This is a genomic window from Dakarella massiliensis (assembly GCF_001182045.1).
In the GTDB taxonomy this organism is placed as follows: domain Bacteria; phylum Pseudomonadota; class Gammaproteobacteria; order Burkholderiales; family Burkholderiaceae_F; genus Mesosutterella; species Mesosutterella massiliensis.
In genome coordinates this window covers 166785-395391 of sequence record NZ_CVTY01000005.1, presented here as the reverse complement: position 1 = coordinate 395391, position 228607 = coordinate 166785, and the positions used below count along the sequence as shown (strand labels likewise).

The 228607-nt window shown below is 58.0% G+C and carries 211 protein-coding genes, 8 tRNA genes and 2 pseudogenes (2 of these 221 only partly in view); 136 read left to right on the top strand and 85 right to left on the bottom strand.

Annotated features, from left to right (window positions below):
- Positions 1-8, bottom strand: partial view of a ferric iron uptake transcriptional regulator gene (gene fur / locus BN1936_RS03530; RefSeq protein ID WP_022443182.1) — the 5' portion only. Its footprint begins 481 nt before the window's first position; 8 of the gene's 489 nt are visible here — the first part of the coding sequence; it begins with the start codon at positions 6-8; its stop codon lies beyond the left edge, outside the window.
- Positions 9-119: 111 nt separating this feature from the next.
- Here fur and BN1936_RS03525 point away from each other — a divergent pair, with 111 nt between their 5' ends.
- The 4 genes from BN1936_RS03525 (at position 120) to BN1936_RS03510 (ending at position 2157) form a co-directional block, all read left to right on the top strand.
- On the top strand, positions 120-632 hold the full coding sequence (locus BN1936_RS03525) for an outer membrane protein assembly factor BamE (RefSeq protein WP_022443183.1): 513 nt from the start codon (positions 120-122) through the stop codon (positions 630-632).
- Between the two features lie 6 nt (positions 633-638).
- Positions 639-1433: a 4-hydroxy-tetrahydrodipicolinate reductase gene (dapB, locus tag BN1936_RS03520; RefSeq protein ID WP_049686696.1), complete on the top strand. Its 795-nt coding sequence runs from the start codon at positions 639-641 to the stop codon at positions 1431-1433.
- 75 nt (positions 1434-1508) lie between these two features.
- Complete coding sequence (locus tag BN1936_RS03515) at positions 1509-1787, top strand: hypothetical protein (RefSeq protein WP_022443185.1); 279 nt, start codon at positions 1509-1511, stop codon at positions 1785-1787.
- Positions 1788-1812: 25 nt separating this feature from the next.
- The gene (locus BN1936_RS03510; protein ID WP_022443186.1) at positions 1813-2157 is read left to right on the top strand and encodes a cell division protein ZapA; all 345 of its coding nucleotides are present in this window, start codon (positions 1813-1815) and stop codon (positions 2155-2157) included.
- A 276-nt stretch (positions 2158-2433) separates the two neighbouring features.
- On the opposite strand, the gene lgt is transcribed toward BN1936_RS03510, so the two are convergent.
- The 3 genes from lgt to BN1936_RS03495 all read right to left on the bottom strand — a co-directional run bounded on the left by lgt (position 2434) and on the right by BN1936_RS03495 (position 5431).
- A complete protein-coding gene (gene lgt, locus BN1936_RS03505; protein WP_022443187.1) occupies positions 2434-3225 on the bottom strand; it encodes a prolipoprotein diacylglyceryl transferase in 792 nt (263 codons plus the stop codon).
- 109 nt (positions 3226-3334) lie between these two features.
- A complete protein-coding gene (gene ilvD / locus BN1936_RS03500; protein WP_022443188.1) occupies positions 3335-4993 on the bottom strand; it encodes a dihydroxy-acid dehydratase in 1659 nt (552 codons plus the stop codon).
- A gap of 362 nt (positions 4994-5355) precedes the next feature.
- Positions 5356-5431, bottom strand: a tRNA-Thr gene (locus tag BN1936_RS03495).
- A gap of 169 nt (positions 5432-5600) precedes the next feature.
- Between BN1936_RS03495 and tsaE the strand changes: the two genes are divergently transcribed.
- The 9 genes from tsaE (at position 5601) to murI (ending at position 13648) form a co-directional block, all read left to right on the top strand.
- Positions 5601-6113, top strand: coding sequence for a tRNA (adenosine(37)-N6)-threonylcarbamoyltransferase complex ATPase subunit type 1 TsaE (tsaE, locus tag BN1936_RS03490; RefSeq protein ID WP_022443189.1), 513 nt, complete (start codon positions 5601-5603; stop codon positions 6111-6113).
- Complete coding sequence (locus tag BN1936_RS03485) at positions 6110-7342, top strand: N-acetylmuramoyl-L-alanine amidase (protein ID WP_082164441.1); 1233 nt, start codon at positions 6110-6112, stop codon at positions 7340-7342. The genes tsaE and BN1936_RS03485 overlap by 4 nt, the downstream gene beginning before the upstream one ends.
- Before the next feature lie 110 nt (positions 7343-7452).
- Positions 7453-8517 (top strand): class II fructose-bisphosphate aldolase, encoded by a 1065-nt coding sequence (gene fba, locus BN1936_RS03480; protein ID WP_022443191.1) that lies wholly within the window; start codon positions 7453-7455, stop codon positions 8515-8517.
- Positions 8518-8585: 68 nt separating this feature from the next.
- The gene (locus BN1936_RS03475; RefSeq protein ID WP_022443192.1) at positions 8586-8978 is read left to right on the top strand and encodes a diacylglycerol kinase; all 393 of its coding nucleotides are present in this window, start codon (positions 8586-8588) and stop codon (positions 8976-8978) included.
- A gap of 104 nt (positions 8979-9082) precedes the next feature.
- Positions 9083-9973 (top strand): phosphoribosylaminoimidazolesuccinocarboxamide synthase, encoded by an 891-nt coding sequence (locus tag BN1936_RS03470; RefSeq protein ID WP_022443193.1) that lies wholly within the window; start codon positions 9083-9085, stop codon positions 9971-9973.
- A 76-nt stretch (positions 9974-10049) separates the two neighbouring features.
- A complete protein-coding gene (gene purE, locus BN1936_RS03465) occupies positions 10050-10592 on the top strand; it encodes a 5-(carboxyamino)imidazole ribonucleotide mutase (protein WP_370685249.1) in 543 nt (180 codons plus the stop codon).
- Positions 10592-11758 (top strand): 5-(carboxyamino)imidazole ribonucleotide synthase, encoded by a 1167-nt coding sequence (locus BN1936_RS03460; RefSeq protein WP_022443195.1) that lies wholly within the window; start codon positions 10592-10594, stop codon positions 11756-11758. Before purE ends, BN1936_RS03460 begins: the two co-directional genes overlap by 1 nt.
- 19 nt (positions 11759-11777) lie before the next feature.
- Positions 11778-12797 (top strand): L-threonylcarbamoyladenylate synthase, encoded by a 1020-nt coding sequence (locus tag BN1936_RS03455; protein WP_022443196.1) that lies wholly within the window; start codon positions 11778-11780, stop codon positions 12795-12797.
- A gap of 2 nt (positions 12798-12799) precedes the next feature.
- Complete coding sequence (murI, locus tag BN1936_RS03450) at positions 12800-13648, top strand: glutamate racemase (RefSeq protein WP_049686631.1); 849 nt, start codon at positions 12800-12802, stop codon at positions 13646-13648.
- Here murI and BN1936_RS03445 read toward each other — a convergent pair.
- The gene (locus tag BN1936_RS03445; RefSeq protein WP_157274772.1) at positions 13632-14678 is read right to left on the bottom strand and encodes a DUF72 domain-containing protein; all 1047 of its coding nucleotides are present in this window, start codon (positions 14676-14678) and stop codon (positions 13632-13634) included. The two genes, murI and BN1936_RS03445, sit on opposite strands and share 17 nt — an antisense overlap.
- 321 nt (positions 14679-14999) lie before the next feature.
- Here BN1936_RS03445 and purB point away from each other — a divergent pair, with 321 nt between their 5' ends.
- The gene (purB, locus tag BN1936_RS03440) at positions 15000-16367 is read left to right on the top strand and encodes an adenylosuccinate lyase (RefSeq protein WP_022443199.1); all 1368 of its coding nucleotides are present in this window, start codon (positions 15000-15002) and stop codon (positions 16365-16367) included.
- A 97-nt stretch (positions 16368-16464) separates the two neighbouring features.
- On the opposite strand, the gene modC is transcribed toward purB, so the two are convergent.
- The 3 genes from modC to modA are packed head-to-tail and all read right to left on the bottom strand — an operon-like array spanning position 16465 to position 19060.
- On the bottom strand, positions 16465-17568 hold the full coding sequence (gene modC, locus BN1936_RS03435; protein ID WP_022443200.1) for a molybdenum ABC transporter ATP-binding protein: 1104 nt from the start codon (positions 17566-17568) through the stop codon (positions 16465-16467).
- The gene (gene modB, locus BN1936_RS03430; protein ID WP_022443201.1) at positions 17565-18260 is read right to left on the bottom strand and encodes a molybdate ABC transporter permease subunit; all 696 of its coding nucleotides are present in this window, start codon (positions 18258-18260) and stop codon (positions 17565-17567) included. Before modB ends, modC begins: the two co-directional genes overlap by 4 nt.
- 38 nt (positions 18261-18298) lie before the next feature.
- Positions 18299-19060 carry a molybdate ABC transporter substrate-binding protein gene (gene modA / locus BN1936_RS03425; protein ID WP_049686628.1) on the bottom strand — a complete coding sequence of 254 codons (762 nt, stop codon included), beginning with the start codon at positions 19058-19060 and terminating at the stop codon, positions 18299-18301.
- Between the two features lie 127 nt (positions 19061-19187).
- Here modA and BN1936_RS03420 point away from each other — a divergent pair, with 127 nt between their 5' ends.
- The 4 genes from BN1936_RS03420 to BN1936_RS03405 all read left to right on the top strand — a co-directional run bounded on the left by BN1936_RS03420 (position 19188) and on the right by BN1936_RS03405 (position 24777).
- Positions 19188-19991, top strand: coding sequence for a TOBE domain-containing protein (locus BN1936_RS03420; RefSeq protein WP_022443203.1), 804 nt, complete (start codon positions 19188-19190; stop codon positions 19989-19991).
- Positions 19992-20211: 220 nt separating this feature from the next.
- Positions 20212-20922: a cytochrome c3 family protein gene (locus BN1936_RS03415; RefSeq protein WP_082164440.1), complete on the top strand. Its 711-nt coding sequence runs from the start codon at positions 20212-20214 to the stop codon at positions 20920-20922.
- Positions 20923-21065: 143 nt separating this feature from the next.
- A complete protein-coding gene (gene pepN, locus BN1936_RS03410; protein WP_022443205.1) occupies positions 21066-23717 on the top strand; it encodes an aminopeptidase N in 2652 nt (883 codons plus the stop codon).
- A 43-nt stretch (positions 23718-23760) separates the two neighbouring features.
- The gene (locus BN1936_RS03405) at positions 23761-24777 is read left to right on the top strand and encodes a class 1 fructose-bisphosphatase (protein ID WP_022443206.1); all 1017 of its coding nucleotides are present in this window, start codon (positions 23761-23763) and stop codon (positions 24775-24777) included.
- Positions 24778-24863: 86 nt separating this feature from the next.
- On the opposite strand, the gene BN1936_RS03400 is transcribed toward BN1936_RS03405, so the two are convergent.
- Positions 24864-25361, bottom strand: a complete 498-nt coding sequence (locus tag BN1936_RS03400; protein WP_022443207.1) for a DUF1049 domain-containing protein — start codon at positions 25359-25361, stop codon at positions 24864-24866.
- 169 nt (positions 25362-25530) lie between these two features.
- Here BN1936_RS03400 and upp point away from each other — a divergent pair, with 169 nt between their 5' ends.
- From upp to larC, 4 genes are all read left to right on the top strand, one after another.
- Positions 25531-26181, top strand: coding sequence for a uracil phosphoribosyltransferase (gene upp, locus BN1936_RS03395; RefSeq protein ID WP_022443208.1), 651 nt, complete (start codon positions 25531-25533; stop codon positions 26179-26181).
- Between the two features lie 254 nt (positions 26182-26435).
- A complete protein-coding gene (locus BN1936_RS03390; RefSeq protein ID WP_022443209.1) occupies positions 26436-27233 on the top strand; it encodes a fumarate reductase respiratory complex subunit in 798 nt (265 codons plus the stop codon).
- Between the two features lie 478 nt (positions 27234-27711).
- Entirely contained in the window at positions 27712-29064 is a 1353-nt protein-coding gene (locus BN1936_RS03385; protein WP_022443210.1) for an anaerobic C4-dicarboxylate transporter, read from the top strand.
- A gap of 158 nt (positions 29065-29222) precedes the next feature.
- Positions 29223-30455 (top strand): nickel pincer cofactor biosynthesis protein LarC, encoded by a 1233-nt coding sequence (gene larC, locus BN1936_RS03380; protein ID WP_022443211.1) that lies wholly within the window; start codon positions 29223-29225, stop codon positions 30453-30455.
- Positions 30456-30518: 63 nt separating this feature from the next.
- Here larC and larB read toward each other — a convergent pair whose 3' ends face one another.
- The 3 genes from larB to BN1936_RS03365 form a co-directional block, all read right to left on the bottom strand.
- On the bottom strand, positions 30519-31181 hold the full coding sequence (larB, locus tag BN1936_RS03375; RefSeq protein WP_049686626.1) for a nickel pincer cofactor biosynthesis protein LarB: 663 nt from the start codon (positions 31179-31181) through the stop codon (positions 30519-30521).
- 67 nt (positions 31182-31248) lie between these two features.
- Complete coding sequence (locus BN1936_RS03370; RefSeq protein WP_086936866.1) at positions 31249-32532, bottom strand: nickel-dependent lactate racemase family protein; 1284 nt, start codon at positions 32530-32532, stop codon at positions 31249-31251.
- 81 nt (positions 32533-32613) lie between these two features.
- Positions 32614-33345 carry a LuxR C-terminal-related transcriptional regulator gene (locus BN1936_RS03365; protein ID WP_049686625.1) on the bottom strand — a complete coding sequence of 244 codons (732 nt, stop codon included), beginning with the start codon at positions 33343-33345 and terminating at the stop codon, positions 32614-32616.
- 413 nt (positions 33346-33758) lie between these two features.
- On the opposite strand from BN1936_RS03365, the gene BN1936_RS03360 reads away from it, so the two are divergent.
- The 7 genes from BN1936_RS03360 (at position 33759) to BN1936_RS03330 (ending at position 38916) form a co-directional block, all read left to right on the top strand.
- The gene (locus tag BN1936_RS03360; RefSeq protein WP_049686624.1) at positions 33759-34508 is read left to right on the top strand and encodes a YebC/PmpR family DNA-binding transcriptional regulator; all 750 of its coding nucleotides are present in this window, start codon (positions 33759-33761) and stop codon (positions 34506-34508) included.
- Between the two features lie 148 nt (positions 34509-34656).
- Positions 34657-35943: a phosphoribosylamine--glycine ligase gene (purD, locus tag BN1936_RS03355; protein WP_022443215.1), complete on the top strand. Its 1287-nt coding sequence runs from the start codon at positions 34657-34659 to the stop codon at positions 35941-35943.
- Positions 35944-36092: 149 nt separating this feature from the next.
- The gene (locus tag BN1936_RS03350) at positions 36093-36734 is read left to right on the top strand and encodes a hypothetical protein (RefSeq protein WP_049686623.1); all 642 of its coding nucleotides are present in this window, start codon (positions 36093-36095) and stop codon (positions 36732-36734) included.
- The gene (gene nadD, locus BN1936_RS03345; RefSeq protein ID WP_022443217.1) at positions 36731-37414 is read left to right on the top strand and encodes a nicotinate (nicotinamide) nucleotide adenylyltransferase; all 684 of its coding nucleotides are present in this window, start codon (positions 36731-36733) and stop codon (positions 37412-37414) included. Before BN1936_RS03350 ends, nadD begins: the two co-directional genes overlap by 4 nt.
- A gap of 5 nt (positions 37415-37419) precedes the next feature.
- The gene (gene rsfS, locus BN1936_RS03340) at positions 37420-37803 is read left to right on the top strand and encodes a ribosome silencing factor (protein WP_022443218.1); all 384 of its coding nucleotides are present in this window, start codon (positions 37420-37422) and stop codon (positions 37801-37803) included.
- 12 nt (positions 37804-37815) lie between these two features.
- Positions 37816-38283, top strand: coding sequence for a 23S rRNA (pseudouridine(1915)-N(3))-methyltransferase RlmH (gene rlmH, locus BN1936_RS03335; RefSeq protein WP_022443219.1), 468 nt, complete (start codon positions 37816-37818; stop codon positions 38281-38283).
- Between the two features lie 3 nt (positions 38284-38286).
- A complete protein-coding gene (locus BN1936_RS03330; RefSeq protein ID WP_022443220.1) occupies positions 38287-38916 on the top strand; it encodes a Maf family protein in 630 nt (209 codons plus the stop codon).
- On the opposite strand, the gene BN1936_RS11645 is transcribed toward BN1936_RS03330, so the two are convergent.
- Positions 38903-39238 carry an FKBP-type peptidyl-prolyl cis-trans isomerase gene (locus tag BN1936_RS11645; protein WP_269147792.1) on the bottom strand — a complete coding sequence of 112 codons (336 nt, stop codon included), beginning with the start codon at positions 39236-39238 and terminating at the stop codon, positions 38903-38905. The genes BN1936_RS03330 and BN1936_RS11645 overlap by 14 nt on opposite strands.
- A gap of 48 nt (positions 39239-39286) precedes the next feature.
- Positions 39287-39589, bottom strand: a pseudogene (locus BN1936_RS11640) (FKBP-type peptidyl-prolyl cis-trans isomerase); the annotation flags it as partial.
- A gap of 306 nt (positions 39590-39895) precedes the next feature.
- On the opposite strand from BN1936_RS11640, the pseudogene BN1936_RS03320 reads away from it, so the two are divergent.
- The 7 genes and pseudogenes from BN1936_RS03320 to BN1936_RS03290 all read left to right on the top strand — a co-directional run.
- Positions 39896-41323 (top strand): annotated as a pseudogene (locus BN1936_RS03320) (DEAD/DEAH box helicase); the annotation flags it as partial.
- Positions 41324-41787: 464 nt separating this feature from the next.
- Complete coding sequence (locus BN1936_RS03315) at positions 41788-42222, top strand: hypothetical protein (protein WP_022443251.1); 435 nt, start codon at positions 41788-41790, stop codon at positions 42220-42222.
- A 39-nt stretch (positions 42223-42261) separates the two neighbouring features.
- On the top strand, positions 42262-44058 hold the full coding sequence (locus tag BN1936_RS03310; protein ID WP_022443252.1) for an aminopeptidase P family protein: 1797 nt from the start codon (positions 42262-42264) through the stop codon (positions 44056-44058).
- A 53-nt stretch (positions 44059-44111) separates the two neighbouring features.
- The gene (locus BN1936_RS03305) at positions 44112-45224 is read left to right on the top strand and encodes an efflux RND transporter periplasmic adaptor subunit (protein WP_049686622.1); all 1113 of its coding nucleotides are present in this window, start codon (positions 44112-44114) and stop codon (positions 45222-45224) included.
- A 17-nt stretch (positions 45225-45241) separates the two neighbouring features.
- On the top strand, positions 45242-48403 hold the full coding sequence (locus BN1936_RS03300) for an efflux RND transporter permease subunit (RefSeq protein WP_049686621.1): 3162 nt from the start codon (positions 45242-45244) through the stop codon (positions 48401-48403).
- A complete protein-coding gene (locus BN1936_RS03295) occupies positions 48403-49797 on the top strand; it encodes an efflux transporter outer membrane subunit (RefSeq protein WP_022443255.1) in 1395 nt (464 codons plus the stop codon). The genes BN1936_RS03300 and BN1936_RS03295 overlap by 1 nt, the downstream gene beginning before the upstream one ends.
- 45 nt (positions 49798-49842) lie before the next feature.
- The gene (locus tag BN1936_RS03290) at positions 49843-51042 is read left to right on the top strand and encodes a multidrug effflux MFS transporter (protein ID WP_022443256.1); all 1200 of its coding nucleotides are present in this window, start codon (positions 49843-49845) and stop codon (positions 51040-51042) included.
- Positions 51043-51153: 111 nt separating this feature from the next.
- Here BN1936_RS03290 and dnaJ read toward each other — a convergent pair whose 3' ends face one another.
- From dnaJ to glnE, 6 genes are all read right to left on the bottom strand, one after another.
- On the bottom strand, positions 51154-52305 hold the full coding sequence (gene dnaJ / locus BN1936_RS03285; protein WP_049686620.1) for a molecular chaperone DnaJ: 1152 nt from the start codon (positions 52303-52305) through the stop codon (positions 51154-51156).
- Between the two features lie 154 nt (positions 52306-52459).
- Positions 52460-54400: a molecular chaperone DnaK gene (gene dnaK / locus BN1936_RS03280; RefSeq protein ID WP_022443258.1), complete on the bottom strand. Its 1941-nt coding sequence runs from the start codon at positions 54398-54400 to the stop codon at positions 52460-52462.
- A gap of 125 nt (positions 54401-54525) precedes the next feature.
- Positions 54526-55131, bottom strand: coding sequence for a nucleotide exchange factor GrpE (gene grpE, locus BN1936_RS03275; protein ID WP_022443259.1), 606 nt, complete (start codon positions 55129-55131; stop codon positions 54526-54528).
- An 81-nt stretch (positions 55132-55212) separates the two neighbouring features.
- Positions 55213-56220 (bottom strand): ferrochelatase, encoded by a 1008-nt coding sequence (gene hemH / locus BN1936_RS03270; protein ID WP_022443260.1) that lies wholly within the window; start codon positions 56218-56220, stop codon positions 55213-55215.
- A 111-nt stretch (positions 56221-56331) separates the two neighbouring features.
- Positions 56332-57336, bottom strand: a complete 1005-nt coding sequence (locus tag BN1936_RS03265; protein WP_022443261.1) for a YheT family hydrolase — start codon at positions 57334-57336, stop codon at positions 56332-56334.
- Positions 57323-60163, bottom strand: coding sequence for a bifunctional [glutamate--ammonia ligase]-adenylyl-L-tyrosine phosphorylase/[glutamate--ammonia-ligase] adenylyltransferase (gene glnE / locus BN1936_RS03260; protein ID WP_022443262.1), 2841 nt, complete (start codon positions 60161-60163; stop codon positions 57323-57325). The genes BN1936_RS03265 and glnE overlap by 14 nt, the downstream gene beginning before the upstream one ends.
- A gap of 255 nt (positions 60164-60418) precedes the next feature.
- Between glnE and BN1936_RS03255 the strand changes: the two genes are divergently transcribed.
- From BN1936_RS03255 to aroG (BN1936_RS03235), 5 genes are all read left to right on the top strand, one after another.
- Positions 60419-64399, top strand: a complete 3981-nt coding sequence (locus BN1936_RS03255) for a YhdP family protein (protein WP_022443263.1) — start codon at positions 60419-60421, stop codon at positions 64397-64399.
- Positions 64400-64473: 74 nt separating this feature from the next.
- Positions 64474-65088: a lysophospholipid acyltransferase family protein gene (locus tag BN1936_RS03250; RefSeq protein WP_022443264.1), complete on the top strand. Its 615-nt coding sequence runs from the start codon at positions 64474-64476 to the stop codon at positions 65086-65088.
- Positions 65089-65100: 12 nt separating this feature from the next.
- Positions 65101-66057, top strand: a complete 957-nt coding sequence (locus BN1936_RS03245) for a phosphatidate cytidylyltransferase (protein WP_022443265.1) — start codon at positions 65101-65103, stop codon at positions 66055-66057.
- 291 nt (positions 66058-66348) lie between these two features.
- Positions 66349-67425 (top strand): 3-deoxy-7-phosphoheptulonate synthase AroG, encoded by a 1077-nt coding sequence (gene aroG / locus BN1936_RS03240; RefSeq protein WP_049686619.1) that lies wholly within the window; start codon positions 66349-66351, stop codon positions 67423-67425.
- A 295-nt stretch (positions 67426-67720) separates the two neighbouring features.
- Entirely contained in the window at positions 67721-68800 is a 1080-nt protein-coding gene (gene aroG / locus BN1936_RS03235) for a 3-deoxy-7-phosphoheptulonate synthase AroG (RefSeq protein WP_022442831.1), read from the top strand.
- A 43-nt stretch (positions 68801-68843) separates the two neighbouring features.
- Here the strand turns inward: aroG (BN1936_RS03235) and BN1936_RS03230 are convergent, their stop codons facing one another.
- Positions 68844-69209 carry a hypothetical protein gene (locus tag BN1936_RS03230; protein WP_022442832.1) on the bottom strand — a complete coding sequence of 122 codons (366 nt, stop codon included), beginning with the start codon at positions 69207-69209 and terminating at the stop codon, positions 68844-68846.
- Positions 69210-69484: 275 nt separating this feature from the next.
- Between BN1936_RS03230 and hemG the strand changes: the two genes are divergently transcribed.
- The gene (gene hemG, locus BN1936_RS03225; RefSeq protein WP_022442833.1) at positions 69485-70021 is read left to right on the top strand and encodes a menaquinone-dependent protoporphyrinogen IX dehydrogenase; all 537 of its coding nucleotides are present in this window, start codon (positions 69485-69487) and stop codon (positions 70019-70021) included.
- An 84-nt stretch (positions 70022-70105) separates the two neighbouring features.
- On the top strand, positions 70106-71788 hold the full coding sequence (locus BN1936_RS03220; RefSeq protein ID WP_049686618.1) for an AMP-binding protein: 1683 nt from the start codon (positions 70106-70108) through the stop codon (positions 71786-71788).
- A gap of 11 nt (positions 71789-71799) precedes the next feature.
- Here the strand turns inward: BN1936_RS03220 and BN1936_RS03215 are convergent, their stop codons facing one another.
- The gene (locus BN1936_RS03215) at positions 71800-72030 is read right to left on the bottom strand and encodes an RNA-binding S4 domain-containing protein (RefSeq protein WP_022442835.1); all 231 of its coding nucleotides are present in this window, start codon (positions 72028-72030) and stop codon (positions 71800-71802) included.
- A gap of 2 nt (positions 72031-72032) precedes the next feature.
- Complete coding sequence (locus BN1936_RS03210) at positions 72033-73127, bottom strand: NAD(P)H-dependent flavin oxidoreductase (RefSeq protein WP_049686617.1); 1095 nt, start codon at positions 73125-73127, stop codon at positions 72033-72035.
- A gap of 139 nt (positions 73128-73266) precedes the next feature.
- Between BN1936_RS03210 and mnmA the strand changes: the two genes are divergently transcribed.
- Positions 73267-74376, top strand: coding sequence for a tRNA 2-thiouridine(34) synthase MnmA (mnmA, locus tag BN1936_RS03205; protein WP_049686616.1), 1110 nt, complete (start codon positions 73267-73269; stop codon positions 74374-74376).
- Between the two features lie 62 nt (positions 74377-74438).
- Here the strand turns inward: mnmA and BN1936_RS03200 are convergent, their stop codons facing one another.
- Genes BN1936_RS03200 through recA form a run of 3 tightly spaced genes read right to left on the bottom strand, consistent with a single transcriptional unit; the run spans position 74439 to position 76920 of the window.
- Positions 74439-75152 carry a TerC family protein gene (locus BN1936_RS03200; RefSeq protein ID WP_049686690.1) on the bottom strand — a complete coding sequence of 238 codons (714 nt, stop codon included), beginning with the start codon at positions 75150-75152 and terminating at the stop codon, positions 74439-74441.
- A 50-nt stretch (positions 75153-75202) separates the two neighbouring features.
- On the bottom strand, positions 75203-75703 hold the full coding sequence (recX, locus tag BN1936_RS03195; protein ID WP_022442839.1) for a recombination regulator RecX: 501 nt from the start codon (positions 75701-75703) through the stop codon (positions 75203-75205).
- A 5-nt stretch (positions 75704-75708) separates the two neighbouring features.
- Positions 75709-76920 (bottom strand): recombinase RecA, encoded by a 1212-nt coding sequence (gene recA, locus BN1936_RS03190; RefSeq protein ID WP_082164437.1) that lies wholly within the window; start codon positions 76918-76920, stop codon positions 75709-75711.
- Between the two features lie 333 nt (positions 76921-77253).
- Between recA and BN1936_RS03185 the strand changes: the two genes are divergently transcribed.
- From BN1936_RS03185 to BN1936_RS03170, 4 genes are all read left to right on the top strand, one after another.
- Positions 77254-77329, top strand: a tRNA-Lys gene (locus tag BN1936_RS03185).
- A gap of 22 nt (positions 77330-77351) precedes the next feature.
- Positions 77352-77427: transfer RNA gene (locus BN1936_RS03180), tRNA-Lys, on the top strand.
- A gap of 36 nt (positions 77428-77463) precedes the next feature.
- Positions 77464-77539 (top strand) — tRNA-Lys (locus BN1936_RS03175).
- 35 nt (positions 77540-77574) lie between these two features.
- Positions 77575-77650: transfer RNA gene (locus tag BN1936_RS03170), tRNA-Lys, on the top strand.
- A 2-nt stretch (positions 77651-77652) separates the two neighbouring features.
- Here BN1936_RS03170 and BN1936_RS11450 read toward each other — a convergent pair.
- Entirely contained in the window at positions 77653-77802 is a 150-nt protein-coding gene (locus BN1936_RS11450) for a hypothetical protein (RefSeq protein WP_157274771.1), read from the bottom strand.
- Between the two features lie 53 nt (positions 77803-77855).
- Here BN1936_RS11450 and BN1936_RS03165 point away from each other — a divergent pair, with 53 nt between their 5' ends.
- The 4 genes from BN1936_RS03165 (at position 77856) to trmB (ending at position 80468) form a co-directional block, all read left to right on the top strand.
- Entirely contained in the window at positions 77856-78911 is a 1056-nt protein-coding gene (locus BN1936_RS03165; protein WP_022442794.1) for a methionine ABC transporter ATP-binding protein, read from the top strand.
- Entirely contained in the window at positions 78895-79554 is a 660-nt protein-coding gene (locus tag BN1936_RS03160) for a methionine ABC transporter permease (protein WP_022442795.1), read from the top strand. Before BN1936_RS03165 ends, BN1936_RS03160 begins: the two co-directional genes overlap by 17 nt.
- A 60-nt stretch (positions 79555-79614) precedes the next feature.
- Positions 79615-79688, top strand: a tRNA-Gly gene (locus tag BN1936_RS03155).
- Positions 79689-79748: 60 nt separating this feature from the next.
- A complete protein-coding gene (gene trmB, locus BN1936_RS03150) occupies positions 79749-80468 on the top strand; it encodes a tRNA (guanosine(46)-N7)-methyltransferase TrmB (RefSeq protein WP_022442796.1) in 720 nt (239 codons plus the stop codon).
- Between the two features lie 49 nt (positions 80469-80517).
- Here trmB and BN1936_RS03145 read toward each other — a convergent pair whose 3' ends face one another.
- The 6 genes from BN1936_RS03145 to BN1936_RS03120 form a co-directional block, all read right to left on the bottom strand.
- A complete protein-coding gene (locus BN1936_RS03145; RefSeq protein WP_049686615.1) occupies positions 80518-81342 on the bottom strand; it encodes an undecaprenyl-diphosphate phosphatase in 825 nt (274 codons plus the stop codon).
- A 116-nt stretch (positions 81343-81458) separates the two neighbouring features.
- Complete coding sequence (ettA, locus tag BN1936_RS03140; protein WP_049686614.1) at positions 81459-83123, bottom strand: energy-dependent translational throttle protein EttA; 1665 nt, start codon at positions 83121-83123, stop codon at positions 81459-81461.
- A 94-nt stretch (positions 83124-83217) separates the two neighbouring features.
- Positions 83218-83880 carry a protein kinase family protein gene (locus BN1936_RS03135; RefSeq protein WP_022442800.1) on the bottom strand — a complete coding sequence of 221 codons (663 nt, stop codon included), beginning with the start codon at positions 83878-83880 and terminating at the stop codon, positions 83218-83220.
- An 8-nt stretch (positions 83881-83888) separates the two neighbouring features.
- Positions 83889-84284: a hypothetical protein gene (locus BN1936_RS03130; protein ID WP_049686613.1), complete on the bottom strand. Its 396-nt coding sequence runs from the start codon at positions 84282-84284 to the stop codon at positions 83889-83891.
- Positions 84285-84401: 117 nt separating this feature from the next.
- Positions 84402-84836 carry a universal stress protein gene (locus BN1936_RS03125; RefSeq protein WP_022442801.1) on the bottom strand — a complete coding sequence of 145 codons (435 nt, stop codon included), beginning with the start codon at positions 84834-84836 and terminating at the stop codon, positions 84402-84404.
- A gap of 33 nt (positions 84837-84869) precedes the next feature.
- Positions 84870-85661: a tRNA threonylcarbamoyladenosine dehydratase gene (locus BN1936_RS03120; protein ID WP_022442802.1), complete on the bottom strand. Its 792-nt coding sequence runs from the start codon at positions 85659-85661 to the stop codon at positions 84870-84872.
- 197 nt (positions 85662-85858) lie between these two features.
- On the opposite strand from BN1936_RS03120, the gene BN1936_RS03115 reads away from it, so the two are divergent.
- Positions 85859-86782, top strand: coding sequence for a universal stress protein (locus BN1936_RS03115; RefSeq protein WP_022442803.1), 924 nt, complete (start codon positions 85859-85861; stop codon positions 86780-86782).
- A gap of 105 nt (positions 86783-86887) precedes the next feature.
- On the opposite strand, the gene BN1936_RS03110 is transcribed toward BN1936_RS03115, so the two are convergent.
- Positions 86888-87376, bottom strand: a complete 489-nt coding sequence (locus BN1936_RS03110) for a single-stranded DNA-binding protein (RefSeq protein WP_049686612.1) — start codon at positions 87374-87376, stop codon at positions 86888-86890.
- A 301-nt stretch (positions 87377-87677) separates the two neighbouring features.
- Between BN1936_RS03110 and BN1936_RS03105 the strand changes: the two genes are divergently transcribed.
- From BN1936_RS03105 to BN1936_RS03095, 3 genes are all read left to right on the top strand, one after another.
- Positions 87678-89084 carry a ClC family H(+)/Cl(-) exchange transporter gene (locus BN1936_RS03105; protein ID WP_022442805.1) on the top strand — a complete coding sequence of 469 codons (1407 nt, stop codon included), beginning with the start codon at positions 87678-87680 and terminating at the stop codon, positions 89082-89084.
- A 20-nt stretch (positions 89085-89104) separates the two neighbouring features.
- A complete protein-coding gene (gene uvrA / locus BN1936_RS03100; protein ID WP_049686611.1) occupies positions 89105-91873 on the top strand; it encodes an excinuclease ABC subunit UvrA in 2769 nt (922 codons plus the stop codon).
- Positions 91874-91948: 75 nt separating this feature from the next.
- A complete protein-coding gene (locus BN1936_RS03095) occupies positions 91949-94186 on the top strand; it encodes a patatin-like phospholipase family protein (protein WP_049686610.1) in 2238 nt (745 codons plus the stop codon).
- Positions 94187-94289: 103 nt separating this feature from the next.
- Here the strand turns inward: BN1936_RS03095 and BN1936_RS03090 are convergent.
- The 5 genes from BN1936_RS03090 to BN1936_RS03070 form a co-directional block, all read right to left on the bottom strand.
- A tRNA-Met gene (locus tag BN1936_RS03090) sits at positions 94290-94366 on the bottom strand.
- A gap of 62 nt (positions 94367-94428) precedes the next feature.
- Entirely contained in the window at positions 94429-95250 is an 822-nt protein-coding gene (thiD, locus tag BN1936_RS03085; RefSeq protein WP_049686609.1) for a bifunctional hydroxymethylpyrimidine kinase/phosphomethylpyrimidine kinase, read from the bottom strand.
- On the bottom strand, positions 95211-96530 hold the full coding sequence (locus tag BN1936_RS03080; protein ID WP_049686608.1) for a 3-deoxy-D-manno-octulosonic acid transferase: 1320 nt from the start codon (positions 96528-96530) through the stop codon (positions 95211-95213). The genes thiD and BN1936_RS03080 overlap by 40 nt, the downstream gene beginning before the upstream one ends.
- On the bottom strand, positions 96527-97486 hold the full coding sequence (waaC, locus tag BN1936_RS03075) for a lipopolysaccharide heptosyltransferase I (RefSeq protein ID WP_049686607.1): 960 nt from the start codon (positions 97484-97486) through the stop codon (positions 96527-96529). Before waaC ends, BN1936_RS03080 begins: the two co-directional genes overlap by 4 nt.
- A gap of 36 nt (positions 97487-97522) precedes the next feature.
- Positions 97523-98911 carry a phosphomannomutase/phosphoglucomutase gene (locus BN1936_RS03070; protein WP_269147791.1) on the bottom strand — a complete coding sequence of 463 codons (1389 nt, stop codon included), beginning with the start codon at positions 98909-98911 and terminating at the stop codon, positions 97523-97525.
- Between the two features lie 161 nt (positions 98912-99072).
- Here BN1936_RS03070 and rfaE1 point away from each other — a divergent pair, with 161 nt between their 5' ends.
- Genes rfaE1 through BN1936_RS03045 form a run of 5 tightly spaced genes read left to right on the top strand, consistent with a single transcriptional unit; the run spans position 99073 to position 102969 of the window.
- Positions 99073-100008, top strand: coding sequence for a D-glycero-beta-D-manno-heptose-7-phosphate kinase (rfaE1, locus tag BN1936_RS03065; protein WP_022442812.1), 936 nt, complete (start codon positions 99073-99075; stop codon positions 100006-100008).
- Positions 100005-101015 carry an ADP-glyceromanno-heptose 6-epimerase gene (rfaD, locus tag BN1936_RS03060; protein WP_049686606.1) on the top strand — a complete coding sequence of 337 codons (1011 nt, stop codon included), beginning with the start codon at positions 100005-100007 and terminating at the stop codon, positions 101013-101015. The genes rfaE1 and rfaD overlap by 4 nt, the downstream gene beginning before the upstream one ends.
- Position 101016: 1 nt before the next feature.
- Positions 101017-101595 (top strand): D-glycero-beta-D-manno-heptose 1,7-bisphosphate 7-phosphatase, encoded by a 579-nt coding sequence (gene gmhB / locus BN1936_RS03055; protein ID WP_022442814.1) that lies wholly within the window; start codon positions 101017-101019, stop codon positions 101593-101595.
- A gap of 3 nt (positions 101596-101598) precedes the next feature.
- A complete protein-coding gene (gene rfaE2, locus BN1936_RS03050; protein ID WP_022442815.1) occupies positions 101599-102102 on the top strand; it encodes a D-glycero-beta-D-manno-heptose 1-phosphate adenylyltransferase in 504 nt (167 codons plus the stop codon).
- Between the two features lie 18 nt (positions 102103-102120).
- Positions 102121-102969: a symmetrical bis(5'-nucleosyl)-tetraphosphatase gene (locus BN1936_RS03045; RefSeq protein ID WP_022442816.1), complete on the top strand. Its 849-nt coding sequence runs from the start codon at positions 102121-102123 to the stop codon at positions 102967-102969.
- Here BN1936_RS03045 and BN1936_RS03040 read toward each other — a convergent pair.
- From BN1936_RS03040 to BN1936_RS03025, 4 genes are all read right to left on the bottom strand, one after another.
- Positions 102911-103747 carry a lysophospholipid acyltransferase family protein gene (locus BN1936_RS03040; protein WP_022442817.1) on the bottom strand — a complete coding sequence of 279 codons (837 nt, stop codon included), beginning with the start codon at positions 103745-103747 and terminating at the stop codon, positions 102911-102913. The genes BN1936_RS03045 and BN1936_RS03040 overlap by 59 nt on opposite strands.
- Positions 103748-103765: 18 nt before the next feature.
- On the bottom strand, positions 103766-104176 hold the full coding sequence (gene ruvX / locus BN1936_RS03035) for a Holliday junction resolvase RuvX (protein WP_022442818.1): 411 nt from the start codon (positions 104174-104176) through the stop codon (positions 103766-103768).
- Entirely contained in the window at positions 104169-104741 is a 573-nt protein-coding gene (locus BN1936_RS03030) for a YqgE/AlgH family protein (protein WP_022442819.1), read from the bottom strand. The genes ruvX and BN1936_RS03030 overlap by 8 nt, the downstream gene beginning before the upstream one ends.
- A gap of 91 nt (positions 104742-104832) precedes the next feature.
- Entirely contained in the window at positions 104833-105765 is a 933-nt protein-coding gene (locus tag BN1936_RS03025) for a radical SAM protein (protein ID WP_022442820.1), read from the bottom strand.
- Positions 105766-105964: 199 nt separating this feature from the next.
- On the opposite strand from BN1936_RS03025, the gene miaB reads away from it, so the two are divergent.
- The 9 genes from miaB (at position 105965) to BN1936_RS02980 (ending at position 115845) form a co-directional block, all read left to right on the top strand.
- Complete coding sequence (gene miaB, locus BN1936_RS03020) at positions 105965-107311, top strand: tRNA (N6-isopentenyl adenosine(37)-C2)-methylthiotransferase MiaB (RefSeq protein WP_022442821.1); 1347 nt, start codon at positions 105965-105967, stop codon at positions 107309-107311.
- Between the two features lie 3 nt (positions 107312-107314).
- Positions 107315-108316, top strand: a complete 1002-nt coding sequence (locus BN1936_RS03015; RefSeq protein ID WP_049686604.1) for a PhoH family protein — start codon at positions 107315-107317, stop codon at positions 108314-108316.
- Positions 108303-108791, top strand: coding sequence for an rRNA maturation RNase YbeY (gene ybeY, locus BN1936_RS03010; protein WP_022442823.1), 489 nt, complete (start codon positions 108303-108305; stop codon positions 108789-108791). The genes BN1936_RS03015 and ybeY overlap by 14 nt, the downstream gene beginning before the upstream one ends.
- Before the next feature lie 15 nt (positions 108792-108806).
- The gene (locus BN1936_RS03005; RefSeq protein ID WP_022442824.1) at positions 108807-109685 is read left to right on the top strand and encodes an HlyC/CorC family transporter; all 879 of its coding nucleotides are present in this window, start codon (positions 108807-108809) and stop codon (positions 109683-109685) included.
- Positions 109682-111235, top strand: coding sequence for an apolipoprotein N-acyltransferase (lnt, locus tag BN1936_RS03000; protein ID WP_049686603.1), 1554 nt, complete (start codon positions 109682-109684; stop codon positions 111233-111235). The genes BN1936_RS03005 and lnt overlap by 4 nt, the downstream gene beginning before the upstream one ends.
- A gap of 90 nt (positions 111236-111325) precedes the next feature.
- A complete protein-coding gene (glyQ, locus tag BN1936_RS02995) occupies positions 111326-112243 on the top strand; it encodes a glycine--tRNA ligase subunit alpha (RefSeq protein WP_022443680.1) in 918 nt (305 codons plus the stop codon).
- Between the two features lies 1 nt (position 112244).
- Positions 112245-114332, top strand: coding sequence for a glycine--tRNA ligase subunit beta (gene glyS / locus BN1936_RS02990; RefSeq protein WP_049686602.1), 2088 nt, complete (start codon positions 112245-112247; stop codon positions 114330-114332).
- Between the two features lie 9 nt (positions 114333-114341).
- Complete coding sequence (locus BN1936_RS02985; RefSeq protein WP_049686601.1) at positions 114342-115082, top strand: lysophospholipid acyltransferase family protein; 741 nt, start codon at positions 114342-114344, stop codon at positions 115080-115082.
- Positions 115075-115845 carry a M48 family metallopeptidase gene (locus BN1936_RS02980; RefSeq protein ID WP_049686600.1) on the top strand — a complete coding sequence of 257 codons (771 nt, stop codon included), beginning with the start codon at positions 115075-115077 and terminating at the stop codon, positions 115843-115845. Before BN1936_RS02985 ends, BN1936_RS02980 begins: the two co-directional genes overlap by 8 nt.
- A 13-nt stretch (positions 115846-115858) precedes the next feature.
- Here BN1936_RS02980 and rsmA read toward each other — a convergent pair whose 3' ends face one another.
- The 3 genes from rsmA to BN1936_RS02965 form a co-directional block, all read right to left on the bottom strand.
- Positions 115859-116659: a 16S rRNA (adenine(1518)-N(6)/adenine(1519)-N(6))-dimethyltransferase RsmA gene (rsmA, locus tag BN1936_RS02975; RefSeq protein WP_022443684.1), complete on the bottom strand. Its 801-nt coding sequence runs from the start codon at positions 116657-116659 to the stop codon at positions 115859-115861.
- 138 nt (positions 116660-116797) lie between these two features.
- Entirely contained in the window at positions 116798-118183 is a 1386-nt protein-coding gene (locus BN1936_RS02970) for a peptidylprolyl isomerase (RefSeq protein WP_053101789.1), read from the bottom strand.
- The gene (locus BN1936_RS02965; protein WP_049686599.1) at positions 118176-120476 is read right to left on the bottom strand and encodes an LPS-assembly protein LptD; all 2301 of its coding nucleotides are present in this window, start codon (positions 120474-120476) and stop codon (positions 118176-118178) included. Before BN1936_RS02965 ends, BN1936_RS02970 begins: the two co-directional genes overlap by 8 nt.
- Positions 120477-120614: 138 nt before the next feature.
- On the opposite strand from BN1936_RS02965, the gene BN1936_RS02960 reads away from it, so the two are divergent.
- From BN1936_RS02960 to BN1936_RS02915, 10 genes are all read left to right on the top strand, one after another.
- The gene (locus BN1936_RS02960; protein WP_022442877.1) at positions 120615-121649 is read left to right on the top strand and encodes an aminoglycoside phosphotransferase family protein; all 1035 of its coding nucleotides are present in this window, start codon (positions 120615-120617) and stop codon (positions 121647-121649) included.
- A complete protein-coding gene (locus BN1936_RS02955; protein ID WP_022442876.1) occupies positions 121649-122332 on the top strand; it encodes a nucleotidyltransferase family protein in 684 nt (227 codons plus the stop codon). The genes BN1936_RS02960 and BN1936_RS02955 overlap by 1 nt, the downstream gene beginning before the upstream one ends.
- A complete protein-coding gene (gene dusB / locus BN1936_RS02950) occupies positions 122329-123294 on the top strand; it encodes a tRNA dihydrouridine synthase DusB (RefSeq protein WP_022442875.1) in 966 nt (321 codons plus the stop codon). The genes BN1936_RS02955 and dusB overlap by 4 nt, the downstream gene beginning before the upstream one ends.
- A 127-nt stretch (positions 123295-123421) precedes the next feature.
- Positions 123422-123619 carry a helix-turn-helix domain-containing protein gene (locus tag BN1936_RS02945; RefSeq protein ID WP_049686682.1) on the top strand — a complete coding sequence of 66 codons (198 nt, stop codon included), beginning with the start codon at positions 123422-123424 and terminating at the stop codon, positions 123617-123619.
- Positions 123620-123647: 28 nt separating this feature from the next.
- The gene (purH, locus tag BN1936_RS02940) at positions 123648-125204 is read left to right on the top strand and encodes a bifunctional phosphoribosylaminoimidazolecarboxamide formyltransferase/IMP cyclohydrolase (RefSeq protein ID WP_022442873.1); all 1557 of its coding nucleotides are present in this window, start codon (positions 123648-123650) and stop codon (positions 125202-125204) included.
- 128 nt (positions 125205-125332) lie between these two features.
- On the top strand, positions 125333-126634 hold the full coding sequence (gene tolB, locus BN1936_RS02935; RefSeq protein WP_049686598.1) for a Tol-Pal system beta propeller repeat protein TolB: 1302 nt from the start codon (positions 125333-125335) through the stop codon (positions 126632-126634).
- 36 nt (positions 126635-126670) lie between these two features.
- The gene (pal, locus tag BN1936_RS02930) at positions 126671-127213 is read left to right on the top strand and encodes a peptidoglycan-associated lipoprotein Pal (RefSeq protein WP_022442871.1); all 543 of its coding nucleotides are present in this window, start codon (positions 126671-126673) and stop codon (positions 127211-127213) included.
- Positions 127214-127287: 74 nt separating this feature from the next.
- A complete protein-coding gene (ybgF, locus tag BN1936_RS02925) occupies positions 127288-128151 on the top strand; it encodes a tol-pal system protein YbgF (protein ID WP_022442870.1) in 864 nt (287 codons plus the stop codon).
- Positions 128152-128331: 180 nt separating this feature from the next.
- Complete coding sequence (gene maeA / locus BN1936_RS02920) at positions 128332-129957, top strand: NAD-dependent malic enzyme (RefSeq protein ID WP_022442869.1); 1626 nt, start codon at positions 128332-128334, stop codon at positions 129955-129957.
- A 73-nt stretch (positions 129958-130030) separates the two neighbouring features.
- On the top strand, positions 130031-130855 hold the full coding sequence (locus BN1936_RS02915) for a segregation and condensation protein A (RefSeq protein ID WP_022442868.1): 825 nt from the start codon (positions 130031-130033) through the stop codon (positions 130853-130855).
- 86 nt (positions 130856-130941) lie between these two features.
- Here the strand turns inward: BN1936_RS02915 and metG are convergent, their stop codons facing one another.
- Positions 130942-133008 carry a methionine--tRNA ligase gene (gene metG / locus BN1936_RS02910; protein WP_049686596.1) on the bottom strand — a complete coding sequence of 689 codons (2067 nt, stop codon included), beginning with the start codon at positions 133006-133008 and terminating at the stop codon, positions 130942-130944.
- Positions 133009-133155: 147 nt separating this feature from the next.
- Here metG and apbC point away from each other — a divergent pair, with 147 nt between their 5' ends.
- A complete protein-coding gene (apbC, locus tag BN1936_RS02905; protein ID WP_022442866.1) occupies positions 133156-134238 on the top strand; it encodes an iron-sulfur cluster carrier protein ApbC in 1083 nt (360 codons plus the stop codon).
- A gap of 78 nt (positions 134239-134316) precedes the next feature.
- Here apbC and BN1936_RS02900 read toward each other — a convergent pair whose 3' ends face one another.
- Together BN1936_RS02900 and BN1936_RS02895 are read right to left on the bottom strand one after the other, a co-directional pair.
- Positions 134317-135420: an NAD(P)/FAD-dependent oxidoreductase gene (locus tag BN1936_RS02900; protein WP_022442865.1), complete on the bottom strand. Its 1104-nt coding sequence runs from the start codon at positions 135418-135420 to the stop codon at positions 134317-134319.
- Between the two features lie 135 nt (positions 135421-135555).
- Complete coding sequence (locus BN1936_RS02895) at positions 135556-137043, bottom strand: M48 family metalloprotease (protein WP_022442864.1); 1488 nt, start codon at positions 137041-137043, stop codon at positions 135556-135558.
- Between the two features lie 118 nt (positions 137044-137161).
- On the opposite strand from BN1936_RS02895, the gene moaC reads away from it, so the two are divergent.
- Positions 137162-137671 (top strand): cyclic pyranopterin monophosphate synthase MoaC, encoded by a 510-nt coding sequence (gene moaC, locus BN1936_RS02890; protein ID WP_022442863.1) that lies wholly within the window; start codon positions 137162-137164, stop codon positions 137669-137671.
- A gap of 1 nt (position 137672) precedes the next feature.
- Here the strand turns inward: moaC and BN1936_RS02885 are convergent, their stop codons facing one another.
- Positions 137673-138791 carry a sensor histidine kinase gene (locus tag BN1936_RS02885; protein ID WP_049686595.1) on the bottom strand — a complete coding sequence of 373 codons (1119 nt, stop codon included), beginning with the start codon at positions 138789-138791 and terminating at the stop codon, positions 137673-137675.
- A gap of 31 nt (positions 138792-138822) precedes the next feature.
- Positions 138823-139488, bottom strand: a complete 666-nt coding sequence (locus BN1936_RS02880; protein WP_049686594.1) for a response regulator — start codon at positions 139486-139488, stop codon at positions 138823-138825.
- A 354-nt stretch (positions 139489-139842) separates the two neighbouring features.
- On the opposite strand from BN1936_RS02880, the gene BN1936_RS02875 reads away from it, so the two are divergent.
- Positions 139843-140556: a response regulator transcription factor gene (locus tag BN1936_RS02875; RefSeq protein ID WP_022444502.1), complete on the top strand. Its 714-nt coding sequence runs from the start codon at positions 139843-139845 to the stop codon at positions 140554-140556.
- 5 nt (positions 140557-140561) lie between these two features.
- Positions 140562-141959, top strand: a complete 1398-nt coding sequence (locus tag BN1936_RS02870; RefSeq protein WP_022444503.1) for a HAMP domain-containing sensor histidine kinase — start codon at positions 140562-140564, stop codon at positions 141957-141959.
- Here the strand turns inward: BN1936_RS02870 and BN1936_RS02865 are convergent.
- Positions 141956-142801, bottom strand: a complete 846-nt coding sequence (locus tag BN1936_RS02865; protein ID WP_049686593.1) for an inositol monophosphatase family protein — start codon at positions 142799-142801, stop codon at positions 141956-141958. The two genes, BN1936_RS02870 and BN1936_RS02865, sit on opposite strands and share 4 nt — an antisense overlap.
- Positions 142802-142939: 138 nt before the next feature.
- On the opposite strand from BN1936_RS02865, the gene BN1936_RS02860 reads away from it, so the two are divergent.
- From BN1936_RS02860 to aspS, 3 genes are all read left to right on the top strand, one after another.
- Positions 142940-143161, top strand: coding sequence for an FmdB family zinc ribbon protein (locus BN1936_RS02860; RefSeq protein ID WP_022444505.1), 222 nt, complete (start codon positions 142940-142942; stop codon positions 143159-143161).
- A gap of 105 nt (positions 143162-143266) precedes the next feature.
- The gene (locus tag BN1936_RS02855) at positions 143267-143893 is read left to right on the top strand and encodes a DUF502 domain-containing protein (protein WP_022444506.1); all 627 of its coding nucleotides are present in this window, start codon (positions 143267-143269) and stop codon (positions 143891-143893) included.
- Positions 143894-144061: 168 nt separating this feature from the next.
- Positions 144062-145861: an aspartate--tRNA ligase gene (aspS, locus tag BN1936_RS02850; RefSeq protein ID WP_049686592.1), complete on the top strand. Its 1800-nt coding sequence runs from the start codon at positions 144062-144064 to the stop codon at positions 145859-145861.
- A gap of 80 nt (positions 145862-145941) precedes the next feature.
- Here the strand turns inward: aspS and BN1936_RS02845 are convergent, their stop codons facing one another.
- Genes BN1936_RS02845 through mtnA form a run of 4 tightly spaced genes read right to left on the bottom strand, consistent with a single transcriptional unit; the run spans position 145942 to position 148522 of the window.
- Entirely contained in the window at positions 145942-146457 is a 516-nt protein-coding gene (locus BN1936_RS02845) for a hypothetical protein (RefSeq protein ID WP_022444508.1), read from the bottom strand.
- On the bottom strand, positions 146457-146711 hold the full coding sequence (locus tag BN1936_RS02840; RefSeq protein ID WP_022444509.1) for a hypothetical protein: 255 nt from the start codon (positions 146709-146711) through the stop codon (positions 146457-146459). The genes BN1936_RS02845 and BN1936_RS02840 overlap by 1 nt, the downstream gene beginning before the upstream one ends.
- Positions 146711-147421, bottom strand: coding sequence for a class II aldolase/adducin family protein (locus BN1936_RS02835; RefSeq protein WP_232422055.1), 711 nt, complete (start codon positions 147419-147421; stop codon positions 146711-146713). The genes BN1936_RS02840 and BN1936_RS02835 overlap by 1 nt, the downstream gene beginning before the upstream one ends.
- Before the next feature lie 3 nt (positions 147422-147424).
- A complete protein-coding gene (gene mtnA / locus BN1936_RS02830; protein WP_049686591.1) occupies positions 147425-148522 on the bottom strand; it encodes an S-methyl-5-thioribose-1-phosphate isomerase in 1098 nt (365 codons plus the stop codon).
- Between the two features lie 298 nt (positions 148523-148820).
- Between mtnA and BN1936_RS02825 the strand changes: the two genes are divergently transcribed.
- The 8 genes from BN1936_RS02825 to rapZ all read left to right on the top strand — a co-directional run bounded on the left by BN1936_RS02825 (position 148821) and on the right by rapZ (position 155666).
- Complete coding sequence (locus BN1936_RS02825; protein WP_022444512.1) at positions 148821-149615, top strand: enoyl-CoA hydratase-related protein; 795 nt, start codon at positions 148821-148823, stop codon at positions 149613-149615.
- Positions 149616-149721: 106 nt separating this feature from the next.
- Positions 149722-150708: a KpsF/GutQ family sugar-phosphate isomerase gene (locus BN1936_RS02820; protein WP_022444513.1), complete on the top strand. Its 987-nt coding sequence runs from the start codon at positions 149722-149724 to the stop codon at positions 150706-150708.
- A 1-nt stretch (position 150709) separates the two neighbouring features.
- Positions 150710-151255 carry a KdsC family phosphatase gene (locus BN1936_RS02815; RefSeq protein WP_022444514.1) on the top strand — a complete coding sequence of 182 codons (546 nt, stop codon included), beginning with the start codon at positions 150710-150712 and terminating at the stop codon, positions 151253-151255.
- Between the two features lie 5 nt (positions 151256-151260).
- Positions 151261-151827, top strand: a complete 567-nt coding sequence (lptC, locus tag BN1936_RS02810; protein WP_049686590.1) for an LPS export ABC transporter periplasmic protein LptC — start codon at positions 151261-151263, stop codon at positions 151825-151827.
- A gap of 13 nt (positions 151828-151840) precedes the next feature.
- Positions 151841-152440 (top strand): lipopolysaccharide transport periplasmic protein LptA, encoded by a 600-nt coding sequence (gene lptA, locus BN1936_RS02805; protein ID WP_049686589.1) that lies wholly within the window; start codon positions 151841-151843, stop codon positions 152438-152440.
- Positions 152441-153238, top strand: a complete 798-nt coding sequence (gene lptB, locus BN1936_RS02800) for an LPS export ABC transporter ATP-binding protein (protein WP_022444517.1) — start codon at positions 152441-152443, stop codon at positions 153236-153238. It begins immediately after the preceding gene.
- A 25-nt stretch (positions 153239-153263) separates the two neighbouring features.
- Positions 153264-154742 carry an RNA polymerase factor sigma-54 gene (gene rpoN, locus BN1936_RS02795; RefSeq protein WP_022444518.1) on the top strand — a complete coding sequence of 493 codons (1479 nt, stop codon included), beginning with the start codon at positions 153264-153266 and terminating at the stop codon, positions 154740-154742.
- A 63-nt stretch (positions 154743-154805) separates the two neighbouring features.
- On the top strand, positions 154806-155666 hold the full coding sequence (gene rapZ / locus BN1936_RS02790) for an RNase adapter RapZ (protein ID WP_022444519.1): 861 nt from the start codon (positions 154806-154808) through the stop codon (positions 155664-155666).
- On the opposite strand, the gene mutY is transcribed toward rapZ, so the two are convergent.
- The gene (gene mutY / locus BN1936_RS02785; RefSeq protein ID WP_022444520.1) at positions 155610-156704 is read right to left on the bottom strand and encodes an A/G-specific adenine glycosylase; all 1095 of its coding nucleotides are present in this window, start codon (positions 156702-156704) and stop codon (positions 155610-155612) included. The genes rapZ and mutY overlap by 57 nt on opposite strands.
- Before the next feature lie 160 nt (positions 156705-156864).
- Between mutY and BN1936_RS02780 the strand changes: the two genes are divergently transcribed.
- The 11 genes from BN1936_RS02780 (at position 156865) to BN1936_RS02730 (ending at position 166969) form a co-directional block, all read left to right on the top strand.
- Positions 156865-158553, top strand: a complete 1689-nt coding sequence (locus BN1936_RS02780; RefSeq protein ID WP_187367745.1) for a tetratricopeptide repeat protein — start codon at positions 156865-156867, stop codon at positions 158551-158553.
- Positions 158550-159086, top strand: a complete 537-nt coding sequence (locus BN1936_RS02775; protein ID WP_022444522.1) for an outer membrane lipoprotein LolB — start codon at positions 158550-158552, stop codon at positions 159084-159086. The genes BN1936_RS02780 and BN1936_RS02775 overlap by 4 nt, the downstream gene beginning before the upstream one ends.
- Positions 159076-159966, top strand: coding sequence for a 4-(cytidine 5'-diphospho)-2-C-methyl-D-erythritol kinase (gene ispE / locus BN1936_RS02770; protein WP_049686587.1), 891 nt, complete (start codon positions 159076-159078; stop codon positions 159964-159966). Before BN1936_RS02775 ends, ispE begins: the two co-directional genes overlap by 11 nt.
- A gap of 7 nt (positions 159967-159973) precedes the next feature.
- A tRNA-Gln gene (locus tag BN1936_RS02765) sits at positions 159974-160050 on the top strand.
- 104 nt (positions 160051-160154) lie between these two features.
- Positions 160155-161105: a ribose-phosphate pyrophosphokinase gene (locus BN1936_RS02760; RefSeq protein WP_022444523.1), complete on the top strand. Its 951-nt coding sequence runs from the start codon at positions 160155-160157 to the stop codon at positions 161103-161105.
- A 57-nt stretch (positions 161106-161162) separates the two neighbouring features.
- On the top strand, positions 161163-161849 hold the full coding sequence (locus tag BN1936_RS02755) for a 50S ribosomal protein L25/general stress protein Ctc (protein ID WP_049686586.1): 687 nt from the start codon (positions 161163-161165) through the stop codon (positions 161847-161849).
- A 134-nt stretch (positions 161850-161983) separates the two neighbouring features.
- Positions 161984-162607: an aminoacyl-tRNA hydrolase gene (gene pth, locus BN1936_RS02750; RefSeq protein WP_022444525.1), complete on the top strand. Its 624-nt coding sequence runs from the start codon at positions 161984-161986 to the stop codon at positions 162605-162607.
- Positions 162608-162610: 3 nt separating this feature from the next.
- Positions 162611-163138 carry a DUF523 domain-containing protein gene (locus BN1936_RS02745; RefSeq protein WP_022444526.1) on the top strand — a complete coding sequence of 176 codons (528 nt, stop codon included), beginning with the start codon at positions 162611-162613 and terminating at the stop codon, positions 163136-163138.
- 57 nt (positions 163139-163195) lie between these two features.
- Positions 163196-164290: a redox-regulated ATPase YchF gene (ychF, locus tag BN1936_RS02740; RefSeq protein WP_022444527.1), complete on the top strand. Its 1095-nt coding sequence runs from the start codon at positions 163196-163198 to the stop codon at positions 164288-164290.
- A gap of 173 nt (positions 164291-164463) precedes the next feature.
- Complete coding sequence (locus tag BN1936_RS02735) at positions 164464-164841, top strand: helix-turn-helix domain-containing protein (protein WP_049686585.1); 378 nt, start codon at positions 164464-164466, stop codon at positions 164839-164841.
- A 79-nt stretch (positions 164842-164920) separates the two neighbouring features.
- The gene (locus tag BN1936_RS02730) at positions 164921-166969 is read left to right on the top strand and encodes an AsmA family protein (protein ID WP_049686584.1); all 2049 of its coding nucleotides are present in this window, start codon (positions 164921-164923) and stop codon (positions 166967-166969) included.
- Positions 166970-166981: 12 nt separating this feature from the next.
- Here the strand turns inward: BN1936_RS02730 and coaD are convergent, their stop codons facing one another.
- On the bottom strand, positions 166982-167470 hold the full coding sequence (gene coaD / locus BN1936_RS02725) for a pantetheine-phosphate adenylyltransferase (RefSeq protein ID WP_022444530.1): 489 nt from the start codon (positions 167468-167470) through the stop codon (positions 166982-166984).
- Between the two features lie 2 nt (positions 167471-167472).
- Complete coding sequence (locus tag BN1936_RS02720) at positions 167473-168048, bottom strand: RsmD family RNA methyltransferase (RefSeq protein ID WP_053101784.1); 576 nt, start codon at positions 168046-168048, stop codon at positions 167473-167475.
- A 72-nt stretch (positions 168049-168120) separates the two neighbouring features.
- Here BN1936_RS02720 and ftsY point away from each other — a divergent pair, with 72 nt between their 5' ends.
- From ftsY to BN1936_RS02690, 6 genes are read left to right on the top strand one after another with little or no spacing between them, the layout of a single operon-like run.
- Positions 168121-169266 carry a signal recognition particle-docking protein FtsY gene (gene ftsY / locus BN1936_RS02715; RefSeq protein WP_082164429.1) on the top strand — a complete coding sequence of 382 codons (1146 nt, stop codon included), beginning with the start codon at positions 168121-168123 and terminating at the stop codon, positions 169264-169266.
- A 12-nt stretch (positions 169267-169278) separates the two neighbouring features.
- Positions 169279-170187, top strand: a complete 909-nt coding sequence (locus BN1936_RS02710) for a Ppx/GppA phosphatase family protein (RefSeq protein ID WP_022444532.1) — start codon at positions 169279-169281, stop codon at positions 170185-170187.
- A gap of 14 nt (positions 170188-170201) precedes the next feature.
- Positions 170202-170864, top strand: a complete 663-nt coding sequence (locus tag BN1936_RS02705; protein WP_022444533.1) for an ATP-binding cassette domain-containing protein — start codon at positions 170202-170204, stop codon at positions 170862-170864.
- A complete protein-coding gene (locus tag BN1936_RS02700) occupies positions 170857-171753 on the top strand; it encodes a cell division protein FtsX (protein ID WP_022444534.1) in 897 nt (298 codons plus the stop codon). The genes BN1936_RS02705 and BN1936_RS02700 overlap by 8 nt, the downstream gene beginning before the upstream one ends.
- A gap of 53 nt (positions 171754-171806) precedes the next feature.
- Positions 171807-172739 carry an RNA polymerase sigma factor RpoH gene (rpoH, locus tag BN1936_RS02695; protein WP_022444535.1) on the top strand — a complete coding sequence of 311 codons (933 nt, stop codon included), beginning with the start codon at positions 171807-171809 and terminating at the stop codon, positions 172737-172739.
- Between the two features lie 8 nt (positions 172740-172747).
- Complete coding sequence (locus BN1936_RS02690; RefSeq protein WP_022444536.1) at positions 172748-173221, top strand: tRNA (cytidine(34)-2'-O)-methyltransferase; 474 nt, start codon at positions 172748-172750, stop codon at positions 173219-173221.
- 98 nt (positions 173222-173319) lie between these two features.
- Here BN1936_RS02690 and leuD read toward each other — a convergent pair whose 3' ends face one another.
- From leuD to BN1936_RS02665, 5 genes are all read right to left on the bottom strand, one after another.
- Positions 173320-173949, bottom strand: coding sequence for a 3-isopropylmalate dehydratase small subunit (leuD, locus tag BN1936_RS02685; protein ID WP_198290743.1), 630 nt, complete (start codon positions 173947-173949; stop codon positions 173320-173322).
- 21 nt (positions 173950-173970) lie between these two features.
- Positions 173971-175392 (bottom strand): 3-isopropylmalate dehydratase large subunit, encoded by a 1422-nt coding sequence (leuC, locus tag BN1936_RS02680; RefSeq protein ID WP_049686583.1) that lies wholly within the window; start codon positions 175390-175392, stop codon positions 173971-173973.
- Between the two features lie 167 nt (positions 175393-175559).
- Entirely contained in the window at positions 175560-176267 is a 708-nt protein-coding gene (locus BN1936_RS02675; RefSeq protein ID WP_049686582.1) for a response regulator, read from the bottom strand.
- A gap of 88 nt (positions 176268-176355) precedes the next feature.
- Positions 176356-176874 carry a protein-export chaperone SecB gene (secB, locus tag BN1936_RS02670; protein WP_022444540.1) on the bottom strand — a complete coding sequence of 173 codons (519 nt, stop codon included), beginning with the start codon at positions 176872-176874 and terminating at the stop codon, positions 176356-176358.
- An 89-nt stretch (positions 176875-176963) separates the two neighbouring features.
- Positions 176964-177305 carry a rhodanese-like domain-containing protein gene (locus BN1936_RS02665; protein WP_049686581.1) on the bottom strand — a complete coding sequence of 114 codons (342 nt, stop codon included), beginning with the start codon at positions 177303-177305 and terminating at the stop codon, positions 176964-176966.
- 157 nt (positions 177306-177462) lie between these two features.
- Here BN1936_RS02665 and gpmA point away from each other — a divergent pair, with 157 nt between their 5' ends.
- From gpmA to BN1936_RS02645, 4 genes are read left to right on the top strand one after another with little or no spacing between them, the layout of a single operon-like run.
- On the top strand, positions 177463-178212 hold the full coding sequence (gene gpmA, locus BN1936_RS02660) for a 2,3-diphosphoglycerate-dependent phosphoglycerate mutase (protein WP_022444542.1): 750 nt from the start codon (positions 177463-177465) through the stop codon (positions 178210-178212).
- Positions 178213-178269: 57 nt separating this feature from the next.
- Entirely contained in the window at positions 178270-179709 is a 1440-nt protein-coding gene (locus BN1936_RS11165; RefSeq protein ID WP_022444543.1) for a murein hydrolase activator EnvC family protein, read from the top strand.
- Between the two features lie 43 nt (positions 179710-179752).
- Positions 179753-181231, top strand: coding sequence for a S41 family peptidase (locus tag BN1936_RS02650; RefSeq protein ID WP_022444544.1), 1479 nt, complete (start codon positions 179753-179755; stop codon positions 181229-181231).
- 39 nt (positions 181232-181270) lie between these two features.
- Positions 181271-182023 (top strand): HesA/MoeB/ThiF family protein, encoded by a 753-nt coding sequence (locus BN1936_RS02645; RefSeq protein ID WP_022444545.1) that lies wholly within the window; start codon positions 181271-181273, stop codon positions 182021-182023.
- Positions 182024-182122: 99 nt separating this feature from the next.
- Here BN1936_RS02645 and sppA read toward each other — a convergent pair whose 3' ends face one another.
- The 7 genes from sppA to BN1936_RS02610 form a co-directional block, all read right to left on the bottom strand.
- A complete protein-coding gene (sppA, locus tag BN1936_RS02640) occupies positions 182123-183931 on the bottom strand; it encodes a signal peptide peptidase SppA (protein WP_148521172.1) in 1809 nt (602 codons plus the stop codon).
- Between the two features lie 223 nt (positions 183932-184154).
- Positions 184155-184577 carry an RNA polymerase-binding protein DksA gene (gene dksA, locus BN1936_RS02635; protein WP_049686580.1) on the bottom strand — a complete coding sequence of 141 codons (423 nt, stop codon included), beginning with the start codon at positions 184575-184577 and terminating at the stop codon, positions 184155-184157.
- Positions 184578-184733: 156 nt separating this feature from the next.
- A complete protein-coding gene (locus BN1936_RS02630; RefSeq protein ID WP_049686579.1) occupies positions 184734-185720 on the bottom strand; it encodes a CobW family GTP-binding protein in 987 nt (328 codons plus the stop codon).
- Between the two features lie 27 nt (positions 185721-185747).
- Positions 185748-186968: a class I SAM-dependent rRNA methyltransferase gene (locus BN1936_RS02625; protein ID WP_022444549.1), complete on the bottom strand. Its 1221-nt coding sequence runs from the start codon at positions 186966-186968 to the stop codon at positions 185748-185750.
- Positions 186969-186993: 25 nt separating this feature from the next.
- Complete coding sequence (gene dapF / locus BN1936_RS02620) at positions 186994-187857, bottom strand: diaminopimelate epimerase (RefSeq protein WP_049686578.1); 864 nt, start codon at positions 187855-187857, stop codon at positions 186994-186996.
- A 30-nt stretch (positions 187858-187887) separates the two neighbouring features.
- On the bottom strand, positions 187888-188772 hold the full coding sequence (locus BN1936_RS02615; RefSeq protein ID WP_022444552.1) for a lysophospholipid acyltransferase family protein: 885 nt from the start codon (positions 188770-188772) through the stop codon (positions 187888-187890).
- The gene (locus tag BN1936_RS02610) at positions 188769-189644 is read right to left on the bottom strand and encodes a lysophospholipid acyltransferase family protein (protein ID WP_049686672.1); all 876 of its coding nucleotides are present in this window, start codon (positions 189642-189644) and stop codon (positions 188769-188771) included. Before BN1936_RS02610 ends, BN1936_RS02615 begins: the two co-directional genes overlap by 4 nt.
- A 257-nt stretch (positions 189645-189901) precedes the next feature.
- Here BN1936_RS02610 and metK point away from each other — a divergent pair, with 257 nt between their 5' ends.
- The 3 genes from metK (at position 189902) to ahcY (ending at position 193985) form a co-directional block, all read left to right on the top strand.
- On the top strand, positions 189902-191083 hold the full coding sequence (gene metK / locus BN1936_RS02605) for a methionine adenosyltransferase (protein WP_049686577.1): 1182 nt from the start codon (positions 189902-189904) through the stop codon (positions 191081-191083).
- A 111-nt stretch (positions 191084-191194) separates the two neighbouring features.
- Positions 191195-192505, top strand: a complete 1311-nt coding sequence (locus BN1936_RS02600; RefSeq protein WP_022444556.1) for a tryptophan--tRNA ligase — start codon at positions 191195-191197, stop codon at positions 192503-192505.
- 76 nt (positions 192506-192581) lie between these two features.
- Entirely contained in the window at positions 192582-193985 is a 1404-nt protein-coding gene (ahcY, locus tag BN1936_RS02595) for an adenosylhomocysteinase (protein ID WP_049686576.1), read from the top strand.
- 3 nt (positions 193986-193988) lie between these two features.
- Here the strand turns inward: ahcY and BN1936_RS02590 are convergent, their stop codons facing one another.
- On the bottom strand, positions 193989-194552 hold the full coding sequence (locus BN1936_RS02590; protein WP_022444558.1) for a 5-formyltetrahydrofolate cyclo-ligase: 564 nt from the start codon (positions 194550-194552) through the stop codon (positions 193989-193991).
- 131 nt (positions 194553-194683) lie between these two features.
- On the opposite strand from BN1936_RS02590, the gene BN1936_RS02585 reads away from it, so the two are divergent.
- The 5 genes from BN1936_RS02585 (at position 194684) to BN1936_RS02565 (ending at position 199711) form a co-directional block, all read left to right on the top strand.
- Positions 194684-196714, top strand: coding sequence for a lytic transglycosylase domain-containing protein (locus tag BN1936_RS02585; RefSeq protein WP_187367744.1), 2031 nt, complete (start codon positions 194684-194686; stop codon positions 196712-196714).
- Positions 196715-196731: 17 nt separating this feature from the next.
- Positions 196732-197850 carry a CCA tRNA nucleotidyltransferase gene (locus BN1936_RS02580; protein WP_049686574.1) on the top strand — a complete coding sequence of 373 codons (1119 nt, stop codon included), beginning with the start codon at positions 196732-196734 and terminating at the stop codon, positions 197848-197850.
- Complete coding sequence (locus tag BN1936_RS02575; RefSeq protein ID WP_022444561.1) at positions 197847-198218, top strand: dihydroneopterin aldolase; 372 nt, start codon at positions 197847-197849, stop codon at positions 198216-198218. Before BN1936_RS02580 ends, BN1936_RS02575 begins: the two co-directional genes overlap by 4 nt.
- The gene (ttcA, locus tag BN1936_RS02570; protein ID WP_022444562.1) at positions 198211-199158 is read left to right on the top strand and encodes a tRNA 2-thiocytidine(32) synthetase TtcA; all 948 of its coding nucleotides are present in this window, start codon (positions 198211-198213) and stop codon (positions 199156-199158) included. Before BN1936_RS02575 ends, ttcA begins: the two co-directional genes overlap by 8 nt.
- Positions 199159-199255: 97 nt before the next feature.
- The gene (locus BN1936_RS02565; RefSeq protein WP_049686573.1) at positions 199256-199711 is read left to right on the top strand and encodes a CBS domain-containing protein; all 456 of its coding nucleotides are present in this window, start codon (positions 199256-199258) and stop codon (positions 199709-199711) included.
- Positions 199712-199775: 64 nt separating this feature from the next.
- Here the strand turns inward: BN1936_RS02565 and rsmI are convergent, their stop codons facing one another.
- The gene (gene rsmI / locus BN1936_RS02560) at positions 199776-200684 is read right to left on the bottom strand and encodes a 16S rRNA (cytidine(1402)-2'-O)-methyltransferase (RefSeq protein ID WP_049686572.1); all 909 of its coding nucleotides are present in this window, start codon (positions 200682-200684) and stop codon (positions 199776-199778) included.
- Positions 200685-200816: 132 nt separating this feature from the next.
- Here rsmI and BN1936_RS02555 point away from each other — a divergent pair, with 132 nt between their 5' ends.
- The 3 genes from BN1936_RS02555 (at position 200817) to BN1936_RS02545 (ending at position 206004) form a co-directional block, all read left to right on the top strand.
- Positions 200817-202646: an ATP-binding cassette domain-containing protein gene (locus BN1936_RS02555; RefSeq protein WP_022444565.1), complete on the top strand. Its 1830-nt coding sequence runs from the start codon at positions 200817-200819 to the stop codon at positions 202644-202646.
- Positions 202647-202739: 93 nt separating this feature from the next.
- Positions 202740-204578 (top strand): AMP-dependent synthetase/ligase, encoded by a 1839-nt coding sequence (locus BN1936_RS02550; protein ID WP_022444566.1) that lies wholly within the window; start codon positions 202740-202742, stop codon positions 204576-204578.
- Between the two features lie 100 nt (positions 204579-204678).
- A complete protein-coding gene (locus BN1936_RS02545) occupies positions 204679-206004 on the top strand; it encodes a coproporphyrinogen III oxidase family protein (protein ID WP_022444567.1) in 1326 nt (441 codons plus the stop codon).
- A gap of 88 nt (positions 206005-206092) precedes the next feature.
- On the opposite strand, the gene BN1936_RS02540 is transcribed toward BN1936_RS02545, so the two are convergent.
- Positions 206093-207703: a peptide chain release factor 3 gene (locus tag BN1936_RS02540; protein WP_022444568.1), complete on the bottom strand. Its 1611-nt coding sequence runs from the start codon at positions 207701-207703 to the stop codon at positions 206093-206095.
- A gap of 167 nt (positions 207704-207870) precedes the next feature.
- On the opposite strand from BN1936_RS02540, the gene BN1936_RS02535 reads away from it, so the two are divergent.
- Entirely contained in the window at positions 207871-209169 is a 1299-nt protein-coding gene (locus BN1936_RS02535; RefSeq protein WP_049686571.1) for a solute carrier family 23 protein, read from the top strand.
- 96 nt (positions 209170-209265) lie between these two features.
- Here BN1936_RS02535 and BN1936_RS02530 read toward each other — a convergent pair whose 3' ends face one another.
- The 7 genes from BN1936_RS02530 to BN1936_RS02500 form a co-directional block, all read right to left on the bottom strand.
- Complete coding sequence (locus tag BN1936_RS02530) at positions 209266-211569, bottom strand: Tex family protein (protein ID WP_049686570.1); 2304 nt, start codon at positions 211567-211569, stop codon at positions 209266-209268.
- Between the two features lie 97 nt (positions 211570-211666).
- Positions 211667-212110, bottom strand: a complete 444-nt coding sequence (locus BN1936_RS02525; RefSeq protein ID WP_049686569.1) for an AtaL-like protein — start codon at positions 212108-212110, stop codon at positions 211667-211669.
- 12 nt (positions 212111-212122) lie between these two features.
- The gene (locus BN1936_RS02520; RefSeq protein WP_022444572.1) at positions 212123-213199 is read right to left on the bottom strand and encodes an amino acid ABC transporter permease; all 1077 of its coding nucleotides are present in this window, start codon (positions 213197-213199) and stop codon (positions 212123-212125) included.
- The gene (locus BN1936_RS02515; protein WP_049686568.1) at positions 213196-214380 is read right to left on the bottom strand and encodes an amino acid ABC transporter permease; all 1185 of its coding nucleotides are present in this window, start codon (positions 214378-214380) and stop codon (positions 213196-213198) included. The genes BN1936_RS02520 and BN1936_RS02515 overlap by 4 nt, the downstream gene beginning before the upstream one ends.
- Positions 214381-214472: 92 nt before the next feature.
- A complete protein-coding gene (locus tag BN1936_RS02510; RefSeq protein WP_049686567.1) occupies positions 214473-215501 on the bottom strand; it encodes an amino acid ABC transporter substrate-binding protein in 1029 nt (342 codons plus the stop codon).
- A 155-nt stretch (positions 215502-215656) separates the two neighbouring features.
- The gene (locus BN1936_RS02505) at positions 215657-218248 is read right to left on the bottom strand and encodes a DNA topoisomerase III (RefSeq protein ID WP_049686566.1); all 2592 of its coding nucleotides are present in this window, start codon (positions 218246-218248) and stop codon (positions 215657-215659) included.
- 57 nt (positions 218249-218305) lie between these two features.
- Positions 218306-219187 (bottom strand): DNA-processing protein DprA, encoded by an 882-nt coding sequence (locus BN1936_RS02500; protein ID WP_049686565.1) that lies wholly within the window; start codon positions 219185-219187, stop codon positions 218306-218308.
- 5 nt (positions 219188-219192) lie between these two features.
- On the opposite strand from BN1936_RS02500, the gene BN1936_RS11445 reads away from it, so the two are divergent.
- Positions 219193-219432, top strand: coding sequence for a hypothetical protein (locus tag BN1936_RS11445; RefSeq protein ID WP_148521171.1), 240 nt, complete (start codon positions 219193-219195; stop codon positions 219430-219432).
- Positions 219433-219598: 166 nt separating this feature from the next.
- The gene (def, locus tag BN1936_RS02495; protein ID WP_022444577.1) at positions 219599-220135 is read left to right on the top strand and encodes a peptide deformylase; all 537 of its coding nucleotides are present in this window, start codon (positions 219599-219601) and stop codon (positions 220133-220135) included.
- Here def and BN1936_RS02490 read toward each other — a convergent pair whose 3' ends face one another.
- Both BN1936_RS02490 and BN1936_RS02485 read right to left on the bottom strand, forming a co-directional pair.
- Positions 220136-220753: an alpha/beta hydrolase gene (locus BN1936_RS02490; RefSeq protein ID WP_022444578.1), complete on the bottom strand. Its 618-nt coding sequence runs from the start codon at positions 220751-220753 to the stop codon at positions 220136-220138.
- Entirely contained in the window at positions 220743-221039 is a 297-nt protein-coding gene (locus BN1936_RS02485) for an alpha/beta fold hydrolase (RefSeq protein ID WP_022444579.1), read from the bottom strand. The genes BN1936_RS02490 and BN1936_RS02485 overlap by 11 nt, the downstream gene beginning before the upstream one ends.
- A 58-nt stretch (positions 221040-221097) precedes the next feature.
- Here BN1936_RS02485 and fmt point away from each other — a divergent pair, with 58 nt between their 5' ends.
- The 5 genes from fmt to BN1936_RS02460 are packed head-to-tail and all read left to right on the top strand — an operon-like array spanning position 221098 to position 226939.
- Positions 221098-222063: a methionyl-tRNA formyltransferase gene (fmt, locus tag BN1936_RS02480; RefSeq protein ID WP_022444580.1), complete on the top strand. Its 966-nt coding sequence runs from the start codon at positions 221098-221100 to the stop codon at positions 222061-222063.
- Positions 222060-223361: a 16S rRNA (cytosine(967)-C(5))-methyltransferase RsmB gene (gene rsmB / locus BN1936_RS02475; RefSeq protein ID WP_022444581.1), complete on the top strand. Its 1302-nt coding sequence runs from the start codon at positions 222060-222062 to the stop codon at positions 223359-223361. Before fmt ends, rsmB begins: the two co-directional genes overlap by 4 nt.
- 10 nt (positions 223362-223371) lie before the next feature.
- Positions 223372-223971, top strand: coding sequence for a DUF4390 domain-containing protein (locus BN1936_RS02470; RefSeq protein ID WP_022444582.1), 600 nt, complete (start codon positions 223372-223374; stop codon positions 223969-223971).
- Positions 223968-226259: a HAMP domain-containing histidine kinase gene (locus BN1936_RS02465; RefSeq protein WP_049686564.1), complete on the top strand. Its 2292-nt coding sequence runs from the start codon at positions 223968-223970 to the stop codon at positions 226257-226259. Before BN1936_RS02470 ends, BN1936_RS02465 begins: the two co-directional genes overlap by 4 nt.
- 23 nt (positions 226260-226282) lie before the next feature.
- Complete coding sequence (locus BN1936_RS02460; protein ID WP_022444584.1) at positions 226283-226939, top strand: response regulator; 657 nt, start codon at positions 226283-226285, stop codon at positions 226937-226939.
- Here BN1936_RS02460 and BN1936_RS02455 read toward each other — a convergent pair.
- Positions 226936-227343, bottom strand: a complete 408-nt coding sequence (locus BN1936_RS02455) for a DUF1840 family protein (RefSeq protein WP_022444585.1) — start codon at positions 227341-227343, stop codon at positions 226936-226938. The genes BN1936_RS02460 and BN1936_RS02455 overlap by 4 nt on opposite strands.
- A 58-nt stretch (positions 227344-227401) precedes the next feature.
- On the opposite strand from BN1936_RS02455, the gene BN1936_RS02450 reads away from it, so the two are divergent.
- Positions 227402-228007 (top strand): YecA/YgfB family protein, encoded by a 606-nt coding sequence (locus BN1936_RS02450; protein WP_022444586.1) that lies wholly within the window; start codon positions 227402-227404, stop codon positions 228005-228007.
- Here BN1936_RS02450 and BN1936_RS02445 read toward each other — a convergent pair.
- Positions 227997-228607, bottom strand: partial view of an AmpG family muropeptide MFS transporter gene (locus BN1936_RS02445; RefSeq protein WP_022444587.1) — the 3' portion only. The gene runs 751 nt beyond the window's last position; the window shows 611 of its 1362 coding nt (coding positions 752-1362); the start codon falls outside the window, past its right edge; the stop codon is at positions 227997-227999. The two genes, BN1936_RS02450 and BN1936_RS02445, sit on opposite strands and share 11 nt — an antisense overlap.

Here is a 228607-nt window from a genome sequence, read left to right as displayed (position 1 = left end):
TCTTTCATATTCTCAAACCTAGGTACAAAGAAGCTTTTGCCTTTATGATACGAGTGTATCTGAAACAAGGCATTGCCATTTGATAAGTTGATTAAATAATGAGATTCCTGCAAAAACTAATGACGGGCTCAATGCTGGCAGCAGCCTGCCTGACTCTCAGCGGATGCCAGACGGTTTCGCGGGCATGGGACAGCGCAGCCAAATGGACGCCGACGTTCCTGCACCCTTACCGTCCTGATGTCTATCAGGGCAATCTTATAACCTCTGAAATGGTGGGTCAGCTGGAAAAGGGCATGTCGAAGGAGCAGGTTCAGTTCCTGCTCGGTCTGCCGCTTCTTCAGGATCGATTCCATACGGATCGCTGGAATTACGTCTACTACGTGAACCGCCGCAGCGGTGAAACCGAAACCCGTAAGCTCATTGTCTACTTCAATGCAGCGGGCCGCGTTGATCATTGGGAAGCGGACAAGATGCCGGATGAAACCGAAGCTGATCTGATGATCCTCGGTGATAAGAAGGCGCTGAAGAAGGCTGAAGAAGCCGAAGCGGCCAAGAAGGCTGCTCCGGCCGCAAGCACCGCGGCTTCCACGCCTGCCGCTTCAGCTCCTGCTGCTCAGACCAAAAAGGAATAGCCAATGATTAAAGTCGCTCTGTCTGGAATCAACGGTCGAATGGGTCAGATGCTTCTGAAGGCCGTACTCGCAGCTTCTGATATGGAACTTTCCGCAGCTCTCGGTCACAGCGGAAGCAGCGCGATCGGCAAGGATGCCGGCGTTCCCTCAGGGATTACGACCGGTGTTACGGTTACGGACGATATCGAATCACTTCGCGACTGCGATGTGCTGATTGATTTCTCGCGTCCTGAAGCCACTCTCTCCTATCTGCCGGTCTGCGCCGCGTCAGGCACCGCTGTTGTGATTGGTACCACGGGCTTCACCGCTGAAGAAAAGAAAATCCTTGAAGCAGCCTCGGAATCGGTTCCGGTGCTGCTCGCACCGAACACGTCTCTCGGCGTCAATGCGGTCTTCAAGCTGATTGAAGAGGCGGCTCGTCTCCTCTCAGACGTCGATGTCGAAATCTTCGAGATGCACCACCGCAACAAAGTGGATGCACCTTCCGGCACAGCGCTTGAAATGGGACGCCGTGTTGCCCAGGCCCGGGGCCAGAATTTCGACGAAGTTGCCGTTCTTTCCCGAGAAGGACACACGGGACCCCGAAAGAATGGGACAATTGGTTTTGCAGCATTGCGCGGCGGCGATGTCGTCGGCAAGCACACGGTGATCTTCGCCGGCACTGGTGAGCAGGTTGAAATCACCCATAACAGCACAACCCGCGAGGGCTACGCTCAGGGCGCTCTCACGGCTGCCCGGTTCCTGTCCACGAAGGACAAGGGGTACTACTCCATGTCCGATGTGCTCGGAGCCAGCCGCTGAGCCGATTAACGTTTCCGCTGCCGTATCTGCAACCGCAGACGACAGGATTACCTCTCTTTTCTTAGGCATCAGAAAATGCAAGAACAACTTGACGCACTTGACTCCATCATTTCCCAGCTGGTTCAGCGTGCTGACAACCTGCACAAGGAAAACGAGCAGCTGAAGCAGCAGCTTTCCGACACTCAGAACGAACTCAACGGAACGCGCGACGAGCTTAATCAGACCCGTCAGAAGCTGGAAGATACGGGCATCCGTATCGGCCTTCTGATTGAACAGCTGACGAAGGATACCAATATCGAACCGATCGAAGAGGAGCCGGTTTCTTCTGTTGCCTCTCCCGCGACTTTCGGCTGATATTTCCTGAAGACGGCAAACCGCTATGTCAGATCTTTCTCTGAATATCATGGATCGGGTCTTTCACTTCGGGGTCAAACCCGAAGATGAAGACCGGCTGCGCGCATGCGGCGAGGAGCTTGACCGCCAGATGCGTTCTATCAGAGAGTCTGGCCGCGTCCTCGGCTACGATCAGGTCGCAGTCATGGTTGCTCTGGATCTCATCTGGGGCCGCCTTGACTACGAGGATGCAGCAAAGCGCAGCAAAGCCATGGAAAATGAAGCAACCGCCCGCCTCTCGGAACTCCGGGAACAGTGTGAGGCCGCTGTGGCACGCATCGGAAACGACGAAATCCCTGCCGAAAAGCAGCCTCATCAACCCGAAGGTTGAGGCATAGAATAGAAGTCATCAAGCCTTTCCCCGCGGGTTCCGGAACCATGGGATCCAATGTTCCAGAACCAATGCACACTGTGCTAGGCCGCTGATCTCATTGGCCGATTGCGTTAACGAACACGCGTTTGTTCGAACCATTTCCGCCTTGGAGGCGACCGCCCTGAACCCTCGGTTCAGGATACGTATCCCACCGGGATCTGCGGGGATCCAATCAAAAGGGCCGAAGCATCGGATGCTTCGGCCCTTTCCTTTTTTCCAGAGTTTTCCAGTCCGTCAGCGGCGTACCCGGTATGCCCGGGCAATCAGGAAGATACCGAGAAGAATCAGCGGCAGAGACAGCCACTGCCCCTGAGACAGTCCAAGCGCCCGAAGACCAAGGAAGGAATCCGGTTCACGGACAAACTCCACGCAGAAACGGATGATGCCATAGCCAAGACAGAAGAGTCCTGTCACGGCGCCTTCCGGCTTCTGGCGACGGGAAAAGAGCCACATTACGCAGAAGAGCACGATGCCTTCAAGACCGGCTTCGTAAAGCTGGGATGGATGGCGGGGCTGCATCGTTCCGGACTCCGGGAAAATCATGGCGAACGGGAAGTCAGGCGTTGTCACCCGTCCCCAAAGCTCCCCATTAATGAAATTACCGATACGACCGAAGAAAAGTCCCACCGGCACCAGCGGCGTCACGAAGTCCGCGGTCTTCAGAAGGCCGACGCCATGCGAGTGCTTAAAGTACAGCATTGCGAGCAGGCAGCCGATCATACCGCCATGAACGCTCATGCCGCCCTGCCATATCGCGAAGATTTCGAGCGGGTGCTGGATAAAGTAGGACGGCTGATAAAGGAAGCAGTATCCAATTCGGCCGCCCAGCACGACACCCAGAATGCCGTAGAAGAGGAGATCCTCAAGCGCATCCTCTCCAGACATACCGCGCCACTTCTCTTTCTCCCGAATCCGGCCGAGAAGATAGAAAAACGCGAAACCGACCAGGTACATGAGCCCGTACCAATGAACGGACAGAGGTCCTACGGAAAAAGCGATCGGATTGAACTGAGGATGCACCCACATGAAAGTTATCCAGAAAAAAAGAGGAACTGCCCATTCTAAATAAAAAGACGCAGAGTCATTTCTGACTCTGCGTCCCGTGTTTTGTGACTTTTTGTGACGCGTCCCAGAGTTAGCTGAGAACCGCGCCCTTCATGCCGGAGCTCACAAGCTTCGCATAGCGGACCAGGCAGCCCGTTGTGATCTTCGGCTTCCGCGGCTTCCACTCAGCCTTGCGGCGGGCAAGTTCTTCATCAGAGACGAGCACATTCAGCGTGTTGCCATTGATGTCAATCGCGATCTGATCGCCTTCATGAACGAGGGCGATCGGACCGCCTTCGGCGGCCTCAGGAGACACGTGACCGATCGAAGCGCCGCGGCTCGCACCGGAGAAGCGGCCGTCAGTGATCAGAGCCACTGTGCTGCCGAGCCCCGCTCCGATAATAGCGGAGGTCGGATTCAGCATCTCACGCATGCCAGGACCGCCCTTCGGGCCTTCGTAGCGGATCACCACGACATCGCCCGGATTGATCTTGCCGCCGTAAATAGCCGCAATGGCATCATCCTCACAGTCGAAGACACGGGCAGGCCCCTGATGAACCATCATCGCCGGGTCAACCGCGGAGCGCTTCACAACGGAGCCATCCGGGGCGAGATTGCCCTTCAGAACAGCAATGCCGCCTTCCTTCATGAAGGGGTTCGTGACAGGACGGATCACCTCATTATTCAGGACTTCATGCCCCTTGATGTTTTCGCCGACCGTCTTTCCGGTCACCGTCATGCAGTCAAGGTTCAGATGGCCGAGCTTTGCGAGCTCATGCATGACAGCAGGAATGCCGCCCGCGCGCTCCAGATCCATCATGGTGTCTTCGCCAGCCGGGGACAGATGGCAGAGATTCGGGGTGCGCTTGGAAATTTCGTTGGCTTCCGCGAGATCAATATCGATTCCGCATTCGTGGGCAATAGCCGGAAGGTGGAGCATCGAGTTGGTGGAGCAGCCAAGCGCCATGTCCAGCATCAGGGCATTTTCGAATGCCTTGCGGGTCATGATGTCGCGGGGAAGGACATTGTCGCGGACAAGATCCATGATGCGCATACCGGTCTTCTTCGCGAGGCGGATACGCTCGGACATGACTGCCGGAATCGTACCGTTTCCCGGAAGCGCAATACCGAGCACTTCCGTCATACAGTTCATCGAATTCGCGGTGAACATACCGGCACACGAACCGCAGGTCGGACAGGCTTCATTCACAAGACCGCCGAGTTCTTCCGCGGACATCTTCCCCGCGTGGAACGTACCGACCGCCTCAAAGACGGAAGAGACCGTAACCTTATGCCCCTTGAAGTAGCCGCCGAGCATCGGGCCGCCGGAAACAATAATCGTCGGAATGTTGATGCGGGCCGCTGCCATCATGAGACCCGGAACATTCTTATCGCAGGCCGCCACCATCACGAGACCGTCAAACGGATGGGCGATGGCCATGGATTCCGTAGAGTCCGCAATCAGCTCGCGGGAAACGAGAGAGTACTTCATACCCTCGTGGCCCATCGCGAGACCGTCGCATACAGCGATGGCCGGGAAGACGAGAGGCACACCGCCCGCAAGGGCAACGCCCTGCTTCACGGCATCCACAACATTGTCCAGGTTCATGTGCCCCGGAACGATATCGTTCTTCGAGCTGACGATGCCGATCAGCGGACGATCGATTTCTTCATCAGTCAGGCCGAGGGCCTTCATGAGTGCAAGCCTCGGAGCGGCGGAGGGGCCCTTGGTCATCTTGTCACTGCGCATATGTTTCTCCACTTTTTCTTTTTTGGCAGGCTGCCGGCCCACGGAAGAGTCGGTTCGTTAACGGTCATAAACCTGTCGTCTGCCAATTGTCATTTCTCAATTGTATATATTTTCCGACATTGTGAATGGCATAAAAAGGGTAAACACAAAAAAATATCCCGAATGCTGTAGGCACACGGGATTTCACGTTTTTCAGAAGAATCTCAGTCCATCAGATGTTTTCTTTTCCGGGTACTTCCTTCCCGTTTCCAAAGAAAGAAGCTGATATAAAACGGCACAGGGATGAGATTTATGCGTCTGCTCAATGAACTGTCCAGGCAACAAAAAACCCGCACTGCAGTAATCAGTACGGGTCAATTTAATGGTGCCGGTGAAGAGAGTCGAACTCCCGACCTTCGCATTACGAATGCGCTGCTCTACCAACTGAGCTACACCGGCAACCAGGCCAAACCGACAACTCGGCTTCGCAAACAGAGTTCGTATTTTAGCGGAGAAAATTTAAAAACGCAAGAAAAATTGTTTCAATTCCGGATCCGCCTCATTTGATGCCCTAAAATAAAAGTTCGACTAGAAATACCCGGCACATGACTGCCGGAAAGAGCTGAACATGCCGGAATCCACTCAGAAAGAAATTCTTTCGCTTGTGCTGCCCGATGAGGCCTCCACGGAGTCGCTCGGTAAGCGCCTGGCGGAAGCTGTTCTGAAACACAGCAAGGAAATCACAGACCGGGGACTCAATATCCGGCTGCAGGGGACTCTGGGCGCTGGAAAAACCACGCTGACTCGGGCGCTGCTGCGCGCGCTCGGGTTCTCGGGCCGGGTCCGGAGCCCGACCTTCACGCTGGTGGAAACGTATTCTGTTCAGGGACTCGCTATCAATCACTTTGACTTCTATCGGTTTGAATCTCCGGAAGAATTTGAGGAGGCCGGCTTCAGGGATCTGTTCGGCGCCGGACGCCTGACGCTCTGCGAGTGGCCGGATAAGGCGGAACCTTTTCTGCCGCCAGCCGATCTCCTGATTCACATTGATCTGAAAGGTGATGGGCGCGAAGCAAAACTCTGCCCTGAGAATGAGTGGGGAGGCATTGTCGCAAAAGAGGTTGAGGAATCATGGCAATGAAGCGACGGAATCTTTTACTGGGCAGCGGCGGTACGCTGCTGCTTTCCCTTTTCCCCTGGGAGATCGCCTACGGGGCCGGCATCGTTGATGTCCGGATCTGGCCTGCGGATGAGTACACCCGAATCACGATTGAGCATGACGGAAAACTGAAATTCCGTTCCTTTGTCGTCCGGGAGAATCCGCCGATCCGCATGGTCGTTGATATTGAAGGACTCGCTCTTTCGGACCACCTGAAGAAGCTTGTGCAGGAAGTGTCCCCGAATGACCCCAACATCCGCAATATCCGTCTGGGTCAGTACCAGCCGAACGTTGTCCGCATGGTGGTGGAGCTGAAAGAAGACGTCAAGCCTCAGATTTTTGAGCTTCCGCCTGTCGCTTCTTATAAGGAGCGTCTGGTGGTTGACCTTTATCCTAAGAATCCGAACCGCAGCATCGCCTCGTCAGACGATCCGCTTGCCGTTGCCATCAATCAGCAGAATGCGGCGAGAAACGGCCGCAAAGATTCCTCCCCGCGCTCAAAGTCCGGCAAAGAAAAGCTTCTCGTCATGATTGATCCGGGGCATGGCGGAGAGGATCCGGGCGCGAGCGGCCAGATGGGCACGCATGAGAAGGACATCGTGCTTTCCATCGCGGGGAAACTGAATGACCTGATCGCCCAGGATGATGAGATTGATGCCCGCATGACCCGTCGAAGCGACTTCTTTGTGCCGCTGGGAGAGCGCGTGAACCTCGCTCAGAAGGCCGGCGCGAAGCTTTTCGTCAGTATTCACGCGGACGGCTGGATCTCGCCGAACGCCAAGGGATCGTCTGTCTTTGCGCTCTCAGAAAAAGGAGCTTCGTCCGCCGCTGCCCGCTGGCTTGCGAAACAGCAGAATGATGCCGACAAAATCGGCGGCATCAATCTTCAGGGGGTTGAACGCTCCGTGCAGAACGTTCTGGTTGATATGTCCAACACCTGGAAGATCAACTACAGCCTTGCTCTCGGCCACTCTGTGCTGCAGGAGATCGGCAAACTGAATGATCTGCATAAGTCCCAGGTGGAGCAGGCCGGATTTGCTGTGCTGAAGGGACAGGGGATTCCGTCGATTCTGGTTGAAACAGCCTTCATCTCCAACCCCGGCGAAGAACAGAGACTGCGAAACGACGACTACCAGCTCAGCATGGCCAAGGGAATTCTCGCCGGCATCAAGCGTCAGGTGCGGAAAGATAAGACTGTTATTCAGGGTTGATACTCCTAGGGTTGGGGATATGAAAGGCACCCTCCTTTGTCCTTTGTTAAAATATCCCCACCTTTTAGGCGATATCTTCCCCAAAAAACCATTTTTCGGAGTCTTAATAGATGGCTCTTGTTGCAATGCGCCAGCTTCTCGACCACGCGGCCGAGAACGGCTACGGTATTCCTGCGTTTAACGTCAATAACCTCGAGCAGGTTCAGGCCATCATGGAAGCTGCCAAGGAAACCGGTGCCCCGGTTATCCTTCAGGCCTCTGCTGGTGCCCGCAAGTACGCGGGGGAACTCTTCCTCGAACACCTCATCCGCGCCGCGGTTGAATCCTATCCGGACATTCCGGTCGCCATGCATCTTGATCACGGCCGCAGCAAGGCCTCCTGCATCAGCGCCATGCGTCACGGCTTCACTTCCGTGATGATGGACGGTTCCCTGATGCCTGATGGCAAGACGGTGTCCACTTACGAGTACAACGTTGAAACCACCCGCTGCATCGTGGAAACGGCCCACTGCATCGGTGTGTCTGTTGAAGGCGAACTCGGCTGCATCGGTTCTCTCGAAACTCTGACGAGCGAAAAAGAAGACGGTCAGGGCGCGGAAGGCACGCTGACCCGTGATCAGCTGCTCACCGACCCGGATCAGGCGGTCGACTTTGTCCGCGAGACCCAGCTTGATGCACTCGCAATCGCGATCGGCACGAGCCACGGCGCTTATAAGTTCACCCGTGAGCCCACGGGCGAAATTCTGTCGATTGACCGCGTGAAGGAAATTCACGCCCGTCTCCCGAATACGCACCTCGTCATGCACGGTTCCTCCTCCGTTCCTCAGGAGTTCCTCGCCGAGATCCGTAAGTTCGGCGGTGAAATGCGTGAAACCTATGGCGTTCCGGTCAAGGAAATCCAGACCGCCATCAAGCACGGTGTCCGCAAGGTGAACGTCGACACGGATATCCGTCTCGCCATGACGGCAGCCATCCGCCGATTCATCTTCGAAAACCCGAGTGAATTCGATCCCCGCGCCTTCATGAAGGCTGCCCGTAAGGCTGAGAAGGAAATGTGCAAGTCCCGTTACCTCGCCTTCGGCTGCGAAGGTCAGGGCGCGAAGATCCACCCGATTCCTCTGGATGCTTTCGCCCGCGGCTACTCAGACGGCACGATCACGCAAAAGACTCTCTAAAGTTTTTCTGCAGACAAGCGGCGCGGATGCAATCCGTGCCGCTTCCTTTTTCTCTGAGACCGTAACTCATGCCACAGCAAGACGCAGCCGACCTCAAAGGCCGCACCGGGTTCACCCGGCTTTTCAACGCATTTCACTATTCGTGCGACGGGTTCCGCGCCATCTGGGCGACCGAGCAGGCCTTCCGTCAGGAGGCCATTCTCGCCGTCATTCTGATTCCTGTTGCCATTCTTCTTCCCGTCAGCTGGACCCAGTCAGCGCTCCTCGTGCTTTCTGTTTTTCTCCTTCTGATTGTGGAGACGCTGAACTCCGCAGTTGAAGCCGCCATCGACCGGATTGGACCCGAACTTCACCCTCTCTCCAAGAAGGCGAAGGATCTGGGAAGCCTTGCCGTGCTGCTCACCATTTTTGCCGATGCCTGTATCTGGATCGGCGTACTGCTTGACTACTTTTTATCCTAGGCGCGAAACGCCGCAAAATAACCCTGCGGGCAACAATCACTGTTTTCTGCAGCAGTAAAATAAAGAATCGCAGGTTATTTTGTCACTTCCTCTGGAGATCACCCATGCAGGGTCTATTGAAAACCAGCCTGAAGTCACTGCCCCTCGTATACAGTGGCAAGGTTCGGGACAGCTATGCGGTTGGCGACGACAAGCTGCTCATTGTTGCGACCGACCGCATTTCCGCGTTCGATTTCATCCTGTCGGTTCCGATTCCTTACAAGGGACAGGTACTGACCCAACTCACGAACTTCTGGTTTGAACAGCTGAAGGGCGTGCTGCCGAATCATCTGACCGGCATCGATCCGCTGTCCGTTGTCGCTCCGGAAGAAGCTGACCAGGTCCGCGGCCGTTCTGTCGTGGCGATGAAACTGAAGCCGATCATGATCGAATGTGTGGCCCGCGGCTATCTGACTGGTGGCGGCTGGAAGGAATACCTGGCTGACGGTTCGGTTTCCGGTGTCAAGCTCCCGGCTGGTCTGCAAATGTCCCAGAAGCTCGACGAACCGATCTTCACCCCGTCCGCCAAGTCCCCGATCGGTACGCATGACGAACCGATCAGCTATGAAGAGTGCGTGAAGCGCTACGGCGGCGATGTCGCGAAGACGATCCGCGACGCTACCCTGACGCTCTACAAGAAGGCCGCTGAATACGCGGCCACGAAGGGCATCATCATTTCCGACACCAAGTTTGAGTTCGGCATTGATGAAGAGGGCAATATCCGCCTGATGGACGAAGTGCTGACGCCGGATTCCTCCCGGTTCTGGCCTGCTGATCAGTACAATGTGGGCATTTCGCCGCCCTCTTATGACAAGCAGTACATCCGCGACTGGCTCGAGTCGACCGGCTGGGATAAGAAGTCCGAGCCGCCGGTTCCGCCGGAAGAGGTTATTCAGCGGACGAGCGAGAAGTATCGCGAAGCTCTGTTCCGCCTCGCCGGCATCAAGCTCGGCTGAGATAGCAGTCTGTAGCTGACTCGCTCACAACGGAGGTCGGGACACTATCCCTTCCTCCGTCAAATTTTTTTACCGCATGTCTTCAGAATCACAAATGACCAGCAAAATCGATAAAAAGCCATTGATCGGCATCGTTATGGGTTCGTCCTCCGACTGGGATGTCATGAGCAACGCCTGCAAGATCCTCGAGCAGTTCGGCATTCCGTTTGAGGCTAAGGTCGTCTCCGCGCACCGCATGCCGGACGAAATGTTCGCCTACGCAGAAACAGCCCGCTCCAGAGGGCTGAAGGCTATCATCGCCGGTGCCGGCGGAGCTGCCCATCTGCCCGGAATGCTGGCTGCCAAGACCACGCTCCCGGTTCTGGGTGTGCCCTGCGTATCCAAGTATCTCCGGGGTCAGGACTCGCTCTACTCCATCGTTCAGATGCCGAAGGGTGTTCCTGTCGCTACTTTCGCTATCGGTGAAGCCGGTGCCGCGAACGCAGCCATTTACGCGGTCCGTATGCTCTCGATGACTGACGACACGCTCGCTGAGAAACTCGAGCAGTTCCGCGCCTCTCAGAATCAGGCTGCCCGCGACATGGTGCTTCCGACCGACGATTTCTCCGAGGCCTGCTGATGAAAAACACAAAAGCGCTTCCTCCCGGCTCCTGGCTAGGGATGATGGGCGGCGGTCAGCTCGGCCGCATGTTCAGTTCTGCCGCTTCGCGTCTCGGTTACCACGTTCTCGTTCTGGATCCGGGTGAAGTCAGCCCCGCGGGAGAGGTTTCTGCCCGCCGCATTCAGAGAAGCTATAAAGACCGCGAGGCTCTGGATGAAATTGCCTCTATCTGCCCCGCTGTCAGCACCGAATTTGAAAATGTTCCGTCGCCTTCTCTCGCGTATCTCGCTGAGAAGGGATGCCGTACGGCTCCGCTCGCTGAAGCAGTGGCAATCTCGCAGGACCGCAACGCGGAAAAGGCGTTTATCGCCTCGACCGGAGTGCCGGTGGCTCCTCACCTCGCCATTCTTTCTGATGAGGACTGCGTTGATGCCGATCCGGATCTTTTCCCCGGTATTCTGAAGACCGCGCGTCTCGGCTATGACGGCAAGGGCCAGGTTTCTGTCGACACGCCCGCGGACCTCCTTCAGGCTTATCACTCACTCGGTTCCGTCGACTGCATTCTCGAGAAGAAGCTTCAGCTGAAGACCGAATGCTCCGTGATCGTCTGCCGCGGATTTGATGGTGAAAGCGCCACCTTCCCGGTGTTTGAAAACCATCATAAGAACGGCATTCTCGCGGAAACCGTGCTTCCGGCCCGAATTTCTGAAGACGCTGAGGCTGAAGCCCGCCTTTACGCCATCCGCATTGCGAACGGCCTGAAGTATATCGGCGTGCTCTGCATCGAATTCTTCATTCTTGAAGACGGTTCTGTTGTCGCCAATGAGACCGCTCCGCGTCCGCATAACTCCGGTCACGCGACGATCGAAGCCTGCATGACGAGCCAGTTTGAGCAGCAGGTTCGCACGATGGCGGGACTCCCTCTCGGCAACACCACGCTGCTTTCCCCGGCCGTAATGCTGAATATTCTCGGAGATGCCTGGGAAACGGCTGATGGACTGAAGGAGCCGGACTGGGATGCGGTGCTCGCTATTCCGGGTGTGAAACTTCACCTTTACGGCAAGGCGGAAGCCCGTCACGGCCGCAAGATGGGGCACGTCACCTGCTTGGGGAAAACTCCCGAAGAGGCTCTTGAGCGCGCGAAAAAGGTGGCTGTCATCCTGAGGCTGCCGACCCCGGTGTAATTTTGGAAAAGTAGAAAAAATGGAGCTGACAAAAGAGCAGGAGCGCGAGATCGAACGCGCAGTCGCCATACTGGAGTCCGGCGGTATCGTCGCTTTCCCGACAGAAACCGTGTACGGGCTCGGAGCCGATGCCGATAATGAAGCAGCGGTCGGCAAGGTCTTTGCCGCAAAGCAGAGACCGACATGGCACCCGCTGATTGTTCATCTGCCGGATGCGGAAAGCATCGGCTGGTGGGCGGATCCAATGCCTCCTGCGGCTCAGCTCCTCGCGGAAAAATTCTGGCCGGGCCCTCTCACCATGGTGGTGCCCCGGGCAGAACGCTGCGGTTCATGGGTTACGGGAGGCCAGAGAAGCGTCGGCCTCCGGTGCCCTTCTCATCCGCTCGGACACGCGCTTTTTGAGGCATTTTCCGGCCCCCGCCATCGCGGGATCGTTGGTCCGTCCGCAAACAGCTTTGGAAGAATTTCTCCCACCACGGCTGAGCATGTGCTGCATGACCTCGGGGTCAAGCCGAACGGCAAAGTCGATATGATCCTGGACGGCGGCCCCTGCACGGTCGGTGTTGAATCGACCATCATCAATCTCGCAAGTGAGGAGCCGGAACTGCTCCGATACGGTGCCGTAACCCGTGAAATGCTGGAAGAAGCGCTGGGCCGTCCGGTCGTCAATCCCAAACCTTCGTCTCCCAAGGTTTCCGGTCAGCTGAAGAGTCATTACGCCCCGGTTACCCCTGTGACTCTGGCGGATGAAGATGCGATTCCTGAAATCGCCGCATCTCTCGCGCCCGAAACCTGTGCCGTGCTGGCACCCGAAAGCATTCTTGCCCGGTGCCCTGCGAACGCGGTTTTCCGTCTGCAGTCCGCGGAGTCCGAACCGGAATATGCGGCCCGTCTGTACGCCAATCTCCATGCGCTCGATGAAGCCGGTACCTCTCATATCCTCATTGCCCGCCCGCCGCGGGGCTCGCTCTGGAACGCTGTGAACGACCGTCTTTCAAGAGCCAGCGCGCCTAAGCCCGCAGCCACCGGACAACACTGAATATGGCTTCACTCAATTATGACTGGCGGGATCCGTCGCTTCCGATCGGAGCCCTGGATTCCGGTCTCGGCGGCCTGTCTGTCCTGCGGGAAATCCGCAAAGCCCTGCCGCTAGAAGATCTCCTTTTTGCCTGTGACTGCGGCAAAGCTCCCTGGGGTGACCGTCCTGGAAGCTGGATTGAAGTCCGCGTTATGAAGATCGCGGGATTCCTCACAGCTCACCGCGTAAAGGCAATTGTCGTGGCCTGCAACACCGCGACATCGGCAGCTATCGACCGTCTGAGATCAGAGTTCCCGTTCCCCGTGATCGGCATTGAGCCTGCCGTCAAACCCGCCGTGAGGATGACGAAAGACGGGGTTGTCGGAGTGCTTGCCACAACACGGACCATCACATCGAATCGTCTTGAGAGTCTGATCGAGCGCTTTGCCGGAAATGACCGTGTGATCCCGGTCGCCTGTCCTGGACTGATGGAGCAGGTCGAAGCAGGTGAATTTCACACGACGAAGACCCGCCGCATCATTGAAAAGTATGTGGGCCCCCTGATTGATCAGGGCGCCGATACGCTCGTTCTTGGCTGCACGCACTACCCCTTCCTTGCGGACGAAATACAGGCAGTTGCCGGAAAAGATGTTGTCATCATTGACCCGAGTCCCGCTGTTGCCCGATTCCTCGTTCAGAGACTGACTGAGGAAGGATCCCTCCGGAAAGCTGCCGGCCGCACCGCCGTTTCCAGGTTCTGGTGCACGGGGAATCCGGATGACCGCACAGAGACGCTTCAGAAGCTCTGGTCTCCTGAAGTCCGTATGGAAAGCCTTGAAGATGCCTGGCCGCCTCTCAGGGATGCTCTTTAGGAGGAACCGGCAGAAGCTTCTCCTGCTCGTCTCTGTCGCGCTCCTCTGTCAGCCGCTCTGAAAGCCTTTCGGCCAGCGCTACCATCCCGAGCGGCGCGCACCCTTCCGCCTTGTTATTCGCCACCACGTAGGCCGGCTGTCCGCCGCGGATAGCGGCAAGGATGAGAGTCGCAATGCCTTCTCTTGTGACGGGATCCGGCCTCTGAATCTTAGAGAAAGGCTCGTAACGCCTTTTCGCGTCATCAAAGCGGTCTCCCATGGCGAGTGTCCACCGCACCACCAGCGGCCCCGCAAGCCGGAAATCTTCCGGGGACTCCGCATCCGGGCAATCCATCATATGAAGAGCGTTAGTCTGCCGCGAGACGTCCGGCATTGTCGGGTGAAGGCCTGTGACAAGCCTCACGCCGGCTCCTCGGAGCATTGAAACAAACCTCGGCGTATAGATGATGGGGGTTCGGATTTCCACCGCATAAAAGGCATTCTCCGCCTCTTCGCCAATCTTCGGCAGCCGGTTCAGAAACTCCCCGATCCTTTCCACCAGACGGATTCTTTTCTCAGCACTCGAAATCAGCTCCCGGGGCACCTGGGCCATTTCAAAGACAAGAGGTCCTGCCTTCTTGCCAAGTCCCTCAATGACCGGATGAACGAACTCCTGCGCCGCCTTCTCGGTATTCAGAAAGAACGAGTTCTCGCGCAGCGGTCTGCCATTTGCTCCCCGCACCATGCAGTCCGTAACGGCCGCCGGCGCTTTCACCAGGAATCGGAAATCATCCGGCACCTGCTCGGCGAAGTGCCAGTACTGTCCAACGGTGAGCGGCCTGTAGTACGCGCGATCCACACCGACCGTCCGAAGCAGCGGATGACGGCTGTAAGCTCTCAGACCTTCATTTGCCAGATCCTGAACGCCGCTGTAGCGGCTCCAGACAATTCCTTTCCATCCGGGGAAAGCCCATGAGCACGAGCCGAGCCTCACCGAGCGGGGAATAATCCTCGCGAGGCGTCGGATTTCTTCAGTCTGGGGCTGAGGCATAACCGGACCATCATCCGGCCTGTCACCGAAAAGATAGTCACTCCAACCTCCCGGAAACCCCACTGATGCATCAAGCGGAGAACCTGCGGCAGCTGTCATCTGTGTCCTTTGCGGGAAATATAGGAATCTTCCTTCTCGCGGGAGCCCCGAAAACAGGCTCCCTTTCTCTTCATCTTATCGGTTTCAAAGCTTTCCGGTTATGCCTCGCCTATACACGGCACAGCCCTTCCGAGTTACTCACTTATCGACGCCAAAGTCATACGGTGACTGTTAAAATTGATCGGCTAACGACTTTTTCTTTCAATTCTGGATCATATCGAAATGGATCTTTCCTCTCTTACAGCCCTCAGCCCCCTCGACGGACGTTATGCCCGGCAGACTGACGCGCTGCGTGAAATCTTCTCTGAATACGCCTTCATGAAGGCCCGTGTTCAGGTTGAAACGGAATGGCTCATCGCCCTTTCTGAATTCGGTCTGCCTGAACTCAGCGAAATTTCCGAGCACGGCAAGGCTTTCCTGCGCGGCCTCGTGACGAACTTCACGGTTGAAAGCTGCCAGCAGATCAAGGACATCGAGAAGACCACCAATCACGATGTGAAGGCGGTCGAATACTGGATCAAGGCTCAGGTGGCTCACGACGCCGAGCTCGCCAAGGCTTCCGAATTTGTGCACTTCTCCTGCACGTCTGAGGACATCAACAACACGAGCCACGCGCTCATGCTGACTGAAGGACGCAAGGAACTCCTCGACTTCCTGAAGAAGCTTCATGACACGGTCGCCGGCTTTGCTCATGAGTGGGCCGAAGTCCCGATGCTCGCCCGCACCCATGGTCAGCACGCTTCCCCGACGACGGTCGGCAAGGAATTCGCTGTCTTCGCCGTGCGTCTTCAGCGCGTGATGGACGCTATCGCGAACGTGCAGATCCTCGCCAAGATGAACGGCGCTGTCGGCAACTTCAACGCTCACATCATTGCCTACCCTGAGAAAGACTGGGAAGCTTTCTCCCGGAACGTGATCGAAAACCGTCTGCACCTCAGCTTCGATACACACACGATCCAGATCCAGCCGCATGACTACATGGCTGAACTCTTTCAGGAAATCACCCGCGCGAACACGATCCTGATCGATATGGACCGTGACATCTGGGGCTACATCTCGCTCGGCTACTTCCACCAGAAGCTGAAGGCCGGCGAAGTGGGCTCCTCCACAATGCCGCACAAGGTGAACCCGATCGACTTCGAGAACTCCGAAGGCAATCTCGGCATGGCCAACGCCTTCCTGAATCACCTGGCTGGCAAGCTTCCGATCTCCCGCTGGCAGCGTGACCTCACAGACTCCACCGTGCTCCGCAACATGGGGGTGGCTTTCGGCTACTGCTTCGTCGGCTACAACGCCCTCGAGCGCGGCCTTGGCAAACTCCAGATCAACCTCCCCGCGATCGCTGCTGATATCGACAGCGCCTGGGAAGTGCTGGCGGAAGCCATTCAGACCGTGATGCGTCGCTACGGCGTTCCGAAGCCCTACGAGCAGCTGAAGGCTCTGACCCGCGGCAAGGACGGAATCACGGAAGCCGTGCTCGCTGACTTCATCCAGAAGCTCGAGATCCCGGCCGAGGCGAAGGACCGTCTCCTGAAACTCAAGCCGTCGACCTATATCGGCAAGGCGGTTGAGCTCGCGAAGCGCGCCTGAGAGTAGCGTTTCCTGATAAGAAAAGAGGCAGGCTTTTTAATAAGCCTGCCTTTTTTTGTCTGCTATTCCGAATTGATAAAACCGATCGCTCGGAATGTCAGGACTTGATTCCCACCGATTTGATCTGAGCCCAGAGCCGGCAGCCAGGCGTGATACCCAGATGATCGCAGGATCTGGCGGTGATGCTGGCAGCCAGCTGCTGACTGCCGACAGCGAGCAGTACACCGACCTGGGCGTCTCCCGGTTTCCGATCGACTGACTTCACAACAACCGGAATGACATTCTGAATACTGGTGTCCGTGTGAGGCGTCAGCGCGAGAGAAATATCCCGCTCGAAGAGCCCCATCCGGACGCGGCTCCCTAGACTCAGCCCTGCATCGGGAATCCAGAGCGACGCGTCGGAATCAGACACCGCGACACGGATGAGTCCGTACTTTTCATCCCGCTCAGCTGTCCGGCCTTCCAGGATGGATTCCCGCGCCTCACCCACTTCAGCCTGAGTTTTGAACCGGCTCAGAATGTCCTGAGCGCTGCCCTGAGCCTTGATGCGTCCCCGCTCCATCAGCACAACGTTATCCGCGAGACGCGCCATCTCATCCGCTGAATGCGTGACATACAGCATCGGAAGATGCTGCTCATCACGGATTCTCGAAATCCAGGGCATGATTTCCTGACGGCGCTCCCAGTCCAATGCTGAGAGCGGCTCATCGAGAAGCAGAATCTTTGGATTCAGAACGAGCGCTCGGGCAATAGCGACTCGCTGCTGCTCACCGCCGGAAAGCTGCGCGGGCTTATGCTCCAGCAGCTTCTCAAGCCCCAGAAGCTTCACCGCCTCACTGATACGCTCTTCCGTTGTATCCCTTCCGCGGGGATAGCGAAGGCCGAAACGGATATTCTGTCCGGCGGTCATGTGAGGGAAGAGGCTCGCTCCCTGAAACACATAGCCAAGCGGTCGCTTCCAGGTCGGAACGAAAATCTTCTTTTCATCGTCCTGCCAGACTTCGTCCCCAATGACGACTCTGCCCTTCGCATGCTCGAGCCCCGCAACCGATCGGAGAATCGTGGTCTTTCCGCAGCCTGAGGGCCCGAAAAGAACAGTAATGCCGGACTGATTCAGCTCAAATTCGACATCGAGAGAAAAATCCTTCCCCCTTTTCAGATGCAGCCGGATGCTGCCACCCGCTTTTTTCTCTTCGCTCATGCCTTGGACCTCCCGGTGCGGTGATTCAGAATCGAAAGCACGAAGAGCACGATGAAGGAGAAGATCAGCATGCCGCCTGCAAGGACATGCGCTTTGTCATACTCCATCGCTTCCACAAAGGTGTAAATCTCTGTCGACACAACCTGAGTCTTACCCGGCACATTGCCGCCAATCATCAGTACGACACCGAATTCGCCGATGGTGTGCGCGAAGGTAAGAACAATACCGGTAAGGAATCCGGGCTTGCAGAGCGGAACGATGACTCTGAAAAAAGCGCCGAGCGGCGTGGCGCCCAGCGTCGCGGCCACTTCCCCAGGAACAGGACCCAGCGCCTCAAAGGAATTCTGAAGCGGCTGAATCATGAAGGGAAGCGAATAAACCATAGAGCCGATCAGGAGCCCCGGGAAAGTAAAGGTAAGAAGCCCAATACCTAGCGACTCCGTAAGTTTCCCGAGCGGTCCGTTCGGCCCCATGAAGACCAGCATGTAGAAACCCAGAACGGTAGGCGGCAGAACCAAAGGCAGCGTAACGATCGAGCTGATCACGGAACGCGCCGTTGTTTTCTTCCTGGAAAGCCACCACGCCAGGGGCGTGACGAGAATCACGAGAAATATGGTCGTGAGAACTGCGAGCTGGATACTGACAAACACTGGCTGCAGTTCTTCCCACGTGAATTCAATGCCGTTGAACATTCTGGGAATCTACCTGACGTTTAATGCGGTTCGCCCGATCAGTGCCTGGCGTAGCCGTAGGACTGCTTCAGCTTATTCGCTTCGGCAGACTGCAGGAACTTGAGGAAGCTCTTGGCAGCGGCACTATTTTCGCCGTGCTTCAGGAGCACCGCGTCCTGACGGATCGGCTGATAGTACTTGGACGGGACGATCCAGCCGGAGCCGGACGTGATCTTGCCGTTCTTATAGACCTGGGACAGGGCGACAAAACCAACTTCAGCGTTGCCGGTCTTCACGAACTGGAAGGTCTTGCCAATGTTGTTGCCGGTCACGAATTTCGGCTGATACTTGTCGAGGAGCTTCAGGGACTTCAGCGTTTCGTAGGCAGCCACACCGTACGGGGCAAGTTTCGGATCAGCAACAGCGCACTTATTGAACTTCATCTCATGCACGGCCTTGCCATCCTTATCCACGAGCTTCGGATCAGCGGACCAGAACACAAGCTTGCCCTGGGCATAGGTGAAAGCGGAGCCCTTCACACCGTTGCCGTTGGCAAGAAGCTTGGCGGGCGTCGTATCATCAGCAGCGAGCAGGATGTCGAACGGAGCGCCGTTATTGATCTGAGCAAAGAAAGCACCGGTGCTGCCGAAAGACAGCTTCACCTTGTTGCCGGTCTGCTTCTCAAAGATCGGAGCAAGTTCCTGAGCAGGTGCCGTAAAGTTGGCAGCGACTGCAACCTGGATTTCTTCAGCCCCGGCCGGAAGAGCAACGGAAAAGACTGCGGCAACAGCGCCGGCGACAACAGCAGTAGAGAGTTTCATATTCTTACCTGTTTAGGAAGTTGAAAAAATGAAGAGTTATAAAATACAGCTAACTCAACAGCGTTATTCTAATTTAGAATAATCGTGTTTGAATAGCGAATCTTACCCTTATTTATTGCCATCTGTCATGCAAAACAATTCGGAAAAAACGACCACTACTTCTGACTCTGGCCATAAGGCTGACCCGATCGAATTCACCCGCTCTCTTGCGGCCTTATCCGATAAGCGGATCGATATCCTTCGCCGTATCAAGGAAACCGGCTCGATTTCTGAAGCCGCCCGTGCATCTGGCGTCTCTTACAAAGCGGCCTGGCAGGCGCTTGAAACGCTTGAGAATCTGGCTGGCGGAAAGCTGGTTGAGAAGCTGGTCGGCGGAAACCGAGGCGGTGGAACCACGCTCACCGCAACGGGCGAGCAGATTCTTAAGATCGCAGACCGCATCGCTCAGGCCCGAAGCGAGGTGCTCCGGAGCTTCACCGATGCCGAACAGCCGCTCGCGAACCACCTCACCACGTCAGGCATTCTTTCCAGCATAAGAAACAACCTTCCTTGTGTGGTGGAAAACGTGAAGCACGGTTCTGCCCTGGTCCGTGTTTTTCTCCGCCTCGATGAGGAGAACGTCATTAAGGCTTCTGTCACAGCGGAAAGCGCCCAGCTTCTGGGACTTAAGCCGGGTGTGCGGATGATTGCCGCGGCAAAGGCCACAGCGGTTGAAATCGCGAAGAGCTTTCCCGATGCCAATTTGGATAACCGTCTGACCGGGCGTGTTGTGCGCTGCACAAGGTCTGAAAAAGGCGGCGAAGTAGCACTTCGGCTTCCATCCGGACTCATCGTCATCGGGTTCGCGAAGCACAATCACCATCTCGCACCGGGCATGGAAGCCCAGGCAACGGTCGCGTCGAACGCTGTCGTTATCGCGCGGATGGACTAGTTCTTAAGTTGAGGTTTCTTCAGGTTTCTTAAGTGACTCTTAAGAAGTTTGACCACAGTCAAACCTCTACAGCCCCCTTTTCTAACTCTTCGGCATATTATGGCGCCTGAGCCGGATATGGAGAGGTCCGCCTCAGTTCTATTTTTCTAAAAAATACAAAAGTGACAGTCTTTAGAGTCCCGATACTTCTAAGGCTGTACGCACAGTAGGGTACTGAGTTATGAAAAACTGCAAACGTGGCGCCATCCTGATCGGTCTCGTCGGCGCTGTCATCGGCCTCGCCGCTTTCGGTGTCTTCAATTCCGTGATTCATTGGGCCGGTTCGACTGAATTCTGCGGCTCCTTCTGCCACTCCATGGATTATGTCTATGCTGCCTATCATCAGGGCCAGCATGCCAAGACCCCGTCCGGTGTTACCGCCGGCTGCTCTGACTGCCATCTGAAGTATGGTTCCACCCACGAGATCAACGGCTTCCAGTACATCGGCATGCTGATCCACAAGGGTACTTCCGGTTCCAAGTCCTTCTTCGGTGAAGTGGCTGGTCACATGAACACCTATGACAAGCAGAAGGCCATGGCTCCTGAACTCAGCAAGGACGTTCAGGAATACATGAAGTCCACCGGCTTCTCCAACTGCCGTGGCTGCCATAACCTCGCCAAGATGAAGAACGACAAGAACCCGGATGTGGCTGCTTTCCACACTGAGTTCGTGAAGGATACGTCCGTCAACTGCATCGAATGCCATAAGACGGCCGGCCACGATTACACGGGCCTCAACACCCAGGCTGACGCTGACGCCGTGAACGCCGGCAAGCCGCGTCCCAGCGTTGCCGCTGAAGCCGCTGCCGCTGCTGCCGCTTCCTCCGAGGCTGCCTCCGCTGAAGCTGCTGCTTCTGACGCTGCCGCCTCCAGCGCTGCTGCTGCCCAGTAATCAGTCCTAAGCACTGATCCAAAAAACCCGACAGTTTCTGACTGTCGGGTTTTTTCTTGCCCGGAGCCTCCTGTCCAGCCTTTCAAGCGCCTGCATCCCATTTACAATGAGGCTCATTGGCTTTTCTGATGGAGTTTGTTGATATGAGTTCTGCCGTCATTAACCGGCTTGATTACCAGGAACCCGCCTTCCGCGTGGAAAACATCAACTTGGTTTTCAATCTGGACCCCGTCACCACGACGGTTTACAACACGATGCGCATTGAGCCGCTCACGGATTCAGACCACGACCTGGTGCTGAATGGAAGCGAACTCGAGCTTGCCTCCGTTTTCGAGAACGGCAGCCCGCTCTCCACGGAACGCTATACGGTTACACCCGAGGCTCTCATCATCCGTGGTATCCGCCAGAAGACCACGATCACTATCTATAACAAGTTCCATCCGCAGGCGAACACGCTGCTCTCGGGCATCTATATGTCCAATGGGAACTTCATGTCCCAGTGCGAATCGGAAGGCTTCCGCCGGATCACCTATTTCCCGGATCATCCGGACATGCTGACCCGGTTCCATGTTGAAATCCGTGCTGACAAAGAACAGTATCCGATCCTTCTCTCGAACGGCAACCTTATTGAACAGGGCGATTTGGATAATGGCCGGCACTTCGCCATCTGGGAAGATCCCTCGCTCAAACCCTGCTATCTCTTCGCGCTTGTCGCCGGAAAGCTGGTGAAGCGTGAGGAAGTCTATAAGCTCGCTAACGGCAAGGACTGCCTGCTGCAGGTTTGGGTTGAGCCTCAGAATGCCGATAAGACCGAACACACGATGGAGTGCATCAAGCGGGCGATCCACTGGGATGAAACCCGCTGGGGGCTCGAGTACGATCTCGACCGCTTCATGCTGGTCGCGACCGACGACTTCAATTTCGGCGCCATGGAAAACAAGGGCCTGAACATCTTCAATACCCGCTACGTGCTTGCGACACCGAAGATGGCGACGGACCTCGATTACTTCAATATCGAATCCGTTGTCGGCCACGAATACTTCCACAACTGGACGGGCGACCGGGTCACGCTGCGGGACTGGTTCCAGCTCACGCTGAAGGAAGGCCTCACTGTCTTCCGCGACCAGGAGTTCTCGCGCGATATGCTTGGCAAATCCGCTGTCATCAAGCGCATTATGGATGTCCGCGCCCTTCGTTCGCGTCAGTTCCCTGAGGACGCGGGTCCGATGGCTCATCCGATCCGTCCTGAAAGCTACCGTCAGATCAACAATTTCTACACGATGACCGTGTATGAGAAGGGTGCGGAAATCTACCGCATGCTTCAGACCATGCTCGGGAAAGAGGGCTTTAAGAAAGGCCTGACTCTCTACATTGAGCGAAACGACGGCCGTGCCGCTACGTGCGAAGACTTCATCAATGCCATGGCTGAAGCGAATGGCCGTGACCTGAAACAGTTCTTCCTCTGGTACAGCCAGGCAGGGACTCCCCGGGTTCAGGTGAAGACCTACTGGGATCCGGAAGCGAGCACCTATACAGTTGTCGCGAGCCAGAGCACTCCCGCCACACCGGGACAGCCCGTGAAGCATCCTTTTGTCATTCCGATCGCGGTCGGTCTCGTGGACTCCGAAGGCCACGACATTCCCCTGCGGCTTGAGGGGGAAACCGCGCCTCTCGGCACAACTCGCGTCCTTGAACTGAAGGATGAAGAGAATGAGTGGACGTTCGTAAACGTCGGATCCCGCCCGGTTCCCTCGCTCCTCCGCGATTTCTCCGCGCCGGTGATCCTCGACTACGCCTATACACGCGATGAACTCGCCTTCCTCGCCCGCAACGACGCAGATCCGTTCAACCGCTGGGATGCCATGAATCGTCTGATGCTGGGTGTCCTTGAGGACATGACGGATGTGATCGAAATGGGTGGAAAGCCCGAAGTGGATCACAATCTGCTCTCCTCGTTTGAGCAGATCCTGACAGATGAAACGCTCACCCCGGCTTTCCGGGCCATCACGCTGCAGCTTCCGGCCGAGAACCTCATCGGTGAACCCCGCGCGGTTATTGATCCAGATGCGATCCGCAAGGCCCGTACGGAACTGAAGGCCGCAATCGGCCGCCGCTATTCCTCGCTCCTCTTCAAGCTGGCCGCCTCCTATGAGACCCCTGGAGATTACTCCCCGGACTCCGAATCCGCCGGACGCCGCTCGCTGAAGAATCTGGCCTACGACTATCTGATCACCGGCGGCAATCCGAAAGCTCTGATCGCGCTCCGCAGTCAGTTTGAGAAGGCCAACAACCTGACAGATAAGCTCGCTGCACTCACCAGCGTCGTGAACTCAGCAAGCCCCGCGAAGACCAGCATGCTGGTTGAGGCCGCCAAGGAGTGGCAGGGTAATCCGATTCTTATCAACAAGTGGCTTACGGTCCAGGCCTCTGCCGGCACACAGCCGGGCGAAGCCGACACTCTTACCCGTGTCCGCCAGCTGATGGACTGCGGCGCATTCTCTATCAAGAACCCGAATAACGTCTACGCGCTTATTCTTGCCTTCTGCAACAATGAGCCGGAATTCCACCGCAAGGACGGCAAAGGCTACGAGTTCTGGCTGCAGATTCTGAGGGAGCTCTGCTCTGTCAACGAATATGTCGCCGCGCGTGTAGCCCGGACGCTTGATCACTGGAAACGCTACACCCCGGACCGCGCTCAGATGATGTACAAGGTTCTTAACGAGGCGAAGCATATCCCCGGACTCCCGGTCGGCGTCCAGGAAATCCTCGACAAGTCTCTTGGTCTCACGGATTGATACCGTCTTTTTCAGAACTGATTACTTAAGGAGTAGTTCAAACATGGCTCTGATGACTCTTCATCAGTATCTCGCCCGCGAAGAGCGCGAGAACAGCGTTCCCCACGAGCTCACCACGCTGCTGCTCTCCGTCGCTGACGCGGCGAAGAATATCCGCGGGAAAGTTTCTCAGGGGGCGCTTGCCGGCGTTCTTGGTCTGGCCGGAACGGAAAACGTTCAGGGCGAGGATCAGAAGAAACTCGATGTGATCAGCAACGAGATCATGTGCACGGCGAATGAACCGTGCGGCATGCTCTCAGGCCTCGCGAGCGAGGAGATGACGGAAGTTCTCCGCGTTTCAGACGACTACGCTGTCGGCCCCTACCTGATCCTTTTCGATCCGCTCGATGGCTCGAGCAACATTGATATCGATGCCCCGATCGGCACTATTTTCTCGGTTCTTCCCTGCCCCGGCGGCAAGAAGCGCGACATTACTGAGGCTGACTTCATGCAGCCCGGCGTGAATCAGGCTGCAGCTGGATACGCGCTCTACGGCACGCAGTCTCAGCTCGTTTTCACTCTGGGTCACGGCGTCTCCGCCTTTACGCTTGATCCTTCGACCGGTGTTTTCTACCTCACGAAAGAAAACATCCGCATCGCTGCTGATACGGCAGAATTCGCCATCAACTGTTCCAATCAGCGTCACTGGCTGAAGCCCGTGCAGCAGTACGTCGGCGAACTCCTTGACGGCAAGAAAGGTCCCCGCGGCAAGAACTACAACATGCGCTGGATTGCCTGCTTTGTGGCCGAAGTCCACCGCATTCTGTGCCGCGGCGGTTTCTTCACCTACCCGAAGGACGATAAGAATCCGGACCGCCCTGGCAAACTCCGTCTGATGTATGAAGCGAACCCGATGTCGTTCCTGATTGAACAGGCTGGCGGCAAGGCAACCAACGGTTTCCGCCGCATCATGGAAATTCAGCCCGAGAAGATCCACCAGCGCGTTGCCGTGTTCCTTGGCGCCGCTGAGGAAGTGGATTACATCACCCGCCTGCATCAGGAATCCGGTCTCACGGAATAATTCCAGAAACCGCATTCGCTGACAAGCAAAAGCCCCGCGGAATCAAAAGATTTTGCGGGGCTTTCAGTTTTCCGAATCCAACCGTGTCAGATCAGTCTCTGATTGGTCTGTTCCTCGACTTCCTTCAGGGCCTTCACCGAAGCATCAAGACTCTGCTTCATCTGCTCGATCGTCTGCTGCAGATCCTTCTTCACGGCTTCGTCTGACTCGCGGCTCGCCCTCAGCTCACCTGCCACCTTTTCAAGCAGATCTTTTTCAAACCGGACAAAACGCTCATCGAGCCCCTCTTCAAACTTCACAATCCGGGAGCCTTCCGCCGTCTCAGCAGCCGCTCGGGCGGTCCTCGCTTCGCGGTTTGCTTTCTGCAGATCTACCAGCGTTGTCGCCTGTTTCCAGAGCATCCAGAGGAGACAAACCACAAAAACCAGTGCTCCGCCCACAATCAGGAAGAGCCCCAGCGGCGCATTGACGGTGAAGAGAATGAAGCTGATAGGCATCGGCGTCATGATCGGGCCCCAGTTGACCACGACGAACAGCAGCGACACCAGGAAAACGATCAATACACCCATGGATCGAAATGTCATTTTTTTCTCCTTTCACCGCGGATTTGCTCACGAATTCCGCGCTTTGAGACGGCTCATAATTCAATCCTATAGCAAAGCCACATCTGTTGCCGAAAACTTATGCAGAATCCGAAGTCATGCATGGTATTAAAATTACCCGGTTAATCATCGTTTTTATCTGGAGTCTCCCTTGAAAACCGATCCCCGCTATCCCCACCTCCACATTGTTGATCATCCGCTCGTGCAGCATAAGCTCACCCTTATGCGGGAAAAATCGTGTTCTACCAAGGATTTCCGTATTCTTCTGAAGGAAATCACGATGCTGATGGGCTATGAGCTCACCCGCGACACTCCCCTCACGACTCGCCGTATCGAGACCCCTGTCGCCCCGATGCGCGCTCCCGTGATCGCCGGCAAGAAGGATGTGATTGTTCCCGTGCTCCGCGCCGGCCTCGGCATGTCCGACGGTCTCCTCGCTCTGATGCCTTCTGCCCGCGTCGGTCATATCGGTCTCTACCGTGACGAAAACAAGCAGCCGGTCGAGTACCTGGTCCGTATGCCTCCGGAACTGAAGAACCGCCGTTGCATCATCGTGGATCCGATGCTGGCCACCGGCAACTCCTCCGTGCACGCCGTCAATGTACTTCTGAAACGCGGCGCCATGGAAGATAACATCAAGTTCCTCGCTCTCGTTGCGGCACCTGAAGGCGTTGAAGTTTTCTTCAAGGCTCACCCGAATATCGACCTCTATGTCGCGTCGGTGGATGAAAAACTGGATAAGAATGCCTATATCGTTCCGGGCCTCGGTGATGCCGGCGACAGAATTTTCGGCACGCTCTGATCTCTAAGTTTTTCACTAAATTTAAGGGTTATCCCTTTTAAAGCCTGATAAATCAGGTTTTATTTAAGGGTTATCCCTTATTTTTTGTCCTTTAATTATCCTTAACAGGGCTAATTTATTGATATAGGTTAAATTCACTTCCTGCGGCGGAGAGCACAATGTAGGCCATCAGACAAAAGTAGTATGGTCTGCTAGAAAAAATACTTACGCCGGCCAATAAACGGCGACACACTGCAATTTTGGAGACCTGTTCCATGCAACTCCCAGACAATATCCTCCGCGCCCATACGCCGACGCTGGATGAAAACATCAAGGGCGCCATCAACGATAAGGACATGCCCCGCCGCTCCAAGTGGACGGCCTGGTGCGATGTCGCCCAGTCTGTGACCGGCGGTCTGCTGGCCATTTTCCTTTTCTGCCACATGGCATTCACGAGCTCCATCCAGATCTCCAAGGATCTGTTCTGGAACCTGGTGGCGACCTCCGGCCTCACCTTCATCGGCGGTCATCCCCATGAATGGGCTCACGTGATCTTCGTCGGCCTGATCACGCTCCTCATCTGCATCCACGGTCTCTGCGCTCTGCGCCGCTTCCCGAGCAGCTATCATCAGTGCCGCGACATGAAGAACCATGTCCGCCTGATCCATCACACCGACACCACCCTCTGGGCTATCCAGATCGTGACCGCTGTCGTGCTGCTGATCTGCGTCTTCCCGCACGTGATCTCCATGCTGACCAACCCGTCCGGCATCGGCCCCAACCTTTCCGGTGTGCATGCCTATCATGACGGTCTGCTCTACACCTTCATTTTCCTCATTGCCGCTGAAACGCACGGCCTGATCGGTCTGTACCGCGTGCTCGTGAAGTGGGGCATCTGGAGCGGCGAACGCGAAGGTCTCCGCAAGGCCATGATCGTGATCACGGTTCTGATGATCCTCTGCGGTGCCGCCACTGCCCTTAAGTACTACAGCATCGGCGCTGACCAGGTGAAGCTTGGAACTCCGGCTGAACGCTATGTGCCTCAGAATCCCTGGTACGATGTGAACGAGTAATTCCGCTCACTCCGGTCTGACGGCCGGAACCAGTGAAAAGCCCCGCAGAAATGCGGGGCTTTTTTCTGCCGGAAATGAAAATGGGGCGGAGCAACAGCTTCAAAGCGCCTTCTGAAATGCGCTCAAAATATTTACTCTTTATAGGTACTCATCCAGAAAATCCCCTGATCATCTCCTCCATCAGGTGAATGCACCCTGGAAAATAACGTTTTCCACCGGATTCTATGCAATCACCGCCTCATGAACTCAAGATATCACCCTCCGACACGCCCGATTTCCGGGTTTCTTTATATATTCGGATATATAAAATTCATCTAAGCATTTTTCCTGAATTCATTAGTACCAAGTCAACCCATAAAAAATAGCTATCTTTACATATCGTCCTAAATCAAGAATTAGTCCTTTTTTCCTACCTAGTACTACCTCCTTATGAGAAAATAACACCGTCTTATTCTTCTCGGAGTAGAGAGAGAGAAAAATGATTCCAACAATATTCTGGATTGAACTTCTAGTCGTACTGATCTGCTTGTTCTACGGTGCAAGAAAGGGCGGTATGGCTCTCGGCCTGATCTCCGGTATCGGTCTGATCGTACTGGTGTTCTGCTTCCATGTGAAGCCTGGCAAGCCCCCGGTTGACGTGATTCTGACCATTCTGGCCGTGATCATGGGTTCCGCTACGCTTCAGGCTTCCGGCGGTCTTGACTGCCTGCTGCAGGTTGCTGAAAAGGCTCTTCGTTCCCATCCGCGTCTCGTGGTGTACATCGCCCCGTACTGCGCCTGGATCCTCACGATCCTGTGCGGCACGGGCCACACGGTTTACACCCTGCTGCCGATTATTTATGACGTGGCTATCAAGACCGGCATCCGTCCGGAACGCCCGATGGCTGCTTCGACGATCGCTGCTCAGATGGGCATCATCTGCTCTCCTGCTTCCGTCGCTCTGGTGTCTGCCGTCGCAATTCTTGACGGTCACACCCTGCCGAACGGCCAGGCTGTCAACCTTCTGACGATTCTGTCCGTCACGATCCCGGCTGGCTTCATCGGCGTGTTCGCTGAAGCTACCTACTCCGTTTTCCGCGGCAAGGATCTGGACAAGGATCCGGAATTCCAGAAGCTGATTTCCGACCCGGAACAGAAAGAGTACGTCTACGGCGACTCCACCACGCTGCTCGGCAAGAAGTTTGCCAAGTCCCAGTGGGGTGCCCTCTGGATCTTCCTCGGGTGCGTGGCAATCGTGGCTGTCTTCGGTGCCACCAAGAGCCTCCGTCCGGTGTTCGGCGGCAAGGCTATGTCCATGACGCTCATCATTCAGATGATGATGCTGACTGCCGGCGCTCTGATGGTGATCTTCTGCCGCACCCGCGCTGCTGACGTTGGCAAGAGCTCCGTGTTCCGCGCTGGCGCTATCGCAATTGCTGCTGTGTACGGCGTGGCTTGGATGTCTGACTCCCTCTTCCAGGCTCACCTGCCTGAACTGAAGCAGGCTCTGACGGGCGCTGTCACGTCCTACCCCTGGCTCTACGCCGTGGTGCTGCTGGTCGTGTCCAAGTTCGTGAACTCCCAGGCTGCTGCTGTGGCCATCATTCTGCCTGTCGCTGTTCAGGTCGGTGTTCCGACCGGCATCGCGGTCTCCATGATCTCCGCCTGCTACGGCTACTACATCCTGCCGACCTACCCGTCTGACCTTGCGGCTCTGCAGTTTGACCGCTCCGGTACGACTCACATCGGCAAGTTCGTGATCAATCACTCCTTCATCATCCCGGGTCTGATTGGCGTGATCACTGCTACCGTTGTCGGTACCTGCCTTGGTTACCTCTACGGCTGGCTCTAATTCACAGCGGCTCATCTTGCTGCATCAAAACATAAAAACTGAGAGAAATTAAGACACAGTAGGGCTCCTTCGGGAGCCCTATTTGTTTGCCTGGTGTCAGCTGCTTTTCTGATTCAGCTGATAATGATTCATCCATAAAACCGAATATCCTGCTGTCTATGAAAATCCTCTATCTGCAGTGCAACATGGGAGCGGCGGGCGATATGCTGACCGCAAGCCTCGCGTCACTCCTCCCGAATCCGAATGCTTATCTGGATACCGTCAACGGAATGGGGCTTGAAGGCGTAAAAACAACGCTCGTCAGATCAGCCTCAAAAGGGATGGCAGGGCTTCACGCCCATGTCGTGATTAACGGTGTAGAGGAGGAAACGCTCCTTGCCCACCCGCCGATCCATCACGCTGAAGAGGATCACCCCCATCATCACCATCACAGCCATTCGTCGCTTGCTGATGTGCTGTTGATTATTGATAAGCTGCGCGTTCCAGAGGGCGTGCGGAAGGACGCCGCCGCGGTCTATCAGAGGATTGCTGAGGCAGAAGCCTCGGCTCACGGTGCTGCGCCGGGAGAAATTCACTTTCATGAAGTCGGCATGAAGGACGCGATCAGTGACATCGTGTCCGTCTGTCACCTGATCCGGATGCTGGGGGCAGAAAAAATTGTCTGTTCCCCGGTCTGTGTGGGAAGCGGACTGACATACACCAGTCACGGTTTCCTCCCCATTCCGACCCCAGCCACCGCGAAGCTGCTCGAAGGGATCCCGTCTTACGGGAGCAAGTTCCCCGGAGAGCTCTGCACGCCTACCGGTGCCGCCCTGATCGCCTATTTCGCGGATGAGTTCGGCGCCATGCCCGCAATGACTCCGATTGCAACCGGATGCGGCATTGGAGCGAAGGAGTTTCCGGAACCCAACTGCCTCCGTTCCCTTCTTGGCGAATCTTCCGAAAAAGGAGACGCCGTCACGGACGATGTCGCTGAGCTGTCCGCCAATATCGATGACATGACGGCTGAGGATCTGAGCTTCGCGCGGGATATCCTGCTGGAAAACGGCGCGCTCGACGCCTGGCTCACTCCGATCATCATGAAGAAGGGGCGGGCAGCCACTATGCTCTCCTGCCTCTGCCACGCGGAGGATCTCGACCGGATTCAGACACTCTTCTTCCGTCACACATCCACGCTCGGAATCCGCTTTGAAGTCCGGCACCGTGTCATGCTGAAACGGAGTTTCTCCGAAGTGCCCACACCGGCCGGAACGATTCACCTGAAGCAGGCTTCCGGCATGGGAGTTTCCAGGGCAAAGCCTGAGTTTGACGATCTTGCGGCAGCAGCCCGGCGCCTGGGGATTTCGCTTCGGGAAGTCCGTGAACTCCTGAAAGCGGATAAAGAAAAGTAATCCGCCTCTTCAACGCAACGCAAAAATAAACCCCGCAGTTCAGAACTGCGGGGTTTTGTTCTGCTAGGCGCGGGAATTCAGAATCCGGACCGCCGCACAGGCGGCGCCATAGCCGTTATCGATATTCATCACGGTCACGCCTGGAGCGCAGGAGCAGAGCGTGGAGTGAAGCGCTGTTTCACCGCCTCTCGCGGCTCCGTATCCGACGGATGTGGGCACTGCGATCAAAGGCTTTCCTGTCAGGCCGCCAAGAACGCTCGCGATCGCGGCGTCCAGTCCCGCGCAGACAATCACGACACTATGGCGGTTGATCTCGGGAAGCCGCTTCTCCAGCCTCCAGAGTCCCGCTACGCCGCAATCCTCAAAGTATTCGTGCCTCACCCCGAGATACTCAAGCGTGCGGCCAGCTTCGTGCGAGACAAAGGCGTCAGAGGTTCCTGCCGTGACAATGGCAACCGAGCCATAATTTTCCCCCCGCTCCGGCATCTTTTCGCCATACGCCGTACGGGAAATCGGGTCGTAGCTGTAACCCTCGCGAACGTCTTCGGGAAGAGCTTCCAGGGCTTTGACGCTCAGCCTCGTAAAAAGAATCGGATGCCCGCATCCGCGTCTGAATCTCAGCAGCAGCTCTTTCAGGCTCTCGGGATCTTTTCCCTCACTGAACACTGCCTCCGGCAGACCTATCCGCGCGTCGCGCGCTTCATCAAACAGAATTCTTTCACTCATCACTTAAAAATAAGACCCTATGGCGGAGCACCGACATGGGGTCAGAGCAGGTGTTTTGCCTGATTAATTATGCTTTCTGAAGACGGGGCACCGTGAGGCTGCCTTCCGGCATCAGAATGATCTTCGGATGATCGCCCACGTAGGTCTTCACCATTTCAAGCGCCTCTTCAACCGTGTCGACCGCACCTGTGAAGAGCATTTCCTTCGCCATCTTGCGATCCAGGCTCGTCACCAGAATGAACTTCGCGTGCTTCATATTCCGCGTCACGGCATAGGCCTTGTTCGCGCCGATCACAAAGTTATTTTCCAGCTCCGCTTCAATCGCGTCCGGAGAACCCAGACGACGGCAGGTTTCTTCCAGCACCTGAGAGCCGCTGCCTTCCTCGCAGTCCGCGAGCAGAATCACGACACCGCCATCCCGAACTGCGAGTGAGGCGTTATCCATCGTTTTCTGCATCTGATAGACATTGATGTCCTTCGGCCAGCCGCCGCAGGAAGCGATCACGAGATCCGCCTTCTGATTGATCACTTCACCGTAAACCTTGTCAACGAACTCACAGGCCACCTGGTGAGCCTTCACATAGTCGCCGGCAAACATCTTCAGGAACTGATGCTTTGCGTTCAGCACGGCGTTGAAGAGGAAGAGCGAGCGGCCCTTCGCAAAGCGCGCCACGCCTTCCATCTGGTCCTCATAGACAGGGTTGCCCACCGTCTTGCCAAGACCCGCATGCGGATCCAGCATGAAGCTGTGATTCTTGCGCACGGTTTCCATCGCGGCGCAGCCCGGAAGAACAGCCTTGCGCCCTCCGCCGTAGCCAGAGAAATAGTGGTAAACAATCGTGCCGGTCAGAATGACGTGGTCCACGTCACAGATGTTCTTATTGATCAGCACAGGCGTACCGCGGGAAGTCTGCCCGAAATAAAGGAAGTCCTGATCCACATGGCAGTCCGAATTGATCATCTTCACTCGCGAGGCGACTTCCGCGCCCACGGCTTCGACCATTTCATCATGCGTCATATTGCGGTGGGTGCCGAGCGAAAACACGATCTTCATGTTCTCATCCGGAACGCCGAGCCGGTTCATTTCATCAAGGAACACCGGCATGAAGTCGTACGAATTCGCAACGCGCGTGAGGTCGTTGCAGATGAAGGCGACCGTCTGTCCCGGCTTCACGATTTCATCAAGCGGCGGGCAGCCGATCGGATGGCGGATGGCTTCAAGCACCCCGCCTTTGATGTCCGTCATCGGCGCGAAATCCTCTGTACGGATCTCCTTCAGGACGAGCGAGTCATCCAGGGAGAACTGCTTGCGGCCACGCCCATAGGCGAAGTCATAGCTACGAATTGCCATTTGAACCTCAACTTTCTTCAGAAGGAAAGAGAAAACTGCGAGTAAATGTACTTTTCAGAACTGCTGTTTTGCAGCGCCCTGTCAGGCAAAGTGAACCCGTGTCGGAAGGTCAGCCTGCTGAGAGGAGGACGCCCCAGAGTCCGCAGCGGGTTCGTCAGGGCTCTTAAAGCCCCGCTCGCTCGCCCACACAGCGGCTTCAACGCGTGAGCGGAAGCCGAGCTTCTTCAGCATATGTTTCACATGCTCCTTGACCGTGCCGTCAGTAATAGAGAGACGGGCGGCGATCGACTTGTTGCTCATGCCTGAGGCGATATAGCTCAGCACTTCCTGCTCGCGGGAGGTGAGGCAGTCAACATTCCGCTCTTCCTCTTCGTTCCCGTTTCTGAGCGTCAGCGCGAGCACGTTCGTCAGACGGTCACTGATCACCATCTCGCCCTGCAGTACTCGGCGGATCATGGTCACCATGTCATCAGGCATGTGGTTCTTTGTCAGGAATCCATCCGCCTCGAGGCGGATCGCCGCCATCAGTTCGTCGTTATGAGCTCCCTGCAGGAGAATCACGCCTTTGCAGGCTTTCTTCTGCTCTTTCACCTGGCGAAGAATCTCCAGCGCCTTATGGTCAGGAAGCGCGAGATCAATAATCACCATGGTGAAGTCCTGAGTGGAAATATCCGACTCTGCCTCGGATACAGAACCTGTCTCCACCACGTCAGTAAACACCCCTTTCTGCTTCAGAAGCTGAGCCAGGGCCTGACGAAAAATGGGGCTTTCATCCACGATCAACAGCGTCCTCTGCCCGTGTTCTTCGACCATTTTGTCCTCTTTATTGTTATTTACCTACACATGGATCCTCATCCGCCTCCACGGGTACCTGGAATCCATGGTCAGGAAGGGTACTCACAATACCACAAAAGGATTATGAACTTTTCTCAATAAGGAGTGTTAGATACAGCGTATTGCTGTACTCATTTTGATAGATATTCAGGGTAAATTCTGATATTTTTCTATCCCTTCACGGGTAGATGTCCGGCATCAGATGCCTCTGAAACCGGTTCCGGAGTGTTTTTAAACTATCTCCTCAGGAATAATCCTCAGTTTTTTCCATTCTGTTTCCTATCCCCCCGCCGGGATGATTAGAATACAGACACTTTTGACTTTCTGTTCATCTTCAGCACCATCAGGCGCCGTTGATGAGGTTTTATCTGAACATTCATTAAGGTACTAGCATGTCCGGTCATTCAAAATGGGCCAACATCCAACACCGCAAAGGTCGTCAGGATGCGAAGCGCTCCAATATGTGGACGAAGATCGTCCGTGAAATCATCATCGCGGCCCGCGCTGGCGGCGGCGGTGATCCCGACATGAACCCGAAGCTCCGTCTCGCCCTCGTCAAGGCCCGCGGCGCCAATGTCCCGAAGGACACGATCAAGAACGCCATTCTGAAGGGCACCGGCCAGCTGGAAGGCGTGAGCTACGAAGAAGTCCGCTATGAAGGCTACGGCGTTTCCGGCGCGGCTCTCATCATCGACTGCACGACGGATAACAAGGTCCGTACGGTTTCTGATGTCCGCCACATCCTGACCTCGAACGGCGGCTCGCTCGGCACTGAAGGCTCCGTGGCCTTCATGTTCAAGCACTGCGGTCTGATCGTGCTGCCCTCCGGCGCCGATGAAGACAAAGCGATGGAAGTCGGTCTGGAAGCGGGTGCTGAGGACGTCGTGGCGAATGAAGACGGCACGATTGAAATCGTGACGCCCCCCACAATCCAGGAATTCGAAGCCGTTCAGAAGGCTCTGGAAGATGCCGGCATGACCCCCATCTACGCCGAAATCACGATGAAGCCGGTCAACAAGACGGTTCTCTCCGGCGAAGATGCTGAAAAGATGCAGCGCATCATCGACGAACTGGAAGACAACGACGACGTGAGCCAGGTTTACTGCTCCGCCGAACTCGACCTTCCGGAAGACGAAGAGTAAGAGCAATCAGGGCGCTCCCGCGGTTCGGCCTGCCGGACCGCCCTTCTGCTCAGGATTCACATGGCCGTGTTCATCAACACGGCCGTTTTTTATATTTGGCGCTATTTCCCACGCTCATCTATAGCATGAGCGCACTATGGAGTTCTCTATGAAAGTTCTGGTTGTCGGCAGCGGCGGTCGCGAGCATGCTCTTGCCTGGCGTATCGCTCAAAGCGAACATGTTCAGACGGTTTACGTTGCCCCCGGCAACGCAGGAACCGATGCGGATCCTCTTCTCACGAACGTTCCCGTCAAGGCGACGGATCTGGAAGGGCTCCTGAAGTTCGTGCGCGAAAACGGCGTCGACTACACGGTGGTCGGTCCCGAGGCGCCGCTTGCCGCAGGTATCGTGGACGTCTTCCGCAAGGGCGGCGAAAAGATCTTCGGACCGACGCAGGCTGCCGCGCAGCTTGAGTCTTCCAAGGATTTCGCGAAGGCCTTCATGAAGCGCCACGGCATTCCGACTGCTGAGTATCAGACCTTTACCGATGACAAGGCCGCCCGCGAGTACATTCTTCAGCACGGTGCACCGATCGTCGTCAAGGCTGACGGTCTTGCGGCCGGCAAGGGTGTGATCGTGGCAATGACGGTTGAAGAAGCTCTGAAGGCTGTCGATGACATGCTTGAAGGCAACAGCTTCGGCTCCGCCGGCTCACGTGTGGTTATCGAAGATTTCCTTGATGGCGAGGAAGCTTCCTTCATTGTCGCCTGCGACGGTGAGCATGTGCTTCCGATGGCAACCTCCCAGGATCATAAGCGTCTGCTCGACCAGGACAAGGGCCCGAACACCGGCGGCATGGGAGCCTATTCCCCCGCGCCTGTGGTGACGCCCGATGTCTATCAGATCGTGATGGAAAAGGTGATCCGCCCGGTGATTGATGGAATGGCTTCTGAAGGTCACCCCTTCACGGGCTTCCTTTACGCCGGCCTCATGATCAGCCATGCCTCTGACGGCACGCCTGTCGTCAAGGTGCTTGAATTCAACTGCCGCATGGGCGACCCGGAAACGCAGCCGATTATGAGCCGCGTGAAGAGCGATCTTTCCGACGTGTTTGAAGCCGCTATCGACGGCCGTCTCGACCAGGCGAAGATCGAATGGGATTCCCGCGTGGCGCTCGGTGTGGTCTGCGCTGCCGAAGGCTATCCGGAAAGCCCGAAGAAGGGCGCCGTGATTACGTCTCTCCCTGAGAATGACGAAACGCATCACGTCTTCCATGCCGGTACGGCCTGGCACGCTGAACACCGCATGATCGTGAACGGCGGCCGCGTGCTCTGCGTGGTCGGACTGGGGGATGACATCCGCGAAGCCCAGAGCCGCGCGTACGAAGCCGTGCGCAAGGTGAGCTGGCAGGGTATGCAGTACCGCACGGATATCGGCTGGAGAGCGATCAAGTAAGTTTTTCCGCACAGCCGGATTCTGATGCAGCTCCCCAAAAAGCCTTCCTGCTTTTTGGGGATTTTCATCCGAGTCACTGCCTCTCTCCCCGGCTTTTGTGGTACTTTCTGTGACAAGAGGCGCGCCGTTTCCGCGCCTTTCCGCACATTATGAAAACACTTTCATCTATCAAGCTCCTTATTGGCGCAGTAGCCGCGGCGGGTCTGCAAACCGCCGCTTATGCGTCTTCCGTTGCCGAGCCTTTCGCTTATCCCGAAAGCCTGGTCGCTGGGCGTCCAGTTGAAGGCAAGCCGGTTACCCAGGGCATCAGGATCGGATCCGAGGATGTCACGCTCGAATCAACCCCCATTCGGGATCTGGCGAAGAAGCTTCACTTCTCCCTGATGCGTGAGGGAGACGGCGATTACACCCGCGACTGGACTTGTCTCACAACGGGAAGCGGGAGCGATGATTTTTCAGTCTGGCTGATCGCAACCTGTTCTCCCGCGGTCACTGAGGCTCAGATGGCGTCAAATGGTCTCAGCCCCCGCGGCAAAGGCACCTGCCATCTGCTTAAAGGTTCTGAAAAAAATGTCTCAATCGGCGGTGTCACCCCCGGTATGACCTGGGAACAGGTGCTCGCCAAGTTCGGCCAGCCTACCTATGCCGCGGATGATGGCTGGTACTTCTGGTCCACGAGCAAAACGATTGAGGAATTCAGCAACAGCCGCGAGCAGATGAACTGGACAGGCGTGCAGCTGGAGAAGGGCAAGGTTTCCCGGCTGTTCTCGAGCCAGGCCACCAACCCATGAGCCAGAACGCCTTTGAGGCACGAAAAGGCATCGGTCTTCTTGGCGGCACATTTGACCCGATCCATCAGGGGCATCTCGCGCTTGCCGCTTCGGCTCTGGATCAGCTGAAGCTGCAGCAGATTGACTTTCTCCTTGCGCCTCGCCCGTGGCAGAAGAGCGTGCTCACATCAGTCACGGACCGGGCACGGATGATCGAGCAGGCTATCCGGGGCAATCCCCGGCTGAAGCTGAATCTCACGGAAGTTTTCCGCCCCGGTCTGACCTATACGATTGACACCCTGAAGGCACTCCGGGAGAAACTGGGCGGCAATCCTGTTCCTCTCGTGCTGCTGATGGGACAGGATCAGTGGGCCAATCTGAAGACCTGGAAATCCTGGCAGGAGCTTACGGATTATGCGAATCTCGCGGTTTTCAACCGCGGGAAAAAGCGCCTCTCGGTTCCTCAGGAAATCGCCTCCTGGGCCGAAGAAAAAAACGTACCGGCTGATCTCATCACGGCTTCACCCTCAGGCTCCGTCTGTTTCTTTCAGATGGCGCCGCACGAAGCGAATTCCTCTGAGATCCGAAAGCTTCTGGCAGCGCCCGCCTCACTGCAAAATGCAATTAAACTTGAGAGTTGGCTCCCGCACGGGGTAGCTCTTTACATCAACCAACATGGGCTTTACCGCCCCAAGCATTAATTTTTATGGATATCAGAAAGCTTCAGCGCATCATCGTCGACGCCCTCGTTGAGATCAAAGGCAAGGACATCGTCGTTTTCAACACGGAAAAACTGACCGATCAGTTCTCGCGCGCTGTCTTCGCCTCCGGAACTTCGAACCGTCACACCGTGGCGCTTGCGGAAAACGTCAAGGAAAAGGTCAAGGCTGCCGGCGGCAGCGTAATAGGTTTTGAAGGCAAGGAATCCGGTGAATGGGTGCTCGTCGACTGCGGCGACGCGATTGTTCACGTGATGCAGCCTCAGATCCGCGAGTACTACAACCTGGAAGAAGTCTGGGGTGCCAAGCGGGTCAACATGAAGATTGATCCCGAATACGCACTCCCTGCCCGCAAGATTGAAAAGGCCTGACGGGGGACACCCGTGAAAATCACCATTGTGGCAGTTGATCTCCGGTCTCCGGCATGGGCCTCTACCGCGGTTGAGGACTACCTCACCCGCTTCCCCCGGGACTGGAAAGTTGAACTGAAGACCGTCAAGGAAGAACCCCGGCATGGACAGAGCAAAAGCGACCTGATGGCCGCTGAGGCTGACCGCATCCGCAAGGCCATCCCGAAGGGGTCGCTTCTCGTCACGCTGGACGAGCGGGGCAAGGATCTGACAACAGTCAATTTTGCGAAGAAGCTGAGCGCCTGGCAGGACAGCGGTGAATCCGTTGCCTTCGTGATCGGGGGCACTGATGGCATAGACCCTGAACTGAAAAAGGAGAGCCGCATGATGATCCGCCTCTCCTCCATGACGCTGCCGCATGCTCTCGCCCGGGTGATTCTCTCGGAGCAGATATACCGCGCCTGGTCGATTCTGAATAATCACCCCTACCACAGGGCCTAAAGCATGACATCAAGAATCTATCTGGCGAGCAAGAGCCCCCGCCGGCGTGAAATCCTTGCCGGACTCGGCTATGAGATCTGCCTTCTCACGCCAGAGATCTCTCCGGCAGCGGATCCCCAGACCGATGAAGAACGCCGTCCGGGAGAATCAGCCCGCAGCTACGTGCTGAGAACCGCCCGTGAAAAGGCTCTCGACGCTATCCGGGTGATTGAGGAAAAAAGACTGGAAGTGCTGCCTGTCGTTTCGGCTGACACGACAGTGGTTTTCGGTGAAACCATTCTGAGGAAGCCTCAGTCTGTGGAGGAGGAGCTGCGGTTCCTTGATCTGCTCTCAGGAAAAACGCATGTTGTCCGCACAGCGGTCGCTGTCGGTACGACAACAGAGAATCTGGAAACGGTGATTTCCGAGTCCCGCGTCACATTCTGCACGATGACGGACTCGATGATGAAGCTTTACGCCGGTACCGATGAGCCCTACGACAAGGCGGGCGGCTATGCTGTGCAGGGACTGGCAGGAGCCTTCATCACGCATATCGAAGGCTCCTACTCAGGCATTGTCGGGCTCCCCGTTTTCGAAACGGTTGAACTGCTCAGCCATTTCGGCCGGGGGCTCGAGTCTATTACGGCTCCGTAGCCGCCTTCTGAACCCGGATGAGGTTCACTTCAAAGACGAGCGTCGCGAACGGCGGAATCACGCCGCCGGCGCCGTTTGCGCCATAGGCAAGATGGGACGGAATCGTCAGGCGGCGGCGGCCGCCTTCCTTCATCCCGACGAGACCCTGGTCCCATCCCGGAATCACGTAGCCGACACCAAGCGGGAATTCGATCGGTTCACCGCGGTCGAGGCTCGAATCGAACTTCGTTCCGTCTTCAAGCCATCCGGTGTAGTGCACGGAAACCGTGTCCCCGGGCACAGCCTCGGCTCCAGTGCCGGCCTCGAGCTCTTCAATCTCCAGATCGCCCTCTTCGGGGTACTGGTTCGAGCGGGTGCCGACCACTTCTACGTCAAACACGAGAACCGCGTTCGGCGGGATCACATCACCCGCGCCGTCTTCACCGTAAGCGAGCTCGGGAGGAATCACGAGCTTTCTCTTTCCTCCGACGCGCATACCGCGGATACCCTGCTCCCAGCCGGGAATCACCATGCCGCCTCCCAGGGGAAACTCAATCGGTTCGCCGCGGTCGAGACTCGAATCAAACTTCGTCCCGTCCTCGAGGCAGCCGGTGTAATGAACGGAAACCCAGTCTCCGTCCTTCACCTCATCGCCTTCGCCAACGACGATCTCTTCAATCTTCAATTCACTCATAGTTTCTCCAAAACTTCACTCTCGTGAAGAACCCCTGATCAGAAGTAATCAGGTACAATGGCCACACATGCAGAAAAGCAAATTTTCGGCATTCTTGACAGTTATCCCGCGGCAATCCAGGTTTGCCGGGGTTTCGGCCTGATACAACTAAGCATCTGCCTACGCCTCACAGGTGTCCAGGGTTCACCCCGCACCGATAACAGCGCCATCCTGTCTTCCAATATATTAACCGGGGACTGCCCCAAACCTGGACCAGCTTTCTTTTTTACGACTGGCTCCGCGCAGTTCTCATAGGTTTCTCTCAAAGTGAACCAATCTTTTGCCTCTCTGGGTCTGATTGACCCTTTGCTTAAGGCTATTGACGAATTAAATTACCGTGAACCGACCCCGGTTCAGCAGAAATCCATTCCGTCCCTGCTTGAAGGCAAGGACATGCTGGCTGCCGCTCAGACCGGCACCGGCAAGACCGCGGCTTACAGCCTGCCGATCATTCAGAAGATCGCCGAGTCCGGCGTCCGCGCGAAGCCGAAGGAAGTGACGGCGCTGATTCTGGCTCCGACCCGCGAACTCGCGGCTCAGATCCACGAGAACATCACGGCGTACTCGAAATATCTGGATATCCGTTCCGCCCTCGTTTTCGGAGGCGTGAACCTGAAACCCCAGACCGCGGCCCTTGCCCGCGGCGTTGATATTCTTATCGCCACGCCGGGCCGCCTTCTTGATCACCTCGGTCAGAAGCATGTGTCTCTCTCCGCGGTGAAGTTCCTGGTGCTCGATGAAGCCGACCGCATGCTCGACATGGGATTTATCCATGACATCCGGAAGCTGATCAAGCTGATCCCGGAAAACCGCCAGAGCCTGCTCTTCTCGGCCACCTTCAGCCCGGATATCCGCAAGCTCGCGGACTCCCTTCTCAATTCTCCGGTCTCAGTCGAAATTTCCCCCAACAAGGAATCAGCTCTGATTGAGCAACAGGCCTATGCCGTGCCGAAGAACCGGAAGCGTGAGCTGCTCCGCGATCTGATCGTCGATGAAAAGTGGTCCCAGGTGCTGGTCTTCACCCGTATGAAGCACGCCGCGAACCGCCTCTGCCAGCAGCTGATCAAAGACGGCCTGACCGCTGCCGCCATTCACGGCAACAAGAGCCAGAACGCCCGCACCAAGGCCCTCGCTGACTTTAAGGATAAGAAGGTCCAGGTGCTCGTCGCGACGGATATCGCCGCGCGCGGCCTCGATATTGAGCAGCTGCCTCACGTCGTGAACTATGACCTTCCTGATGTGCCTGAGGACTACGTGCACCGTATCGGCCGCACGGGCCGTGCCGGTGTCCCCGGTCACGCTGTGAGCCTGGTGTCGCCTGAAGACCGCCCGCTGCTCACCGCGATTGAGAAGCTCCTGAAGGAAAAGATCAACCTGATCGTTCCCGCTCAGTACGCCGGTCCCCAGCCTGAGGATCTCGCTGAGGATGACCGCCGCGAAGAGCAGAATCATCATCAGCGTCTTTCCCAGCAGAGCCGCGCAAGAAGACGTCCCGCCTCGGCTCCCCGCCGGAACCGCGAAGAGGCTTCCGAGTCTTCTGAGGTTTCCGCTGAAGACTCCCGCTCTGACCGCGACAGCTCCGCGCCTGAACGCCGCGGCGCTGCCCGCCGTCATCAGGTGAAGCGCAGCAACTCCCGCCGCAGCCCTGAATCTGCCTCGCGCCGCGGCAGCTCCGACCGTTCGGATCGGGGTGACCGCGCCGAGCGTTCTGACCGTTTTGATCCCGATAACTTCGGCAATTCGATCAACTACACCCCCCGCCGCAAGGCGCCGGGCCGCTCCCGCAGCCGCGACACGATCGCGCGCTACGAACCGGTGGATCCGTTCGCGCCCGAACATCAGGCGCTCTTCCTTCCGCAGAGCATGCCGGGTGAACGTCCCTACCGCGCGGGCGGTGCAGAAAAGCGCCGCCGTCCTTCCCGCGGCCCCCGTTCGGACCGCAGCACGGACTACTTTGAACGTAACTCCCGCTATACCGACAGCACCACCCGCAGCAATCTTCCCCCGGGTCTTGCTCCCCGCCGCGGCGGTCGTTCAAGAAACCGCTAATACCATTCAATAATCCTTACATTTTCCTGATTCCCGCATAGGGAATCAGGGAATTTTTAATTTCTCCGGAAATTAAAATGTAGGGATTATTCTTTTTTCGGAGTTTGGGCATGAAGCGCTCATGTCTCGTTCCCCTGCTCGCTGTGTTGTCAGCCGCCGTGCTGAGCGGCTGCGCCGCGACTGCCCAGGGTGACCTGTCCGCCGCCGCATCGTCTTCTGCCGATCAGGCATCTGACAGCCCCGCACCGACCGCGCTTCCGCGCCACCGCGCACGGTCCGGTCCCCGGGCTCTCAGCGATCTCGCCGATCCCCTGCTTGATGCGCCCTACCAGACACTCGTGCACTGTGAGGCCGAGGATCCGCTTGTCTCGGGTGAAAAGCTCGGCAGCGTCCGCCTGATCTGTCACAGTCTCCGCGTTTCCGCTACGCTCACAGAGTTCCGGGATGCCGGGTGGCGTATCGAGGATATCCACATGACGGAATCCAAAACTCCGGAAGGCATCATCACCATTCCCTTCAGCGTCAGCCTGAGAAAGCTCTTCTGATCTGCGACCGGCGCGAGAATCTTTGATTGGATTAATGAAATGTCAGACGTTAAAAACAGAATTTCATCTCTAAGACAGCTTCTCGAAAAAGAAAACCTGTTTGCTTGGGTCTCCATCACATCGGACCCCCACGCATCGGAATATCTTCCGCCGCACTGGGCTGACCGTGAATGGCTCTCCGGTTTCACGGGAAGCGCTGGAACGCTGATTGTCACGCAGCATGACGCACTGCTCTGGACTGACAGCCGCTACTGGACGCAGGCCGCGGGACAGCTCGAAGGCTCCGGCATCACGCTGATGAAGGACGGCGCCCCGGGCGTCGATGGCTGGGATCAGTGGCTGTCGCTTCACGCACCCACCGGCTCCTCTGTCGGCATCAATGGCCGCTCTCTCAGCGTCAGAATCGCAGACCGGCTGACCTCACTCCTCAGCCCCAAGGGCATCTCGCTTCGCGAGGATCTGGATCTTCCCTCCCTGATCTGGAACGATCGCCCCGCCATGCCTTCCTCGACAGTTTTCGCGTATACGCTCGCGCCCGAATCCCGTCAGAACAAACTCTCCCGTCTTGAGGCACAGCTTGCCTCACTCGGCGCAGATTCCTTCATGACTTCCGCGCTCGATGAAATCGGCTGGCTCACAAACCTCCGGGCATCTGACGTTGACTTCAATCCGGTTTTTCTTTCCCATTTCCTGCTTTGCCGCGGAAAGCCCATGCTTTTCATCGATGAAACCCGGCTTCCGGCTGAGCTGAAGGATGCGCTGCTCTCTGACGGTTTTGAAGTCCGCCCCTATGCGGCATTCGCTGACGCCATAGCCTCGCTTCCGGAAAATGCGTCTCTGCTCTTTGATCCGGCGGTGACCACCGATTACTTCCGGAACCGCATCCCGAAGCAGGTCCGTGTCACCGAGGGACTCTCACCTCTCGCGCTCTTCAAGACCCGCAAAACAGCTGAAGAAATCCGCCTGATCGACGAAGCGATGATCGAGGACGGTGCTGCGCTCTGCCGCTTTTATGCCTGGCTCGAATCTGCGCTTGCTTCAGGAGCCACAGTGACCGAAATGGATGTGGTCCGCCGCCTGCATGATGAAAGAGCGAAAGGCCAGGGCTACGTGAGCGAATCCTTCGGCACGATTGCTGCAGTGGGCGCGAACGCCGCGCTGCCTCACTATGAGCCGTCTGACGAACATAACGCAGTGCTGGAAGGAGACACGGTGCTTCTTATTGACTCGGGAGCCCAGTACGAGTCCGGCACCACCGATATCACCCGTGTCACGCCGATTCATCGGCCGGATGACGCGATCCGGCGTGATTACACCGCGGTGCTCCGCTCACACCTGCACCTGCTGGACGCTTATTTTCCGGAAGGCGCCTATGCGTCTCAGCTCGATACCTTTGCCCGCGCGCCGCTCTGGGAAGTGGACGCTGATTTCGGCCACGGCACGGGTCACGGCGTCGGTTTCTTCATGAATGTGCATGAGCGCCCATACTCGATTTCTCCCCGCTCGCTTCCTTCTGAAGCTACAAAGACTGTAGAGGGAATCGTGGTCTCCGATGAGCCGGGACTTTACCGTGAAGGACGCTGGGGAATCCGGATTGAGAATCTGATCACGCCGATTCCGCAGGCCTCAAGCGAATTCGGCCGCTTCATGACGTTCCGTCCGCTCACTCTCTGCCCGATTGACACGCGGCTCATTTATCCCCGCATGATGAAGTCGGACGAAATAGCGAAGCTAAACGACTATCACCGGCTCGTTAGAGAAAAGCTGAAGGATCGGGTATCAGGAGAAGCACTCACCTGGTTACTCGAAAGAACTGAGGTTTTTTTAACCCGTTAGCAGTATACAATCTGGGCAATCTTCGCCTTAAAAAAGGCCCTCAAAGGTTCATCATGCCCAGAAAGTGGTACAAACTCATACTGGCTGCAGGGCTCTCCGCCATCTGCGTCCTTGGCTGCTCAAAAAAGACCGACACAAAGGCTCCGACAAAGCCTGTGCCGGTCACTACGCTTGCGGTAACTCCTGAAGACGTTCCCGAGTGGCATGAGGTGATGGGGCAGACCGAGGGTGCCGATCAGGTGGAGATCCGGTCTCAGGTGAGCGGCATCCTGAAGCGGCAGCTTTATAAGGAAGGCGAATTCGTCAGACGCGGCCAGACGCTTTTCGTCATTGATCAGGCACCTTTCCAGGCAGATCTCGAAGCGGCACGCGCCGCGGCGAACCAGGCGAAGGCTCAGCTTGAGCAGGCGGACCGCGAACTCGCCCGCACGCGCAGACTCTACGCGCAGCAGGCCGTACCCCAGAAAGATCTGGATGACGCCCAAAGCACGGCGAAGGTAGCACGCGCAGCCCTGAAGGCCGCTGAGGCAAAGGCCGCCTCGTCCGCCATCTCGCTCTCCCACACACAGATCACTGCTCCCGCGGACGGCATCGCCGGCATGGCACTCGTGAACCCGGGCGCACTGGTGACCGCCCAGTCGACTCAGCTCACCACGCTCACGCAGAAGAAGGATCTGAAGGTCGTCTTCGCTATCAGCGACCGCGATCTCGGGAACGCCTCGATGACTCTCGGGAACGCGGTTGAAGTCGTGAATTCGGATGGAAAACGGATTCCCGCAAAACTCGACTATGTGTCGCAGTCTGTGACACCGGACCTCGGAACGCGTCAGATGCGGGCAAAGATCACCTCCCCCGCCAATATCCTCTCCGGACAGTTTGTGCGGGTAAGAATCCAGACCGGGACCGAACACGCTGTCTATAAGGTGCCGCAGGCCTCTGTTCTCCAGCTTTCTGACGGCACTTACGCGGTCTATCTCCGGGAAGGCAACAAGGCGAAGCGTGTTCCGGTGGAAGTCGGTCCCTGGGATGACACGAGCTGGATTGTGCGGAAAGGACTGAAGACCGGGGATCAGGTGATTACTGACCAGATTCTCAGACTGCGTGACGGCCGCGAGGTCACCGATCCCGGGAAGGGCTCACCCGCCGCTTCCCGTGCCGCCTCCTGACCGCGGAGCCTGACACCATGCTCTCCCAGTTCTGCATCAAGCGGCCGATCTTCGCCACCGTGATGGCGATTCTGATCGTGCTCGCCGGCATCATCTCTGTTCGCGTGCTGCCGGTCTCCCAGTACCCGAACATTACCCCGCCGTCTGTGATGATCAGCGCCTCCTATGACGGCGCTGACATCCAGACGCTCTCCCGAACCGTAGCTCAGCCGATTGAGGCTCAGCTTTCCGGCATTCAGGGTCTGATCTACTACACGACGACGCTCCGCTCAAGCGGTGAAGTCCGGATCAACTGCACGTTCGAAATCGGCACGGATCCGAATAACGCGGTTCTTGAAATCAATAACCGCGTCCGTACGGCTGAGAGAAAACTGCCTCAGGCTGTGAGAAATGTCGGCGTGACGGTGAGAAAGCGCAGTTCCGATAACCTCCTCCGCATCATTCTCACGTCTCCGGATAAGAGCATGTCGCCGCTCGCCATGGCGGACTACGCGAACGTCAATATCGTTGACGAACTGAAACGCGTTCCCGATATCGGTGACGTCATGGTCTTCGGCAACGTGGAATCCGCTATGCGTATCTGGGTGGATCCGCTCCGGATGGCGAAGCTACGCGTCACAACCTCCGATATTGAAAAAGCCATCTCGGCCCAGAACCAGCAGTACGGTGTCGGCAGAACCGGCACAGCGCCGACTCCCGAGAACCAGCAGCTCTTCTACACGGTTACCGGCCGCAACCAGCTTGTGAATCCGGAGCAGTTCGGAAACATCGTGCTGAGGAGTGATCCGGCATTTGGCACCATCCATCTGCGTGACGTAGCCCGGATTGAAGTCGGCCGCCGGAATTACGAATTCCAGACAGAGCAGAGCGGGTACCCGGCCGCGAATATCGGCGTCTTCCTGCAGACCGGCGGCAACGCGCTGGCTGCCGCCAACGCGGTTGTGAAACGGATGGATGAGCTGAAGGAACATTTCCCGAAAGGCAAACTCACCTACAGCGTGACTGACGACACCACGGTTTTCGTGAAAGCGTCTCTGAAAGAAGTGATCACAACAATCGGTGAAGCGATTCTTCTCGTGCTGGCTGTGGTGTTCCTCTTCCTGCAGTCCTGGCGCGCCACGCTGATCCCGATGATCTCGGTTCCGGTGTCACTCATCGGCTGTACAGCGGGACTCTGGCTCTGCGGCTTCTCCATCAATACGCTCACGCTTTTCGCCATGACGCTCGCAATCGGCATTGTGGTGGACGACGCGATTGTCGTGCTGGAGAATGTGGACCGTCTGATGATTCACGAACGGCTCTCGCCCCGCGAGGCTGCGGTCAAGGCGATGCAGGAAGTGTCAGGCGCACTGGTCGCAATCGTTCTCGTGCTGTCCTCCGTCTTTGTCCCGGTCGCCTTCCTCGGCGGCATGGCGGGTGAACTCTATCGGCAGTTCGCCATCACGGTCGCCATGGCTGTTGTGATTTCAGGCTTCAACGCACTCACCCTCACGCCGGCTCTCTGCGCTCTCTTCCTCAAGGCGCCGGATAAAAAGCACCGCAAAGAGAAGCCTGCGTTCTTCGTGCTCTTCAACCGCTGCCTCGATAAGATCACGGCGAAGTTCGTCCGCACCGTGCAACTCGCGCTCTCCCACAGCCTTGCCTGCGCGGTCATTCTGGTCGCGATCACGGCCGTTGTATGGGAACTCGTGCAGATTACCCCGACATCCTTTGTTCCCTCTGAGGACCAGGGGCTTGTCCGCATGGTGCTGCGGCTCCCGGAAGGTTCCGCCTACCCGAGAACGCAGAAACTCGCGGCCGAAGTCGGAGCCAAGGTTCAGAAGCTTCCAGGAGTTGGCTCAGTACTGACTGAAGCAGGGCGCGACGCTACCTCTTCAGACTTCCGCCCTAACGTCGCCTCCATCACAGCGAAACTGAAGCTCTGGGAAGACCGCACCGTCAGCGCCACGGATGTCCGTCAGATGATGCAGAAGATCGCAAACGCCCGTACGGATGCGATCGGCACCGCAACGCTCCCCGCCGCCATTCCGGGACTCGGCAGCGCGAACGGTTTCACGGGCTTTATTGAGGCCCGCGGGAACGATGACCCCAAGGCTCTTCAGGCCGTCTCTGACGAATTCGTCGAAGCCCTCCGAAAGCGTCCGGAACTCACGTCGCTTCGCAGCTTCCTGCAGGCTGAATCCCCGCAGCTCTCGGTCTCTGTTGACGAAGACAAGGCCGTTGCCATGGGGGTCAGCATCGCGGATGTTTACGACACGCTCGGAACGCTGATGGGCAGCACCTATGTGAACGACTTCCCCCGCGACTCGAAGCTCCTCCGCGTCATCGTGCAGGCGGATACTGCCTACCGCATGACACCTGAGGATCTCGGCCGGTCCTGGGTCCGGTCTTCAAGCGGCGCGATGATCCCGCTCTCCACCCTGATCACGGTGAAACGCACATCGGGTCCGATCAGCATGATGCGTCTGAACGGCTATCTCGCTGCCCAGTTTATGGGCGCGGCGACACAGGGGATCAGTTCGGGTGACGCCATCCGGATTGTTGAGGAAACCGCGCAGCAGGTCCTTCCGGAAGGCTACACGGTGGAATGGGTTGACCAGGCGTGGCAGGAAAAGCGGATCGGAAGCTCATCGGTCACCGCATTCGGGTTCGGCATTCTTGTCGTCTTCCTCATTCTGGCCGCACTTTACGAACGGTGGTCGCTCCCGGTTGCCGTGGTGTTCGCGCTGCCCTTTGCGCTTCTCGGAGCCTTCGTGTCACTCACGCTCCGGGGGTTCAGCAACGACATTTACTTCCAGATCGGTCTTCTTGTGCTTATCGGCCTCTCGGCGAAGAACGCTATTCTGATCGTGGAATTCGCGCTCCAGAGACTGGCGCTCGGCGATACACCGGCCCAGGCCGCCGTGAACGCCGCCCGCATCCGTCTCCGCCCGATTCTCATGACATCACTCGCCCTCATGCTCGGCGTTTTGCCGCTTGTCACTGCGTCGGGCGCGGGATCTGCTGCCCGTCAGTCGATGGGTACCGGTGTGTTCGGCGGCATGCTGATCTCGACCTTCATCGCGACGATCTTCGTTCCGGTGTTCTTCACCTGGTTCACGAAGATGCGAAAGAAGACGAAGGACGCGCCGTCTGAAGGTGACTCAGCGTCTGACAAACCCGGGAAAGGAGAGCTGTAATGAAGAAAACCGCCATTACTCTTGCATCCAGCCTGGCCGCTTCGCTTCTTCTTGCCTCCTGCTCCACGCCGCCTGGGCTTCCGAAAACGCTGCCCGACACCCGGGCTTCGCTTCCGGACACCTGGAACGCGCCTGATGTAAAGGGAGGCGCTTTCAGCGCCAGGAGCGACTGGTGGAACGAATTCTCGGATCCGACGCTGAGCAGCCTGATTGAAGCCGGTCTCAGCCGCTCGCATAATGTTCGGGCCGCGCTCGCGAGACTTGAAGAGGCGCGGGCGTACGCCGAGGAAACCGGAGCCGCGCTCTACCCAAATATTTCACTAGGGGCTGACGCATCCAACAGCCGGACGGAAAGCGCCACGTCTGGCGCTTATCAGAAGTCCAAGATCCATCGCGTTCAGGGCGAAGCCGCCTGGGAGATCGACTTCTGGGGCAAAAACCGCAAAGCCCGTGAAGCGGCCCTTGCCAGCGCGGACTCTAGTCTTTGGGCGGTCCGTGCGGTGGAGCTGTCACTGGCCGGCAATATCGCCCGTCAGTATTTCGGGTGGGTCGCCGCCCGGCAGAGTCTCACAATTTCAGAGAACACTCTCGCGTCGCTGGAAAAAACGCTCTCCATTACAGAAGCGAGATACCGGCTCGGCACAGCAACCGAGGTCGATGTGAATACCGCGCGCTCTGACGTTGAGACACAGCGCACAGCGGTGAGCAGCTGGAAGCTTTCCGCGGACCAGCACCTTCATGCGCTTGCGCTTCTCACCGCGCAGCCTGAGCTGAAGCTCCCAGATTCTCCGTACGGACTCCCCGAAGTACCGGCGATCCGCCCCGGTATCCCCAGCACTCTGCTTCAGAACCGACCTGACGTCCGTGAAGCTGAGGCGATGCTCCGCAGCGCGCACGCCTCTGTCGCTGTCGCCTATGCGGCCTTCTTCCCCAGTATTTCGCTGACCGGAAGCGCCGGAACGCAGTCACGGGCTCTCTCTGATCTCTTCACGCATTCGATCTGGTCCATCGGGCTCTCGCTTGACCTCCCGATATTTGACTTCGGCCGCCGTTCCGCGCGGTTCTCCCAGGCAAAGGCCGCGGAAACCGCCGCGCTCGAAAGCTATCGGATGGCCGCTGAACAGGCGTACTCAGACGTAAGAGACAGTCTCTCGGCTGCCGCTTACTACAGCGAGGAAGCGAGAAGCCGGACCGTTGCCCGGAGCACGGCTGAGAAAGCAGCTGCCCAGGCCTCAACGCTTTACGAAGCGGGCAAAGGCAGTTTCCTATCGCTTCTCACCGCGCAGAGATCGGCGAACGCCGCGGCTCTTTCTGAAATCAGCACCCGGCTTAACGGTCTGAATAACGCCGTGGCACTCAATCTGGCACTCGGTGCGGGTCCCGGAAATAGGTAGGTTTTCCGTCCGGGGCTCATTCCGAAAAACACTAGAATCCAGAGCATGAAGATATCAAGAACCTACCTGCTCTGGACCCTTGGCCTTCTGACCGCCTTCGGCCCCTACATTACTGACCTCTACCTCTCTTCCCTTCCGGAACAGGTCGAATACTTCGGCACAACGCCCGCTCTTGTGCAGCTTGGCCTCACCACCAGCATGGCGGGGCTCGCTGCCGGCCAGCTTGTGATCGGACCGCTTTCTGATCACCTCGGGCGCAAGAAACCGCTTCTCGTCTGTCTCGTGCTCTTCATCGCCATCACGGTGATCTCGATCCTGTCGCCCAATATTCTCACCTTCATTACGCTCCGGTTTTTCCAGGGATTCGCGGGCGCGAGCGGCATCGTGCTTTCACGATCGATCGCGACCGACCTCTTTGAGGGGCGAGAGCTCATGAAAGCGATGGGCACCATGGGATCCGTCAATGGCATCGCGCCGGTCACCGCACCGATTATCGGCGCGCTTCTCATCACAGTCACTGACTGGCGCGGTATCTTCGTTTTCCTCACGCTGATCGGGGTCGCGCTTCTCGCGCTCGCCGTCAAGCTTCCGGAAACACTCGACGAGACCCGCCGCAATCCCCGGAAGCCGATAACCGTTTTCCTCTCGCTTGGCTCTGTTTTCAAAGACCGCTGCTTCAGGCTCACTGTGCTCCAGCAGTGCTTTGCCTTCTCGGTGCTGTTTGGCTATATCGCCTCTTCCCCCTTTATCTATCAGAAGATCTATGGGCTCTCCAGCATTGGCTACAGCGTAATGTTCGGGATCAATGCCTGCGGTATCGGTCTCGGAGCTGTGGTGTCCAGCAAGATGATGAATCCTGAGCGGGTTCTCGTCTTCGGGTCCGCGGGGCTTGTGCTTTTCTCTCTTCTCGTCGGAGGATCGCTGCTCACCGGTGCCTCGCTCTGGCTCCTTGAACCCTGCTTCTTCCTGCTGCTGGTGTCGCTCGGGACCACTTTCCCGACCGCGTCCTCGATCGCCATGTCGAGGCAGAGAAAGATGGCAGGCGCCGCATCCGCTGTCCTTGGCGCCTCAGGCTTTGTCGCGGGCGGCATCGTGTCGCCGCTTGTCGGCCTCTACTCCGTCACGGTCTCCACGTCGATCGTTCTGATCGCCGCGGCGCTTGGCGCTCTCGGTCTGTCACTGATTGTCAGAACAGCCGTGCAGCAGGCGACCGACTCGCCTCAGGGTGTTCCTCTCGACATCTGAGTCTGACTCGGCTCTCCATAGCAAAACAGCACCTCTTCTTTTGAAAAGAGGTGCTGCTCTGAATGGTTTTCCCGATTTTCAGTTCCTGATCCACTTCAGGAACGATTCGAGTCAATCCGAAAAGAACTTCTTCACGCGATCCAGGAATCCCTGATGCTTCGGAGAGTGCTTTGATTCGTTCTTCGCGATGCTCGTATCGAAGCTCTTCAGGATCTTCTTCTGCTCGGCGCTCAGATTCACCGGCGTCTCAACATACACGCGGCAGAAGAGATCTCCCTTCGCGCCGGAACGCAGGTTCTTGATACCCTTGCCGCGCAGGCGGAAGACCTGACCGGTCTGTGTGCCTTCCGGCAGCGTGATCCGGGATTCGCCATCGAGACTCGGCACAGTGATTTCACCGCCGAGCGCCGCAAGCACGAAGGAAATCGGCTGATCCACGTAAAGGTTGGATCCCTCACGGCGGAAGAGGTCATGCGGCTTCACATGAACCACCACGTAGAGGTCTCCCGGCTCGCCGCCGTTCGTGCCCGGACCGCCCATGCCGGAAAGGCGGATACGCTGACCGTCATCAATACCGGCCGGAATGTTCACCTGGAGGGTCTTCGTCTTTCTCTGGTGTCCGGTGCCGCCGCAGTCAGGGCACGGATCCTTGATCACCTGACCGGTACCGTGGCAGTGCGGGCAGGTCTGCTCAACCGAGAAGAAGCCCTGAGACATACGGACCGTACCGCGTCCGCCGCAGTGCGGGCAGGTCGTCTTGGAAGTACCGGGCTTGCAGCCGGAGCCGTGGCAGGTTTCGCAGGTATCCCAGACCGGAACCCGGATCTCAGGCTTCATGCCCTTCGCGGCATCCTCGAGCGTAATCGTGAGCTCATACTGAAGATCCTCGCCCGGATAAGCGTAGGAACGCGCATCCGCCCGTCCGCCGCCCGCCTGGTTGCGGAACATGTCGCCGAAGATATCCCCGAACACGCTTCCGAAAATATCAGCCCCGTTCATTCCGCCCATGCCGCCCATATCCGGGCCGCCGGCGGCGCCATTCAGGCCTTCCTTTCCGAATCGGTCATAGGCCGCGCGCTTCTGAGGATCGGACAGCGCCGCGTAGGCCGCTCCAACCTCTTCAAACTTTTCCTTTGCGGTCTCATCCCCAGGATTCCGATCCGGGTGGTACTTCATAGCGAGACGCCGATACGCCTTCTTGATTTCTTCAGCCGTAGCATCGCGCGAAACACCCAGGACCTCGTAATAATCTCTATCAGCCATTTAATTTTGCCGTCCGCTGTGGAAAGAAACACCGCAAATTCTGCAGCATCCTAATCAATCAATTTGCATTAAAACCGCAAAAGGGCCGGTTCCCTTAATCGGGGAATCGACCCTGTGTGCGGTTACATTACCTCATTGCCGCATCGGGCGCGGATCAATGCTTGACTTCTTTGAAGTCAGCGTCGACCACGTCGTCATCGGACTTGTCAGACTTGGCAGCACCTTCCGGCTTGGCACCGGAGGCCTGCTGCTGAGCAGCGCCCTGCTGCTGGGCAGCGGCGTTCAGCTTCTCACCGATCTTCTGAGCGGCAGCCATCAGCTTCTCAACCGCGCTGTTGATCGCGTCCTTGTTTTCGCCGCGCTGAGCGGTTTCGACAGCCTTGATCTCAGCCTCGCAGGCAGCACGGTCAGCCGGATCCACCTTGTCGCCGAGGTCCTTCAGGGTCTTCTGAACCTGGGCGATGGCGGCATCAGCCTGATTGCGGGCCTGAGCCAGATCGAAGCGGCGCTGATCCTCAGCCTTGTTCGCTTCGGCTTCCTTCATCATGCGGTCGATTTCCGCATCCGACAGACCGGAGCTCGCCTTGATCTCGATGTGGTTCGCCTTACCGGTAGCCTTGTCCTTCGCGCTCACGTGCAGGATGCCGTTCGCATCGATATCGAAGGTCACTTCAATCTGCGGCAGTCCGCGCGGAGACGGCGGAATGCCTTCGAGGTTGAACTCACCGAGGAGCTTATTGCCTTCGGCCATCTGACGTTCACCCTGATAGACCTTGATCGTCACGGCAGGCTGATTGTCCTCAGCCGTCGAGAAGACCTGCTGATGCTTCGTCGGGATCGTGGTGTTGCGCTTGATCATCGGGGTCATCACGCCGCCCAGGGTTTCAATACCGAGGGTAAGCGGAGTCACGTCGAGCAGGAGCACGTCGCGGGTATCGCCGGAAAGCACGGAGCCCTGAACCGCGGCACCGATAGCCACAGCCTCATCCGGGTTCACGTCCTTACGCGGTTCCTGACCGAAGAATTCCTTCACCACTTCCTGGACACGCGGCATACGGGACTGACCGCCGACCAGAATCACGTCGGAAATGTCAGACGGCTGCAGGCCGGCATCCTTCAGAGCCTTGCGGCAGGGTTCGATGGAACGCTGCACGAGGTCCTCAACGAGGCTCTCAAACTTGGAGCGGGTCAGCGTCACATTCAGATGCTTCGGGCCCGTGGCGTCAGCCGTGATGTACGGAACGTTGATTTCCGTTTCCTGACGGCTGGAGAGCTCAATCTTCGCGGATTCAGCGGCATCCTTCAGACGCTGCAGGGCGAGGGAATCCTTCGAGAGATCGATGCCCGTGTCCTTCTTGAATTCGCTGATCAGGTAGTCCATCACGCGGCGGTCAAAGTCCGCGCCGCCGAGGAACGTATCGCCGTTCGTGGACAGCACTTCAAACTGCTTGTCGCCGTCAACGTCCGCGAGTTCAACGATCGAAATATCAAACGTGCCGCCGCCGAGGTCATACACGGCGATCTTGCGGTCACCCTTGCCGCCCTTGTCGAGGCCGAAGGCCAGAGCAGAAGCGGTCGGTTCGTTGATGATGCGCTTCACTTCAAGGCCAGCGATGCGGCCGGCGTCCTTCGTTGCCTGACGCTGGCTGTCGTTGAAGTAGGCCGGAACCGTAATCACGGCTTCCGTCACCGGTTCGCCGAGATAATCCTCAGCGGTCTTCTTCATCTTGCGGAGCACTTCAGCGGAAACCTGCTGCGGAGCAAGCTTGCGGTCACCCTGCACCTGCACCCAGGCATCACCGTTATCGGCCTGAACAATCTTGTACGGCAGATGGGGCATGGCGGACTGAACAGCCGGATCGTCATAGCGGCGGCCAATCAGACGCTTCACCTCAAAAATCGTGTTCTTCGCGTTCGTCACGGCCTGGCGCTTCGCGGGCACGCCCACGACCACTTCGCCGCTGTCCATATACGCCACGACGGAAGGCGTCGTACGAGCGCCCTCGCTGTTCTCAATCACGCGGACCTTGTCGCCTTCCATCACAGCCACAGCTGAATTGGTTGTACCAAGGTCAATACCAATGATCTTGCCCATTTATTTGCCAGTCCTTTATCTGCGAGGCCGCTGTCTTGAACAGCCTCATTTCATTAGTCAAATCAGTTCTGAGGTGACCTGTTTGGATCACCCGTAATCCCTATATGGGGACGTTTTGTTTTTTTTCAACCCTGCGCAACGGCAACCATCGCAGGACGGAGCACCCGTTCCTGAATCATCCAGCCCTTCTGGAAAACCGTTGCGACCGTGCCGGACTCCTGCCCTTCAGCGGGAGGGACCACGGTGACTGCCTGGTGCCTGTTCGGATCAAACTTTTCACCGACGGGTTCAAAGCTCTTCATGCCGGAAACTTCCATGGCGTGAACCAGCTGCCGATAGATGGCAAGAAGACCGTCCTTCATCAGGCCCTCTTCCTTCTGAGCATGTTCCATCGCCTTCTCAAGGGAATCCATCACGGGAAGCAGGTTCGTCGCGAACTTGTCGATGCCGAACTTTTCGGCCTTCAGCACATCGGCTTCCGCGCGCTTGCGGGTGTTTTCGACTTCCGCCATCGCGCGGACATACATGTCGTAATTTTCAGCGATCTTCTTCTCGGCCTGCTGAAGCTTTTCAGTAAGCTCAGCCACTGCCGCGTCATTCTTTTCCTCAGAAGAAGCGGCTTCCTTCCCGCACCCGCAGGCGGTCTTTGCATCCGCCTGGGCAGCATCCGGCATCACGTCTTCCGTGTCCTGTGCCTTAGCCTTCTGTTTGTCGCATGCTGCTTCCGTCATTTATTCCTCCAAATCCGCATAGAAAGAGCTACCAAACTTATATGGGGCCGACGGAAGCAGATTTACATAAGGGTTAACCCTTTATAGCCACCCCTGAAGCTCGTCGCGGATGAGTCTTTCATAAAAATCAATGGCGCCCGGCGTGCTGTTGAGACAGGGAATGTAGTGAAAATGGCCTGTGGGATTGGCCTCTTCATAGACCTTGCGAATCCCGAGATCGACTTCCTCATTCGTTTCCAGACAGTCGCAGGTGAAGCTCGGGCAGACGATATCGAGGCGATTCAGACCTTCGGAACCCAGCGTCTTCGCGCGCTCAATCGTGTAAGGCTGCAGCCACTCGTGGGGACCGAATTTGGACTGGAAATCGGTTTCCCACTGCTCAGGGGTGAGATTCAAAGCCGCGGCGATTGCCTTCGAGGAATCGATGCATTCCTGCTGATATGTGTCGCCCTTTTCCTTCACGCACTCCTCCGGAACACCGTGGAAACTGAAAATCAGTTTCCCGGCTTCGCTCCAGGGGTCGCCGTGCTCAGCCCAGTAATTCCGAACGTGCTGCGCCATCGCCTGCACCCAGTCGCCGCGGTCGCAGAACCGCTTTACGGTTCTCGTTGCCGGAATGTTCCGCAACGTCCGGTAGGTTTTGCCTACGGTATCCATAACGGACCCGACAGTCTGAGGAGAGTACTGAGGGAAAAGCGGCAGGATAAAGAGCTTCTCTATCCCCTCCGCCACAATCTTCCGGATCTGGGCGTCAAGAGACGGATTCCCATAGCACATGGAATATTCGACACGGACAGGAAGATCTGATGCCTCCATCCGCTCATTCAGGCTTTCCGCGATCTTTCTCGCGTGAACAACAAGAGGAGATCCTTCCGGCGTCCAGATCTGACGGTACTTCGCCGCGGACTTCGCCGGCCGCTTCCTGAGGACCGAGCCGTACAGGATGGGCAGCCAGATGAAAGGCGGCATTTCGACAATACGCCGGTCCTTCAGATAATCACGCAGATAGCGGCGCACCGCTTCGGGAGAGGGATCATCCGGAGTTCCTGTGTTCGCTAGCAAAACCGCAATCTGAGGCTTCTTACCCATAGTTCTTCGTCCTAACTCACGCCGGACCGGAGGATTCCTCCGGTCACGGACCCGAGCCCGCCGTCCAGCGGGCCGCTTCAGTAAAGAAGAAGAAATTTTACGGGATATGTCTTATTTATTCCTGATTAATGCCGGGGAGCCCTCAACAAAGTCAAAGAAATGCAGAATATGACGCGGCAGCCAGTCTATGGTGCCAGGCCACTTTCCCATGGGAAACCCGATATGACCGCCCTCAGCGGGCTGCTCCAGAAACACAAAGTCAGATACATCACTTTCTGTCGGCAGGGCCCAGATCGGCTGGAAGGGATCGTTCAGAGGATTCAGAAGCAGAAGCGGCACTCTGACATCCGGCAGTACGTACTTCGCGCTGCAGCGGGTCCAGTAATCCATACCGTTCTTGAATCCGTGGATCGGCGCGGTGTAAACCTCGTCAAACTCATAAAGGTTTTTCACCCGGCGGAAAGCCCGGACATCGATGAAGTCACCGAAAATCTGGATCTTCCTCTCCACCTTTTCCTTCAGGGTGCTGAGGAACATCTTGGCATAGAGCCGGTTCGCTCCGTGACAGACAATCTCGGATCCGGCCACAAGGTCAAGCGGCGCGCCGATTGCCGCAATCGCCCTGACGTAGGACGGGATGGACTCACCCATATCGCCCGCGTACTTCGCGACGTAATTGCCTCCAAGCGACATCCCCGCGAGATAAATCGGGGCCTCCGGGAACCGGGCGTGCACACACTGCACCACCCAGGCGCACTCCGCGGTATCCCCGGCGAAATACGCTCTCGGAAGACGGTTCAGCTCGCCGCCGCAGCTCCGGTAACAGGCCACACAACCCCGCCAGCCCCGAAGCGACGCTTCATGCATCAGGGCGATTGCGTAATGGCTGTCTGACGCCCCCTCGAGTCCATGAAAGTGGATCAGGATCGGCGTTTTCGGATCTTTCGGCTCGGGAAGACACCAGTCGAAGAGAATGAAGTCTCCGTCCGGCGTGTCCCAATGCTCACGGCGGTACTTCACTTCAGGCCGCGGAGAAATCCGCGCAGGGATAATGGTCTGAAGATGTGCGCCCGGTGCCCAGGAGGGCGCTGCGTAGTCGCACTCAAGACGCGGCATGATGCGCCTCCTCTCCCGTCTGCGCGGCAGCGCCGATAACGTCATTCCAAAGCTGGCTCACAGAGGCAATTTCTCCCTCAACCCGGGCGGGATCCACTCTCACGGGGCCATCCCCCTGAGCGAGCCGGACCTCACGCTGAATAGCCCGGTACTTCCTGTAGGCCTCAGAGCAGTCACGGGCAAGGTCCTTCGAAATCAGCCCGGAATCCGCCGCGATGGCGAGCAGATGGATATTGCCGAGATTCCCGACGAGTTCCGGAAAATCTTTTGAATAGGCAAGCGCCAGATACTGAACCACAAACTCAATATCCACCATGCCGCCCCGGTCATGCTTGATATCGAAAAGCTCCGTCGGGTTCTTATGCCCGTCCAGCATCCGCTGCCGCATGCTGATCACCTCAGAGGCAAGCTCCGCGCGGTTCCTCGGACTCTGAAGAATCCGTTTTCTTTCCGCTTCAAACTTTTCACCGATCGAGGTGTCGCCCGCGCAGAACCGGGCCCGGGTCAGAGCCTGAAGCTCCCAGGTCCATGCTCCCTTGCCGTCCTCATTCCGCTCGTACTTCTGCCAGGAGTCGAAGGAGGACACCACAAGACCATCCGCGCCGTTCGGACGAAGCCTGAGATCCACTTCAAAAAGGCGCCCCGAAGACGTCTGCATCGTGAGCCAGTTCATCATCCGGCGTACGAGTCTCGTATAAACCATGTCGGAATCCATCCGATCGTCGTCATAGAGATAAATGAGATCGAGATCAGAGGCGTAGCCGAGCTCCTTGCCGCCGAGTTTCCCGTAGGCAATCACGGCAAACTTCGGATCCCCATCGAACTTTCGGGAAAGAGAATTCCATGCGAGCTCGAGCACAATCTCAATCACCGCATCCGCCAGTGCGGAAAGCTGATCGGCGAGCCGCACCGTGGAGAGCCTCCGGTCGAGGTCCGCCATCAGCAGCCGGAAGACAGCGCCGTGATGAGCGTCGCGGATCAGATTAAGCTGCCGCTCCTGATCGTCCGCGGCTGCCCGGAGTTCCGTGCGGAGACGGTCAGCCCAAGCGGACCAGTCCGCCGGCGTGTCGTCACTGAACTCTTCAACACGCTGATCCATCAGTTCATCCAGGATGATCGGATGCTCCTTCAGGTAATCCGCGGCCCAGCGGCTCGACGCGAGCACCCGGCCGACCCGCTTCAGCATGTCGGGATACTGATAGAGCAGCGCCACATAGGTCGGTCGCCCGGCAATCACTTCAAGCAGTCCGAGACAGCGGTCCAGCTCCTCATCGCTGCTCACCGTACTCGTATCAAACCTAGCCCACTCCGTACAGTGTTCAAACACCTGCTTCAGCACACTCGCCATGCGTTCAAGCGCCCCGTTGCTCCGCCCGATATTGCGGGACGACATCAGAGCGAGAACCCGAGCCGCAAGTGAATCCGAATCCTGGTACCCGAGAGAGGCGATTTTCGCGGCAAGCGGCTTCTCCGTGCCCGGAAGCCCGGCGGTCCACCCTTCAGGCCAGTCAGAGGCCGATTCCTCCGTCTGTTCCTGGGCATGGAAAATCGAGTCAAATGTCGTCCGGACAAATTCCCGCACTTCCTGCAGCTTCGCGTCCAGCGCTGATTCCTCTTCGCCGTACAGCATGGCAACCCGGTGACGCGCCGCCGGATCAGTCGGCCAGAGCTGCGTCTGCTGATCATCCACATACTGAATGGCGTGCTCCAGATTGCGAAGCATCACATAGCTTCGCTTCAGACGCTCAGCGACACTTGCGGTCAGAGCGCCCCGGTCCGCGAGATACCCCAGCGTCTGAAGCGTGCTGTGGGAGCGGAGAAGCGGATCACGGCCCCCACGGATCACCTGGAAGGTCTGCGCGATAAATTCAATATTGCGGATACCGCCGCTTCCGAGTTTGACATTGACCCCCTGCCCCTGATGCTTCAGCTCCCGGCGGATGGTTTCCGCGCGGATCATGTCGTGCAGCGCAGCAAGGGACGAGATGGCGCTGAAGTCAACATACTTCCGGTAAACAAACGGACGGACCAGGGATTCGATCGAGGCACACTGCGCCTTATAGGCGTCAGGCGACGCGAATACCGGTTCCGATACGATTCTTCCCTTCAGCCAGGCAAAGCGCTCCCAATCGCGGCCCTGCGTATAGAGGTATTCCTCGAGCATGCCGCTTGAACAGACCATCGGGCCGGACGTCCCATTCGGACGGAGCCGCATATCCACGCGGAACACAAAACCGCAGCCGCGGATATCGGACAGCATTGGGATCACGCGGCGCGCCACCCGCTCGAAAAACTCGCGGTTTGAGAGCGAACGCCGGGCCGGGAATTCTTCTGTCGGCCGGGTTTCGCCGTCACAGTCGTAAAGGAAGATCAGATCAATATCAGAGGACACATTGAGTTCCGCGCCGCCCAGCTTCCCCATACCGACGACAAGCAGATCCTGCGGCACACCTTCCTCTGACATCGGAACGCCGAACCGTTCCGCGAGCAGCCGGGTCTGACAGCGAACAGCCGCCTGGATCGTCTCCTCGGCAAGCTCTGTCATCACGCGGACCACTTCCGGATAACCGCCAAGTCCGGTCGCGTCCCGCGCGGCCAGTGTCACGAGGATCCGGCGCCGGACATCCCGCATGCGAAGCGCAAGCGCCTCTTCGTCCTCCGTCTCCCGGATCTCAGACCGGATCTCTTCGGCCGAGGGCGACCTCTGAGCGAGCGCTTCCAGCTTCGCAGGCAGCTCCGCTTCATCCGTTCCCGGATACATGCTCTTCAGAGAACGTTCGACAAAGGGGGAATTCTCGATAACTCCTCGGAAATCACATTTCGGCATGGGGAACCCTTTTTTCTGATTGACTTCTGACAGCTGATCTTTGGATTATGGCGCAGCAAGGCTCTCCACTGAAAAAGCCGCCCCCCAATCTATGGAAACTCATACCCGAAGAGCGGGATTCCCGGGTCCTCCGCGCGCACTTTCCCCGCGGGGCCCTTCAGCCAGGATTAGCACTTTTCCTCTTTTCAGCTTTTCCCGCTGTGTTACAGTGTTTTCCGTAGGATTTTTTTCGGTCTTTGTTGGGCGGCGGAGAGGATGAAAAAGGCGGAGGGCAATGCTTTTTGGAAGCATCCACGCGGATGGCTGAGAGTGATCGCGGCCACGCTGATCGGCCTCTATTTGCTTGCCGCGCTGTTCATCATTGCTCTTCGTTTTGTGGTTCTCCCGCATGTCAACGATTACCGGGATGAAATATCCGCCTATTTATCGAAGACGCTGAAGGCGAATGTCCGGATCGGCGAAATTTCTCCTGCCTGGGACACCTACTGGCCGAAACTCACGCTGAAAAATGTCGAAATCAGTTCTGACGCCTCTCCCAGGGCACTCCGCGTGCCGGAAGCGGAAGGTGATCTCGACTGGTCTTCCATTCCCCGGCTTACCCCGATCTTCGTCAATCTCTCGATCAAAAGCCCCGATCTGACGGTAACCCGTCTTTCCGGCGCCAAGTTTGACATCGGCGGCATCACGGTTGATTTCGGAACCGAATCCGACAGCGGCGGCTTCATCAGCTGGCTCCTCGCGCAGAAGCAGATCCACCTGAGCGGAAGCCGGATCCTGTACCGCGACGCGTCCAATACCGAATTTCCGACGATAGAGCTTCAGGATGGCCGTATCTCTTATATCAAGAGTCTGAAATCCTGGAACACCGGGCTGCAGGGTAACCTTGCGGTTGGCGGACAGACTGCTGAGCCGCTTGATATCCGCTTCTCTATCCGCCGCCATCCGTTCCGCCGCGCTGACGACTGGAAGAAGTGGGACGGCCGCATCTACGCCAGTTTTTCTCAGAAAGATCTGATGCCGGTAGTCCGGGCCCTTCCTGAAAAGCTCCCGGTGAGAGAAGCCGGTGCTCACGGAACACTCTGGGCTGACTATGCAAACGCCTCCATCAGCCGACTGCTCGGCACTCTGGACCTTGATAACCTGAAACCCGCGTCCGCCTCCGACCGGGCTTTCAGCGTGTCCGCTTCCGCGCTTTTTGATGGAAAACTCGATAAGAAGCAGAACCTCGCGTCGATTACCATTCCGCAGCTTTCGATTCAGTCCTCCGGGAATCCGGCCCGAACCCTGAAGGCTGACGCCAGAATTTCGCTTTCCGATGACCATACGCATGACACTGTCAATGCGGTGGGCGACTCGCTTGGTCTGAAAGAAACCGCCGCCGCTCTCGAAGGATTCGCGCCGAAGAGCGACGCAGCGTCACTCATGCGCCAGATGACCCCCACGGGGCAACTCGAAAACTTCCGCTTCGCTCTTCTCGGCTCTCCGAAAGGAACGCCTGTCTGGGATTTCACCTCCGACTTCCGCGATGTCAGTTTCCGCGATATCCCGGACCGTGATCCCGAGATCCCCGGCATGCCCGGTGTCAGGCATCTGAATGGCAGCATTGCCGCGAACCCCGAAACCGGCATGGTGAAAGCCTGGGGAGAAAACGGCGAAGCCTCTTTCCCCGGCATTTTCCCAGACCCGCGGGTTCCGTTCCGGAAGCTTTCCGGCACGGCATTCTGGTCTGTCTCTCCGAAGCTTGAACTGAACTTCCGCGATATTGAGCTTCATAATCAGGACATCAATATCAAAGGCGACGCGGACTGGATTGACACTGGCGGCAGCGGAACCATCCGCGTGACAGCCACGGCCGCGAACAGCCTTGTCAAGTCAGCTTATAAGTACGTACCGACACTGGCCGGTGCCGGGATCATTGACTGGCTGCATCAGGCACTCCTTGGAGGCGTCGCCCGGAACGCCGCGGTTGAGTGGTACGGTCCGATCGACCGCTTCCCCTATAACGGACGGGACGCAAAAAGCGGACTCTTCCTCGTCACGGGGAACTTCCGGAATTCAAGCCTCGACTTTCTGCCTTCTGACAAGCGGACTGAAACCGGGGCACGGGTGATCGGCGGCGACTGGCCGATTGTCAGCCGTGTAAATGGACAGTTCCTTTTCGAAGCGGACCGGATGGTGATCGCCGGAGACACGGGCATTTCAGACCAGGTGCCGCTCCATGGCGTCATCGCTGAAATTCCTCATATGGGCGGGCACGCTCCGGATTCAAACCTCTTTATCAGCGGACGAGCCGCGGGAAGCTCGCAGCAAATGCTGCACTACCTCACGCAGTCTCCGGTTTCCGGCTGGCTGGATCACTTCCTCGATCCGGCACGGGCCACCGGCACCGGCTCCCTCTCTCTCGCACTCAGCATCCCGCTTTCCGCCCCGGAGAGGACCCTTGTCGCCGGCACGGTCCGCCTCGACAACAATCGGGTGGATCTTGGGAACAGTATCCCGGAATTTGATAACGCCTCCGGCACCATCCGGTTCACGCAGGGAAACTTCTGGTCTGACGGTCTGAACGCTTCAGTCTGGGGCATCCCGGCGCAGGGCACCCTCCGGATGGCTGACGATGACTCCATCCTGGTGGATGCTAAAACCCGGGCAGGGATTGCTGATCTCAAGCGGCTCTTCGGCAGTGATGGATCGCTTGATCCGCTCCTTGCTCATTTCTCCGGCAGCTCGGACGCGCAGGTGCATGTCCGTGTCGCGGACGGAAGCAATCTCGCCTTTACTGTCAATTCCGACATGAAGGGCATCGCTGTCGATTTCCCGCATCCCTTTAAAAAGAGCGCGGACGAAACCCTCCCTGCAGTGTTCACCTGGGATACGAATAAGGACGGCACGGTTTCTCTCACCGCAAAGGCTGGCAGCGTTCTGAACGCTCTTGCGACCATGAAGCCCCTGAAGACAGAGGGCTATGAGCCGCTGAACGCGGCGGTCGGTGTGGGAGAGGCCGCAAAGCTCCCGAAGAAGGGACTCTCTGTCCGTGTCACGACAGACCGTATCAACGTCAATCACTGGCAGCAGGAACTGGAACCGATCACAAATTCGCCCGCTGTGGCCAAGTCCCAGCTCCCGCTCCCCATTACGGAGATCCGGGCGAAAACGAAAAACCTCGTGATCGGGCACCGCTCGTTCCCGGATGTCAGCCTTGCGATTGAACCCGAGGGTGACTGGTGGCTCGCGAGTCTCCATTCCGCCAGTGCTTCCGGAAACGTCCGCTACCGCGCAGCGTCCGGAAGACGTCCCGCGGAAATCCGCGGTGAGCTTTCTCACCTCTATATTCCGGAAGAAGGCGGCACCCGGTTCCGCCGCTATATCGCCACGACCCCTGCGGAGCAGCTCCCGTCGATGGATCTCCGTATCCGCGATCTCCAGCTTGAAGACATGAAGCTCGGCAGCATTGCGATTATGGCGAGTTCTGCTGCCACCTCGGACGGCGGCCATGTCTGGACACTGAAGAACCTCTCCGCGGATAACGGGGCAGCCAAACTGACAGCCTCGGGATCATGGACAAAGAACAGCAAAGAGAATCTCACCAAGGTCAGTGCCGAACTGATTTCCCGCGACACCGGGCGGCTTCTGAAGGAACTCTCAGCGCCGAGCGGCGTCATCAGCGGCGCTCCGGGTGAGGTGTATCTCAATCTCTCCTGGAAGGGGGCGCCTCAGGACTTCAATGCCGCCAATCTGAATGGCGATCTGGTCTCTCACATCAGGAGCGGCCGGTTCCTGCAGGTGGATCCGGGCCTTGCCGGACGGTTCCTCTCTCTGCTTTCCATGCAGTCTCTGCTCAAGCGGCTGACGCTCGACTTCAGGGACGTTTTCGGCAAGGGCTTCTCGTTTGACACGATTGATATGACCGGGCAGATTCATTCCGGTGTTCTCACGTCAAAGAACATGTCCATTTCGGGATCGGCGGCGTCCATTGTGGCCGAGGGATCCGTCAGTCTTCCCCGTCAGCGGGTGAACGCCAAGGTGCTCGTGCTGCCTGACATTCATATTGAGGGTCCGGCGCTCGCCCTGACACTCGCGAACCCGATTGCCGGCATCGGCGGCTTTATCGCCTCCTTCGGCCTCAAGGTGCCGCTCTCTCACATCCTCTCCTCCGAATATGTGGTTGAGGGGCCGTTTGATAATCTGTCCGTCACAAAAGCCAATTCGGGAACACAGAAAAAGTCCGGGGAAAAGTAGCGATCTCAGGCGCCAACCCGGTATTTTGCTGCTTAGTGAGATAATGGGCTATCTACGATTATTCAGTGACCGTTATGTTTGAGTCTTTTCAGGTTGTAACCCTGCTCACCCTGCTTACGAGACTGCTGGTAGGTGCGTACCCGCAGTGGCAGGGCTGCGCACCGTCACGTACACAGCGCATTTATTTCGCCAACCACTCGAGCCACATGGACGCGATTGTGATCTGGTCGTCCCTGCCGGCCGAGCTCCGCGCGAAAACCCGCCCGGTCGCCGCCAAGGACTACTGGGAAAAGGGCGCTCTGCGCCGCCGCATCGCCATCAAGGAACTGAAGGTTGTGCTGATCGACCGGCACCATACGGCACACGCCAATCCTCTCGATCCTCTGATTCAGGCACTTCGCGAAGGCTCGTCTCTCATCATCTTCCCGGAAGGAACCCGCCGCCCTCAGCCGCTGCCCTCTCCCTTCAAGAGCGGACTTTGGCGTCTGATGCGCGAGTTCCCGGACGTTGAGCTGATTCCTGTCTACATTGAGAACCTGCATCGCTCCATGCCGAAAGGCACCCTGATCCCGATCCCGACAATCTGCTCGGTCCGTTTCGGCGCCCCGCTTCCTCACTCACCGGATGACAGCAAAGAGGACTTCCTCAACCGCGCCCGCAATGCCGTTATCCAGCTGGCTGAGTCCTAGGAGGAATTCACGATGATGCGCTTAGGTTTTCATCTTGAAGAGGCTTATCTCCTCATCCTATCTGTCCTGATCCTGCTCGCCGCAGTTGCGACCGGATACGGTCAGTGGGCCTCATCCCGCGCGACCACAACCCAGCAGCAGCAGCGGATCCGCCTTGTTAACTCGCGGGTTAGGTCCGCCTGGTGGCTGATCGGTATTTTTGCTGTCGCGTTCTGGCTGGGGCAGGGGGCGCTTCTGGTTGTTTTTGCTTTTCTCTCATTCTTTGTCCTGAGAGAATTCATTGCACTCACGCCGACCCATTACACCGATCACTGGGCCCTCGTGATTGCTTTCTATGTAGCGATTCCGCTTCAGTACCTCCTGATCGCTTTCGAGCAGTACTGGTTCTTCACGCTGTTTATTCCGGTCTATCTTTTCCTGCTGCTCCCGGTCGTGATGGCGGCCACACATGACACTGACCGCTATCTGGAGCGTGTTGCCAAGGTACAGTGGGGCATCATGCTTTCCATCTTCTGCGTGAGCCATGCGCCAGCTATTTCGCTTCTCGACTTCAACCGGTTCGCTTCCAGCGGTCCGCTGATGCTCGTCTACTTCCTCATGATGATCTTCTTCGGTGACCTCTTCGCAGTGCTGATGAGTTCGATCCTCGGCGGCAAACCTCTCATGTCAAACCCGAACAAGACATCGAAGGGGGTTTTTGTCGGCAGCTTCATCACGCTGCTTTGTGGTCTTGCGCTTTACTGGCTTACGCCGTTCCGTCTCTGGCAGGCCGGGCTCATGACACTCGCCATCATCGTGTCAGGCATCATGGGCGACCTCGTTATCTCGTCCGTGAAAAAGAGTCTCGGCGCCCGCTACAACTCCGTCGACAATCTCTACATCACGCGAGGGATTCTGGAACGCATGGCCCCCCTCACCTTCGCGGCTCCGGTGTTTTATCACCTCACCGTGATCTTCTTCATGAACTGATATCCCGTCGGCTGAAAAAAGCGGAATTGCTTTTATCAGCCGGTTAGGAGTAGAGTTCTCTGAACACTGTCACACTTTTAATGCGACTCCAGATCAAATGCTGAATCACGTTTACGGCGCTTACTACTATTACGGCTTTTTTCGTCTCCCGGCGGAAAGAGTTCTTTGGTGCGCCTGACGTTTTCAAGCACTGATCAAGAACGCAAGAAAAAACCGCCGGAATCCGGCGGTTTTTTTGTACCTGAACACCAACCCCTCTTAATCAACCCATCACGATAAACGGATAACAGCATGCATCAGGAATTTGAGCGCTACATGACGGATGACCTTCGAATCAAGGCAATACGGGAACTGACTCCCCCTACACATCTGATTCACGAGTTCCCTTGTACGGATCTCGCCTCAGCCACGGTGCAGCGGGCCCGGACAGCAGCCCATCGGATTATTCACGGCGAAGATGACCGTCTTCTCGTTATTGTCGGGCCCTGCTCGATCCACGATCCGAAGGCTGCCCGAGAGTACGCAGAGCGGCTCGTCGCCGAACGCCGCCGTCTCGCGGGTGACCTTGAAATCATCATGCGTGTCTACTTCGAAAAACCCCGCACCACGGTCGGCTGGAAGGGTCTTATCAACGATCCGGATCTGGATGGCTCCTTCCGCATCAATCACGGCCTCCGCGTGGCCCGAGGGCTGATCTCTGACATCACAGAGATGGGACTTCCGATCGGCGTTGAGTTCCTCGATATGATTTCCCCGCAGTACATCGCGGACTTCGTGAGCTGGGGCGCCATCGGTGCCCGGACGACCGAGAGCCAGGTGCACCGCGAACTCGCCTCCGGTCTGTCCTGCCCGATCGGTTTCAAGAATGGGACGGATGGCAATATCAAGATCGCAACGGACGCGATCGGCGCCGCGAACCATCCGCACTGCTTCCTTGGCGTAACAAAGGCCGGTATCTCCGCCATCGTTTCCACCACCGGAAACGACGACTGCCACCTGATCCTCCGAGGCGGCAAGACCCCGAACTATGACGCAGCAAGTGTCAAAGCGGCCTCTGAAGGTCTCGTCAAGGCCGGTCACGATCCCTTCCTCATGATTGACGCAAGCCACTCGAACAGCCACAAGATCTGCCGCAACCAGATTAATGTCGTGGGCGACATTGCGGAGCAGATTTCTGAGGGTTCCCCGAACATCATGGGCGTGATGATCGAAAGCAATCTGGTCGAAGGCCGTCAGGATATCGTGCCGGGGCAGCCGCTCACCTACGGTCAGTCAGTGACGGATGCCTGCATCAGCTGGGAAGACACCGTACCGCTGCTCGATCAGCTCGCGCGGTCTGTCCGTGACCGCCGTGCCCGCAATATGTAAAAGTCCTTCTGCCGCCTTCAGATACGTTTTTTGCCATCATCCTGCCGCGGGTGTAGAGTATCTGAAGGTTGCTATTCAGAAGTGTGCAGCAATCCTCTTTTGTTTGGAATGTCAATGAACTACCGCGCCCGTTTCTACTTTACGTTCAACTTTTTCCCCTGTCTGGCGGAAAGAGTTGTTTCGTGCGCTTAGTTTCATCTGCACTCTCGAACGATCTCCAAACCGCCAGGACATTGGGTCCGGCGGTTTTTTTGTACGTCGGTCCCCATCCCCATTCAAACTGCTGAGGTGAAAAATGAATCAAGAATTCGAGCGCTACATGACCGACGATCTTCGGATCAAGGAAATACGGGAGCTTGCGCCGCCCGCGCATCTGATCCACGAGTTCCCCTGTACTGACAAGGCCTCAGCCACAGTGCAGCTCGCGCGCAATGCCGGTCACAGCATCATTCATGTAAAAGATGACCGGATGCTCGTGATCGTCGGTCCCTGCTCAATCCACGATCCGAAGGCGGCGCGTGAATACGCCTCACGCCTTGTCGAAGTCCGGAAGCGTCTTGCTCCTGACCTTGAGATCCTGATGCGCGTCTACTTCGAAAAGCCCCGCACCACGGTTGGCTGGAAGGGGCTCATCAATGACCCGGATCTTGACGGATCCTACCGCATCAACCACGGCCTCAGAATTGCCCGCAGCCTGATTCTCGATATCACGGAAATGGGGCTTCCGACCGCGGTTGAGTATCTCGATATGATCACCCCGCAGTACATCGCGGACCTCGTGAGCTGGGGCGCCATCGGGGCCCGGACAACAGAGAGCCAGGTGCACCGCGAACTTGCCTCCGGCCTTTCCTGCCCGATCGGGTTCAAGAACGGCACGGACGGCAATACCAAGATCGCGATCGACGCGATCGGCGCTGCGGCTCACCCTCACTGCTTCCTCTCTGTCACGAAGGGCGGCATCTCGGCTATCGTCTCAACCACCGGCAACGACGACTGCCATCTGATTCTCCGCGGCGGCAAAGAACCGAATTACGATGCCGACAGCGTCCGTGCGGCCTCTGAAGCCCTCGTCAAAGCCCATCATCTGCCGTATCTGATGATTGACGCGAGCCACTCGAACAGCCGCAAGATCTGCCGCAACCAGATCAGCGTCGTAGGGGATATCGCCCGCCAGGTGTCGGGCGGCAGCGCGAACATCATGGGGGTCATGATTGAGAGCAACCTGGTGGAGGGCCGCCAGGATATTGTCCCGGGGAAGGAGCTTGTGTACGGCCAGTCCGTCACGGATGCCTGTCTCAGCTGGGAGGACACCGTGCCGCTGCTTGATGAACTCGCCGCGGCCGTCAGAGCCCGGCGTGCGAAGAACGCGGCCTGATAGGAAAACGGGGCGGAATTATCCGCCCCGTTCTTTTTTCCTCTCAGCTCCACTCCTGCTTCATATGAAGCAGCATGAGGAGGAATGAAACGATGGCTGCCGCAATATGAAGAGTCATCCAGTCGAAAGACGGCAGGACTGAAGCTCCCATAAAGTAATTGAGGAAGATCACACAGCCAGAAAGAATGAGGAGTATCACGGCGGCCGCGATCGCGAGAATCACAGCGGCATCTTTTTTCCGCTTCCCTTCCAGCTTCCCCGCGGCAAGATCACGGTAAAAACCAAGGCTTCCGGCATTATGCAGAATGACGGCCGCGAGAAAACAGAGACCAAGCACTTCGTGCGTATAGCCTGGAAGGAAAAGCCCGATCAGGGCAGCAGCAAAGAAAAGCGCGGAAATAATGGCCATGTGAGGTCGCCTGGCGGAGAAGTCCTGTATTGATGCGAATTATAAGAGAGCCTCACGGACGACCAAAAATTTGTGCGGCAGAAAAGATGAACCTTTTTTAAAATAGAGGTTTTGAGTGCCGCTTTTTCTTACTGGCCGTTCTCTGAAACCCGCGCGTAAATCCGTATTAACCACGATTTCCGGCCTCGTTTCTCCCGGCCCGGCTCTTCTACCCTTTTATATAGTTGCTGCGCTGCCGCTGTTCGTATCCCGAACCGCGGGGCCTGGAGTTACGCATGAAAAATGTGCTGATTATCTACTGGAGCCATGACGGACGCACCGCCCGCATCTCGCGCCGGATCTGCGAAGTCATTGAAGCAGAGGGGCACAAGGCGACCATGATGCACGTGATGGAGGCCGAACGCGAAGGCGTCGACCTCGATAGCTACGACATCATTCTCCTCGGCTGCGCCATCCGATACGGCGAATTCAATAAGCAGTTCGTCAACTTCGTGAACAAGAACAAGGCGAAGCTTGACGCCAAGCCAAACAGCATGTTCAACATCACGGCTATCGCCCGTAATCCGGAAAAGGCGACAGTAGCAGGCAACGTTTACGCGCGCAAATTCATGGAAAACAATCCGTGGAAGCCGCACGAGATGAAATGCTTCGCCGGCAAGGTTGACTACCCGAACTGCGGCCCCGTGGACGGATTCCTGATCCGTCTCATCATGATGATGACGAAAGGCCCGACCGATAAGCATTCCGTCAATGATTTTACGAACTGGGATGATGTTGAGGCCTATGCCCGTCACTGCCTGACACTGGCCTGAAAACAGGCCTTAGCCCGCTCCGACTCTCCTCCTCCCCGTCTCTTACGAAAGAGAGCCTCCCAGTCATAACAGAAGGACTTAAAAATGCCAGAATTTCCGTGGATTTCTCATTATGCGAAGGGTGTTCCTGCAAAGATCGATCCGGACTTCTGCCCCAGCATCCCTGGCCTTCTTGAACGGGTGGCAAAGGACTATGCCGACTACCCGGCTTTCATCAGCATGGAGCAGCCGCTCACCTATCGTCAGGTGAATGACATTTCCTCTGACCTCGCGGGCTATCTTCAGTCGCTCGGCTCATTGAAACCCGGCGACCGCGTCGCCATCATGATGCCGAATATCCTGCAGTATCCCGTTTCTCTTTTCGGCGTACTGAAGGCTGGCTGCATCGCGGTCAATGTGAATCCGCTCTACACCGCCCGCGAGCTTCATAATCAGCTTGCGGACAGCGGCGCGAAGGTGGTGATCATCGCCGAAACTTTCGGCAAAACGCTCGAAGAAGCCATTTCCGGCACCGCCGTTGAAACGGTGATTTCCACCGGTATTGCGGATCTCTTCCCGTTCTTCAAGCGGACGCTTGTGAATTTCGCGGTGAAGTACGTGAAAAAACTGATCACGCCCTTCAGTGTGCCGCATCTCGTGCGTTTCCGCGACGCACTCTCCCAGGGACACTCCTCCGGTTTCCGTCCCCTGCCGCTTAAGAACACGGATGTCGCGCTTCTTCAGTACACCGGCGGGACGACCGGCGTCGCGAAGGGCGCCATGCTGACTCACCGGAATGTGCTCGCGAACGTCGAGCAGACCGGCACGTGGATTTCCCAGACCTTCGTGGTCGGGAAGGAAACCGCGCTGACCGTGCTCCCGCTCTATCACATCTTCTCCTTCACCGCGACGCTCTGCTTCCTGAAACGTGCTGCGCGCCAGGTCCTGATTGCGGATCCCCGCGACATCAATCACGTCATTGATGAGTTTGAGAAGTGGAAGCCCTCTGCTTTCCCGGCTGTCAATTCGCTCTTCAATGCCCTTACGAACAGCGAGCGTTTCTCGAAACTCGACTTCTCAGGGCTCAAGATGACGGTCGGCGGCGGCAGCCAGGTGCAGAAGCCAGTCGCCGAGAAATGGGAAAAGATCACGGGGCACACCATTCTCGAAGCGTATGGTCTCACGGAAGCATCTCCCGGCATCTGCGGCAATCTCCCTGACACCCCCTGGGATGGCTCCGTGGGGTATCCGCTGCCGTCGACAGAGATCTCTATCCGGAGCGATGACTTTGAGGATCTCGGGCGCTGCGCTGATCCTTCCCAGATTGAAGCCCACACAGGAGAAATCTGTGTGAGAGGTCCTCAGGTGATGGCCGGTTACTGGAACCGTCCGGATGAAACCGCCAAAGTCATGAACGGCGACTGGCTTCGCACGGGCGATATTGGCTGGATGGACGCGGAAGGCAAGGTCACGATCACAGACCGCAAAAAGGATCTGATCATTGTCTCGGGCTACAACGTCTACCCAAATGAGGTGGAAAGCGTGATTGCGTCGAACCCGAAGGTGCTCGAGGTCGGCGTGATCGGTGAAAGGTCCAAGTCGTCAGATGAAACGATCAAGGCCGTGATCGTAAAGAAGGATCCTTCTCTCACGGTGCAGGAAGTCCGCGACTGGTGCCGCGAACGGCTGACAGGCTATAAGCGTCCGAGAAAGATTGTCTTCACGGACGCGCTTCCCAAATCCCCGGTCGGAAAGATCCTCCGCCGGGAACTGCGGAATATCCGCTGAACGCCTGTGAATCAGGACGCCGCGGCTTCGACGAGAATCTCGCGGCCGCTTCCCTGAACAGATACCACCTCCCCGCCCCGGAGCTTTGCTCCCCGGCGGGTTTCTTTTTCTCCGTTCACGGTCACGTCACCCGCCTGAATCATCTCCTTCGCGATGCCGCCGCTCGGCGCGAGTCCCGTCGCCTTAAGGAGCGCGTCAAGCTTGATGAATTCGCCATTCAGCAGAAACTTTTCCTGAGCCATTCTTACTTTCCTTCTTTATCCATGAGTTCGATCACTTCGAGAAGCGCAGTCCGGATCTCGGAGAGGGTTTCTGCCGCGCTGCGGCAGGAGAATGCGTTGGCCGCCTGTCCGAGCGGCATACGGAGCAGATCCTGACGTCCGGCCCTGACGGCTGCTTCCATCATATCCTGCATGATGTAACGCTGGTACGGATAACCGGCAGAACGGACTCCTGCCCGGCTGAGAGCCTCGATAAGACCGTTCTTCATCACGCGTTCGAGACGGCCGGAGAAGAGGTCCGTGAGACAGGTGGCCGTGTCGCTCGCCGCGATCATCGCGTCGCGCATCAGTTTCGGAGCCCCGGCTTCGGGCGAGCAGGCCAGCGCGGAGCCCACCATCACGGCGGATGCTCCGGCCATCATGGCACCTTTGACAGAGAACGCGGAACCGATACCGCCTGAGGCAATAAGCGGCAGCTTCAGAGCCCGGGCTGCCTCAGAAAGCAGGACGGAAAGCCCCACGGAGGCCTCCTCGGGATCACTCTCAAAGTAGAGCCTCGGTCCACCCGCCTCAACACCCTGCAGAATCACTGCGTCGCTGTCTGCCGCGCGCTGCACCTTGGCTTCGCGAAGCGTCGTGGCGGCTCCCAGGATATAGACCCCGGCCTGATGAAGTTTTTCTCCGTAAACCTCGCGGAAACCACCGAAAGTACAGCTGACGACTGGCACTCCGGTTTCGAGAACCGCATCCAGCTGAGACTCAAACTCAGGTTCGCTGAAACGGCTGAAATCAACTTTTTCCTCGAGACCCAGTTCTTTTCTCAGATCAGAAAGGGCGTACGCCACCTTCTCCGCCTGTTCCAGCGAACCGCGGTCACGGGGAGGAATACGAAGGTTGATGCCAAATGGGCGGTCCGTGAGACGCTTCGTCTGCTCGGCAGCCGCAGCAATTTCCTCCGGGCTCATCAGATCCGCCGCCAGAATTCCAAGACCTCCGGCGTTACTCACGGCGGCCACCAGTTCCGGCGTCGTAACGCCAGTCATCGGCGCTGAAAGCAGCGGCACTTCAATTCCCAGCCGCCCGCAGAAATCACGGATTCTCTTTACTCTCAGCGTCATGGCCAAACCTCCCCTTTGTCACTCTGTCCGCATGATGCGCGGGCCTCTGCGGGCCGCAACCGTCATGCGGGAATTGAAAAAACTTTATTATGAGCTCTAATTGAAAATCACTGGATGCATGCATCCGTCAGATCGGGTTATGGAAAAAGTCGTTGTAGGAATGTCGGGCGGCGTGGACTCCGCGGTCAGCGCCTGGCTGCTGAAAGAGCAGGGGTACGACGTGGTCGGCCTCTTTATGAAGAACTGGGAGGATGACGATAACGGCGAGTACTGCACGAGCCGCCAGGATCTCATCGATGCCTCAAGCGTCGCCGATCTGATCGGAATCGATCTCCAGGCCGTGAATTTCGCGAAGGAATATAAGGAACGGGTTTTCTCCATTTTCCTTCGCGAATACGAAGCTGGCCGTACACCGAACCCGGATGTGCTCTGTAATTCGGAAATCAAATTCCGGGCGTTCCTTGATCACGCGGTCAATATGGGCGCGGACTGGATTGCGACCGGTCACTATGCGAGAACCCGCCGCCTTGATGACGGTACGGTGCAGCTGCTGAAGGGATCAGATCCCGGGAAGGATCAGAGTTACTTCCTGCACCGCCTCTCTCAGGAGCAGGTAAGCCGCGCGATTTTCCCGGTCGGCGGCATGATGAAGACTGAAGTCCGCGCCATCGCAAAAAAGATCGGGCTTCCGGTCGCCGAGAAGAAAGACTCTACTGGCATCTGCTTTATTGGTGAACGTCCCTTCCGGGAGTTTCTTGAACGCTATCTGCCGACGAAAGAAGGTGAAATCCGCACGCCTGACGGCACGCCAGAAGGCCGTGTGATCGGAAAGCACATCGGTCTCGCGTTCTATACGATCGGCCAGAGAAAGGGGATCGGTATCGGCGGATGCCGCAATTCCGAAGAAAAGCCCTGGTTTGTTGCCAAAAAGGACATCCGCACAAATACGCTCTGGGTCGTGCAGGGGCACGACCACCCGTGGCTCCTCGGAGACCATCTGTTCGCGGATTCCCCTTCCTGGATTTCCGGTCACGCACCTGAAGCAGGCTCAAAGCTCGGGGTCAAAACCCGTTACCGCCAGGCGGACTGCCCGGCCACACTGGCCTCGGTTGACGGGAAACAGTTCGCTGTGAAGTTTGATGATCCGCAGTGGGCCGTTACCCCCGGTCAGAGCGCTGTGCTCTATGACGGAGAAGTCTGCCTCGGAGGCGGGTTTATTGAAGGCCTCAGCAACGGTCAGGCCCGGTAACCTCCTCCTGTCAGTCACAAAAAAAGAGCCCCGAGGGGCTCTTTTGACGTCTTCAGTCTGTATCAGGAATCGGATGCGGCTTTTTTGGCCGCGATCTTCTTCCGGGTATAGAGACCGGCAAGAAGCACGATCAGGGCGCAGATTACCTCAGCGACCAGCTTCCAGCTTTCCACGCTGGGAACATGGTTCACCACGAACGAGTCAGACGTAAAGAGACCGCCCGCGATCCATCCGAGCATCGCGCCGCCGAACAGCACAATCACCGGGAACTTATCGAGGATCTTCATGATGATCTGGCTGCCGCCGACAATGAACGGAACTGAGACGAGCAGACCGAAGATCACGAGCATTGTCTGATGCGCTTCGTGTGCCTGCTGGGCCGCGCCGGCAATGGCGATCACGTTATCAATCGACATCACCATGTCAGCAACAATAATCGTCTTGATCGCGCTGAAGAGCTTCGTATTCCCCTTGATATGCTCTTCCTCGTTATCGTCATCCGGGAGAATCAGCTTGTAGCCGATCCAGAGCAGGAGGCAGCCGCCCACCACCTTAAGGAAGGGGAGATTCAGCAGAAGCACAGCGAAGGTGATCAGGATCACGCGCAGAATGATGGCGCCAGCCGTACCCCAGAAAACACCCTTGGATCGCTGATCCTTCGGCAGATTGCGGCACGCAAGAGCGATCACCACCGCGTTGTCGCCGCCGAGCAGGATGTCGATCATGATGATCTGACCGACCGCTCCCCAATGCATGTTTGTAAATACGTCAATTATCCAAGCTAGCACTTCATCCTCTTAAAGTTGATTTCTACCAATCAGTTATCTTATATGTTCTGACGGGCTCTTTGCAGTACCCGTGATACAACTGCATACGAAAAACCCCGGGACATCAGAAAACGAATCTGTTTCGCTTTTTCCTTCTGATCCTCCGGATACGAAGAAAACCGCTTCTCCCAGACACTCCAGGCGCGGTCTTCCTCACTGCCGCCGAGTCCCTCGATCGCCCGATCGATTTCCTCCCCGCTCAGCCCCCTCTGTCTGAGCTCCATGCGGAGCCGCGACTGACCGTAGCGGGAGGCTTTGGCGCGCAGGAACTGCTCAGCGAAACGTTCGTTTGAGAGATATCCCTTCTCTTCAAGGTAGTCGAGCACCTCGTCCACCTTGGATTCATCCTCAGAGCCCAGACGACGAAGCTTTTCCCCAAGCTCCCGTCTTGAATACTCACGGCGGGAGAGATAGGAAACCGCTCTTGCGAGAAGGGACGGCTTTTCTTTGCAGGAACCGGCCCGGCGGCCGGCTCCCATCTCTTCAGGATTCTGCTCCATCACTTTCAGAGCAGCTCATCCGGAGAGAAATCTTCTTCCTCATCCAGATCATCCACACGGGTCTCTTCCTCCGGCACTTCATCGGAAGAAGCTTTCGCCGCGGGCTTATCCGCAGCCGCCGCAGGAGCCTTGGCAGGGGACGCGGGTTTCACCGTGCCTTCCCCAACACGGTTCACCCCCTTGATCGCCCGGATCTTGTTTTCAATCTCGAGCGCCACTTCCGGATGTTCCTTCAGGTATTCACTCGCCTTATCCTTGCCCTGTCCGATCTTCTCGCCGTTGTAGCTGTACCAGGCACCGGCCTTATCAACGATATCAAGGTCAGAACCCAGCGTCAGAATCTCGCTCTCGCGGGAAATGCCTTCGCCGTAGTAAATATCGAAGATGGCCTGACGGAACGGAGGCGCGACCTTGTTCTTCACAACCTTCACGCGGGTTTCGGCACCGATGATGTCGTCCCCCTTCTTGATGGAGCCGGCACGGCGGATATCGAGACGCACTGAGCTGTAGAACTTCAGCGCGTTGCCGCCCGTCGTCACTTCCGGGTTGCCGTAGGAAACACCGATCTTCATACGGATCTGGTTAATGAAGATCACCATGCACTGCGTACGGTTGATTGAGGCCGTAAGCTTGCGGAGCGCCTGGCTCATCAGACGGGCCTGGAGACCGGGAAGCGCATCGCCCATTTCGCCTTCGATTTCAGCCTTAGGCGTCAGGGCAGCAACCGAGTCAACCACAATCAGGTCAACCGCTCCGGATCGGACCAGCGCATCGCAGATATCGAGTGCCTGCTCACCGTTATCCGGCTGGGAAATCAGAAGCTTCTTCAGATCAACGCCGATCTTTTCGGCGTACTGCGGATCAAGCGCGTGTTCCGCATCAATAAACGCGCAGGTTCCGCCGATCTTCTGCATCTCAGCCACAACCTGCAGCGTAAGGGTCGTCTTGCCGGATGATTCAGGGCCGTAGACTTCGATCACACGGCCACGCGGCAGACCGCCGACGCCCAGCGCGATATCCAGGCCAAGAGAGCCGGTCGACACGACGCTGATATCCTGCGCGACGCTCGTGTCGTCCATCTTCATGATGGAACCCTTGCCGAACTGCTTTTCAATCTGAGCAAGGGCTGCGTTCAAAGCCTTCTGACGCTCCTGTTCCTCTTCGATGCGAACCGCGCGGACAGGTGCCTTATCCTTTGACTTCTTATCTGCTGCCATAACTTGTTCCCTTTCCCTCTTTCCGGTGACGCCCTTAGGTAAGGCCGGGACACGGGGGAAGATTGATCCTATTATTGAAATTCAGACACCCGGTGCGCGTCAGGCAGGGGTACCAACTCATTTTTTTTCACACATCATCTTGACTGCTGTCGTAAATACTGTAGAGGCTTATTGATGTCAGATGTTTTAGTGTTTACCCTAAAATTTGAGACCAAATTGTAAGCTCAAATTTTTTTATTTTCCGATTCCCTTGACATCTATAGGAATCCGTAACATAATTCGTGGTCTGATTAGCTGTATCCCTGTCTTTCACAAGAGAGGCCTGGGTTGCGAGGGTCGTTAGCTCAGCCGGTAGAGCAGCGGACTTTTAATCCGTTGGTCGCGAGTTCGAATCTCACACGACCCACCATTACAGTTAACTAAAGAATTTCGGGCGCGTAGCTCAGTTGGTAGAGCAGCGGACTCTTAATCCGTCGGTCCAGGGTTCGACCCCCTGCGCACCCACCAAAATTCGTTTTACCAAAGCGAAAGCTTTGCAAGTATGGGCGCGTAGCTCAGTTGGTAGAGCAGCGGACTCTTAATCCGTCGGTCCAGGGTTCGACCCCCTGCGCACCCACCATACAATTAGTTCGACAGAGCCTTCGGGCTTTGCTTGGGCGCGTAGCTCAGTTGGTAGAGCAGCGGACTCTTAATCCGTCGGTCCAGGGTTCGACCCCCTGCGCACCCACCAATTCAGAAGGGCAGAACATAACAGTTCTGCCCTTTTTTCTTAGCCGCCGGACCCTGTTCCGCTTCTTCGGCCCGGCCTTGGTAATACGGCATAAGATCACGCATTAAATCCGAACTTTCCGCAATTTTCGGCGTTTCACCGATACACTGCATGAAAGTCAACTTCTTTGGCAGGCTTTCGAACTGTCAATGCTGAGATTTGGGAAATGATTGAACTTAAACATATCTGGCAGACCTATAAGTCCCCGGACGGAAAGACGACACTCGATGCCGTCAAAGATGTCTCCATCACGATCAATGACGGAGAAATTTTCGGCGTCCTCGGACGAAGCGGCGCGGGCAAATCCACGCTAGTTCGCTGTATCAACCTCCTCAACCGGCCCACCAAGGGAAATGTCATTGTGGATGGTCAGGATCTCACGAAGCTGAGCGCTTCTGAGCTTCGCCGCGTCCGTCACAAGATCGGCATGATCTTCCAGCACTTTAACCTGCTCTCCTCCCGCACGGTCTACGACAACGTGGCCCTGCCGCTCGAGCTTGCCGGTGTCAGCCGCGACAAGATCAAGGAAAAGGTCACACCGCTGCTTGAGCTCGTCGGCCTTACGGAACACGCGAAGAAGTACCCTTCGCAGCTTTCCGGCGGTCAGAAGCAGCGTGTCGGTATTGCCCGCGCTCTTGCCAACGACCCGACCGTCCTGCTCTCTGACGAAGCCACCTCAGCTCTCGACCCGGAGACCACGACGTCCACCCTCGCCCTGCTGCGCAAGATCAATAAGGAACTTGGCGTCACGATCGTGATGATCACCCACCAGATGGAAGTGGTGAAGCAGATCTGCGAGCGCATCGTTGTTATGGATCACGGCGAAGTAATTGAAGAAGGCAGCGTGCTCGATGTCTTCCGCAATCCCCGTCACCCGACAACTCGCAGCATGCTGAGCGGCATCCTGTGCACCGAGCTTCCGGCTCAGGTCGTGCAGCATATCCGCGACATTTTCAAAGCCCACCCGAATGACTGCAATAAGGCGCTGCGCATCACCTTCGTCGGCGAAGAGGCGACTGAACCTGTGATCGCCACCTGCGCGACCCGCTACGGTGTGAACTTCAACATTCTGGCCGGCCAGATTTCCGAAATCCAGGAAAGCACTTTCAGCAGCCTCACCGTCGTGTGTTCCTGCTCTCAGGAAGCTTACAACCGGGTCCGCGAATATCTGATTTCCAACAACATTCAGATTGAGGAGCTTAACGATGCTGTTAACGCCTGAAATGATTGATATGATGCTGGACTCCTTCATCGAGACCCTCATCATGGTGGGTATCGCTGGAGTCATCGGCGGGGCGATCGGCATTCCGCTTGGCATCCTTCTGCATGTCACTTCCCCGCAGGGCATTCTGCCGACGAAGGTCTTTAACCGCACGATCGGCGTGCTGGTCAACGCGGTCCGTTCGACCCCGTTCATCATCCTGCTTGTCGCCATTCAGCCGCTCACGCGGCTGATCGTCGGCACATCGATCGGCACCTCCGCCGCTCTCGTGCCGCTTACGATCGCAGCCGCACCGATGATCTCTCGTCTTGTGGAATCGAGCCTGCGTGAAGTGGACAAGGGACTGATTGAAGCCGCCCTCTCGATGGGTGCCACCAGCATGCAGATCATCCGTAAGGTCCTGCTCCCTGAAGCTCTGCCTGGCATTATTGCCGGTATCACGATTGCCCTTGTGTCCCTCGTCGGTGCCTCGGCCATGGCCGGCGCGATCGGCGGCGGCGGTCTCGGCGACCTTGCCATCCGCTATGGCTACCAGCGCTTCATGCCTGAAATCATGTACTCGGTCGTGGTGATTCTGATCGTGTTCGTCCAGGCCATGCAGTCTCTCGGTGACTGGACTGTCCGCAAGGTCTCTCACCGCTGATAACAACGGAGATCGGAGATTGGCAATTTTCTCCGATCCCTGTTATTATTCAATGCCTATGCGGGCGTAGCTCAATGGCAGAGCTGTAGCTTCCCAAGCTACTGACGAGGGTTCGATTCCCTTCGCCCGCTCCAGATTAGAAACCGACATACCTTAGAGTGTGTCGGTTTTTTCATAGGAATTTTCCGTTTCAAATGCCGAATGAACTTTCCCCCGAACAGCTCGAAGAACTGAAGTCGAGGCATATCCGGAGCTTCTCCATGCGCCGCGGCCATATCAGTCACGCCCAGGAGAAGGCTTTTGAAGAAGTCTTCCCGCTTTACGAAGTGCCTTACGCTGAAGCCCCGCTCAATTTTGAAGAGGTTTTCGGGCGCAAAGCCCCTGTTGTTTTCGAGATTGGCTGCGGCATGGGAGAAACCACGGCGGCTATCGCGCAGGCACACCCTGAGGTTGATTTTCTCGGCTGTGAAGTCTTCGTCGCCGGCGTCGGCGCACTGTCAAAGCGCATCAAGGAAATGGAGCTGAAGAATGTCCGCATCATCCGTCATGACGCGGTCGATGTGATTGAACACATGATTCCTCCTGAATCTCTTGACGGCGTCCATATCTACTTCCCGGATCCCTGGCGCAAGGCCCGCCATCATAAGCGCCGCCTCGTCGCCCAGCCTTTCATCGGAAAGCTCTGCACGAGAATCCGCCAGGGCGGCTACATTCACTGTGCCACTGACTGGCAGAACTATGCTGAGCAGATGCTGGACGTGCTGTCCCACGAGCCCGCGCTTCAGGACTGGAAGGGTGAGGGCTACTGTCCGATCCAGGGGAATCCGCTCTGTGAGCGTCCCCGCACCAAGTTCCAGGCCCGGGGCGAAAACCTCGGCCACGGAATCTGGGATCTCGTTTATATCAAGCGATAAAGCGACTGCCCACGAAAAAGCCGGCTTTTCAGCCGGCTTTTTTTATGTCTTACAGAATCACTCCTGTATACCAGAGCCCCATCACCAGAGCTCCGAAAAGGATCCGATACCAGCCGAATCCCCGGAAATTGTTGTGAGCCACAAACCGCAGGAGCCAGTTCACGACGATCAGCGCGGAGAAGAAGGACACAGCGCCGCCAAGCAGCAGTCCCCCGACATTAAGATCCCCAACGCTGTCGCGCATCTTCCAGAGGTCATAGACCGTCGCGCCGAAAATGGTCGGAATCGCGAGGAAGAAAGAGAATTCCGTCGCCGCCTTACGGGACAGGCCGCAGATCATGCCGCCGATAATAGTGGCACCGGAGCGGCTGACCCCCGGAATCATCGCGAAGCACTGCATGACACCGACCTTCAGCGCGTCGCGCCAGTTCATGTCATCCATCTCATGCACCCGGGGAGCAATCTTCCCTGACGCGATCATCCGCTCGACAGCAAGAATAATGAGACCGCCGATCACGAGCGTGGTCGACACCGTGACGACATTGAAGAGCCGGCTCTGGATGAAGTGCGCGAAAAGCACCCCGGCTACCGCGGCTGGCAGGAAGGCAACCACCGTATTCACAGCCAGATTCTGCTCACGGCCCGGACGGAGGAAGTTCATGACAACCTTCCAGATCCGGTCGCGGTAGAACCAGCAGACGGCAAAAATCGCGCCCGCCTGAATGCCGACAATAAACGTTTCTCGGTCCGGAGGGCTGAACCGCATGACATCGGCCGCCACAATCAGGTGGCCAGTGGAAGAGATAGGCAGAAATTCCGTCAGGCCTTCCACGATGCCCATCAGCATGACCTGTATGTAGTAAATCAAATCCATGTTGTTCCCGAAGAAGCCGGAGGAGGCAGAGCCGTCCTTTCAATCGGATACTGCCTCGCATAAGGAAAAAAGGGCTTAAAAAATAAGCCCTTTTGTTTTTTTGCCGAATGCCTCTCTTAGTGCTTCAGCGGCTTGAAACGCAGGCGGTGCGGAGCTGCGGCAGCTTCACCGAGACGCTTCTTCTTATCGGCTTCGTACTCCTGGTAGTTGCCGGGGAAGAACACCACCTTGGAGTCACCTTCAAAGGCGAGGATATGAGTAGCAATACGGTCAAGGAACCAACGGTCGTGAGACGTCACCATCGCGCACCCCGGGAACTCAAGGAGCGCATCTTCAAGCGCGCGGAGCGTTTCAACGTCGAGGTCATTCGACGGCTCGTCAAGGAGCAGTACATTGCCGCCCGCGAGCAGCGTCTTCGCAAGATGAAGGCGACCGCGCTCGCCGCCGGACAGATCACCGACTCGCTTCTGCTGATCCTGACCCTTGAAGTTGAAGCGGCCGATGTACGAGCGGGCCGGCATCTCAAACTTGCCCACCTGAATGATGTCGAGACCATCGCTGATCGCTTCAAACACCGTCTTGTCATTCGGAAGCGAGCTGCGCATCTGATCAACAGCCGCGAGCTTCACGGTCGAACCGATCGTGATCTTGCCGGAATCCGGCTGCTGCTTGCCGGTAATCATGCGGAAGAGCGTCGACTTACCGGCGCCGTTCGGACCGATCACGCCGACGATCGCGCCCTGAGGCACAACAAACGACAGATCATCGATCAGAAGCTTGTCGCCGAAGCCCTTGCTCACATGCTCAAACTCAATCACCGACTTGCCCAGGCGATCAGCGACCGGAATGAAGATTTCATTCGTTTCATTCCGTTCCTGATACTCGTAGGAGGAGAGTTCCTCGAAGTGAGCCAGACGGGCCTTGCTCTTCGCCTGACGGCCCTTCGGATTCTGTCTCACCCACTCCAGTTCGTGAGCGATTGCCTTGCTGCGGACCTCGTTCTGGCGCTTTTCCATTTCAAGGCGCTTTTCCTTCTGATCGAGCCAGGAGGAATAGTTACCCTTCCACGGAATGCCTTCGCCGCGGTCAAGCTCCAGAATCCATTCTGCCGCGTTGTCGAGGAAGTAACGATCATGCGTCACAGCCACAACAGTGCCCGGGAAGCGGTGCAGATACTGCTCAAGCCACTCCACGCTTTCCGCGTCCAGATGGTTCGTCGGTTCGTCGAGAAGCAGCATCTCGGGCTGCGACAGCAGCAGGCGGCAGAGTGCCACACGGCGCTTCTCACCGCCGGACAGGTTTTCAATCTTGGCGTCCCAGGGCGGAAGACGCAGGGCGTCAGCGGCGATTTCCATCTGCGTCTCGGCATTCGTGCCGGCAGCGGAAATGATGGCCTCAAGTTCAGCCTGTTCGGCAGCGAGCTTATCAAAGTCCGCATCCGGTTCAGCGTACTCGGCGTACACCTCTTCAAGGCGCTTCTGGGCATTGATCACATCACCCATGCCTTCTTCCACAGCCTGACGGACCGTGAATTCAGGATTGATCTGAGGTTCCTGGGGAAGGTAGCCGATCTTCAGCCCCTTCATCGGGACGGCTTCGCCCTCAATATCCTTATCGACGCCTGCCATGATCTTCAGCAGCGTCGACTTGCCGGCACCGTTCAGACCAAGAACACCGATCTTCGCACCCGGGAAGAATGAGAGGGAAATATCCTTAAGAATCTGCTTCTTAGGGGGAACGATCTTACCAACCCTGTTCAGGGAAAAGACATACTGAGGCATGTGTGGTGGCTGTGGATAAATCTAATAAAAACAATATTGTAACCGTAAACCCGGCAGAATCGCCGGGAACGGGCGCTTTTTTGAAGCGGAACTGTTACTTCTTTTTTCCAAAGTAACCGCGGATCCGCCAGAGCTTACGGAGCCTGGTGCCGCGCTCAAAACGGGCAATACGCTCCGGCCCCATGGCTTCGGGGTGAAACTCATTCCATTTTTTAAGGACACCGCTCATGTCGATATCCTCAAGGATCTTCCGCAGTCCGCTCGGAAGTCCTGCCGTGCAGACGCCTGCCTGAAAGTCGATGAGCCCGGGCTTCCCGTTTGTGAGAACAACCCAGTTGCCGGTTCCCCGTGCGTCGAGGTGCACAATTCCGGCCTGATGGATGCGGGTCATCAGCGCTTCCATTTCTTTCAGAAACTCAACCGTCATCGTCGACTTGGGGGACTTCGAAAGCGAAGTCCCCGGCAGAAACTGAATCGCGATCGCGGAATCATCCAGCCGGAACCCGCGGCTCGGCACGCCTTCAATACCTGCAAGCCGGTGCACGGCCCGCAGTTCGCGCCAGAAGAGTATGGGGGCAAGGATCTTCCTTACCCACCACGGACGGGAGGAAAAATCCTTCACCGTCCACTCTTCACCGCGGTAGCGGAACCGATAGACGCGCGCATTGGCGAGGCGGCCTTCGCGCAGCAGGGTTCGGCTTCCCGACTCAAAATCCTCGCGGGTAAAAACCCGTCCGGATGTAGCCAATCCTGGCATCAGACCGATCAGAGACCGACCAGTCCGCTGCCGTTGCCACCCTGCGCGGGCGGCACCTGGAAGCCTTCCGAACCCGGCGTGACAATGCGGTGAGCCGCCTGCTCGCGGAGGTCTTCGAGCTTCTTCAGAGTGTCTTCGACCCCCTTCTTCGCGGCGGCACCGTAGCCCTTGACAGCCTCGGCGAGCGTCTCAGCGGGGATCTCGAAGTTGATCGGAAGAGCACCCATATGGGTCATGATCTGGGCTTCACCGACAAAAATCATTTTGCGGGATTCGTCGCGGGTGCCGTCATCCTTCACCGGGGTCATCACGCGGATCGTGCCGATCTTTCTATCCGAGACAATCTTTTCCTCAAACAGATTGCCGGCATCCATTTCCGTATTGAGACCATTCAGATCTGCCATCTTTGCTTCCTTATCGAATTCGAATAAATTGCATAAAACATACGCCCCGGCTGACCGGGGCTGCAGCGGGCTTTATTATCCCACATACAGGGGCGGTTTCCGCCCCCTTTTGCTGTCTCACCGATAGACGAGAACAGGGACAGAGGCTTCCGTGAGAACCTTCCGGGCCACACTGCCGAGGAGCACCGCCGAGAGACCGCTTCTGCCGTGACTCGCGATCACAATAAGATCGCATTTCCGATCATTGCAGAACTGCACGATGCCGTCAGCGGGATTCGAGCCATTGACAGAAACCGCCTCTGCGCTGCCCCCCTCTTCGGCCACTGCCTTTCGGGCACTTTCCAGGCGTTCCTCGGTTTCCGCTTTGACCCGATCCTTGTACTGCTCAAAACTTTCAGGACGATAGGCCGTCACGTTGGAGTAGGAATAGGGTTCCTCTACTGTCACGATGATCAATTCAGCTTTCAGCTGTCCGGCAAGCTGAGCCGCACCCCGAACACCTTTCAGCGCGAGTTCCGAACCGTCCGTCGTCACCAGAATCTTATTGAACATAACCTTCCGTCCTTTTCTGCCACAGTCAGGCAGTTACTCTTCCGAAGTCTCTGCAGACGCATGGTTCGCGCGGGCCGCAAACTCATTCAGTACCAGAGAGGCAAGTCTCAGACCAAACGACGCCGTTACGGTCATCACGGTTCCCATGCCGGAGCCCGGCGGGAGACGGGCGATATCCTCCGCGGACAGCCGACGGACAGGTTCCGTCGAATACACGGCCGGAATATTGAACCGCTGCGACTTGCCCTTGGGGCTGCCCTGCGGGAAGCCGTACTTCGCACGAAGTTCCCGGCGCAGTGCCCCGATCAGCGGGTCCGCCTTGACAGCCGCTATGTCCGCCACATGAATTTTCCCCGGATCACAGCGCCCAGCGCCGCCGCCGCTTGTCAGAGTGAAAATTCCGTTCTTGTGCCCCCAGGCGATCAGAGCCGCCTTGGCCTTCAGCGTATCGATGGCATCAATCAGAGCGTCTGTGGTTCCAAGCTGCGCATCCATGGTTTCAGGCTCAAGCACCTCGGTGATGACCTTCACCTCACAGTCTGGGTTGATCAGCTTGACGCGCTCCCCCATCAGCTCAGCTTTCCAGCGGCCGTAGTTCCCCTGAATGGCGTGACACTGGCGGTTCGTATTGCTCTCTTCACTCACGTCTCCGTCCACAAGCGTGAGTTTCCCGACGCCGGCACGGGCAAGCGATTCCACAGCCCATGAGCCGACACCGCCCATGCCAACAATCGTCACATGGAGACGCGTGAAAGCCTGGGCGGCCGTAGGCCCATAAACGCGCTCGATCCCGCCGAAGCGGCGTTTATCTGTAGTTGTTCCCATAATTACCCTTTTCTTTGATGCGGATTCTATTTTTGTGTGATGGAAGTATGACTTTAGCGCAAATCGTGTTTTTTGCGCTAAAGTGATACTAAAGCTTGAGCCTATGGTTTCTCGGGTCTCAAGCGGTTTCGTCCTATTTGATGCCGAGATTCGATCAATCAGCTCATCTATGACAGTAATTTTAAGGGGGTTTCGCTATGAAGATCCTGCTACCTATCGACGGCAGTGAATACAGCAAAAATGCCATTGATTTTGTCGCATCCCGGACTACGGTTTTGGGCAATAATCCGACGATTGAGCTGCTGAACATTCAGGTTCCGCTGCCCGCCCGCGCCAGCCGCCTCGTAGGACGCGAAGCGCTTGACCGCTACTACGAAGAAGAGGCCGACAAGGTTTTCACTTCTGCCCGCAAGGTTCTGAAGCGCGACAACATTACGGTAACCGAGGCTTATCGGATCGGTGCCCCGGATGAAATGATCGCCCAGGAAGCCGATAAGCTCCCTGCCGATCTGATCGTCATGGGTTCCCGCGGTCTTACCGCGCTGAAGGGGCTCATCATGGGTTCCGTCACGACCGGTGTGCTCGCCCGCACGAAGTGCCCGGTGCTCCTGCTCCGCGGCAAGGAAGCTCCGCTCACGGACGCTCTCCGCGTCGGTATCGCTGTTGACGGATCCAAGTACGGTATGGCTGCCGTCAATCACGTGCTGAAGGGAATCGACTTCTTCGGCAAAGGCGCTCAGTTCTATCTGATCAACGTTGTGAATGACTACGCCGGTGCCGTGATGCCTGATATGGCTGGCATGGCGCTCCCCGCCCTCTCTGAGAGCGAAGTGCTTGAGCTGCAGAAGAAGGAATTCGCTGAAACGGTCGATCCGCTTCGTCCGCTTTTCGAGAAGGCCGGCCTTAAGCCGACTGAAGTCTGCCTCGTCGGCAATCCGAGCGATGAAATCGCCGCCTTCGCGAAGAAGAACAAGCTTGACCTGATCGTGATGGGCTCTCACGGCTACACCCGCTTCAAGTCGGCCGTTATGGGGTCCACCGCGACTCATATCGCAGCCGAAGGCAATGTGCCGCTTCTCATCATCCGCGCTGCGGATGACGAAGCCGCTCCGAAAGCCTGATTCAGACTGTGCGGATCCGCTTTTCTGCGGATCTGACCTCTGAGCAAAATGGCCGCCCATAATCGGGCGGTCATTTTTGTTATCTGGAACGCGTCACGCCCAGACTCAGAACGGAATGTCGTCCCCATCGAACGAGGAGTCAACATCCGGAGCAGACGGCTGCTGGGGCTTCGGCGCCGGGGCTGTCGGCGCGGCAGCGTGCGGCGTGCACTGCGGGGACTCAAACTCGTCAGAGGCATCCGACGAGGCGGAAGAACCGGTCGGACGGGCGCCAAGCTGCAGGGACTCACAGATGACTTCTGTTGAGTAGCGCTCATTACCGTCTTTCCCCGTGTACTTGCGGGTTCTCAGACGGCCTTCGATATAGGCCTCGGATCCCTTGCGGAGATACTGCTGTGCGATTTCAGCCTGGCGGCCGAAAACCGCCACGTTGTGCCACTCCGTATCTTCTTTGCGGTTGCCGTCACGATCCTTGTAGCGGCGGGACGTCGCGAGTGCGAGGTGGCAGATTGCAGTGCCGCCTTCAGACGCGTAGCGGATTTCGGGGTCCCGGCCCAGCCTGCCGAGAAGAATAACTTTATTTACAGAAGCCATAGCCTAATTCGTCTCTTTAATTGAAATTGCGGAACTGAAAAATTCCGCGCACCGATGAAAAGCTTTGAATCGCCCTTAAGACGATCCCTGAGGAAAGATTATAAGTGGTGATTTTTTTCTTCAGGACTTATTTTCCTGCAGGCTGCGTCAATCCCTGACGGACCGGGCTTTCCTCCCTTCTGTGTGCCGTCCCTCGGGTTAAGCGCCAGGGATTTAGTTCTACAATGCAGGTCACATCTGATTAACTTTTTGATTTAGCTCTCCCGGATAAGATCCGGCAGAGAAAAAGCCTCCTCTCCTTATGCTTCAGAGATTTCCCCGGCTGACGGGAAAAACGCGTCCTGCGAATCATCTTTCAGAAGAAACCCGGATCCAGATCCGTGAGTCTCAGAAACTCGGTGCCCTGGGGCAGGTCGCCTTTATTCTGCAGGCTCTGGTAATCGGTGCGATCTCTGGATTCGTGATCGGCATCTTCCGGATGGCATTCACCGTGCTGAATGGTCTCGGAACGAACTGGGTCGTGGAGGAATTTCAGAAGGGCGCTGAAGGATTCCTCTTCATCGCGGCCGCGCTTATCTTCTGCTGTCTGCTCTCAGGTTTTCTGCTGAAAATTGAACCAATGATCAGCGGAAGCGGCATCCCTCAGGTAGAGCTTGCCCAGATCGGGAAATTTCCGCCGATGAACTGGCTTCGCGTGCTCATCACCAAGTTTGTCGGCACTCTGACCGCTCTGGCTGCGGGGCTCTCGGTGGGACGCGAAGGCCCCTGCGTCCAGATGGGAGCTGCGGTCGGAGTCGGTGTAGGTACATTCTTCTACGGGAAACATGCTCAGACGATGCACCGCTATCTGACTGGCGGCGCCGTGTCCGGCATGACATCCGCTTTCTCATCCCCCATCGCCGGCATTCTTTTCGCGGTGGAAGACATGAAGGTGATTCTGGATCGGCGAATGCTCGCGTTCCTCGCGATCACCGCGATGAGTGCCTGGTTTATGGTGAAGCATATCCTGGGCCTTCCGCTTGTTTTCCCCTTTGTCGGGCTTGAGCCTCTCGGATTCCTGCAACTCTGGGTTCTCCTGCCAGTCTGTATTCTGAGCGGTGTCCTCGGAACGGTGTACTGCTGGATTCTGGTCTCGATCACCTGCTTTGAAGACCGCCTCCCGTGGCCTTCCCGCTGGGTGAGACTCGCTGTGCCGTTCGTGATGGTGGCGCTGCTGCTGCTCTTCTATCCGACTGTTCTGACGGGGTTCGGTCCCACGCCGACACAGATGGAACAGCTCAGGCTTTCTATCGACTTTCTGCTTCTGCTCTTCCTTGTGAAGGCGTTCTTCTCCTGCTTCAGCTTTGCCTCCGGTATCGCCGGCGGCATTCTGATGCCGATTCTCACTGCGGGCGCCATTCTCGGCTGCCTCCTCTCTTCGATCGGTCAGTCGGCCGGCATACTCCTCAGCTCACAGTCCGGCACCATTATGATTCTCTGCATGGCCTGCTTCTTTTCTGCTGTCGTCCGGTCACCTCTGACCTCTGCCGCGCTGCTGACCGAGATGACGGGAGACTGGACGCTGCTTCCCGTGACGCTTGTCGCCTCCATCGCCGGCAATCTGATTGCCCGCTATATGGGAGCTGACCCGGTGTACGAAAGCCTGAAGGCCCGAATTCTGAGACAGAGAGAACATGCGGCCCCGGCTGCGGCTGCCGAGGCGCACTGAATGATCAAAGGGGGACTGCCGTGGAGAAGATCTTCATCAGGGGAGCGAAGACTCACAACCTGAAGAATGTGAACGCTGAGCTTCCCCGGAACCGGCTGGTCGTCATCACTGGCCCCTCGGGCTCCGGAAAAAGCTCGCTCGCTTTCGATACGCTTTATGCCGAGGGCCAGAGGCGGTACCTCGAAGGTCTCTCTCCCTATGCCCGGCAGTTCCTCAATATCCGCAACAAGCCGGATGTCGACAGCATTGAGGGACTCTCTCCCGCGATCGCTATCGATCAGAAAAACCGCTCCGACAATCCCCGCTCCACGGTTGGCTCTTCCACAGAAATTCTCGATTACCTGCGGCTTCTCTACTCCCGGGTCGGAACACCTTACTGCCCCGACCACCACCTGCCGCTGGAAGCAACACCAGTGTCCGTCATTGCGGAACGGTTGCTTGCCTGGCCAGAGGAAACCCCGGTTATTCTTCTGTCCCCCATTCCGGCAGCCCGCCGCGCGAATCCTAAGCAGCTCCTCGCGGATCTCGCGCGTCAGGGTTTCCTTCGGGTCCGGATCGGAGGAGACATCGTTGAAACCGAAGAGGCGTCGCCTGACGCGCTCGCGGATCTCAGCCTCAGAGCTGATATTGTGGTTGACCGGCTGAAACTGAGGAAATCATCCCGCGGGCGTCTGACAGAAAGTCTTGATCTCGCGTCGCGGCTTTCCGGAGGCCGTGTTTCAGCGATGAATCACAGAACCCGGGAAGAAACCGCGTTTTCAACCAACTTCAGCTGCCCGCTCTGCGACTTTTCCCTGAAAAAGCTAGAGCCCGGACTCTTCTCACCCCAGACCGCCCGGGGACGATGCCCAACCTGCGGCGGAACAGGAACCGTTCCCTCCGTTTCGATTGAAAGCATTATTCATCCTGAACTGTCACTTCGGGCCGGCGCGATTCCTAACTGGGGAGATCATTCGCCGAAGCATTTTGCCTTGCTTGCGGCAGCAGCAGACCAGGCTTCCGTGTCTGTCGATACCCCATGGAAAGAGCTGACGGAAGATGCCCGCGGATTCATTCTGCATGGATCCTCTGACCAGCCGGAATTCCCCGGTATTGAATCCCTGATAACCAAAGAGGCTGAAGCTCTTCCAAAGGCTGACCGCGAGAAACTCCTCGGTCCGCTCCTCAAAGAGAAGACTTGCCCTGACTGCGAAGGGGAAAAACTGAGCCGCGAAGCGCGGAATGTGTTTCTCTCATCCGGAGGCAAGCTTTACAGCTACCCTTCTCTCCTCCGGACGCCGATTTCTGAACTCGAACCGCTGCTCGGGTCTCTTGAGCTCGGGGAAACGGCCCGGGCTGTCGCAGACCGGATTCTGCCCCCGATTCTTGATCGCCTCCGCTATCTCAACTCGGTCGGTCCCACCTACCTCACACTCGACCGACCGGTCACAACGCTTTCCGGCGGCGAATCGCAGCGCATCCGCCTCGCGTGCGAACTGAGCTCCGGTCTTTCAGGCGTTATGTATGTGCTAGATGAACCCTCCACGGGACTTCATCCGGCTGATAACGAGAAGCTCCTCGACTCTCTGAAGAAACTTCGTGACGCGGGAAACTCCGTGATCGTGGTCGAGCATGATGAGGACACCATCCGAAGCGCGGATTACCTGATCGACATGGGACCAGGTTCCGGAGAGTCCGGGGGCGAGGTTATCGCTTCTGGCACTCTGAAGGAAATTCTGAAGGACCCGAAGTCGGTCACAGGGACTTACCTCAGTCACCCGGAAACCACAGTTCAGAGGAACCGCTCACGGCGGATCGGCAAAAAGCTCCTGATCAAGGGAGCCCGGGGACATAACCTAAAAAATGTCTCAGCCTCCATCCCGATTGGCTGCCTCACTGTGGTAAGCGGGGTTTCAGGATCCGGCAAGTCCTCTCTCATCAATGGCACGCTGTACCCGGCGCTCGCCGCGAAGCTCTATCGGGCTTCTGCCTCGCCGCTCCCCGTTGACGCGATTGAAGGAGTGGAACACTTCGACAAAGTGATCTGCATTGATCAGCAGCCGCTTGGGCGTACATCCCGCTCAAACCCTGCCACCTACATGGGAATCTTCCAGGGTATCCGTGAAATCTTTGCCGGCACCGCGCTGGCGCTCGAACGGGGCTATGGCGCGGACCGCTTCAGTTTCAATGTCAAGGGTGGACGGTGTGAAGCCTGTCAGGGCGAAGGTATTCTGAAAATTGGTCTCCAGTTCCTGCCCGATATGCAGGTTCCGTGCGACGTCTGCGGCGGCACGCGGTACAACCAGGAAACGCTTGAAGTCCGCTATCAGGGGAAAAATATCGCGGAAATCCTCGACCTCAGTGTCGATCAGGCGATTCCGGTCTTCGCCAACCATCCGGCGATTCTGCGGAAACTGGAGGCTCTCGAAGCCGTGGGGCTGGGATACATCCGCCTCGGTCAGTCCTCGCAGACCTTCTCGGGCGGCGAGGCTCAGAGAGTAAAAATCGCGGTTGAGCTTGCCAAAACGGATACCGGCCGCACCCTCTATCTGCTGGATGAGCCGACATCCGGGCTGCACTTCAGAGAAATTTCGCAGCTCATTGCCCTGCTCCAGAAAATCTGCGATGCCGGAAACACGGTTGTCGTGATTGAACACGACATGAATGTGGTCGCGAGCGCCGACTGGGTGATCGATATGGGACCCGGAGGCGAGGACGGCGGTCGGATACTCTGCGAAGGCACCCCTGAAGACATTGCCGCCTGTTCCGAAAGCGTAACAGGCCGGTTCCTGCAGAAAAAAATAGCCTGATCTTTGGCTTACTATAGGAAATCGTCTTCTGAGTCATATCATCGGTCCCCTTTGCGGGTGCCGGAGTGATGCTGAATGAAACCCTTTTTACTGATTATCTTTGCCGCGGTCCTGGCGTCCGGATCCGTACCTGTCCTGGCGGATGAGCCTCCGGCTCATGTCATTACGCCGCCTGAAAGTTCGGTCACCGCTGAAAAGCCGCTTCGGGTCGGCCTTGTCCTCTCGGGCGGCGGAGCCCGGGGGTTCGCACACATCGGAGTACTGAAAGTCCTTGAGGAAGCCGGCGTCAAAGTGAGTGTCATCACCGCGACCTCAATGGGATCCATGGTGGGCGGCGCCTACGCGGAAGGCTACACACCGGAAGAGATGGCGAACATCGTCAAAAACGTCAACTGGACGCAGATGTTCGCGGCAAAACCAAACCGGGCCGATCTCAACTGGCGGAGAAAGGAAGATAAGGAGCAGGGACTTTCTGACACCGAGCTCGGCATAGGCCCCAAAGGCTTTGCCCTTCCCTACGGCATCGTCACCACTCAGGAACTGGATCTCTTTCTCGCGAAGACAAACGAGCCGGCCTCCATGATCAACGACCTCGCCAAACTTCCGATCCCGTTCGCCGCTTTCGCGACCGATCTGGAAACCGGCAAGGCGGTTGAGCTGCAGAAAAACATTTCACTTTCCCGCGCCATGCGCGCCTCGATGTCAATCCCTGGCGTTTACGCGCCGGCCGAGTGGCAGGGGAAGCTGCTGGTGGACGGCGGTCTCGTACAGAACTTACCCGTGGATGCAGCCCGCGCCATGGGCGCGGACATCATCATTGCCGTCAACGTCGGTACGCCGCTGTCTCCGAGAAAGGATCTTGGAAGCATTGCCGGCGTGATGGGGCAGATGCTGAACATTCTCACCGAGCAGAATGTCCAGAAAAGCCTGAAGGAACTGCGGAAAGAGGACATCCTGATCACTCCTGATCTTTCCAAATACACGTCAGGCGACTTCACCAAATCCGCGGAAATCATGAAGGTCGGCGAGGATGCCGCCCGGAAGATCTTTGATCAGCTGAAGAAGCTTGGCGTCCCGCAGAAGGAATTCGCGGCGTGGAACGCCAAGCGCCACGCACTGATAGAAACGGATAAACCTCACCAGCTTGCCGACATCCGGGTCGACGGTCTTAAAACCGTGAATCCGAAGAGTGTTCTTGCGGAAATCAAGATCCGGCCGGGCGACACGGTTACCACTTCCCAGGTCGAGGCCGCGGATAAGAAGATCTGGCAGGATGACGACTTTCTCTCGGTCCCCTATCGGTTTGAACCGGGACCTGACGGGATGGAAGTGCTGGTCTTTGAACCGCAGGAAAAGACCTGGGGATACTCTTCATTCCGGTTCGGGGGCCGCGTTCAGACGAACTTCGATGACGACAACAATTTCCAGTTCATGCTGCAGCACACCCTTGGGTGGCTGAACAGCTGGGGCGGAGAACTGAGAACCGAGGCGCAGATCGGTGAAAAGGTGTCTTTCTCAATGCAGCTCTATCAGCCGATAGGAACAGCAAGCCCCTTCTATCTGCTCCCCAAGGTCTACGCGAACAAAGAGAGCTACGACCTCTATAACGGCGACAACCGTTCTTCTTCCTGGCAGAACAAAACCGCGGCCGCTTCCCTTGAGCTTGGCTATGAAATCGGCCGCCTTGGAACTATCAGTGCCGGCACCGGCTACTTCACGCTGAGGAACACCCGGACGGTTGGAAATGACAGGCTGCCGGTTCCCAATCAGAGCAGCCTCGGCTCTTTCATCAATCTCAGCCTCGATCGGCTGGATAACGTCAATTTCCCGACGAAGGGCTACAAGCTGGATGCTACCGGCATGCACTTCTATCACGACATGGGAACGAGCCGCAGCCGGGACACGTTTGATGCTTCGGGTACGGCGGTGAAGACGTTCGGCCCCTGGACCGCCAATGCGTCCCTGAAAGGAGGCCGCTCGTCACTGGAAGGCGTCTTCAAACTGGGCGGCGCCTTCAATCTGTCAGGCTCAGGATACGGCCGGTACTCCGGCGACCGGATGCAGTTCGGTCGCCTCATGGTGTACCGGAGCCTCAGCTCCAAGCTGATGCAGATCGGAGCGCCTGTCTGGGCGGGTGTCTCGCTGGAGGCCGGCAAGGTCTATAACAGCAGCGGAAGCCAGAATTCCGGCTGGAAGCAGGCTTACGGCCTCTTCCTCGGAGCTGATACCTGGATCGGTCCGATTTATCTCGTTGTCGGCAAGACGTCAGGCGGATCAAAGGCAATCTACTTCGCCTGGGGTCATATCCAGTAAGCGCTTCAACACAGAGCGGCCTGGTTTCTGAACCGGGTCGCTCTTTTTTCTTTCCGGGCAACAAAAAAACCACAGATCGTAAGATCTGTGGTTTTCGGAAACCTGGTGGCGAGTCAGGGACTCGAACCCCGGACACAAGGATTATGATTCCTCTGCTCTAACCAGCTGAGCTAACCCGCCATGAGAAAACAGATTATGCGGGATTTTTTTTACTTTGTCAAGAAATTCAGAAAAAATTTCTCTTACTGCTGCCAGAAATGATTGACCGGGCCGTGACCGCTTCCAACCGACAGGCGGTCAGCGGCCTGGATAGCGCCGTGCAGGTAATCGTGCGCTTCCGAATACGCCTCCCATGCTGAACGCCTCTGAGGGAGCAGCGCCGCGATAGCGGAGGAAAGCGCGCATCCCGTGCCGTGCGTATTCTCGGTTTTCACCCGGCTTGATTCGTAGCGGCGGACTTCCTTTCCGTCAAAGACGAGGTCTACCATACGGTTCCCCGGAAGATGGCCGCCCTTCAGATAGACCGTTGGGCCGCCTCCCGCGAGATCCCAGAGCCTGCGGGCCGTATCCTCCATGTCGACTTCGTCTGCCGGGGCTCTATCCCCAAGCAGTACGGTGGCCTCAGGGAGGTTCGGCGTGAACACGGTGCAGAGCGGCAGAAGTTTCCGGATCAGGACGCCTGTCGCTACCGGTTCAAGCAGCGGTGACCCGCTGGTAGAGACCAGAATGGTGTCCAGAACGATATGCTTCACGGGGTGATTCCGAAGCGTTGCCGCGGCCGCCTCTATCACCTCTCCGTTCCCCAGCATGCCGATTTTCACGGCATCAATCCGAATATCAGAAAGCACGGATTCAAGCTGGGCCGAAACAAAGTCTCCGCTCATGATCCGAACCCCGCTCACACCCCGCGTATTCTGGACAGTAAGCGCCGTTACCGCGCCGCAGGCATAGCCGCCCAGCGCGCTGATGGTCTTGATGTCAGCCAGAAGCCCCGCCCCTCCGGACGGGTCCACGCCGGCAAGACTCAGAATGTTGGGAACGACCCGAGAGGCTGTTTCTTCCATATTTTGTCCAGGACCGTCATGGTGCGATCAGTCGCTCCGGTATAGGAAGAGGCAAACCGAACCGCGTTTTCCGATTTTTCCTTCAGGACCTCAGCATTGCTGAGCAGTTTTGCCGCCCGTTCGAGTCCCTCCCGGAAATCCATCACCTGCGCCGCTGCTTTTTCCTCTATCGCCCGGGCAGCCACCTCAGAGAAATTAAAGGTGCTCGGACCGACGATCACGGGGACGCCGCTTGAACAGGGTTCAATCAGATTCTGACAGCCGTAGTTAAGGAAACTGCCTCCCATCAGAGCGACATCGGAGAGCGCGCAGTAGAAGGACATCTCCCCCATGGAGTCACCGAGGAGAATGTCGGTGTCAGGAGCAATTTCATTCGGTGCAGAAAGCTCTGAGCGGCTCTGGATCCGGTAATCCGAATTAAGGAAAAGCTGCCGGACAGAGGCGAATCGCTGGGGATGACGAGGCACCACAAGAAAGATCGGATTCCCCTGAAAGAGCGCCTTTCCTCCCTTCTGAAGCGCCTCAAGAAAAAGAGCCTCTTCTCCCTCACGGGAGCTCGCAAAAAGCACCACCGGGCGGCTGATCGCGGCCTTCCACTCCCGGGCCTTTTTCTGCTGGCCGGCATCCGGCTGAATATCAAACTTGATGCTGCCCACAACCTGAATCCGCTCCGCACCGAGTTCTTTGAACCGGACAGCATCCGGTCGGGACTGAGCCAGAATGACAGCAAACTGTTTCACTGCCGGAATCATCAGCCTGGGAACCCGAAGCGCCTGATCAAGACTCTTCTGGGACTCTCGGGCATTGGCAAGCACCATGGGAACTCCCCACTTTGCAGCTTCAGCCATCATGGTCGGCCAGATTTCGGTCTCCATCACAATACCAATGGAGGGTTTTGTCTCGCGGAAAAAAGCTTCCATCGCGCCCGGTGTGTCGTAAGGCAGATAACACTGGGAAATACGGTCAGGTGCCATCGCCACAATGCGCTTCCCGGCATCTCTGCCTGTCGGGGTCATATGTGTCAGAAGAAAATCCGCTTCTGGCCACCGTTTCAGGCACTCCGCGATCAGCGGTTTCGCGGCGTTTGTTTCGCCGACGCTCACCGCATGGACCCACACCCGGGGACACCCCCTGGGCGGCGGATATTCAGAGAACCCGAACCGCTCCCCCCAGAAATTCCGATAAGCAGGCTGTCGGCGGCTTCGGTAAAGGAGATACCCCATCGCGGCGGGCACCGCTGCCCGGGTGAGGAGCCGATAGCCCTTCATTCCAATCTTCACTTGAGAAATCCCCCGCACTGCTGCATGACGTCATCCACTGTCGGCATCTGTCCGGGACCGCCAAGATTCACATATTCCGCATCCCCGAAAATCGGCACCTTTTCAAGCGACGTCTGTACGAAAATTCCGATCGTCGGACGGGCAAGAGCCGCTCCGAGGTGTGAAATCCCGGTGTCCACACCGACGACAATCGAGGCATCCATCAGCACAGAAGCAATATCGGCAAGCGGAAGACGCGGAGCGACGATGCATCCGGGCGCCTGCGCCGCGATCCGTTTGACCCGCTGCTTCTCCTCGTCATTGCCCCAGAACAGCACGCTTGAAAGCCCGCGCTCTGAAAGCTGCCGGGCGACTTCAACCCAGTTTCCCTCAGGCCAGAGTTTCCGCGCCTGACTGGTATTCACCGCAAGCGCCGCGTAAGCCCCGGGAAGCGGCATCGGATTCGGACGGAAGGTTTTCAGCCCGAACCTCGGTCGTCCCTCTGCTTTATACCCGAGAGCGGCCGCTGCAAGAGCCCGGTACCGGTGCACCGCGCCCATCGTTTCCTCAAGCGGGAACCGCATCCCGGAGGAATAGAAGAGCGCTGCCGGCCACTCTCTCACACAGCCAAAAGAGAATCCAGCTGCTTTCGGGGCATGCGCCCAATGCGTTACCAGCCCCGTACGGGCAAGCCCCTGGAGGTCAATCACAATGTCGTAGCGGGCATCGCGCAGCCGGCGTTTCACGGCTCCTGCCTCCCGCCAGGTTTCTGCCGCGGTCGGATGCTTCTGCCAGCGGCGGAATGCCGTCTGAATAATGTCGCCTACAAAAGGTGAGAGCCTCGGTATATCCCGGAAACTCTCCTCCGCCACCCAGTCGATCACGGCATCAGGAAAATGCTGCGCGATATCGAATGCGACCGGCAGAGCGTGGACGACATCCCCCATGGACGAGGACTTAATGATCAGAATCTTCATTGGTACACGCTCCGATTTCTCAGACACCAGCTGCCATTATTCTGCGGAAAAAGGCAGCTTGATCGACGGATCAAGTTTCTTCAGGGCCGCGCCGAACACCTGCTCAATCCGCTTCAGAGCCTCAGGCGTATCGCCTTCCAGACGGATCACAAGCACAGGGGTCGTATTCGACGCGCGGGCGAGAGCAAAACCATCCGGCCACTCAACGCGGAGACCATCAATCCGGATCTCATCAGTGGCGTCATCAAAATGCACTTCTTTCTGGAGGCGCTCAACGAACTTCTTATTTTCGCCCTCAGCCATCGGCACCTGAAGCTCAGGCGTATTGACGGCCGTCGGAAGGCTGCTGAGAAGTGCCGTCGGATCATCCGTACGGGACAGAATCTCCACCATACGGAGGCCTGCGTAAAGACCGTCATCAAAGCCCGGCCAGCGTCCGTCATTAAAGAAGATATGCCCGCTCATTTCGCCGGCGAACGGCGCATTCGTTTCCGCGAGCTTCGCCTTGACGAAAGAGTGACCCGTGCAGCTGATAGTCGGGATACCGCCGTGGCTCTTCACCCAGTCAACCAGCTTTCTCGTGCACTTCACGTCATAGATAATCCGGCTGCCGGGCTTCTTCTCCAGAATATCCGCGGCAAAAAGCATCATCTGGCGATCAGGGTAAATAATCTCGCCCTTGCGGCTCACCACCCCAAGACGATCGCCGTCACCGTCAAACGCCAGACCCACTTCTGCGTCAGACGCTTTCAGACGTTCAATCAGCTGCTCAAGATTCTTCGGCTTCGAAGGATCCGGATGATGATTGGGGAAGTGACCGTCCACTTCCGTGAAAAGACCTTCCACTTGGCAGCCCGCCGCGCGGTAAAGGCGCATGGCAAGCGGTCCCGTCACGCCGTTACCGGAGTCAAGCAGCACGCTCACCGGACGTTCGAGATGAATATCCCGGGTAACCGTCTCAAAGTACGGGGTTTCGGCGTCCTTCACTTCCACCTTGCCGGGCTTCTCAGCAACGCTCCACTCCTCAGACTCCACACGGCGCCGGATATCCTGAATCATGGGACCAAAGAGCGTCTTTCCGCCCAGCATCAGCTTGAGACCATTGTCACGGCTGGGATTATGGCTGCCCGTCACGGAGACACCGGAACCGGATCCGAAGTACTTCGTCGCAAAGTAGAGCACAGGAGTCGGCACCATGCCGATGTCATAAACATCAGCTCCTGCCGCCGCGATGCCGCGGATAAGCGCCGCCTTCAGTTCAGGACCGGAAAGCCGGCCGTCACGGCCAACACAGACCGGCCCCACGCCGCTTTCCACCGCCATGGATCCGAGAACCCGTCCGATCTTTTCAACCACATCGGCGGTCAGATTCTCACCTGCCACTCCGCGAATGTCATACGCCTTAAAAATACTGGGATCGATCACCTGCATTGAAACCTTCTCCTGAAGTCACGTGTTCAGGCGAGAGTTTAGCGCCAAGGACAGACTCCCCGGCAAAAATGACCCCGCCCACACCTCGGCCTCTGATACGTAAAATCACGTATACCATACAAGCTGTCAGAATTCTTTTATTAGCGGAGGTTCCCTTGACAGAACTTCTTCACGATCGGCGGCTCCTCGTAGTCGGGGACGCCATGCTGGATCAATACTGGTTTGGCGATGCGAACCGCATTTCCCCTGAGGCCCCCGTGCCCGTCGTCCGCATCACGCGCCGCGAGGAGCGTCTTGGCGGCGCCGCGAACGTTGCCCGTAACATCGCCGCCATGGGAGCCGGTGTTTCGCTGCTCACGGTTCTTGGAGACGATGAGTCCGGAAAGCACCTCGAGACACTCCTGCATCACTCCTCGATCCGGCCGCTCCTCCACTTCGATCCAAAGCTGGAAACGACCGTGAAGCTGAGGATCGTCGCCCGGCAGCAGCAGATGCTGCGGGCTGACTTCGAGAGTATGCCGCAGGAGGAAGTTCTGCTTGCGCACCTGGATACCTTCCGGCGGGAAATCGCGTCGCATGACGCGGTGATTCTTTCCGATTACGGCAAGGGCGGGCTCTCGCATATCAAAAAGATGATTCAGATCGCGAGGGAAGCCGGAAAAACCGTTCTTATCGATCCGAAAGGCTCGGATTACGACCGCTACAAGGGGGCATCCATCATTACCCCGAACCGCGCGGAGCTCGCTGAGGTCACCGGGCACTGGAAGTCCGAGGAAGACCTCACGGAAAAGGCGCAGAACCTGCGCGAGCATCTCGGGCTTCAGGCCCTCCTTCTCACGAGGAGTGAGGAAGGCATGACGCTTTATACTTCTGAAGGCAAATTTTCGGTTCCCGCCGAGGCCCGCGAAGTGTACGACGTCTCGGGTGCAGGCGACACGGTCATTGCCGTGCTTGCCACCATGATCTCTGCCGGCATTCCCCTCAGGAAGTGTGTTGAAATCGCGAACCGCGCCGGCGGCATCGTCGTGGGCAAACTTGGCACGGCCACCGTTTCCTTCGAAGAACTGTTTCCTTCTGGAGTCATTGAATGAGCATTATCGTTACGGGCGCTGCCGGCTTCATCGGCTGCAACAACACCATTGCACTGAATAAGCGCGGATACACCGACATTCTCGCGGTCGACAATCTGACCAAGGCGGACAAGTTCCTGAACCTTTCTGAATGCCAGATCTCCGACTACATGGATAAGCACGACTTCATCGATCTCGTGCGTCAGGGGAAAATGCCCCGTCCGGAAGCGGTTTTCCATCAGGGCGCCTGCTCTGACACGATGGCGACCGACGGCCGCTACGTGATGGATAACAACTACCGCTACACGCTTGAGCTCTATCACTGGTGCCAGCGCGAAAAGGTGCCTTTCATTTACGCGTCTTCCGCCGCCACGTACGGCGCGAGCACCACGTTTGTTGAAGACGTGAAGTATGAAGGCCCGCTCAACTGCTACGGTTACTCGAAGTATCTTTTTGACCAGGTGCTGCGCCGGGATATGGCCCGCGGCGCCGTCGTCTCTCCGGTGACCGGCTTCCGCTACTTCAACGTCTACGGGCCGCATGAGCAGCACAAGGGCCGCATGGCTTCCGTCGCTTTCCACCAGTACTTCCAGTTCCGCAAGGAAGGCAAGGTGAAGCTGTTCGAAGGCTGCCTCGGTTACGGCAACGGCGAACAACGCCGTGACTTTGTTTACGTCGGCGATGTTATCGACACGATTCTGGGATTCTTCGATCACCCGGTGACCAGCATTTTCAATCTCGGCACGGGCCGCTCCCAGCCGTTTAACGACATCTCGCTCACCGTGGTGAACACGCTGCTTGCGGAAGAGAAGAAGATCTCGAAGCCGCTCACCCTCGAAGAAGCCGTGTCTCAGGGCTACATCGAGTACATTCCGTTCCCCGAAGCGCTGAAAGGCAAGTATCAGGCCTTCACGCAGGCTGATCTGACCAACCTGCGCGGCGCGGGATGCAAGACGACCTTCAAGACTGTCGAGGAAGGCACCGCCCTCTACATGAAGGATCTTCTTGCCCGCTACCCGAACCCGTAATATGGATTCCCGTATCAGAGCCGCGTTTCTTGATCGCGATGGCGTCATCAACATCAACAGCGGCTACGTCTGCCGCCGGGACGAATTCGTATTCGTTCCCGGGGCAGTTGAAGCCTGCCGGATTCTCTCCCGCGCAGGCTTTAAGCTTTTTGTGGTGACGAATCAGTCCGGAATCGGACGCGGCTACTACACGGAAGAAGACTTTCTCAGGCTCACCTCCTGGATGCAGAACGAAATGGCGTCTGACGGTGCCCCGATTGAAAAGGTCTACTTCTGCCCGCATCACCCCGATGCCAAAATCGAGCGCTACCGCAGGGTCTGCCGCTGCCGCAAACCGCAGCCGGGCATGATTCTTGACGCTATCGGGGAGTTTGGGATCGATCCTGCCCGGAGCGTCATCTTCGGCGACAGCCCCCGCGATATGGAGGCCGGCGCTGCAGCCGGAGTCCGGGAGAGAATTCTTCTCGGCACCGACGGCGAAGCGATTCCTGCCGCCTCCCCTGACTCGACAGCGGTTTTCAATAATCTTCTGAGCGCGGTCACCAGTCCCTGGTTCCGCGGCTTCTGCACGGATATCTGACTCATGAGCGAACATCTCCCGATTCCTGACTTCACCCGCAAAATTGTCTCCTTCGAGGATCTGAGGGAACGCGCGTCAGAGCTTCCTCACCCGATCGTCATGACAAACGGCGTCTTCGACATTCTTCATCGCGGGCACGTCACGTATCTCGCGCAGGCGGCCGCTCTGGGAAAAAGCCTTGTCGTTGCCGTGAATTCTGACGCCTCGGTCCGGATGCTCGGAAAGGGGGATGACCGCCCGATCAACACCGAACAGGACCGCGCCGCCGTTCTTGCCGCGCTGGAAAGCGTGTCGCTTGTCACGGTCTTCACGGACAAAGTGCCCCTGAAAGCGATCGAAGCCGTGCGTCCGGATATCTATGTCAAAGGCGGGGACTATCGGGTGGAAGATCTGCCGGAAGCAAAACTTGTCAGCACCTGGGGCGGAAAAGCGCTTACCATCAGTTTTGAGTATGTGCGCTCCACCACTTCGCTTCTTGAACGTGTCAGGAAGTCGGGCGGGCATTAATTCTTGAGGAAATACGCTGTGGCTGGATTGAACACTTCTTCTGTCATTGCAATCGGTGATCTGCAGGGCTGCTACGAAAGCCTGGAAGGGCTGCTGGAGCAGCTTCCTGATACCGCTCCCCTGATTTTCATGGGAGATCTCGTCAACCGCGGCCCGCAGTCGCTTGAAACACTGAGACGGGTGAAGGAGCTCCAGGAGTCAGGAAGAGCTCAGTGCCTTCTCGGCAACCACGATCTCCATCTGCTCGCTGTCGCGGCGGGGCACGGAAATGTTCATCGCAGGGATACCATCACACCGATTCTTGAGGCACCGGATGCCGATGAGCTGATCGGATGGCTCCGCCGTCAGAAAATCGCGATTTATGAAGAAGGCGCGCTCTTCGTTCATGCCGGCGTTCATCCGTCATGGAGCCTTGAAGACGCGCTGAAACTCGCGCAGGAAGCCGAGTCCCATCTCTCGGGCGACGGCTGGAAAGACTATCTGAAGGATATGTACGGTCCGAGCCAGTGGGCTCCTGGTCTCACCGGAAGCGAGAGAATGCGCGCTATTTTCAACGCCTTCACCCGCATCCGTTTTGTGAAGGAAGACGGGACACTCGACTTTGATACGCGGGAAGGCCTTGCCCAGGCTCCCGCGGGGCTCACGCCGTGGTTCCTCCGGACGGACCGCCGACTTCTCGATCAGCTGATCGTAATCGGTCATTGGTCCATGCTCGGCCTGATGCTCCGCCCCAACCTGATCGCTATCGATACGGGCTGCCTCTGGGGCGGATCGCTCACCGCTATCCGGATGAGCGACCGCAGAATCTTTATGGAGCGCTGTCCGCTTTGGTGCGAACCGTCTGCTTCAAAACCGGCCGCAAAGTAAGTTCCCGCCGCTCCTCTTCAATCGCCGGATCGCGGACGCCGAGCGCGGCCGCCATCCGGGCCGACACTTCCCGGCAGATCTGATGCCGGTTCTTCCCCGCGGGATCAATCGGCTCAAGCACTTCGACCTCCACTGTCGCGTCCGGTGTTGTCACCACATTCCAGAGGCAATGGAAAATCGATACATCTCCCGCATATGACATCCGGGTCGTCAGTTTTCCCCGGCTCTTATAGCGCAGCACCAGAGGCTGCACCGTTGCACCGGTTGCCACCGCGGCCTCGATCAGATTCGCGTGAAGCGGCAGAAGCGTATTGCCCAGACTCGTAGTGCCCTCCGGAAAGAAAATCACGTTTTCACCCCGATTCAGCGCTGACTCCATCTGCTCCGCAATCGCGAGAATAGCTCTGCGGTTGCCGCGCTCGATGAAGATCGTGCGCACCACTTTCGCAATCGTGCCGAAGGCTGGCCAGTGACCGATCTCGGCCTTCGCAACAAAACGCGAGCAGATCAGGGTATCGATGGAAAAGATATCCAGGAAGGAAATATGGTTTGAAAGCAGCAGGTACCCTTTTTCTCCCGGCGCCGGGTGCCGCAGCGGTCTTCCGGTATAGGACACCCGGACTCCCAGCATCGCGAGAAGTCTCCGGCACCAGGTTTCAACCAGTTTCCGATATTCCGCTTCCTCCGCTTTCGGGAAACGCACCCCGGCAACGAACATGAAAAACGGTATCGAAATGACGATCAGAATGAAGCGCAATGCCCCGGTCAGATAGTTCATCGGGATATCCTCAAAGCTTTAAAAATTTTCACTGAACCACTGCTCAAGAATCACAGCGGCTGACTGATCATCGATTTTCATCCGGCCCTGCTCCACGTCAACGGACGAGAACCGCTCATCCACCGGATACACGGGAAGAGAAAATCTTCCCTCAATCTGACGGGAGAACCGTTCGGCCCGGTCTGTCAGCTCCTGATGTTCTCCGCCTGAACGGAGAGGCACGCCGACCACCACCGCCACCGGTTCCCACTCCCGGAGAATGGCCTCCACGCCGCCCCACTTATCGGCATTTGTACGGGCAGGAAAGATCCTGACCGGGCGGGCCGAACGCGACAGCGTATTGCCGACCGCGGCGCCGATCCGTGCCAGTCCGAAATCAAAAGCGACAATGGTTCCGGAAAGATCCCGGGGATTTGCTTTATCAGGCATGGCCCGCCTGCTCCTCTGAAGCTTCAAGCTGTTCGCGGCTGATACCGATCTGACGAAGCGCGTAGTCATAGCGCTCCTCAGGCGGCACATCAAAAAGTATTTCTTCCGTTCCGGGGACGGTGATCCAGCTGCCGAGCGCGATTTCTGCTTCGAGCTGCCCGGGAAGCCATCCGGCAAGTCCCAGCAGGAAAAGGCGGCGCCTGGGGCCTTCCCCCCGGCACATGCGGCTCAGCACGTCGGCTGACAGTGTGACACACAGTGTGGGGGAAATCTCACGGGACGCGGCGTATTCCCCCGCCTTCTCGTGAAGAAGAAATCCTCTCTGGGGATCAACAGGACCGCCGATAAAAACCCTGTCAGGCAGCCGGGGCGATCCCTTCGCGATCACCTTCGACTGCTCGAGCACGTCCGACAGCATCAGTTCCGTCTGCCGGTTAATCACGAAGCCCCGGGATCCTTTTTCATCGTGCCCGGTGATATAGACCACCGTTCCGGCGAAATTCGGGTCGCGCAGTGAAGGCATCGCAACAAGCAGATGATTTTGCAGTTCCATGTTTTCATCCATTTTCTTTCTCCCGTTACTCGAGATGTCAGCCTTCCGCAGGCTTACTTATTCTTTTTGTAGCACAAAACAAAACGTGCGGACCGAAAAGACTTCAGTCCGAGGCACGGAGTACGTTTGTGCCGTCGAAAACCGGGATGAATTTCGACTCGGCTGTCTCGCCGATCTGAATGAAACAGTTGCGGTATCCGAGAGACTCGGCGTGACGCACGACCTTCTGATACTCCAGCGTGAAAAGCTTCCGGTTGATCTCGGGGTGACGCGACGCCTTATAAAGCGGCATGTACTGATTCATCAGGCTGACACAGACATCGTTACCGAAATTTCCCCACAGCCAGTCAAGACACCGGCAGCTGTCACGCCAGAGTCCCGGAAGAACCAGATGCCGCACGATGAGACCGCTCCGCATCAGGCCGTCCTCACCGACCCGATACGGGCCGACAGCATCAAACATGGCCCGGATCGCCACGCTTGCCGTCTCAAAGTAATGCGGGACACCTGAATAGCGTTCGCCGTACCGTGAGTCAAAATACTTGAGGTCCGGCATATACATATCCACGTAGCCCTTCAGCCGCCCGATAGTTTCCGGCAGATCGTAGCCATTCGTGTTGTAAGCCACACGGAGCGAGAAGCCGCGGCTTCTCGCAATATCAAGCGCCCGGATGATGTTCTCGACATAGTGAGTCGGTGTCACGAGTTCGAGACACGTCGCACCGCGGCTCTGCTGCTCAAGGAAAATCTCCGCGAGACGCTCATCCGTCACGGCAACACCGCTGCCTTCCGCGCTGATTTCGTGATTCTGACAGAAGCAGCAGCGAAGATTGCAGTGTGAAAAGAAGACCGTTCCCGCCCCCTGGGTTCCAGAGATACAGGGCTCCTCCCAGCGGTGCAGTGACACGAGCGCCACCTCAGCTTTACCTGACGCGCGGCAGAGCGCCCGCTTGGGGGCAGTCACGATTCCCTCACGGAGCACACCGCATTTCCTCGGGCAGAGCCGGCAGCCCGTTTCCTGATGAATTTCCAGCATGAATAAAGTTCCGAATTCCGGAGTAATGCATAGAGGGCACACATTCTAATTCTCTGCGGATTCTGCCCTCAGGCACCGTACAGGAAACTAAAAGTGTTTAAAATTAGCAGTTTTGACGCAGGATTACACCTGCGCTTCTTCCCCTACCTGATCGCTAGCAGAAAGACTCTTTCTTTTCGATCGCCCCCGGATAAAAACCGTGACTGCGAAAAAAATCTTTATCAAATCCTTTGGCTGCCAGATGAACGAATACGATTCGAACCGGATCGTAGACCTGATGACTGACAGCAGCGGCTATATCAAAACCAATTCCGCCGAAGACGCGGATCTCGTCATTCTGAACACCTGTTCGATCCGAGACAAGGCCCAGCAGAAGGTCTACTCCGAACTCGGCCGGATCCGGACTCTGAAGGAACAGCGTCCTGACATGAAGATCGCGGTCGGCGGCTGCGTGGCAAGCCAGGAGGGCTCCAAGATCATTGAGCGCGCTCCCTACGTGGACGTCGTCTTCGGCCCCCAGACGCTTCACCGCCTGCCCGACATGCTCGATAAGTGCAAGACCTGCCATCACTCTCAGGTCGACGTGTCATTCCCCGGCATTGAGAAGTTCGACTACATGCCTGAGCCGCATAAGAACGGCTCCGCCGCCTTCATTTCCATCATGGAAGGCTGCTCGAAGTTCTGCACGTACTGCGTGGTGCCGTATACCCGAGGCCAGGAGCTGTCGCGCCCTGTGGCTGACGTGCTCCGCGATGTGAAGAGCCTCGCCGAGCAGGGTGTCTGCGAGAGCACGCTTCTCGGCCAGAACGTGAACGCCTATGAAGGCGAACTGCCTGACGGCGATGAGATCGATTTCGCGATGCTGCTCGAACTGATCGCCGCGATTGACGGCATTGAGCGTATCCGCTTCATGACGTCTCACCCGACGAACTTCACGCCTCGCCTGATCAATGCCTACCGGACGATCCCGAAGATCGTGAGCCATGTCCACCTTCCTGTTCAGTCCGGCTCCGACCGTGTGCTTGAACTGATGAAGCGCGGCTACACGACGGAACAGTACCTGTCGATCATCCGCGGGCTCCGGGAAGCCCGGCCCGATATCTGCATCACTTCCGACTTTATCGTCGGCTTCCCCGGCGAAACGGAGGAGGATTTCGAGGCTACCATGAGGCTGATTGACGAGTGCAAGTTCGATGCGAGCTTCTCCTTCGTTTTCAGTCCCCGCCCCGGTACGCCCGCCGCGGATATGCCTGACAGCACGCCTCAGGATGTGAAGCTTGAGCGGCTGCAGAAGCTGCAGAAGGTGAATGACGCCCAGGCGCTCCGGATTTCCGAAGCGATGGTTGGCTCCATCCAGCGCGTTCTCGTCACCGGCGCGAGCAAGAAGGGTGAAGGCATGCTTGCCGCCCGTACGGATAACAACCGTGTCGTGAATTTTGAGGGCCCCCTCGATCTTCTCGGTAAGATGGTTCAGGTCAAAATTACGGATGTCCGCGTGCACACGCTCGGCGGCACCCTGATCAATAAGGAAAAGGACTTCAACTGATCGATGTCAAATGAAAAGGAAGAGACGCGGCAGCTGGAATTTTCGGCTGACGCGAGCAATGCAGAGCTCGCCAATCTGACGGGACCGCTCGACGCCAATCTCCGCCAGATTGAGACCATTCTGGATGTCAGCATCGCGCGGCGCGGCAATGTTTTCCACGTAAGCGGCAGCACCTCGCACGCCCGGCGTGCGATTCATGCACTGCAGAGGCTTCTGAGCCGCATCCGCACAACGGGCGAGGAACTGTCGGCCAAAGACCTTCAGCTCTTCTTCGTTGATGAAAGAACGGAAACCGAGGACATCCCGCAGGATGACAGTCTCGCGCCGCTTAAGACCCGCAGGCGTGATCTCCGCGGCCGGACGCCGCGTCAGCGTGACTACATCAAGGCGATCCAGGACTGCGACATCGCTTTCGGTATCGGCCCCGCGGGCACCGGCAAAACATATCTTGCCGTTGCCTCCGCGGTCGACGCCTATGAGCGGAATACGGTTGAGCGGATCATTCTCACGCGCCCGGCGGTCGAAGCCGGCGAAAGGCTCGGCTTCCTTCCGGGCGACCTGTCCCAGAAAGTGGATCCTTATCTCCGTCCGCTCTACGACGCGCTCTTCGATCTTCTCGGGTTTGAGAAGACCCGCACGCTGATGGAGCGTCAGACGATTGAGATCGCGCCGCTCGCTTATATGCGCGGCAGAACGCTGAACAACGCCTTTATCATTCTTGATGAGGCGCAGAATACGACTCCTGAGCAGATGAAGATGTTCCTCACCCGTATCGGTTTCGGCTCGAAAGCGGTTATCACGGGCGATATCACCCAGATTGACCTGCCGCGCGGCACACACAGCGGGCTGATTCAGGCTCAGCATGTGCTCGCGGGAGTCCGCGGCATTGCGTTCACCTACTTCACGGCGGCCGACGTCGTCCGTCACCCGCTGGTAGCCCGGATCGTCGAAGCGTACGAGAAGGACGCGGAATCAAGGGAAAAAGGCAGACATGGAATCGAATAACGAAGCCGGAGCCGAAGAGGCTCAGGACAAAGAATCACCCGTTTCTGTTTATTATTTACAGAACGAACTGTTTCCGGAACTTCCGAGCGAAGACGTCATGACCTCCTGGGTCGCGGCTGCCGCCGAACGTCCGGTGAATATTACGATCCGCTTTGTTGACAAAGAGGAAGGCTACGAGCTCAACAGCCGCTACCGCCACAAGGACTACGCGACCAACGTTCTCACCTTCGACTATCAGCATGAGCCCGTCGTTGAGGCAGATATCGTCATCTGCGTCCCCGTGCTTGTCGAACAGGCAAAAGAGCAGCAGAAAACCTTCCTGCAGCATCTCTGCCACCTGATTGTTCACGGTACGCTGCACGCGCATGGCTATGACCACATCACTGAAGAGCAGGCGAATGTGATGGAACCTCTGGAAATCAAAATCCTGCAGTCTCTGGGGTTCCCGGATCCGTATCAGGACCGGGACCTTTAAAAGGCAATTCTTACTATGACTTCTGACCCACCCTCGTCACAGAAGGGAACTGAACCGAGCTTCCTGCAGAGGCTCACCGCGTCCCTTTTTCACGAGCCTGCCTCCGATGCCCACGAGCAGTTTGTCTCGGCGCTGCGCGCCGCAAAAACGAACGGCGTTCTGAGTGATGACGCGCTCTTCATGATTGAAGGCGTGCTGAAGATTTCGGAACTCTCCGCCTCGGACATCATGGTTCCGAGAAGCCAGATCAAGGCGATCGACATCTCGGAGCCCCAGGACCAGTGGCTGAGGGAAGCGAATCAGAGCGGACACTCGCGCTTCCCGGTAATCGATGGTGATTTCAGCGACGTGAAGGGACTTCTTCACGCCAAGGATCTCCTTACCGCGCTTCTCCACTCTGACTACCGGCTGGAAGAGCACCTGAGAGAGGCAAAGTTCATCCCTGAAACGATGCCGCTCAATCTCCTTCTGAAGGAATTCAAGCGGGAGCATCAGCATCTCGCGCTCGTTGTGGATGAGTTCGGTGAAGTGACCGGCCTTCTCACGATTGAAGACGTGCTGGAGCAGATCGTCGGCGATATCGATGACGAATTCGACACGGTCGATATTGATGCGGGAAATATTGTGAGTGAATCCCGCGGACGCTGGAAAATACGCGCTATTACGCACCTCACGCAGTTCAATCAGTATTTCGGCGCGAACATCACGGATCCGCACTGTGAAACGATCGGCGGCATCATCGCCGACCGCCTCGAACGGGTTCCCCGCCCGGGTGATCAGCTGACCGTTGACGGTTTCCGGTTCAAAGTGCTCCGGGCTGATGACCGCCAGGCAAAGGTGCTGCTCGTGGAACGCGCTCCCAAAGCGGCTTCCGACAAGGGAGCTCTGGCGTGAATTTCCGGCTGAGTGCAGCTGCGGCGGCCGCCGGCGGCCTCCTTTACGCGTCTCCGTTCTTTCCTCACGGCGCGGAATGGGTTTCGCAGATCGCCGCCTTTATCGGCCTCGCCGGTCTGCTCTTCAGTATCCGGGAAGAGACGTCCTGGAAAAAGGCCTCGCTCCTCGGCTTCATTTTCGGGCTCTTGGCTTTTACGCCTGGACTCTCCTGGCTCTACCAGAGCCTTCACGACTTCGGAGGGCTTCCGGCGCCGCTGTCAGGCGCCGCGCTGCTCCTGATGGGAGCCGCGAATTCCATCTTCACTGCCCTGGCGGCCGCGGCCGTGTCCAGAGTCCGCCCAGGCCCTCTCCGCGCTGCGGCGGCTTTCCCCGCTTCCTTCGTGTTTTTTGACTGGATCCGGGGCGCCGCGCTCTGCTCCTTCCCCTGGATTTCCTTCGGATACATTCAGACCGGGACCCCGTTTGAGGGATTCGCTCCGGTCGGCGGTGTTTATGCCTCGGAGCTCGCAGCCACACTGACCCTTGGTCTTATCTTCGCGGCCGCGCTTCTGCGGGGGAACGCGAAGCGGCAGTGCGCCTGTATCGCGGCTGCGGCCGCGCTTCTGATTTCGGGGCAGGCGCTCCGTGCGGTCAGCTGGACCGTTCCCGGAGAGCTGCTGTCCGTCCGTCTCGTACAGCCGGATCTGCCGCTCGCCGGACTGTCCGGCGTTGAGCCGCTTTCTCAGTCCGAGCGAATCGCCCGCGCGATGCGGCTTTCCTCTCCTGAGGGACGCCCGATCGCAGACCGCACACTGATCATCTGGCCCGAATCCGTCATCAACACTTCCATTCAGCGCCTGATGCCGGAAGAGGTGTCGATGATCCGTCTTCCTGCTCCGGAAAAGGGAACTTCTCTCGTTCTGAACGCGTTCTGGGAACCGCATCCGCGCGAATTCCGGAACTCACTTTTTCTCCTGACTCCCGGCTCTGATACGCAGCGCTACGACAAGCGTCATCTTGTGCCGTTCGGGGAATTTGTGCCGCCGGGCTTCCATTGGTTCGTCCACGCGCTGGGGATTCCGATGAGCGACCAGACACCGGGGGACCGTTTTCAGAAGCCGCTTTATCTTCCGCAGCAGGGCATTACCGTGGCCCCGATGATCTGCTACGAGAATTCCTTCGGTGACGAGCTGTCGGACTTCTGGAGGAATGACGGAAAGAGCCGGATGCCGAATGTGCTTCTCGTGAGCTCGAACCTCGCCTGGTTTTCACCGGCCGTGCAGTATCAGCATCTGCTCTTCAGCCGGATGAGAGCGCTGGAAACCGCGCTCCCGCTGATTTCTGTGAATAACAACGGCTCCTCCGCTCTTATCAGCCCGCGGGGCGTCATTACGTACGAAGCCGGCCTCGGTCCTGTCTCAAAGGATGCGGTTATCCGCACGGCGGACGGCGGTCCGACTCCCTATATACGCGTCGGGAATGCGCCAGCCATTCTCCTCTGCATTCTCCTTTTTGCGGCAGTCTTTTTCAGAGAATCGCGGAGCAAAAACAAAAAAACGCCAACCATCTAAAATGATGGCTTCATTCTGATTCTATGATGACTGTGTTGCGATGCAGAAAACGGTCATCTTTTCCCTCCAAGAGGGGGCAGTTAGGAAAAAATGATCTCTTTTCAGGAAGTCATCCTGCGCCTGCAGGATTATTGGAATAAGCAGGGCTGCGCATTGCTACAGCCGATCGACACCGAAGTCGGTGCCGGCACTTCTCACACGGCAACCTTCCTCCGGGCCCTTGGGCCGGAGCCCTGGCGCGCAGCCTATGTTCAGCCGTCTCGCCGTCCGAAGGATGCCCGTTACGGCGAGAACCCGAACCGTCTCTATCAGCATCACCAGTTCCAGGTTGTCCTGAAACCCGCCCCCGTCAATATCGTTGACCTGTATCTCGGCAGTCTGAAGGTGCTCGGCATCGACACGTCACTGCATGATATCCGCTTCGTTGAGGATAACTGGGAAAATCCGACGCTTGGCGCCTGGGGTCTCGGCTGGGAAATCTGGATGGACGGCATGGAAGTGACCCAGTTCACGTATTTCCAGCAGGTGGGCGGTCTTCCCTGCAAGCCGATCACCGGCGAAATCACGTACGGTCTGGAGCGCCTCTGCATGTATCTGCAGAACTGCGACAACGTGTTCGATCTCGTCTACACCCGCTGGGGCGAAGGCGACCGTCAGCGCACGCTGACCTACGGTGACGTGTTCCACCAGAACGAATATGAGCAGTCCGTTTTCACCTTTGAGAAATCGGATCCTGCGAAGCTCCTGAAGCTGTTCGATTACTTCGAAACCGAAGCCAAGCGCCTGATGGACCTGCAGCTCGCCCTGCCGGCCTATGAAATGGTGCTGAAGGCCGGCCACACCTTCAACCTTCTTGATGCCCGCGGTGCAATTTCCGTGACGGAACGCGCCCACTACATCTCCCGCATCAGAAACATCTCCCGTGCTGTTGCACAAAGCTATTACGACTCCCGCGAGCGCCTGGGATTCCCGATGCTGAATAAGGCTGATAAGAAGGAGGAGGCCTGAAATGACGAATCTGCTAGTTGAACTCCAGACGGAAGAGCTGCCGCCGAAAGCCCTTGATACGCTTTCCAAGGCCTTCGGAAATGAAATCGCGAAGAGCCTCGCGGCACAGCACCTGACGGAAGCCGGTTCGGTTGCCACCTGCTACGGGACGCCCCGCCGCCTCGCGGTTCACATCACGAACGTGCTCGGCCACTCTGCCGATGAACCTTTCTCCAAGAAGCTGATGCCGAAGGCGATCGGCCTTGACGCTGAGGGCAAGCCCGCGGCTCCCCTTCTGAAGAAGCTTCAGGCTCTTGGCCTCGGCGCCGACGCCAAGCTCGTCACGAAGACTGAAGGCGGCAAGGACTTCCTCTACGTTGAAGACACGAAGCCCGGCATTCCGCTCGCCGAAGGTCTCCAGGCTGCCATCGAAGACTCCGCCAAGAAGCTCCCGATCCCGCGCGTGATGAGCTATCAGCTCCCCGACGGTGAAACGACGGTTGAGTTTGTCCGCCCGGTCCGTTATCTCACGGCGCTTTACGGTGAAGACGTGGTTCCGGTTTCGTTCCTTGGCCTTAAGGCCGGACGCGTGACCCGCGGCCACCGCTTTATGTCTGCCGGCGAAATGACGATCGACAGCGCGGATTCCTATGCGGAACAGCTGAAGAACGCCTGTGTCATGGTCTCTTACGCTGACCGCCGCGCTCTGATCTGCCAGCTCCTCAACGACAAGGCTGCCGAACTCGGCGGCACGGCCATCATGCCGGAGGCTCTGCTTGATGAAGTCACCGCGCTCACTGAGTGGCCTGTGGTGTATGCCTCCGAATTCGAGAAGGAATACCTCTCGGTTCCGGAAGAGTGCCTGATTCTCACGATGCAGCTGAATCAGAAGTACTTCCCGCTCCGCGACGCTTCCGGCCGCCTCATGAATAAGTTCCTGCTCGTCTCGCAGCTCGTTGCGGCTGACGGCGGCAAGGAAATCAGCGCCGGCAACGCCCGCGTGGTCCGCGCCCGTCTGGCTGACGCCAAGTTCTTCTATGAAACCGACCTGAAGGAAACGCTGGAAAGCCGCGTTCCCGGCCTGAAGAATGCGGTGTACCACGCAAAGCTCGGCAGCCAGTTTGAAAGAACTGACCGTGTCCGCGCGATGGCAGGCCTCATCGCCATCGGCCTTCACGCGAGCCCCGAGGATGCTGCCCGCGCGGCCTACCTCGCGAAGGCTGACCTCCGCACCCTGATGGTGGGCGAATTCCCTGAACTCCAGGGCATCATGGGTCAGTACTACGCTCAGCATGACGGTGAAAAGGCTGATGTCGCTCTCGCGATCCGTGAGCACTACCAGCCCCGCTTCGCCGGCGACGCGCTGCCCTCCACTCCGGTGAGCCTCGCTCTTGCTATCGCTGACAAGCTCGAAACCCTGACCGGCCTCTTCGGTATCGGCCAGATGCCGACCGGTGAAAAGGATCCGTACGCTCTCCGCCGCCATGCGATCAGCATTCTGCGCATGGTGATCGAGAAGAATCTCTCGGTGAAGCTTTCCGACCTCCTTAACCTCGGCTTTGAAATTGAGCGCCACGTCGAAGGTGTCAAGGATGCCCGCAAGGAACTCCGCGACTTCTTCTTCGACCGTATGCGCGTCATGTTCAAGGATCAGGGTTACACCGCTCAGGAAATCGACGCTGTGCTGAGCCTGGATCCGGATCAGCTGAACGAGATCCCGGCCCGCCTCGCTGCGGTCCGCGCCTTTGAGAAGCTGCCGGAATCGGAAGCGCTCGCTGCCGCGAACAAGCGTATCAGCAACATCCTGAAGAAGATCGAGGGCGAAGTCCCGACCAAGATCGATCCGGCGCTTTTCGAGAGCGACGCCGAAAAGGCGCTCTCCTCCGCCATCGATCAGGTTGAGCCCGCCGCTCTTGCGGACTTCGAAGCCGGCCACTACGAGGAAATGCTTTCCCGCCTTTCCACGCTGAAGGCTCCGGTTGACGAGTTCTTCGATAAGGTCATGGTAAACGCTGACGATCCCGCTCTGCGTGCCAACCGCCAGGCGCTCCTCGCCCGTCTCCACCACCTGATGAATCAGGTTGCCGAGCTTGCGAAGATTGCTCAGTAATCGGAGGTGATGGCTGTGAATACAGTTCGAGGTTTCATCTTTTATATCGTTCTGGCGATCACGGTCATCCCCGTCTGCTTCATCGTCCTCATTCTCACGCCGTTCACCCGGGCCGAAACCCGGTACGGCGTCATGAGGGCCTGGGGCAGGTTCGTGATTGCCGCGCTCCGTGTGATCTGCGGCGTCCGGGTTCAGGTGAAGGGTATGGAGAACTGCCCGAAGGGCCCTGTCGTTGTGCTGTCCAAGCATCAGTCGGCATGGGAAACCTTCTGGCTGGGCGCCTATCTCCCCTACCCCGGCGCCTATGTTTACAAGGAGTCGCTCAACCGCATTCCGTTCTTCGGCTGGGCTCTCTGGTCCTTCGGGCTGCTGTCCATTGACCGCAGCAACGGCCGCAGCGCCTTCCGCACCCTGGTCACCAAAGGCCCCGCCTTCCTCAAGCGGGGATGGTGGATCATTCTCTTCCCGGAAGGCACCCGCGTGCCTCCTGGCGAGCATGTGAAATTCAAGACGGGCGGAGCGAGGCTGGCAGCCGCTACCGGCGCTCCCATCCTTCCTGTCGCGCTGAATTCCGGTGTCTGCTGGCCGAAGAATTCCATTGCGAAGATCCCGGGCACCATCACGGTGTCGATCGGTAAGCCGATCCCTACCGAGGGACGTGATCTCAAAGCGGTGGAAGCTGAGGTCGCTGACTGGATCACCACGGAAAGCGACGCCCTGCTCCTTCCGCATCCCGCAAAGAATGCCTAAGAAGCTCGAACCGGACTCTGTCCGGATCATCGATCTGCCGGCTCCGGAGAGTCCCTCCGGGGCCGTTTCTGTACGGTATACGCTCTACCGCTCCCGCCGCCGCACAATCGGCTTCAGAGTGGACTCCTCAGGAGTTTCCGTCCTCGCCCCCATGCGGGCGCCGATCAGGCTCATTGAGATGTCGCTCGTGAGGAACAGCGCCTGGGTGATAAAGCATCTCGCGGCGCGCGCGAAACAGCGTGAGGAAAGCGGTATTCCGAGGACCGTTTTCGCGGACGGAGGAGAACTTCCCTATCGGGGCCGGGTTCTCAGAATTGCACTCAGTTCAGAGGTCTCGGCGCCTCAGATCAGAACCGCTGGAAATGGGAATCTGGAACTCCGGATTCCCGCCTCCGAAGGAGAGGATCCGGCACGCCTGAAAGAAATCATCACGCTCTGGATGAAGCGCGAGGCTGTCCGCGTGATCCGCGAACGGTTCGACTATGTGCAGCAGTTCGCTCCGCGTGCCGCTGCCTCACTGCGATTGAATTCCGCCAGAACGCTCTGGGGGAGCTGCAGCGCCTCAGGCGCTATCCGTCTCAACTGGCGGCTGATCTTTTTTGATAATGACGCGATCGATTACGTCGCGGCCCATGAACTTGCGCACCTGGTTGAAATGAACCACAGCGAGCGCTTCTGGGCTCAGGTCCGGGCGATCAAACCGAACTACGAAAAGGCGAGAGCGGCGCTCCGTAAGGTTGTTATCGGAGATCTGCCGCTCTGACTCAGCCCGGTGCTCAGCCCGCCGCGCGCTTCGCGAGATACACGCGGGTCAGCGACTCAAAGTCGCTCACAGAGAGCGTTTCCGCCCGGACACCCGGGTTGATTCCGGCGGACTCAATTTCCTCCGCCGTCAGCAGTTTCCCAAGCGAATTCCGGAGCGTTTTTCTTCTCATGCTGAAAGAGGCCGCCACCACTTCCGAGTAGGCGGCATCTTCTTCCGGAGAAGTCTCTTCACGCGCAATCGGGATCATCCGCACCACGCTCGACGTGACCTTGGGAGCCGGTGTGAAAGCGCCCGGCGGCACATCGAAGAGCTTCATCATGCGGTAGTAGCGCTGAAGCACCGCGGAGAGCCTGCCATAGGTCTTTCCGCCCGGCGGGCTCACCATGCGGTCCACCACTTCCTTCTGCAGCATAAAATGCTGATCCGTCACACGGCCGCGGACCGCGATCAGGGAAATGAGAAGCGGGCTCGAAATGTTGTAGGGAAGATTTCCGAAGATCCGAAGTTTTTCCCCGGGGTGCACTTTCGACCAGTCAAGCTTCAGGGCGTCCGCCTCAATCAGCTCAAGCGTCTCCGGGAAAATGCTTCGCAGCCAGGCAGCGAGATCACGGTCAATCTCAATCGCCGTTTCGTGCCCGCTCTTCGCGATGATTTCACGGGTGAGCGCCGCCTGTCCCGGACCGATTTCAATCAGCACCTGCTCAGGCTGGGGGTCGATCGAATCGACAATTTTTCCGATCCAATGCGGGTCATTGAGGAAGTTCTGCCCAAAGCGCTTGCGGGCGTGATGACCTTCAAGTTTTTGCACCATTGCAGTTCTTTTCTCTGATTATGTTTCGAGAGGCGGAGGGCAGATGCCCGGCGCCTCTCGAGGAAAGGATGTGCTTCTCTCCAAAGTCTGATCCGGAGAAAACCAACGGGGCAGCTGTCTGCCCCGCGGATGCCGTGATCAGTTGCCGACCTGGCGGATTTCAACGTAAGCCTTGTCGCGGAGCTCACGCTGCCAGTTCGTCACAGCTTCTGCGAGCTTCTTCTCACGAAGAGCCTGGAGCGCGGCCAGACGGACACGGCGGGGATCCGCCTTGGCGTCCTTACGCTCTTCCACCTGAATCAGGTGATATCCGAAACGCGACTTGATCGGCTCAGAAACCTCACCCGGCTTCAGCTTATCCATCGCGGATTCGAACTCTGGAACGGTATCGCCCGGCTGCAGCCAGCCAAGTTCGCCGCCGCGGGTCGAGGACGGGTCAACAGAATGGAGACGCGCCATCGTCTGGAAGTCTTCCTTGCCGGCAAGAATCTTGTTACGGATATCCGTGAGGCGGCTGACAACACTCGCTTCAGGCGTGAGCTGGGAGACCTGCATCAGGATGTGGCGCGCGCGGGTCATATGAATGAGACCGCCGTTAGCCGGATTATCAATGCCATTACGGACGCCGGTCACCTTCACGATGTGGAATCCGGAGCTGTCCTGGGAGAGCTCGACAGAACCATTCTGATGGTGTTCCTGAATCGCATTCCAGAGCGCGGTCGGCATGTTCTGGCTGGTTCTCCAGCCAAGTTCACCGCCATTCATGCTGTCACCGGCCTTCGAGTACGACACGGCGAGCGAACTGAAATCCTCACCCGACTTCGCGCGCTTCAGAATGTCTTCGGCGAGAGCCTTGGCCTTGGCGACATCCGTTCCGGCATCGGTCGGAATCAGAATGTGACTGATGTGATACTCGGTCGCGGCCGCCCCCTTGCCCTGAGAGGCAAGATACGAGTCGATCTCGGACTCCGGAATATGAATCTGAGAATCCACTTCACGCTCACGGAGACGCTGCGCCACGATTTCACGGCGGATCTGTTCACGGAACGCGGCAAACGGGACACCGTCCTTCGCGAGATCAGACTGCATCTGGGCGACGGTTACCTTGTTGTTCGCGGCGATCTGCTCGATTGCGGCGCTCACCATTGCGTCATCCACACGGATGCCGACTTCGCGGGCATGCTGCTCAACCGCCTTATCCATGATCAGCTGATCAAGAACCTGCCGGCGGAGCACGTCCATCGGCGGCAGCTTGATGTTCTGACGGCGGAGATTGAGCGCCGCGATATGGGTCTGCTGCTGCAGTTCAAACTCAGTAATGACATCGTCATTCACGACTGCGGCGATTTCATCAAGCGGGCGGGCGCCTTCAGCGGGTTTCACCGCGGCGGCCGCCGGCGCGGCCGGGAGCGTGCGCGTCGGTGCGCTCTGGGCGGGAGTCTTCAGCTGCGCCTGAGCAGTAAAAGCCGTAGAGGAAGCAGCCAGGACGACAAGCGCGAGGCTGGTAATGCGGAAATTAGTCATAGTATTCATACCGTCCAGTCACACTGGGTACCGGGCTCCGGCTCTGGTACCCGGGAATGCTTTCCTGCAATTCGGAAACAGGGTTGGTTCCGACCGATCCTAAACCATTCAGTTCAAGCTGCAGGAAGAAAGTATTGTCATATTTGTTTGTAGATGTTATGTACCGCTGCACCACTGCGCGGAGCGTCCAGCAGTCGGCGTGATACTCAAAGCCGCCCAGCGCTTCAATGATGCCCTTCTTGTTGAAGGAATAATTGTAGCGGCCCACCACATAAAGCTTATCGGTGATCGGCCACTGAGCGGCAAGGTCGAGCTGCTTGATGTTGTTATAGGTGTCGTTCGGCGCGTAGTTATAGCGGTAATAGAGACTCACCGCTGAGGCGCGCTTCGGCTGCCAGCGGAATCCGGCGTAGGCGCGGGATACGCGTCCCTCAGAGGATGAGTACTGCACCGTGCCGTCAGCGGTCAGAGTCCGGGTCAGACGGACGCCTACGCTGCCGAGAAGGTCACTCTTCGAATCGGTGCGGATACCCATCAGCTGATTCGTGTAGTAGTCGTAGATGCCAACCTTCTGGTCATCAAAATAGAAGCGCTGTCCGATCGTGCCGCGGAACCACTCAATACCGCTCGCTGAGTCGAGATACCGGGTCGTGAGAGCCGCGGTCAGCTGATTGGCCTGACTGATACGGTCGTAGCCCGAGAAGACACTCTCCTGGAAGAGCTGCGTGATGTTCAGGTCAGAAAGCGCGGTATCGAAGACCGGCAGGCGATCCTGATTCCGATACGGAATATAGGCGTAGAAGAGCCTCGGTTCCAGAGTCTGCTCAGCCGCGTTGCCGAACCAGCTCGTCTGACGGTCAAAGACCAGCCCCGTATCGAAGGAGAGGATCGGGACCTCGCGGCTCGCGCTCTTCTCAAGCGCCACATCGCCCATCATGGCGTCTGACTTCTGCATCGAGTACCAGGTGCCGATCCAGCGGGCCTTCGGCTCGATGAACCAGTAGGAACCGCGCAGCGGATAGCTGATGCCCTGATCGATCACAAAGCGGTCGCCGTCCGGACGGGTCGGATTCGGATGCGTGAAGCGGGTCGCCTCGATATGACCGATGTATTCGAAACCGCCGATATCGCCCTTATAGGTGTTGAACGAGAACTGCGGAACACGCTCATACGGCTGCCCCGCCTGCATGGTGGAGGTGAGTGTCTGGTTCTTCGTCACACGGAGATTGGTGGTCCAGAAGTCACGCCCGTAACCCATCCAGAAGTCCTGATTCAGAACGTTTTCCGAAGACTCACGGATGTTGCCCGAGAAGTCAGAGATGTAGTCATCGTCTGACACCCGGTTGTAGTTCACGCCGGCGTAGAAACCGTCGCGGGCATACCGATGCTCAAAATGCAGACCGTACCGGGATTCTCCATAGTCACGGTCATGCGGCATGATGTTATAGACGAGCTTGCCGGAGTAATTGGGCTGCAGATAGCGGAATTCGTTTTCCAGCATCAGACCGCGCTTCACCATCAGGTTCGGCGTGATCGTGTAGTCATAGTTCGGGGCGATATTCCAGTAGTACGGGACCGCGATCTGAATACCCTTCGACGTACTCATGCCAAGTGTCGGCGTGAGGAAACCGCTCTTTCGCTGCTGTCCGATCGGGAATTCAAACCACGGCATCATCATCACCGGAACGCCGCCGAGATAAAGGGACGCTCCCGTGCCTTCCGCCGTGAGATCCCCCTGATCAAGGTCGAGACGGTTCATATCCACCCACCAGGCGTTGTCACCCTTCGGGCAGGACGTGATCCGGGCTTTCGACATCGTGACGTGGGAACCATCAACAAAGTCCACCTGATCCGCGCAGCCCCGGAGTCCTCTCGGGCCGAACGTATAGTCCGCCTTCGGCATCGTGCCGGTTTCTGCGTCAATGCGGTAATTCGCCTGATCGCCCGTAAATACGGTGCCATCCTTGGAAAGCAGCACATTTCCCTGAGCTTCCACCTCATCAGTCACCTGCGTATAGGTGATGCGGTCGCCCTTCAGGGTTGAGCCGCCGCGGCGGATTTCCGCGTTGCCGATCAGATGAAGCACGTCCTGAGGGTTGCCCGTGACCTCATCCGCCATCGCGTAGGTTGAGGGGTTCTGCACGGTTCCGTGGGGCGAGGGATCCAGTTCCGGCACCGAATGGAGGGTCAGCAGAGCTCCTGCCATCTGTGAATAGACGCCGAAAACGCCCGCGACCGCGAGCGTGATCGGGCGAATGGGCAGAAACTTTCTTTTAAGATTGCGTGGAACCATTATGACGGGTATCAGGAAACGACATTTCTAGTATGTTGGGAATTATACGGACTAGGGCGGCCGCTATTTGTAAAAGCCTCAGACTCACGCGAAAACCGTACAATTTCAACGCTAATAATAAGTGAAGGACCTCGATTCATGCCCAATACAACCGGTACTGACACCCGCCTTGCCGAACTGAAGAACTGGCTGAGCACCTACGCCGACCAGTATGAGCTTGACCTCTCAACCATTCGGTCTGCCTCTTCAGACGCTGGCTTCCGCCGCTACTTCCGCATTGACGCGGCCGGCGGCGCCCGCAGCTACATCCTGATGGATGCGCCCCCCGGGAAGGAGGATATCCGTCCGTTTATCCGCGTTGACGCGCTCTGCGTCCGCGCCGGGCTGAATCCGCCGAAGATCCTGGCGGCGGACGAGAAACTCGGCTTCATGCTGCTCTCTGATCTCGGCCGCTACACTTATCTCGATAAGTTCAACGAAGACCGTTCACTCGCCCCGAAGTACTTTGACGCGGCGACGACGGCGCTTGTTTCGCTTCAGTCCATCAGCGAACCAGGCATTCTGCCCGAGTATTCCGAGGAAAAGATCCGCTCCGAGCTGGCTCTCTTCCCTGAGTGGTATGTGAAGCATCACCGCGGCACGGCGCTCGACGCCAAAGAGGAAAAGATCTGGAATCAGATCTGCGATCTGCTCACCGCGAGCATGCTTGCTGAGCCGAAGGTCATCGTGCACCGCGACTTCATGCCGAGAAACCTGATGGTGTCGGATCCAATGCCCGGCATTCTCGACTTTCAGGACGCTCTCCTCGGCCCGGTTTCTTATGACATCGCGAGCCTGATGCGGGACGCGTTTATCTCCTGGGATGAATCCTTCACGCTCGACATCTCAATCCGATACTGGGAAAAAGCGAGAAAAGCCGGTATCCTCGTTCCGGCTGACTTCGGGGAATTCTGGCGTCAGATCGAGTGGACCGGCATGCAGCGCCACCTGAAGGTGCTCGGCATCTTTGCCCGTCTCCAGTATCGGGATAACAAGCCGAAGTATCTTGCGGATACGCCCCGGTTCATTGCCTACGTCCGGCACGTCGCGTACCGCTATGAACAGCTGAAGCCGATTCTCGTCATCATCGACAGGCTCGAAGGACCGAGCAAATCCGAAGGATGGACCTACTGATGAACAGTGTACGGGCTCTGATCCTCGGAGCCGGGCGGGGAAAACGCATGCGCCCGCTCTCCGACTCCACACCAAAACCGCTTCTCCGATTCCAGGGGAAGCGGATGATCGACTGGCAGATAGACGCACTCATCCGGGCCGGAGTCCGGGATTTCGTCGTCAACACTGCGCATCTCGCGGATCAATTCCCGGCTCAGCTCGGGGACGGTCACGAGCGGGGGATCACGATCCGCTACTCGAAGGAAGGAAATTCCGAAGAAGCGCTTGAAACCCTCGGCGGCATCGCCAAGGCGCTCCCGCTTCTTTCTCCTGATGGCGTGACACCCTTTATTGTGGCAGCGGGCGACATCGTGACGGAGTTCGACTACTCGCGGCTTACTGCCCGGGCTGATGCGCTGACGAAGGGAGATGCCGACGCTCATCTCGTTCTGGTGCCCAATCCGGCGTTTCATGCCGCTGGCGATATGGCTCTCGAAAACGGGCTTGTCCGCCGCGCCCCGCAGGCGCTGACTTTCTCGAGCATCGGTATTTACTCACCGAGAATTTTCAAAGGTGTTCCAGCGGTCCGCGCGAAACTCTTCCCGTGGCTCTACCACTTCGCCGATCTCGGCCGTGTCACAGGGGAACTCTTCACGGGCAAATGGCGGAACATCGGCACTCCTGAGCAGCTGAACGAGCCATGAACGTCGGAGCCTTTTCTCTCTCACCCGCCGTGCTGGTCGCGCCGATGGCGGGTGTCACCGATCTTCCCTTCCGCGAGACCGTTCATGATTTCGGCCGCGTCTGGGTTGAGGGAGAAATGGTGTCCGCCAACCCCGACCTTCTTGAGTCGAATGAGTCAGAGAGGAAGATCGCCTTTGGAGACGAGCCTTCTCCCCGGATCGTGCAGCTGCTGGGAGCAGTTCCCGCCTGGATGAACCGGGCCGCTTCCTTTGTGGAAAAGTGCGGCGCTGACATTATCGATATCAACATGGGGTGCCCCGCGAAGAAGATCTGCAAGACGGACTGCGGTTCGGCCCTGATGAAGAACCTGCCTCTTGCTGACGAGATTATCCGGGGTGTCTGCGGGACCGTTTCCGTCCCTGTGACGCTCAAGATGCGGACAGGCTGGGACAGTGATCATCTGAACGCCCCGGAACTTGCCCGTATCGCGGAGTCTGCCGGCGTCAGACTGATCACCGTTCATGGAAGGACCCGTGAACAGGGCTACTCTGGAGAGGCGGAGTACCGAACGATCCGCGCCATTCGGAGCGCGGTCCGTATCCCCGTCATAGCGAACGGCGACATCGATTCTCCTCAGAAAGCCGCTTCCGTTCTGGACTTCACCGGCGCAGACGGCATCATGGTGGGACGGGGCGCTCTCGGCGCGCCGTGGCTCCCCGGACGCATCAGCGCATATCTCGAAACCGGTGTCGATCCGGGAGAGCCTTCAGCGCAGGAAAAAGCTGACACGCTGTTCCGCCACCTGAAGCGGCATATTGACTTCTATGGTGAAAAAAACGGTATCCGGTCTTTCCGCAAGCATTTACTCCGGTATCTGGAGAGATTCCCCGGCGGCACTGAGGCGTTCCGGCCTCTCTCACGCCTCAGCAATACTTCAGAACTAGTCTCCGGGCTCTCTATTTTTCTCAAGAAAGCCTTTTAGTGCTTTATCATTAGCACACAACAAGCGGGGGGGGGGGTCGGACCGGAACAGCCCCGCAGAAATTTTTTCAGAGGAATCCCGCGTGAACGAACATGCCACAACGCCTTTGCACCAGGCGCTTAATGAGATGCTGGACCAGTATTTCAGCAATCTGGAAGGAGCGCAGCCTAACCGTGTGCATGAAATGGTGATCAGTGCCGTGGAGAAGCCTCTATTCGAATACATCATGCAGCGCTGTGAGGGAAATCAGAGCGCCGCATCGGCAATTTTGGGTATTAATCGAAACACCCTGCGAAAGAAACTCCGACTTTACGGACTCCTCTGACCAGGGATTTTTAAGGAAATAGAACGACATGAAGAAACAGGCACTTCTGAGCGTTTCAGATAAAACCGGCATCGTGGATTTCGCCCGTGAGCTCGTCGCCCTCGGCTACCACCTGCTTTCTACCGGCGGCACCGCCAAGCTCCTCGAGAAGGAAGGCATTGCTGTGGAAGAAGTCGCAGATTACACCGGCTTTCCTGAAATGCTCGACGGCCGCGTGAAGACGCTTCACCCGAAGATTCACGCCGGCATTCTGGCCCGCCGCGACCTCCCCGAGCACATGAAGGCTCTGGAAGAGCACGGCATTGATCCGATCGACCTCGTCGTCGTGAACCTCTACCCGTTTGAGCAGACGATCTCGAAGCCGAACTGCACGTTCGCTGACGCCATCGAAAACATCGATATCGGCGGCCCCACGATGATCCGCGCCGCGGCCAAGAATCACGGTTCCGTCGCAGTTGTCGTTGATCCGGCTGACTACCCGAAGATCGTCGAGGAGATCAAGGCTGAAGGTGCCGTGACCGCCAAGACCCGTCTCGCCCTCGCGAAGAAGGTGTTCGCTCATACCGCCCGCTACGACGGCATGATCACCAACTACCTCACGAGCCTCGATGCCGAAAACAAGCCGGCCACCAAGTTCCCGGATGTGCTGAACCGCCAGTGGGTCAAGGTTCAGGACATGCGCTACGGTGAGAATCCTCATCAGCAGGCCGCGTTCTACCGTGAACAGCAGGTCGCCCCGGGTCTCCTCGCCGGCTACACCCAGCTGCATGGCAAGGAACTCTCCTACAACAACATCGCTGATACGGATGCCGCCTGGGACGCTGCCCGCTCCTTCGATATGCCGGCCTGCGTGATCATCAAGCACGCCAATCCGTGCGGCGCCGCTGTGGGTCTCAATCCGGCCGAAGCCTATGCCAAGGCCTTCAAGACGGACTCTAAGTCTGCCTTCGGCGGCATCATTGCCTTCAACCGCGAAGTGGACCTCGAAACGGCCCAGCTCGTGAGCAAGCAGTTCGCTGAAGTGATCATCGCTCCGTCCTTCTCTGCTGAAGCCCGCGCGCTTCTCAGCGAGAAGAAGAACCTCCGGCTCCTCGTTGTCGCGAACGGCGGTGCTCATAACGACTTCGACTTCAAGCGTGTCGGCGGCGGTCTCCTCGTTCAGACTCCGGATATCCAGATCTGCCCGGAAAGCGCTCTGAAGGTTGTGACGAAGAAGCAGCCGACCTCTGAGCAGATTGCCGACATGATGTTTGCCTGGCGTGTCTGCCGCTGGGTCAAGTCGAACGCCATCGTTTATGTCCACGCCGGCATGACGCTTGGTGTCGGCGCCGGCCAGATGAGCCGCGTTGACTCCGCCCGTATTGCTGAGGAAAAGGCTGAGGAAGCAGGTCTGTCGCTCGTCGGCTCTGCCGCCGCGTCTGACGCCTTCTTCCCGTTCCGCGACGGTCTGGACGTGATCTGTGACGCCGGCGCGACCTGCGTGATCCAGCCGGGCGGCTCGATCCGTGACCCTGAAGTGATCGCAGCCGCTGACGAACGCGGCATCGTCATGGTGTTCACGGGCGAACGTCATTTCCGCCACTAATCAGAAAGAAGCCGAAGCGCGGTAACAAAAAGTCACGACTTGAAGCGGCGCCGCGCTTTAGGCTTTTTTCAATGTAGTAGCATGAGGAGACAGTTATCTGTCTCCTTTTTGTATTTGGAAGCATCTCTATGGTCGCCAATAAACAAGCAGGTGTCAGCCGCCGCGCTCTTCTTGCCGCTTCGGCTGCCGGACTCGGTCTGCTGAGCCTGCCCGCCTGGGCGCAGCTCGATATTGAAATCACGGGCGTTGGCTCCCAGCTTTTCCCTATTTCGGTTCCTGCTTTTTCCGGCACAGCCTCTGCGCCTGGAAGCCTGAGTTCCGTTATTGCGGCTGATCTGGTGAGATCAGGCAAATTCCGTCAGGTCGGTTCCACGGCAGAGGTGTCCTACGCTCAGGTGCTGAATCCCGATCCTCTGGCGTTCCGATCGGAGAACAGCAACGCCGCCGTTATCGGTTCCATCGCGCCAAAAGGCGCCGGCCGCTGGGAAATCAGCTGCAAGCTGCTCGATGTGGTGAGCGGGAAGCTCCTCGACAATTTCGTCAGCACGAGCACAACCGGCAACCTCCGGATGGCGGCGCACCAGATTGCAGACAGAATCTATTTCAGGCTGACAGGCACGCCCGGCTGCTTTGCCTCCCGGATTGCTTATGTGCAGAACCGGGGCGGTGTCTATGAGCTCGTGATTGCTGACAGCGACGGCGAGAATCCCCGCGTCGCTCTCCGCAGCCGTGAGCCAATTATTTCGCCCACCTGGGCCCCGAATGGCACGAGCCTCGCCTACGTCTCATTTGAATCCCGGAAACCGGTGGTTTATATCCACGAACTGATGTCAGGTCACCGCCGCGTGGTGGCGAACTTCCCCGGCAACAATTCCGCTCCGGCATTCAGCCCGGATGGATCACGGCTCGCTGTTGCGCTTTCCCGCGACGGCGGCACCCAGATCTATCTGATGAGCACCCGCGGCGGTTCGGCAACCCGCTTTACGACAGGGGCCGGCATCAATACCGAGCCTGTCTTCAGCCCTGATGGTGCCTGGATCTACTTCACTTCCGACCGAGGCGGGAATCCTCAGATTTACCGCAAACCGGTCTCAGGCGGCAAGGCCAGCCGCGTCACATTCTCTGTCGGCTACGCTGTCAGCCCGGCGCTTTCGCCCGACGGCAAAAAGCTGGCGTATATTGCTCGCTCCAGAGGTGGATTCCAGGTGAACGTGCTGGATCTTGCAAGCGGCAGCAACATGGCCGTTACCAAGACCAGCGGGGATGAATCCCCAAGTTTTTCGCCCAACGGCGAATTGATTGTTTACGCAACAGTCTCCGGCAGGCAGGGTGTTCTCGCTATGGCCAGCGCAGACGGAAGCATGTCGTCCCGGCTTCGCAGCCGCGGTGGAAGCATCCGCGAACCCGCCTGGGGACCTTTGATCCGATAATTCAGGAAGTCCTTCTTTCCTTTGGAGAAACATAAAATGCAATTTTCAGTTCGCACCCTGGTTGCCGTGCTCGCCACTGCCGGCATCCTCGCAGGCTGCTCTTCTGTTCCTGTTGACGGAGCCAAGACCGACGGTACGGCCACGACCGCCGCGTCCACCACGGGCAGCCAGAATGGTCAGGGCGTTACTGTCGACAACGGCGCTGTGAAGACCGTTGAAGTGGATCCTCTGAATGACCCGAAGAGCCCGCTTGCTCAGCGTTCCGTTTACTTCGCTCTGGATTCCTACTCGGTTGCCCCGCAGTACGACCAGATGCTGTCCGCTCATGCAAACTATCTGATGAGCCATCAGAACCGCAATATCGTTGTTGAAGGCAACACCGACGAACGCGGCAGCAGCGAATACAACCTCGCGCTCGGCCAAAAGCGTTCCGAAGCCGTCATATCCAAGCTGAAGCTGCTTGGCGTTCCCGCCACCCGCATGGAAGCGGTGAGCTTCGGCAAGGAGAAGCCGCTCGCCAAGGGCTCCAATGAAGAAGCCTGGGCAAAGAACCGCCGCGCCGATATCCGCTACCGTTGATAGTTCGCTGATCCAAAGCCCGGATCCTTTGGTTCCGGGCTGCTTTTTTACAGAACAGGATGAGGTTCGAAAGAATGTCCAATCGCCGCCTTTTACCGCTAGCCGCCGCCATGATTGCCGGCCTTGGCTATGTCTCGAGCGCTCAGGCGCTTTTTGAAGACAATGACGCCCGCATCGCCATCAACGCCATGCGGAAAGACATGGTTACCATGCAGGCTCAGATCAGCCGGCTGGAGAATGGCCAGAAAGCGAGCCTCGCTCTGTCGGATCAGATCGCGAGTCTCCAGGAACGGCAATCCGCTCTCTCCGGGCGTCTTGAAACACTCGAAAACCGGATCGCCCAGCAGGAAAAAAATTCCCGGGATCTCTATACCGATCTCGACAGCCGTCTGAGAAAGCTTGACGGCCGTGTGGCGAAGGCAGAAACCGCCGCGCAGAATGCGCCGGCGGGTGAACCGGGATCCGATCCCGCCGCCCAGGGGCAGGCCGCGGCAGCTTCGAATGAGAAGGGGTTTTATGACAGAGGCCTCTCCTCCTTCCAGAGCGGTCAGTACGCGGACAGTGTCAAAGCCTTTTCGAGCCTGATTTCGGGGTACCCGCAGTCCACCTATCTGCCTGAAGCCATGTACTGGCAGGGCAACGCCTACTTTGCGCTCCAGAAGTACAAGGAAGCGGCAGCGGTTGAGGATCGCCTGACCCGTCAGTACCCGAATTCCACCCGGACTCCGGACGCGCTCCTTTCTCTGGCCTCCGCGCAGACCGCGCTTGGCAACATCCGCGCCGCAAATTCGACCCTCACTTCACTGCAGAAGCGGTTCCCGAAAACCGAACAGGCAAAACTCGCCGCTCAGAGACAGAAGGAACTGAAGGCCGCACTGCCGCCCGAACCCGAGGCCGCGCCTAAGTCAAGCAAAGCAGGGAAAAAGAAGGCGCGCTAAACTACATCCACTCTCGGAAGGGGCGACTCTTCGCCCCATAAAAAAAGAGAGGTATTACACCGCAATAGCGACTGCACCCCTTCTGCAGCTCATTGCGGTGGTTATCTTTATGCTTGTGCAGTGTTCTCTGCTCAGGCTTAAGCCATAGTTATCAAGCAAGTTAAATTAAGGATAAAGGTTATGGGTGCTCATAATTTAACCGGTACTACGCTGTTGCAGAACGGAGTTTATAGCAAGGGAACCGCCTTCTCTGAAGAAGAGCGCGCCGCCCTCCATTTGAAGGGACTCCTTCCGCCGGTTCCGGCCACGATCTCTATGCAGGTCGAAGCCATGATGGAACAGCTCCGCGCGTTTGACACGCCGTTCCAGAAGGCGCTCTTCCTCGATGGGCTTCGGTCCAGCAATGAAACGCTGTACTTCCGACTGCTCCTCGAGCACATCGAAGAAGTGCTGCCGCTCGTCTATACGCCGACTGTCGGCGAAGTCTGCCAGAAGTTCAGCCACCTCTTCCGCTTCGCGAAGGGCCTCTACCTGTCTATCGAAGACAAGGGCCACGTGAGCGAAATCCTCGAGAATCTTCCGCAGGAAGCGGTCGACATGATCGTCGTGACTGACGGTCAGCGTATTCTCGGTCTCGGCGACCTCGGCATCAACGGCATGGGCATTCCGGTTGGCAAGCTCGCCCTTTACACCGCCTGCGCCGGCGTTGATCCCCGCCGCACGCTGCCGGTCATCCTCGACGTCGGCACGAACACCGAGCGTTACCTCAACGACCCGCTGTACCTCGGACACAAGCACCCCCGTGTCAGCGGTCAGGAGTACGACGACTTCATCGAGGAATTCTTCCAGTCGGTTTATAAGAAGTGGCCGAAGTGCGTTGTCCAGTTCGAAGACTTTGGCAACAACCACGCCTTCGATCTGCTCGCCCGCTATCGTTCCCGCTACTGCTGCTACAACGACGACATCCAGGGTACGGCCTCCATCGTCGTTTCCGGCTTCTTCTCCGCTATGCGCGCCAAGAAGTCCAAGCTGTCGAACGAAAAGATTCTCTTCCTCGGTGCCGGCGAAGCGGCTACCGGCGTTGCCGGCCTGATCGCTGACGCCATGGTTGAAGATGGTCTTTCCCGTGAGGACGCTCTTGCCCGTCTGTATCTCTTTGACTCGAAGGGACTCGTCACCACAACCCGCGGTGATACGCTCGCGGCCCACAAGCTGCCGTTCGCAAAGGATATCCCCTCGGTGAAGGATTTCGAGGAAGCCATCCGCACGCTGCGTCCGACCGCTATCGTCGGTCTCTCCGCTCAGTCCGGCGCCTTTACGGAATCGATCGTGAAGGCCATGACTGAGATCAACGAGCGTCCGATCGTCTTCGCCCTTTCCAACCCGACCTCCAAGGCTGAGTGCACGGCGGAACAGGCTTACACCTGGTCTGACGGCAAGGTGCTCTTCAGCTGCGGTTCTCCGTTTGATCCGGTGACCTACAAGGGCAAGACCTACGTGCCGCGTCAGGGCAACAATTCGTATGTGTTCCCCGGCATCGGTCTCGGCGCCATTCTCGCCCAGTGCAAGGAAATCACTCAGGAAGTGTTCCTCTCCGCGGCTCACACCTGCGCCGATATGGTGACGGAAGACGACCTGGCTCACGGTTCTCTCTACCCGTCCCTCACACGCGTCCGTGAGATTTCTCACCTCGTTGCCGTGAACATCATCAAGCTCGCGCTGAAGACCGGTCAGGCTCAGATTGAGGCTCCGGCTGACATCGAGAAGTTTGTCACCGACAACATGTACACGCCTGATTACGAATAAGGCATCTGCGATCAGTTTTGACTGACCAAGCACGGCCAGATGCCTTCACGGCATCCGGCCGTGTTTTTTCCTTATGGAACAGACATTGGACAACACACTGCCCCTCTCCCCAAGCGACTCGATTGCCCTCCTTTACGGCAAGCCGCTGGATAAAGTGCCGGCCGGACTCTATATTCCGCCCGACGCTCTGAAGGTGTTTCTGGAATCCTTCGAGGGACCGCTCGATCTGCTGCTCTGGCTGATTCAGAAGCAGAAGTTCGACGTCATGGATATTCCCATGGCGACGCTGACTGAGCAGTACATGCAGTATGTAGAGCTGATCCGGAAAAACAATCTCGATCTGGCGGGCGATTATCTCGTCATGGCTGCTCATCTGATGGCAATCAAAAGCCAGCTGCTGCTACCGCTCCGGAAAGCCGATACGGGAGAGGAAGTGGAAGATCCCAAGGCCGAACTGATGCGGCGTCTGATCGAATACCAGAAGATGAAACTCGCGGCCCAGGAGCTGGACCGACTGCCGATCAGCGGCCGGGATTTCAGTCCGGTGGATGTCAGCAAACCCGAGTCCGCCCCGGATCTCCCGGAAGTGTCACTTGACGAACTGCGGCGCGCCTGGCGCTCCGTCATGGCCCGGATCAAGCTGCAGGAGCGGCATACCGTGACCCGCGAGGAGCTTTCGGTCCGCGAGCATATGTCTTCCATTCTGAAGCAGCTCCAGACAAGGTCCTACGTGGAATTCACGGACGTCTTCGAAAACACGCCGACCTTCGCCCACGCCCTTGTCAGCTATCTCGCCATCCTTGAACTCGCGAAAGAAGCAATGATCCGCATCACGCAGGCGGCACCTTTTGCCCCCATCTGGCTCACGCTGTCCCACCGCGAAGAGACACTTCTCTAGTCAGCAAAAAGCCCCGCTCATCCAAACTGAATGAACAGGGCTTTGCGCCGCGATCCATGCGCCCCGGCGGCGGGGCGCACTTCTCATCAGTGAATTCTCATGCCAGGCTTTGCGCCGGGGAAAGGTTCCAGCAGGAAGAATCCCGGGGTAGCCTTCTGATCCGCGTCAGCCGCCGAGAGCACCATGCCTTCGGAAAGACCGAAACGCATCTTGCGGGGCGCGAGATTCGCGATCATGACGATCAGCTTGCCGACCAGCTGTGCGGGCTCACTGTAGCTCGCCTTGATGCCGGAGAAGACCGTACGGGTCTTTCCTTCACCGACATCGAGCGTGAACTTCAGGAGCTTCGTGGAGCCTTCCACGGCTTCGCATGCCACCACCTTCGCGATACGGAGGTCAAGCTTCGCGAAATCATCAATCGTGCAGGTCGGAGCAATGGCTTCACCACCAGGCAGCGCTTCCGCCTTCGGTTCTTCCTTCACCTCTGAGATCAGCTGATCCAGCTGCTTCTCCATATCGACTCGCTGCATCAGGTGCTTGAAGGGCTGAATCGGATTGGCGGAGGAGAGCGGTGTATCCACCGTGCTCCAGGTGAGCTCTCCGCAGCCGAGGAACGCCTCAACCTTCTCTGCCACTCCCGGAAGCACCGGCTTCAGGTAGTTCGTGAGAATACGGAAAGCCTCAAGGCAGACCGAGCACACTTCATGCAGCTTCTCCGCCTGAGCCGGATCCTTAGCGAGTTCCCAGGGCTTCATGTGATCGACGTACTCGTTCGTCTTATCGGCGAGTTCCATCACAAGACGCATGGCCTTCGCGTACTCGCGGTCTTCGTAGAGCTCAATCACCTTCGGTGCGTCTTCACGCAGCGCCTTCAGGAGCGGATCCGACATAGCGGAATCCAGCACGCGGCCTTCAAAGCGCTTCACGATGAAACCTGCCGAGCGCGAGGCGATATTCACATACTTGCCGATCAGATCGGAATTGACGCGGGAGAAGAAGTCAGGCTTCGTGAAATCGATATCCTCGACGCGGCCGGACAGCTTGGCGGCGAGATAGTAGCGCAGCCACTCCGGATCCATGCCGAGATTGAGATACTTCAGCGGATCAATGCCGGTACCGCGGGACTTGCTCATCTTCAGACCGCCCACGGTAACGAAGCCGTGCGCGTAGATGTGATCCGGCACGCGGTAGGGCTTTCCTGCGAAGTGCAGCATCGCCGGCCAGAAAAGCGTGTGGAAGTAAATGATGTCCTTGCCGATAAAGTGAATCTGCTCAGTCTTCGGATCCATCAGGAATTCATCAAAATTCTTGCCGATGCTGTTGAAGTAGGACTTCAGAGAGGCGAGGTAGCCGACCGGAGCGTCCAGCCAGACATAGAAATACTTGCCCGGCACGTCCGGAATCGGAATGCCGAAGTACGGCGCGTCACGGGAAATATCCCAGTCCTCGAGCTCAGCGCCTTCACCGAGCCACTCCTGGTCTTTCGCAAGCACCTCAGGCTGCACGCGGGGCTTGCCATCAGCGCCGTTGCCGCTCGTCCAGTCGCGCAGGAACTGCACGGCCTTCGGATCGGAAAGCTTGAAGAAATAGTGCGTGGAGCTGCGCAGCTCAGGCTTCGTGCCGGAGAGAACCGAGTACGGATTGATAAGCTCAGTCGGGCGATAGACAGAACCGCAGACTTCGCAGCTGTCGCCATACTGATCCTCAGCGCCGCAGTGCGGGCACTTGCCCTTGATAAAGCGGTCAGCGAGGAACATACCCTTCTGAGTGTCGTAGTACTGGGTGATCTCCTTGCTGTAGATCAGCCCTGCGGCCTTCAGACGGCGGTAGATGTCCTGGGAAAGCTCGACATTCTCAGGGGAGTCAGTCGTGTGCCACCAGTCAAACTTCACATGGAAGCCGTCCAGATACTGCTTGCGGCCGGCACGGATCTCCGCCACAAATTCCTGAGGCGTGACCCCCTTCTTCTGAGCCGCGATCATCATCGGAGCGCCGTGCGTGTCGTCGGCTCCCACGAAATAAACCTGGTTGCCGGCCATCCGCTCATGACGCACCCAGATATCAGCCAGAATGTACTCAGTGATATGGCCGATATGGAAGGGGCCGTTGGCATACGGCAGTGCCGTCGTTACAAAAATATTGCGCTTCGTCATAAGTCTCTGTCTTATCGCAGCTGTCACAGAAAAAATAAATAGATCTTCTATTTTATATCCCCAAGCTGCTTACTTCTTTTGAGACTCATGCATTTTTAAGTGAAATGACATAATTGGGCATCCCGTTCTTCAACAGAAGGAAGAGCCATGACGGCAACAAAAGAAGCTATCGCCCAGGTGCTGAACGGCGTGATTGATCCCAATACCGGCAAAGGACTGCAGGACAGCGGTGAAATCGCTTCCGTTCTCCCCGGAGCGGTCATCATCGAGCTCGGTTACCCGGCAAAAAGCCAGATTGAACTGATTAAAAAAGCGGCAGAGGAAGCCCTCCGTGCCGCCGGCATTGATTCTGAGGTGGAGGTGCGGCAGAACATCCGCGCTCACAAAGTCCGCTCCACGCTCCGTGTACTGCCGAACGTGAAGAACATCATCGCAGTTTCTTCCGGCAAGGGCGGCGTCGGCAAATCCACCGTTACGGCGAACCTCGCTCTGGCTCTCGCCTCTGAAGGCGCTAAGGTCGGCGTGCTGGATGCTGATATTTACGGCCCCAGCCAGCCCACGATGCTGGGCGCTTCCGGCACCCCGCAGTCGAAGGACGGAAAGACGATGGAACCGATCGAGGCGAACGGACTGCAGATCAACTCCATCGGATTCATGGTGAATCCGGCAGACCCTGTTATCTGGCGCGGTCCGATGGTTTCTTCCGCCCTCCGCGATCTCCTGCAGCAGACGAACTGGCACGATCTCGACTATCTGGTGATCGATATGCCGCCTGGAACCGGCGACATCCAGCTCACACTTTCCCAGCAGGTCCCGGTCACCGGTGCCATTGTTGTCACAACGCCTCAGGACATCGCGACGCTTGACGCGGTGAAGGGCCTCATGATGTTCCGCAAAGTGAATATTCCTGTCCTCGGCATTGTGGAAAACATGGCGCTCTTCAAGTGCCCCCACTGCGGCCATCTTGAGCGGATCTTCGGTGAGGGCGGGGCGGAACGGATGTCCAAGGAGTACGGGGTCCCGGTTCTCGGCAGCCTGTCCCTTGAGCGCGGCATCCGCGAGGACGCGGATTCCGGGCACCCGACTGTGCTCGCTGAACCTGACAGCGAAACGGCTGAGATCTTCCGTGCCATCGCGAGAAAGACTGCGGTCGCGCTCTCCGAAACCCCAAAGGACTTCTCCTCCGGAATCCCGAAGGTCACCGTTCAGAACGCGGCTCCCAAGGCCTGATGCCGTTCTGAATGAAAAAAGGCTTCCCGCAAGGGAAGCCTTTTTCTTTGCCTGTATCAGGCAGAGGCTGGAAGAGAATTACTCTTCAGACCCCTCTTCACCCTTGTGATGGGCGGGATCCGGCACGCCGAGGGCCTTATGCAGCTTCGGAGACGTCGTCGTGTACTGCAGGAACACCTTCTTATCCGGGAACACATACTGGGAGGCCGCGAAGGCCGCCAGAGCGCACTCATGGAAACCGGACAGGATCAGCTTCTTCTTGCCGGGATAGGTGTTGCAGTCGCCGACTGCGAAGATACCGGGAATGTTGGTTTCAAAACGGGCGGTATCAACCACGATCTGCTTGCGGTCAAGCTCAAGACCCCATTCAGCGATCGGGCCCACCTTCGGCTGCAGGCCGAAGAAGACGAGGAGGCAGTCGAGCGGAATACGGCGGACGATACCGTCGTTACCGGTCACGCGGACTTCCGTCATCACACCGTCCTTCTCTTCGAAGCCCGTCACCGAGCCCACGACAAACTGCATCAGCCAGTCTTCGCAGAGCTGCTTCATCTCAGCCACGCGGGCGGGAGCGGCACGGAAGCCGTCACGACGATGGATCAGGATGACGCTCTCTGCCTTTCCGACAAGATTCAGCGTCCAGTCGAGAGCGGAGTCACCGCCGCCGCAGATCACGATGTTCTTGCCAGCGAAGAATTCCGGATCACGCACCCGGTAGAAAAGCTGCTTGTTCTCAAACTTCTCAATGCCCGGAACTCGCATCGGACGGGCATCAAAAGAGCCCATACCGGAGGCGATGATCACGGCCTTGCAGTGGAAGCGGGTGCCGAGATCCGTTTCCACGTGGAAGGAACCGTCTTCCTGCTTCTCAACCTTTGTGACGACTTCGCCCAGGTGATAAACCGGCTTGAAGGGATGATTCTGCTTCAGCAGGTTTTCAGTCAGCTCAGCCGACGAGTAAACCGGAACAGCCGGAATATCGTAAATCGGCTTCTGGGGGTAGAGCTCCATGCACTGACCGCCCACATTCCGAAGAGAATCCACCACGTGGCACTTCATCTCCAGAAGACCGAGTTCGAAAACCTGAAACAGCCCGACCGGACCTCCGCCGACGACAACGACGTCTGTTTCAATGATTTCGTCAGTCCGCTCTGCAACGGTCAAGTAATCTTTAATAGCCATTTCTGTTGATATATAAGAGTTCAGGCGCTCCCCGTCCGGGAGCGGTTCAGCCGCAGGCTTCGCCTGGGTAAAAAATATGCGTAGAGGTGTATTCTCGCATTATTTAGCCCCGAGCACATGCGCTAAAACAACTAATTAGTTATGGGATTTATCCTGCTTCAGATGGTCTTCAGCTTCACGAAGATCCGCATCCACCTCGCTCATCGTGAAGAAATCCCCGTCTGACACGCGCTGTGCCTGTTTGAACTGATAGGCCGCCATCTTCCAGTCCCCCTGCAGCGCGTACATCTTCCCAGTCGCCCGGAAAGCCTCGCTCCGCCTGCCCAGTGCTTCGCTTGACCTCGCGAGATAACGGAAATAATCCGCGTTGTCCTGAGAGATCGCACTCTGCCCCTTCAGGTACTTCAGAATCTCTTCATGCATCCCCTGCTCATAGAGATCCTCGATATAGATCTTCGCCAGCATGACTGAGAGCGGATTATCGTTCGCGAGCGCCGAGATTTCCTTCAGCACCGGTTTCTTATCCGCTGCCAGCGCGTATCGGGTCTGAAGAAGATTCTTCTGCAGGAAGACATCATTTCTGCCCGCCATCTGAACGGCCTTCTGGGCTTCGGCGTACGCCTGTGCCGCATCACCGTCCTGAGCATAGACAACGGAGAGCCCGTAATGCGCCACGGCGGCCTGCACTCCGGTTGCCTTTTTATTCAGCACGGTCTGGAACTGGATCTTCGCCGACTCCCGTCCGGCTGAGCTCCCGGACTGCAGTACCAGAGCTCTTGCCTGCATCAGATAGAAGTCAAAACTGTCATGCCGGATAAAGGGACGCTGCAGCTCGCGCGCCCGGTTTTCCATATCCGCGATTCGCTCAACCGTGAGCGGATGGTCAGACAGGTACGCCGAGGCATTTGCCTCATAGGGACCGGTGCGCTGCAGGAGACGCTGGAAGAAGCGGGTCATGCCGTTCGGATCAAAATTTGCCCGTACCATGATCTGGAAGCCAATACGGTCCGCTTCCTGCTCCGCGCTGCGAGAGAATTTCAGCTGATTCGAAATGAGAGCGGCCTGGCCCCCCATCATGATTGCGGCCGCCGCGTCGCCGCCCGAATTGCCGCCGGCGGACGCAGCCAGAATCGCAAGAAGGAATGAGCCGAGAGAAGCTGCGGCATTCCCCTTCTGATTCTCAAGCATGCGGGCAATGTGACGCTGTGTCACGTGGGCAATTTCATGCGCCATGACGCCCGCGAGTTCGCTCTCATCCTGCGCCGCGACCAGTGTGCCCGTGAACACCGCAATGAAACCGCCGGGAAGCGCGAAGGCGTTGATTTCCCCAAGCTTCATCGGAAAGAACTGGAAACTGTACGGTGTCACCGGTGCGGCAGCGACCAGCCGGTACCCAAGCCTCATCAGATACTCATGAATATCCGGATCATGGAGGTAATAAGGGCTCTGCCGGATCTCCTCCATGGATTGCTCGCCGATCTTCCGCTCATCAGCCGGAGAGAGTTCGCCGGAGCCAGCCGGCGCGCCAAGTGACGGCAGATTGATCTGACTGGTCATTTGAGGTTTGGCCGGCAGAGAGGCCGCCATGAGGCAGCAGGCGGCAACAGCAATCCATGGCTTCATACGGATCCTTTGGAGTTTTGCAGAGACGGAGACTCGCTTACAAACTCAATTATCATAAGAAGATTGCCGGCGGAGGACTGCTGGATTTTGTACCTTTTTAGTGAGAATTTTCGACAAAATGACTGAGAACGGCGGACTGACACACTTCGACTCCCAGGGACAGGCACACATGGTGGACGTGGGAGAGAAATCGATTACTCACCGATCGGCAACAGCTCAGGGCGTTATCCGCATGCAGCCTGAAACTTTCCAGGTCATTGCGTCCGGCAGCGCGAAGAAGGGAGACGTCATCGGGATCGCCCGCATCGCGGCGATCATGGCTAGCAAGAAAACCTCTGAACTCGTTCCGCTCTGCCACCCGCTGCCGCTTACGCATGTCAGCGCTGAGTTCGATCTGCATCCTGAGGCCTCCAGCATTGTCTGCCGGGTGACCTGTGAGACCTATGGCAAGACCGGGGTCGAAATGGAAGCGCTGACCGCGGTCGAGGTCGGTCTTCTCACGATTTACGACATGTGCAAGGCGATTGACCGCGGCATGGTGCTTTCCGATATCCGGCTTCTGGATAAGGCCGGCGGAAAGAGCGGGCACTGGGTATCGGATTCCCCCGCGCCGCAGCTGGATAAGTGATTTAAAGCGGCAGCGAGAGTCTCACAGAGGCGCCGCCTGTTTCCGGGCACTCAATGGAGAGCGTACCGCCGCATTCCTCAATGCGGCGGCGCATGCCTTTCAGCCCTAAACCGCTTCCGGTGGCAGATGCTGCGGCGGGTTCCTCAGGCTTGAATCCAACGCCGTTATCCGTGACGGAAAGCAGAAGTCTGCCGCCCTCCGTCCTAGCAGCCACCTCAACGCGGGTCGCCTGGCTGTACTTGATCGCGTTCGTCAGAGCTTCCTGCACCATGCGGAGCGCGCACTGGGCCTTCTGGGGCGGCAGCGACAGTTCATCAGGAAGCGAAAGTGTGTTCCATTTCAGCTCAAGCTTCGCCGCTTTGAGCCTCGGCGCAAGCCGATAGCGGAGATTCGCGAGAGCAGTGCCGAAATCCTCCGTGCTCACTCCGCTCGCATCGATCGCGATACGCATCTGATCAAGGCAGGACTGCAGGGCAGACTCAATATCCTCTTTCGGGAGATTGCCGTTCTTGACAGCGGAAAGCGTCGAAATGAGTTCAGCTCCCAACCCGTCATGCATGTCCTGAATGTAGCGCTGACGCTCCTCCTGAACCGCGTGGGCAACAGCCTCTGAAATGGCTTTGTTTTCAGAATCCGCGTCTTTTCGCGCGTCGCTTTCAATCTGAGCGAGACGGACCTTCGCATCCTTTTCACGGCGAGCTTCAGCCACCGCGATACCCCAGGCCGCCGCGCTGAAGGCTGCCGCGCACTCACCGAACACGAGTGCGAAGGGGCGTCCTGTCAGAAGAAGCGTGACAAATCCGGCAAGGTAAGAAGCAAAGGCGAAAACGGGGAAAAAAAGACCGATACCGGGCTTCAGCTTGGCTGCCGCCGCGGCTGCACCGCCAAGAACGAGCAGCAGGAGTCCGGGAGTCCCGCCAAGGGCCTGCAGCTGCGCGGCGGGCGGGCTCAGAAGAACCGCAATAACAACACTGACTCCAAAAAGAACTGCTGCCGCAGTGCGGCGGCCTGTGGTCTCAGTCAGACGGGGAATGGACGCAAAAATCCCCACCAGGGCAGCTCCGAAAACGAGATGCCTTAGATTGATGAGGATCAGGATCCAGATTGGATAGGAACCCACGCGTCGCGTCCTGCGGCCAGATCAGAGGGGATCAGTTATGGAGCAGTCCCATCTGGCTCGCTTCATACACGGCTTCACCGCGGGAGTGAACCTGAAGCTTGCGGTAAATCTTCTTGATATGAGCGGTCACCGTGTGCGGAGAGATCGTCAGAATCTCGCCGATTTCATTGAAGCTCATACCCTTTGCGAGAAGATGCAGGATTTCCGTTTCGCGGGCGGAAAGGGGGCTCGGCTCGGCGTCAGGAACAATGCCATTGCCGGTCGGGTGATTCTGCAGCGCGCGGAGCACGCTTCTCGCGACAGACGGGCTGACAGGAGATCCGCCGCCTCGCAGCAGCCGGATCTGACCGGTGATATCTTCGCTATCGGCTTCTTTCAGGATGTAGCCGGTAGCACCCGCCTCAATCGAGCTCACCACGTGCTGTTCATCGCCATAAACCGTGATGACCATGATGTCGGAGGAGGGATGGAGGCGATTCGCGAGGCGAATCAGATCGATGCCGCTGCCGTCAGGCAAGCCGAGATCGATCACCATGACCTCAAAATCCAGAGTCTCGATCAGCTGCTGAGCTTCGTGTTTAGTCGAAGCAAAGCCGACGACCTTCATCATAGGGTCTTGATTAATGGTGGTTTCAAAACGGCGCCGAACTTCAGCGTCATCTTCAACAAGCAGAACCGTGATTGTCTTTTCAGGCATTTGTGAGTGATCTTCTGTTCGAAGGAATTCTCTTGACAATTCGGGCTCTAGCAAAAACCGGAGGACCGACTCTCGCTAACCCTTTCTTTCAACTGATTTCGGGTTGCCGCACCAACAGCAGGACCAGCATTAAATTCCCAGTCTGTAAACCGAAACTTCTGTTTATTATAAATCAGGGGGAGATGATTCCCCTGCATAGGAATTACTTATTTACTCCTTGGTGCAGGGATCTTCGTCGAATACGGCCCCGTAATACGCTTAATTCACCCTAAAACCGGATTCTGGCGTATAGCCATGATTAAAGTCTTATGATGTTCAACCGGGATTTTGCAGAGTTTCCTGCAGAGGTTAAAGATGCCAGCCAGTGCTACCAAGATTCTTATTATTGACGACGACGCCGATCTCGTTTCCCTTCTCACTGACAACCTTCAGCTGGAAGGTTTTTCTCCCTCCCCCGCCTATAACGGCGAGGATGGACTGCTGAAGCTGTCGCAGGAAAATTTTGATCTCGTCATTCTCGATGTCATGATGCCCGGCATGAAGGGCACCGAGGTGCTTGCCAAGATCCGCGAGCACTCTCATATCCCGGTCATCATGCTGACAGCGAGAGGCGATCCCGCGGACAGAATCATCGGCCTTGAACTCGGCGCGGATGACTATGTGCCAAAGCCCTTTACGCCGCGCGAGCTGGTGGCGAGAATCCGCGCTATTCTGCGCCGCACCGCGGGTCAGGAGTCTCCTGTCACGCCTCTCGTTGTCGGTCCTCTCACTGTCAATCCGGCACAGCGCCGCGTGTGGGTCACCGCGACGAAAAAGAACATCGAACTGACATCGACCGAATTCTCGCTTTTTGAAATGCTCGGGCGGAATCTCGGTCAGCGCGTTTCCAAGGCAGATATCTATACGCAGGTGCTCGGCAGGGACATGGGCCGCTACGACAGGGCGATTGACGTCCATGTAAGCGCGCTCCGCCATAAGCTGAATGACGCTGTCGGTCCCGCTATCTCCATCGCGAGCATCCGCGGATTCGGTTACCAGATGTCGGTGCTGGACGATTCCGCCAGCTGATCTCTATGCAGAAAAAAACGCGGCTTTCTCTCTTCAATGCGAATACCTTCTTCTGGCAGACCCTTGCGGGTCTGATCGTCGCTATGACGCTGTCCGGATTTCTGGTTTTCGCCGTCGCCTGGGGATTTCTGAATCCGGACCATACTCTTCTCCTTAATCATCCTGGCGAAGACCGGGTGATGTTCGCAGAGGAAGTCGTGTCTCTCGGCGGGAAACCGGCTCTCACAAGCTGGCTTCAGCATCAGAATCCCGGACCGGACCATGCCCGGGTGTACGCGGTCGACAGCTCGGGGCACGATATTGCCGGTCACAAAATCCCGGACGGCGCGCTGGAACACGCGCGTGCCCTGGTGCGTCAGGGAGGAAACACGCTTGGCATCCGGTCTTTCAATGTAGAGGGCGAGGAAATAATTGTCTTCACAGCAAGAAAACCGGTGAATTTCTTCAAGGATTCCACCCGGGTGCTGCTCTTCGCGCCCCACGGCGCTCCGCTTTGGCTCACCTGCATCATTTCGCTTCTGGTCGCGAGCGCTGTGGCCGCGGGACTGGCCTGGCGGCTCACCCGGCCGCTCAGACAGATTGAGGGGGCCATGGTCCAGGCCGCTTCGGGCGACCTGAATGTCCGGATTTCTGAGAGTGTCAAAGGGAGCAGCTCTGAATTTATAGAGCTCGCCAAAAAGTTCGATATGATGGCCGCCACCATCCAGCAGCTGATCGACCGGCAACAGAATCTCTTCCACAGTGTGAGCCACGAGCTGCGCTCTCCGCTCGCACGGATCAACTGCGCGGTTGAACTCGCCCGCCGCTCTCCTGACATCACGCCAAAAATGCTTGACCGGATTGAGAGTGATGTGCAGAAGCTCGACTCTCTGGTCGGGGATCTGCTCACCTACACCCGGCTGAACGCTGAAGTTTCGATTCCATTCTCCGAGATTGATATCAGCGAGATTGTGGAAGACATTGCCGATAACGCCTCGCTTGAGGGAGCGGCGCGAAAGGTTCAGGTGGTCTGCGACCTTCCGAAGGATGATCTCATCATGACCGGCAACGCCGATCTGCTAGCGCATGCTATTGAGAATGTCGTCCGGAACGCTCTCCGGTTCTCGCCTGACGGCGGAAAGGTGACGATTCATGGCGGGATGGTGTCGGACAGCTCGCTTCAGATTTCCATTCAGGATGAAGGCCCCGGCATTCCGCCGGAAGAAATGGCCAAAATCTTTGATCCTTTCTTCAGAGGCGCCAATCAGGCAACCGGGTCCGGCTATGGCCTGGGACTGCCAATCACCATGCAGGCGGCCCAGCACCACGGCGGAATGGTCCAGGCGGAAAAAATCCGCCCGCATGGCCTGAAAATCACAATCACGCTCCCCCTGAAACACACGGGGAAAAGCGAAAAAGCTTAAGCGTTGAGCGCCCGGAGCACTTCCTCGTGAAGTGCTCCGCCTGCCGTGCATACGGCGGATTTCTCTTTCAGGGGATTGCCGCCCGAGGTACTCGTAATGACGCCGCCTGCTCCCTCAACCACAGGGATCAGCGCGGCCACATCCCAGTACGAGAGATCCGGATCAATCATGATGTCCGCACCGCCGGACGCCACCGCAAAATACCCAAAGCAGTCGCCCCACGTCCGGTATAGCTTCGCCCGGTCGATCAGCGTCTGCATGCGGCTGTCCCCCACCTGCTCAGAGGTTGTCCAGTGAGAGGTCACGAGGAGTGTCGCGTCCTCTATCCGATTGCATTCACGGACCTTCATGGGATTATCGGAAGTGATGCCAAGCGCGCTGCGGTGAAGAACCGCGCCGCCCTGCCACCCGACCGCCCGGATACCGGCCGCCGGAAACGCAATAGAGGAGAGAATCGGGCCGAAACCGTTTCCTTCGTCGCGCTCAAGAGCTATCAGGTTCCCGAAATGAAAGCTGTTTGAAATAAAGGCACGAGTCCCGTCAATGGGATCGAGAATCCAGCGATAACGGGGGAAGGGACCGAAAGCCTCCTTGATTCCCAGCTCCTCGCCATAAATGCCATGCTGCGGATAATTTTCCTCAATCAACCGGCGCATCGCGGATTCGGCCCCGCGGTCCGCGAGGGTGACAGGCGTGTGGTTGCTTTTCTCATCCACCCGAATTCCAGCCAGGAAATTCGGCAGAATCACCTTCAGCGCGGCATCCGCCAGACGCTTCAGGAAAGGTAAAAACTCGTCCCGCTCTTCCGGAGTGGACGGTTTGGTAAACCGGGGATAATTCATGACTGCCTCTTATGGCTCCTGCGTGACCAAAATATTGTACGTGTACTCCAAGCAGTCCTGCGGCAATTGCGTCATAATGACGCAACAGCCCGTCTTGAAAGACAGGCTCTTTCTGTTTCTGTAGGATTTTTAGGAATTATGCCGGTCTATGGATATAAGTGTTCCTCCTGCGGCTTTGAAGAGGACATCATTCAGAAAATGTCAGACAAGCCTCTGACCAAATGCCCGAAGTGCGGGAAAGACACGTTTGTAAAGCAGCTGTCTGCCCCCGGTTTCGAGCTGAAGGGCAAGGGCTGGGCTGCGACGGACTTCAATGCCGGTCATACCGGGGTTGCGGCCGCCCACACCAAGAACAAGTGAGCAGCAGAGGCGGGATGCGTTCCGCCCCTGAGCCCTTAGCAAATGCGTCTCGATCGTCCCTGAAGAACAGGCTCGGATCCTGACGCTTTTGTTTTCATTACAGACATGTTCAAAAAGTTCATCTCCGCGGGGCTCCTCTTCTGGATCCCTCTGATCTTCACCGTCTGGATTCTCGACAGCGTCATTGAGTTCAGCGACAGACTTCTCGTTTTTCTGCCGACGCAGCAGCTTCCCGCTTTCCTGGCCAAGATACCGGGACTCGGGCTGATTTTCGCTGTTGTCATCATCTTCCTCACCGGCGTTATCGTTGCCAACGTTCTCGGCAAAAAGATTGTTTCCTGGTGGGAAGCGCTGCTGGACCGCATTCCGATCGTGCACCCGATCTACAGCGGCATCAAAAAAATCGCGAGCACCTTTCTCAGCCAGCAGTCGCAGAGCTTTCAGAAGGTCGTCATGGTGGAGTATCCCCGCAAAGGGGCTTGGACACTTGCCTTTGTTGTGAACAAAGCGCCTGACACGATCCGCTCCGCCGCGAAAACCAAGGAAAATCTCCTCACGGTGTTCGTCCCGACCGCGCCGAACCCGACCTCAGGCTACGTGATCTTCGTCCCCGAATCCGAAACCCGCGAGACGAGCTTCGGCATTGAAGAGGCTTTCACGTTCCATGTTTCCATGGGAGTCGTCGTCCCGGGAAGCGAAAAACATGAGTCTGATGACGCCGTCAAGGCCTGATTTTCGCCTTTCTTACTCTGGACAGGCGTTCAAGCGCTAAACTTGTCAAAGAATTCTTTTCTGAGTTGCTGCCTGCGCTCCCGGCTCCCTGCGGAACCCCGCGCACAGCGCAGCACAGTTTTGTTCAGCTGTTTTGCAAACAGCTATTGTTAGTGACCCGGAGCTTCTATGCGTACCGTTTATTCGGGTTTGGTTGATGAAAAATTCATCGGGCAGACCGTCACCCTTTATGGCTGGGTTCATCGCCGTCGTGACCACGGTGGTGTGATTTTTATTGACCTTCGCGACCGCGAAGGCCTCGTTCAGGTCGTCTGCGACCCTGACCGTCCTGAAGTGTTCAATACCGCCGACAAGGTCCGTAATGAATACTGCCTCAAGGTGGTCGGCCTCGTTCGCTCCCGTCCTGAAGGCACCAAGAATGACGACCTGATCTCCGGCGCCGTTGAGGTTCTCTGCCAGGATCTGGAAGTGCTGAGCCCGTCTCTGACGCCTCCGTTCAGCCTGGATGACGACAACATCTCTGAAACGGCCCGCCTGACCTACCGCGTGCTCGACCTGCGCCGTCCGGTGATGCAGCGTAATCTGCGTCTCCGCTACAAGACCGCTATGGCCTTCCGCCGCTTCCTTGACGAGAATGGCTTCATCGATATTGAAACCCCGGCTCTGACCCGCAGCACGCCTGAAGGCGCCCGCGACTACCTCGTGCCGTCCCGCGTTGAAGAAGGCTGCTTCTACGCTCTGCCGCAGTCTCCTCAGCTCTTCAAGCAGATGCTGATGGTCGCTGGTTTCGACCGCTACTATCAGATCGTCAAGTGCTTCCGCGACGAAGACCTCCGTGCTGACCGTCAGCCTGAATTCACCCAGGTCGATATTGAAACCTCCTTCCTCACGCAGGAAGAGATCCGCGACATGTTCGAAAAGATGGTCCGCGGCGTGTTCAAGGAAGTGCTCGGCGTTGAACTCGCGAATCCGTACCCGGTTATGCGCTGGGATGACGCGATGGCGAAGTACGGCTCCGATAAGCCTGATCTCCGTATCTCCCTTGAGTTCAAGGAAATCACGGACCTCTGCAAGGACACGAGCTTCAAGGTGTTCGCCAATGCCGCGGCAATGCCGAACGGCAAGGTTGTCGCCATGAACGTGCCGAAGGGCTGCCAGCTGCCCCGCTCCGAGATTGATTCCTACACCGAGTTCGTCAAGATCTACGGTGCCAAGGGTCTCGCCTACATCAAGGTGAACGAAAAGGCGAAGGGCCGCGAAGGTCTCCAGAGCCCGATCGTGAAGAACCTCTCTGACGAGTTCCTGAATGCCGTGATTGAACGCACCGGCGCGAATGACGGCGACGTCATTTTCTTCGGCGCGGACAAGAAGAAGATCGTCTGGGATTCTCTCGGCGCTCTCCGTCTGAAGATCGGCCGCAGCGAGTTCGGCAAGAAGGCCGGCCTCTTCACCGAAGGCTGGAAGGCTCTCTGGGTTATCGACTTCCCGATGTTCGAGTGGTCTGATGAAGAGAACCGCTGGATGGCCTGCCATCACCCGTTCACCTGCCCGAAGCCGGAAGACGTGGACAAGCTCCAGTCGGATCCGGAACACTGCTACGCCCAGGCGTACGACATGGTGCTGAATGGCTGGGAAATCGGCGGCGGCTCCATCCGTATTCACAAGGAAGACGTGCTGGAGAAGGTCTTCAGCGCTCTGAAGATCACCCCTGAAGAGGCTGAGCAGAAGTTTGGCTTCCTGCTTAACGCCCTGAAGTTCGGCGCACCGCCCCATGGCGGCATCGCCTTCGGCCTTGATCGTATCGTCGCCATGATGACCGGCGCCAATTCGATCCGCGACGTGATCGCGTTCCCGAAGACCCAGCGCGCCCAGTGCCTGCTCACGCACGCTCCGGCTCCGGTGACGGAGAAGCAGCTGCGCGAACTGCACATCCGCCTGCGCAACGAGCATCATCACGACGAGCAGTAATTGATCCGTCCCCCTCTGTCAGGGGGACCGGTTCTGAAGCCCTGCCGGGATACTTTCCCCGCAGGGTTTTTCTTTTTTTCTCAGTAAATCGGGAACCGGGTGTTCTTCCTCGGATCCTCGGCTATTGTCCACTCAGTCACCACGTTGTCGCGGCCATACTGAACCCAGAGCACCATGTCTGACCGGGACGCATCCTGGAACCGATACATGTAGGCGGACTGGTTGAGAAACTTGAAGTCGAAAATCTTCGTGCAGTGTCCGAAGAGACGATAGACATCGGCGATCGTCGTCTTGCCCGGCTTGATCAGGCGGTAAAAATTCTCTTCGACGAGCGCCTGCTCGCGCTTCACGAATCGGCCATTCTTATCAAAGAACATCCACCAGACTTCCTGCCCTTCAGGCTGCGGGGAATAGGTATAGCGGGTCGTACCGTCCGGCATGGCTGTGATGGAATCCGGTTTCCCGAGCTTCTCCACCACCTGGGATTCCGTGCTTCCCATATCAATCATCTGCGGATGCGCGCAGCCGCATAGAGCAAAGGCCGGAACAGCACCGGCCGCCACCAGCTTAAGAAGAGTCCGCCTGCTCAGCATCATCACTTCTCCTTCTCGGGACGGGCATCCGGATAACTGCTTTCAACCTCTGAAATCATCTCTTTCAGAATGGCCCGGATATCGTCCGCCCGGCATCCAATAAGAACCGCATCATCGAGCGCTGCGGAAACCGATTCCCGCAGCTCGCGGTAGTTTTCATCTAGCACTTTAACCTTTTCCGTGCAGGATACGTTTTTCCCCGACACATCCTTCCAGAGCGGCATCCCGTCAGGCCTTTTCTCAAACTCCTGAGCCATCACGCTTTCCTCCCCGGCTGGCCGTATGTTCTGAAGCGCTCGAGCACGCGCGTCATTTCATCCTCTGAGAGCAGCCGGACATCTCCGAGCTGAAGAAGGTCAAGATACATCGAGGCCAGATTCTCAGTCTCCACAGCAAGCGCAAAGGCCCCCGACAGACCAGAGCCGGTCGCGAGCACCCCATGGCGAGCCATCAGGCAGCCCCGGCAGTGCCTCAGAGCACCGGTCACGCTTTCCGCAAGCGCCTCGGTGCCGAACGTAGCATACGGCGCGCAAGGAATCTCAGCCGCCCCGGACATGGCCACCATATAGTGAAAAGGCGGAATGCCGGACTCCAGGCAGGAAACCGCGGTGGCTTTCGGCGAATGCGTGTGAACAATCGCCCGGACTTCAGGCTTTGACTCATAGACCGCCGCATGAAGCCGCCACTCGGAGGAAGGCAGCAGCGGTCCCTCATCCCGCCACTCTCCTGACGGAAGGCGCGACACCTTCGAAATATCCTCTGGCGAAAGATCGTCATACGGAACGCCTGATGGCGTGATCAGGAATGCCAGTTCACCATCGTCCGCCTGGCAGCGGGCCGATACATTCCCGGATTTGTTCACGTTCAGACGCTGAGTATTCATGGACCGGGCAGTCTCAATAATGCCGCGCCGCAGCGCCTCCGTATCCTCAGGAAACTCCGCCTGCATCATCTTTTTCTCCTGCATTTTCTACTCCGGACGCGTCTCATCCGGATCGGGCATAAAGGGGCGGTCACCCGCTCCTGGCGCAAATATTCCCTTCTCCGTCACGATTCCCGTGATAAGCCTCGCAGGAGTGATATCGAAAGCGATATTTCTTACCGCAGTGTCCTGCCCCGCCACCTGCACGCGGGTCACGTTTCCATCCGGTCCGATCCCCGATATTTCAGTCACCTCGCTCCTGGACCGTTCTTCGACCGGAATGCTCTCCACGCCTTCCGCCAGAGAAAAGTCTACGGTGGACACGGGAGCTGCCACATAAAAAGGCACTCCGCAGTCATTTGCCGCAAGAGCCTTCAGGTACGTGCCGACCTTATTGGCCACATCGCCGTTTGAAGCAATCCGGTCCGCCCCGACAATGACGAGATCAACCTCACCCTGCTGCATCAGATAGCCGCCCGCGTTATCCGCGATCAGCGTACAGGGAATGCCGGCCTCGCGAAGCTCCCACTCGGTGAGGAGCCCCTGCATGCGGGGCCGGGTTTCATCAACCCAGACCTCCATCGGTATCCCCTGCTCCTGCGCCACATAGAGCCCCGACAGCGCTGTGCCGTAATCCACTGTTGCGAGCCACCCGGCATTGCAGTGCGTCAGAATCCGAACAGGACGCCCATTCTTCCGATAAGTCTCCTCTATGACAGAGGCGAAGTACCCGCCGATTGCCCGGTTGGATTCAATGTCCGACTCACAGATCTCCTCGGCCGCCTTCTGAGCGCGCGCTGCCCGGACGTCCCCGGAAAGTCCTTCGGCTGCCGAGGCGACCCGGCGGACTGCCCACTGGAGGTTCACAGCCGTGGGTCTTGCCTCAGCGATCCGTTTCAGCCCCTTTTGAAGCGCTTCCTCAGTCTTCGCTTCACGGCAGAGAAACGCCGCGGCCCAGGCCCCTGCCGCTCCGATCAGCGGAGCACCCCGGACCTGCATGGTTTTAATGGCGCGGATCAGCGCATCGGATGTTCCTTCACGGCAGATTTCCAGCTGGTCAGGCAGCTTCGTCTGATCCGGGAAACACACCGTCTTTCCCCCGTCATCAGACCAGATACCCCTGATCCATTGATTGTTCACCTTCATTCGCCATTTCCTCCCATTTCCCGGGGAAGCCTCTCCCATCAGGGCATTATCGGTACACTGTCTTATCGCATCCGGAGAGCCGCGCCCGGCACGGTCACCAGCAGGCCGCTTATTTTCCGCCTGTTTTCCGTATCCGGAATGCCTTCGCTTCTCTCATATAAAGCAAGATAACAGGAAACCCGCTGTTTATTTCCTTTAATGCTTTTATGATTCATATTGGATGAGTCCGTGCCCGGGGTCCTGCCCCGCTGTCCGGCGGACTCAGTCTTTCCCTGTCAACATCATCAGCAGAACAAAGATGAGCACTCTCGTTATTGAAACCTCGGACGGCATCCGTTCCATCGCCATCAACAAGCCCGCCAAGCGCAACAGCCTCTCAGCCGACACGCTGCAGGAACTGTCAACGGCCCTTGAGGATGCCGATAAAGATCCGGATGTCCGGGTCATTCTGATTCATGGTCTCCCGACCATCTTCTCGGCCGGTTCTGATCTCGAGGAAATCGTTGCCGGCAACAAAATCAGCGCCGGTGTTGATAACGCAAGGCACCTCATCTCTGTGGCTGACAATGTGAGGAAGCCTCTGATCGCGGCCGTAAACGGCCCGGCAGTCGGTCTGGCTGTCACGCTCCTCATGACGTGCGACCTCGTCTACTGCGGAAAGCACGCACTCTTCTCGCTCCCCTTCACCGCTCTGGGCGAGACGCCTCTTTTCGGCATCACGCAGAGACTTGTCGCGGAGTGCGGCTACCACCATGCCGCTGAAAAGCTGCTCCTCTCGGAGCCGATCACGGCGGAGCAGGCTGTAGCTCTTCATATCGCGAACGGCGTTTTTGAGGACGATGAAGTGCTCCGTCAGGCAACCGCCCGCGCGGTCCGCCTGACCCGCATGCCGCCTGAAGCCCTGATCCGCACGAAGAGCCTTCTGAGAGGCATTCTCCACAGTGACACACGTGAACAGTCGAAGAAAGAGGCTGAGGCGTTCAACGAGCAGCTCCAGGAACCTGAAATCGTAGAGGCTCACAAGGCGTTCCTCGAAGGGCGGCGCCCCGATTTTTCGAAGAGCCTTGTGAAGGACGAGGGCAGCGCCTCCTGAGAGCGCAAGCCGCTCTCAAACAGTTTTCAACAAATTGAGTTCAGTTTTGACAAGCGGCAAAGGTATCATTAACAAGATAAAAAGCGAGAACAAAGGCCTGTACGACATGAACCAACACACTACCCAAGCCGAGGGAATTCTCTCTCTGGCAAAGGAAGTTCTGAAAATTGAATCCGCCGCGGTATCGGCTCTTTCAGACCGCATCGGAGATGACTTCGTCAGAGCCGTGCAGGCGCTCCTCGCCTGCCGCGGACGCGTTGTCGTCACGGGTATCGGGAAAAGCGGCCATATTGCCCGCAAAATTGCGGCCACAATGGCCTCTACCGGAACACCCGCTTTCTTTGTTCATGCCGCTGAAGCATCGCACGGCGACCTGGGCATGATCACCCGAGAGGATGTCGTGATCGGCATTTCCTACTCGGGGAGCACGTCCGAAGTCCTCGCCATCATTCCCGCAATCAAGCGGGAAGGCGCTTTCCTCATTACGCTCACCGGAAATCCTGACAGTCCGATGGCCCGCGAAGCGGACATCAATCTGAACGTGCATGTCGAGCGCGAAGCCTGCCCGCTTAACCTCGCGCCGACCGCATCGACCACGGCCACGCTGGCCATGGGAGACGCGCTCGCGATTGCCTGTCTCGACGCCAAGGGCTTCACCAAAGAAGACTTTGCGCGGTCTCATCCGGGCGGTGCGCTTGGACGCCGGCTGCTGCTCCGGGTGCAGGACGTCATGCGCCGCGGCGACGATGTGCCGCGCGTTAAGCCTGACACGCAGATTCTTGCCGCTGTGCAGGAAATCAGCCGCAAGGGCATCGGCATGACCACCGTGACGGATGAGGACGGAAAACTGCTCGGCATCTTCACGGAGGGAGATCTCCGGAGGCTGATTGAGCGTGTCGGCGACATCCGCCCTGTTGTTATCCGGGACGTCATGACGCCGCATCCGAAAACCATATATCCTGAAGCGCTTGCCGCCGAGGCCGCGTCGCTCCTTGAGCGCGCGCAGTGCAATCAGCTTCCTGTCGTGGATCACGACGGGCATCTGATCGGCGCGCTTCATTTCCATGACCTCATGACTGCCAAGGTAATCTGAGATGTCAGTAGAAGACAAAGCCAAAAAAATCAAGCTGGTCGTCCTCGATGTGGACGGCGTCCTCACCGACGGCCAGATCGTCACCGGTTCCCAGGGCGAACTCTGCAAGCACTTCGACGTGAAGGACGGACTCGGCATCAAGATGCTGCTCGCCGCCGGAATCGATGTTGTCGTGATCACCGGCAGGCGGTCCGCCATCGTCGGCGCCCGTCTGCGGGAACTCGGCGTCCGGGATGTGTTCCAGGGGCAGTCCTACAAGAAGGGGGCGTTCCTTGATCTCATTCAGGCCCGTCATCTGGACGCATCGGAGTGCGCCTGCATGGGTGACGACATCCCGGATCTGCCGGTGCTGCAGCTGGTGGGGCTCTCCTGTGCGCCGGCTGACGCCGTTGACACCGTTCTGAAGTCAGTCGACTTCGTTTCCTCCCGCGCGGGAGGCCGCGGAGCCGTCCGGGAAATGGCGGAAAAAATTCTGATGTCCCAGGGAGTCTGGGATGATCTGATTGACCGCTTCTACTTCCACCCCGACGCTCCCCGTTTCAGGTAACCGACATGCGGGAAAGAGTTTCAGCCATTGTTGCCATCATCCTCCTCGTCTTTCTGATCGGGGCAAGCTACTTCTATGCCGTGCAGTCAGGCCTTAAGGACCTGAAATATCTGCCGAGTGAAAACTCACCGGACTATACGGCAACCAAGCTTTCGCTCACCGACTTTGACGGCGCGGGGAACCCCGTGCGGCGCGTCATCGCCGACAAGGTGATCCATTACTCGGACGACCGGACAGATGCCGATCATCCGCGCTATATCACCCTGACGCCGAATAAGCCTCAGGTCGATGCTTCCTCTGACCGCGGCTGGACGCACGATGCCGGAAAGACGATCGAATTTGAGGGGAACGTTAAAATTCTGAGGGACCCGGCAGGCAATACACCGGCTCTCAGTTTTGAAACCCAGAAGATGACAGCCTTCCCTGATACGGAACGCTTCACTTCGGACTCTCCGGTTGTTTTCCATCGGGGAAGCGACAGCACGACAGCGAGCGGCATGGATTACAGCTATGCCAACGGCACTATTTCACTTACAGGCCGCGTCAACACGCACATCGCCTCACGCAAATAATTGAACGAAAAATATGAAAATCAAGCTTATTACAGCCCTTCTTCTGATCACGGCCGCCGCCACTGCGGGCGCGCTTCAGTCAGATAACTCGAAGCCGATTGAGATTGCCGCTGACCATTTCTCCGGAGACCAGGTCTCGCAGACGGCTGTCTACACGGGCCGCGTTGAGGTGCATCAGGGTACGCTCGAGATGCACGGCGACCGACTGGACCTTCAGATCACGCCGAAGGGCTACCGGGTGGGTGTTCTGACCGGCAAGCTCGCGACCTTCAAGCAGCAGCGCGACAACCCAAATCCGAAGATCAGCGAGTGGATGCATGCTGAGGCCGACAAGCTGATCTACAACGAAGAAAAAGACACCATTACGCTCATCAACAATGCCCGCCTGACCCGTACGGAAAACGGCGTGCTGAAGGATGAAGCGACCGGTCAGACCATCGTGTACGACATCCGCAATGCCCGCTCCGTGGCAGAAGGCGGCTCCGCGGGCGGTGAACGCCGCCGCGTGACAACCGTGATTGCGCCCCGCAAGCAGGACAACTCTTCCGGCTCGGCGGATACGACAAAACTGCGTTCCTCCACCACGCTGGCCCCGGCAAATAGGACGAAGTAAATGGCCGAATACGATAAGAATCTCGCCGTTGCCGGCACGCACACCCTCGAAACCAAGGGACTTCGGAAGCGCTATGGCCGCCGTGTTGTAGTGAAGGATGTTTCGCTGCGCGTGAAGAGCGGCGAAGTCGTGGGGCTGCTGGGGCCGAACGGCGCCGGCAAGACCACCACCTTCTACATGGTGGTGGGACTCATCGTGGCTGACGGGGGATCGATTTACCTCGACGGCAAAGATATTACGCACCTGCCGATTTACCGCCGTGCCCACATGGGGCTCACCTATCTGCCTCAGGAAGCGAGTGTCTTCCGGTCGCTCACGGTGGAAGACAACATCCGCGCCATTCTCGAGCTTCAGAAGAACGAGAACGGCAAGCCTCTCAGCAAAACGGAAATCAATGAGCGGCTTGAGTCGCTCCTGGATGAGCTTTCCATTCAGAACATCCGCACGAATGTGGCCATGTCACTTTCAGGCGGTGAGCGGCGCCGCACGGAAATTGCCCGATCACTCGCGGCAAGCCCCAAATTCATTCTGCTCGACGAACCTTTCGCCGGCGTTGATCCGATCGCCGTGAGCGAAATCCGGAACATCATCCGGATCCTGAAGGAACGGAACATCGGTGTTCTGATCACGGACCACAACGTCCGGGAAACCTTCAAGACCTGCGACCATGCCTACATCATCAGCGACGGCAATGTGCTCGCCGCCGGTGTCCCGGAAGAGCTGAGCAACAACGAGACCGTCCGCAAGATCTATCTCGGCGAAGAGTTCGACTATCCCACTACCGGGAAAAAGCAGTAAAAGCTGATCACTCCGGGTCCGGAATATGCCGAATGATCTGAAACTCCAGCAAGGCCAGCGCATGGTGCTGACACCTCAGCTGCAGCAGGCAATTGAGGTGCTGGGGCTGTCGTCCGCCGAACTTCTGGACGAGATTCATCGGGTTTCGGATGACAATCCTTTTCTCGAGGTCACTGAGCCGCAGGCTCAGGAGGAACACGCCGACCCGGTTCAGGAACCCGTGCGGAAGCCTGACGCAAGAGTGATTCAGAGCAGTGATGACGCAGGCGGCAATCCCGAGGGGGATTTCAGCCCGGCTCATGACAGCTTCGGAGAGCTGAATTTTTCCCAGGCATCATGGGGCCACGGCGACCCGAACACCGACACCTCCCCGCTCGACTGGGTGGAAACCTCCGAAACACTGCAGGAGCATCTGGAAGCCCAGATTCCCTTCCTCAGAGAACCCCCCGAGGTGAAGGAAAAGGTTTCCTACCTGGTCGGCGAACTGGATGAAAACGGACTCTTCGAGACACCGCTTGAGGAAATGGCGGATTCCTTTGCCCGTCAGACCGGATCGGATCCGGCTGACTTCGGAGCTTGGCATCGGGCCCTTCTGGCGCTTCAGTCCCTGGATCCCGCGGGAATCGGCGTCTACTCGGTCTCGGAGTCTCTCGCCCTGCAGCTGAAGCTCCTCGGGGAATCCGTTCCCGATCTCCCGCCTCGGCTGATCAGTCTCGCGGAGACCGCTCTCACCGGCAGCCTTGGCGCATTGGCTCACAAGGACTACGCCAAACTGAAAAGAACGCTGTCCTGTACGGATGATGAACTGAAGTCGGTCTACAGGATCATTCAGTCTCTCAACCCCCATCCGGCCTCTGATTTCAAGAACGACGCGGTGCAGTATGCCGTTCCGGATATTCTTGTTACCCGGAAAAACGGTGTGTGGACAGCAGCTCTGAATCCGGCTTCGACTCCAGCTCTCAGCCTGAATCCGCAGCTTGCGGATCTTGCCTCTTCAGCTGCCAAAAAGAGCCCGGCCGAAACGCCCTGGCGCGAAAAGGCAGCCCAGGCGAAGGTTTTCATCCGCAGCGTGGAGCAGCGTTACAGCACCATGCTCCGTGTCGCCCAGTCAATCGTCAACCGGCAGCAGGCATTTTTCAGCAGCGGGGAAAAAGCGCTGACCCCGATGGTGCTGAAGGATATTGCGGCCGACACCGGACTTCACGAGTCCACCATCTCCCGCGCCACAAACGGCAAATACCTTCAGTCGCCCGCCGGAATCTTCGAACTGAAGTACTTCTTCAGCTCACACGTCGCGGCGGAGAGCGGTGACGCGGTTTCCTCCAAAGCCATCCGGTCACTGATCCGGGCCCTCATCGCGGAAGAACCTGCCGCCAAACCGCTGTCAGACGCCAAGCTTTCCGAGCTTCTGAAAGAAAAGGGCTACCAGGTCGCGCGGCGTACGGTTGCGAAATACCGTGAACAGGAAAAAATCCTGCCGGCGTCTCTGAGGAAAAAAATTTAACGATAGAATTAAATGACATAGGAAGGCACCGACCCCCGAGGTGCCTATTGGGAGCCTTTTGTCATGCAGGTCATCGCCGTTACAGGTCTATCAGGATCAGGAAAGTCCGTTGCCATCCGGCAGCTCGAGGACAGCGGTTACTACTGCATTGATAATCTGCCGGTCGATTTTATCGTTCCGGTTATTCAGTCTCTCAGGGACCGCGGTCAGGAGAAAGTCGCGGTTTCTGTCGACATCCGCTCCAAAGCCGCCCCCCAGACGGCTCTGCGCCAGTGCCAGGCCCTTAAGGATCTTGGAATTGATGTCCGGATACTCGCTCTGACCGCATCCACGCCGGCTCTCGTCCAGCGATTCTCCGAAACCCGCCGCCGTCATCCGCTGACGCCTCTTAACCGCGAACCCGGTGATCAGACAGGCCTGCAGGAAGCGATAGCTCAGGAGCGCTCTCTCATGAGCCTCGAGGACGGGTTCGTGCTCGACACCTCGGATCTCACGCCTTCCATGCTGAAAGCCTGGATCCGTCAGTTCATCAACGCGCCCGCCTCGGAAATGACAATTTCCTTTGAATCCTTCGCGTTCAAAAAGGGAATCCCGGTCGCGGCGGACTTTGTTTTCGACGTCCGGAACCTCCCGAACCCCTACTACAACACGGCGCTTCGTCCTCTCACCGGGCAGGACAAGCCGGTGATCGACTTTCTGAAGAGCCAGCCTGAGGTTCTTGAAATGGTGTCCAATATCGAGACATTCCTTCGCAAATGGATTCCCGGATTCAGAGCCCAGGGTCGGCACTATCTCACAATCTGCATCGGCTGCACCGGCGGGCAGCACCGTTCGGTTTTCGTGGCGGAAGAACTCTACCGGCGCTTCTCAAGCATTGCCGGTGTCGTCGTCCGTCACCGGGCGCTCAAGCTCCCTCGGATCTAGGATCCCGGCGAATCTCGTCCGGATAAATTTCAGAACGGGGGAAGGCAGTGCCTCAGCGTCCGCGTCCCGGATATCGATCCACTTTCCTCCGGTGAAGTGCCGCAGCGTGTCAGGATTGGCCTCCCCTTCCCAGAAGTGCATTTCGAGCCGGTAATGAGTAAATTCATGTGGCAGCCGTCCCGCGTAAGTCAGCGGCATCTGTACCGCAGCCCCCTCCGGGAGAAGAGCCGTGGGATCGGGCAATTCTTCACAGCCCGGCGCTTCCGGAAAACAGTAAAGCCCCTGCCACACCCCTTTCATTTCCCGGCGGACAGACCAAAGCCGGCTTCCCGACCGGATGACAAGGAAAGAAGAAGAGCGGACCGGTTTCTCCGCCCGCTTTTTCACGCCCGGGAACGCGGAAGGATCTCCGGAAGCAAATCCTTTGCAGCCATCCCGCAGCGGGCAGCTGTCGCAGTCCGGCCGGGACCTCCGGCAGACCATGGATCCAAGATCCATCAGCGACTGGGTATAAATGCCGCACTCCTTCTGCGGCACAGACTCCTCGGCAATCTCCCAGAGCTTCTTCTGATACAGCGTTTCGCTTTCTCCCCGCTTCACACCGAAATACCGCGCAAAAACCCGCTTGGCATTGCCGTCAAGAATGGCCTCCGGCATATCCCAGCAGCTGGAGAGAATGGCGGCCGCGGTCGACCGCCCGATTCCGGGCAGCGCTTCAAGCGCCTCCCGTTTTTTCGGAAATTTGCCCCCGGACGCCATAACAGCCTTCGCGCAGGCAAGCAGGTTCCGCCCCCGGGCGTAGTAACCGAGCCCTGCCCAATGCCTGAGCACATCATCCTCGGAAGCCGCTGCCAGAGTCCCGACATCCGGAAAGGCCTCGATAAATTTCAGATAGTAAGGAATCACGGTCGTGACCTGAGTCTGCTGCAGCATGATCTCCGATATCCACCTGCGGTACGGATCCCGGGTCTTCTGCCACGGGAGATCATGCCGGCCATGCTGCTTCTGCCACTCAATCAGTTGTTCTGCCAGATGCATTTCTATTCCATTTCCGAAGACGGTGTTTCCCGACGATCTCGGTCGCCTGCTACGGATTTCGCTAAATTCATTAGACTTCTCTGATAACCGCCACTTTACTTTGTTTGGGTCTATGAAAACAGCTTTCTCCCACGTTCTGCCCTGCATGCTGGCAGGAATCATGCTTTCCTCAGCGCCGGATTTCAGTTCGGCGCAGGAAATTCCGGGCGACAGCAAAGAGGCTGCCGCGGAGAAGGCTGACTCCTACTCCTACCCTGCTCTGACGAGCGATGTGCTTTTCAGTCTCATTGCGTCTGAAATTGCCGTGCAGCGTCATCAGTCCGGATCCGCCTTCCTCACGCTGATGGAAGAGGCGAAAAAGACAGGGAACCCTGGCATTGCCCGCAGGGCTTTCGCGATCGCCAATCTTTCAGCAGCCCCGAAGGAGGCAAGTGAAGCTCTGGCGCTCTGGTCAAAACTTACCGCCGGCACGCCTGAAGCTGAAGTGCCTGCCGCGTACGAGGCGCTGAGAAGCGGAAACTTCGATGCGGCCGAGCCCGCCTTTGCCAAATACCTGAAGACCCAGAGCCGCCCATCTGTAGTATTCCAGCAAATCTTCGCGTCCCTGAACGGCCAGAGGATTGATAAGGCCCTGCCGCTTCTCACCTCTCTTGCTGAGCCTTATGAAACCAGTGAACCCGCTGTCGATCTCGCTATCTGCAGTGTCGCGGTTCAGGGTGCCCGGCGCGATATCGCTGAGCGATTTGCCCGCTCCGCCATCAAGGCTGCTCCGCAGAACCCGGCAGTCATCCGCCAGGCCGCGATCGCCCTGATGCCGCTTGAGCCTCAGACCTCAGCCGATATGCTGAAAAAATTTCTGAAGGACTCACCGGAAGATTCCGCGACGCGCCTTATATACGCTCAGAGCCTTCTCGCAGGAAAGCAGAAAGCGGAATTCGCGGTACAGGCGAAAATTCTCACCTCAAAGAAACTCACCGGCGCTCAATGGATTCAGCTCGGCGAAATGGCTGAGCAGAACGGCGAACTCAAAATCGCCGAAACCGCATACAGCACTTTCCTGAAGACGGAGCAGAATGCCCCGGCTGACGAAAGGAATCTCGCCTACATCCGGCTCGGTTTTCTCTCCGAAAATCAGCTGCGCCCTGAAGACGCGCTCGGCTGGTACGAACAGGTAACTGACGGCAAGTACTATGTCGCGGCCCGTCTCCGCTCTGCCGACATCTATCAGAAAACCGGCCGCCCGGACCGCGCCATTGCCGTGCTTGAGCAGGCGAAGCCCAAGGCTGACGAGGGAAAGATCGCGATCACCACAGCGCTCAGTCAGCTGCTGAACGCCGCGAACCAGCCCTGGCAGGCCTACGACGCCATGCAGCAGACCGCAAAAACGGTCAGCAATGCGCCGGACTTTCTCTACAGCACCGCCATGCAGGCTGACAAAGTGAACGATCTGCAGGGCGTCGAATTCTATCTTCGGAAGTACATTGCGCTCCGCCCCAATTCCTCCACCGGCTACAACGCGCTTGGCTACATCTTCGCCGAGCGGAATGTGCAGCTGCGGGAAGCGCTCCGGCTTGTCGAAAAGGCCAATACGCTGAAACCGAGAGACCCCTATATCCTCGATTCACTTGGCTGGGTCTACTACCGGCTGAAGAATTACGAGAAGGCGAAGCAGTTCCTTGAGTCCTCACTCAGTCTGCGCTACGACGCGGAAACTGTTGAACACCTGCTCACCGTACTCACTCAGGCCGGGGACCGCACGGCGGCTCAGGCTGAGCTTGATAAATGGGCGGCGCAGCATCCGGATGACCAGTCTCTCCCGGCCTTCCGTAAGAAGTTCGGTCTGAAATGAAACGCCGCACACTGCTCCTCGGTCTCGCAGCGTCCGCGCTCACGGCGGCCTGCTCCTCCCTGGGACCCCAGACAGGGAGTTTCGCGGAAAAAATTGAAGGACGTTTCAGCACGGTAACCGAGTTTCGGGGACGGAAGGAGAGCCAGACGGGCTCTTTCACACTCACCCGGGCAGGCTCTTCCACGGTGCTGGAGCTCGGGCACCCGCTCACCGGCATTCTTGCCCGGATCACGGTTTCACCGCAGCTCACCACGCTCGAGACCAGTGACGGGAAGAAACTCTCTGACCGGACACCTGAGCGGCTCATGATGAATGAGCTCGGGTTCTCATTCCCTGTTACCGAAATGATGGGGTGGCTCAGCTCACCGCCTCCCGGTGATGAACTGTCGGCCCCGCCCTGGAGGATTGAGTTCCTCACGAAGACGGCTGACGGACTCCCGAAGCTAGTCCGTGTTACCCGAGCGGAGAGCGCAGCCGCGCCTTCCGTCCGCCTCACCGTCACTATCGATAAGCGAGAAGCCAATGCATCCTGATCTTCCGAAAGCCTTTCTCGATCTACCGGCCCCGGCGAAAATCAATCTCTTTCTCCATATTGTCGGCATCCGGGAAGATGGCTATCACCTGCTTGAGTCCGTTTTTCTGCTGATCTCGCTCGCGGACTCCGTGAGTCTCACGGAGCGAGCCGAAGGCGGCCTGGTCCGCACGGGCGACATGGCGGATAACCCCTCCGATCTCTGTCTGCGGGCCGCGAGACTCCTGCAGGAAAAGACCGGGTGCCGGAAGGGCGCGGAAATCTGTGTCACGAAACGTATTCCGTCAGGCGCCGGTCTCGGCGGCGGCTCTTCCGACGCGGCTACCACGCTGATCGGTCTTAACCGCCTCTGGGATCTCGGGGTCTCCCGCGAGGAGCTTGCCGCCTGGGGCACCGAGCTTGGAGCCGATGTTCCGTTTTTTATTCAGGGTGAAAACGCCTTCGTGGAAGGAATCGGGGAACGAATCACGCCGATCCCCGTTCCGGCGCACGATTTCCTGATTGTGTACCCCGGCGCATTCTCTGCCACAGATCGCGCGTTTCGGGATTTTGACTTGACAACACCGCCGCTATCACCGAAAATTAGCGGTCTTTCCTGCCTTTATCAGGACAAGGCTTTTCACTTTGGCTTTGGCCACAATGACTTACAGCCTGTCGTCACACAGTCCACACCCGCCGTCAGACAAGCCATACAAATGCTTTCTCCCTTTGGGTCGGTCCGTATGACGGGTTCAGGTTCAGCGGTTTTTCTTCCGCTCCAGAGCGGATCAGATGCCAAACGGGTATTGGAAAACCTTCCTGAAGGGTGGTCAGGCTATGCAGTAAAAAGCTTAGAACGTCATCCGCTGTCGGATTGGTTCCGCAGCGGGACGGGTTCTTGACAAGGACGGGGGAGTCGCCAAGGTGGTTAAGGCATCGGATTTTGATTCCGATATTCGCAGGTTCGAGTCCTGCCTCCCCTGCCAGAAACAAAGGGCATTTTGCCTGTTTTTCCCTTCCATGTACTGTCAGCATGGAACGATTAATACAACTGCGGGACGAAAGCCCTGCGAGGATTAAGAGCTAAATCATGGTTTCGAACAGCCTTATGGTTTTCTCGGGCAATGCAAATCCGAAGCTTGCCCTTTCTGTCACGCAGCACCTGAATATTCCATTGGGCCGTGCAACAGTCAACCGCTTCTCCGATGGTGAGGTTGCTGTTGAGATTAACGAGAACGTTCGTGGTCAGGATGTTTTCGTGCTGCAGAGCACCTGTGCTCCGACGAACGACAATCTGATGGAGCTGATGATCATGGTGGACGCTCTGCGCCGCGCTTCGGCCCGCAGAATTACCGCCGCGATTCCGTACTACGGCTATGCCCGTCAGGATCGCCGTCCGCGTTCTGCCCGCGTGGCCATTAGCGCGAAGGTTGTTGCGAACATGCTGCAGTCTGTCGGTGTTGACCGTGTCCTCACGATGGACCTTCACGCCGATCAGATTCAGGGCTTCTTTGACATTCCGGTGGATAACATCTATTCCACCCCGGTGCTTCTGAACGACATCCTCGCTCACCAGTATCCGAACCTGATGGTCGTTTCTCCTGACGTGGGCGGCGTGGTCCGCGCCCGTGCGATGGCGAAGGCTCTTGACGTTGATCTCGCGATCATCGATAAGCGCCGTCCCCGCGCCAACGTCGCTGAAATCATGAACATCATCGGCGAAGTGAAGGGCCGTACCTGCGTGATTACCGACGACATCGTCGATACCGCCGGCACCCTCTGCAATGCCGCGAGCGCACTGAAGGAACGCGGTGCTGTCCGTGTTCTCGCCTACGCTGCTCACCCGGTGCTTTCCGGAAATGCCGTCGACCGTATCACGAATTCCCCGCTCGACGAGCTCGTCATCACGGACACGATTCCGCTTCGTCCCGAAGCTGAAGCCTGCCCGAAGATCCGCCAGCTCTCCTGCGCGGCTCTGATCGGCGAAACGATTTCCCGCATCGCCAACGAATCCTCCGTAAGCTCTCTGTTTGCGGAATAGCAAGAAACCCGCTGCTGGTCGCGGCGGCGGGTCCATTTTTTATTTTGGAGTTTTTCCATGAATTTCACTGCAACCACACGTAAAGCGCAAGGTACGGGTGCGAGCCGCCGTCTGCGCCGCGAGAACAAGCTTCCGGGCATTGTCTACGGCAACGACCAGGCTGCCACGCCGATCGTTCTCGATCACAACCCGATTTTCTATGCTCTTCGCAAGGAAGCGTTCCACTCCTCCGTCCTGACCCTGAATCTGGACGGCGTTGATCAGCTCGTCGTGCTGCGTTCCTTCCAGCTGCATCCCTACAAGCAGCAGGTTCTGCACATCGACTTCCAGCGTGTGGATCCGAACAAGCCGATGAATATGCGCGTGCCGCTGCACTTCGCCGGCGCCGAGAACAGCCCGGCTGTCAAGATCAGCAAGGGCCTTATCAGCCACCTGGTGTCCTTCCTCGAAGTTCACTGCCTGCCGAAGGATCTGCCTGAGTTCATCGATGTTGACCTGTCCAACATGACCGCTCAGACGATTCTGCGTGCTTCCGATCTGAACCTCCCGGCTGGCGTTACCGTCGTCGAGAAGCCCGGTGAAGACACCCCGATCGCCACCGTCATCACCGACTTCAAGGAAGAAGAGGCTGATGCCGCCGCTGACGCTGCCGCCGCTGCTGCTGCTGCTTCCGCAGCCGCCGCCCCGGCTGAAGGCGCTGCCGCTCCGGCTGCTGCCGCTGAAGGCGAGAAGAAGGCCGAGTAATCTTTCCCGGCTTTTCTCTGAAAAGGCTCTTTCCTTTGAAAGAGCCTTTTTTTTCAGGGCCTGAGAAGAAGGCCGCTCTGGACTCCCTCCTCCCTGAAATGCGTACTGTAAGACGCTTAAGGAATTACTGAATCATGCCCGCTCAGATGAAAGGAATCTCACTCATTGTCGGTCTCGGCAATATCGGATCGGAATACGATGGCACGCGCCACAACGCGGGCTTCATGTTCGCCGATGAACTCGCCAGCCGTTCTCACGCTTACTTTTCGGAAGAAAAGAAGTTCAGCGCCTATGTGACCCGCGTCGAACTGGATCATCACGATGTCTGGCTGATGAAGCCGACGACCTACATGAACCGTTCCGGCACCGCCGTACAGGCTCTCGCCCAGTACTACCACATTGAGCCCGAGGAAATCCTTGTCGTCCATGACGAGCTCGATCTCCTGCCCGGATGCATGAAGCTGAAGCAGGGCGGCGGCAACGCCGGTCACAACGGACTGAAGGACATCACGCAGAAACTCGCCACCCCGAACTTCTGGCGCCTCCGTATCGGTACGGGTCATCCCCGCACGCTTGGCCTCCGAATCCAGGTTGTGGATTTCGTGCTCGGCAAACCGACCCCCGAACAGATGCAGGGCATTTCCAGCTGCATCGCGGCTGGCATCGACTGCATGGCGGATCTCGCGGACGGCAACTTCCAGTCCGCGCAGAGGAAGATCGCCCCCTTCGGGAAGCATCCCGACGAAGCGGCCAAATAAGCCATGGCGTCGCCTATCTTCGTCAGTGCCTGCCTGCTCGGTTTTCCTGTCCGCTGGGACGGAAAAACCGTTTCAGGGGACTACGCGAGCATTCTCACCAAGTTCGTGTCCCGAGGCGGCAGAATCGTGTCGCTCTGCCCCGAGTGCCCGGGCGGGCTTCCCACACCGCGCCCACCCTGTGAAATCCAGGCAGGGGACGGCGCGGACGTTCTGTCCGGAAGGGCTCGCGTGATCAGCGTCAAAAGGACCGATCAGACGCTTGCCTATCTTCAGGGAGCCCGTGAGGCCCTGGCACTCTGTCTGCAGAACCAGGTCAAAGTGGCTGTACTGAAATCTTTCAGTCCTGCCTGCGGAAACGGTAAAATTTATGATGGCTTTTTTCGCGGCACCAAAAAAGACGGCACCGGCGTTACAGCCTCCCTTCTCAGCCAGTCCGGCATACGTGTCTTCGACGCAGAGCACACCCTGGAGGCTGTCGCGCTCGCGCTCAAGGAATCTTCCGACGAGTCCTGCGGCTGCGGCAGAGAGTAGACATTTTCAATCGCGGGAGGAGACTCTCCTCCGCTTTTATCTTTAGGAATTCAAGAAATGGGTCTTAAATGTGGCATCGTTGGCCTTCCCAACGTTGGCAAGTCAACGCTCTTCAATGCTCTGACGAAAGCGGGCATCGCCGCTGAGAATTACCCCTTCTGCACAATTGATCCCAATGTGGGCATCGTCGAGGTTCCGGACCCGCGCCTGCAGGCGCTCGCCGAAATCGACCATCCCAAGAAAATCGTTCCGGCCGCTGTCGAATTCGTCGACATCGCCGGTCTGGTTGCCGGCGCGAGCAAGGGCGAAGGCCTTGGTAATCAGTTCCTCGCCAACATCCGTGAGTGCGACGCCATTGCCCATATCGTCCGCTGCTTCGAGGACGACAACATTGTTCATGTGTCCGGCAAAGTGGATCCGGCTTCCGATATTGAAGTCATCAATACGGAGCTGGCGCTCTCTGACCTTACCGTCGTTGAGAAGCAGATCCAGAAGTGGGGCAAGCAGGCCAAGCAGGGCGCCGACAAGGAAGCCGCGAAGCTGGTCGCTGTGCTGGAGAAACTCCAGCCCGTCCTGAATGAAGGCAAGCCCGCCCGCACTGTGCCGCTGACTGACGAAGAGAAGCTGCTGATCAAGAATTACGGTCTCCTTACCCTGAAGCCCGTGATGTTTGTCGCCAACGTGAGCGAAGACGGCTTTGAGAACAACCCTTATCTCGAGGCAGTGCGCCAAATCGCCAAGGAACAGGGCGCGACGGTTGTCGCTGTTTCCGCTCAGACCGAGGTTGAGCTGCTCGAAATGCCGGAAGAAGACCGCGCCATGTTCCTCTCCGATATGGGGATGGAAGAGCCGGGCCTCAACCGCGTGATCTGTGCGGCCTACGACCTTCTCGGCCTCCAGACCTTCTTCACGAGCGGTGAAAAGGAAACCCGCGCCTGGACCATCCATAAGGGGGACACCGCCCCGAAGGCTGCCGGCGTCATTCACACCGACTTTGAACGCGGCTTCATCCGCGCCCAGACGATCGCCTACGACGACTACATCAAGTACCACGGCGAAAAGGGTGCTCAGGAAGCCGGCAAGGAACGCGCTGAAGGCAAGGATTACGTTGTCCATGACGGCGACATCATGAACTTCCTCTTCAACGTCTGATTCCGCTCTCTGACGTCTGATTCCTGTCCCGGGGCCGGACATCCGGCCCCGGGATGTTTTTACCGGCCGCAATCGCTCAGTGGCGGCTTGTTAGAATACAATCAGACTGTTTTTTTGTGATTCACGGCAGAGGAATGCTCCTCCGCCCCCAATCCGACTGCCCCTCTGACACTATGGCTTTGACCAGCACCAAACAGCGAAAGGAACTAGGAGAGCGTCTGCAGTCCGAGCGCGAACGGCTCGGCTACACGCAGGAGCAGATTGCGTCGCTTCTTGGCGTTCCGCTGGATCAGTATCAGCGCTATGAGACCGGAGAATCTGACCCCGGGCTCTTTCGCATGACGCGTCTTGCCGCAATCGGGTTTGATGCGAACTTCGTCATTACCACCGAGCGCCATAATCCGGTGCGTGAGGAAAACGAACTGCTGTCCCGTTTCCGTTCTCTTTCCATGCACGGAAAGTCGTCGCTTTTCATGACGCTTGATGCCCTCGAAAGGCTCGCTCCGAATCTGCGCCGGACGATCCGCAAAACGCTTCGCTCGAAGAAATAACCTATTTTTGTGTCTGACCGGCGCACTAACCGTCTAAACTAGGAGCTGTGTACTCCGATTTCAGACCTTGCGCCGCGCCATGAAAAAAGATTCTGCTCTCATCAGGTTAGTCAGACTTTCCAAGTGGCTTATTCTGTTTGCTGCTCTGGCTTCGTTCGCCTCTATTTCCGCGCTGTATATCGTGGTGAGCCCCAAGTGGGTAGAGGAAAAGCTGGAGGATTTCTCCTCCAAGAAGCTTGATCTCCACATCAAGCTGGACGGTCAGGTCACCATCAAGCACCTGCCGAAAATTGAGGTCACCCTGCCCAAGGGCACTCTGACCGATACAACAGACAACAGCTATCTCGGCAGCTTCTCATCCGGCACCATCCGTATTTCGCCCTGGGGACTTCTCATCGGCCAGCTCCACATTTCCAGCATCACGCTGGACGGGCTGAATTCGGCCATTGCCTCCCCGGATCAGAACGAGCTCCAGCATCTTTCCCGTTCACCGCTGATTCAGGATACGGACAGCTGGATCGCTCCTGTCGTCGTGAAGAAACTGATCCTCACCAACGCGCAGGTTGCCGTGAACGGTCTCAGACCCGAGCCGGTTCAGGTGCAGATCGCGTCGCTGGAAACCGGTGAGGTTGCGCCCCGGATGACCGCGCCGGTCACCTTCAGCGCCTCCTTCACTTCGCCCGCGGACAGAATCACCGCGAATGTTGAGGGTTCCGGCAATGTGGACCTCGATCTGCGAAGCAAGATTCTCGGTCTGCCGCAATTCAGGATTCACGCTTCAGGGACTCTGCAGGACTCTCCGTTTGACGCCACTGTGCAGACTGAAAACTTCCAGTATGTGCAGGGTGTCTGGTCCGGGAAACAGCTCGCCGCCTCTGTTTCCACCACAGGGAAAAAGCAGAATACCTACCAGCTCTCGGTCGAGGATCTGTCCACGCAGAATCGCATTGTGCGCGGCCGGATTTCCAAACTGAGCGCGGTGCAGTCGCTTGAGAGCGGCACGCAGTCGCTTTCTGTCTCCTCGCCCTTCTCGGTCGACATGGATAAGAAGAGCTACTCGCTCGACCAAATGCAGCTCGGCTATGTGCTCGCCGCGGACACCGCCCCGGCCATTCAGACGAGCCTCACCGGCACTGCCCGGGGAAACTGGGCTGAGCAGACACTGCAGCTTGAAACGAAGGGAAAGCTGAACGACGCCCCGCTCTCGATTTCCCTCCAGGGGAGCTCACTTGAGTCCCCGAAAATCGATACTCAGATTGTCGCGAAGAAGATTGATCTGACACCAAAGGAAGAAACGGCGCCTTCCACACTCTCCTGGGAAAGCATTCCGTCTGAAATCGCTGTGCCGCTTATCCGAGTTGCGGGTACGGCGACCGTTCACGCCACTGTCAGCATCGAGGAACTTTCCCGCGGCTCACTCCGGGCCTCAGCGGTCTCCTCCCACATTGCGCTCAGCCGGGACAGTCTCACCATTTCAGACTTCTCAGCTGATCTCAGGGGAGGGCATGTGACCGGCAATCTTTCCTTTGACCCATCCGGAAGCTGGGTGATCAGAGCGAAGGCCACGCAGATCGCGGCAGGCGACCGCAGCGCCCCTGACAGTCTCAGCGGCACCCTGAATCTCATTCTGACGGCGTCCGGTCCGGGTGATCCCGATCAGATCATGACAAAGAGCCTCAGGGGCGACGCGGATATTGAACTGGCAAACGGAAATATGCCGGGGCTGGGCCGTAAGCCGCTTCCCTTCACGACCCTCTCCTGCCCGGTTGTGATTCATGACGGCATTGCGTCGACCGGAAGTCTGAAGGCTGCCGGTCATGACTTCACGGCGAAGGGCCGGGCTGAGATTGATCTGCAGACACTCTCCGTGGCGGGTGAAGCCACGGTGTGGTCCGCTCTGCAGCAGAGATCCTCAGGAGCAACGCTGGACGGATCTGTTTCGCGACCGGTCTGGAGCCTGATTGATCCGATGGAGTTCCTGCCGGCGGAACCTCAGCCGGCTCCAAAGGCCGCCGCTCCGGCAGCCGCTTCCCCCGCCGCGCTGAAAACCACGGTTCCTTCAGAATCTGAATCCATGTTTGAGCGCTGGTTCAGAGAACTGAAGGAATGGGTTGTGTCGAAATTCTAAACTCCCGCTTACTTACGGTCTGAAGCCCGGAAGCTTCTCTTTCAGGGCTTCAGCCACCCGGGGTGAAACAAATGCCCCGACGTCTCCGCCGAGTGAAGCGATCTCCTTCACATAGGACGATGCGACAAACTGAAGCGAAGGCTCTGTCTGAAGGAATACGGTATCCACCCCCGGCATCAGCATGGAGTTAACCCCGGCCATCTGGTACTCATAGGCGAAGTCTGATACTCCCCGGATGCCGCGGACGAGGACATCGAGTCCCTCACGCTTCACCAGATCGCTCAGCAGCCCATCAAAAATCACGACAGAAACATTCTGAAGATCGCCCACCTCTTCACGCACCAGACTGGCCCGCTCTTCCGCCGTGAAAACGGTGCGCTTCCCGGTCGAGGCCGCGACGGCAACAGTCAGAGTCTCAAAGAGTCTCGCCGCGCGCCGGATGATATGAAGATGACCCAGCGTTACCGGATCAAAAGTGCCTGCGTACACTGCCTTTGCCACAATCAGTCCCCCTTGGCGAGATCCGCGAGAGGCGATGCCTTCCTCGCGAGAAGCTGATATCGGACGGCTCCTGAGCTGCCGGATCTCAGCACTGCGAAATCCTCCGGAACCGGTATCTCTTGCTCAGACGGGCTTTCCAGATAAATGAGACCGTCGTCCGCCAGAATGCAGGCGGCTGCCGTGAGTGCGCTCTGATGCAGCCCGGCAGCAAACGGAGGATCAATAAACACCACGTCAAAGGAACGATCGGGATAGCTGCGGGTGAGCGTGAGACTGTCGCCCCGGCGGACCACTGCGTCGTCCCCGGCTTTCAGCTTCGCGCAGACATCCGAGAGATTCCGCGCGTTCTGAGGATCCCTCTCAATCAGGACAGAAGTGCCGCCACGGCTCGCGAATTCCAGCCCCAGCGCCCCGCTTCCAGCAAACATATCGAGAGCCCGTTTCCCGGAGTACCCTCCAAGCAGGAAAGTGAGCCAGTCAAAAACCGTCTCCCGGATTCTGTTTCCGGTTGGGCGAAGTCCATCCAGATCGATCACGGGGAGAGGCGTTCTCTTCCATTTGCCTGCAGAAATCCTCACAGCACCCGTTTTCTTCCCGCGAGTTGGTAAACTTGACGGATAAAATATTCTTTTCTTTTTCATTACAGTATTATGGTTTTTTTCTTTGGCAAGAAGAAGGACGAGAAAAACGCTGATTCCGAACAGGAAGAAGCCAAGTCTCAGTCCGGCGGCTCCTGGTTTTCGAAACACTTCTCCGCGTCAAAACCCGCTGAGCCTGCTGCGCCTGCCGAAACTCCGGCCCCTGCTCCGACGCCGGCACTGGCTCCTGCCCCTGCACCGGCCGCTCAACCCAAACCGGCCCCGGCCAAGGAAACATGGTTCTCGAAGCTGCGCCGCGGTCTGACAAAGACCCGCGTCAATCTCTACGGCCTGTTCTCAGGTGGCGTAATCGATGAGGACTTTCTCGAAAACCTGCAGGACGCGCTGATCGCGGCCGATACCGGCCTCCCCGCATCTGAAAAAATTATCGAGGAACTCCGCGAGTCTATCAAACTGAAGGGGCTGAAGACCCAGGAAGAGGTCCGCGGTGAACTGATCGACATCATCACCCGGATGCTGAAGCCGTCCGAACAGGATCTCGATATCGAGCGCGCTCATCCGCTTGTCATCATGATGGCCGGTATCAACGGCGCCGGGAAGACGACCTCCATCGGAAAAATTGCCAAGTGGCTCGCTGCCCGGAACAAATCCGTGCTGCTCGCTGCCGGCGATACCTTCCGCGCCGCCGCGCGTGAGCAGCTTGAAGAGTGGGGCAAGAGAAACCAGGTGCATGTTGTGTCGCAGCAGGGCGCAGATCCCGCGGCCGTCATTTTCGACGCTGTGAGTTCTGCCAAGGCCCGCGGCATTGATGTTGTGCTTGCGGACACCGCAGGCCGTCTGCCGACGCAGGCGAACCTCATGGAAGAACTTACCCGCATCAAGCGTTCTCAGGAAAAGGCCCTGCCCGGCGCGCCTCACGAAATCATCCTCGTGATTGACGGCACGAACGGGCAGAACGCCCTCGCTCAGGTCCGGCAGTTTGACCAGGCAGTCGGTCTGACCGGTCTGATTGTGACCAAACTCGACGGCACCGCGAAGGGCGGCGTGCTCCTCGCGCTCGCTCAGGAACGCGGCGGCTCTCCCCTTCCGATCTACTTTATCGGCGTGGGCGAAAAAATCGACGATCTCCAGCCCTTCAAGGCTGAGGAATTTGCCCGCGCCCTCGTGGGTGAGGAAGAGGCGGAATCCCATTCCTGACGGCGTATTTCTATGACAGAAAAATATGCGGTAATTGATCTTGGCTCCAACAGCTTCCGGCTGGAAATCGCGCATTTTGATGGCCGGAGGCTGGTGTCAGATCGCTATGTGAAGGAAACCGTGCGCCTGGCTGCCGGTTTTGACAGCAGCGGTTGCCTGACAGAGGAAACCGAGAACCGGGCGCTTGCTTCTCTTGCCCGGTTCGGGGACCTGATCCGCGGCATTCCGCAGAACCGGATCCGCGCTGTGGGAACCCAGGCGCTCAGAATCGCGAAGAACTCTTCAGACTTCCTCACTCGGGCAGAGCCTGTTCTCGGATGTCCGATTCACATCATTCCCGGAACAGAGGAGGCGCGTCTCACCTACCTCGGCTGCATCAAGAGCCTCAATCCCCCGACAACGGACCCGATCCTAGTCATCGATATCGGCGGCGCATCCACAGAGCTTTCTGTCGGTGACGGCTCCAAACTCTGCGAAGCCACTTCATTCCCGATTGGCTGCGTGAATACGACGATCGCCTCGTTCTCGACCCGGGAGCTGAACGAGAAGACCATCGCTAAAGCGATTGATCAGGCTGCACTTGTCTTTGAGGCAGACGCCGCCCGCTTCATGTCTCACCCCTGGAAGGGGGCCTACGGATCCGCCGGCACTATCAGCTCGCTTCACAGCGTTGCTGCCGCCTGCGGCTGGGGCAGCGGCCCGATTACCCCCGACATCATCCGCCTCGCCTCTCAGGCCCTTGCCAAAGCAGGGTATATTGATCAACTGAATCTGACGGGGCTGAAGCCGGACAGACGGGACATCATTGCCGGGGGCTTTGCCGTACTGGCAGCCCTCTTCAAGGTATTCCGCATCCAGGAGCTCAACCTCGCCACGGGATCCCTCAGAACCGGAATTTTCTACGATTTGTCCGGGCTCTGAAACACAGGATAGGTATGGATAATTCTTCTTCAGGCATGATCGAGCTGAGCCAGGTCACGACTTCCCGCGGTCAGTTTCCGGTTCTCTCGCGTTTTACGCTGACGATTTCCCAGGGCCAGTTCATCAATCTCTATGGCCCGACCGGATGCGGCAAGACAACAGTGCTGCGGCTGATCTGCGGACTCGCGGATCCGTCCTCCGGAACCGTGCGGGTTGCCGGACAGGACCTCAGCACGCTTTCCTCAGGAGCCCGGAAACGGCTGCGCCGCAGCTTCGGTCTCTTCACCCGGACTGCACTTCCTTCTGAAGACGAAGCCCTGCTTCAGGCCATCACAACACCGGCCATTCTCTGCGGTCATTCCATCCGGGAAGCCATGATGCTGGCAGCTGACGCGCTGACGGTCTGCGGTCTGTTCCCGCTGGCCGATAACCGTATCCGGGATCTCTCGGAAGGGGAGCGGCAGCTCGCGCTCCTCGCCCAGTCACTCGTGAATAAGCCTGCTGTCATTCTGGCCGATGAACCAACCGCTTATCTCGATGAAGAGCACGCGGACGCCGCTCTTCGGATTCTTGCCCAGTACGCCTCTGAAGGCGGCACCGTGCTCGCTGTGAGCCACAATCCGCTTTCCGACACCTTCGTCACGGCAATCGACATGGAGAAACTGCATCATGTCTAATGCATTTGCCGCTCGCCAGTGGGCAACCATGAAGCTCTTCGAGGGCGTGTCCCGTCATAAGGGCAAGGTGCTCATTTCGCTCGTCATCACGACGCTCGCCATGAGCCTGCTGCTCGTGGCATTCACGCTCTCCCTCACGGCTTACAACTCCGTGAAGGGCGTCTCTGTCGCCCAGGAGATGACCATTTTTACCGATCAGGGGGTCGGCTCAGAACGGGCCACGAACTTGAAGGAAACGATTGAAAAGCAGCCCGGCATCACCCGTGTCCGTCTCGTTTCACCCGACGAGGCGCTGGGGCTCATCGGAGATACGGACAACACGGATCTCTCCTTCAGCACCAACCCGCTGCCCAATATTCTGCTCGCCACCGTCAGTACGGATATCCCCGAGAAACAGGTGGATGAGACCGCCAAATTTATTGAGAAACAGCCCGGGGTTGACTCGGTTGCCTACGACAGCACCTGGAACAGCAACATCCAGGCTCTGAAGAACGCTTTCGCCAAATTCGGCCTTCTCACCGGAGGTCTTCTCTGCGGTCTTATTCTGATGGTGCTGCTGGGCAGCGCAAGCCTTGCCGCAACCACGCCTCTGAAGGAAGCCCTCAGGCTGAACAGCATGGGTGCCCCGACATCCTTCATCGTCCGCCCGGATGCCTGGCGGGCCGGATTCGTCTTCCTGCTGGCGTCTCTTGCCTCCATCGTGATCGCGGATCTCGCGATCTCGAGCATTGCCCCCGCGCTCTCCACCGCTCTCGGGCTGTATCACCTGCCCGTCACGTTCCAGCCTCTGCCGCTCTCCTGGCAGGTTGCTTTTATTCTGGTGTCGTTCCTTCTTGGCAATATCCTGGGAGGATTGACCAGCTACCTCGGCTACCGGGGCAAAATCTGATGGAGGGATCCTTCATACGCAGGGTCTCCCGATCAAAGCGTTAGGACGGAAAAATGACGTCAAATTCGCTGAGAAAGCCCGTACAGACCGCACTGGTTCCTTACCGCAAAAGGACCCAGCTGCCGGCGCTTACGCCGGGAGACCTGGGTAACCTCGACGCCTATATCAAGGCGGCGAACAGCGCTCCGGTTCTTACCGCGGAGGAAGAGCGGAATCTCGCAATCCGCATGCGTGACTACAACGATGTGGACGCCGCCCAGGCGCTCATCATTTCCCATCTGCGTCTGGTCATTTCTGTCGCGCGCGGCTATCTGGGCTACGGTCTTTCCCACGGCGATCTGATCCAGGAAGGCAACATCGGCCTCATGAAAGCTGTGAGGCATTATGACCCGGACAAGGGCGTACGCCTGATGACCTTTGCCGTGCACTGGATCCGGGCGGAAATCCAGGAGTACATCGTGAGAAACAGCCATATGGTGAAGCTCGCGACGACTCACGCTCAGAGAAAACTCTTCTTCAATCTGAGGCAGATGAAGAAAACCGATCAGTCGCTCACCAATGCTCAGGCAGAGGACATCGCAGAAAAGCTGAACGTCAAGCCAAAGGAAGTCCTCGAAATGGAAAAGCGTCTTTCGGGGCCGGACGCTTCGCTGGATACGCCGCTCGATGAAGAGGGAGACTCCTCCGTCACGGCAGTCGACATGCTGACCGATAAGAGCGATGAGCCGGTCGAAATTCTGGAAAAAGCGGATGAACTGCAGCTGGAGCAGGTCGGCCTCAAGAAGGCGATCGAGCAGCTTGATCCCCGAAGCCGCCGCATCATTGAAGCCCGCTGGTTCCATGAGAATGACGAGGGTGAAGTGAAGGCGGTCAGTCTCGCCACGCTCGCGAAGGAGTTCGGCATTTCGATCGAGCGGGTTCGTCAGCTGGAAAAACAGGCCATCGCCAAACTGAAAAAAATTCTCACTGAATCCTCAGGTAAATAGATTTCTCCATGTTTCACATTGTTCTGGTTTCACCCGAAATCCCGCCCAATACCGGGAACGTTATCCGGCTGTCAGCCAATACCGGCTGCACACTGCATCTGATCAAGCCGCTTGGCTTCTCGCTCGACGACAGCCATCTGCGCCGCGCCGGTCTCGATTATCGGGAATACGCCACGCTGAAGACCTATGAAAGCTGGGATGACTTCATCGAAAAAGAGCATCCGGATCCCCGGGATCTCTATATGTTTTCCTCCCACGCCACGCGGTCTCTGCCAGAGGTGAAATTCACTGCCGGCTCCTGGCTTGTTTTCGGACGTGAAAGCGCTGGCCTGCCGCTTGAACTGCAGGAGAATCACTGTCTCAAAGAGAACCGGATCCGCATCCCCATGATGCCGAATAACCGGTCGCTCAATCTCTCCAATTCTGTCGCTGTCGCGGTATTTGAAGCCTGGCGGCAGCACGGCTACGCCGGATCCGTCTGATCCGTACCGCGGCAACCCGCAAAAAAAACCGGGCGCCGCGCTGTCAGACAGCGCAGGCCCGGTTCTCCTCTCTCCTCTATCTGCAGCGGAAAACCTTATCAGCCTTCACGCTCCAGTCTCTCCTTAGCCTTTCCTGCAAGCCCTGCCATCCAGGGGAATGCGGCTTCATGCTGGCGGCGGAACGCCTGGATCTTATCCAGATCCTTCAGCGTTGAGCCCACCATATCCAATCCTTCAAGCAGCATCTCACGGTGCCGGTCTGACAGTTCAAACGACCACTCGCGGCTGCCGTCTGAAATCGTGCGGTTCGCCACATCAATCGTGAGACTGACAGGCTTTCCGCCGCTCACCGCTTCGAGAATGGCCTCTCCATCCTCGCGGGACACCTTGGCTGCGAGCAGCCCGTTATTGAAGCAGTTGGAATAGAAAATCTCGCCGAAACTCGGCGCAATCACTGCCCGGATACCGATCTGCATCAGCCCCCAGACAGCGTGCTCGCGGGACGACCCGCAGCCGAAATTCGGAGAAGAAACAATAATACCCGCCTTCTCGTACCCAGGCTGATTGAAAACGCAGTCCGGGCGGCGCGTTCCGTCCGGGTAGCAGCGCAGATTGAAGAACGTGCCCTTCGCGAGACCTGACTTATCCACGCCGCGCAGGAACTGCTTCGGCATGATCTGATCCGTATCGAGGTTATCAATCGGGAGCGGTACGGCAACGGCATTCAGCTTTACGAGTTATTCCATTTTTCAGATCTCCGGAAGTTTGCGCCAATCAGTCAGATGCCCGGTCACGGCAGCGGCCGCCGCCATCTGCGGGCTCACGAGATGCGTCCGGGCACCCCGGCCCTGCCGGCCTTCAAAATTGCGGTTCGTGGTCGAAGCGCACCGCACCCCCGGCTCCAGAACAAAGTTATTCATCGCGAGGCAGAGTGAGCAGCCGCTCTTACGCCATTCAAAACCCGCATCCTTGAAGATACTATCGAGTCCCTCAGCCTCAGCTTCCCGCCTCACCTGCATGGAGCCCGGAACAACCTGCGCCCGGACCCCCGGTGCCACATGGCGGCCCCGGATCACGGCAGCCGCCGCTCTCAGATCAGGCAGCCTCGCGTTCGTGCAGGAACCGATGAAGACATGCTGCACGGGGATCCCTTCCATCGGAGTCCCGGCTTCGAGCCCCTGATATCCCTGAGCCCTGACAGCGGCTGTGTGAGAGTCCGGATCCGCGAAGGAATCCGCTTCCGGAACCGATTCCGAAATCCCGACCGCCTGATCCGGGCTAGTGCCCCAGGTCACCATCGGTTCCAGAGCCGAGGCATCAAGCGTATGAACGATGTCGAAGTGCGCATCGTCGTCACTCTTCAGGGAGCGCCAGTAGTCCTGAGCCGCTTTCAGTTCTTCCCCCTTCAGATCCGGGCAGTGAGCGGTCACCCACTCCACAGTCTTCTCGTCAGGCGCAATGATCGCGCCGCGCGCACCGGCCTCAACTGTCAGATTGCAGAGCGTCATCCGGCCTTCGACCGGCAGCTCATTCACCACGCTGCCCTGATACTCAACCACACAGCCCAAGGCGCCGCGGGCGGAAATCTTCCTCAGCACCGCAAGCGCCAGATCTTTCGCGGTTACCCCTTCCGGGAGATGTCCGTCAATCCGGATCAGCATCGTCTTCGCCATACGGTAGACGAGAGTCTGGGTCGCGAGGATATGTTCAATTTCGGAGGTTCCGATCCCGAACGCCAGTGCCCCGAGAGAACCATGCGTCGTGGTGTGGCTGTCGCCGCAGATCACGACCATGCCGGGGCGCACCAGCCCCTGCTCATCCATCAGCACATGCTCGATACCCTGATGAGGATCGTTCGGGCCATAGAAAGCCTTGATGCCGAACTGCCGGCAGTTCTCGCCAAGCTTCGCCGCCTGACGGGCGCTCGCTGAGTCCTCAATAACGCGGGGGGTAACATCTTCGGTCGGAATGACATGGTCAACCACACAGAGGTGGGAATCAGGAGACAGCACTCCGATACCGCGCTCAACCAAGCCGGCAAAAGCCTGAGGACTCGTGTACTCATTTGCGAAGTGGATGTCGACGTACAGCAGAATCGTGCTGTCATCGATTCGCTTCACCGTGTGGGTGTCGACGATTTTCTGATACAGCGTCTCAGGTTTTCCCGCCATGTTTTTTCTCCGAAAGGATTAGACAACATGGGTATTTTATGCCCATTAAGCTAGTATTTTGTACTTATTCAGGGGTATAAAAATAAGAAAAAAGCCTCCCTCCCGCTTTTACGGGATTGGAGGCTTTCTGAGGCGGATCACCGCCCGGATTCGTCAGGGAAAGCGGATTACTGACGATCCAGGTGATGCTCAACCGCGAACACAGCGGCCTGAACTCGGCTGCTCAGGTTCAGCTTGCGGAGAATGCTCTGAACATGAACCTTGACCGTCGATTCGGCCAGATCCAGGGCGCGGGCGATTTCCTTATTGGAAACACCCTTCGCAAGCCAGGCGAGCGTCTCGCGTTCACGCGGCGTCAGCGAGTTGACGTCCGTCACCGGAGTGGCAAGGCTCGCGTGGTCGCGGCGGATCTTCATCACGAGCTTGGAAGTCATTTCGGGAGAAAGGACGGAGTCGCCTTCAACCGCGTGACGGATTCCGGAAAGGAGGAAGTCCGTGTTGATCTTCTTCAGCAGATAGCCGCGGGCACCGAGGCGCATGCATTCGACGAGGTCGTCACCGTCTTCGCTCACCGTCAGCATCAGAACCGCCAAATGGGGCTGGGCTTCCAGGATCTGCGCGAGGGCTTCGTGGCCATTCATCACCGGCATATCCAGGTCAAGCAGCACCACGTCAGGCTGGAGCTGCTCGGCGAGCTTGACGCCGTCAAGACCGTTATCGGTTTCGCCCACGACCTGGAAGTCGGACTGACGCTGCAGGAGCGCCTTCAGGCCGCTGCGGAATAGCGTGTGGTCATCGACAAGAAGGATTCGGATTTTCTTGCCGCTGTTTTCAGATTCCGTCGTATTTGCTGAATCTTTCTCATTGATACTCATGATGCATCTCGCTTTGAGTCGTGAAACTCTTTGACGCCTGCGGGCTGTCACTCAGGGGTTCGCCGGTGAGCCCGCAGTGATTTTTTTATTACGCCTGACCAGAACCGTTGGCGGCCGGCTGGACAGAAGATTCCGCCTGCTGCTGCATCTGGGCAAGACGCTGCTGATAGAGAGCCTCGAAGTTCACCTCAGGCAGATGCACAGGGGGCATGCTGGTACGGGTAATCAGATCCGCCACATTGGCGCGGAGGTACGGATAGACGATCGAGGGGCAGTACACGTTCAGCAGATGATGCGTGTCCTCTTCGCCGATACCGGAGATCTGGAAAATGCCGGCCTGCTTGCCTTCAACAAGGAAAAGCACCTGTTCCTTCGACTTAACGGTCACGGTGCCGCGGACGACAACCTCGTAGTAATCCGGAACGGAAAGCTGCAGCGGGACAACCTCAAACTGAATATCCACCACCGGCTGCTCTTCAAGAGCCTCCGTGAAGACTTCGGGCGCATGCGGCATCTCAAGCGATGCGTCCTTAAAGTAACAGCGCTGCAGCTGGACCACGGGGCCGTTCTGTTCAGCGGATTCCTGATTTCCGATTTCTTCTGCCATCTGGCTAATTCCTTGGTTAGGGAAACTCAAACTACTCTAATGGTAGTAATTTTAGGGCAATCTGCATACATCACCCTAGTTTTTTTCAATTATTTCACGACCGGAAGGCCGGCTTCACGCCATCCCTTCATGCCGCCTTTCAGCACCGTCACGCTGGCAAAGCCCATGCCTTTCAGCAGGGAGGCAACCATCTTGGCGTCTCCGGCGGCACTAATCAGAAGGACCGGCTTCGTTTTATCGAATTCGTTCAGATGATGATGAATCACCGTGGCCGGGAAATTCCGCGAGCGGGCAATGTGACCAGCCTTGTAGTCATCGTTCGAGCGGATATCGATAACCTGGGCGTCCTTATGATTGATCAGTTCGGTCGCAATCGTGCTGTCGACTTCCTTCCCGCGCTTTTTGCGGGTCAGCATCGGCCAGAGCAGCATGGCTCCCGAAATTAATACAATTGCGACTAAAGCCGCATTGCGGTAAAGAAAATCCAACACGGTTCTATTCCTTGTATCCCGTACTAGGGTTCAGACTAAGGTATTCGATTATAGAATGTTGGAATCTCCTTCAGGTTCCCTAACTAGAGAAAACTTTATGCATAAACTCGTTCTCATGCGCCACGGCCAGAGCCAGTGGAATCTCGAAAACCGTTTTACCGGCTGGGTCGATGTCGACCTCACCGAGCAGGGGCGCCAGGAGGCTCAGAAGGCAGGTGAACTGCTGCGTACGCAGGGTTACCAGTTCGATCTGGCCTACACCAGCGTGCTTAAGCGCGCGATCCACACCCTCTGGATTACGCTGGATGCCATCGATCAGGATTGGCTGCCTGTGCGCAAGTCCTGGCGTCTGAATGAACGCCATTACGGCGCCCTTCAGGGACTCAATAAATCAGAAACCGCTGAAAAATATGGTGAAAAGCAGGTTCTGATCTGGCGCCGCTCCTACGACATCCGCCCGGGCGCCCTGGAGAAGGACAGCCCGATGTGGCCTGGCAAGGATCCTCGCTACGCGGATATCCCCGAGGCTGAGATTCCTGCCTGCGAGTGTCTGAAGGACACCGTCGCCCGCGTGATTCCCTTCTGGGAAGAATCGATCAAGCCTGAGGTTGCCTCCGGCAAGCGTGTACTGATCGCGGCTCACGGCAACAGCCTCCGCGCCCTGATCAAGCATCTCGACGGCATCAGCGATGAAGACATCGCCGGTCTCAATATTCCTACGGCTCAGCCGCTCGTCTATGAATTCGATGACGACATGAAGCCGATCCGCCACTACTACCTTGGCAATCAGGAAGAGATCGCGAAGGCCATCGCCGCCGTAGCTGCCCAGGGCAAGGCGAAGCACTAATCCCTCCGATCAGGATCAGCCCCTTCGGACTGCGGGCTGATCCGCCTCTGCCTCTTCATGAAAAAAACTGCCTTATTTATTGCGTCAATCTTTGCTGCCAGTGTTCTCCTGCAGCCGGCTGTCACGTATGCCGCGCAGCAGAAGAAAACTGCGTCTGCGAGTAAGAAGAGCACGGCAAAGACCAGAAAACGGGCTGCCGCTCCCCGTCGGGCTGTAAAGAAATCCCGATCAAAGGCAGCTGCCCGGAATCAGGATGACAATACTGCGCAGAAGAAGGGGCTTGAGAATCAGCAGAAAGCGCTTCAGCAGCAGATCGGCAAGCTTCAGCGGGATATTTCCCTCAAGCAGGCGAAGCAGCAGAAGGAAGCTTCTGCCGCCAAGTCCGCTCAGAGCGCTCTGACGCTTTCCAATAAAAAGCTGCAGCAGCTGACCGCTGAGCAGAAGCAGAAACAGAATCAGATTGCGAGCATCAAAAAGGAGTCCGGACGGGTTACGAACCGACTGGAGAATACCCGCCGCGACATCGCGACCAATGCCCGCATCCAATATCTTTACTCGAAGAAGAAACCCTGGGAAGTTCTGGTATCCGGCTCCACACCGGCTGAAATCCACCGCGGCAACGCGATTCTCGATTACCTCGCGGAGCGTCATCAGAAGAGAGCCAATAATCTTGAGGTGACGAAGGTTCAGCTGAAGAATCAGGAGCAGAAGACCACAGCACAGGCAAAAAATATTGCCGCGAATGCCGCGACTGAGCAGCAGAGCAATCAGAAACTTGCTGCGGATCAGAAACTGCACCAGGACAACACGAAGAAGCTTGAGCGGCAGATCGCGAGCCAGAAGCAGCAGGTTGCGGAACTGAAGAAAGACCAGCAGCGCCTCTCTGCCCTGATTCAGCAGATCAACGCTGCCATTGCGGCCCAGGAACACGCCCGCCAGAAGAAACTTGAGGAGGAGCGGCTGGCCAGGAAGAAAGCAGCAGAGGAACGCGCCCGTCAGCTCGCGCTGGCGAAGAAGAAAGCCGCGCAGCAGGGTAAGCCGGCTCCCAAGGCCCCCGCACGGGTTGAAGAGCCTCCGGAACCTGCCCCTGCGCCTTCTCTCTCCGGAAACTTCGCGAAGCTCCGGGGCCGTATGCCCATGCCGGTATCCGGCACGGTTGAGGGCCGCTATGGTCAGAACCGTAACGGTATCGGCAAGTGGCAGGGACTCTTCATCCGGGCACAGGAAGGCTCCGCTGTCAAAGCCATTGCCGCGGGCCGCGTGGTGTACTCCGGCAATCTCCGCGGCTTTGGGAATCTGATTATCCTTGATCATGGCAGCGGATATCTCTCGGTTTACGCGTATAACAGCGCTCTTCTGAAAGGCAACGGCAGCTCGGTCTCCGCCGGTGAAACCATCGCGCGTTCCGGCTCCGGGGCGATCGGCGATACCCCCGGTCTATACTTTGAGATCCGCTACAAGGGTCACACCATTAACCCCTCCTCATGGGTGAGATAGCCCTCTGGTGGGAACATTCATTTTTCTGAAATTCCGCCTGTTTATGGACAAAAATACGTTAAAGCTGGTTACGGTCGGCACGGCTGTCGGATTCGCACTCACCATGGGAATGAATGCGTGGGCTGACAAGACTGATACGGCCACTCAGAACCAGCTCCCGCTGAAGGAAATCCGGCAGTTTACCGACGTGTTCGGCGCCATCAAGTCCTTCTACGTCGATCCGGTCGGCGATAAGAAGCTCCTTGAACAGGCACTAACCGGCATGGTGTCCGGTCTGGACCCTCACTCCGCATACCTCGATGCTGAAGGATTCAAGGATCTGCAGGAAGGGACTGAAGGCGAATTCGGCGGCCTGGGCATTGAAGTAACGAAGGACGGCAAGAGCGGCGTCCAGGTGGTGTCCCCGATCGACGACACGCCGGCCGCCAAGGCTGGCGTCCGCGCGGGTGACATCATCATCAAGATCGATAACACCTTCACCTACGACCTGACACTCAGCAAGTGCGTGAAGATGATGCGCGGCAAGCCGAAGACCCCGGTCACGCTGCAGATCATGCGTAAGGGCGTGAAGAAGCCGATCACAATCAAGCTCGTCCGCAGCATCATCAAGGTTCAGTCCGTGAAATCGAAGGAACTCCCGGACGGCATCGGCTACATCCGTATCTCCCAGTTCCAGGAACATACCGAAGAGGATCTCGCGAAGGCCCTGAATAAGTTCCAGAAGGATCATCACCTGAAGGGACTCGTGCTCGACCTCCGCAATAACCCCGGCGGTCTGCTGGACGCCGCGGTCGGTGTCTGCGGACTCTTCCTGCCAGCCAATACGCTCGTCGTTTCGACCAAGGGCCGCACCGAGGACTCGAACCGCGAATTCTTCACCGGCCAGCCGCTTCCGAACCTTCCCGTGACGGAAAAGGGACCGGAAGAAGCGAAGACCGTGCCGATCGTTGTGCTGATCAATCCGTCCTCAGCTTCTGCCTCTGAAATTGTGGCGGGCGCTCTTCAGGATCATAAGAGAGCCACACTGATGGGGCGCCGTTCCTTCGGCAAGGGCAGCGTGCAGACGGTCATTCCGCTGACGCCGCTCACCGAAAAGTCCCCCACCGGCATCAAGCTCACGACGGCCCGCTACTACACGCCGTCCGGGCGCTCTATCCAGGCTACCGGCATCAAGCCGGATGTCGCGGTCGACGATACGGCTGAAGGCAACTATCCCTCCTTCATCATCCGCGAGGCGGATCTGGATAACCATCTGACGGTCTCCGGCAACACCACGGACGCAGATGAAGCGAAGGAAGAAGCGGAGTCCGAAACCGCCTCCGACAAGGATGTCTACAAGTTCGGTGACGCCAACGACTTCCCGCTCCAGCAGGCGCAGCACTTCCTGAAGGGCGAGCCCGTCAAGAAGGGAGGCGAGCATTCCGCCAAAGCATCCACCAAAAGCAGTCAGCCGGATGCCCAAAAGACCACCGAACGGAGTAATGAAACTTCCTCGAAGAACGCCGGGAAATCCGTAAAATAATCAGGTTATTTCCCCCGCCAAACTTGAGGTTCATTGCTCATGATGGAAGCCAAAGAGAAAGAGCGCTATCTGCGCCAGATGAACGTTGCTGAGCTCGGAGAAAAGGGTCAGCAAAAGTTGAAGGACACGACGTTTCTCGTGATCGGTGCGGGTGGTCTCGGTTCCCCGGCTGCTCTGCTGCTCGCAGCGGCCGGTGCCGGCAAGATCATCCTCGCCGACTTCGACACCGTGGAAGTCAACAATCTGTCCCGCCAGTTCCTCCACACGGATGCCCGTGTCGGGATGAATAAGGCCGAGAGCGGCGCGATCGCGCTGAAGGAAATCAACCCCTACCTGACGGTTGAGCCTTACACCGAGCCGATCAACGATGAAACGCTCGAGCCGCTCGCGGCCCGCGCGGACATTGTGGTCGAGTGCTGTGACAACTCGAAGACCCGCCACGCGATCAACCGAGTGTGCCATAAGCTGCGTAAGCCGCTTGTCACCTCTGGCGCCATCCGAGGCGCGGGCCAGGTAAGTGTCTTTGATTTCCGCGAGTCTGATACGCCCTGCTATGACTGCGCGTTCCCCGAGGACGAGGAAAAGGATCTGAAGGCCTCCACGCTCGGCGTCCTCACCTCGCTTACCGGCATCATGGGGGCTCTGGAGGCCTCTGAAGCGATCAAGCTCGCTACCGGAATGGGTAAGCCGCTCAAGAACCAGGTGATGCTGGTTGACGTGCTGAATAACGACTTCCAGATTTTCAATCTGAAGCCGAATCCGGACTGCCCCGTCTGCCACGGCGGAAAGTAATTCCGGAAGGAGCCCGCGCTCCTTACATCAGAAAACCCTCGGCCGGTCTTTCAACCGGCGCGAGGGTTTTTCTTTGGGGTTCTGAAACGAGTCCGATGCCTACCGCACCTGCCAGAGCGTCCTTGCCTGGATGAAGTCCGAAGTCTTCTGTTCACCCGACGCGGGATCCGCCGCACTGATCGCGGAGGCGGCAAGCGTCCTCATCCAGACCGGAAGCCCCGCTTCACTCGCTACCTGGGCAAGAAGCGCGTCCGCGACGCCCGCGGTCGCCGGCGGCTCGAAGAATTTCAGCGCGTAGCTCTTATCAATGCCGGCAAGCTTCGCCGCCTGTTCAGCCGCGTCATCAAACGTTCCCAGCTGATCAACAAGCCCGCGCTCCTTTGCCTGGCGCCCGGTCCACACCCGACCCTGAGCCACGCTGTTTACCGCTTCGACCGTCATGTTTCTCGCCTGCGACACGCGGTAAAGGAACTTCGCGTAGGTATCACTCACCTGAAGCTCCGCCGCGGCCTTCGCGTTGGCGGTGAAAGGCACAAGGGGAGAGGAACTGATGCCGGTCGTCCCGGTGGATTCGGAATTCACGCCGACTCCAAGCTTCGCGAGACTCTTATCGAAGGTCGGCATCATGCCGTAGACCCCGATTGATCCTGTGATAGAAAGCGGATTCGACACCACCCGCTGAGCGGCGGTCGACACCCAGTATCCGCCGGAGGCTGCCATATCGCCGAAATAGGCGACGAGAGGTTTACCGGACTTACGAAGAGAAATCAGAGCCTCACGGATCTTTTCAGACGCGAGTGCGCTGCCGCCCGGAGAGTTGATGCGAAGCACTACCGCCTTGACACTCGGATCCATCTCCGCGTCCCGGATCATCGCGATCAGCGCGTTCGCGCTCGCGTTTCCGTTGCCGACCGATTCCTCTGTGATTTCACCCTCAAGCGTCACGACACCCACCGCACCGTCACCGCTCGAATGCGGAAGAGGCGCCACTCCGAGATACTCTCCGAGAGATGTGAATTCCCCCGCGCAGGCGCCCGAGAAACAGTCATGGCCGACGAGGCGGCTCCTGAGATCATTCCAGTTCGCAATGCCGTTCACAAGCCCCGTTTCCTTTGCCATCCGGGCGGCGTCACCACCGGCACGGCGAAGGTTCTCGAGGTAATTATCCATCCAGGCTTTAAGGTAGCCCTGAGGGAGGCCCCGCCCGGTTTCCATGGCGGCTGAGAGCTGAGCCCATTCGTCATTCAGCCAGAACCGCTGCGCGGTGAGCGCGTCTTCGCTCGGCGCGCTGTTCGTGAACATCTCAGGCGCGCTCTTATAGGCCCCGGCCTTGGCAACATTCACCGTGACGCCGAGCTTATTGAGGACACTGCCCAGATAGAAACTCGTGGCTTCCAGCCCCCGGACCTTCACCTCGCCCATTGGATGCAGATAGATCTCACTCGCATTCGACGCGATACCCCACTGGGCCTGCGTAAAGCTGTCAGACCAGGCGTAGACCTTGTGCCCCGAGGCTTCATAATCCTTGATCGCCTTGCCGATTTCGTAAATCGACGCCGGACCCGCTCCCGTCATGTGGTCAAGCCGGAGAAGGACGGCTTTGATCCGACGGTCCGATCTGGCGGCCCGAAGCGCGTCCGTCACATCAGAAACGGTCGTTTCCTCCACACGGGTTCCGGTCATTTTCGCGACCCAGTTCCTGCCGCCGACAAGCGCCGAAGGCTGCATCACGACCTTGCCATTGATATCAATCTCCAAAATGCTGCTGGACGGAATAGACGGCGTTCGGAAGCCGTACCAGATAAGCCCGATCACGAGAAGCATCACGAAGGCAAACAGGATATTTGCCGTAACCCGACGGGTCGTATCCAGTGCGAGATAGAGTCTTCGGAGAATACGAAAAAGCATTTTGGATTTCCAAGAGAGTTCTGGAAGAAGGCGGATAGCGCCCAGGTCTTCCGGCTGAATCAGAAATATCAGCCGGCGGCCGCTGTTTCTCACAAGTCTAAAGCCTCATGCGGAAAACGATTCCCCGAAACCCGGATTTTCTTTGCGTAAACAAAAAAAGAGGACCGCCCTCCTGTGTGCCAAGGGGATCCTCTTTCTGAACAGACTGCGCGCGGAACCGCGATCAGTCGTTGTACATCTTCTGCTTCAGTTCGCGGCGCTGCTGGGCTTCAAGCGACAGCGTGGCGGTAGGACGCGCGAGAAGGCGCGCGACACCGATCGGTTCACCCGTCTCAGCGCACCAGCCGTACTCTCCTTCGTCGATGCGCTTGATGGCTGCCTGAACCTTCTTCAGAAGCTTGCGCTCGCGGTCGCGTGTACGAAGCTCCAGAGCGTGCTCCTCTTCAATCGTAGCCCGGTCGAGCGGATCGGGAGCAAGCTGCGTCTGGCGAAGCGTCTCCGTCGTCTGACCCGCATTGTGGCGCAGCTGGGCCTCCATTGCTTCAAGACGGGCACGGAAGAAAGCCAGCTGATCTTCGTTCATGTACTCGTCCTCAGACATGCTGAGAAGCTCTTTTTCGGTGATGATTTTTTTCTTGGTCGCCATTTTGTGTCTAACTCACTGTTTAAAAAAACAGACTTTTGCAGAGGAGGAGAACCCTGTTCCTTCAGCCTGAGAAGGAATGGGGAAACCGTATTAAACCACGATTTAAAAAAAGCGGCAGGAAAAATCCGCCGCTTATCCCATTTTTAGTATTTTTTCCTAGCAGAGGCAGGCATCGAGACCCTTGATCAGGGCTTCCTTCGGCAGATTTCTGCCAATGAAGACGATACGGGACTTGGGACTGCCCTCCCAGGGACCAAAAGCCTGAGTGCCGGCCGTCATATGAACGCCCTGCAGCACGATTTCACGATCCGCGCCCTGAAGGTAAAGAATGCCCTTGTAGCGAAGCAGATCCTGACCATAAACACTCAGCAGCGACATGAAGTAATGCTCAAAGCGCTGCGGATCAAACGGGCGGTCCGATTCATAGAGGAAAGAGCTGATTTCGTCGCTGTGATGATGCTTATGCGCGCCCGTAAGGAAATCCGGGGCCACATTCAGCACGTCGCTGATATTGAAGCCCTGAATATCAATCACCACGTCAACCGGGCAGTCGCCCATATTCACGCGGCGCATATCGGCATGCAGATTCATGGCGCGGAGGCGCTCTTCAAGCGCTTTTGCCTTTTCCTCATCGACAAGGTCCGTCTTGCTGACAAGAATGCGGTCAGCGAAACCGACCTGCGCCTGGGCTTCAGGCTGCTGGTCGAGCGTCGCGTCGCCATTCATCGCGTCAACCACCGTCACCACGCCATCCAGACGGAAGAAGGCTGCCACGACATCGTCCATGAAGAATGTCTGGGCTACCGGACCCGGATCCGCGAGACCCGTCGTCTCGATCACAACCCAATCGAACTTGGATTCGCCCTTTTCGCGCTGAATCCGGAGCTTGGTCAGAATCCGGGAGAGGTCGCCGCGGATCGTGCAGCAGATGCACCCATTATTCATGGACACAATCTGCTCGGCTTCGCTGTGAACCAGAAGGTCATCATCGATACCGGCTTCACCGTACTCATTCTCAATCACTGCGATGCGGTGATGATGATCTTCCTTCAGAATCCGGTTTAAAAGCGTCGTCTTTCCCGCGCCGAGGAAACCCGTCACGATAGTTACGGGGATCAGCGTGTCAGCTAATGATTCTGCCATCCTTTCTCTTCCTTACTTAATAAGTTCTCAGGGCCTTACGAGCAGGTGAAGTCCCTTCAGGTACTCCCCTTCCGGATAAGTCACGAGCAGCGGATGATCCGCTCCGGCTCCGAGCCGGCCGACAATCCAGGCGTTCACACCGGCGTCAAACACCGCGCCGGCAACAATCTTCTGGAAAAGATCCGCATCCACTGCGCCCGAACAGGAAAATGTCAGCAGATGACCGCCTGTCCGAAGAAGCTTGAGACCGTTCAGACTGATGTCCTTATAGGCTCTCGCAGCCCGTTCGACATGATAACGAGTCGATGCAAACTTGGGAGGATCGAGAATAATGAGGTCAAACTTCTCGCCGCGGTCCCTCGCTTTTCTAAGATATTCAAAGACATCGGCTTCGACCCACACGCATTTGTCCTGCGGGAAACCATTCCGCTCGGTATTCTCACGGGCAAGCGCAAGCGCTTCGCCCGACGAGTCCACGGAAACCACGCTGTCAGCTCCGCCCGCCATCAGGGCAAGAGAGAATCCGCCCGTGTAGCAGAAGCAGTTGAGCGCGCACATGCCGCGGCCGTTTTTCTCACGGAACTCGCGGGCAAGACGCTGAACCGTGTAGCGGCTGTCGCGCTGATCAATATAGAAGCCGGTCTTATGCCCGATGCGGACATCGACCCCGTAGCGGACACCGTCCTCCACGATCTCGATTTCCTTCGGGGGCTCCTCGCCGCTGATCAGGCCGGAACGCTTCGGAAGCCCCTCACGCTCACGGACCGAAGCGTCCGAGCGCTCGAATACCCCCTTAGCCCCGGTAACCTTCATCAGCAACCGGGCAATCAGCTCGCGGTTCTGCTCCATGCCGGCGGACAGAATCTCGCACACCAGATAGTCGCCGTACTGATCGACGATCAGACCGGGAAGCCTGTCAGCTTCACCAAACACAAGACGCAGAGCGGTCGACCGGGAACGAAGATCCTCACGGGCCGCCACGGCCTCGCGGATCCGGGCCTCGAACCACGCCTCATTGATCACGTCATCCTTATCGAACGACCAGCATCGGGCACGGATTGCCGACTTCGGCGACCAGGAGGCCCACGCGAGGAACCGGCTGTCGTGGCCCACGATCCGGACGAGATCCCCCATGCCCGGCTTTCCATTCACCCGGGCAATGGCCTTCTCATAGACCCAGGGGTGGCGCTTGAGGAGAGACTTTTCTCTGCCCTTCACCAGAACGACTTCAATAGGCTGCTGTTGCATGGAGGTTTCCTATACTCACTGACTGTTAGATAGCGGGGACGTCAATTTCGCCCGTGAAAACGGTTGCCGCCGGGCCGATCAGGAAGACGGAGCCGGTCGGCGTGCCGTCCCACTCAATACGCAGACGGCCGCCGTGCATCTGAAGCTCAACCGCGGAGTCGAAGAGTCCGCGGCGCATACCGGCAACGGCAGCCGCGCAGGCGCCTGTACCGCAGGCGAGGGTCTCCCCTGCGCCGCGCTCCCAGACGCGGAGCTTGCCTTCCGTACGGCTGACAGCCTGCAGGAAGCCCACATTCACGCGTTCCGGGAAAGCCGGATGATTTTCAATCGCGGGGCCCACCGTGCTCACCGGAGCCTGTTCCACGTCTCCCACCACCATGACGGCGTGGGGGTTGCCCATAGAGACCACGGACACCCAGTTGTTGTAGCCCGCTGCCTTCACTTCCCAGAGCGTGTCGGAAGCACGGGAGAGGTGAGAGAGGCCCGTCGTATCCAGCGGAATCTCTTCCGGACGGAATCTCGGAGCTCCCATATCGACCTTCACGCGGCCGTCATCCTGAAGTTCCGGCTGAATGCTGCCCTTCATCGTTTCAACGCGGATCTTCTTCTTCGTGGTCAGACCGCGGTCATAGACAAAGCGCGCGAAGCAGCGGGCACCGTTGCCGCACATCTCCACTTCGCCGCCATCCTGATTGAAGATCCGATAACGGAAATCCGTATCCGGGGTCCGCGCCTTTTCAACGATCAGGATCTGATCGGCGCCGATGCCGAGATGACGGTCGGCGATGAATCGGAGCTGGTTCGTCGTCATGGTGAACGGAGCTTCCGTGCTGTCGATCACGATGAAGTCGTTGCCGGCTCCATGCATCTTGGTAAATTGCAGCTTCATTTTTCCTGCTCCTGTCAGATAGGTCTCAAATCAATAGATGGAAGGTTCGCCTTCAGGGCGTGTTTTGAATCGCCGGTGCGTCCACAGATACTGGTCCGGGAACTTGAGGATCCACTGCTCCAGCTCGTGATTGATGCGGGCTGTATCGGCCTCGTAGTCTCCTGTCGGGAAACCTTCAAGCCTGTAAATATGCACACAGTAACCCTCTTTCGTCATCTCCGTGATGCACATGGCGACGTGCGCTTTCGTCAGCCGGGCAAGACGCGACACCATCGGCAGAGTGGCGGCGGGCACACCGAAAAACGGCACGAAGATCGAATTCTGCCTGCCGTGGTCCATATCCGGCAAATAGTAGAAGGGAAGTCCGTCGCGCATCGCACGGATAACGGGCCGAAGATCAAAGTGCCCGGTCTTCGCGATCAGAATCGGGTTGCAGAAGCGCAGTCTGCCGTCAAGCTCCGCCTTGTCCCAGGCTTTGTTGGACTGCGTCTGATAAAGCGAGACGCCGCGCACATACGTGTTGAAGGTAATGCCGGCCGCGTCCAGCCCGAGGAAGTGAGGCGACACAACGATCAGCGGTCGGTTATCCGTGTCCAGCACGAGATCAAGCCCCTCAAACTTCACCATGGCCTGAAGCTCTTCCTTCGTTCCCTTCCAGAGCACCGCGTGATCCAGTGCCGCGCGGCCCATATTGCGGCAATTCTGCTTTGCGATCCGCACCCGCTTTTCCTCGGTCCAGTCGGGGAAACAGAGCCGCAGATTCGTCAGCGCCACATGGCGGCGTTTCGGAATTGCCCACCAGAGAATCCAGGCAATCACCGCTCCAAACCGCTCGCGGGTCCGGATCGATGTGCCGTAGAAGCACCCCAGAACCCAGATCCAGAAACGGGCCAAGACTTCATTCACTTTCTTCATTCCTTCGCCTGCTCCTCCGGCGGATTCACGCCTGCCGGACACTTGTAGCGGTTATAGGCCCAGAGATACTGCTCCGGAAGCAGACGGATCACGCGTTCCAGATGCTGATTCATCGTCACCGCGTCGTCCTTCATATTTCCGGTCAGCGGCTCATCCCAGAGCCTCGCGTCAATTTCCCAGCCCCGGCTGCTGATCCGGCGTCCCCAGGCCACAATCTTCACGGCATCAAACTGATGGGCAAGCCTCAGCGGCAGCGTCATCGTGTAGGCCGGGCGTCCGAAGAAGTTCACCCACACCCCTTCACCCTTTGACGGCACCTGATCCGGCAGCACACCGACCACCTGTCCGCCGCGGAAGGATGACACGAGCATCCGCACCCCCTTCAGCGTTGCGGGGGCCGGCCGGATACCGGGGGTTTCGCGGCCATGCAGCACCACGTTCTGCAGAATGGATTTCTTCGGAATCCGATAGAGGATTGCCATATAGCGGTCCGTTCCCGCAAGGAACCGCTCGGCAAGCCACACAGGCGCCACCTCGAAGCTTCCGATATGAGGCGTGATGAACAGAATGGGGCGTCCCGAGGCGAGCGCGTCCCCGATAATCCGCTCCGCCTCCGCCGTGGCTGACACGTGCTTCATGAGCGCCTTGCGGGGCTTGCCCCAGATCCACGCGGTTTCCGCAGCCTGCTTTCCAAGCTCACGGCTGACAGCAGGAGAATAGGCGTCGGAATCGTAACCAGCCTGCGCGAGATTCTCCGCCATTTTCCTTCGGTATTTAGCCGAGCAACGCCAGACCAATGCGCCGAGCGCCCCGCCAACCGGGTGCACTATCCAAAGCGGGATCATGGATAGAAGCCGAAATAACAGCCGCATATAAATAACCATTCCGGCGCCCGACAGGCGGCCGATTGCTCCTCAGTAACAGCAAGACTTGAAAGTGTCTTATCTTAAGCCTGCCCGAAAGTCAAAACAGGTATATTATTTCAGGTCTTCGCCGAGTTAACAGGACAACTTGCGGGGCGAAGACTGGGACAAGGTCCCATATTTATTCAATTTCCGCTAAAGCGTCGGTCGCATGCCCTCTGATTTGATTTTGCGAAGGCGCTGTATTCCAAATTTGGGAGCATTCGATGGGCAGCAATTATCTTTTTACGTCTGAATCTGTGAGTGAAGGCCATCCGGACAAGGTGGCGGACCAGATCTCGGACGCCGTTCTCGATGCCATTCTCGAGCAGGATCCCTACGGCCGCGTCGCTGCAGAAACCCTCTGCGCTACGGGTCTTGTCGTGCTCGCTGGCGAAATCACCACCTCCGCTCAGGTCGATTACATCGGCGTTACCCGCGACACCCTCCGTCAGATTGGCTATGACAATACCGAATACGGCATTGACCACCGCGGCTGTTCCGTTCTCGTCGGCTACGACAAGCAGTCGGCTGACATCAAGCAGGGCGTTGACAAGGCCTCTGACGATCCGCTCGAAACCGGTGCCGGTGACCAGGGTCTGATGTTCGGTTACGCGTGCGACGAAACCGACACGCTGATGCCCGCCCCGATCTACTACGCACACCGCCTGATGCAGCAGCAGTCCATTCTCCGCAAGAACGGCACGCTGCCCTTCCTCCGTCCGGACGCGAAGAGCCAGCTCACCGTGCGCTATGTGGATGGACGCCCGCAGTCTGTGGACACCGTTGTGCTTTCCACGCAGCATTCCCCTGAGATGAGCGACGGCGACAAGATGAAGCCTGAGTTCACGGAAGCCGTGATTGAAAGCATCATCAAGCCGGTGCTTCCGGCTGAGTGGATCACTCCGGAAACCAAGTTCCTGATCAACCCGACCGGCCGCTTCGTGGTCGGCGGCCCTCAGGGCGACACTGGCCTCACCGGCCGCAAGATCATCGTCGACACCTACGGCGGCTCCTGCCCGCACGGCGGCGGCGCGTTCTCCGGCAAGGACCCGACGAAGGTTGACCGTTCCGCCGCGTACGCCTGCCGCTATGTGGCGAAGAATATCGTCGCTGCCGGCCTCGCTCACCGCTGCCAGGTTCAGGTGGCCTACGCCATCGGCGTTGCCCGTCCGATGAACATCACGGTTCACACCTTCGGCACCGGCGCGATTCCTGATGAAGAGATCCCCCGCATCGTCGGTGAATCCTTCGATCTGCGCCCGAACGGCATCATCCGCATGCTCGATCTCCGCCGCCCGATCTACCGCAAGACGGCCTGCTACGGTCACTTCGGCCGCGAGGAACCGGAATTCACGTGGGAAAAGACCGACAAGGTTGAGATCCTGAGGTCCAAGGCCGGTCTGTAACCGGAGCGGCTCCTTGCCGCTAAACTTAAAGCCTTAAACCAGATAAGGCCGGCACTCGTTGGCCGGCCTTGTTTTTTTACTGTTATCGGTTTGTACGGAAAATCATTTGAGATGAAAAAACGCGTTCTCACAGGCATCAACACTACCGGTACCCTGCATCTGGGCAACTACGTCGGGGCCCTTCGCCCTTCCATTCAGCAGAGCCGGTCTGACGAGGTGGAAAGCTTCTACTTTCTGGCTGACCTCCACGCTCTCATCAAGTGTCAGGATCCCGTGCGCCTCCAGCGCTCGAGACTCCAGATTGCCGCCACGTGGCTTGCCGCAGGCCTCGATCCCGAACACGTTACTTTCTATCGCCAGAGTGATATTCAGGAGATTCCGCTCCTCAACTGGCTGCTGGACTGCTCCTGCTCCAAGGGGCTGATGAACCGCGCTCACGCCTACAAGGCAGTGCTCGAAGCGAGCGTTGAGAGCGGTGAGGATCCGGATGCACGCGTGTCGATGGGCCTCTTCTGCTACCCGATCCTGATGGCCGCCGACATTCTGATGTTCAACGCGGATCTTGTGCCGGTCGGCAAGGATCAGGCGCAGCACCTGGAAATGGCGCGCGACATCGCCACCCGGTTCAATAATCTCTATGCGCCGAAGGATCATCCCTTCTTCCGCATGCCCTACGCGCTGATTGATGAGAAGCAGGAGCTTCTCCCCGGCACCGATGGCCGCAAGATGAGCAAGAGCTACGACAACGTGATCCCGCTCTTTGAAGGCGGCTCCTCCGCGCTCTCCGACATGATCAGCCGCATCGTAACGGACGACAAGAAGCCGGGCGAAGCGAAGGATCCGGATTCCACTTCGCTCACGCAGCTTTTCAAGGCATTCTCAACTGACGAAGAGTACGCGCAGTTCCGCGCCGAACTCACGGACGGTCTCGGCTGGGGTGAGGCGAAGAAGAAGCTCTTCAATCAGATCGAGGCCGAGATCGGACCGATGCGTCCGAAGTACGAGGAGTACATCAAAGAGCCGCAGAAGCTTGAGGAGATTCTTCTTGCCGGCGCTGAAAAAGCCCGGAAGATTTCCGCGCCGTTCCTCGAAGAACTCCGCAACGCGGTCGGTCTCCGCCCATTCACGAACTTCAAGGGTTCCGCGCATAACGCTCCGGTGAAGGAAACGAAGAAGAAGTCCGCTGCCGCTTCCTTCAAGCAGTACCGGAATCCTGACGGAACCTTTGGCTTCAAGTTCACAGACGCCGCGGGCACCGTGCTTCTCGAAAGCACCGGCTGGGCGAGCGGCGCTGAGGCCGGCCGGGCAATCGGCCAGCTGAAGAAAAACGGCGCTGCGGCTCTTGCGGCTCTGCCCCTTGTAGAGCGCGCCGCCGGCATCACCGATCAGCAGCTTGCTGACGCTTTCGCATCCCTCGCTTAACGCTTCACATACCGCCCGGAAGGAATCCGATTCCTTCCGGGATTTCGTATTCCCTTTACCTGACAGGAATTCTGATATGAAAACCTACAGCCACGACTTTGAAGTCGCCGACATGGGGCTCCTCGAGTGGGGCCGCAATGAGATCCGCATCGCGGAAACCGAAATGCCCGGCCTGATGGCCATCCGTGATGAGTACAAAGACGAGGCCCCTCTGAAGGGCGCCCGTATCTCTGGCTCTCTCCACATGACCATTCAGACCGCCGTGCTGATCGAAACGCTGCTCGCGCTCGGTGCCGAAGTCCGCTGGGCTTCCTGCAACATTTTCTCGACGCAGGATCACGCGGCCGCCGCAATCGCTGACGACGGTGTTTCTGTTTTCGCGAAGAAGGGCGAGACGCTGGATGAGTACTGGGAATACACCCACCGCATTTTTGAGTGGCCGGACGGCGGCTTCTCCAACATGATTCTCAATGACGGCGGCGACGCGACGCTGCTGCTGCATCTGGGTTGCCGCGCGGAAAAGGATATTTCGGTTCTCGATAAGCCGACGAGCGACGAGGAAACGGCTCTCTTCGCCGCGATCCGCCGCCACCTAGCCGCCGACCCCGCCTGGTACTCGACCCGCGCGAAGCATATCCGCGGTGTTTCCGAGGAAACGACGACCGGCGTTCATCGCCTGTATCACCTCGCGAAGGAGGGCAAGCTGCTCTTCCCGGCGATGAATGTGAATGACTCCGTCACGAAGAGCAAATTCGATAACACCTACGGCTGCCGCGAATCGCTGGTCGACGGCATCAAGCGCGCCACGGACGTTATGATCGCCGGCAAGATCGCTGTGGTCGTCGGCTACGGTGACGTGGGCAAGGGCTGCGCTCAGGCGCTCCGGGCGCTCGCCGCTCAGGTCTGGGTGGTGGAAGTTGACCCGATCTGCGCCCTGCAGGCCGCCATGGAAGGCTATCGGGTGGTGACGATGGACTGGGCTGCCGATAAGGCTGACATCTTTGTCACCGCCACGGGCAACTACCACGTGATCACGCATGACCAGATGGTCCGGATGAAGAACGAAGCGATCGTCTGCAATATCGGTCACTTCGACGCCGAAATCGATGTTGCCTCGATGCGCCAGTATCAGTGGAACAACATCAAGCCCCAGGTGGATGAAATCCTGCTGCCCTCCGGCAATCGGATCATTCTGCTCGCGGAAGGCCGTCTCGTGAATCTCGGGTGCGCTACCGGTCACCCGAGCTATGTGATGTCCAGCTCGTTCGCGAACCAGACACTCGCCCAGATCGAGCTCTATACCCGCACGGAGCACTATCCGGTCGGCGTTTACACGCTGCCGAAGATCCTGGACGAGAAAGTGGCGCGTCTGCAGCTGAAGCGCTTCAACGCCCAGCTCTCCACGCTGACCCAGGAACAGGCTGACTACATCGGAGTTCCGGTGGCCGGCCCGTTCAAGGGTGAAAACTACCGCTACTGATCCTCAGAGCTTCGCGGCCGGACGGACATCCCGTTCGGTTGCGATCCACTGAAGCAGAATGTCATGAGGCTCAGCCACAAGCCTTCCCGTCGCGTTACAGGCCTCATAGGACACCGCGACCGTGACAGGCGCGGGCTTGATCGTCGGCAGCGTACGGTCAAACCAGCCCGCTCCGTAACCCAGCCGGCAGCCGATATCGGAAAATCCGATACAGGGAGCCAGCAGCACCTGAGGCACAACCGGAATCTTCTCTTTCGGGACCATGATGTGGAAACCGCTTTCCACCATCTCAACCCCCGGGGTCCACTGGTAGTACCCCATCTTTCCCTTCATCACAACCGGAAGAGCGAGCATGCGCCCGGGCTTCTCCGACTGCCAGGCACCCAGCGCCTCCATCAGATCCGGCTCACTCTGGATCGGATAGTAGAGACCTACTGAGGAAAACTGCGGATTCGCTTCAAGCCACCCCACAATGTTCCGTGCCAGCTCCTTCGCCGCCTCCGGGCGGGTGGCCGCAATCTCCTGACGCACTGCGAGCAGCTCTTTTCTCAGCAGTTTCTTATCCATTGGTACGCTCCTCCTCTAAAGATTCCGACGCCTGTCGGGGTTTGCCGCCGTCTTCATCCGGCGCCGATGGTTAAACTTATTCTATGGTTAAAAAATCCTTCTCTCCCGCTCAGTCCTTTTTACGGTTACCCATGAAAGCTCAGATCCGCCGCTCATTATTGCTGCTGGCCCTCGCGCTCCCCGCCTTTGGAGCCGGTGCCCAGTCGCTGCTGCCGCAGCAGCGGCCGATCGGGCCCGCGCCCTCAATCGCTGTGCCGGCGGAGGATTTTCTTTTTCAGAATTTCCCACTGTCCGCGCAGGATCAGGCATTTCTCTCTTTCCGGCGCGCGCGTCAGTCAAATACCGGCACCGCCGAGTCACAGCAGGCGCTTTTTGCCCAGCTCGCCGGCTATCCGCTCGTTGACTACGCCGTGTCCTGGAATCTGTATGACGCCGTAAAGTCCGATCCTTCGGATCCTATTCTGCAGGCCCAGGTTCTCGATTTTCTGAAGAGCCACCAGGGGGAATACATCGCTGAGCGGCTGGGGACGGATGTTGCGAGAATCGCCGCTCCGAAAGGAGATTCGACGTTCTTTGAAGCGCTTTATGCGCCTCTGCAGTGGAATAAGACGGAGCCCGACCTCGCCGCCTGGCACGAGTCCTTCCAGCTTCTTGCCGGTAAGGGAAACACGGAGTACGGCGTGAGCCTCCTTCGGGAAGCCAAGAATCCTCACGCTCCGGCCTTCATGTCGCTCGCCGAGTCCATTCTCGGGCGCGACCCGGGGAAAATCTGGGAAATCTCATCCTACCTGATTGAGCATCGGTTCAATTCGGACGCCCAGCGCCTGTTGCAGGCCTATATGCCGAACGCGCCGCTCTCGCTTCCCCAGGTCTTTTCATCCCCTGAGAAATGGGTCACCACGCCTGACGCTCAGGCAACCCCCCGTCTGATCACGGCGGCCTGCCTCGTTGTGGGCTACAGCCATCCTGAGGACGCTGCGGCCATGATCTCGTCGCTCGACAGCCAGATCCCGAAGGAAGACCGTAACCTCCTCTGGAACTTCCTCGGTTACCGCTCAGCGATCATCAACACGATTTCCGACTCAAGCCAATACTTTACGAATGCGGGGGAAGGCCTGATGGACAGCCGCGTTTCGCAGCCGGACGAAGTCGCCGGGTGGCGCGTGAAGGCAGCGCTCGCCGCCGGCAACTGGAAGGAAGTGGAGCGGGCCATCGGCTCGATGACCCCGGAAAAACTGGGGGCAGACGAATCCGCCTATTGGCTCGGCCGCGCCAGAATCGCTCAGGGCGACAGAGGTGAGGGTGAAAAAATCCTTTCCTCCATCACCGGTCATCACACGTTCTACGGCAAGCTTGCCTGCGACGCGCTTAACGTTCCGTATCCAGGTGACGGCGCGCGACCCTCGGTCGCGGAGTCTGATGTCCGGCAGTGGATGCAGAATCCGAGCATCATCCGGGCGGTGCTTCTCCGCCGTCTCGGTCTTTACTCCATGGCAAGCCGAGAATGGAACTGGGCGCTCCGCGACGCGAAGAAGCCTCAGCTCATCGCGGCTGCTGAATATGCCCGCCGGATCGGACTCGCTGACCGCATGATCAGCACCGCGGGGAAACTCCCCGACAGTCTTTTCCAGAGCGACCTCTCCTTCCCGATTCCGTCTCAGAAGAGCGTCGCCGCGATTGCCCAGGAAACCAATGTGCCCGAGGCCTGGATCTACGGCATTACGCGGCAGGAATCCCGCTTCATGGTGACGGTGTCGTCAGGCGCCGGTGCCCGGGGTCTCATGCAGCTGATGCCGGCCACTGCCCGGTGGACCGCCAAGCGCTACGGTGTCGGTGACGGGAATCCCGATCTCTCGGATCCGCTCACCAACATGAAGCTCGGGGCTTACTACCTCAAGTACCTCGACGACCGGTTTGATGGGCAGAAGACTCTCGCCACAGCGGGCTACAACGCCGGTCCCGGCCGCTCCATCACCTGGCGCCGGAATCTGTCCGCAAGCCAGGACGGCGCGATTTTCGCTGAGCTTATTCCGTTCAGCGAGACCCGGACCTACGTGAAGAATGTGCTGAACAACACAGCGGAATACGCGCGTATTCTCGGCAAACCCGTGCGGCTCACGGAGCTTCTCGGCACAATCACGCCGCCCTCTCCTGACAACTGATACTGAATAAACGCAGCATGGCAATCCAAACGTACCTGGTCGGCGGCTATGTCCGTGACCTGCTTCTTTCCCGCCACGGGATCCCGGCCACGCCTTCCGACAAGGACTACGTCGTGGTCGGCGCAACCCCCGAATGCATGGGGTCGAAGGGCTTCATTCCGGTCGGCGCTGACTTTCCGGTTTTCCTCCATCCGAAAACACATGAGGAATACGCGCTCGCCCGTACAGAGCGGAAAACCGCTCCCGGCTACCACGGGTTCACGTTCAGCGCGTCGCCGGATGTCACGCTCGAAGAGGATCTGATGCGGCGCGACCTCACGATCAACGCGATCGCGATGTCTGAGGACGGCACACTCTTTGACCCCTGGGGCGGAGAGGATGATATCCGGAGAAGAGTCTTCCGCCATGTGAGCCCGGCTTTCCGCGAGGATCCGGTAAGAATCCTGAGAATCGCCCGGTTTTCCGCCCGGCTTCCTGAATTTTCGGTGGATCCCGGCACCTGGCAGCTCATCACCGACATGGTGAAGGCGGGTGAGGCTGACGCCCTCGTGCCTGAGCGTGTGATGAAGGAACTGTCCCGGGGACTGATGGAAAAAGCTCCGTCCCGCATGATGAGAATCCTGCTTGAGTGCGGTGCCTGGGCGAGGATCGCGCCTGATGTCCCCTGCAGTGAAGCACTGCTCCGGAAACTCGATGCGGCTTCCGGCACCAATGCCCCGGCCGCGGTCCGCCTCGCGCTCCTCTTCTCGGAATCCGGAGACCGCGGAAGCGCGGCCGCGAAGGCGCTCCGGGCAGGATCTGACGCGATCGGACTCGTGGAACTCGGTGAACGGTGCGGGGCGATGCTGCAGGAAAAGGTAGAGGCAGAGTCTGCTGTCCGTCTTTTTGAAAAGGCGGACGCCTTCCGCCGCTATCCGCGGTTCAGGGAGTTCCTTCAGGTGCAGCAGATCGCGTCCGGCATCCGGCCTGCCCCCTGGCTGAGAGCCGCTGACGCCGCGCGCGCTGTGGCGACCCGCGACATTGCGGCCGCAGCCTCATCTCCCTCCGAAATTCCCGCCGCTATCCGGTCTGCCCGGGTGAAGGCGGTCGCGGATACTCTCGCTCTGCCTCACACCGATGAGGACAACGCATCATGACACTTGAAGAACTGCAGCTCTCCTGCCGGCGGATCTATATCGAGGACCTCAGGCTTCTCGCGCGGCTCGGTATTTATCCGCATGAAATTGCCGCCGCTCAGGAAATCCTGATTTCCGCGAGCGTCTGGGTGGACAAAAAACCGCTCGGAGAAGATATTGAGAACACCGTGAGCTACGCAACGCTTGCGGAGATCGCCCGGCGGATTGTCCGCAGCCACCACTTCCTCGTTGAAACCGTGGTGGAGGAGATGATCCGTGAAATCCGGGTTCTGCCCGGAGTCCGGGCGGGACGGGTTGACTGCCGGAAGCTGCATGCTGTGACAGGAGCGGACGCCTCCGGTGTTGAGGAGTTTTTCCTAAATGAGTAATGAATCAGTTATTGGAACCACCATCCCGATCACACCGGCCGAATCGCTGAACCAGGTTTCGGCTCCGGCTGCGGAAGAAACCGCGCAGCAGCCTGCCGGGGAAAAGGAAAAGGTCAAGAAGTCAGTCGCCGCAAAGAAGCTAGAGAAGCGGATCATGCGTCTAACGGGACAGGCAATCGCTGACTTCAACATGATTGAGGAAGGCGACCGGATCGGCGTCGCGGTTTCCGGCGGCAAGGACAGCTATGTTCTCCTTGAGACACTTCTCAAGCTCCAGAAGCGGGCCCCCATCCATTTTGAAGTCATGGCCGTGAATATCGACATGGAGCTTCCTGACTTCCCGCACGACCTTCTTCCGAATTATTTCAAGAGCATAGGCGTTCCGTTCCACGTGGAACGTCAGAACGCCTACGCGACGATCAAGCGCATCATCCCGTCCGGTCAGCATATCTGCTCCCTCTGCTCGCGCCTTCGCCGTGGCATTCTCTACACCACGGCGGATAAGCTCGGCCTCACGAAAATCGCGCTCGGTCACCAGATGGATGACATCGTGAGCACGCTGATGCTCAACATGTTCTACGGCGGCCAAATGAAAGGCATGCCGCCTGTTCTCCGAAGTGACGACGGTCAGCACGTGATCATCCGGCCGCTTGCCTATGTGCATGAGTCCGACACCCGCAAGTGGGCTCAGATTCAGGGCTACCCCATTGTCCCGAAGAATCTCTGCGGCTTTGCCGAGAACCGCTGCCGCCACGAGATGAAGGAACTCCTCGCGCAGTGGGAGAAGATCGACAAGAACCGGATGTACAACATCTTCAAGAGCATGACGCACGTGGTGCCGTCCCACCTGCTCGACCGGTCGCTGTGGGATTTCCACGAGTTTCACGCGCTCACGCAGCCCCCAAAGCCCCTGAAACCACGGCGTCAGAGCAAAAACTGATTCCCGTTTAGAATAGAAAGACGGTCCCGCCCGGACCCCGCCAGGGGATTCCGGGTGAGTCTATTTCATTTCTTTTTTACAGAGCTTATTGACTGCTATGCGTGCACGTTCTATGAAGGTGATCGACCTCGCGGTCCGTCACGTCGAATGTATTTCCGCCACTACCTCAGTGACTGACTGCGCCCTTGCGATGCGCACCCGCCACGTGGGAAGCCTGGTCGTAGTGGACGGCGGCAATAAGCCGATCGGCATGATTACGGACCGCGATCTTACGATCGAAGTCCTTGCCACCGGCCGCGATATCGCTGCCACCAAGGTGGGTGATGTGATGACGAGTCCTGCGGTTGTCGCCCAGGGTGAGGAGAACATCGTGGACGCGCTTGCCCGCATGCGTGAGTTCGGCATCCGCCGTCTCCCGGTCGTGGACGAGAATGGTCTTCTGGTCGGAGTCGTCACGAATTCCAACATGCTGGAAGAACTCTCCACCATGCTGGACAGCCTCGTGCGCAATATCAAGTCCTCGAAGACCCGTGAGGCTGCGCTTCGCCCCTGAGTCAGAGCAGGATTCCCCCGCTCAGAAAAAAGGGAGATCTCATCCGAGACCTCCCTTTTCGCTTTTATTCAGCCTTGCCCTGACTTCGGAGAACACTCTGATAGACCGTATCGCGAGGCAGTCCGGTCACCCGTGAGACGAGCGCCGCGGTTTTGGACGCCGGCAGCTCTTTCGCAATTTCCCGCACCCAGGCGAGCACCTCTTCCCCCATCTCGGACTCCTTCTTTTCCGCCTCGTCGATCAGAATCGCGTATTCTCCCCGGGGCTCATGCGCGTCTGCCCAGGCCGCGAGGTCACCCGCGGCAAGCGGCGTAAAGGATTCAAACCGTTTCGTGATTTCGCGGGCCACAACCACGCGGCGTCCTGACTCAAGAGCCGCTCCAAGATCCCGGAGGAGCGCCTGAATGCGGTGCGGCGCTTCATAAAGGACGAAAGCATCGCCGCGGGACGCATAGCGGGAGAGCGTCTCACGACGGGCCTTGGCCTGCGGCGGGACAAAACCGACAAAAGTAAACGTTTTTGCGGTGAGACCCGAAGCGGAGAGCGCCGTGATCACGGCACTCGCCCCCGGCACCGGAATCACCCGGAATCCGGCATCCAGCACAATCTTCACGACCAGAGCGCCGGGGTCTGACACCGCCGGTGTTCCAGCATCCGTCACGAGCGCCACGCGTTCGCCGTTCTTCAGCCGGTCAATGATCGTCTGGGCACCGGTCACTTCGTTAAATTCGCGCACCGAGATTTCGTGCGTCGTGATGCCGTAGCGGGACAGAATCTTCTGCGTCTGACGGGTATCCTCTGCCGCCACGCAGTCCGCGATCGCGAGAGTCCAGAGGGCGCGGATCGTGATATCGGCCGCGTTCCCGATCGGCAGACCCACGATGTAGAGAGCTCCCGCGGGGAACTCCTGCTCGCCGATCCCCGACTCCCGGGCCCATGCCATCTGCTTCCACTGCTCCAAGGCTTCCTGCATCGCGATTCCTTCTGTGTCCGTCCGTTAGTGAATGAAGCCTAACACTTTAACCTGAGGTGAACGAAAATTGCACGGGCATTTGCACCTACAATTGAAAACCTGTTTTTCCTCCGGACACCTCTCTCTACTTCTATGGCCAATACGCTTATTACGTTAAAAAACGCGAGCCTCGCTTTCGGTGACTACCCGCTTCTCGACAACACGGATTTTTCGGTTCAGGAGGGTGAGCGTATCGGTCTCATCGGTCGCAACGGCACAGGCAAGAGCTCCATGCTTCAGGTTCTCGCCCGTAAGTCCGCGCTGGATGACGGAGAGATTCAGGTGAAGGACGGTCTGCGGGTTGTGCTTCTTGAGCAGGAACCGGTCTTCCCGCCGGCTCCCACGATCCGTGAGAGCCTGATCGCGCAGTCCGGCTTTGATCCATCGGACGACAAACTCTACTGGAAACAAATCGCGAAGCTCGACGCCTATCTGCAGCGGCTGAATGTCCGCGCGGACGCGGATCCCGAAACCGCTTCCGGCGGTGAACGGAAGAAGGCCGCCATCGCGCTCGTGCTCGCTCAGGAACCGGACCTGCTGCTGCTTGATGAGCCGACGAACCACCTCGACATCACCACGATCGCGCTCCTCGAAGATCTGATCCGGGAAACGTTCAAGAACACCCGGGCGCTCGTAGTGATCACGCACGACCGAGAGTTCCTCGACGCGGTTTCCACCCGAATCGTGGAGCTCGACCGCGGCATTCTCCGATCCTACCCAGGCAACTTCGCCGACTACGAGCACCACAAGAATTACGAACTCGCGATCGAAGAAACCGCGCGCCGCAAGTTCGACAAATTCTGGGCCCAAGAAGAGGTCTGGATCCGTAAGGGCATCGAGGCCCGCCGTACAAGAAACGAGGGCCGCGTGCGCCGTCTGGAACGGCTGCGCCGGGAGCGTGAGGCGCGCCGAGACCGCATGGGGCAGGTGAACATGTCAATCGACGCGGGAGAAAAGAGCGGAAAGCTCGTTGCCGAACTGAAGAATGTCTCAAAATCTTTCGGCGAAAAGACCGTGATCCGGAACCTGAACTTCACGCTGATGCGCGGTGACCGCCTCGGCCTGATCGGACCGAACGGGGCGGGAAAGAGCACACTCATCAAGGTGCTCCTCGGAGAACTCCAGCCTGATGAGGGCTCGGTCCGCCTCGGCACGAATCTCCATATCGCGTATTTCGATCAGCTCCGCGCCCAGCTTGACCTCAAAAAGACCGTAGCGGATACCATCGCCCCGGGCAGCGAGTGGGTGGAAATCGGAGGCGTGAAGAAGCATATCAAGAGCTATCTGAATGATTTCCTCTTCTCGCCCCAGAGGGCTGACTCTCCGGTCGAAGCGCTTTCAGGCGGCGAACGAAACCGGCTGCTGCTTGCGCGGCTCTTCGCACTGCCCGCCAACCTCCTCGTGCTTGACGAACCGACGAACGACCTCGATATCGACTCGCTTGAACTCCTCGAGCAGGTTCTGGAAGATTATTCCGGCACTCTGATCCTTGTGTCGCATGACCGCCGCTTCCTCGATAACACCGTGACGCAGGTGCTCGCGGCAGAAGGAAACGGTGAGTGGCATGAGTATGTCGGCGGATATTCTGACTGGGTGAAGTACCGTCGTCCGCAGGCCGCTCCGGCCGCGGTGCCGAAGGCTGAAAAGCCTGCTCAGCCGAAGCCTGCCCGCGCGAAGAGCGTAAAGCTCTCCTATAAGGAAGAGCGTGAGCTCGAGTCGCTGCCGAAGGAAATCGACGCGCTTGAGACCGAGCAGCAGGAGCTGCTCGAAAAAATGGCAGGTCCCTCTTACCACGAGCTTCCCGGAGCTGAAATCAAAGCCGACCGCGACCGGCTTGAAGCGATCCCGCAGATTCTCGAAGAACGCTACGAACGGTGGCAGGAACTCGAGAGTAAGCGTGAAATCGCCGAAAATAAGCATTAATGAGAGCTGTTCTGTGGTCTAAACTAATTGTGACCGCGGAATGCGGGTTCAGAACTCAATATCAGAACGCTACAGAGTAAAAGGCAAAAGAAAGTGAGCGAAACCACTGCTGATCGCATCGCCCTGCTGCGCAAGGCAAAAACCCTTCCTGACCTGATTGCCAACCGGGCGAAGACTGCCCCGGATGATGAAGCGCTCCGTCAGTATGACCGCTCCAAAGGCGAATGGGTCAGCACGACGTTCGGCGAACTGCAGGCAAGAATTCTCGAGTGGCACAAAGCCTATGCGGCCCTGAAGCTGGAACGCGGCTCCCGCGTAGGCATCCTGCTTCCAAACGGAATCGATGCCGTCTGCGCGGACCAGGGCGCTCTCGCGAACGCGCTGGTGCCGGTTCCGATGCACGCGATCGATACAGCAGGCGCCTCAGCTTTCATCCTGATTGACTCTCAGGCAAGCGTCCTTGTGACCAACAAGCTTTCGCGCTGGCAGGCGATCGCGGACACCGGCGTCATCCTTCCGGATCTGCGCCACGTCGTCCTCACCGAGGAAACCTCGGTGCCTGCGCCTGAAGGCGAAATTGAGCTTCACACGCTTTCCGACTGGCTGAAGTTGGGGGAGCCTCTCACGGAGGCTGACCTCACGGAAAAGCCCGAACCGGATGATCTCGGCGCCATCGTCTATACGTCCGGCACCACGGGGAAGCCAAAGGGCGTGATGCTTACGCACCGGAACTTCCTCACAAACGTCTGCGACACACCAGACTGCCTCACGCCGATCGGCGGCGATATTTTCCTATCGTTCCTGCCGCTCTCCCACACGTTCGAACGGACACTAGGCTACTACCTCGCCCTCGGCATGGGCTGCACCGTGGTTTACAACCGCTCGATCATGCTCCTCGCCGAAGACTTCAAAACCGTGCGCCCGACCGTCATCATTTCGGTCCCCCGGATTTATGAGCGTGTCTACGCGAAGCTGAACGACGCGCTCGAAAAGAAGGGCGGTGCCGCGAAGAAGATCTTCTCCTGGGCGGTCGACGCCGGATGGCGCCGCTTCTGCAAGAGGAACAAGCTTCCGGTCGACAAATCGAACCGCTCGTTCGGCAACATGATCGCCGGCCCCCTCTTCGAAAAGAAGGTCTCCCAGACTCTGATGGATCAGTTCGGCGGCAGGCTCCGCGCGGCCATTTCAGGCGGCGCTGCCATCAACCCGAAAGTCGCGAAGGTTTTCTGCGGTCTTGGGATGCCGGTGATCCAGGGCTACGGCATGACTGAGACGTCGCCTGTCATCGCCGGCAACCGTCTCGATGACAACCAGCCTCAGACTGTCGGCCTCCCGTTCACGCACGTTGAAGTGCGGCTCGGCGAGGATAACGAGATCCAGGTCCGCGGACCGAGCGTCATGAAGGGCTACTGGAAACGCCCCAAGGCGACGGCTGAAGCCTTCACCGAGGACGGCTGGCTGCATACGGGTGACGTCGGTTCGCTTTCCGAAGACGGCCATCTCTCGATCCGGGGCCGCATCAAGGAAATTATCGTCACGTCGACCGGCGAAAAAGTTCCGCCCTCGGATATTGAATCCGCTCTCGAAACGGATCCGCTTTTCGCCCAGACCTTTGTGCTTGGCGAGAATAAGCCCTACATCTCCTTCATCACGGTGCTGAATCCTACGGAGTGGAAGAAGCTCGCAGCCTCCCTCTCACTTGACCCTGAGTCGCCTGAGAGTCTCAGCGCTCCGGCTGCCCGTCAGGCTGTGATCAAGCGCGCGAAGGAAGCCACAAAAGACTTCCCGCGCTACGCGCTGCCCCGTGCCGTGACGCTCGTCACCGAACCCTGGACGATCGAAAACGGACTCCTCACACCGACGCTCAAGCTGAAGCGCGGTCCGCTCCGTAACAAATTCGCCGACGAGATCCAGCAGATGTACAAAGCCTAGTTCCCGGTCCCTCACTCCGTTAAAATCCATAATCCTTAAAAAGGCCTTCCTCTCCCCCCGGAGAAGGAAGGCTGCTTCACTGACTGACTTACAGAAATCCATGGCAATCGATACAACGCTTAATCCTTCCGCACAGCAGGCCCATCACCTGATGCCTAACTGGCAGGTCCGCATGACCGACAAGATCATGCAGTACTACATTGACCGCGGTCTCACAGTGGATCCGGTGATCCTCAAGTCGCCGCCTCCCCCGCAGGAAGGACATCAGTACCTGCTCTACATGCATGTGCCGTTCTGCCATACGCTGTGCACCTACTGCACCTTCCATCGCTTCCTCTTCAAGGAATACAAGGCGCGCGAATACTTCAAGAATCTGCGCGCTGAGATGCAGATGGCGAAGGATCTCGGTTACGACTTCCAGTCGGTCTACGTGGGCGGCGGCACCACCACAATTCTGCAGGATGAACTGATCCAGACGCTCGAACTCGCCCGGAAGCTCTTCCCGCATATCCGCGAAATCTCCTGCGAAACCGATCCGAAGGAAATCGCCTCCCCTCTGTTCAAGAACCTGCAGGGACTGGTGGACCGCATGTCGATCGGCGTGCAGAGCTTTGATGACAGCATTCTGAAGCTCACCGACCGTACGAAGTTCGGCACCGGCGCTGAGGTCTATGACCGCATCGCGGCCTGCCAGGATCTCTTCCCGACCTGCAACGTCGATATGATGTTCGGTTTCCGCGGCCAGTCGCTCGACATGATCGCGCGCGACATGGAACTCATCCGTCAGCTCAATCCGAAGCAGGTCACCACGTACCCGCTGATGGTGACGAGCGAAACCCGTAAGAGCGTGAAGGGCATGATCGCCGCTGAGGGTCAGGAACTCTCCGAGCAGTACAACACGATTCTCGGCACGCTCGGCCAGCACTACCGCCAGCTCACCTCGTGGACCTTCGGCCGCACGGGTGACAACGAAGGCATCGATGAATACGTGATCGACCATGACGAATACCTCGGCATTGGTTCGGGCGCTTTCTCCTTCCTCGGCGACTCGCTCTACGTGAACACGTTCAGCCTCGCCCGCTATGGCCAGCGCATTCAGTCCGGCCAGATGGGTACGGAGCGCCACCGCGTCTTCACGAAGCATCAGATTCTGCAGTACCGCCTGATGCTCTCCATCTTCGCCGGCCGTCTCAGCCGCAAGTACTTCCGCGAGGTCCAGGGAGTCAACCTCGACACGGCCCTTCTGAAGGAAATGCTCGGCCTCCGTCTTGCCGGCGCTATCCGCCAGGACCCAACCGATCCCGATAAGCTCACCGTGACTACCGTCGGCAAGTTCCTCGGTCTCGTCATGATGAAGGCCTTCTACTCCGGCATGGATAACGTCCGCGCCCAGCTGCGCGCTCCGCTGAAGGCCTGCGATATGTAAGGCTTCCGGGGATTCATGCCTCAGAACGAACAAAGCCGCTGCAGAAATGCAGCGGCTTTATTCTTTGCCGGATCAGACGGGGAAACGGTCAGTTGAACTTCTGACCCATTTCGCGGGTCGTGAGGAACTGAACATTCTCCCAGTGCTTCTGGGTCGTCTGAAGGTTATAGACCGAGGTTGCCAGATAGACCAGATTGCCATCCGCGTCGGTCGCGAGACGGCTTGCCTGCTCTGCCTCAAACTCCTCACGGGTCTTGCCCTTGTCATCCGGGAACACGAGCCAGCGTGCGGTCGATACTTCAGTCGACTCGTAGATCGCGTCCACCCGATACTCGGTCGCGAGACGCTGGGCCACGATTTCGAACTGCAGAATACCCACGGCGCCGAGGTAGATATGACCCAGATCGTCCGTGAACACCTGAATTGCGCCTTCTTCGCCAAGCTCCTGCAGACCCTGACGGAGCTGCTTCTCCTTGAACGGATTCTTGCAGCGCACAGAGCGGAAGAGTTCCGGAGCGAAGAACGGGATGCCGACAAAGCCAAGCTTCTCACCCTCGGTCAGCGTGTCACCGATGTGAAGCTGCCCGTGGTTATAGATACCGATGATGTCGCCCGCCACAGCCTCTTCCATACGCTTTCTTTCCTGCGCCATGAAGGTCAGGGCGTTCGGGATCTTCATCTCCTTCCCCTCGCGGACGTGGAACACCTTCATGCCCGGCGTATAGCAGCCGGAGCACACGCGAAGGAACGCAATACGGTCGCGGTGGTGCGGATCCATGTTCGCCTGGATCTTGAAGACGAAACCGGTGAACGGCGCTTCGGTGGGCTGCACAATACGGACGCCGGCGTCGCGCGGCTGAGGCTGCGGAGCCCAGTCAACGAGGGCCTCAAGCACATCCTCAACACCGAAGTTGTTGATACCGGAACCGAAGAACACGGGGCTCTGCTCGCCGGCAAGGAACTTCTCGAGCGAGAAAGGCTCTCCCGCGCCCTGCACGAGTTCAATCGCCTCGCGCACCGAGCCCATTTCCATCGGGAACAGCTGATCGAGTTCGGGATTGTTCAGACCCTTGATCGTTTCCGTATCGTGGCTCAGATGCTCTTCACCCGGACGGAACCGCACGAGCTCATTGTTCTTCAGCGAGAAAACACCGCGGAAGGTTTTGCCCATGCCGATCGGCCAGGTAATCGGCACGCAGTGCAGCTGCAGCACGTCCTCGATTTCACCGAGCACATCGAGCGGATCGCGCACTTCGCGGTCCATCTTGTTGATGAAGGTGATGATCGGGGTGTTGCGGAGGCGGCAGATCTCGAGCAGCTTGATCGTCTGGGCTTCCACGCCCTTCGCGGCATCGATCACCATCACGGCGGCATCCACTGCCGTCAGCACTCGATAGGTATCTTCCGAGAAGTCCTGATGGCCAGGGGTATCAAGCAGGTTGATGATGCGGTCCTTATAGGTGAACTGCATCACCGAGCTCGTGACCGAAATACCGCGCTGCTTCTCCACCTCCATCCAGTCAGAAGTCGCGTGCCGGGCGGCCTTGCGGCCCTTAACAGCTCCGGCGAGCTGGATTGCGCCGCCGAAAAGCAGCAGTTTTTCCGTCAACGTGGTTTTGCCCGCGTCCGGATGCGAAATGATTGCAAAGGTGCGCCGGCGTGCAACGTCGTTCACCAATGCGGGATTGGGAGAAGTCATTTTGTTTGGATTCTTTCCTCCGCTTGAGAGGAAGCTGTTGAACGTTCTATTGATTCGAAGTGCGTAATTTTATCAAGCCTTACTGTGATTTGCTGATATGAACCACCCGTCAAGATGATTAAAATGCCTCAGACTCTTTTTTCGCCACTTGATAAAGGCCCCCTTCCATGAGTTATTTTCCAAAATGGCAGGTAAAAACATCCGGCGTCATCGCGCCTGATGAAACCCTGCCGGCGAACCAGACGATTGCGCTCGGCATTCAGCACGTCGTCGCCATGTTCGGCTCCACCATTCTGGCCCCGATTCTGATGGGCTTTGACCCCAACGTTGCCGTGCTGATGAGCGGTATCGGCACCCTCATCTTCTTCCTGATGGTGGGCGGCCGCGTTCCGAGCTACCTCGGTTCCTCCTTCGCCTTCATCGGCGTCGTGATCGCGGCCACGGGCTATGCGGCCGGTTCCGGCCTCAACCCCAATATTGAGGTCGCGCTCGGCGGCATTATGGCCTGCGGCATCGTGTACTTCCTTGTCGGTGTCATCGTCACGCTGACCGGTGTCGCCTGGATTGAAAAGCTGATGCCTCCGGTTGTGACAGGCGCGGTGGTCGCCGTGATCGGTCTTAGCCTCGCCCCGACCGCCTGCAAGAGCGTCGGCTCTTCTTCCTTCAACGCCTGGATCACGATTCTCTCCGTGCTCTGTGTGGGCGGTGTCGCGGTCTACACCCGCGGCTTCATCCAGAAGCTTCTGATTCTCGTCGGCCTTCTCATTGCCTACGTGATCTACGCGATCCTCACGAACGGCCTCGGTCTCGGCCAGCCGATCGACTTCTCGCTGATCAGCAACGCCGCCTGGTTCGGTCTGCCGCACTTCCATCACCCGGAATTCCGCGCGGACGCGATTCTGCTCATCGTGCCGGTCGTGATCATTCTGATCGCGGAAAATCTTGGCCACGTGAAGGCTGTGACCGCCATGACGGGCCGCAACCTTGACCCCTATATGGGCCGCGCCTTCATGGGTGACGGTCTCGCGACGATCGTCTCCTCCTCCATGGGCGGCACCGGCGTCACGACGTACGGTGAGAATATCGGCGTGATGGCCGCTACCCGCGTCTACTCGACGCTGCTCTTCCCGGTGGCTGCCGCTCTCGCGATCCTGCTCGGCTTCTCGCCGAAGTTCGGCGCCCTGATTCAGACGATTCCGCAGCCGATTCTTGCCGGTATGTCGATCGTCGTGTTCGGCCTCATCGCTGTGTCCGGCGCCCGTATCTGGGTTGAGAACCACGTCGACTTCAGCCAGAACCGCAATCTGATTGTCGCCGCTGTGACGCTGATTCTCGGCGCGGGCGACTTCTCGCTCTCGATCGGCGGCTTCACGATCGGCGGCATCGGCACCGCGACTTTCGGCGCCATCATACTGAATGCTCTGATGACCCCCGGTGAAAGAATGGGTCAGAAAAAGAACTCTTAATCTGAAAGAGTCTGCCCGGCATTCCTGATACAGCAAGGCCGATGAAGAAAAATCTTCATCGGCCTTGTTTTTTTCTTGAGCTGAATCCGATCCGGATTACTTCCGGCGCTGACTTCCGGAGGCGTTCTGGAAGGCTGCCGCCATGGCACCCGAGAATCCGCCGCCCGTTCTTTCCGACTTCATCCGGGGCGCGCCCTGGCGGCCCGCGCGGGGTTCGCTTCTCGGCGCCCCTTCACGCCGCATGGAGAGCGCGATGCGCTTCCGCTTCTCATCCACATCGAGCACCCGGACTTGCACGATCTGCCCCACCCGGACTTCAGCGGAGGGATCCTTCACATAGTGGTCTGCCAGCTCGGAAATATGGACGAGACCATCTTGATGCACGCCGATATCCACGAAGGCGCCAAACGCCGTGACGTTGCTCACCACGCCCTCGAGCTTCATGCCGGGTTTCAGGTCCGAAATCTCCGTCACCCCTTCGAGGAAGTGCGCCATCACGAATTCCGGACGGGGGTCGCGGCCCGGTTTCTCAAGCTCCGAAAGGATGTCCTTCACGGTCGGGAGTCCGAACTGGTCCGTGACAAAGTCCGCGGGGCGGAGACGTTTCAGCACCGACTCATTTCCGATCAGCTTTTCAATCGGAAGACCGGTTTTTTCCGCGATCGCGTTGGCGACCGAATAGGCCTCCGGATGAACCGCGGAGGCATCCAGCGGGTTCTCGCCATTCTGAATCCGGAGGAAACCCGCCGCCTGCTCAAATGTCTTCTGACCGAGGCGCGGAACACTGAGAAGCTGGGCTCTGGAGGCAAAAGCCCCATGCGCCTCACGCCACCGGACCACGGCTTCCGCGAGGCTTGACGTCAGTCCCGCCACACGGCGAAGCAGCATGGGGCTCGCGGTGTTCAGATTCACGCCGACTGAATTCACGCAGTCCTCCACCACGGCGTCCAGCTTCCGGGCGAGATCCCCCTGATCCACGTCATGCTGATACTGACCGACACCGATCGCCTTGGGGTCGATCTTCACGAGCTCCGCAAGCGGATCCTGCAGCCGCCGGGCGATCGACACCGCGCCGCGGTAGCTCACATCCATATCCGGGAATTCCTTCGCCGCGAGTTCACTCGCGGAGTAGACGCTCGCGCCTGCCTCACTCACCACTGCCTTCGTGAGCCCAAGTTCCGGATGACGGTGAATCAGGTCATCCACGAGTTTCACCGTTTCGCGGGACGCTGTTCCGTTTCCGATACTGACCAGCGACGGGTGGAACCGGCGGGCGAGCGTCGCGAGCGATTCAATGGATCCATCCCAATCATTTCTCGGCGGGTGCGGATAGATGACCGCGGTCGCTTGAACAGAACCGGTTTCAGAAATCACGGCAACCTTGACGCCCGTACGGATGCCCGGATCAAGGCCGATCACGCCCTTGTGGCCCGCGGGGGCTGCGAGCAGCAGGTCCTTCAGATTGGAGCCAAACACCGTGATGGCGCTCCGCTCGGCGTCCTCACGGAGCTTCTGGAAGATCTCGGTTTCAAGTGACGTCAGGCATTTGACACGCCAGGTCCAGCGGCAGACCCGGGCGTACCAGCTGCTCGCCGGAGCGCCGGAAAGCCGCAGACCTTCATGCTCCGCCACCATTTCGATGCAGGGGTGCGGCGTCTGGGTTTCGAGTTCCTCAGGAAGCGCTACTTTGACTGACAGCACTTCGTCCGTGCGGGCCCGGAAAATGGCGAGCACCCGGTGTGACGGAATTCCGATCAGCGGTTCGCTGAAGTGGAAGTAGTCCTGATACTTGCTCCCCGCTTCTTCCTGTCCCTCAATCACCTCAGACTGCAGAACGCCCGTCTTCCAGAGGAAGTCGCGGAGTTTTCCGATCAGCTCAGCGTCTGTCGCGAAACGCTCCGCCGCGATATCGCGGGCACCGTCAAGCGCCGAGGCCGGATCCGGATAGGCTTCGGAAAGGAACGCCTTGGCGGTCTCCTCGGGATCCAGCGACGGATTGCCGAGCAGCTGATCCGCAAGCGGCTCAAGCCCTGCCTCACGGGCCTTTTCGGCCCGGGTGCGGCGCTTCGGCTTATAGGGGAGGTAAAGATCCTCGAGCCGCTGCTTGCTGTCAGCCGCTTCAATCTCGGCTCTGAGAGCGTCAGTCAGTTTCCCCTGTTTCTCAATGGACTCCAGGATGGAGGCGCGACGGTCTTCAAGATCCTTCAGATAGATCAGCTTTTCCTCGAGCGCGCGCAGCTGCGTGTCATCGAGCCCTCCGGTCACTTCCTTCCGGTAACGGGCAATAAAGGGCACCGTGGCGCCTTCTTCAAGGAGATTCGCGGCTGCCGCCGCCTGGGCCGGAGTGCAGTGAATGTCGGCGGCAATCGCCCGGGAAATTTTGTCCAGTAAAAGATTCATAGCCGTGTCCGGAGCGGCAGCCGGAACTGCCGCTCCCCAAAAGAATTCAATAGGGATGGAAGAAGAAACGCGCCGGTTTCTCTGCCGGCGCGCTGCCTCAGTGCTGAGCCGCCCGCTGGCGGATCAGGTCAACGAGCGCCTGATCCTTGTTCCGATAGGCTTCGTTGCGGAGCTTATCGAATACGGGATTTTCGGAAGGCTGGGGATTCTCCTGCTCGTAGCTGAAGGTGAGGAGCACTTTCCCCTCCGCTTCCTCGAGCCGGATGATCTGCCAGCTGCGGGGCCAGGTGGGACCCGCGGCGACATGAATTTCCGCCCGGCTGTCCGGAATCAGGGCAACCTGATCCTCAATCACCAGGTCGCCAAAGCGCTTCGTGCGTTTCAGCCACCGTCCGCCGTCACTCGTCTCGGTGTCCTGAACACTCGACTCATCACAGCCCGCGAGCACAAGCTTCGGATTCCGGAGAAGCCACTCGAGCTCCCTCCAGACACTTTCCCGATTCAAACCTTCCAGCTGCAGCACATGCTCAAAAATGATCACTTCTTTTCTCTCTCAGAGACCGGCGCCGGAATTTTCCCGTCCGGTCTTCATGCGTTTTTCCAGCCACTGGCTGTACGCGGACATCATAAGGGAAGACGCAAAGTAGATGGCGCCCACAAAGAGATAGCCGACACCGAAGAACTCCCTCCACTCCGGATCCCCAAGCGCAAGCCTCAGACTGCCGAGGAGATCGTACATGGAGACAACCGTGACAAGCGATGTATCCATGAAGGTGGAAAGAAGACTGTTCACAAAAGCCGGAATGATCGCGACAAGCGCCTGCGGCAGGAGCACGTGGACGTAGCACTGGAAGCGGCTGAGGCCGAGAGACTCGGCAGCCGACATCTGCGCGGCCGGAACCGCCTGCAGGCCTCCGCGGACGGTTTCTGCCATATAGGCCGCCTGGAACAGCACGATCGCGGTCGCCACGCGCCAGAACGTGGAAGTCTCAAATCCCATCGGAAGAAGGATCGGGAAAATGAAGGCCGCCACGAAGAGCACCGTGATCAGCGGCACGCCGCGGACGAGTTCGATATAGGCGGTGGAGAGCGTTCTGACCAGGGGCAGCTTTGAGCGGCGTCCGATCGCGAGCAGTATGCCAAGCGGGCTGGAGAGCGTCATGCCGATCAGCGTGAGGATCACAGTGAGAGGAAGTCCGCCCCAGGAGTCCGGATCAACCGGAGAAAGCCCGAACACACCGCCATACATCAGCGAGAAGAACACGGCGAAGGCGGCTACCCAGGCCGCGCCCAGTACACGGACTCCGCGCCTCGACCAGAATTTCGGCACTGCCGTAAGCACCAGCATCAGCACGATCACCGCCGTGCCGACCGCGGGCCGCCACTGCTCCTCGTATGGGAAGCGGCCGAAAATAATCATCCGCCACTTTTCAGCGACAAATCCCCAGCAGGCACCGTCAGACGCGTGGCACGCCTCATAATCAGGCTGAAAAACCGCATTGATGACACCCCAGTCGATAAAGCGCCAGACGCCCCAGAGGAGCGCGATCAGAGCGGCAAGCGTAAACGCTGCCGAGGCAGCTCCTGCCGGTGTCCGGAGGGCTTCAGGGTTCAGGGAAAAACGTTTCATTTCTCCTCCTCCCCCCGGGAGAACCGGGCATTGATGAGATTCATGATCACGGACGTGACGAGATTCAGCACGAGGTACACGAGCATGATGAGGCAGATCATCTCAAGCGCCTGACCTGTCGTGTTGATCGAGGTATTCCCGATGCAGACAACATCCGGGTAGCCGACCACTACGGCGAGAGACGAATTCTTCGTGAGATTCATGAACTGGCTCGCAAGCGGCGGAACCGAGAGCTTCATCGCCTGAGGAAAGACCACGTAGCTCGCGGTCTGCACGGGAGAGAGCCCGAGCGCCTCGCCCGCGAGCCACTGCCCCTCACCGACCGAAAGGATGCCGGCCCGGATCACCTCGGCGATCGGAGCCGAGGAGAAAAGCGTGAGTCCCAGCCAGAGCGCGAGGAATTCAGGCGACAGAGCGCCGCCCCCTTCCACCACAAAGCCGTCGAGATGCGGGCGGGACCAGCCGAGAACAGCGCCTGAGAGCAGCCACACCGCAATCGCTGTCACGCAGAAAACGCCGAACGCGATTCCCCAGGCGACGAGGAAAGTGGATTTCCGGAGCGTCACCCGGCGCGCAGCCTCTCCGGCAATCAGCCCCGCGGCAGCTGCGGCAAGAAGCGCCATTCCGTTATGCAGCGGCACCGGGAACTGCAGCCCTGCCTTATCGAGCATGACAAGCGCGCTCGAATTCATCACGGTCTCCATATCCGGGAGCATTTCCGTGATGGTGAGATAGATCGCGAGGAGCCCGATGATGAGCGGAATATTCCGGTAAAACTCGATATGGGCCCAGCCAAGCGCGTGCAGCACGGGCTGTCGCGACAGCTTCATGAACGCGATGACAATCCCGAGCAGAAGCGAGGAAAAAATAGCGAGGACCGAAACCTTCAGCGTATTCAGAATGCCGATCCCAAATGCCCGCAGCAGCGTGTCCGAGGACTGAAAAGGAATCATCGATTCGCCGATCTCAAAACCGGCAGCATTCATCAGAAAGGCGAATCCATGCAGAATGTTCCGTGACGCGAGATTCTCCGCGACATTCCGGGAGAGAATCCACAGAAATCCAAAGAACAGCACGGCAACGAGCAGCTGAATCATCAGCTCCCGGAATCGCCTGCTGCGCTCCCGCGCGAGCCAGGCGGCATCACCCTGAGGCTGAGCCTGTTTCGGTCTGAAAAACATAGACACCCCAAAAAATTCAGACGCGAAGCCGGCCGCGGCGCTGGCTTACCCCGAGCGGCGGTCGGCAGGAGTCCTTGCTTAAAAAAGATGCATCAGCGGATCGGAGGCGAGATCAGGATGCCGCCCTTCGTCCAGAGCCGGTTGAGACCGCGGCTGAGACCGAGCGGAGTCTTCGGCCCGAGATTCGCTTCAAAGGATTCGCCGTAGTTGCCGACCTGCTTGATGATCCGATAAGACCACTGCTTATCCAGACCGATCATGCGGCCGAGATCCTCTTCAAGCCCAAGAAGGCGGCGGACATTCGGATTCTTGCTGGAGCGGAGGGAATCCGCGTTCTTCTGCGTGATACCGAGCTCCTCGGCTTCCACCATCGTGTAGAAGGACCAGCGGACGATCTGGAACCAGTCGTCGTCACCGCGGCGGATTGCCATGCCGAGAGGCTCCTTCGAGATAGTTTCAGGGAGAATCACATAGTCGTTCGGGTTCTTCGCGCGCAGTCTGGCGCCGGCGAGGTCCGAGCGGTCCGTGGTATAGGCCTGGCAGCGGCCGGAAATGAACGCGCCCTGGGTTGCCTCTGTGGTGCTGAAGACAACGGGCTTGTACTTGATGTTATTGGCGCGGGCAAAGTCAGCGAGGTTCTTCTCGCTTGAGGTGCCAGTCTGAACGCAGATCGTGGCACCGTTCAGCTGCTTCGCGGAATGGATCTTGTACCTCTTCGGCACCATGAAGCCCTGGCCGTCGAGATAGTCCATCGCGACGAAAACAGAGCCCTGTGAGGCATCGCGGGACATTGACCAGGTTGTATTGCGGGCGAGGATATCAATCTGCCCGGACTGCAGGGCGGTGAAGCGCTGCTCAGAGGAGAGCGGCACGAATTTCACCTTATTTGCGTCCTTCAGAACGGCCGCAGCGACCGCCCGGCAGATATCAACGTCGAGCCCCTTCCAGTGCCCTCGGCTGTCAGCTCCCGAGAATCCTGGCGCGGCGGTATTCACGCCGCAGACCACCATGCCGCGGCTCTTCACGGCGTTCAGCGTCCGGCCTGCCTGAGCGGGAATGGCCCAGGTTGCTGCAACCGCGGCGAGGGCCGCCGCGGCGATCAACTTCTGTTTCCTGTTCATGCTTCTCCCCTTTGCTTTTCTGGCTAAAGCCTGTCAAACGGGCAGCCGGAGCCACCCGGTCATTTTTATTACAGCCTTGAACAACTCTACCAGAAGAAAAAGGTGGCATTGCACGGAAAACTGCTGAGGTCCCCTGCCGCCGGTCAAAAAAACGCTCAGGATTCAGAGGTTTTCTTTACCGTACGGGTACGGCGCTTCACGGGAGCGGCTTTTGTTTCCGCTGCCGAAGCTGTCTTTCTCACGGTCCGCATGCGGCTCTTCGCGCCGGCAGCCTTCGGCTCTCGCTCCTCGAACTCAAAGCCGACCTTGCCGCCCTTCTGCAGCGCGAGGTAAGCAGAGAATTTCCGGTGCGTCTTATTCGAGACAAAGCCCGTCAGGAGATCCGTCTTCCCGGTCTCGAGCAGCTTCTTGATCTGCTCGGGCGCCACCGTCTGCTGAAGGATCACCTTCCCGGTACGGAACGTGCACTTCTTTTCCGTATTCTGGGTGTTCTCACAGGCGTAGGCCATCGGGAGCTCAAACACACGACCGCCGCAGACCGGGCACTTGCCGATCGGGGTAAGCGACGAGAAATCCACCGGAGCGGTGTTTTCGTCGCTCTGGGTCGGATTGTCAAACACGAATTCCAGCTTGTAGTCAGGGGCCGCCGTGAGCTTCAGCACGGCAGAGAACGGCCGGCCCATTTTGCTCACGAAACCCTGCAGGGGGCCGATCTGCTTCTTCTCAAGCAGCTCCTCCACCTCCTCGGGCTCAAAGGTGCGGCCGCCCGGATGCTTGGTGATACTGAAGTCGCAGGACGGATTCGTGCAGGCATAGCGGCGGAAGTTTTCCACCACCTCACCGCCGCACTTCGGGCAGCGGTGCTTCAGATGAATCGGATTGCTGAGCGGCACGGATTCGCCTTCGTACTGCTTCGCCGCAGCCACGATCTTTTCCGTCATGTCGCGGATCCCGGCCATGAATTCCTCACGGGAGAGCGAGCCCTTCTCGATCTGAGCAAGACGGCTTTCCCATTCACCCGTCAGTTCCGGTTCCGACAGTTCCTCAATCTTGAGTCCCTTCAGAAGCGCGAGCAGCTCAATACCCTTCGCGGTCGGGCGCAGTTCGCGTCCTTCGCGGATCAGGTACTTCTGCAGAATCAGGCCTTCAATGATCGCCGCGCGGGTAGCCGGCGTGCCGATACCTTTATCCTGCATGGCAGAGCGAAGCGCATCATCCTCAACCATCTTGCCCGCGCCTTCCATGGCGGAGAGCAGCGTGGCTTCCGTGTAACGCGCAGGGGGCTGCGTCACCTTGTCGAGGATATCGATTTCGCCGGTCTTCACCGTTTCATTCGGAGTGACGGGCGGCAGCGTGTTGGCCGTGTCGCCCTGGCCGCCGTAAACCTCGCGCCAGCCGGCCTTCACCAGCACCTTGCCGCGGGTCCGGAACTGATCCTCACCCACCGTCGTCACGCGGGTCGTTTCATCCACTTCGGCGGACGGATAGAACACCGCCATAAAGCGCTTCGCGATCAGGTCATAGACCTTCGCCTCGACGTCCGAAAGCTTGCTCGGAAGGTGATCCGGCAGCGGCACCAGCGCGAAGTGGTCGCTGATCTTCTCGGTATTGAAAATACGGGGGTTCGGCTTCACCCAGCTGTTCTCGAGCGGCTTACGCGCGATGCCGCTGAACTGCGGCAGCTGGCTGAGCAGGTCAAGCGTCTTTTTGGCGTCATCGACGTAATCGGTCGGAAGGCATTTCGCGTCGGTTCTCGGGTAAGAGAGGACCTTATGCTTTTCGTAAAGGGACTGCGCGATGGCAAGCGTGGTCTTCGCGGTAAAACCGAAGCGGTTATTCGCTTCACGCTGCAGCGTGGTGAGATCAAAAAGCGGCGGCGCGGCGTGCTTCACGCGCTTCGACACTTCGGTCACCGTGCCCTCTTTTCCTTCGCAGCGGGCCTTGACGGCCTCAGCCTCAGCCTTATCCCAGATGCGGTCAGACTTCTTCTCGCCGGTCTCATCCTTCTTTGCCTGAGGATCAAACCAGACACCGGTGTAGCTGCCGGACCGGGAGCCGAATGTCGCCTCAACCTGCCAGTAATTCTTCGGCTTGAAAGCCCGGATCTCAGCCTCGCGGTTCACCACGACGGCGAGCGTCGGCGTCTGCACGCGGCCGACCGTCGTAAGGAAGAAACCGCCGTTCTTATTATTGAACGCGGTGAGCGCGCGGGTTCCGTTGATGCCGACCAGCCAGTCAGCCTCAGATCGGCTCTTGGCCGCCTGGGCGAGCGGCTGCATTTCCTCATCGCTTCTCAGATGCGCGAACGCTTCCCGGATCGAACCCGGAGTCATCGACTGAAGCCACAGTCTCTGGATCGGCTGCTTCGCGTGAGTTGCCTGCACGATGTAGCGGAAGATCAGCTCACCCTCGCGTCCCGCATCGCATGCATTGATAAGACCCGTTATGTCCTTACGCTTGATCAGCTTCGCGAGGAGCTTCAGGCGGGAAGCCGTCTTCGTGATCGGCTTCAGCTCGAACTCCGGCGGAATGAGGGGCAGATGGACAAACGTCCACTTGCCGCGCTTCACATCGTATTTCTCAGGAACAGCAAGCTCCAGCAGATGTCCTACGGCACTCGCCACAACGTACTGATCACCCTCGAAATAATCTCCAGCTTCGGTCTTGATCCGCTCCATGCCGCCGATCACTTTCTGCAGGTCGGTCGCGACGGAGGGTTTTTCAGCGATGATTAGTTTTTTGCCCATAAAGCGCTCAGTAATAAAAGGTCCTTGCTTTTTTCAGCATAACAGTTACAGACACAGCTAGGAGCGGAGATCATCCGAGAGCCTCGGGATCCGCTCCGACAGCCCACGGATCTCGCCAGCGATGTCCTGTACGCTTTCAACAAGCCTCGCCCCGCTGCAGATCAGCCGGTTGGGGCCCTTGGAAAGCGGCAGGTGAATGTTACCGGGAACCGCGAGAGTGTCCCTCCCGTAGGATCCCGCGGTCTTCGCGACCGGAATCGCCTTGGAGTGAGCCGAGGCTTCCATCAGCAGCACAGCGTCCGCCATTCCGGCGAGATACCGGTACCGGAGTTCGAGCCGCTCCGGGGTCAGGAATTCGCCGATCGGTGTCGCACTGAGAAGGAGTCCCTGCTTCGCCGTCTTCATCATGATGGGCTTAAGGGACGCCGGGTACACCCGGTTCAGAGGCGAGGCGCAGAGCACCACGGCGGCGCCTGCCGGATCCGAGAGCGCTCCCCGGAGACTTGCCGCCTCAACCCCCTCCATCATCGAGGAGAGAAGCGTGAGCCCCACCTTCTCCAGCGCTGCTCCGAACTCGTACGCGTCCCTCTCACCTTCGGCGGACGGGTGACGCGTCCCCAGAATGGCAAGCAGCCGTCTTCTGAGCAGCTTCCGGTCCCCGAGTCCATAAAGCACGAGAGGCGAGCATCCGGTTTCAAAAAGCCCGCGGGGAAAATCCTCATCCGCGATGGAGGTCACGAAGGATCCGGATGCCCGGCGAAGCCAGTCCTCCGTCTTCTCGATTACCTCAGCCTGTTCGTCCTCCGGCCCCGACGCGATACGGCGGGCGGAAAACTGGGGGCGGACACCGGAGCCCGGGTGAAAGAGATAGTCGGAATTCCGGCTTCCGGAATCTACGGGAGCACCGAAACCGGCGTTGTCCGGGGGGAAAACCCTCACCCGCGATGGAGGTCACGAAGGATCCGGATGCCCGGCGAAGCCAGCCCTCCGTCTTCTCGATTACCTCAGCCTGTTCGTCCTCCGGCCCCGACGCGATACGGCGGGCGAGCTCATCGGGCACCGCATGCCGAAGCTCACTCAGGCTGGAATCCAGAACCGCCCCGGGTGACCCGAAGTCCCCCAGCAGCCGAACGGCATCCTCAAGCCCCATTTCGGGCACCGTGGAAAAGGTGATCCAGGCGTGAATCTCTTCCTCTGTCATGACGCTCCCAGGCAATGTATCCCACGGGATTTCTCTCAGCCGCGCGGCGGCTTATGATGAAATACCGTTACGTTACAATTGCCACTTATCTTAAAGGTGCGATGCCATGTGGCATACACCATCCAGCATTATTTATCAGGAGGCCTGTCTTGGCCAAACTCCCCATTGTTATTTATCCGAATCCTGTTCTGGCCGTGAAGTGCGATCCCGTCACGGTGTTTGACGACAAGCTCGCACAGCTTGCGGCCGACATGGCGGAAACGATGTACGCCGCCCCGGGGGTTGGGCTTGCCGCACCGCAGGTGGGACATCCCATCCGCCTGATCACGATTGACGTTTCCGAAGAGAAAGACCAGCTGCTGACGCTTGTCAATCCGGTTATCACGTCAAAGTCTGAAGAAGAAGTTGAGTACGAGGAAGGGTGCCTGTCGCTGCCCGGCATCTGGGACAAAGTGGTCCGCCCGTCAGAGGTGACCGTGCGCGCCCAGGATCTGAAGGGCAACTTCTTCGAGCGTCACTGTGAAGGGCTTCTGGCGGTCTGTGTTCAGCATGAAATCGATCATCTCGACGGCATCGTCTTTATTGATCATCTGAGCCGTCTGAAGAAAGAGCGCGACCAGAAGAAGCTGCATAAGCTGAAGCTCGCCGCGAAGCGTAAGGCTGAAGAGGACGCCGCGCGATCCTGATCAGCATTCCCTGGACGGTGCCCGGGAAAAATTCTCGAGCATCAGGCGCCCGTACCTGGCGCCAAGCGCGGGGGGCAGATCATGCCCGAGCCGCGGAATCATCTCAAGGCGGGCCCCGGAAATGAGGTCCGCCGTTTCTTTGCCCGCGCGGGGCGGAAGGAGCTTATCGGAGAGACCGTGGAGGACGAGTGTCGGCACCCGGATTCCCGAGACCTGAGTGCGTATGTCACCGCTCTGAAGCAGCGCAAGAAGCTGCCGCCTGAATCCATCCGGATCTCCGGGGTTCCGGGCCATGAGCCGCACAAGACGCCGCTTCTCGGCATCGGTTCTCTCGTAACTGACGGATCCCATAGCCCGGATGAAGCGATCCAGCCGTTTCACGCCTTCCGACTCACTGGTCAGCCGAGACTGCGGCCTGATCGTGGCCCAGATCGCGGAAAACTTGCCGAGACCTGTCCGGGGATTGCCAGTCGCGGAAGACATCGATGTGAGACTCAGCACCGATTCCGGATACCGGGCCGCAAGCACCTGGGCAATCATGCCGCCCATGGATATACCAGCCGCATGGAAGGTTCGGATGCCAAGCCCTGAGGCAAGTCCCACCACGTCAGAAGCCATCTCTTCCAGCCCGTAGACAGACCGGCTGACGCGTGAGCGTTCTGCCGATGGAACCGAACACCCGTCCCATGGAGACACGGCCCGAACAGCGGGAAGACCGCCCGCAGTCGCGGTTATCCATCACCACGACTCCCGCGCCGCCTTTCACCAGCGTTTCAATCAGCGTATCGGGCCACATCCAGTGCTGCATCCCGAGCCCGGGAATCAGAAAAACCGTCCCTCCGTCCGAGAGTTTCCCGTACGCTTCATAGTAGAGAGTGACGCCATTGGTCGTTATTGCCGGCATTTTCTACAATAGAACCTAAGTTAACCATTCCATGAGCAGGTAAGCATCCTGGTCTGACATGAAAATTATTTTTGCTGGAACACCTGAATTTGCCGCAACAGCCCTTAAGGGACTGATTGAATCTGAACACGAGGTCTGTCTGGTTCTCACACAGCCGGACCGTGCATCGGGACGCGGCATGAAACTCACGCCGAGCGCCGTCAAAACCCTTGCTTTAGCTCATGATATTCCTGTTGCCACCCCGGTTACGCTCAGCCTGAAAAAAGGCGGCGAAGAGGCCCAGAAGGCACAGGATCTGATTGCTGCCCAGAAGGCTGATCTGCTGGTTGTCGCGGCCTATGGGCTCATCCTTCCGCAGTCGGTGCTCGATATGCCGGCAGGCATCGGTCCGGATCACGCCATCAAGGCGGTCAACCTGCACGCGAGCCTTCTCCCCCGCTGGAGAGGCGCGGCTCCGGTGACCCGCGCTATTGAGGCAGGTGACCCCCAGACCGGCGTCACGCTGATGAAGATGGAGGCCGGGCTCGATACGGGTCCGATGATCGACACGGTCTACACCGATATCGAGGACACTGACACCACCACAACGCTCACCGAGCGTCTCGCCTCTCTCGGCACCGAACTGCTGCTGAAAGATCTGCAGACGCCCGACGCGCTCACCTTCACGCCTCAGCCGGAGGATGGCGCCAATTACGCCGAAAAAGTGATGAAGTCCGAGGCCCACATTGACTGGGAATCGAGCTCGGGACTCATCTGCCGCCGCATCCGGGCGTTCAATCCCTTCCCGACATCCACTTCGGTCATTCATGACACGACTATCAAATTCTGGGAGGCCGAATCCGTGAAGCTTGAAACGGATGACGCCGCACCGGGGTCCATCGTGTCGATCGACGACGGCATCGTCATTGCCGCCGGCATCGGGGCGATCCGCGCCACAATGCTTCAGAAGCCGGGCAAGGGCCGCATGAACTGGCGACAGTTCCTGCAGAGTTTTCCTTTGAAAGTGGGGGAGACGTTTAAATGAGTTCTGCAAACTTAGCAACAGTTTTTCTGCATTCGCTCGACATCCAGCAGGCGATGATGGAGGGGCACAGCCTCGACCATGCGCTTGAGCGGGATCTGAAGAATGTGGAAGATCCCGTGCTGCGGGCTGCCATTCAGGCGGTCTCCTACGATACGGTCCGTCATCTGGCGGCCTCCTGGAAGGTGATCGAACACTTCGCGAACCGTCCTCCCGCGCAGCCCGTCACGGCGCTGCTCGAAACCGCGATTGCCCGCATGATCGAGCATCCGGATAAGGACTTCGTCACTGTGGATCAGGCGGTGAAAGCCGCCCGCGAGAATCCCTCGACCCGCCCGAGCGCAGGCTTCATCAACGCGATTCTCCGCCGCTTCGGCCGCGAACGCGACTCCCTGATGGAGTGGCTCGGCGAGCAGGAGTCTGTCCGGTTCAATATTCCGGACTGGTGGTACAGCCGCTACAAGAAGTCGATGGGGAAAGCCGCGAAGGACGTGCTTGAGCTTCAGCAGTCGAAGGCTCCCCTGACGCTCCACGTGAACGCCCGGAAGACGAACGCGGACGCCTATATCGCGGAACTGAAGAAGGCCGGAATCGAAGCCTATCGCTCCGGTATGTACGCCGTCACACTGAAGGAAGCGCTCCCGGTCCGCGAGATTCCGGGTTTCGCCGAAGGCGTGGTCTCGGTGCAGGATGCCGGCAGCCAGCTTGCAGTACAGACGCTTGACCCGAAGGACGGAGAGATTGTGCTCGACGCCTGCGCGGCACCTGGCGGCAAGTCGACCCACATGCTGGAACTCGCCGATATCGAACTCACGGCAGTGGAAATCAGCCCGTCCCGGACTGAAGCGATTCACGAGAACCTGAAACGCCTCGGACTCGAAGCGACGGTCCGGAACGCGGATGCTGCGGATATTCACTCCTGGTGGGACCGCAGGAAATTTGACGCAATTCTGCTTGACGCGCCCTGCACAGCGAGCGGCGTCGCGCGCCGTCACCCCGACATCCCCTGGCAGCATGTCGAGCACGATGTCTCCCGGATGTCGCGCACGCAGAAGCAGCTGCTCGAAACGCTCTGGCCTCTGGTGAAGAAGGATGGACGACTGCTCTACTGCGTCTGCTCGGTCTTCCCCGAAGAAGGCAAGCTGCAGATCGAAAGCTTCCTGCGCCGCCATCCCGAGGCTTACTGCCCCGTGCCGCCCCGTCTCCTCATGCCGCATGAGGATCTGTCGGGCGACTGGACCGAAGAACCTCTGGTACACGACGGCTACTTCATCGCGCTGATCAAGTACCGGAACAACTAAGCAGGCCACAATGGCAAACATCGCATCGGTTCTGCAGAGATTCCTTTTCATCCTCGCGGCCGCGCTTACCGCAGCCGCGTGGCCGACTGCGTCCGGCGCGGTTGAGGCAGGCATTTTCTACACCTCGGGGAATCTCACCAAGGAGGCCCCGGGAGAAACTCCCGGGCTCTACCTCAATGCCAACTTTGCCCTGCATTTGCCGACTCAGGCTGAGGAGTCCCTGAAACGCGGCGTGGCGCTTTACTTCGTCACCGAGTTCGAGCTCACGAAGAAGCGCTGGTACTGGACCGATAAGGAAGTGGCCTCCGCTTCTACAACGAAGAGGCTCACCTACAGCCTTCTCACACGCAAGTATCACCTGGGAGGAAACGGCCTCTCGCTCTCCTTCTCCTCGCTTCAGGATGCGCTGAGTACGCTCGCCGCCATCCGGCACTGGAACGTTGCGGGTCCGAGAACGATTTCCGGCAGCTTCCAGGACTACTCAGCCCGTCTCAGGTTCCGGCTTGACCGGGGCCGGCTGCCGCGTCCGCTCCAGCTCGGTGCCGCCGACTGGGATCTCACCTCTGACTGGGTCAGCATTCCGATTTCGCCGTCAGTGGTGTCGCCATGAAGACGGATACTTCCAGAGTTTCCAAGGCCTACCGCCAGATCTTCTTCGCCGTCCCGCTCACTGTCATCGCGCTGGTAGCGCTGCTCGTGATCGCGAGTACCAATTCGAGCCTGCTGGACCGGTACTTCCTCGTGCTCATGGTGCTGAACCTCGTGGCGGCCTCCGTGCTCGTCATTCTGACCGCCTGGCTCTGCATCCGGCTCTTCCTGCAATGGCGCCGCCATCAGTTCGGCTCCCAGATGACGCTCCGGCTGACGATCCAGATCACGCTGATCGCGGTTCTCCCCTGCCTGCTGCTCTACGCAGTGTCCTCGCGTTTCATCGGCCGCTCCATTGACTCCTGGTTCAATGTCCGGGTGGAACACGCGCTCGACTCGGGCGTCAACCTGTCACGCACCGCGCTCGCAAATCTCCGGAAACAGACCGCGGAACGCGTGCGGATTCTTGGCTACGCACTCGCCGATCAGCCTCAGTTTGAGTGGAAAATCGATCTCCCGCGCCTCCGCGAGCGCTACGGTCTCACGAACGTCATGATCGCGAACGGCAAGGGCGAAATTCTGACGACCGCACTGACCAGTCCGACACTGAAAATCCAGATGCCTGCAGCCGAATACCTGTCGGTCGCCCGGCTCCGCGGTTCCTACTCTTCGCTGCTCGAGGAGCAGTCCGAGGACTCTTCCGTTTCTGACCCGACAATCCACATTCTCGCGATCGCGCCGATCGCGATCCAGGACTCGGCTCTCGGTCTCAGCTGGGAGCCTGAGGATCCTGACGCACCGAAACGACGCGTTCAGAAACCGGGACTCACGCAGCTGAAGCCGAACTCCTACTATCTGATCGCGCAGGAACCGCTCCCGGCGGAGCTGGAGAAAAACATTTCCTCCGTCACAAATGGCTTCCGTGACTATCAGGAGCTTGTGCTGAGCCGCGACAGCCTCCGCTCGCTTTTCAAAGCGTCACTCACGGTCAGCATGCTGATGGCGGTCCTCGGGGCTTTCATCGCCGCGATCGCCTACGCCCAGATGATGGTGGATCCGCTGCGGCAGCTCGCCCGCGGCACGAGACGTGTTGCCGGCGGCAATCTGAGTCCGATTCACGAATTCTCAGGCAGCGATGAGATCAACATGCTCACGCAGTCCTTTAATGACATGATCGGGCAGCTCGCCGAAGCGCAGAAGAAAGTCCGGACGAGAACCGAACAGCTGGAGCAGACAAGCCAGTATCTGGAAAGCGTCCTTTCGAACCTTTCATCAGGCGTTGTTGTGATCGACCGTGACATGACTATCGTCACAGCGAATGAAGGCGCCGCCCGCATTCTGGGATCCGATATCGCGGCCAAAGACGCGTCGCTCAAAACCGTGGCGCCGCAGATCTGCTCGGTGATCGCAAACCTCCTCACCGAACCCTCGCATCCGTCTGAAGAGACCAAGGACTTTCACCGCGAGATTGAACTCGCGCGGATCGGCTCCCAGACTCCCATTACGCTTTTTGTCCGCGCCTCTCACCTGCATCTCTCGCAGCCTGTGCCGCTTGACGGACTGGTGCTTGTGATCGACGATATGACTCAGGTGATCTCGGGGCAGCGCGCCATGGCCTGGGGCGAAGTCGCGCGGCGCCTCGCGCACGAAATCAAGAACCCGCTCACCCCGATTCAGCTGGCTGCCGAGCGGCTCGAAATGAAGCTCTCCGGTAAACTGAATGAGGCGGATTCCAAGCTGCTGTCGAAGAGCATTTCGACAATCGTGACGCAGGTTTCCGCTATGAAGCAGATGGTGGATGACTTCCGCAACTACGCGAAACTGCCGCCCGCCGTACTGCTGCCGACAGACCTTAATGCGCTGCTGGATGATGTCGGAGATCTCTACCGGCAGGCAGGGAAACCGGTCACCGTCCAGGTCGATCCGTCGATTCCCCGGATCTATGCGGATGAGGCTCAGCTGCGGCAGGTGCTGCACAATCTGGTCAGCAATTCGCTCGACGCGATGTCCGGCCGGACAGACGGCAAAGTGGTGATCTCGACTGAAGCAATGAAGGACGGCGGCCGGACGACCGGAGTTCTTCTGCGGGTGGCCGACAATGGGACCGGGTTCTCGCCCACGATTCTTCACAAGTCCTTCGAACCGTACATCACGACGAAGGCGACCGGCACGGGTCTCGGCCTGCCGATGGTGAAGAAGATCGTGGATGAACACAAGGCGGATATCAAAATCGCCAATCGAACCGATCAGGAAGGCCGTGTCTGCGGTGCACTGGTCACTATCGCATTCAGGGTCAGTCAGGACAGCTGACGCACGGCTTTAAGGAGCAACAGATGGCAAAACTTCTGGTAGTGGACGACGAGGTCGGCATTCGGGAACTGCTCTCGGAGATCCTGGAGGATGAGGGACACGATGTGCTCACCGCTGAGGATGCCGGGCAGGCGAGGAAGCTGATTGAAGAGAATCCGCTTGACCTGATTCTGCTCGACATCTGGATGCCGGATACGGATGGCGTCACGCTGCTGCGCGAGCTTTCCTCCCAGCATCTGATCCACTGTCCGGTCATCATGATGTCCGGACACGCAACCATTGATACTGCCGTGGAGGCAACAAAGTTCGGCGCCTTTGATTTCCTCGAGAAACCGATCTCCATGCAGCGCCTGCTGACTTCTGTCGCGAATGCTCTCGCACAGGAACCTCCATCCGACACAGAGTCCCAGCAGCAGAACGCGGAGGAACACTCCGAGTCATCGGAAGCGAAGGCCGTGGTTTACGGCCACAATGGAAACGAGCTCGCCACGATCCCCTTTACGCTTGAACTCCGGGAAGCCCGTGACTCATTCGAAAAGCTCTATCTGCAGAGCGTACTGGAGGAAGAGAGTTACTCCATGTCGAAGGTAGCCGCCCGGACAGGGCTCGAACGGACTCATCTCTACCGCAAGCTGAAGCAGCTGGAGATCGCTCTCCCCGCGAAGGAAAAGACGGCCTAAGGCACGCCCCACATCACCATTTCGTTTTCCTCAACCGCGGCTTTCAGGAGCTGAAGCAGAGGATAGGCGCGGGCCCCGAGAGGAATATGGGATCGCTGCACGCGGTCTTCCTCTTCAAGTTTCTCCTCTTCATCAAAAAGCGACGCCGGATGCACTGCCTGCGTGCGGAAAGATTCCGCCACACGCTTCGCGCGGGCTTTCCGATCCTCCTCACGCTTCTTATCGTCAGCCTTTTCGCGGCTGATGGCATTCTCCAGAATGGCAATCCACTCCTTCGCTTCTTCAGGAGAAATGGCACCGCTTGCCGTACAGGGGCGCCCCAGCACCTTGAAAACCTGCTTCTGGGTGTCCGGCATGAAAAAGAAATCTCCACCCGCCTTGGAATGAAACCGAACTAATGCCATACACTAACCTCTAATTCAAAATACAAGACATCCAAAACTGCCGGAGCGCATCGATCTTATGAAAAAAAATACCGTACCTGCCCTGAGCGATGATGAGTTCGTCGAGCTGGAGGACCTGCTCGCAGGCCTGCCTGAGGACTGCGGGGCCATGTCATCCGATGAAGCGGACGGCTACCTCACAGGACTGCTTCTGAGCCCGGAAGAGATCTTACCCGAGCGCTGGATGCCCTGGATTGTCAGCGCGGAAGGAAAGGAGCCTCAGAATGCCGACGAGGACTCTCTTTACCGGCTCGAATCACTGCTCTTCAACCGCTACAAAGAGATTGACCATCGTCTCTCCACCCGGACTCCGATCGATCCGATCATCCTGATCGACGATGAGGAACCGGACGCGGGCGACAGCCTCGCGCCTTTCGCGGTCGGGTTCCTTCGCTCGATGGAACTCTTCCCGGCGCTCGGCGCCGTCCAGAACAAGGCGGTCGGCGGCGCGGTGCTCGGCATTCTGCGTCACCTCCCCCCTGAGCTTCAGGGCGATCTCGCGGAAACCATTCAGGGGCTCGACAGCGACTCCCCGCTAAGCACACCGGAAGAGTCTCTCGACGATCTCGTGGCGTGCGTCGCGGAAATCGCGGAAGTCACCCGCGGCTTCACGATCAAGGAGTAGGCGGTTTCGCGCTCTCCTCCGCGGAGAGCATGCCGCAGCGCTTCGCGAGCACCACGAGGATCGCGACCGGGATGCTGAGCGCCGCTGTGAACATGAAGAACCGGTTGTAGCCCATCCCCTCCACCATCAGACCGGAGAACCCAGCGATCGCCTTCGGAAGCAGCAGCATGATGGAGGAGAGAAGCGCGTACTGCGTGGCGGAGAATTCCTTGCTGGTGAGACCGGAAAGGAACGCCACGAACGCGGCGCTCGCAAGCCCTCCCGCCAGATTGTCAGCACTCACGGTCACGGTCAGGAAGGCGACACTGTGACCGATCAGCGCGAGCGCTGAGAAGAGGAGATTCGTCGCGGCAGACAGCACCACGCCAAGGAAGAGCGCGGTCATCACCCCCATCCGCAGGACGACAATACCGCCGATAAAGGTGCCTGCCAGCGTCATGATGATGCCGAACACTTTGATCACCACCGCGACCTCAGCCTTCGTGAACCCCATATCCGCGTAGAACGGGTTCGCCATGATTCCCATCACGACGTCTGACACCCGGTAGGTCGCGACAAGCGCGAGCAGCACAAAAGTCCAGACACCGAAACGGCGGTAGA

Bases quoted from the DNA above. Each gene is read 5' to 3' on its own strand.
- BN1936_RS03525 (WP_022443183.1), top strand. From the start codon at position 120: ATGACGGGCTCAATGCTGGCAGCAGCCTGCCTGACTCTCAGCGGATGC.
- BN1936_RS03515 (WP_022443185.1), top strand. From the start codon at position 1,509: ATGCAAGAACAACTTGACGCACTTGACTCCATCATTTCCCAGCTGGTT.
- BN1936_RS03510 (WP_022443186.1), top strand. From the start codon at position 1,813: ATGTCAGATCTTTCTCTGAATATCATGGATCGGGTCTTTCACTTCGGG.
- lgt (WP_022443187.1), bottom strand. From the start codon at position 3,225: ATGTGGGTGCATCCTCAGTTCAATCCGATCGCTTTTTCCGTAGGACCT.
- ilvD (WP_022443188.1), bottom strand. From the start codon at position 4,993: ATGCGCAGTGACAAGATGACCAAGGGCCCCTCCGCCGCTCCGAGGCTT.
- tsaE (WP_022443189.1), top strand. From the start codon at position 5,601: ATGCCGGAATCCACTCAGAAAGAAATTCTTTCGCTTGTGCTGCCCGAT.
- BN1936_RS03485 (WP_082164441.1), top strand. From the start codon at position 6,110: ATGAAGCGACGGAATCTTTTACTGGGCAGCGGCGGTACGCTGCTGCTT.
- fba (WP_022443191.1), top strand. From the start codon at position 7,453: ATGGCTCTTGTTGCAATGCGCCAGCTTCTCGACCACGCGGCCGAGAAC.
- BN1936_RS03475 (WP_022443192.1), top strand. From the start codon at position 8,586: ATGCCACAGCAAGACGCAGCCGACCTCAAAGGCCGCACCGGGTTCACC.
- BN1936_RS03470 (WP_022443193.1), top strand. From the start codon at position 9,083: ATGCAGGGTCTATTGAAAACCAGCCTGAAGTCACTGCCCCTCGTATAC.
- purE (WP_370685249.1), top strand. From the start codon at position 10,050: ATGTCTTCAGAATCACAAATGACCAGCAAAATCGATAAAAAGCCATTG.
- BN1936_RS03460 (WP_022443195.1), top strand. From the start codon at position 10,592: ATGAAAAACACAAAAGCGCTTCCTCCCGGCTCCTGGCTAGGGATGATG.
- BN1936_RS03455 (WP_022443196.1), top strand. From the start codon at position 11,778: ATGGAGCTGACAAAAGAGCAGGAGCGCGAGATCGAACGCGCAGTCGCC.
- murI (WP_049686631.1), top strand. From the start codon at position 12,800: ATGGCTTCACTCAATTATGACTGGCGGGATCCGTCGCTTCCGATCGGA.
- BN1936_RS03445 (WP_157274772.1), bottom strand. From the start codon at position 14,678: ATGCCTCAGCCCCAGACTGAAGAAATCCGACGCCTCGCGAGGATTATT.
- purB (WP_022443199.1), top strand. From the start codon at position 15,000: ATGGATCTTTCCTCTCTTACAGCCCTCAGCCCCCTCGACGGACGTTAT.
- modC (WP_022443200.1), bottom strand. From the start codon at position 17,568: ATGAGCGAAGAGAAAAAAGCGGGTGGCAGCATCCGGCTGCATCTGAAA.
- modB (WP_022443201.1), bottom strand. From the start codon at position 18,260: ATGTTCAACGGCATTGAATTCACGTGGGAAGAACTGCAGCCAGTGTTT.
- modA (WP_049686628.1), bottom strand. From the start codon at position 19,060: ATGAAACTCTCTACTGCTGTTGTCGCCGGCGCTGTTGCCGCAGTCTTT.
- BN1936_RS03420 (WP_022443203.1), top strand. From the start codon at position 19,188: ATGCAAAACAATTCGGAAAAAACGACCACTACTTCTGACTCTGGCCAT.
- BN1936_RS03415 (WP_082164440.1), top strand. From the start codon at position 20,212: ATGAAAAACTGCAAACGTGGCGCCATCCTGATCGGTCTCGTCGGCGCT.
- pepN (WP_022443205.1), top strand. From the start codon at position 21,066: ATGAGTTCTGCCGTCATTAACCGGCTTGATTACCAGGAACCCGCCTTC.
- BN1936_RS03405 (WP_022443206.1), top strand. From the start codon at position 23,761: ATGGCTCTGATGACTCTTCATCAGTATCTCGCCCGCGAAGAGCGCGAG.
- BN1936_RS03400 (WP_022443207.1), bottom strand. From the start codon at position 25,361: ATGACATTTCGATCCATGGGTGTATTGATCGTTTTCCTGGTGTCGCTG.
- BN1936_RS03390 (WP_022443209.1), top strand. From the start codon at position 26,436: ATGCAACTCCCAGACAATATCCTCCGCGCCCATACGCCGACGCTGGAT.
- BN1936_RS03385 (WP_022443210.1), top strand. From the start codon at position 27,712: ATGATTCCAACAATATTCTGGATTGAACTTCTAGTCGTACTGATCTGC.
- larC (WP_022443211.1), top strand. From the start codon at position 29,223: ATGAAAATCCTCTATCTGCAGTGCAACATGGGAGCGGCGGGCGATATG.
- larB (WP_049686626.1), bottom strand. From the start codon at position 31,181: ATGAGTGAAAGAATTCTGTTTGATGAAGCGCGCGACGCGCGGATAGGT.
- BN1936_RS03370 (WP_086936866.1), bottom strand. From the start codon at position 32,532: ATGGCAATTCGTAGCTATGACTTCGCCTATGGGCGTGGCCGCAAGCAG.
- BN1936_RS03365 (WP_049686625.1), bottom strand. From the start codon at position 33,345: ATGGTCGAAGAACACGGGCAGAGGACGCTGTTGATCGTGGATGAAAGC.
- BN1936_RS03360 (WP_049686624.1), top strand. From the start codon at position 33,759: ATGTCCGGTCATTCAAAATGGGCCAACATCCAACACCGCAAAGGTCGT.
- purD (WP_022443215.1), top strand. From the start codon at position 34,657: ATGAAAGTTCTGGTTGTCGGCAGCGGCGGTCGCGAGCATGCTCTTGCC.
- BN1936_RS03350 (WP_049686623.1), top strand. From the start codon at position 36,093: ATGAAAACACTTTCATCTATCAAGCTCCTTATTGGCGCAGTAGCCGCG.
- nadD (WP_022443217.1), top strand. From the start codon at position 36,731: ATGAGCCAGAACGCCTTTGAGGCACGAAAAGGCATCGGTCTTCTTGGC.
- rsfS (WP_022443218.1), top strand. From the start codon at position 37,420: ATGGATATCAGAAAGCTTCAGCGCATCATCGTCGACGCCCTCGTTGAG.
- BN1936_RS03330 (WP_022443220.1), top strand. From the start codon at position 38,287: ATGACATCAAGAATCTATCTGGCGAGCAAGAGCCCCCGCCGGCGTGAA.
- BN1936_RS03315 (WP_022443251.1), top strand. From the start codon at position 41,788: ATGAAGCGCTCATGTCTCGTTCCCCTGCTCGCTGTGTTGTCAGCCGCC.
- BN1936_RS03310 (WP_022443252.1), top strand. From the start codon at position 42,262: ATGTCAGACGTTAAAAACAGAATTTCATCTCTAAGACAGCTTCTCGAA.
- BN1936_RS03305 (WP_049686622.1), top strand. From the start codon at position 44,112: ATGCCCAGAAAGTGGTACAAACTCATACTGGCTGCAGGGCTCTCCGCC.
- BN1936_RS03300 (WP_049686621.1), top strand. From the start codon at position 45,242: ATGCTCTCCCAGTTCTGCATCAAGCGGCCGATCTTCGCCACCGTGATG.
- BN1936_RS03295 (WP_022443255.1), top strand. From the start codon at position 48,403: ATGAAGAAAACCGCCATTACTCTTGCATCCAGCCTGGCCGCTTCGCTT.
- BN1936_RS03290 (WP_022443256.1), top strand. From the start codon at position 49,843: ATGAAGATATCAAGAACCTACCTGCTCTGGACCCTTGGCCTTCTGACC.
- dnaJ (WP_049686620.1), bottom strand. From the start codon at position 52,305: ATGGCTGATAGAGATTATTACGAGGTCCTGGGTGTTTCGCGCGATGCT.
- dnaK (WP_022443258.1), bottom strand. From the start codon at position 54,400: ATGGGCAAGATCATTGGTATTGACCTTGGTACAACCAATTCAGCTGTG.
- grpE (WP_022443259.1), bottom strand. From the start codon at position 55,131: ATGACGGAAGCAGCATGCGACAAACAGAAGGCTAAGGCACAGGACACG.
- hemH (WP_022443260.1), bottom strand. From the start codon at position 56,220: ATGGGTAAGAAGCCTCAGATTGCGGTTTTGCTAGCGAACACAGGAACT.
- BN1936_RS03265 (WP_022443261.1), bottom strand. From the start codon at position 57,336: ATGCCGCGTCTTGAGTGCGACTACGCAGCGCCCTCCTGGGCACCGGGC.
- glnE (WP_022443262.1), bottom strand. From the start codon at position 60,163: ATGCCGAAATGTGATTTCCGAGGAGTTATCGAGAATTCCCCCTTTGTC.
- BN1936_RS03255 (WP_022443263.1), top strand. From the start codon at position 60,419: ATGAAAAAGGCGGAGGGCAATGCTTTTTGGAAGCATCCACGCGGATGG.
- BN1936_RS03250 (WP_022443264.1), top strand. From the start codon at position 64,474: ATGTTTGAGTCTTTTCAGGTTGTAACCCTGCTCACCCTGCTTACGAGA.
- BN1936_RS03245 (WP_022443265.1), top strand. From the start codon at position 65,101: ATGATGCGCTTAGGTTTTCATCTTGAAGAGGCTTATCTCCTCATCCTA.
- aroG (WP_049686619.1), top strand. From the start codon at position 66,349: ATGCATCAGGAATTTGAGCGCTACATGACGGATGACCTTCGAATCAAG.
- aroG (WP_022442831.1), top strand. From the start codon at position 67,721: ATGAATCAAGAATTCGAGCGCTACATGACCGACGATCTTCGGATCAAG.
- BN1936_RS03230 (WP_022442832.1), bottom strand. From the start codon at position 69,209: ATGGCCATTATTTCCGCGCTTTTCTTTGCTGCTGCCCTGATCGGGCTT.
- hemG (WP_022442833.1), top strand. From the start codon at position 69,485: ATGAAAAATGTGCTGATTATCTACTGGAGCCATGACGGACGCACCGCC.
- BN1936_RS03220 (WP_049686618.1), top strand. From the start codon at position 70,106: ATGCCAGAATTTCCGTGGATTTCTCATTATGCGAAGGGTGTTCCTGCA.
- BN1936_RS03215 (WP_022442835.1), bottom strand. From the start codon at position 72,030: ATGGCTCAGGAAAAGTTTCTGCTGAATGGCGAATTCATCAAGCTTGAC.
- BN1936_RS03210 (WP_049686617.1), bottom strand. From the start codon at position 73,127: ATGACGCTGAGAGTAAAGAGAATCCGTGATTTCTGCGGGCGGCTGGGA.
- mnmA (WP_049686616.1), top strand. From the start codon at position 73,267: ATGGAAAAAGTCGTTGTAGGAATGTCGGGCGGCGTGGACTCCGCGGTC.
- recX (WP_022442839.1), bottom strand. From the start codon at position 75,703: ATGGAGCAGAATCCTGAAGAGATGGGAGCCGGCCGCCGGGCCGGTTCC.
- recA (WP_082164437.1), bottom strand. From the start codon at position 76,920: ATGGCAGCAGATAAGAAGTCAAAGGATAAGGCACCTGTCCGCGCGGTT.
- BN1936_RS11450 (WP_157274771.1), bottom strand. From the start codon at position 77,802: ATGCAGTGTATCGGTGAAACGCCGAAAATTGCGGAAAGTTCGGATTTA.
- BN1936_RS03165 (WP_022442794.1), top strand. From the start codon at position 77,856: ATGATTGAACTTAAACATATCTGGCAGACCTATAAGTCCCCGGACGGA.
- BN1936_RS03160 (WP_022442795.1), top strand. From the start codon at position 78,895: ATGCTGTTAACGCCTGAAATGATTGATATGATGCTGGACTCCTTCATC.
- trmB (WP_022442796.1), top strand. From the start codon at position 79,749: ATGCCGAATGAACTTTCCCCCGAACAGCTCGAAGAACTGAAGTCGAGG.
- BN1936_RS03145 (WP_049686615.1), bottom strand. From the start codon at position 81,342: ATGGATTTGATTTACTACATACAGGTCATGCTGATGGGCATCGTGGAA.
- ettA (WP_049686614.1), bottom strand. From the start codon at position 83,123: ATGCCTCAGTATGTCTTTTCCCTGAACAGGGTTGGTAAGATCGTTCCC.
- BN1936_RS03135 (WP_022442800.1), bottom strand. From the start codon at position 83,880: ATGCCAGGATTGGCTACATCCGGACGGGTTTTTACCCGCGAGGATTTT.
- BN1936_RS03130 (WP_049686613.1), bottom strand. From the start codon at position 84,284: ATGGCAGATCTGAATGGTCTCAATACGGAAATGGATGCCGGCAATCTG.
- BN1936_RS03125 (WP_022442801.1), bottom strand. From the start codon at position 84,836: ATGTTCAATAAGATTCTGGTGACGACGGACGGTTCGGAACTCGCGCTG.
- BN1936_RS03120 (WP_022442802.1), bottom strand. From the start codon at position 85,661: ATGGGAACAACTACAGATAAACGCCGCTTCGGCGGGATCGAGCGCGTT.
- BN1936_RS03115 (WP_022442803.1), top strand. From the start codon at position 85,859: ATGAAGATCCTGCTACCTATCGACGGCAGTGAATACAGCAAAAATGCC.
- BN1936_RS03110 (WP_049686612.1), bottom strand. From the start codon at position 87,376: ATGGCTTCTGTAAATAAAGTTATTCTTCTCGGCAGGCTGGGCCGGGAC.
- BN1936_RS03105 (WP_022442805.1), top strand. From the start codon at position 87,678: ATGCTTCAGAGATTTCCCCGGCTGACGGGAAAAACGCGTCCTGCGAAT.
- BN1936_RS03095 (WP_049686610.1), top strand. From the start codon at position 91,949: ATGAAACCCTTTTTACTGATTATCTTTGCCGCGGTCCTGGCGTCCGGA.
- thiD (WP_049686609.1), bottom strand. From the start codon at position 95,250: ATGGAAGAAACAGCCTCTCGGGTCGTTCCCAACATTCTGAGTCTTGCC.
- waaC (WP_049686607.1), bottom strand. From the start codon at position 97,486: ATGAAGATTCTGATCATTAAGTCCTCGTCCATGGGGGATGTCGTCCAC.
- rfaD (WP_049686606.1), top strand. From the start codon at position 100,005: ATGAGCATTATCGTTACGGGCGCTGCCGGCTTCATCGGCTGCAACAAC.
- gmhB (WP_022442814.1), top strand. From the start codon at position 101,017: ATGGATTCCCGTATCAGAGCCGCGTTTCTTGATCGCGATGGCGTCATC.
- rfaE2 (WP_022442815.1), top strand. From the start codon at position 101,599: ATGAGCGAACATCTCCCGATTCCTGACTTCACCCGCAAAATTGTCTCC.
- BN1936_RS03040 (WP_022442817.1), bottom strand. From the start codon at position 103,747: ATGAACTATCTGACCGGGGCATTGCGCTTCATTCTGATCGTCATTTCG.
- ruvX (WP_022442818.1), bottom strand. From the start codon at position 104,176: ATGCCTGATAAAGCAAATCCCCGGGATCTTTCCGGAACCATTGTCGCT.
- BN1936_RS03030 (WP_022442819.1), bottom strand. From the start codon at position 104,741: ATGGATGAAAACATGGAACTGCAAAATCATCTGCTTGTTGCGATGCCT.
- BN1936_RS03025 (WP_022442820.1), bottom strand. From the start codon at position 105,765: ATGCTGGAAATTCATCAGGAAACGGGCTGCCGGCTCTGCCCGAGGAAA.
- BN1936_RS03015 (WP_049686604.1), top strand. From the start codon at position 107,315: ATGTCAAATGAAAAGGAAGAGACGCGGCAGCTGGAATTTTCGGCTGAC.
- ybeY (WP_022442823.1), top strand. From the start codon at position 108,303: ATGGAATCGAATAACGAAGCCGGAGCCGAAGAGGCTCAGGACAAAGAA.
- BN1936_RS03005 (WP_022442824.1), top strand. From the start codon at position 108,807: ATGACTTCTGACCCACCCTCGTCACAGAAGGGAACTGAACCGAGCTTC.
- glyQ (WP_022443680.1), top strand. From the start codon at position 111,326: ATGATCTCTTTTCAGGAAGTCATCCTGCGCCTGCAGGATTATTGGAAT.
- glyS (WP_049686602.1), top strand. From the start codon at position 112,245: ATGACGAATCTGCTAGTTGAACTCCAGACGGAAGAGCTGCCGCCGAAA.
- BN1936_RS02985 (WP_049686601.1), top strand. From the start codon at position 114,342: ATGGCTGTGAATACAGTTCGAGGTTTCATCTTTTATATCGTTCTGGCG.
- BN1936_RS02980 (WP_049686600.1), top strand. From the start codon at position 115,075: ATGCCTAAGAAGCTCGAACCGGACTCTGTCCGGATCATCGATCTGCCG.
- rsmA (WP_022443684.1), bottom strand. From the start codon at position 116,659: ATGGTGCAAAAACTTGAAGGTCATCACGCCCGCAAGCGCTTTGGGCAG.
- BN1936_RS02970 (WP_053101789.1), bottom strand. From the start codon at position 118,183: ATGACTAATTTCCGCATTACCAGCCTCGCGCTTGTCGTCCTGGCTGCT.
- BN1936_RS02965 (WP_049686599.1), bottom strand. From the start codon at position 120,476: ATGGTTCCACGCAATCTTAAAAGAAAGTTTCTGCCCATTCGCCCGATC.
- BN1936_RS02960 (WP_022442877.1), top strand. From the start codon at position 120,615: ATGCCCAATACAACCGGTACTGACACCCGCCTTGCCGAACTGAAGAAC.
- BN1936_RS02955 (WP_022442876.1), top strand. From the start codon at position 121,649: ATGAACAGTGTACGGGCTCTGATCCTCGGAGCCGGGCGGGGAAAACGC.
- dusB (WP_022442875.1), top strand. From the start codon at position 122,329: ATGAACGTCGGAGCCTTTTCTCTCTCACCCGCCGTGCTGGTCGCGCCG.
- BN1936_RS02945 (WP_049686682.1), top strand. From the start codon at position 123,422: ATGCTGGACCAGTATTTCAGCAATCTGGAAGGAGCGCAGCCTAACCGT.
- purH (WP_022442873.1), top strand. From the start codon at position 123,648: ATGAAGAAACAGGCACTTCTGAGCGTTTCAGATAAAACCGGCATCGTG.
- tolB (WP_049686598.1), top strand. From the start codon at position 125,333: ATGGTCGCCAATAAACAAGCAGGTGTCAGCCGCCGCGCTCTTCTTGCC.
- pal (WP_022442871.1), top strand. From the start codon at position 126,671: ATGCAATTTTCAGTTCGCACCCTGGTTGCCGTGCTCGCCACTGCCGGC.
- ybgF (WP_022442870.1), top strand. From the start codon at position 127,288: ATGTCCAATCGCCGCCTTTTACCGCTAGCCGCCGCCATGATTGCCGGC.
- maeA (WP_022442869.1), top strand. From the start codon at position 128,332: ATGGGTGCTCATAATTTAACCGGTACTACGCTGTTGCAGAACGGAGTT.
- BN1936_RS02915 (WP_022442868.1), top strand. From the start codon at position 130,031: ATGGAACAGACATTGGACAACACACTGCCCCTCTCCCCAAGCGACTCG.
- metG (WP_049686596.1), bottom strand. From the start codon at position 133,008: ATGACGAAGCGCAATATTTTTGTAACGACGGCACTGCCGTATGCCAAC.
- apbC (WP_022442866.1), top strand. From the start codon at position 133,156: ATGACGGCAACAAAAGAAGCTATCGCCCAGGTGCTGAACGGCGTGATT.
- BN1936_RS02900 (WP_022442865.1), bottom strand. From the start codon at position 135,420: ATGGCTATTAAAGATTACTTGACCGTTGCAGAGCGGACTGACGAAATC.
- BN1936_RS02895 (WP_022442864.1), bottom strand. From the start codon at position 137,043: ATGAAGCCATGGATTGCTGTTGCCGCCTGCTGCCTCATGGCGGCCTCT.
- moaC (WP_022442863.1), top strand. From the start codon at position 137,162: ATGACTGAGAACGGCGGACTGACACACTTCGACTCCCAGGGACAGGCA.
- BN1936_RS02880 (WP_049686594.1), bottom strand. From the start codon at position 139,488: ATGCCTGAAAAGACAATCACGGTTCTGCTTGTTGAAGATGACGCTGAA.
- BN1936_RS02875 (WP_022444502.1), top strand. From the start codon at position 139,843: ATGCCAGCCAGTGCTACCAAGATTCTTATTATTGACGACGACGCCGAT.
- BN1936_RS02870 (WP_022444503.1), top strand. From the start codon at position 140,562: ATGCAGAAAAAAACGCGGCTTTCTCTCTTCAATGCGAATACCTTCTTC.
- BN1936_RS02865 (WP_049686593.1), bottom strand. From the start codon at position 142,801: ATGAATTATCCCCGGTTTACCAAACCGTCCACTCCGGAAGAGCGGGAC.
- BN1936_RS02860 (WP_022444505.1), top strand. From the start codon at position 142,940: ATGCCGGTCTATGGATATAAGTGTTCCTCCTGCGGCTTTGAAGAGGAC.
- BN1936_RS02855 (WP_022444506.1), top strand. From the start codon at position 143,267: ATGTTCAAAAAGTTCATCTCCGCGGGGCTCCTCTTCTGGATCCCTCTG.
- aspS (WP_049686592.1), top strand. From the start codon at position 144,062: ATGCGTACCGTTTATTCGGGTTTGGTTGATGAAAAATTCATCGGGCAG.
- BN1936_RS02845 (WP_022444508.1), bottom strand. From the start codon at position 146,457: ATGATGCTGAGCAGGCGGACTCTTCTTAAGCTGGTGGCGGCCGGTGCT.
- BN1936_RS02840 (WP_022444509.1), bottom strand. From the start codon at position 146,711: ATGGCTCAGGAGTTTGAGAAAAGGCCTGACGGGATGCCGCTCTGGAAG.
- BN1936_RS02835 (WP_232422055.1), bottom strand. From the start codon at position 147,421: ATGCAGGAGAAAAAGATGATGCAGGCGGAGTTTCCTGAGGATACGGAG.
- mtnA (WP_049686591.1), bottom strand. From the start codon at position 148,522: ATGAAGGTGAACAATCAATGGATCAGGGGTATCTGGTCTGATGACGGG.
- BN1936_RS02825 (WP_022444512.1), top strand. From the start codon at position 148,821: ATGAGCACTCTCGTTATTGAAACCTCGGACGGCATCCGTTCCATCGCC.
- BN1936_RS02820 (WP_022444513.1), top strand. From the start codon at position 149,722: ATGAACCAACACACTACCCAAGCCGAGGGAATTCTCTCTCTGGCAAAG.
- BN1936_RS02815 (WP_022444514.1), top strand. From the start codon at position 150,710: ATGTCAGTAGAAGACAAAGCCAAAAAAATCAAGCTGGTCGTCCTCGAT.
- lptC (WP_049686590.1), top strand. From the start codon at position 151,261: ATGCGGGAAAGAGTTTCAGCCATTGTTGCCATCATCCTCCTCGTCTTT.
- lptA (WP_049686589.1), top strand. From the start codon at position 151,841: ATGAAAATCAAGCTTATTACAGCCCTTCTTCTGATCACGGCCGCCGCC.
- lptB (WP_022444517.1), top strand. From the start codon at position 152,441: ATGGCCGAATACGATAAGAATCTCGCCGTTGCCGGCACGCACACCCTC.
- rpoN (WP_022444518.1), top strand. From the start codon at position 153,264: ATGCCGAATGATCTGAAACTCCAGCAAGGCCAGCGCATGGTGCTGACA.
- rapZ (WP_022444519.1), top strand. From the start codon at position 154,806: ATGCAGGTCATCGCCGTTACAGGTCTATCAGGATCAGGAAAGTCCGTT.
- mutY (WP_022444520.1), bottom strand. From the start codon at position 156,704: ATGCATCTGGCAGAACAACTGATTGAGTGGCAGAAGCAGCATGGCCGG.
- BN1936_RS02780 (WP_187367745.1), top strand. From the start codon at position 156,865: ATGCTTTCCTCAGCGCCGGATTTCAGTTCGGCGCAGGAAATTCCGGGC.
- BN1936_RS02775 (WP_022444522.1), top strand. From the start codon at position 158,550: ATGAAACGCCGCACACTGCTCCTCGGTCTCGCAGCGTCCGCGCTCACG.
- ispE (WP_049686587.1), top strand. From the start codon at position 159,076: ATGCATCCTGATCTTCCGAAAGCCTTTCTCGATCTACCGGCCCCGGCG.
- BN1936_RS02760 (WP_022444523.1), top strand. From the start codon at position 160,155: ATGGTTTCGAACAGCCTTATGGTTTTCTCGGGCAATGCAAATCCGAAG.
- BN1936_RS02755 (WP_049686586.1), top strand. From the start codon at position 161,163: ATGAATTTCACTGCAACCACACGTAAAGCGCAAGGTACGGGTGCGAGC.
- pth (WP_022444525.1), top strand. From the start codon at position 161,984: ATGCCCGCTCAGATGAAAGGAATCTCACTCATTGTCGGTCTCGGCAAT.
- BN1936_RS02745 (WP_022444526.1), top strand. From the start codon at position 162,611: ATGGCGTCGCCTATCTTCGTCAGTGCCTGCCTGCTCGGTTTTCCTGTC.
- ychF (WP_022444527.1), top strand. From the start codon at position 163,196: ATGGGTCTTAAATGTGGCATCGTTGGCCTTCCCAACGTTGGCAAGTCA.
- BN1936_RS02735 (WP_049686585.1), top strand. From the start codon at position 164,464: ATGGCTTTGACCAGCACCAAACAGCGAAAGGAACTAGGAGAGCGTCTG.
- BN1936_RS02730 (WP_049686584.1), top strand. From the start codon at position 164,921: ATGAAAAAAGATTCTGCTCTCATCAGGTTAGTCAGACTTTCCAAGTGG.
- ftsY (WP_082164429.1), top strand. From the start codon at position 168,121: ATGGTTTTTTTCTTTGGCAAGAAGAAGGACGAGAAAAACGCTGATTCC.
- BN1936_RS02710 (WP_022444532.1), top strand. From the start codon at position 169,279: ATGACAGAAAAATATGCGGTAATTGATCTTGGCTCCAACAGCTTCCGG.
- BN1936_RS02705 (WP_022444533.1), top strand. From the start codon at position 170,202: ATGGATAATTCTTCTTCAGGCATGATCGAGCTGAGCCAGGTCACGACT.
- BN1936_RS02700 (WP_022444534.1), top strand. From the start codon at position 170,857: ATGTCTAATGCATTTGCCGCTCGCCAGTGGGCAACCATGAAGCTCTTC.
- rpoH (WP_022444535.1), top strand. From the start codon at position 171,807: ATGACGTCAAATTCGCTGAGAAAGCCCGTACAGACCGCACTGGTTCCT.
- BN1936_RS02690 (WP_022444536.1), top strand. From the start codon at position 172,748: ATGTTTCACATTGTTCTGGTTTCACCCGAAATCCCGCCCAATACCGGG.
- leuC (WP_049686583.1), bottom strand. From the start codon at position 175,392: ATGGCGGGAAAACCTGAGACGCTGTATCAGAAAATCGTCGACACCCAC.
- BN1936_RS02675 (WP_049686582.1), bottom strand. From the start codon at position 176,267: ATGAGTATCAATGAGAAAGATTCAGCAAATACGACGGAATCTGAAAAC.
- secB (WP_022444540.1), bottom strand. From the start codon at position 176,874: ATGGCAGAAGAAATCGGAAATCAGGAATCCGCTGAACAGAACGGCCCC.
- BN1936_RS02665 (WP_049686581.1), bottom strand. From the start codon at position 177,305: ATGCTGCTCTGGCCGATGCTGACCCGCAAAAAGCGCGGGAAGGAAGTC.
- gpmA (WP_022444542.1), top strand. From the start codon at position 177,463: ATGCATAAACTCGTTCTCATGCGCCACGGCCAGAGCCAGTGGAATCTC.
- BN1936_RS11165 (WP_022444543.1), top strand. From the start codon at position 178,270: ATGAAAAAAACTGCCTTATTTATTGCGTCAATCTTTGCTGCCAGTGTT.
- BN1936_RS02650 (WP_022444544.1), top strand. From the start codon at position 179,753: ATGGACAAAAATACGTTAAAGCTGGTTACGGTCGGCACGGCTGTCGGA.
- BN1936_RS02645 (WP_022444545.1), top strand. From the start codon at position 181,271: ATGATGGAAGCCAAAGAGAAAGAGCGCTATCTGCGCCAGATGAACGTT.
- sppA (WP_148521172.1), bottom strand. From the start codon at position 183,931: ATGCTTTTTCGTATTCTCCGAAGACTCTATCTCGCACTGGATACGACC.
- dksA (WP_049686580.1), bottom strand. From the start codon at position 184,577: ATGGCGACCAAGAAAAAAATCATCACCGAAAAAGAGCTTCTCAGCATG.
- BN1936_RS02630 (WP_049686579.1), bottom strand. From the start codon at position 185,720: ATGGCAGAATCATTAGCTGACACGCTGATCCCCGTAACTATCGTGACG.
- BN1936_RS02625 (WP_022444549.1), bottom strand. From the start codon at position 186,968: ATGCAACAGCAGCCTATTGAAGTCGTTCTGGTGAAGGGCAGAGAAAAG.
- dapF (WP_049686578.1), bottom strand. From the start codon at position 187,857: ATGAAGCTGCAATTTACCAAGATGCATGGAGCCGGCAACGACTTCATC.
- BN1936_RS02615 (WP_022444552.1), bottom strand. From the start codon at position 188,772: ATGAAGAAAGTGAATGAAGTCTTGGCCCGTTTCTGGATCTGGGTTCTG.
- BN1936_RS02610 (WP_049686672.1), bottom strand. From the start codon at position 189,644: ATGCGGCTGTTATTTCGGCTTCTATCCATGATCCCGCTTTGGATAGTG.
- metK (WP_049686577.1), top strand. From the start codon at position 189,902: ATGGGCAGCAATTATCTTTTTACGTCTGAATCTGTGAGTGAAGGCCAT.
- BN1936_RS02600 (WP_022444556.1), top strand. From the start codon at position 191,195: ATGAAAAAACGCGTTCTCACAGGCATCAACACTACCGGTACCCTGCAT.
- ahcY (WP_049686576.1), top strand. From the start codon at position 192,582: ATGAAAACCTACAGCCACGACTTTGAAGTCGCCGACATGGGGCTCCTC.
- BN1936_RS02590 (WP_022444558.1), bottom strand. From the start codon at position 194,552: ATGGATAAGAAACTGCTGAGAAAAGAGCTGCTCGCAGTGCGTCAGGAG.
- BN1936_RS02585 (WP_187367744.1), top strand. From the start codon at position 194,684: ATGAAAGCTCAGATCCGCCGCTCATTATTGCTGCTGGCCCTCGCGCTC.
- BN1936_RS02580 (WP_049686574.1), top strand. From the start codon at position 196,732: ATGGCAATCCAAACGTACCTGGTCGGCGGCTATGTCCGTGACCTGCTT.
- BN1936_RS02575 (WP_022444561.1), top strand. From the start codon at position 197,847: ATGACACTTGAAGAACTGCAGCTCTCCTGCCGGCGGATCTATATCGAG.
- ttcA (WP_022444562.1), top strand. From the start codon at position 198,211: ATGAGTAATGAATCAGTTATTGGAACCACCATCCCGATCACACCGGCC.
- BN1936_RS02565 (WP_049686573.1), top strand. From the start codon at position 199,256: ATGCGTGCACGTTCTATGAAGGTGATCGACCTCGCGGTCCGTCACGTC.
- rsmI (WP_049686572.1), bottom strand. From the start codon at position 200,684: ATGCAGGAAGCCTTGGAGCAGTGGAAGCAGATGGCATGGGCCCGGGAG.
- BN1936_RS02555 (WP_022444565.1), top strand. From the start codon at position 200,817: ATGGCCAATACGCTTATTACGTTAAAAAACGCGAGCCTCGCTTTCGGT.
- BN1936_RS02545 (WP_022444567.1), top strand. From the start codon at position 204,679: ATGGCAATCGATACAACGCTTAATCCTTCCGCACAGCAGGCCCATCAC.
- BN1936_RS02540 (WP_022444568.1), bottom strand. From the start codon at position 207,703: ATGACTTCTCCCAATCCCGCATTGGTGAACGACGTTGCACGCCGGCGC.
- BN1936_RS02535 (WP_049686571.1), top strand. From the start codon at position 207,871: ATGAGTTATTTTCCAAAATGGCAGGTAAAAACATCCGGCGTCATCGCG.
- BN1936_RS02530 (WP_049686570.1), bottom strand. From the start codon at position 211,569: ATGAATCTTTTACTGGACAAAATTTCCCGGGCGATTGCCGCCGACATT.
- BN1936_RS02520 (WP_022444572.1), bottom strand. From the start codon at position 213,199: ATGAAACGTTTTTCCCTGAACCCTGAAGCCCTCCGGACACCGGCAGGA.
- BN1936_RS02515 (WP_049686568.1), bottom strand. From the start codon at position 214,380: ATGTTTTTCAGACCGAAACAGGCTCAGCCTCAGGGTGATGCCGCCTGG.
- BN1936_RS02510 (WP_049686567.1), bottom strand. From the start codon at position 215,501: ATGAACAGGAAACAGAAGTTGATCGCCGCGGCGGCCCTCGCCGCGGTT.
- BN1936_RS02505 (WP_049686566.1), bottom strand. From the start codon at position 218,248: ATGGGCAAAAAACTAATCATCGCTGAAAAACCCTCCGTCGCGACCGAC.
- BN1936_RS11445 (WP_148521171.1), top strand. From the start codon at position 219,193: ATGGAGGTCACGAAGGATCCGGATGCCCGGCGAAGCCAGCCCTCCGTC.
- BN1936_RS02490 (WP_022444578.1), bottom strand. From the start codon at position 220,753: ATGGCTTCTGACGTGGTGGGACTTGCCTCAGGGCTTGGCATCCGAACC.
- BN1936_RS02485 (WP_022444579.1), bottom strand. From the start codon at position 221,039: ATGCCGGCAATAACGACCAATGGCGTCACTCTCTACTATGAAGCGTAC.
- fmt (WP_022444580.1), top strand. From the start codon at position 221,098: ATGAAAATTATTTTTGCTGGAACACCTGAATTTGCCGCAACAGCCCTT.
- rsmB (WP_022444581.1), top strand. From the start codon at position 222,060: ATGAGTTCTGCAAACTTAGCAACAGTTTTTCTGCATTCGCTCGACATC.
- BN1936_RS02470 (WP_022444582.1), top strand. From the start codon at position 223,372: ATGGCAAACATCGCATCGGTTCTGCAGAGATTCCTTTTCATCCTCGCG.
- BN1936_RS02465 (WP_049686564.1), top strand. From the start codon at position 223,968: ATGAAGACGGATACTTCCAGAGTTTCCAAGGCCTACCGCCAGATCTTC.
- BN1936_RS02460 (WP_022444584.1), top strand. From the start codon at position 226,283: ATGGCAAAACTTCTGGTAGTGGACGACGAGGTCGGCATTCGGGAACTG.
- BN1936_RS02455 (WP_022444585.1), bottom strand. From the start codon at position 227,343: ATGGCATTAGTTCGGTTTCATTCCAAGGCGGGTGGAGATTTCTTTTTC.
- BN1936_RS02450 (WP_022444586.1), top strand. From the start codon at position 227,402: ATGAAAAAAAATACCGTACCTGCCCTGAGCGATGATGAGTTCGTCGAG.